The organism is Streptomyces sp. SAJ15, from assembly GCF_007595705.1.
Taxonomy (GTDB): domain Bacteria; phylum Actinomycetota; class Actinomycetes; order Streptomycetales; family Streptomycetaceae; genus Streptomyces.
In genome coordinates, this window is record NZ_NISY01000008.1 from 173,015 (window position 1) to 363,597 (window position 190,583).

Genomic DNA, 190,583 nt, shown 5'->3' on the forward strand with positions numbered 1-190,583 from the left:
GTGGTGCTGGTCTTCCCGGCGGTCGCCCTCCTGTACTGGCTCGACACCCACGGCGAGTTGGACGCCCTCACCGAGGACGACCTGCGACGACGTGGTGCGCGGGACGAGGGCTGACGACGGGGCCCGCGGGCCGCGCGGGGCCCTCGCGGGGTGAGGCGGACGTGGCAAGGCCGGCCCGTCCTGCTATATCCTGAAAAAGCGTCTCCACGCCCGCCGGTCTTTCGGGGGGAATCCTCGGCCGCAGGGGCCAAAATTCGATTCCGTCGCTCGAGGTCGTGCCGCTCCCAGCGCGCATCGCGCCCCCGCTCCTCGCGCCGCGTCGACATGTGATGGGTGCGTCGAGCCGAATGTCCACGAGCGGACTCCGAACGCGAGCGGCGCCACGTGCTGGTCGATCGAGTGCGGTAGGCGGTCGTCGCACGATGATCGTCGTGAGGGAGATCGTTTCCCATGGACCTCAACACCATCACCGAAGTCGTCCGGCGGCCGTCCGCTCAGCCAGGCGCGGAGTGGCGTGAGGGCGACGCCTGGCTCGCGGGCGGAACGTGGCTGTTCTCCGTGGAGCAGCCCGATCTGCGCCGTCTGATCGACCTGACGGCGCTGCGTTGGGATCCCCTCGTTCCCAGCGACACGGGCCTGGAGATCGCGGCGACGTGCACCATCCGCGACCTGTACGCCTTCGCTCCGCGAGACGACTGGGTCGCGGGCACCCTTCTCGCGACGAGTTGCGAGGCGTTCCTGTCCTCGTTCAAGGTCTGGAACTCGGCGACCGTCGGCGGAAACATCTGTATGTCCCTGCCCGCCGGTCCCATGATCACGCTGACGGTCGCGCTGGAGGCACGGTACGAGTTGGTGGCTCCCGACGGGTCCGCGCGCACCGTCGACGCCCTCGACTTCGTGACCGGCGACCGTCAGAACATCCTCTCGCCCGGGGAGATCCTGCGGCGCGTCGACATTCCGGCGTACGCCCTGCGGAAACGCACCGCGCACCGTCGTTTCTCGCTGACCCGACTCGGTCGTTCGACGGTTTTCCTCATCGGCACCCAGACGCCGGGAACGAGCGACCTGCTGCTCACCGTCACCGCCGGCACCAGCCGCCCGGTGCGGATGGCCTTCGACACCATGCCCGACGCCCGGACGCTGCAGCAGAGCATCGACGTCATTCCCGCCGACACCTGGTTCGCCGATCCCAACGGGACCCCCGACCACCGTCGCCATCTGACGAAGCACTTCGCCGAGGAGATTCGTCGCGAACTCATGGCCGGGAGCCCGACATGACGTACCGCGTGAACGGCAGGAGCTTCGACGAGGAACCGGACCCCGGACAGTGCCTGCGCACCTTCCTTCGCTCCCTCGGCCACTACGGCGTCAAGAAGGGGTGCGACGCGGGCGACTGCGGCGCCTGCACCGTGTGGTTGGACGGCAGTCCGGTGCACAGCTGCATCACCCCCGCGTTCCGTGCGGACGGTCGTGAGGTGACGACGATCGAGGGGCTCGGTTCGCCCGGCAACCTGCATCCGATGCAGCGGCAGTTCCGTGACGCCCCGGGGTTCCAGTGCGGTTTCTGCACCGCTGGAATGATCATGACGTCGGCGACGTTCACCGCGGCGCAGAAGAAGGACCTGCCGCGGGCGTTGAAGGGCAACCTCTGCCGCTGCACCGGCTATCGGGGGATCGAGGACGCCGTGAAGGGCGTCACCGGGGTCGAGCCGGCCGCGCCGGGAAAGGCCGTCGGGACGAGCGTCGGCGCTCCGGCGGCCAACGACGTGGTCACCGGTCGCGCCGAGTTCACGATGGACACCCGTATCGAAGGGATGCTGCACCTCAAGGTGGTGCACTCACCCCACGCGCACGCCCGGATCGTCTCGATCGACAAGACCGCCGCGCTCGCGGTCCCCGGCGTGCGTCGCGTCTACACCTGGGAAGACGTGCCCCGCAGGCGTTTCACCACGGCGATCCACACCGATCACCTCGTCGATCCCGACGACACCTTCATCCTCGACGACACGGTCCGCTTCGTCGGCCAACGCGTCGCCGCGGTGCTGGCCGACACGGTGGGGGCGGCGGAGGAGGGCTGCCGAAGACTCGCTGTCGAATACGAGGTCATGCCGGCCGTGTTCGACCCCGAAGAGGCGATGGCCGAGGGGGCGCCACAGATCCACGGCTCGCACGACCCCTTCGTACGCGACCCCGTCCGCAACATCCTGATCGAGATCCACGCGCGCATCGGCGACGTCGACGCGGGGTTCGCCGAAGCCGACGTGGTCCACGAGGGCACATACTTCTCGCCGCGCGTACAACACGCGCATCTCGAGACCCATGGCTCGATCGCCTGGATGGAGAACGGTCGCCTCAACGTCCGCACCAGTTCGCAGTCGCCGTCGATCGCGAAGGTCAAACTCTCCTATCTGTTCGCGCTGCGCCCGGACCAGCTCCGCGTGTTCTGCGCACGCGTCGGCGGCGGCTTCGGCGGCAAACAGGAGGTGATCTCGGAGGATCTGGTCGCGCTCGCCACCCTGGACACCGGGCGCCCCGTCTGCTTCGAGTACACCCGCGAGGAGGAGTTCACGACCGCTTCGCCACGGCATCCGATGGCGTTGACGGTCAAGCTCGGCGCGAAGGCGGACGGGACGCTCACGGCGCTCCAGGTCCGCAATGTGTCGAACACGGGCGCCTACGGCAACCACGGCGGCGAAACGCTGTACGCGGGCGGCGCCGCCGTCATGATCTACCGCTGTCCCAACAAGAGGTACGACGGGTACTCCGTCTACACGAACACCGTTCCGAGCGGGGCGCTGCGCGGCTACGGGATGACCCAACCGGCGTTCGCCGTGGAATCGGCGATGGACGAGCTGGCGCGCGCCGTGCACATCGATCCGCTCGAACTGCGCCGACGCAACATCGTGCGGCCGGGCGATCCGCTGGTCGCCATGGAGGAGGGCCCCGACGACGTGATGTTCACCGAGCCCGGGCTGGCGCGGTGCATCGATCTCGTGGAGGGGGCCATGGCCGGTACGCCCGGTGAGCCGTCCCCCGGCCCCGGGTGGCTCGTCGGGACCGGCTTCGCGAGTTCCCTGCACGAGACCGCGCCCCCGACGGAACACCTCTCCGAGGCATGGGTGACGCTCGGCGACGACCTCGTCTACGAGGTGGCCGTCGGAACGGCCGAGTTCGGTGAGGGGACGTCGACCGCGCATGTGCAGATCGCGGCGAACCAGCTGGGCACGACTCCGTCGCGGATCCGCCTGGTGCAGTCCGACACCGACCGCACGGGATTCGACACCGGCGCCTTCGCGAGCGCGGGGCTCTTCGTGGCGGGCAACGCGGTGCTTCGGGCGGCCAATGCCGTGCGCGACCGCATCCTGGAGTTCGCCGCCGCGCACACGGGTGTGCATCTCGTGATGTGCTCCCTGGACGACGAGGGCGTCGTCTGCGGCGACCAGCGCGTGTCGTTGGCGGAGCTCGTCGCGCTGGCCCGAGCGCGCGGCATACGGTTCACCGCCGCCCGCAAGGCCTACGGATCGCCGCGAAGCGTCACCTTCAACACGCACGGGTTCCGCGTCGCCGTCCATCCGGTGACGGGTGAGATCCGCGTCCTGTACAGCGTCCACGCGACCGACGCCGGTGTCATCGTCAACCCCGCACAGGTCCGGGGCCAGGTGGAGGGCGGTGTGGCCCAGGGTCTCGGCTTCGCGCTGACCGAGAACTACCAGGTCGACGCGGACGGTGCCATGGTCAACCCGAACCTCCGCAACTACCGCATCCCCACCTGTGCCGATGTCCCCCGCACCGATGTGCTCGCGGTGGACTCGGCGGACTCCTACGGGCCCTTGCGGTCCAAGGGAATGGCGGAGTGCTGTATCAACCCGGTGGCCCCCGCGTTGGCGAACGCGCTCCATGACGCGACCGGGGTCCGCTACCGCGCGCTGCCCCTGACTCCGGAACGGATCTACCGCCGGCTCACCGAGCGCCAGTCGGCGGCGCGGCGCTGAGCGCCCTCCCTGGCCACCGGGTGTGGCGCCGGGCCGTGGCAGACCCGTGAGGAGGCCGAGATGCTGGAGATCGCCGGCGAGTTGCACCGGTGGCTCGGGCAGAGGCGGGACTTCGCCGTCGCCACCGTGGTGGCGGTCGGCGGCAGCGCGCCCCGCCAGCCCGGCGCGACGCTCGCCGTCGACGGCGAGGGCTCGGCTGTCGGGTCGGTCTCCGGGGGATGCGTGGAGGGCGCCGTGTACGAGCTGTGCCGGCGGACGCTCAAGCACGGCGCGGGGTGCGTCGAGCGCTTCGGGTGCGCCGACGAGGACGCCTTCGCCCCCGGCCTGACCTGCGGCGGGGTCGTCGACATCCTGCTCACCCCGGTCAGCGCGGGCTCTCCCGTCCGGGAGGTCCTCGCGGCCGCTGTCGCCGCCGTCATGCGGGGGGACGCGGTGGCGGTCGCGCGGATCGCCGAGGGGCCGGCCGAGCTGATGGGCCGCGCGCTGGTCGTCCGCCGGGACGGCTTGTACCAAGGCGGCCTGGGCGGGCCCGCGGAGGTGGATCGCGCCGTGGCGGACGCGGCCCGCGCCCTGTTGGACGCCGGCCGCACCGGCACCGTCGAGATCGGCGCGGACGTGTCCCGTAGCGGGCGGCCGCTGACGGTGTTCGTCGAGTCGAGCCTGCCCGCCCCCCGGATGATCGCCTTCGGTGCCGTCGACTTCGCCTCCGCGCTGGCGCGGGTGGGAAAGTTCCTCGGCTACCACGTGACCGTGTGCGACGCCCGCCCGGTCTTCGCGACACGGCTCCGCCTCCCGGCGGCGGACGAGATCGTCGTCCAGTGGCCGCACACCTACCTCGCGTCGACGGATGTCGACGGCCGCACCGTGCTGTGCGTCCTCACCCATGACGCCAAGTTCGACGTGCCCCTGCTGGAGCTGGCGCTGAGGCTTCCCGTCGCGTACGTCGGCGCCATGGGCTCCCGGCGCACCCACGAGGACCGCGACCGACGGCTGCGCGAGGTCGGCGTCACCGAGCGGGAACTCGCCCGGCTGCACTCGCCGATCGGCCTCGACCTCGGCGCCCGTACCCCCGAGGAGACGGCCCTGTCGATCGCGGCGGAGATCGTCGCCCACCGGCGCGGCGGCGGCGGTGCCTCGCTGACCGGCGCGCGCACCCCGATCCACCACGACGCACCGCTGGTGTGAGGACGGCGTTCACCAGGGGCTCCGGCCGGTTCCGGGCCACGGCGGCGGTCGGTGTGCCGGCGTGCGAGGCGTGGCCGCCCTGGCGGGCGCCGGGGGGCAGAGGCTGAGCGAGGCGGCGGCCGCGGAGGGGACCGCCGTCACGGTGTGGCGGGCGTCCCAGGTCTGCCCGCGGGAGTGGAGCACGTCCATCGCCCAGGACAGCTGCCGGGCCACGATGTCCCAGCCCCGTTCCACGGCCGTGTGCTGGGCCGCGAGCAGGCAGCGGCGTTCGGTGTGGAACCAGGCCAGCGCCTCGGACGCGGTGTCCGGCGGGGTCGGTTCACCGCCGGCGGCCGGCCGGGGCACGGTGGCATGGGAGTGCCGCGGATCCAGCAGCCGGGCGCCGGTGGACGCGGTCTGCGCGTAGAAGTCCACCAGGCGACGCAGGGCGGCCGCGCACTCCCACTCCGGATGGTCGTCGGCGCGCTCGGCGGCGTAGAGGCGGACGAGACCGTGCAGGGTGTAGCGGCCGGGGTGGTACTGCCGGATCAGATGCATGTCCTCCAGCTCGCGCAGGAACAGCCGGGCCCGCGTGGCGGGCAGCCCGAAGAGCCCGGCCGCCGCGGACAGGCTGATGTCCGGGCCGGGCACCAGCCCCAGCAGGGTGAACAGCCAGGCCGTCTCGGGTTTGAGCGAGCGCAACGAGCCGGCCAGCACGGTCCTGATGCTGGCGCACGCCTCCCCCGCGTCCAGGGCGTCGAGCCGGGTCGCGTGGTTGCGCAGCTCCCGGGCCAGTCCGGTCAGGGGCCGGGCGGGATGGGCCGCCGCGCGGGCCGCGACGATGCCCAGGGCGAGCGGTGAGCCCCCGCAGTGGCTGAGGAGTTCGCCCGCCGTGCCGGGCTCGGCGTACAGGCGCTCCTGTCCGAGGTGGCGGGCGAGCAGGGCGTGGGCCTCCGCCTCGCCGAGGGGGTCGAGGACCAGGGGGAGCGCGCCGTGCGTGGTGACCAGACCGCCCAGCTGGTGGCGGCTGGTGATCAGCACCATGCAGCTGGACCCGCCCGGGAGCAACGGCAGGACCTGCTCCGTGTCGCGGGCGCTGTCGAGCACCACGAGCATCCGCTTGCCGGCGGTGAGGCTGCGGTACAGCGCCGCCTGGGCCTCCAGACCGGCGGGGACCGCGTCCGGCTCGACGCCCAGCGCGTCGAGGAAGCCGCGCAGGGCGCTCTCCGGCGAGGTGGGTTCGGCGTCGCTGTCGAAGCCCCGGAGGTCGACGTAGAGCTGGCCGTCCGGGAACCGGTCCGTGTGCCGGTGCGCCCAGTGCAGCGCCAGCCAGGTCTTGCCGATGCCGCCGGATCCGGCGATCACCGAGATCACCACGGCGTCGCCGAGTGCGGCCAGGCCCTGGGTCAGCACGGCCAACTCCCCACACCGCCCGGTGAACAGCCGTGGCGTCAGGGGCAGTTGGCGGGGCACGGCGGGGTGGGCGCGGCGCGGCGCCGGGCGGTGCTCGACCGAGGGGCCGATCCCGGGCTCGGGGCCGCCGCCCGCGGTGGTGGCGGTGAGCAGGCGCTGGTGGAGCTGTTGGAGTTCGGCCCCGGGCTCGGTGCCGAGCCGGTCGATCAGCTCCCGGCGGCCGTCCTGGAACGCCTGGAGGGCTTCGGGGATCCGGCCGCCGCGGTAGAGCGCGAGCATGAGCAGGCCGAGCAGCTCCTCGCGCAGCGGGTGCTGCCGCACCAGGGCCGTCAGGTCGGAGATCACCGCGGTGTGGCGCTGGAGTCGGATGAGGGCCCGGGCGTGCTGTGCGACGGCGACCAGGTGGCGCTCCGTGAGCCGTTCGGACTCGGCGCGCAGCAGCGGTCCGGTCGCCAGCCCCTCCAGCGGTTCGCCGCGCCAGAGGTCGAGCGCTCGTCGGAGCAGCTCCGCCGCGCGTTCCGGCTCACCCTGGCGCAGGGCCTCTTCCCCGTCGGCCGCAAAGCGGTTGAATTGTTGAAAGTCGAGTTCCGCTGGGTCCGTGCGCAACAGATAGCCGTCGGCCCGGGTGACAAGGCGGCCCGCCTCGGCCTCTCCGAAGCTCTTTCGCAACCCCGATACATAAGTACGAAGATTGGTTCTGGGGCTCGCGGGTTCCGTGTCCCATACCGCCTTGGCCAAATAGTGCGGTGTCACTGTCTCATTCGCGCGCAGGACCAAAGCGGCCAGTACAGCGCGCTGCCGCGGCCCGCCCAGGGCGAGCATGCCGCCGCCCCCACTGACGCGTAACGGGCCCAGAACGTGAAACTCCATGCGATCCCCCGGCCTCCCCCCGGCCTGCCGGCATCGAAAGCAACCCGGCTGTTTTTCGCAAAATAATACAGCCGAAATCTCGCCGTGATCATTGTGGGCGGCTTCTGGGCGGCTCTGGGCGGCTTCTGGGCGGGAGGCGTCGCAAGCTGAACTCGACTCCGCGGCAGCACTTCCGCGGGGCCGACCCACCATTCGATCAGTGAGGAGTCAGAGCATGTACAAGAAGCTCCAGGCGGTCGCGGACCGCATGATCAGCTCGCTCGTGCCCAAGGTCGACGCCGCGGCGTGCTCGCCCGGGTGCTACGTCGCGGGCCACTGCCCGGTCTCCCGGTGCAAGAACGGCTGCACCATCTACTCGGACTGCGGGGTCCGCTGTTACTGAGCACCGTCGATCGCGGCGTCGGCTGACGACCTGTTGACGGTCTGTTGACGGCGGGGAGGGGGCTTCCGGCGCCCTCCCCGCCGATCCCGGCACCGCCGCGGCGATCACCACCCGGGAGGTGTCTGGTGAGTTACATGGGAATCGGTATCCGGTGCCTGATCGGGACGGTCTTCCTGGTCTCCTCGTTCAGCAAGGTCGCCGGGCGCGGCGCGTTCGCCGCCTTCACGACGTCGATACGCGACATGGGCCTGCTGCCGCGCGCGCTGGTGCGGCCCGCGGCCTGGGCGGTGGTGATCGCCGAGTTCGCCGTGTGGGCGCTGCTGGCGGTGCCGGCGCCGGCCCCCGCCGCCGTCGGTTTCGTGATCGCCCTGGGCCTGCTGGTGGCCTTCGCGATCGGCATCACGGCGGTGGTACGGCGCGGGGTCCGCGCGCCCTGCCGGTGCTTCGGCGCGTCCGCGACCCCCCTGGGCCCCCGGCACGTCGTACGGAACGTCCTCCTCGCGGTGGCCTCGGCGCTCGGCGCCGTGGCGGTGTTCTCCACCGGCGCGCTCCAGGTGGCCGGAGTGGCGGTCGCGGTGCCGTGCGGTCTCCTGCTCGGCGGTCTGACCGTCGCGCTGGACGATCTGTTCGTCTTGTTCCAACCGGTTCGTACAGCCCCGGCGGCTGCTCGCGGACTCCGTTGAGTACTGAAGGAGTTGTCATGCCATTTCTGATCGCGGCCGTCATCCTCGTGGGCGTGCTCTGCGTGCTGGACCTCATCCTGACGCTCGGCGTGGTCAGGCGGCTGCGGGAGCACACCGAACTGCTGGCCAACGCCAAGAGCGGCCTCCCGGCGGGCATCGCGGTGGGTGAGGAGATCGGCGACTTCACCGCCTCCACCCTGGACGGCGAGACGCTGCGCCGCGCCGACCTGGACGGCGAGACCGTGGTGGCCTTCTTCTCCCCGACCTGCCAGCCGTGCCGGCGGAAGATGCCCAAGTTCGTGGAGTTCGCCAAGGCGATGCCCGGCGGCCGTGACCGGGTGCTGGCAGCCGTGATCGGTGAGCCCGACGAGGCCGCGGAGTTCGCCGCCCAGCTGGGCCCGGTGGCGCGTGTGGTCGTGGAGGGCGACGACAGCGGCCTGGTGGAGGCGTTCCGCACCTCGGCGTTCCCGACGCTGCTGCGGGTGTCCCCGGACGAGGCCGGCCGGCTCGTGGTCAAGGCGACCGATGTGAGGCTGGACCGGCCCGCGCTCGTGGCATGAGGACGGGGGACGACCGGCCGGACGCCGTGGAGGGCCGGGAACCCGCGGGGCCGGGCATGGCCCGACGGCTGGGCGTCGTCTGGGCGCTCGCCGCGCGGGCCGCCCCCGGCACGCTCGCACTGTACGGCGCGCTCACCCTCGCCACCGGCGCCCTGCCGGTGGCGACGGCCTGGCTCACCAAGCTGGTGCTGGACGGTCTGGTGGGCGACGCCTCGGCCGGGGAGCTGATGTGGCTCGCCCTCGGCCTGGCCGCCGCCGGCACCGTCAGCAGGGTGGCGCCCCAGCTCGCCCAGTACCTACGGGCCCAGTTGGAGCGCGCGGTCGCCCTGCGGGCCCAGGACCGGCTGTTCGCGGTGGTGGAGACCTTCGCGGGACTGCGCCGGTTCGAGAACCCCAGCTTCCTCGACCGGCTCCGCTTCGCGCAGGAGGCCGGCCGGAGCGCCATCCCCCAGGCCGTCGACGGCGCGCTCGGCGTCGTCGGCTCCTCGATCACCATCGTCGGCTTCGTCGGCTCCCTGTACCTGCTCAGCCCGGTGATGACGGCCGTCGTCCTGCTCTCGGGCGTGCTGGCGGTGCTCGTGGAGGTCGCGCTGTCGCGGCGGAAGGCCCGGCTGCTGTGGCAGGTCCAGGGCGCCGAGCGGCGGGAGTTCTTCTACAGCGACCTGCTGGCCGATGTGCGCGCGGCCAAGGAGGTCCGACTGTTCGGCATCGGGGCGTTCCTCCGCGGCAGGATGCTGACCGAGCGGCGCAGGACCAACGCCGTGAAGCGGGCCATCGACCGCCGGGAGCTCTGCGCCCACCTGGCCCTCGGCGCGCTGGCGGCGGCCGTCTCCGGCGGCGGGCTGCTGTGGGCGGTCTCGGCGGCCCGCGCGGGCACGCTCTCCGTCGGCGACGTCACCGTGTTCGTCGCCGCCGCGGTGGGGGTGCAGGCCGCGCTCGCCATGCTGGCCGAGGACGTCGCCGGCGCCCACCAGGCGCTGGAGATGTTCGGCCACTTCGCCGCCGTCACCACGGCGGGACCGGATCTGCCGACTCCGTCCGCGCCGCGCCCGCTGCCTCCGCTGCGCCGCGGGCTCGAACTGCGAAACGTCTGGTTCCGGTACTCCGATGACCACCCGTGGGTGCTGCGCGGGGTCGACCTGCGTATCCCGCACGGCTCGTCGGTCGCGCTGGTCGGCCTGAACGGCGCCGGGAAGTCCACCCTGGTGAAACTGGTCTGTCGGTTCTACGACCCCACCGAGGGACAGATCCTCTGGGACGGCGTGGACATCCGCGAGGTCGACCCGGTGGAACTGCGGCGGCGGATCGGCGCGGTGTTCCAGGACTACATGCACTACGACATGACGGCCGCGGAGTGTGTGGGCCTCGGCGACCTGGAGGCCATGGACGACCGGCCCCGCATCGAGGCCGCGGCGCGGAAGGCCGGCATCCACCGGAAGCTGTCCGAACTGCCGCGCGGCTACGACACCATGCTGTCCCGCGTGTTCTTCATGGACTCCGAGAAGGACGATCCGGACACGGGGGTGGTGCTCTCCGGCGGACAGCTGCAACGCCTCGCCCTGGCCCGTGCCTTCCTCCGCGACCGGCGCGACCTGATGATCCTCGACGAGCCGGCCGCCGGGCTGGACGCCGAGGCCGAGCACGAGATCCACACCTCGCTGCGGCGCCATCGGGAGGGCCGGACCAGTCTGCTCATCTCGCACCGGCTGGGGGCCGTGCGGGACGCCGACCTCATCGTGGTGCTCGGCGAGGGCCGCGTGGCGGAGCGGGGAACCCACGCCGCGCTGATGGCCGCGGACCAGGGCTACGCCCGGCTGTTCCGGCTGCAGGCGTCCGGCTACCAGACGCTGTCGGCGGAACGGGACGAGCCGATCTTCACAGGAGGAAGCTGATGACCACCCGGATCGGCTGGTGGGCCGCCGCGCTGGTACCCGCCGTCGGCCTCGCGACCGCCGCGGCGCTGGGCCGCCGTCTGGTCGTGGTCACCGTGTGCGGGGCGAGCATGGAGCCGACGTACCGCAGCGGTGAGAGGGTGCTGGCGCGGCGCGGCCGCACGCCGGCGGTGGGGGACGTCGTCGTGGTCGAGACGGCGGCCTCCGACACCCCGCTGGCGCCCGGCGCGGGGGCCGGCGCGATGACCGCGCGGAACTGGATCATCAAGCGGGTCGCGGCCGTGCCGGGCGACCCGGTCCCCCGCGACCGCTTCCCCGCCCTGGCCGACGTGCCGGAGGACCGGGTCCCCCCGGGCCGGCTGGTCCTCCTCGGCGACAACCCCGAGCGCAGCCAGGACTCCCGCCGGCTGGGGTACTTCCCGGTGGAACGCGTCCTGGGGTCGGTGGTGCGGCGCCTGCCGGGCTGAACGGTCCCCCACTCGCGACGGCCCCCGGGCGAATACGAGCCACCTCGCCTACCGGGAGATCATCACCCGCCCCTACCGGTTCGAACCGGGGGCGTGGCAATGAGCCCGGCACGTGCCCTCACACAGTGGCGGAGAAGCGGGCGGCGCGGCTCATCCCGTCAGCTCCAGGACGGCGACGCCCTGGACGCGGTCGGCCGCGAGATCGGCGAGGGCCTCGTCGGCACGGTCGAAGGAGTACGGGACGACCGAGACCCGCAGCGGATGCGCCTCGACGGCGGCGAGGAAGTCCCGTCCGTCGACACGCGTGTTGGCGGTGACGCTGCGCAGGGTGCGTTCCCGGAACAGGTGCCGGTCGTAGTGGAGCGGGGGGATGTCGGAGAGGTGGATGCCGGCGACGCTCAGGGTGCCGCCGGCGTCGAGGGCCGCCAGGGCCGGGGGGACCAGTTCGCCGGCGGGGGCGAACAGGATCGCGGCGTCGAGGGGCTCCGGAGGCGGGTCGGCCGCGCCGCCGACGGAGGCCGCGCCCAGCTCCAGGGCGAGGGTACGCGCGGCCGCCGAGCGGGTCATGACGTGGACGGTCGCGCCCTGGGCGATGGCCAGTTGCGCGGTGAGGTGGGCGGAGGCGCCGAAGCCGTAGATGCCGAGGCGGCCGCCGGGTGGCAGCTCGGCGCGGCGCAGCGCGCGGTAGCCGATGATGCCGGCGCACAGCAGCGGGGCGAGCTCCGCGTCGGGGGACGCCGCGGGCAGCGGGTAGGCGTAGTCGGCGGGCACGGTGGCGTACTCGGCGTAGCCGCCGTCCGCGTCCCAGCCGGTGTACGTCGAGGACGGGCAGAGGTTCTCCTGGCCGCGGACGCAGGAGCGGCAGCTGCCGCAGGTCCGGCGCAGCCAGGGGATGCCCACCCGGCTGCCGAGCGGCGGGCCGGCGGCGGCCGCGCCCGTCGCGACCACCTCGCCCACGGCCTCGTGGCCGGGGACGACCGGGCTACGGTGCGGGGGCAGATCGCCGTCGCGGACGTGCAGGTCGGTGCGGCAGACGCCGCAGGCGCGGACCCGTACCAGCAGCTCGTCCGGGGCGGGCTCCGGAACGGGCAGTTCCACCGGGTCCAGCCGGCCGGGGGCCCGCACCTGCCAGGCCCTCATCGTCGTGGGGATCACGCGCGCCCCTTCCCTCGGCGGGGTGTGTGGGTCGACGTGGCCAACGTAACGGCGCGGCGGTGCCCGCGTCGGGAGCGGCCATCCCGTGTCGCCGCCGGCGCGGCGACGGGCGGAAGCGGACCCAGCGAGCGGCGCGGGCTCCACGAGCGGCACGCGGCTCACGCGGGCTCCGCGTGCGTGTGCGCCGTGCGCGTCGCACGATGGAGGGGCGAGCCCGCCCGGCGACGGGGCCCGGTGAGGGATCGACGGTCGGACAGCCTCCGCGCGCGGCGGTGTCACGGCCCGTCGACGCGGGCCGTGACACCGGGGCGCGCCACGGGTGTGCGCGGACGGGCCGTCAGACGGTGAAGCCGCCGTCGACGGCGATCGCCGCGCCGGTGATGTACGTCCCGCCGTCGCCCGCCAGGTGGACGACGGTCGCGGCGATCTCGTCCGGGGCGGCGTAGCGGCCGAGGGCGGTGAAGCCGCTGATGGTGGCGGCGTTCGGGCCGTGCGCCGGGTTGGCGTCGGTGTCGGTCGCGCCCGGGTGGACCACGTTGGCGGTGATCCCGCGCGGGCCCAGTTCGCGGGCGAGGCCCTTGGTCATGCCGATGAGGGCGGTCTTGGTGAGCCCGTACAGCGTGAGGCCGGGGAACACCGTCCGCTCGGCGACGTTGCTGCCGATGCTGATGATCCGTCCGCCGTCGGTCATGTGGCGCGCGGCCGCGCGGGAGGCCAGGTACGGCGCGCGGACGTTCACCGCGACCGTGCGGTCGAACTCCTCCGCGCCGAGCTCCTCCACCGGCCCGACGGGGAAGACGCCGGCGTTGTTGACCAGGATGTCGATCCGACCGAGGGTGGCGACGGTCTCGTCCACGGCGGCGGTGACCGCCGCGACATCGCCGCTGTCGGCGTGGATCGCCAGGCCGCGACGGCCGACGGCCTTGACGGCGTCGACCACGTCGGCGGCGGAGTCGGCGCCCTGCTGGTACGTCAGCGCCACATCGGCGCCCGCGGCGGCCAGCCGGCGGGCCACGGCCGCGCCGATGCCCCGGCCGCCGCCGGTGACCAGGGCGACCCTGCCGTGCAGGGCGGGCACTCCGCCCGTCTGGGTGCCGCCCTCGAAGGTGCTCGGCGTGGTGGTGTCAGGGGTGTGTGCGATCTCGTTCATGAGACCAGCCTGTCCCGCCGCGGACGAGGAGTCTGGCGGGAATCGGCCCTTGTGTTCGATCATGGTCGCGGTTGGGATCCGTTCTCGTTTCCGCACGTCAGGAGAGAAGTCACCATGCGCGTCATAGCCTTTGACCACCTCGTGCTCAATGTCGCCGACGTCGAGCGCTCGCTCGCCTTCTACACCGGACCGCTCGGCCTGGAGCCGGTACGGGTGGAGGAGTGGCGGGCGGGCGAGGTCCCCTTCCCGTCGGTGCGGGTGAGCCCGACGACGATCATCGACCTGATCACCCCGGGGCCGGACGCCCCGCGGGGCTCCAACGTCGATCACATCTGTCTCGTCGTGGAGCCCCTGGACTGGCAGGACGTCATCGCCTCGGGGGTGTTCACCGTCGTGGACGGCCCCGGCAAGCGCTTCGGCGCGCGCGGCACCGCCGAGTCCCTGTACGTCACCGACCCGGACGGGAACACCGTCGAGCTGCGCTGGTACCCGGAGGACGCCGCGGCGGCCGGCGGCGCCGGGGAGGCTCAGGACGACTGATCGGCGAGCTCCTCCAGCCGGTGCGCCAGCCGGGGGTCGGGCTGCGGGATCGCCCCGTAGTCCGCGTCGGTGTCGATGTCCAGCCGCTCCACCGCCTCTCTCAGCGACGCCTCGCTGGGCCCGCCCGGCGGCGGCCCCGAGATGTCGTAGCGGATGCCGATGCCCGCCGCCGGGTCGGAGTCCGGGGCCGGGCCCGGGGGGCCGGGGTGTCGTTCCGGCCCCGGCTCCGGCGACCGCACCGGCCGGGGCTCCGCGTCCAACTCGGCGACCTGGCAGGCCCAGTGCTCGGCGTCGCGCAGTTCGCCGCGCCGCATGTGCAGCAGGTACAGGCAGTAGGCGGAGGTCGAGGAGCCCGCGCCGGCGGCGAACTGCCACCAGAACTGGGCCGCGTCCTCGTAGTCGGCCAGGTAGAGCACGCAGGCGAAGACGAGCGCGCCCTCCGGGTCGATCCGCCGGGAGTTGTCCAGTCGGGCCATGTGTCGGGAGGCGTCCGCGTCCCGGATGACGAGGGTGGACAGCACCCGCAGATCGCGGGCGGCCTGGTCGTGCAGCGACGGCGGCCACACCGGCGCCGGCCGGACCGGGCCGGTCGCCGGGCAGTCCCGGACGGTGTCGGCGCAGGCGGTCGCCGCCGGGGGCGGGTCGCCCATGCCGCCGGTGTCCCGCCACGCGGTGCGGCCCAGGTCGTGCTCGATGCGACGGCGGGCGCCCTCGAGGTCGAAGTCGTCGTACTCGTCCTCGAGGGCCCGGGCCGACGCCAGGGCTTCCGCAAGGCTTCTGCTGGAAGGCATCGGGCCCTCACTCCTCATCGTCGTCGGCGCCGAGGTCGGCGGCCAGTTCCGCGGTCAGGCCCAGCTCGCCGGCCAACTTGCGCTTGGCGAAGCGCAGCTGCGAGCGGACGGTGGCCGGGGTGACGCCCATGATGTGCGCCGCGCGGTCCGTCGGATAGTCGAGGACGAACCGCAGCACCATCGCGTCGAACTGGCGCTCCGGCAGTCTGCTGATGGCCGCGTAGAGCCCCAACGCGCTCTCCAGCTCGGCGAACTGGTCGCGCACGGACTCCAGGGCGGCACGCGTCGCGCGGGAGAACGCGGCGCTCTCCACTATCGCCACGTCGCGCCCCTGGCGCAGCAGTTCCTTGGCCACGCGCTCCTTGAGCAGGGCCCAGGCGTACGCCTCGTGGTTGGCGTCCGCCATCATCTGCGGCCAGATGACGGCGAGCCGCATGAAGGTGGCGTGGACCAGCTCGCCCGCCATCCGGCGGTCGCCGAGCTGGAGGTGGGCGTACTCCAGGTACGGGCGGTGGTACAGCTGGTGGAAGGCCCAGAAGGCCGCGGGCAGGGTCACGGGCAGTTCGCGCACCGTTCGCGTCGGCGGGTCCTGCGGGGTTCGGTCCACGCTCATCGGGCCCCCTCGTTCTCCGGCGCACACAGCGTCGACGGGCCGGTGGCGACCGCCTGCGCGCCCGGCGGCGGGTCGACCGACCGCTGGCGGGCCGGCTGTCGGCGGGCCGGCTCCTGGTGGCGCTCGACCAGGGACGCGGCTCCGATCCGCACGCCCGCGCCGAGCACGCGGCCCAGCAGTATCCGGGCGTCCGCGGCGAACACGCGCGCCGCGGTGATCAGCGACACGGCCAACGCGCTGGTGGCGACATCAATCACGGTGGATGGTCCTTCGCATCCGCGGGACGGCGCGCGTGTTGCCAATTCACGCGCGCCGGAGAGCGTCCTCGCTCTCAGGACCAGCAAACCGGTCCGGGGTGGGCAAACGTGCAAGCCTCATCCGTAAAATCTTTACGCAAAGCAACCATTAGGTTACTCATACGTACGATGAATGACGCCGCGCGACCCGGCGCGCGGGAGTCGGCGCCGTGAGGAACTACGCCTCACCGGGGTGCCAGCGCGGCCACTCCCACGGATGGTCGGCCCAGTGCACCTTCCGGTCATCGTGGGGATCCAACCCGGGGAAGTGCTGCCTGAGCCGGGGCTCGAACTCCTCCGGACCCAGCGGCTCGGTGTGCTCCGCCCTCCCCAGGAAGTGCACCACCCGGTAGCGGGAGTCGGCGCTGAGCTCGGCAACCTCCACCAGGTACGGCGACTGTTGCTGCGTGGTCATGGCTCCAGTATGGGACGGGCCGGAAGCGCCCGCGAGCCGCTGATGGCACACCAGTACGCTGGTGGCCCTATGCGCCTCCTCCGTCCCATCCGGCACCGTCGGCACCGCCGGCACCGCCGGCACCGGATCGCCCGCCCCGCGCTCGCCGCCTGCGGTGCCGCCGTGGCCGCGGCCGTCGGGCTGGCGGGCTGCGTCGCGCAGACCGGGACCCGGGACGAGGGGCGGGCCCCCCGCCTCACGCCGCCGACCAGCGCCTCCCCGCTGTGGCCGGAGTACACCCCGCCCGTGGCCCCGACCGCGCCGCCGCTCCGGCCCAACATGCCGGTCAAGGGCGTCTCCGTGCCCGCGGGCGGGCTCCGGAAGGTGTCCGCGACGGAGCTGCTGCTCCACGACCCCAACATGCCGGAACTGGTGCATCAGGCGATCAAGCCCTGCCCCGGGAAGCTGTGCCCACTGCGGAAGCCCGTCTACCGCGACCTGACCGGCGACGGCGGGGAGGAGCTGGTGGTCGCGGCGGACGGTCCTACCGTGCAGCTGGACCTGCTGGTGGTCTACCGGGCCGCGGGCCGGACGATCCGGCCGGTGCTGATCTACTTCAGCTTCGGTCGGGAGGGGCTCAACGGCGAGACGTACGGCCGGGATCTGGTCATCCGAGCGACCGGCGCGGAGGGCATGGTCACCACCCGCTACCGGTGGAACGGCGAGGTCATGGCCCCCGTCACGCCGCAGGACGCGACCTGGGAGCCGGGCCGGACGCCGGCCGCGTCGTCGAGCGGAGCGCCGCCGACCGACACGGGCCCCACGGCGGACCGGGGGTCGGGCGAGGGGTCGGGCCCCGGCACGAGCCCGGTCCCGGGGACGGACACGAGGACGGATACGAGGACCACTCCATGACGACCGCGCACATCCCGCCCGGCACCACGACCGGCTCCGCGACCGAGGCGCGGCTGCTCCTCGTCGAGGACGACGAGGTGATCCGCAACACGGTCCGCATGGCGCTGGAGCGGTACGGCTTCACCGTCTACACCGCGGCCGACGGCCTCACCGGACTGGAGGTCTTCCGCGAGCAGCGGCCCGATCTGCTGCTGCTCGACGTGATGCTCCCCGAACTGGACGGCATCGGGCTGTGCCGCCGGGTGCGCGAGCTGAGTCTCGCCCCGATCCTGATGCTGTCGGCGCGCGGCGACTCGCTCGACGTCATCGCCGGCCTGGAGGCCGGCGCGGACGACTATGTGGTCAAGCCGTGCGAGAGCGCGGTGATCGTGGCCCGGATCCGCTCCCTGCTACGCCGCGCGTCCTTCGCCCCCGTCGGGCCCGACACGGGCGGCGGGCCGGCCGCGGCACCGGGCGCCGAGGCGGCCCAGGACGTCGAGCCGGAGCTGCTGTGTTTCGGCGATCTGACCATCGACCCGCGGGGCATGGAGGTGCGGCGGGCCGGGGAGCCGCTCGCGCTCACCCCGACCGAGCTGCGCATGCTGCTCGAGTTCGCCGCCTCGCCCGGCGTGGTGCTGGAGCGCCGCACCCTGCTCAGCCGGGTGTGGGACCACGCCTGGCAGGGCGACACCCGGGTGGTCGACCTCCATGTGCAGCGGCTGCGGGCCAAGATAGGCGCCGAACGGATCGAGACGGTCCGCGGCTTCGGCTACAAGCTGCGGCGCTGACCATGGCACTGCGCTCCCTGAAGTGGCGCATCACCGCCCTGGTGGCCGCCGCGACCTGCGCCGTCGCGGCCGCCGTCGGGGTGCTGGTGCACTACGCCTCGCGCGACCGCGAGCTGTCGCAGGCGCGGGACGCCGCCCGCACCACGCTCGACCGGGCCGCCGTCATCTACGCCCACACCGGTGAGGTACGCGGCTCCGGCGCCGCCCTCGACGCCCCGGACCTGCCCGCCGAGTTGCTGCGGCTGACCCGCCGGGGGCACCAGGGCACCGCGTTCACCACCGGCCCGGACGGGCCGGCGATGTGGGCCGCGCGGCCCGCCGGACGTCAGGTGCTGTCGGTGCGCGTCGATATGAACACGACCATCCGCGACCTCGGCGCGCTGGACACCAACATCCTGCTGGCCGGGCTGTTCACCACCGCGGTGGTGCTGCCGCTGGGCATGCTCACCGCGGGCCGGATGAGCCGCCGGCTGCGGACCGCCGCCGGCACCGCGCGCCGGATCGCCGCCGGCGACCTGGACGCCCGGATCTCCGCCGCCGACCGCCCGCAGGACGAGATCGCGGAGATCTCCCGCGCGGTGGACTCGATGGCGGCCGCGCTCCAGGAGCGGCTGCGCAGCGAGCAGCGCTTCACCGCCGATGTGGCCCATGAGCTGCGGACGCCGCTGATGGGCCTGGTCACCGCCGCGGAGCTGCTGCCGCCGGACGACGAGGCCGCCGGATATGTGCGGGACCGGGTCCGGGTGCTGCGCTCCCTGGTCGAGGACCTGTTGGAGATCTCCCGGTTGGACGCCGGGGCCGAGCACGCCGACCTGTCCCGGTGCGCGATCGGGCCGCTGGTGGAGGAGGCGGTGTCCCGTACGGCGCTGCCGGTGCGGCTGGACGGCGGGTCGGAGACGGAGGCGACGGTGTGGACCGACCCGCGCCGGCTGGAGCGCATCGTCGCCAACCTGGTCGTCAACGCGCATCGGCACGGCCGGGGTCCGGTGGAGGTGACGGTGGAGCCGGACGGCCGCACCGTGACCGTGCGCGACCACGGCCCCGGCTATCCGGAGGACCTGCTCAGGGACGGTCCGCAGCGGTTCCGCACCGGCGCCCGCGAGCGCGGCAAGGGCCATGGGCTGGGGCTGACCATCGCCCTCGGCCAGGCCGAGGTGATCGGTGCGGCGCTGGCCTTCGGCAACGCCCCGGACGGCGGCGCGGTCGCCACCGTACGACTGCCCGACTGCCCGGGACCGACCGTCGAGGAGGACGCCGACGGACGGCCGGAGGACGCGCCGAAGCCCGGATCGAAGCCGGGCCCGAAGCGGGCGTCGATACACGGCTGATACATCCCCGAGGGGAAGTCGAGTCGTCACCGAGGCCCGGCCGACGCCGAGCGGTGCGGTTCTGAAGATCTTCCCCGCGCAGCATGGCCCGCATGCGGATGAGGCGGATGCGGGTGGCCGCGGTGGTGCGGCGGTGGGACGGTGCCGCGGCGGCGGGCAGGGCCCTGGCGAGGGCCGGAAGGGCGGTCACGGCCGGGAGGTCCACGGCTGCCGAGAAGCCGGCCACGGCCGCCGAGTCGGCCACCACCGCGTCGGACCCGGCGACCGGGGAGCCGGCGACGACGGGGGCGTCCACGACGTCCGGACCGCCGGAGACGGCCGAGAGCTCCGCGAGCACCACGGTGCTCCCGCGGGCCGGGAAGCAGGCGGTGGCCGGAAGGCCGGACGGGCAGCGGCCGTCACGGCGCCGGAGGTCCGCGTCGAGACGGCCCCTGTCGCGACGGCGGAGCTCGAAGCGGCCGAAGAAGACCGGCTTCCGCCGCTTCTTCACCTGGCGGAAGCTGCTCGCCTACTTCTTCGGCTTCTGGGCGCTGCTGCTCGCGGCCTTCGCGGTCCTGTACTTCTCCATCGACATCCCCAAGGCCAACGCCCTGGCCAAGGCGCAGAGCAACGTCTACCTCTACAGCGACGGCACCGTGGCCGCCCGCACCGGCGAGATCAACCGGGAGAGCGTCGACCTCAGCCGGGTGCCCAAGGTGGTGCAGCGCGCGTTCGTCGCCGCCGAGAACAAGTCCTTCTACCAGGACCGGGGCGTCGACCCGGTGGGTGTGGCGCGCGGCCTGCTCAACACCGTGACCGGCAAGGGCACCCAGGGCGGCTCGACCATCACCCAGCAGTATGTGAAGAACTACTACCTGAGTCAGGACCAGACCGTCACCCGCAAGGTGAAGGAGCTGGTCATCGCGCTCAAGGTGGATCAGCGCAACTCCAAGGACGACATCCTCGCCGGCTATCTGAACACCAGTTACTTCGGCCGCAACGCGTACGGCATCCAGGCCGCGGCCCGCGCCTACTACGGCAAGGAGGTGGAGAAGCTCACCGTGTCGGAGGGCGCCTACCTCGCGGCGCTGGTGCAGGCCCCCAGCCAGTACGACTGGGCCATCGCCGGCCCGGTCTCCCGCAAGCTGGTGAAGCAGCGCTGGAACTACGTCCTGAACAACATGGTCGAGGTGGGCTGGCTGGACCCGGGCGAGCGGCGGCGGCAGCGCTTCGCCGTGCCGCGCGCCCCCAAGCCCACCCCCGGCCTCGACGGCCAGGCCGGCTATCTGGTCGACGCGGCACGCCGCGAGCTGATCGCCTCCGGCGTCAGCGAACAGGACCTGGCGGCGGGCGGCTGGACCATCACCCTCAGCATCGACCCGGCGAAGCAGCGGGCCCTGGAGAAGGCGATCACCGACCGGGCGAAGAGCCCCGCCACCCAGGCGGGGGCGGTCTCGGTGGACCCGCGCACCGGCAAGGTGGTGGCGTTCTACGGCGGTCGCGACTACACCAGGCACTACATCAACAACGCCACCCGCACCGACTACCAGGTGGGATCCGCCTTCGAACCCCTGGTGCTGGCCGCCTCGCTGGAACACGGCGACGGCACGGAGGACGTGCCCCCGGGGAGGATCAAGCAGACCGCGGCGGACCTGGGCATGGACTCCAAGGCGCCCGGCTTCGACGCCGAGCGCTCCACCGAGCTCGGTCTGATGGCCAGCAGCCCGCTGGAGCTGGCCGGGGTGTACGCCACCCTCGACAACCACGGCCGGAAGATCACGCCCTCGGTGGTGGCGTCGGCCCAGCGCGGGCACGAGCGGGCCGAGCTGCCGGACCCGGTCGGCGACCACGTCATCTCCCGCGGCACGGCCGACGCGGTGACCGTCGCGCTCGCGGCCGACGCGGTCAAGGGCAACGGCGTCCCCGCCTCCGTGCGGAACGTGCCGCAGGCCGTGGCGGGCGCCGCGGGCCGGTCCGACGACCGCAAGGCGGCGTGGTTCGTCGGCTACACGCCGGAACTGGTCACCGCGGTCGGGCTGTTCGGCGAGGACCCGAAGACCCAGAAGCAGGTCCGCCTCCAGGGCGCCGGCGGGCCCGGCGACAGCAGCCACGCCCAGATCTGGAGCGCCTACACCCAGGAGGCGCTGCGCGGTTCGCGACCGGTGCGCTTCGACCTCGAGGACGGGGTGCCCGTCGAGTGGGCGGTCCCCAGCCCGACGGGCTGACGCTAACCCACGGGGCCCGTCCGATGGTGGGCGAGCAGGGCGTGCGGGTCGGGATCCGTGGCGGGTGAGGCCGCGTGGTCGATGTGGACGGTGGCGGCGCGCAGCCGGGGCACCGCGTGGATGACGGCGTGTTCCGCCTGGACGGCCAGGCGGTGCGCGGCCACCACGGTCAGCTCGGGACCGACGACGATGTCCGCCTCGGCCCGCAGTGCGTGGCCGATCCAGCGCATCCGGACCTGCCCCACGTCCCGCACGCCGGTCACCGAGCGCAGCGCCCGCTCGGCGGCGTCGACCAGGCCCGGGTCGACGGCGTCCATCAGCCGGTGGAAGACCTCACGGGCGGCGTCGCGCAGCACGGCGAGGATGGCGGCGCAGATCAGCAGTCCGACGATCGGGTCGGCCGCCGGCCAGCCGAGCGCCGAGCCGGCGGCGCCGAGCAGCACGGCGAGGGAGGTGAAGCCGTCGGTGCGGGCGTGCAGCCCGTCGGCGACGAGCGCGGCGGAGCCGATGCGACGGCCGGTGCGGATGCGATAGCGGGCCACCCACTCGTTGCCCGCGAAGCCGACCAGCGCCGCCCCGGCCACCGCCCCCACATGGCTGACCTCGCGCGGATCCAGCAGCCGCTGGACGGCCGTCCAGCCGGCGAAGGCGGCCGAGGCCGCGATGGTCAGCAGGATGACGACCCCGGCCAGGTCCTCGGCACGCCCGTAGCCGTAGGTGTAGCGGCGGTTGGCGGCGCGACGGCCGAGGACGAAGGCGATGCCGAGCGGTACGGCGGTGAGCGCGTCGGCGGCGTTGTGCACGGTGTCGCCGAGCAGCGCCACCGAGCCGGACACCGCCACGATCAGCGCCTGGACCACGGTGGTGGCGCCCAGCACCGCCAGCGATATCCAGAGCGTGCGCATGCCCTCGGCCGAGGACTCCAGCGCGGCGTCGACCTTGTCGGCGGCCTCGTGCGAGTGCGGCCGCGCCAGGTGCCGAAGCCGGTGCCACCGGCCGGACGCAGCGCCGTGGTCGTGGTCGTGGTCGTGGTCGTGGTCGTGGTCGTGAGTGTGATGGCGGTCGTGGCCGTGGTCGTGACGACGATCGTGACCGGGGTCGTGGCCATCGCCGTGACGCGGGTGATCAGGGTGGTCGGGGTGATCGGGGTGATCGGGGTGGTCCGGGTGATCGGGATGGTCGTCGCCGTGGCCGATCATCCGGCCCGGTATGTCCTCGTGAGCGTGCCCGCTGCCCTCCATGTCTCGTACGTTGGCACACCAAACCCCTTGCGGCTACTGCCGTCATACGCCCGCTGACCAGGTGCGATGGACATGCAACTACCGGGTGTCGGCAGCGTGCGCGGCGCCCCGCGTAGGGCCGGGGAAAGCTGGGTAGCGCCAAGGCCATGGACTACGTCCCTTATTTCCGCAGCGAGGCGCGGGCGTTCGAGGTGGCGGTCCGCCGGGCGGCCGAGGAGGACGGGGCGCCACTCGTCCCGTCCTGCCCCGACTGGACGGTGACCGATCTGCTCGCGCACCTCTCCGGAGTGCATCGCACCGTCATCCACATCGTCAGGGAACGGCTGTCGCGGCCCCCGGACGCCACGGCCCCGGAGCTCCTGGCCGACCTGCCGCCGGAGCGCACGGAGTGGCCGGCGTCGCTGGAGGACGCGCCCCACTTCGGTCCGGTGCCGGTGAGCCTGATCGACTGGTTCGCGGGCGGGGCGGCCGTGTTGGAGTCGCTCTTCACCACGCGGGACCTCAGCGAGGAGGTGTGGACCTACGGCCGGGACCGGAGCATCGGCTTCTGGCTGCTGACGCAGACCATCGAGACGGCCGTGCACCGCTGGGACGCGGAGGGCGCGATCGGAACGCCCCAGCCGATGCCGACCGGGCTGGCGACGGCCGCCGTCGGGCACACCTTCGAGGTGATGGCGCCGGCCCGGCGCCAGTGGCTGGGCGCCCCGGCCGGCGCGGGCGAACGGTTCGGCTTCCGCCAGAGCGACGGACCCGGGCGGTGGACGGTGTGCTTCGAGGGGGACGAGATCCGGCTCGCCGGTGGGCCGCACGGCCTCGGCGACACGCCCGATACCCCTGACGCCGCCGATGCCCACGACACGTGCGACGTCGAGCTGACCGGGACGGCCTCCGATCTGATGCTCTTCCTGTGGCGGCGGGTGCCCGCCGAGCGGCTCGACGCCGTGGCCGGTGACCGAGCCGTGCTGGACCGCTACTTCACGCTGGTCCCGCCGAGGTGAGACGGGGCGCCACCGCGTCCGCGGCGCCCGGGCGCGTTCACCCCGCCGCGTCCATCAGCGCCCGCGCGGCCTCGCGCGCCTGACGTGCGGGCTCGGGGCCGCCGGAGACGGCGGCCGTGGTGATGGCGCCCTCGGCCAGCAGGAAGAGCTGGTCGGTGAGGTGCTCGGGCAGTCCGGCGGCGGCCACCAGGTCCGACAGCCAGTCCCGGAAGGCGGCCTTGTGGGCGCGGGCGGCTTCGGCCACCGGCTCCGAGGCGGCACCCAGCTCGCCGAAGGAGTTGACGAAGGCGCAGCCGCGGAAGTCCGGCTCCCGGAACCAGCGGTCGAGCCAGTCGTACACCGCCAGGATCCGCTCGCGCGGGGCCTCCGTGACCGCCGCGACCTGCCGCGTCAGCTCCGCGCGCCAGCGTTCGTCGCGCCGGTGCAGATACGCCAGCACCAGGGTGTCCTTGGAGGGGAACAGCTGGTACAGGCGCTTGAGCGAGACCCCGGAGGCGGACCGGATCTGGTCCATGCCCACCGTCTGAAGGCCCCGGCCGTAGAAGAGCGCCTCGGCTGCGTCCAGGACCTTCGTCTCCAGCGTCGCGGTTTCCATGTCACCCCTCGCCCTGCGTGAGTCCGTACCGGCTTGGGCCGGCCGTGGACTCCCCTTGCATGAGAATCATCGTTCTCCTAGGCTACCGCGCAGCGGGGAGAACGATCGTTCTCCATCTGGCACACACACCCAGGCACACCCTCCGCACCCCGATCGCACAAGGGAGCACCGATGACCGTCACCCGTCCGCCACTGCCGCCGTTCACCGCCGAGACCGCCCAGCGGAAGGTCCGCGCGGCCGAGGACGCCTGGAACAGCAGGGACCCCGAGCGGGTCGCGCTCGGCTACACCCCGGACTCCGAATGGCGCAACCGCGACGTCTTCCTCAACGGGCGCGCCGAGATCCTGGAGTTCCTGACCGCGAAGTGGGAGCGCGAGCTGGACTACCGGCTGCGCAAGGAGCTGTGGGCGTACTCCGACCACCGCATCGCGGTGCGCTTCGAGTACGAGTGGCACGACCACGACGGCCAGTGGTACCGCTCGTACGGCAACGAGAACTGGGAGTTCGACGAGCACGGGCTGATGCGGCGGCGTTACGCCTCCATCAACGACCTCGCGATCACCGCGGAGGAGCGCCGCATCGCCCTCTGAGGGTCACGGTCGCCGGCCACGGCCACGCCCCAGGGCCGCGGCCGCGGTTCACAGCCAGCCGTTGCGCCGGAAGCCCCGGTGGATGACGAAGCACGCGACCGCGATCACGCCCAGCGCCAGCGGATAGCCGAACCGCCACCGGAGCTCCGGCATGTGGTCGAAGTTCATGCCGTAGACCCCGCAGACCATGGTGGGCACGGCGATGATGGCCGCCCAGGCCGTGATCTTGCGCATGTCCTCGTTCTGGGCGACGGTCACCTGCGCCAGATGGGCCTGGAGGATGGAGTTCAGCAGCTCGTCGAAGGCGGCGACCTGCTCGGTGACCCGGGCCAGGTGGTCGGCGACATCGCGGAAGTACTTCTGTATGTCCGGGTCGACCAGCCGCATGGGCTGGGTGGCCAGCTGCTGCAGTGGGCGGTCGAGCGGCGCCACCGCTCGCTTCAGCTCCAGCAGTTCGCGCTTGAGCTGGTAGATCCGCCCCGGGTCGCCGGTGCCGCGCTCACCGTCGCGCGGGGCGAAGACCTCGGTCTCCACCTGGTCGATGTCGTCCTGGACCGCCTCGGCGACCGCGAGGTAGTCGTCGACGACATGGTCGGCGATGGCGTGCAGCACGGCCGAGGGCCCCTTGGCCAGCTGGCCGGGGTCGGCCTCCAGCTCCTCGCGCAGCGGCCCGAGCGAGCCGTGCCGCCCGTGCCGTACGGTGATCACGAAGTCCGGGCCGGTGAACACCATGATCTCGCCGGTGTCCACCACCTCGCTGGTCGCGGTGAGCTGGTCGTGCTCGACGTAGCGCACGGTCTTGAAGACGGCGAACAGCGTGTCGTCGTACCGCTCCAGCTTGGGCCGCTGGTGCGCGTGGACGGCGTCCTCCACCGCCAGCGGATGCAGCCCGAACAGCTTGGCGATGTCCGCGAACTCCGCCTCGGTGGGCTCGTGCAGCCCGATCCACACGAAGCCCCCGGCGGCCCGGCGCACCCGCTCGATCGCCTCGCCCGCGGGACAGGCCCCCGACTGCCGGGCCCCGTCGAGGTAGGCCACGCAGTTCACCACCGAGGTACCCAGGGGTGAGCGGGCGGGGTGGCTGAGGTCGACGCGGCGGCGCCGTAGCGGCAGCCGCACCGCCTTGCGGAGGTGACGTGCCATGGACATGTGGTGCTCCTTCGGACGGGACCGGGCCAGTCTCGCAGGAGCGGGCGCGACACGGGGAGCCGGCCGCACCGGTGGGTCCTCCGCCGCTTCGGCCCCGCCGGGTCCGGAGCCGGCAGTGCCCCCGGCCGTCGGCGGCCGGGGGCACTGTGTCACGGGGAGGCCGGGGCCCCGGGCACGGGGCAGGGAGGGATGCCCGGGGCCCCGGCGGGGGGAGGGGCGCGCGAGGGCCGGTCCGACGGTTCCGGTCAGTTCACCGGTCCGCCGTCGCCGGGCGCCTCACCGCCCCCGACCGGGAGTTCGGCGCCCGTGGCGGCCAGCGCCGCGGACACCGGCTGGAAGAAGGTCTCGCCGCCCTGTGTGCAGTCGCCGCTGCCGCCGGAGGTCAGCCCCACCGCGGCGTCGCCGGAGAACATCGCGCCGCCGCTGTCCCCGGGCTCGGCGCAGACGTCGGTCTGGATGAGGCCGGTGACGATCTGGCCGTCGCCGTAGTTCACCGTGGCGTCCAGACCGGTGACGGTCCCCTCGCTCAGCCCGGTGGTGGAGCCGGAGCGTTGCACCGGCATGCCCACGCTGGCCTCGGCGACCCGGGTGATGGGCTGGGTGGAGCCGTCCTGGAGGTCGACGCTGCTGGTGGCCGGGACGGCCGGGTCGTCGTAGGTCACCAGGGCGAAGTCGCTGCCGGGGAACTCGGAGCTCCGCACGGTGCCCACCGGTTGGCCCCCCTGGTCCACGCTCCAGGACCGGGAGGCGTTGCCGCAGTGGCCGGCGGTGAGGAAGCCGGGCGCGCCGTCGACGACGACGTTGAATCCGAGCGAGCAGCGGGAGCCGCCGCCGAAGATGGCGTCCCCGCCGTCCAGCGCCTCGTTGCCCGCGAAGGTGCGGAACTCCCCCGCGGACCGCTCCACGGTCACCAGGCCGTCCATCCGTTCCGCGGCCGAGGTCACCGTGGTCAGCTCGGCCCCGGTCACCGTGCGGTCGGCGAGGACCACGACGCGGTTGCTGCGCGGGTCGATGGACCAGGCGGTGCCGGGCACGGCCGCCTTGTCGCCGAGGACGCGGGTGGCGGCGCGCAGTTCGGCGGTGCTGTTCCGCACGGTCCGGGCCACCGCGCCCTGGTCGCGCACCCGTCGTGCGGAGTCGGCGTCCAGCACGTTCACCACCAGCCGCCGGGCGTCGGCGTCGTAGTACCAGCCGGCCGCGTTCTCGCCGAGGTCGCCGGTGAGCGTGGAGGCGAGCCGCGCGGCGGAGGGGCCGCTGAGCGTGCGCGGCCCGGAGGGGGTGTCGGGGGCGTCCGGGCTGGCGTTGGCCTGGGGGAGCAGGATCGCCCCCGTCACGAGCGCGGCGATGCCGGCGCCGACTATGACACCCGTCCTCTTGTTCACACGTCGGTGGCTCAACTCTCGACCTCCAGTCGGGGATACCTGGCCATCCAGTCGTACGCGGACGCGCTCGCCCCGGTCTCAGGGCCGCTCAAGGTGTGATGAATTCCGTCCGCGGGGGCGCGGCGGTGGGTAGGCTCCCGCGGTTTGACCTCGGGTCAGCTCGGGATGGCCGGGGTCGCCACCGTGGTGAGTCCATGGCTTTACGCACATTTTTGATATGTTATGTCCGCATTGATCCAACCGAACCAACCGATCCACGCGGTTCCCCCGCGCTCAGGCGCGCCCCGGGGAACCCCGCGAGCCGGGAGAGCGATGAGTGAGGCAGAAGTCGGCGGCGCGCCCCGACGCACCTTCAGCAGACGGCTGTTCGCGGGCGGCGCGGCCGCCGCCGCGGTATCCCCCCTCGGCCTCGCCCCCGCGTCGGCGCAGAGCAACCCACGAGCGCCGGAGGCCCCCGAGCCGGGCGGCGCTCCCTTCGCGCCCGAAGGCCCTCAGCCGGGGGACAGGCCGGCCGCCCGCCGGTTGCGCCGGGTCACCCGAGCCGGTGGCGAGGTGCACCGGATGCGGCTCTACGCGGAGCGGCTGCCCAACGGGCAGATGGGGTACGGGCGGGAGCGGGGCAAGGCGACGATCCCGGGCCCGGTGATCGAGATGGTGGAGGGCGACACCGTACACATCGAGTTCGTGAACACCATGGACACCACGTGCAGCCTGCACCCGCACGGCCTCGACTACGACATCGACAGCGACGGCACCTTCCACCAGGGCGGCGCGGTGCGGCCGGGTGAGCGCCGCGTCTACACCTGGCGCACCCACGCCCCCACCCAGCGCCCGGACGGCACCTGGCGCGGCGGCAGCGCCGGCTACTGGCACTACCACGACCACATGGTGGGCACCCCGCACGGCACCGAGGGCCTCCGCCGGGGGCTGTACGGCCCGGTGGTCGTCCGTCGCAAGGGCGACATCCTGCCGGACCGGCAGTTCACGATCGTCTTCAACGACACCAGGATCAACAACCTGCGGGAGGGGCCCAACCTCCGGGCCACCATGGGCGACCGGGTCGAGATCATCATGATCACGCACGGCAAGCTCTTCCACACCTTCCATCTGCACGGCCACCGTTGGGCGGACAACCGCACGGGCATGCTGGCCGGCCTGGGCGACCCCAGCCGGATCATCGACAACAAGGTGACCGGGCCCGCCGACTCCTTCGGCTTCCAGGTGATCGCGGGCGAGGACGTCGGCCCCGGCGCCTGGATGTACCACTGCCATGTGCAACCCCACTCCGACCACGGCATGGCCGGGCTGTTCCTGGTCTCCGACCAGGAGGGCGTCGTCCCCACCCGCGAGCACCTCCGCTGACCCGAAGGGGTGGGGAGATGAGCGGGCGTCTGCGGCGGAGGACCGGCGTGGCTGGGGGGTGATACGCCGGACCTCCGCCGCCGGGTATCCCCTCTGGGGAGGGGGACCGCCCGAGGTCACCGCCGTCCGGAGTGGTCGCGGACGACGGCGTCCGTGATCATGTCCAGCCGCGCCCACCGAGGACCCGCAATGGCCTTTCAGGAAACTGCCAGCCCCGCCGGGGGCCCGCGTCGGCCCCCGGCGCGGGCGGCCCGACACCGGGCCCCGACCCGGCATCGGCGCACCGGCCCGACGCCCCTCCGACGACGCTTCGACCCGACGACCCTTCGCCGACGCTTCGGCCTGACGGCCCTTCGACGAGGCTTCGACCCGACGGCCCTGCGGCGAGGCTCCGGGCGGGCGCACCGGCCCGGGCGGCACCGCGGGCCGGGCGGCAGGCTCGCCTCCGCCGCCTCCATCGTGGTCGCCGCCCTGCTGGTCTGGACGGCGGCGGCCATCGCCCCCACCGCCCGCCCCGACCGGCCCGCCGCGCCACCGCGGGCCGTCCGGGGCGGGCCGGCCTGGGGCGCCTTCCTGGGCTCGGGTCCGGAGGGCGTGGCGCGGCTGTCGGCGCTGCGCGACTGGAGCGGCCACGACGCGGCGCTGCGAGTGGGCCGCAGCTATCTGCCGGGCGGCAACTGGTCGGACATCCGCGGCGAGGTGACGCTGCTGCCCGCCTGGGCCCGCTGGCGCCGGGCCGCCGCCGACCGCCTCTTCGTACTCAACGTGCCCATGCTGCCGCGCAACGAGGAGCGTGTGCCGGACGACACGGTGCGCACCCTGCTGACGGCCGGCGCCGACGGGGCCCACGACGCGCACTTCCGGGCGCTGGCCGAGCGCCTGGTCGCGCTCGGCGTCCCCGACACGGTCCTGGTGCTGGGCTGGGAGATGAACGGCACCACCTACACCGGCCGCTGCGCCCCCGACCCGGAGGCGTGGAAGGCGTACTGGCGACGGATCGTCACGCGGATGCGCGCCGTTCCGGGGCAGCGCTTCCAGTTCGACTTCGCGCCCAGCCGGGGCCGGGACGCGATCCCCTGGCCGGACTGCTACCCCGGCGACGACGTCGTCGACATCGTCGGCATGGACTCCTACGACCAGCCGCCGGGGGACACCTTCGCCGAACAGGTGGAGCAGCCGTACGGGCTGCGCGACCAGGTGGAGTTCGCCGCGCGGCACGGCAAGCCCCACTCGTACCCGGAGTGGGGCCTGTTCCGCCACGGCGACAACCCGGCGTACATGCGCGGCATGCTCGACTGGTTCGCCCGACACCCGCCGCTCTACCAGAGCATCACGGACTACTGCCCGCACGGGGTGTGGCGCTGCCGGCGGAACCCCGAGGCGGCGCGGGTCTTCCGGGACCGGACGACGGGCGCGGAGCCGCCGGGCGGGAAGCCCGCTCGGGAGGGAGCCGCCGGGCCGGCGCGGCCCGGCGCCGGCCCGCCCCGAACGGGGTCCACCGCCACAGCCCCCGAAGGCGCCGCCCCGCCGCCGGCAGCCGGTCGCGAAGCACGCCCGCCGCGCGGGACCGGAGCGCCGACTGGGCCGCGTAGCGGCGCAGCTCCCAGCCCCGGCCTCGGCGGGCCAGCAGCAGCCGCTGATTGACGACGGTGTCCGGCCGCCAGTGGCGCTTGTACGGCTCGGTGCCGCGCAGCATGCTGAGCACGGGCCGGCCGGCGGCGACGGCGTGGTCCGTGTCGTGGCGCAGCAGCATGGCGGTGATGTCCGCCTTCATCGCGCGCAGGTCGGGATGGGCGCCGTACAGGTAACCGCCCGACATCCGCGGGGACATGAGGGTGACGTCGGCGGCGAGCACCCGCCCGTCGATCCGGTACTCGGTGAGCTGGGCGCCCCCGGAGGCCACCAGTCGGCGGGTGGCGCGGGTGAGGTGCTCGGCGAAGCGCGGTGAGAGGTGCTCGGGGGTGATCCCCCGGCCCTGCCACTGCCGGCCGTGCAGTTCCAGCAGGGTGGCGACGGACTCCGGGATCTCCTCGGCGGGCACGCTGCGGTGCTCGATGCCGAGCGCGTCCAGCCGGCGCAGCTGGCGCCGGGTGCGACGGGCGCTGGGCCCGGGCAACCGCTGGAGCAGCTCGGTCAGCGGCCGGCCGGGGAGTTCCAGGCACACCGAGTCGGCGAGGCGCCGCCGCGGACCGTCCCAGTGCGCGTAGAGCCGCTCGGCGGCCCCGCCGGGGCGCACCTCCCGCAGGTCGATCAGGGCCGCGCCGGCGGCCGCGCGGCGCAGCCCACGGGCGAGCGCGGCCGCGGCGGCGTCCGCGCAGTCGTCGTGCAGCAGGACGTCGCAGAAGTCGGAGACGGCCCCGCCGAGCGGCACCAGCACCGGGAGCGGCCGCCAGGCCAGCATCAGCGGGGCGACGCCCACCAGCCGCCCGTCCCGCCGGGCCACGACCAGCCGCAGCCGCCCCCGCCGGCCGTACGACAGCCACCACGAGTGGAGCCAGGCGTGGGTCTGGAAGGGGGTGGCGGTACGGCAGTCGCGGTAGAGCGCGTCCCACTCCGCCGCCAGCGCGCCGAACCGCGCCGGGTCCCGGCACTCGGCCACGGTCCAGGTCGTCACCGGGTGCCTCCCGCCGGCTCTCCGGCGGGGGCGGGCACGCCGAGCGCGGCGAAGGGCTCGGGGCCGGCGGAGGGCTCGTGCCCGGCGGGCGCGGCCGGACCCGCGGTGGGGCGCTCACCGCGACGGCCGGACCGGGACGGGCGGACCAGCAGCGCGAGACAGCCGAGGACGGCACCCGCGCAGCCGCCCACCGCCGTGGTGACACGGGGCGCCGGGGTGCTGGGCGCGTCGGGCTCGAGGGCGGCGGCGAACCCGGTGACGCTGACGCCGGTGCTCGCCGAGGCGGCGTTGGCCTTCCGGGTCAGCGCGCGGGCCACGGCGTTGGCGACGGCGGCCGCGCGGGCGGGCCGGGAGTCCGTGCCGGTGATCTCGATCAGCGGCGAGTCCGGGGAGGTCGACGTGCGCACCTTGTCGCGCAGCTCCGCCGCCGGCCGCCCGGTGAGACGCTGCGCCTGGAGGAGCACGGCGCCGCCGGTGCCGATCCGCCCGTACGCCTGCGCGAAGCCGAGCGCGGTCGCGGGCTCGGAGTCCATGCCCGGCACCACGACGACATAGCCGGTGGCCGAGTACTGAGCCGGCGTCAACCACCCGTACGCCGCTCCCCCGGCCCCGCCCAGCGCCGTGCACAGCAACAGGATCAACCACCCCGGCATCCGGCGCCGGCGCCGCTCCGGCGCCCGGTCCCGTCGCCGCTGCCCACCGGGCGGCTCCGCGGCGGGCGCCCCCGGGTCCGGCTCGTCGCCCGGCAGACCGAGGTCACGCGGCGGAAGGCCGTCGCGGAGCGCCGCGGCGGGCTGGGGCCCGGCGGGTCCGGAGGGGCCGGGGTGTCCGTGCGGCCGGGAGAGGCCGAAGGAACCGAAGGAGCCGGAGGAGCCCGAGGGCGGGGAGTCGGAGGAGCCGGAGGCTTGAAGGGGGGCGGCCGCCGTGGCGCCCGGGAAGGGGGCGGCGGGGACGGTCGGGGCGACGGCGGTCGCGGCGAGGTGGGGACTTCCCGAGGCGTCCGCGGCGACGGACGGCGAGGCGACGAGGTGCGGGCTGGGGCTCCGCGAGACGTCCGTGGCGCCGTCGGGCGGGGCGACGGGGGCGGTACGGGGCTCGCCGGTGGCGTCGGCGAGGGCGTCGGCGGGGGTGGTGTCGGTCATGTCGCTCATGTGGGCGCTCACTTCCTGGGGTCGGAGAGGGCGGGGAAGGGGCGGCGAGGCGCGGTGGGCACCGGTCCGTGGCCACAGCGGTCCGGCCAGTGGGCGGAGGTGCGTTCGTACAGCGCCCGCAGGCGGTCGGCGGTACGGGCGATGGAGTAGCGCTCGACCGCCGGCGGGACCGGGTGCCGCACCGGCCCGGCGGCGGCGAGCTCGCGCAGCGCCTCGGCCAGGGCGGTGGCGTCCGGGGGAACGCGCCGGGCCCCGGGCGCGGCGTCGCGCGGGAGTTCGTCGATGGCCGGGCAGGCGATGTGCAGCACCGGCAGCCCGGCCGCGAGCGCCTCCACCACCGCGAGTCCGAAGGACTCCTGTGAGGACGGCGAGACGAAGACGTCCATCGCGGCGAGCAGTCCGGGGATGTCGGCGGCCCGGTCCCCGGTGGTTCCGACCGCGCCGTCGCGCTCCCCCAGCAGTCGGATCCGGCGGCGCGCCCCGAGCCGGTCGGCCAGCGCGCACAGCGCGGCGCGCTCCGGACCGTCGCCGACCAGCAGCAGCCGCGCCTGGGGCACCGCGGCCACCGCCCGCACCAGCAGGTCGAACCGCTTGTCCGGCACCAACCGGCCCACCCCGCCCACCACGAAGTCGTGTTCCCCGAGGTCCAGCCGGTTGCGGGCGGCGGCGCGCGCGCCGGGTTCGAAGCGGAAGTGGCGGGCGTCGATGCCGTTCGGGATCAGGTGCACCCGGCCGCTGGGCACGCCCCAGTCGCGCAGCCGGTCGGCGACGGTCGCCGAGACGGCCACGGTCGCGGTGCCGAGCCGCTCGGTGGCCAGGTAGAGCGCGCGCGTCCTGGAGGTGAGCGGCCGGCCCTCGATGCGGTTGCCGCCGAGGGAGTGTTCGGTGGCGATGACGGCCCGTACGCCCGCCAGTCGGGCGGCGACCCGGCCGAACACGCAGGCCCGGTAGAGGTGGGTGTGGATGAGGTCGTAGCCGCCGGCCTTGATGAGGTGGACCAGGCGGGGCAGCGCGCTCAGATCACGGTTGCCGCCCATGCCCAGGTGGGTGACGGGGGTGCCGTCGGAGCGGATGCCGTGGGCCACGGCGCCGGGGTTGGTGAGGGTGACGACGTCGCAGCGGACCGGAAGGTGACGCAGCAGCAGCCGCAACTGCTGCTCGGCGCCCCCGGCGCCGAGGCCGGTGATGATGTGCAGCACTCTCATCGTTCCGCTCCCGCTCCCGCCCCGGCGCCGGCGCCCGCTCCGGCCCGCCCCTGGCCCGCCCGCTGCCGGCGCGCCGCGGCGGGCGACAGCCGCGCCAGGCCCGTCACCTCCACGGGAGCCGTCGGGACGGGCGGGGCCTGCGAGGCGGGCGGAGCCGCCCTGAAGGGGGGAGCGGCCCCGGCCGCGAGAGCGCCCTCGCCCACGGCGGGTCCGCCCTGAGCCGGGGCGGGAGCGACCCCGACCGCGGCGGGACCGCCCAGGGCCCGGGCGGGAGCGATCCCGGCAGCGCCGGGCGCGCCCTCCGACCCGGAAGCGACCCCGACCGTCGAAGCGATGCTCGCGGGGGCGACGCCGACCGGGGTGGAAGCGACCCCGGCCGCGGAACCGACCCGGGCTGCCGAAGCGACCCACGCCGCGGGAACGGCGCCCGCCCCGGGAACGGCGACCGCGGGAACGGAGCTCACGGGGGCGACCCCGACCCGAGCGGAACCAACCCCGACCGCGGGAGCGGCCCCGGCCGGACGGGCCGCGCCTACCGGAGCACCCGCCGCGCAAGCGACCCCGGCAGCGCCGGGCGCGCCCCCCGCCCCGGGAGCGACCCCGACCGTCGAAGCGACGCCCGCGCGAGCATCACCCACCGCGGAAGCGGCCCCCGCCGAGGGAACGGCGACCCTGGGAACGGCGGTCGCGGGGGCGACCCCGACCGCGGAAGCCGCCCCGACGACCGCCCGAGCGCCCCCGGCCGCGGCAGCGGCAAGCCCAGCCGTGGGAACGACGACCGCGGCACCACCCACCACGGGGGCGACCCCGACCCGAGCGGAGACAACCCCGACCCCGGAAGCGTCCCCCGCCGCCGGCACGGCCACCGTGGTGCCGGGCGGGCCGGCCGCGGCGGCCCGCGCCGTGGCCGGCGTGGGGCACGCCGTGGCCGGGACGGCGCCCGCCGCGGTGTCCGCCGGCAGAGGGCGGCGGCGTAGCGGGTGCACCAGTTGCTTCAGCCGTAGGCGGAGGCTTGCGTCGCGGTCGTCCACGTGGACGCGGGGCAGCGCGTGGCGACCGGTGAGCCGGCCGGGGTCGATGGCACAGGCATAGCCGTAGCCGGCGGCCCGCACCGCCGCGACGCAGCGGTGGTCCAGGTGGCCGTACGGGTAGCAGAAGCCCTCCACCGGCACGCCGGTGATGCGCTCCAGTTCCTCCCGGCTGCCGGCCGTCTCCCCCCACAGGGTGGCGTCGTCGGCGGTCGGGAGCGAGGTGTGACGCCAGCCGTGGGAGCCGATCTCCATCCCCGCGGCGAGGGCGGCGCGGATGCCGTCCTCGGCGAGCAGCGGCTTGCGCGGGCCGTGCCGGTCCCAGGAGTTGCAGCCGCCGAGCAACCCCGGCAGCACGAACACGGTGGCGGTGCAGCCGTATCCGCGCAGCAGCGGCACGGCCTGCTCGACGAAGTCGGCGTAACCGTCGTCGAAGGTGAGCCCGACCAGGCCGGCGCCGCGGCCGGCGGCGCGTTCGCGGAGCAGCTCGCCCACGGCGACCCCGCGCAGCCCGCGCTGGCGCAACCAGCGCAGTTGGCGGCGCAGCCGGTCGGGCGTGACGGTGACGCGGTAGGGATCACGCGTGTACGCGCTCACGGAGTGGTACATCAGCAGCCAGGGTTCATCGGACATGGCGCAGCTTTCGTTGGGCGGAGGCGAGCAGTTCCGGGACTTCCGGCGCGCGTACGGCCAGGGCCGTGACGGCGAAGACGACGGGTACGAGGAGGCATCCGGCCGCGACGGCGACCGGGGCGGAGGGGGCGAGCGGCGCGCCGGTGGCGTCGGCCGCGGTGGCCCAGCCGACCGCCGCCGCCACGGCGGCCGCCAGCGCCAGCCGGCCGAGTCCGGCCGCCACCCGGCCCACCCGGAGGGCGATCAGCCGGGCACCGAGCCCGCGCAGCAACAGCAGGGCGGTGACGCTGATGCCGCAGGCGTTGGCGGCGGCGATGCCGAGCACGCCCCAGTGCGGCGCGGTGGCGGCCCCCGCGACGACGGTGGCGAGCAGTCCGACCGCCATCGACGCGAGGGGGTACCAGGTGGGGCGGCCGGCGGAGCAGAACGGCCGGATCAGGGCGCCGACCAGGCTGTGGCCGAGCAGGCCGAGCGCGTACACCCGCATCACCGCGGCCGTCGCCGCGGTGTCGCGGGCCTCGAAGGCGCCGCGCTGGAAGAGCACCTCCACGATCTGCGGCGCATACGCGATCACGTACGCGGTTCCGGCCAGCACCACGAGCCCGGCGAGCGTCAGGTCCCGCTCCACCCGCCGCCGCGCCCGCTCCGCCTCGCCGTCCGCCATCGCGCGCGCCACCATCGGGAAGGTCACCGTGCAGACCATCAGCGAGAGGACCATCGGCAGCTGGGCCACCTTCTGGGCGTAGTTGAGGTGGGAGATGGCACCGGCCGGCAGCCCCGAGGCGAGGTGGCGCTCGATGAGCACCTGCGACTGCCGCGCCAACGCGAACAGCGCGATGGGCACGACGGGTGCCAGTACGGCCCGGGCCCGCAGCGACGCCGCGGGGAGCGGCCCCTGGTCGCCTGGGCCGGAAGGTGCCGGGAGGGGCTGGGAGGCGGCGGGGAGGCGGCGCGGCAGCAGGCGGTGGCCGGCCGGGAGTTGCACGAGGACCATGAGGCAGCTGCCCACGGCCACCCCGGCCGCCGCGGCGGCGACCCCGTGCGTGGCGTGCAGCGTGAGGACGGTGGCCACGATGCCGACGTTGTACGCGACGTAGATGGCGGCGGGCGCCGGGTAGCTGTGGTGCGCGCGCAGCGCGGCGCTGAGGTAGCCGGCCATCCCGAAGGTCAGCACGGTCATGGCGGTGAGTCGGGTGCAGCCGACCGCCGGTCCGGGATCGGCGAGGCCGGGCGCCAGCAGGTCCACCAGCAGCGGCGCGGCGAGTCCGACCAGCACCGCGCCGCAGGACAGCGCGAGGAACAGCCGGGGGGCGGTCACCGCCAGCAGCCGGCGTACCGGGTCCGCGCGGTCGGTGCGCCCGGTGCCGCCGGCCGCGCGCAGCGAGAGGGCCAGGCTGAAGGCGGGGATCAGGGCCAGGGCCATCGCGTCCTCGATGAGGAGGGTCGCGGCGAGCTCGGGGACGGTCCACGCGACGAGAAAGGCGTCCGTCGCTCCGCCCGCGCCGAAGAGGTGAGCGATCAACTGGTCCCGTACCAGGCCGAACAGCGACCCCGCCGCGGTCAGTCCGGCGGTCACCACGGCGGCCCGCGCCACGTACCTCTCCCCCGTGGAGCCCTCGGTCCGCTGGGACCGCCCGGCTCGCCCGACTCGCCCGGCCCGACCGGCCTGCCTGAATCGCTCGAAGCGCTCGAAGCGCTCGGATCGGCCGAACCGCCCGGCGCGGACGGTCGTCGGGGCGAGCGGGGCTTCCCTGGTGGGCGGGACGACGACGGCCGCCCCGGCGGGCCCGGCCACCCCGGCGGCCCGAGTCAAGCCGGCCGGTCCGGTCGAGCCGGCGGGCACCCTCGCCGCCAGGGCGGGTCCCACGCCCGATCCCGCGGCTCCCGGGCCCTGGGCTCCCAGCCCCTGGGCTCCCGGGGCCGCCCCCGCAGCCGTTCCCGTCGTCGCGGCGCGGCGGGAGGCCGCCGTGTCGCTCATCGCGCGGCCGCCGCGGGGTCGTCGAGGCGTGGGCTCAGCGCCCACCAGGTGGCGAGGCCCAGCAGCACGGCGGTGAGCGTGGTGGAAGGGCCGCCGATGTCGGCGTAGGCGAAGTCCATCAACTGCCACAGCAGGAGGCCGACGGCGACCAGTCCGCAGGCGTCCGGGCGCCGGCCCGCGGCGCCACCGGTCGCGCCCTCCCCAGCCGGCTCACGGCCGGCGGGACGCAGCCGGCGGAGACCGAGAAGCAGGAGGGCCGCCCAAGTGCCGACGACGGCGGTGGCGCCCACCAGGCCCTGCTCGCTGAGCACCAGCAGGTACATGTTGTGCGGGGACAGCAGCGGTTGGCGCTGGAAGTCCAGGCCCGCGCCGGCGGTGTCGCTGCCCGCGGACAGGGCGATGGAGGCATGTCCGTCGCGATGGGCCGCGAAGCCCTTGAGCCCCACCCCGGTGGCGGGGGCGTCGCGCCAGATGCCGGTGGCCGCCGCCCACATGGTGTAGCGGTCGGAGACGGACTTGTCCGGGGAGTCGGTGACCTGCGTGATGCTCGTCAGCCGCTCGCCGACCAGACCGGATCCGGCTCCCGAGCCGACACCGCCGCCGACGCCGGCCGGGCCGGGACCGCCGGCCCCGCCCACCAGCACCACGGCCACGACGGCCGGCGCCGCGAGCGCGGCCAGCACCCCGAGCGCGCGCAGCCCGCGACGGGCGTCCGCGAGCAGCAGTACGGCGACCCCGGCGACGACGGTGGCGATCCAGGCGCCCCGGCTGAACGACATCACCAGCGGCACCACCAGAAAGCCGGCCCCGACGAGGGCGGCGGGGCGCAGCCAGCGGGCCGCGCCGGGCGGCGGCGCCAGCGCCACGGCGAGCAGGACGAGCAGGCCGTGGGCGACCAGGGCGGCCATGCCCATCACGTCCAGCGGGCCGAAGGTGCCCACCGCGCGGATGTCGACTCCGGCGTACGAGGCCCCGGTGCCGGTGAGGTACTGACGCAACCCGACCACGCCCTGCACCAGGGCGGCCAGCACGAGCGCCCCCGCCACCAGCCAGAAGTCGCGGCGTGAACGCAGTACGAGCAGCAGCGCGGCGGGGACGAGGACGAAGACCTGGAGGTAGCGCACGAAGCCGGTCAGGGCGGTCGCCGGGTCGTAGCCGGTGACGGTCGCCACGGCGAACGCGACGACGGGCGCCGCCAGCAGCAGCGCCGCACGCCGGGTCAGCGGCCGGTCCCGGCGGCGCAGCGCGCTGACCGCGCAGCAGCCGACGAGCGCCGCGCTGGCCAGGTCGGCGGGGGTGACATGGACGGCCCCGGCCCCGGCCCCGCTCGCGTCCTCCCGGCCAGCCGGTACGCACAACAGCAGTACGGTCGCCACGGCGGGCACCACCCGCCAGGGCACCACCCGCCAGGGCACGGCGCACCGGCTCGTGGTCCGCCGCGCCGTGCTCAGGGCGGTGCGGACCGGCACGGCCGGCTCCCGTACGGCTTCCCGTCCCACGCTCGCGCCCACGTCCGGGTCCGTGGCCGTGGCCGTGCCCGTAGCCGCGCGCCCCGGCGCGGCCACCGGGGTCGGCACCCCGGCCGCGGGCACGCCGGCAGCTTGAGGCACGGATCAGCTCCCGCCGAACCGGAACAGCGAGCCGGCGGTACGCAGCAGAATGCGGACGTCCTGCCACAGCGTCCAGGTCTCGATGTAGAGGTTGTCGAACCGTGCCCGGTCCTCGATGGAGGTGTCGCCGCGCAGCCCGTGCACCTGGGCCAGCCCGGTGACCCCGACGGGCATCCGGTGCCGGGCCGCGTAGCCGGGGTGGTCCTGGCTGAACTTCCGTACGAAGTACGGGCGTTCCGGCCGTGGCCCGACCAGGCTCATGTCGCCGCGCAGCACGTTCCACAGCTGGGGCAGTTCGTCGAGGGAGGAGCGTCGCAACAGCCGCCCCACGAGGCTCACCCGCCGGTCGCGGGCGACGCTCCACAGGGTGGCCGACTCGTGGTCGTCGGCGGGCCGCAGGGTGCGGAACTTCAGCATCACGAACGGTCGGCCGCCGTGGCCGACCCGCTCCTGGCGGAAGAGCACACCGGGGCCGTCGGCGAGGCGTACGGCGAGCGCGCACGCCAGCAGCAGCGGCCCGGTGACCAGCAGGGCGCAGCCGGCGACGGCGACGTCCAGCGCGCGCTTGCCCGCGGCGCCGAGGCGGCCGGGGGGCGGCGGGTCGAGGCGCCGGCAGGCGAATCCCCACAGGTGCCCCGAGAGGTGGCCCGGGGCCCGGCCACCGGCCCCGAGCCGCTCGACGACCTGACCGGGGGCGCCGCCGGGCAGCCACACGGCGCAGCCCTGCGCCACCAGCAGCCGGGCGAGCGCGGCGAGTTGCGGGGCCTCGGCGGGGTCGCGGGTGAACACCGCGTCCCGGACGGTGTTCTGGATGACGGCCCGGATGACGTCCTCGTAGGAGTGCAGCAGCGGCAGCGGCGGCGCGACCGGGGCGGAGGCAGGCATCGGCACCGCGGGCGTCTGGGCCGAGGGCACCGGTGTCACGGGCGTCTGGGCCGAGGACATCTGGGCAGCGGACATCGGAGTCGCGGGCGCCGGCGACGGGGCGCACCTGAGGGGCGGGCCGAGCGGGGGTGGTGCGCCCGGGGGCGGGGACGGCGTCGGAAGTGCGGCGGCCGGGGCGCCCGCCGCCCCGCTCGCCCGGTCGCCCGCCGTTCCGTCGCCCCCGCCCGGCCCGGGGCCCACCCCCGGGAGCGGGATCGGGACCGGGGCCGGGACGGAAGCCTGCCCTCCGGGCGGGCCGCCCACGACCGTGGCGTCCACGCCACCCACGACCACCGCGTTGAGCGGGACCGACCCCATGGCCAGACCGCCGACGCCGGCCGGTGGCGCCGGAGACGCCGAGGCCGCCGATACCGTCGCGGGCCTCGGGGGCGTCGCGGGCGTCGGAGGCGCTTCACTCCCCAGGGCCACCGCGCCGAGGGACACGGCTCCCACGGCCAGACCACCGGCCCCGACACCCGCCGCCGGAGCCGCCGGCCCGACGACCCCGCCCATGCCCTCCACCCCACCGCCACCGCCGAGACCGCCGGCCGGCGGCGTCGGCTCGACCAGTCCGACCGGCCGCATCCCGTACTCGGGGTGCTCGCCCAGCACGGTGGCCAGCCGGCGGCCGGCGGGACCCGCGCCGACGACGAGCGTGGAGCGCGGATGCCGGCGCCGGGCACGACGGCGGAGCCGGTGGACGGCCGCGCGGCCGGCGTAGGCCAGCAGCGCGTGGACGGCCAGGGCGGTGAGCAGCACCTGCCAGCCGAGCGAGCGCGGCGGGTCGGTGCCGGAGATCACCGCGGCCGCCAGCAGCCAGGCGAGCAGGCAGTACCGCAGCAGCCTGGGAGCCTCGTCCAGGGCGACGGTCCAGGGGCCCGGCCGATAGAGCCCGCCGCGCGCGCCGAGCGCGACGACGGCCATGGCGACCAGCGCGGCCACCGCGACCACGACGGTCGGTGCGAGCCCGCCCGCCGGGGCGAACCCGCCCACCGGGTCGGCCGATGCCGGCGGGCCCAGCGGGATGGCCGGGGCGAGCACGGGCGGGGTGAGCACGGTCGCGGCCCGGCCGCTGTCGCCCGGCGGGGGGTGCGCCGCGAGCAGCGGGATCGCCGCGACGGCGGCGGCGACGCAGTCCACGGCCACGAGCAGCGCGGTCCCCCGCGAGGGGCGGGTGGGCGTGGGGCGGGACGGGGCCGCGGGGCGGGGCTCGGGGCGGCGCGGCCCGAAGAGGGAGGCGGCCGGGCGGGCCGGGGCCGGGCGGGGCGCCAGCAACCGGCCGGGGGTGGGCACGCCTGCGTTGTCGGTGTTCATCCCCTGCACAGCTCCCCGCGGTCGGTGTACGGGTTCCGGGCCGGTTCGAGAAGTTCGCGATAGAGACGGGTGACCGCCGCCGCCGTGTCCCGTACGTCGTGGGCCGTGTGGACGTGGCGCTGGGCCTCGTGCCCCAGCCGGGCGCGGAGCGCGGGGCGGCGGAGCAGCACGGTGAGCGCGCGGGCCAGCGCGGGCGGGTCGTCGGGTGGTACCAGGCAGGCCGAGGCGTGCCCGACGGGCAGCGACTCGCGGGCGCCGGTCACCTCGGTGAGCAGCACGGGCCGCCCGCTGGCCATGGCCTCCAACGGGGCCAGCGCCATGCCCTCCCAGCGGGACGGCAGCACCACCAGGTCGGCGGCGGCGTACCACGGCGCGGTGTCCGCGGCCGGGCCGGGGAGCAGCACATCGGCGGGGGCGGCGCGGCGCAGCGCGGCGAGTTCGGGGCCGTCGCCGACGAGCGCGAGCCGGGCGCCCGGCACCTCGGCGGCGGTCCGCGGCCAGGCACGCAGCAGGAGGTCCTGGCCCTTCTGACGGCAGAGCCGGCCGACGCAGACGGCCAGGGGCGTGTCGGCGGGCAGGTCGCGGAGGGCGGGCACGGCGGCGCGGGCGCGCCGTCGTGCGTCCTCGTCGGCTGGGCGGAAGCGTCCGGTGTCGACGCCGTTGCGGATCACCGTCCAGCGGCCGGGCACCCCGGCGCCCTCGCCGCGCCGCCGCTCGTCCTCGCTGACGCAGACGATCCGCTGCGCCCAGCGTGCGGCGAACCGCTCCCAGCGCAACGCCAGGGCGGCGGTGGCCCCGTCGGCGGCCTCGAAGGACCAGGCGTGCGGCTGGTAGAGCGTCGGGACCCGGCCGCGGACGGCGAGCCGGGCGGCGAGGCCGGCCTTGGCGCTGTGCGCGTGCACCAGGTCGGGGCCGGTCCGGCGGACGATGCGGGCGATCTGGGCGGCCTCCCGCGGCAGTCGCGCGCCGGGTTCCCGTCGCGCCGCCCAGGGGACCGTCGTCACCCCGGCCGCCGTCACCTGGGCGGCGAGCGTGCCGCCGGGCGGGCAGGCCACCACGGGGCGCAGCCCGGCCGTCGCCTGGGCGCGGACGAGGTCGGCGACCACCCGGGCCACACCGCCGTCGACGGGCTGGCTGATGTGCAGCACGGTCGGCGTGGGCCGGAGGGGAATCCGCATGTCTCGCCTCCGTATTCGCCCGCTGAAACCGCCCCAGACCATGACAGATAGCGGAATGAAAATCACGCGAGACGCGCGCTGATGAGCCGTCAGTGTTGCTGACGAACTGGCCATCCGGGTGACCGCCGGACCATCCCCCATTCGACGCAATGCCGGGCGCGCCGAAAGTCTGATTTACAGAGCAACCTCCTATGTGATGGTTATCTTCGCTTATCGGGCGATGACATGACGCATGTCGTCCGGCTGGCGCCCGCTGCGTGAGATTCCATCCGAGACAGCCTCGCGGGAGTTGCCCTCATGACTTCGACGAATCCCGTTCCGCGGCCGGCTGAGAAATCCTCGACGGCCGCCGTGGCGCCGGCCCGCCCCGCCCCGTCCTGGGTCGACCCCGAAGAGGCGGAGCCCCCCGGGGCGGCGGTGGAGGCGGTGCCGGGCCCGGCCGCCACACCGAAGCGGCCGGTCGAGACGGCGTTCGCACAGAAACGGCCGAGCGACACGGCGTTCGCGACGAAACGGCCGAGCGACACGGCGTTCGGGTCGAAACGGCCGAGCGACACGGCGTTCGGGTCGAAGCGCTCGGGCGACGCGGCGTTCGGGTCGTCGAAGCGGCCGGGCGACACGGCCTCCGAGCCGGCGCGGCAGAGCGGCCCGACCTACGACTACGAGCGCTTCAGCCAGTTGGCGGGCCCGCTGACCGACCCGCCGCGGCACTGCGTGTACCGGGTGCGCTACCGCAGCCTGCTGGCCCGCCAGCCGCGCCGGATCCGCACCGCGCTGCTGCTCTGCGCGGCGCCGCTGTGCTCCGCGGTGCTGCTCGTCTGGCTGCTCCAGCCGTCCCACTGGACACACCGCACCAACGTCACGGGCTGGGAGACCGCGTCGGACGTGGCGATGCTGCTCTCGGTCGGCCTGATCGAGGCGTTCCGGCTGTTCACCGTGGTCTCCAACGCGCACGCGACGCTGATGGCCCGCGACCCGGTCCCGGTGACCCCCCGCCCGGGGACCAAGGTCGCCTTCCTGACCAGCTATGTGCCGGGCAAGGAGCCGCTGGACATGGTCCGGGCCACGCTGGAGGGCGCCACCCGGCTGCGACACCGCGGGAAGCTGCATGTGTGGCTGCTCGACGAGGGCGACGACCCGGCCGCCAAGGAGTTGTGCGCCCGGCTCGGCGTACGTCACTTCTCCCGCAAGGGCGTTGAGAAGTGGAACCAGCCCAAGGGTCGTTTCCGGGCGAAGACCAAGCACGGCAATTACAACGCCTGGCTGGACGAGCACGGCGACGGATACGACATCATGGCCTGCGTCGACACCGACCATGTGCCGCTGCCCAACTTTCTGGAGCGCATGCTCGGTTACTTTCGCGATCCCGATGTGGCATTCGTCGTCGGGCCGCAGGTCTACGGGAATTACGACACCCTCGTCACCAGGGCGGCGGAGAGCCAGCAGTTCCTGTTCCACGCCCTCATCCAGCGGGCGGGGAACGCGTACGGCGGCGCGATGTTCGTCGGCACCAACAACGCGGTCCGGATCAGCGCGTTGCGGAGCGTCGGCGGGCTGTACGACTCGATCACCGAGGACATGGCCACCGGGTTCGAGCTGCACCGGCGCCGCAATCCCGAGACCGGCCGGAAGTGGCGCTCGGTCTACACCCCGGACGTGCTCGCCGTCGGCGAGGGCCCCAGCACCTGGACCGACTTCTTCACCCAGCAGCTGCGCTGGTCGCGCGGCACCTATGAGACGGTGCTCAAGCAGTGGTGGCGGGGGGTGCCCACCCTCTCCCCCGGCAAGCTGCTCAACTACACGCTGATGATGGCGTACTACCCGATGACCGCCCTGAACTGGCTGCTGTCGGCGCTGTCCTGCGTGCTCTTCCTCGCCGCCGGGGCGGCCGGGGTGCACATCTCCCCCGAGATCTGGCTGATGCTGTACGGGGACACCGTCGCCCTCCAGATCGGGCTCTACGTCTGGAACCGGCGGCACAACGTCAGCCCGCACGAGCCGTACGGCTCCTCGGGTGTCGCCGGAATGGCGCTGTCGGCGCTGTCCGCGCCGATCTACGCGCGATCGCTGCTGGACGCGGCGCTCCGCCGCAGAAGCCGGTTCGTGGTCACGCCCAAGGGCGACTCCGCCAGCCCGGACCGGGTCGCCACCTTCCGCATCCACCTGCTGTGGTGCGTGGTCTTCGGCGGATCGTTCGTCGCCTCGCTCTTCCTGCACCACAGCCATCTCGCGATGCGGCTGTGGGCGCTCTTCGCGGTGGTGCTGTGCCTGATCCCGCTGGCCTGTCGCTCCGTGGAGGCGGCGCGGGCCCGGCGCGCCCGCCCGGCGCCCGCGACCGTCCCGACCGCGCGCAGCGACGAGGCCGACCGGGTGGAGCCGACGGCCCCGGCGGCCGTGCCCGTCGCGGCCACCGCGCCTCCCGCCCCCGCCGCGGACTCCGCCGCCGGGGACACCGGCCCGACGCCCTCCGCCGAGCAGGACCCGGTGTGCGCGATCTGACCGAGGGCGCCGGGAGAGCCGACCGGGCGCCGAGCGGTGGTCAGCCCCGCGTGTTGCGCGCGAGGTCCAGCGCGTACCGGGGCCACCACGATCCCGCGCCGGGGCCCCCGTTGCAGGTGCCGTCGGACTCGCCCGGCCGCTTGACCCACAGGAAGGCGTCGACCTTCGGATCGCCGGTCCGGGTGCTGGGCCGCTCGCCCAGCGCCCGGCCGGGGGGATTGCACCAGCGGTCCTCGTGGTGCCCGGGGTAGGCGTACGCCTCCGACCGGCTGCCCACCGCATTCGTCGCGCCATTGCCATTGCGACTGGTGTCGATGACGAAGTGGGTGCCGCCCAGCGAGCCGGACAGATGGTGTCCGTAGCGGATGGTCGCCCCCGTCGGCTGGAAATTCGAGACGTTCAGCGAAAAGCCGTCGGCCTTGTCGATGCCGCTCTGTTTGAGCGGCTCCACCAACGCATAGGGATCGCGGACCCAGCCCGCGTTTCCCGCGTCGATGTACACCCAGGTCCTGGGCAGCGCCTTGAGCGTCTCCACGGCGTTCCGCAACATGGCGAGCCGTTCCTCGCGCAGTTCTCCGGGGAAACAGCCGTCGACCACCTGGGCCACCGCGTCGGGCTCCAGGATGACCACGGCGCTGCGGTCGCCGATGCCGGCGGCCAGCTCCCGGATCCAGCCGCCGTAGTCGGGTGCGCCCTCCGCGCCTCCGGCCGAGTGTCGGCCGCAGTCCCGGTTGGGAATGTTGTATGCGACCAGGACCGGGGTGCGGCCGGTGCGCGCCGCCGCGGTGGTGACGGCCCGCGCCCGGGCCCGGGGCAGCTCGCCGACCCACTCCGCCGCCGGCTGGTCCGCGATCCTCCGCATCAGCGCCGCGTCCTCGTGCCGCCCCTGTGCCGCGTACTGGCGCGCCGTGCGCGCGGGCTGACTGTCGGGATTAACCCACAATTCCGAAGGCAGCCCATCCGATTTCTCTCCCGAGTCGGAACAACCGCTCAGCGACAGGCTCAGCAGCAGGGCCGCGGCCGCGGCGATCCGGCTCCGCGCGACATCATGACGCGTGCCTTTCTCGACCATGAGGCGGCCTCCTCTTCGCGGGTGCGGAACTGACGGCTCCTCGAATGATGCCATCGGGTGATCATGCGTACCCTCAGACGATTCGGATCGTTGAAAAAGTTGCCCCATTCGCAACACGAAAGGAACAGGACGATGAAGCGAATCGTCCAGGTCGCCGGGCTCGCCGCGGCCAGCTGCGCCCTCATCGTCGGTGGCGCCGGCGCCGTCGCCGCGCACGACCACGACAACGACAACGGTCGCGGCAACGGCCACAACGGTCACAACGGCGGTCACAACGGCGGCCACAACGGCGGCGGCCACAACGGCGGTGGTCACAACGGCGGCCACAACGGCGGCGGCCACAACGGCGGTGGTCACAACGGCGGCCACAACGGTCACAACGGCGGCCACGGCGGTTACGGCGGTTATGGCCACCACGGTGGCGGCCACCACGACAACGGCGACTACGAGTACAACGACGAGCACGGCGCCCACGCCAACGGTGGCGCCATCGGCTCGCCCGGTGTCGTGAGCGGCAACAACATCCAGGTGCCGGTGAACATCCCGATCAACATCTGCGGCAACTCGGTCAACCTCACCGGCCTGCTGAACCCGGCCTTCGGTAACACGTGCATCAACGCCTGAGAAGGCGCCCGGCACACCACGCCACCGCGCGTGGGAGCTGACGCGGACCCTCTGCGGGGCCGCCGGAGCAACCCTCCGGCGGCCCCGACGCGCTGTGACCCCCGCGCCACGGCACACCCCCCGGGAGCGGGGCGCGAACCGCTCGTACGGGTGCGCGAACCGTCCCCGTAAGATCGGCGCGGTGACCAGGAACTCCTCCACGCCGTGCCGGGTGACGGTGTGCCGCGGCTGCTGCTGCGGCGACCCGCGGAAGATCCCCGGCGTCGACCACGCCGGCCAGATCCCGCGGTTGCGCGCGGCGCTGGGCGACAGCGCGCGGGTCCGCGCCTCCGACTGTCTGGACGTCTGCGACCAGGCCAACGTGGTGGTCGTACAGCCCTCGGCCGCGGGACGCGCGGCGGGCGGGCGGCCGGTGTGGCTCGGGCTGGTCAACGACGACGACGCGCTCGACGACATCGCCGCCTGGATCCGCGCCGGCGGGCCGGGCCTGGCGGAACCGCCCGGCGTGCTGGACCTCTACGCCTTCACCGTCTCCCGCCGGGTGCGCGCGGCGCTCGACGACTGAGCCGTTCCGCGCGCCACGCGACCGCCCCGCCCCGCTCCTCCACCGGACGGCACGGGCGGAGCGGAGGCGGTCCGGCGGGCCGCCGGTCTAGCCCACCGCCTTGGCCGCTGCGCGGCCCGCCGCACGGCCGGAGAAGAGGCAGCCGCCGAGGAAGGTGCCCTCCAGGGAGCGGTAGCCGTGCACGCCCCCGCCCCCGAAACCGGCCGCCTCGCCCGCCGCGTAGACGCCGGGCAGCGGATCGCCGCCGGCGGTCAGCACGCGCGAGGACAGGTCCGTCTCCAGCCCGCCGAGCGTCTTGCGGGTGAGGATGCGCAGCCGCACCGCGATCAGCGGGCCCGCCTTCGGGTCGAGGACCCGATGCGGGGCGGCGGTGCGGATGAGCCGGTCGCCGAGGTATCGGCGCGCCCCGCGCACGGCGGTCATCTGGAGGTCCTTGGTGTACGCGTTGGCGACCTCGCGGTCCCGGGCGGTGATCTCCCGGTACAGCTCGGCCTCGTCGATCAGCGGCTCCTCGGTGAGCTCGTTCATGCGGCGCACCAGCCCGCTCAGCGACCGCTCGACCACGAAGTCGGCCCCCTGGTCCAGGAACGCCTGGACCGGGCCCGGCGCCCCGCCCCCGGCCCGGCCGAGGACCTCGCGCACACGCTTGCCGGTGAGGTCCGGGTTCTGCTCGGAGCCGGAGAGGGTGAACTCCCTCTCGACGATCCTCCGAGTGAGGACGAACCAGGTGTGGTCGTGGCCGGTGTGCATGATGTGTTCCAGCGTGCCCAGGGTGTCGAAGCCGGGGAACAACGGCACCGGCAGCCGTCTGCCCCGGGCGTCGAGCCACAGCGGCGACGGGCCGGAGAGGATGCGGATGCCGTGCCGCGGCCAGATCGGGTTCCAGTTCTGGATGCCCTCGGTGTAGTGCCACATCCGGTCGCGGTTGATGAGCCGTCCGCCGGCGGCCTCGGCGATGCCGAGCATCGCCCCGTCGACGTGCGCGGGCACCCCGGAGAGCATGGCCTCCGGCGGAGTGCCCAGCCGTGCCGGCCAGTTGGCGCGGACGAGGTCGTGGTTGCCGCCGATGCCGCCGGAGGTGACGATCACCGCCTGGGCGCGCAGTTCGAAGGCCCCGGCGACCTCGCGGCTGCTGGGGGCGCCGCGATCCGCGTCGCTGGGCTCCAGGATCTCGCCGCTGACGGTGTCCACGGCGCCGGCGGTGCGGGACAGCCCGGTGACCCGGTGTCGGAAACGCAGCCCGACCCGGCCGCGCGCGACCCCGGCCCGCACCCGACGTTCGAAGGGCGCCACGACGCCGGGGCCGGTGCCCCAGGTGATGTGGAAGCGGGGCACCGAGTTGCCGTGGCCCCGCGCGTCGTAGCCGCCGCGCTCCGCCCAGCCGACGACGGGGAACAGCCGCAGTCCCTGCGCGCGCAGCCAGGACCGCTTCTCGCCGGCGGCGAAGTCGACGTATGCCTCGGCCCAGCGGCGCGGCCAGTGGTCCTCCTCGCGGTCGAAGCCGGCGGTGCCCAGCCAGTCCTGCCAGGCCAGTTCGCGGCTGTCGCGGATGCGCAGCCGGCGCTGCTCGGGCGAGTCGACGAGGAACAGCCCGCCGAAGGACCAGTGCGCCTGACCGCCCAGGGACTGCTCGGGCTCCTGGTCGAGCAGGATCACCGAGCGGCCGGCCTCGGCGAGTTCGGCGGTGGCGGCGAGCCCCGCCAACCCCGCTCCGATCACGATCACGTCCGCGTCGTACGCCATGCCGTCACCTTCTGGACTCGCCGGGCCCGACGGACCGCTCGGGAGCGCGGCGGGTGCGCGGCCGCCACGTTGGATGCGATCCTGCATACCGACTGGTAGGTCGTCAACCTCCGGCCCCGGCCGTCCGTCCTCCGGGTGACCGGCCGTCGGGGCGGGCGGGACCCGACGGCCGTGCGGGGCACCGCCATGGCCAGGGCGGGCGTCCCTCGGGGCCGCTCGACCCGGGTACGGAACGGGTCAGTCAATCGTTTCACCGGACTGGACAGCCCTCGGCGGGCCGGGAAGGATGCCGCGCCATGGCTGACCGACCCCACGGGTCACCGCGGCGGGGCGGCCCTCCCCCGGCCGGCGAGCGCGTGGTGCACCCCACGCGGGTGACCCCTGCCCCACGCCCCGTCCGACCCGAGCCCCCCGAGGCGCCCCGTCAGGTCATCGCGGGCACGGTGCTGCGGGGTCCCCGTCCGTTCCGCGACTCCGGTGTCCGACGGCAGGTGGCCGCGGCGATCCTGTTGTCCACGCTGAGCACCGCGCTGGCGCTGTTCCTGCTGCTGCCGGAACGGGGCGAGCCGCGCCGGCTCTCCGCGGCGCCCACCCGCGCGGCGGTCTCCGCCGACCCGGCGCCGACCGCCACTCCGCGTCCGGGTCCGGGCCCCGCTCCCACCCCCGCGCCGCCGCCGAACCCGCCGTCGGGCCCCGCTTCGACCGCTCCTACCGCCCCGCCCGGCGAGGGCCCCGCGCGGGGCTCGGCCGCGGTCGGGGACGCCGCGTCGACCGGGCCCGCCCGCGCGGAGTCGGGCCGTCGGCCCCCCGACACCCCCACGCCGGAGGGCGGTCGACCGTTCGACGCCCCCACGCCGGGGGACGGTCGCCCCTCCCACGCCCCCACGCCGGAGGACGGTCGCCCCTCCCACGCCCCCACGCCGGAGGACGGTCACCCCTCCCACGCCCCCACGCCGGAGGGCGGTCCCGCGCCCGCGGCCTCGGCCGACGGACCCACCGGCGGCGGACCGGCGCACCGCGCCGCGGCCCGGCCGTTGCCGCCGCTACCGCTACCGGTGCCTCTGCCGCTGGCGCTGCCGCCCGAACCTGTGACCGCGTCCGCGCCCGCCCCACCTCCCCTGTCCGTGGCCGTCATCTCCCCGTGGAACGCGGTGGTCGAGGCCGACCACCGCCGGGCGCGCCGGGCCTACGGCTCCGGGCACGGGCCCGGCACGCGCCGCGAGCACGGCCGGCGTTGGCGGTGGCGCGAGGGGCGGACGAGCGGCCACGCCGACCGGGTCCGGGGCCACCACCGCCACCATGGGCCGGGCGGCCGGGGCTGACCGTGCCGCGCGCACCCCGGTCTGCTTGTATGGCGGCATGCCCGACAACGGTCACCAGCAGCGCTCAGCCGACGAGGTTCTGGACATCGTGGACGAGCGGGACCGCGTGGTGGGCCAGGCCCGGCGCGCCGACGCCCTGGCCCGCCGGCTGCGTCACCGCTGTGTCTTCATCCTGGTCAGGGACCCCGACGGGCGCGTCTTCGTGCACCGCCGCACCGCGGAGAAGCTGGTCTTCCCCTCCCGGCACGACGTGTTCGTGGGCGGGGTGGTCGGCGCCGGCGAGTCGTATGACGAGGCGGCCCTGCGCGAGGCCGAGGAGGAGCTGGGCGTCTCCGGGCTGCCCGCGCCCCGGCCGCTGTTCCGGTTCCTCTACGACACCCCGGAGCACACCTGGTGGAGCGCCGTCTACGAGGTGAGCTGCGCGCTGCCGGTCGACCCGCAGGCCGAGGAGGTGGCCTGGCACGCCTTCCTGACGGAGGACGAGGTCGCGGAGCGACTCGACACCTGGGAGTGGGTGCCGGACGGTCTGGAGGCGTATCGGCGGCTGCTGGCGTGGCGCGCGGGGGCCGCATGATGATCCGGACCGGTGGTTAGGCTCACCCGTATGGACCCCTCCGTACGGACCGCCGGCATCCGGGGCAGGCTCGCGGCCGCCACCGGGTCGGTCCGGCTCTGGTTCGCGCCCGAGCGGGTCCACGCGGAGGGCGAGACCCCCGACTACCGCTTCTCCCTCGCCAACGAGCGGACCTTCCTGGCCTGGCTGCGCACGGGTCTGGCCCTGATCGGCGGCGGCTTCGCGGCCGACCAGTTCCTCCCGCACACCGCGCGCCCGCTGCGGCTGGCGCTCGCCGTGACGCTGCTGGCGGCGGGCGCGGTCTGCGCCATACGGGCGGTCAACCACTGGGTGCGCTGCGAGCGTGCGATGCGCAAGGGCGAGGATCTGCCGCTCTCCCGTTTCCCGGCCGCGCTGGCGACGTCCGTCGCGCTGGTCGCGCTGGCCATCGTGGTCTTCGTGGCGCTGGGCTGGACCCGCTGATGCCGTCCGGGCGCCCGCGTGTCGAGCGGGACCCGGGGTTGCAACCGGAGCGGACCCGGCTCGCCTGGCGGCGTACCACCCTCGCCTGCGCGGTGGTGTGTGTGCTCGCCGAGCGGCAAGCTGTCAGGGAAGGGCCGCCGGACGCCCCCCGGCTGTTGGCCGTGGCGCTGATCGCGTTCGTCTGGTTGCTCTTCCTGGCCGTGGCGCACCTCCGCATCCAGGCCCTGGACGCGCCGCGGCCGCCCGCACTGTCCCCGCGGGCGGCCGTGGCCGCGTCCGGATGCACGCTCGCGATCGCGGCCTTGGGCGTGGTGCTCCTGTGCTGAGCCCGGCGCGGCTCAGTCGACGGTGACGGCGATCTTGCCTCGGGTGTGGCCCTCGGCGTTGAGCCGCTGCGCCTCGGCCGTGCGCTCCAGCGGGAAGACCGCGGCCACCTCGACGCTCAGGACTCCGCGTTCGGCGAGGTCGGTGAGGGTGGCGAGGTCGGCGGGGTCGGGGCGCACGAAGACGTACCGACCGCCGAGTCCGAGGACGGCGGGGTCGGCGATCGAGGCGAGCCGGCCGGCCGGGGTGAGCAGACCGGGGCTGACGGTCAGCGCGTCGCCGCCCACCAGGTCGAGCGCGGCGTGCACGCCGTCGGGCGCCAGCGCTCGCACCCGGTCGGCGAGTCCGTCGCCGTAGGAGACCGGCTCGGCGCCGAGGCCGCGCAGGTAGTCGTGGTTGCGCTCGCTGGCGGTGCCGATGACACGGGCGCCGAGGTGGCGGGCGATCTGCACGGCCAGGGAGCCGACGCCGCCGGCCGCCCCGTGGATCAGGAGGGTGTCACCCGCGCCCACCTCCAGCGCCCTGCCCAGCGACTGATAGGCGGTCAGCCCGGCCAGCGGCAGCCCGGCGGCCTGCTCGAAGGAGAGGTTGCGGGGCTTGCGGGCCAGGGTGCGCACCGGGGCGGCGACGTACTCGGCGAAGGTGCCGCGGGAGAGGAAGTCCTCCCGTACGTATCCGATGACCTCGTCGCCGGGTGCGAACTCGGTGACGCCCGCTCCGGGCTGGACCACGACGCCGGAGACGTCCCAGCCGGGGATGACGGGGAAGACGGCGTCCAGGACGCCGTCGAGGTAGCCGGCCTGGGCCTTCCAGTCGACGGGGTTGACCGCGGCGGCCCTGACCTTGATCAGGACGCTGTCGGGGCCGAGCTTGGGGTCGGGGACCTCGCCGTACTCGAGGACCTCCGGGCCGCCGTAGCCGCGGTAGCTGATGGCCTTCATGGGGGTGCTCCTTGGGGGTGGGGGGAGGAAGGGCCGGCCGGCCCCCGGGGGTAGGGGTCGGCCGGCGGCTCGAATGCCGGCGGGGACCGGTCGGGCCAGGCGTCGGCGGAGACCGGTCGGGCCAGGCGTCGGCGGAGACCGGTCGGGCCAGGCGTCGGCGGAGACCGGTCGGGCCAGGCGTCGGCGGAGACCGGTCGGGTCAGGCGTCGGCGGAGACCGGTCGCGCGGCGGGCTCGGCGGCAGCGGCCGTCGTGTGGGCCGTCGGCTCGGTCGTGGGCAGCGGGTGGATCCTGCGCAGGCCGACCGCGGCGACGAGCGCGACCAGGACGAACGCCGCGCCGGCGAGGACGAAGCTCAGCGTGAACTGCGACTCGGCGGGCAGCGCCGGGGCGCCCGGCGGAAGGTGCTCGACGCTCTTGGAGGCGAGCACCGTCGTGATCATGGCACTGCCGATCGCGCTGCCGGTGGAGCGGGCGATGGAGTTGATGCCGTTGGCGATGCCGGTCTGCTGGGGCGGCACACTGCCGACGATCACGGCGGGCATGGCGGCGTAGGCGAGGCTGATGCCCGCGCCGACGAACATGCCGGCGCCGATGACGGAGGCGGTGTGGTCGTGGTCGAGGGCGACCCAGGCGAAGCCGACGGTGCCGATCAGGGAGGCGAGCACCAGCACCAGGCGGGGGCCGTGGCGGCGCACCAGCTGGCCCCCGAAGGGGGCGGACAGCAGCGAGACGACGGTGCTCGGCAGCAGGAACTCCACCGAGGCGCGCAGCACGGAGGCGTCGAAGCCGTAGCCGACCAGCGCGGAGGGCATCTGGACGAGGTAGGAGACGCCGATGAAGAGGGCGAACATGCCGAAGCCCACGAGCAGGCCGGCGAGGTTGACGAAGAGGACCGGGCGGTGGGCGAACATCCGCATGTCCACCAGTGGCTCGCTCACCCTGCGCTCGACGAGCACCCAGACGACCGCCATGACCACGGCGCCGGCGAAGGAGCCGAGGGTGCGGGCGTCGGTCCAGCCCCACTCGTGGCCCTGGGAGACGGGGAGCAGCAGCAGGACGAGGGTGGCGGCGAGAGAGAGCGCGCCGAGGACGTCGGTGCGGCCGCCGGTGGTCTGGGTGGTCGCGGGGACGAGGAGGACGACGGCCAGCAGCGCGAGCAGGGCGAGCCCGGTGGCCAGCCAGAAGGCGCTGCGGTAGTCGGGGTCGTCACCTGAGGTGAGCAGGCCGGTGGCGACCAGCGCGAGGCCGCTGCCGAAGGCGAGGGTGCCGCTGACCATGGCCATGGCGCCGGGGAGCCGGGCGGGGCGGATCTCCTCGCGGAGCACGGAGAGCGCGAGCGGGAAGATCGCGGTGGCGGCGCCCTGGAGCACCCGACCGACGATCAGCCAGGCCAGGGAGTGCGTGACGGCGGCGAGCACGGAGCCGGCGACCATGACCACCAGCACCGCGACCAGCGTGCGCTTCTTTCCGTGCTGGTCGCCGAAGCGGCCGAGCAGCGGGGTGAAGACGGCGGCCGAGAGCAGGGTGGCGGTGGTGACCCAGCTCACGTTGGCGGAGCTGGTCTCCAGGTCGTTCTGGATCAGTCCGAGGATCGGCACGACCAGGGTCTGCATCATCGACACGACCATGGCCGCGAGGCTCAGCGCGGCGATGATCACCGTCTCGCGGCGGCCGTCGACCGGCGCGGCGGCGGCTGGGTGGCTCATGGGGAGGTCCTTCATGTGCTTCGCAGTTACTTCATGACATGGATGCTTGAAGTCATCAAGCAACTCGACCGACGGTAGACCTCAATGGTTGACCTAGTCAAGCTAATGGTTGAAGGCTTTAATTACCTTGAGTACAGTCGAACCATGAGCGCCAGCACCCCTCCCCCCGCGCAGACTCCGACCAAGATCGAGCTCCTGGAGCTGCTCGCCGCGCTCGGCATGGCCCAGTGGCGCGACTTCTCCGCCGCCGCCGTGCACCACGGGCTCACCGGGACCCAGGCCAAGGTGCTCTCCCAGCTGGGTCGCGGCCCGCTGCCGATGCGCGCCCTGGCCGAGCGGCTGGTGTGCGACGCCTCCAACATCACCGGCATCGTGGACCGACTGGAGGACCAGGGCCTGGTCCGCCGTGAGCCGTCCCCCACCGACCGGCGGGTCAAGAACGTCGTCGCCACCGACAAGGGGCGCGAGACGCTCCTGCGGGTCCGCACCGAGATGCAGGCCACCCACAGCGCGCTGGACACCCTCGACGCGGCGGAGACCGAGACCCTCTTCGCCCTGCTCAACCGGCTGCGCCCGTCCATGGAGCGCACCGCCTGACCCCAGGCCCCTCCCCCTCCGGCCCCCTCCGGCCCCCTTCCGGAGCCCGAGCGCCGGACGCCCGCGTCGCGGCGCGTGCCGTCGCCGACCGCCGTAGGCCCTAGACGCCATACCGACCGGTCGGCATCATGAGGTGATCCTTCACCGGCGTCCGTACGCCGGTGCGTTCATTCGCCTCACTCCGCACGGAGGAAGAACTCGATGAACCAAGGCACCCCGCCGGGGTTGGACCTCGGGCGTCTGCGCGCGCATCTGGACCGGGAGCGCCCCGGGATGGTGCGCGGAGCGCTGCACGCCGAGCTGATCGAGGGCGGCCGCTCCAACCTCACCTACGCGGTCGACGACGGCACCGACCGCTGGGTGGTGCGCCGGCCGCCGCTCGGCCATGTGCTCGCCACCGCGCACGACATGGCGCGCGAGCACCGGGTGATCAGCGCGCTGCACCCGACGGCGGTGCCGGTCCCGGAGCCGCTGCTGCTGTGCGCGGACGAGTCCGTGCTCGGATCGCCCTTCTACGTCATGGAGTTCGTGGAAGGGACGCCCTACCGCGACGCCGAGCAGCTCACCGCGCTCGGCCCCGAGCGCACCCGCGGCGTGCTGCTCGGCCTGGTGGACGCGCTGGTCGAGCTGCACGCGGTGGACCCGGCCGCGGTGGGACTGGCCGACTTCGGGCGCCCCGAGGGCTTCCTGGAGCGGCAGTCACGCCGCTGGGGCAAGCAGCTCGCCGCGTCCCGCGACCGGGAGCTGCCCGGGATCGACCGGCTGCACGACGCCCTGACGGACTCGCTGCCCGAGTCCCCCGCGGCCACCGTCATCCACGGCGACTACCGCCTCGACAACGTCCTCGTCGGCGCCGACGACCGGATCCGGGCGATTCTCGACTGGGAGATGTCCACGCTCGGCGATCCGCTGACCGACCTCGGGCTGCTGGTGATGTACAGCGAGTACCCGGACCTGCCCGGCTCGCCGATCGCCACCACCCACGGCGCCCCCGGCCACCCCGCCCCGGCCGAACTGGTGCGCCGCTACGCCGAGCGCTCGGGCCGGGACGTCTCCGGCGTCTCCTGGTACACCGCCTTCGCCTACTTCAAGCTCGCGGTGATCCTGGAGGGAATCCACTACCGCTACACGCTCGGCCAGACCGTCGGGGCCGGGTTCGACCGCATCGGCGAGCTCGTGCCGGTGTTCATCGAGCGCGGCCTCGCCACGCTCGCCGACCGAGGCCCCCACCAGGACCAGGAGCGCTGAGACCGTGGACTTCGCATTCGACGCCCGTACCGAGGAACTCCGCGGCCGGCTGCTGGCGTTCATGGAGGAGCACGTGTTCCCCGCCGAGGCGGTGGCGGAGGAGCAGCGGGCGCGGCTGGACTCGCCCTGGCGAACGCCGCCCGTGGTGGAGGAGCTGAAGGCGGAGGCCCGCCGCCGCGGCCTGTGGAACCTCTTCCTGCCCGACCCGGAGCTGGGCGCCGGACTGACCAACCTCCAGTACGCGCCGCTGGCCGAGATCACCGGCCGCAGCCCGCAGCTGGCCCCCGTCGCGCTCAACTGCGCCGCCCCGGACACCGGCAACATGGAGCTGCTGGCGCAGTTCGGCTCGCGGGAGCAGCGGGAGCGCTGGCTGGAGCCGCTGCTGGCGGGTGAGATCCGGTCGGCCTTCGCGATGACCGAGCCGGAGGTGGCCTCCTCCGACGCCACCAACATCGAGACCCGTATCGAGCGGGACGGCGACACCTATGTCGTCACCGGCCGCAAGTGGTACATCTCCGGCGCCATGCACCCGGACTGTCGGATCTTCATCGTCATGGGCAAGACCGACCCGGCCGGCGCGGACGTGCGCCGCCAGCAGTCGATGGTGCTGGTGCCGCGCGACACCGAGGGCGTCGAGGTGCGCCGGGCGATGCGGGTCTACGGCTACGAGGACCACTACCACGGCGGCCACGCCGAGGTCGTCTTCCACGGCGCCCGGGTGCCGGTGGGCAACCTCGTCGGCGAGGAGGGCGGCGGCTTCGCCATCGCCCAGGCCCGCCTCGGCCCCGGCCGGATCCACCACTGCATGCGACTGATCGGCATGGCCGAGCGGGCGATCGAGCTGATGTGCCGCCGCGCGGTGTCCCGCACCGCCTTCGGCACCCCGTTGGCGCGGCAGGGTCAGGTCCAGGAGTGGATCGCCGACTCCCGGGTGGCGGTGGAGCAGCTGCGGCTGCTGGTGCTCAAGACGGCATGGCTGATGGACACCGTCGGCAACCGCGCGGCGCACACCGAGATCCAGGCCATCAAGATCGCGACCCCGCGCACGGTCGTCGACATCCTGGACCGCGCGGTCCAGCTGCACGGCGCGGCCGGCGTCAGCCAGGACACCCCGCTGGCCGAACTGTGGGCCGCCGCGCGCACCCTGCGGCTCGCGGACGGGCCGGACGAGGTGCACCAGCGGTCGCTGGCCCGGCGCGAGCTGAAGAAGTACCTGCCGTAGCCCGGCGGGCCGGGGGGGCGTAGCCCCGCTGGAGGGGCCGGGGGGGCGTAGCCCGGCCGGTGGGGCCGGGGGCCGCGGCGGCGACACCGCGGTCGCTCCCGACCCCGCCCGAGAACGGCCGCGGCAAGCGCGGCCGGCGGGCTCCGGGCCGGCCTCTCAGGGCCGCAGCGCGCGCAGCAGCAGGTCCGCCAGGTGGTCGGCGACCTGCTGCGGCGTCAGCGGCCCGTCCGGGCGGTACCAGGTGCCCAGGTGGTGGACGGACCCGAAGTGGTAGTCCACCACCAGGTCGGCCGGGGTGGCGTCGCTGAACACGCCGCCGCGCTGGCCCTCCTCGATGAGCTGGCGGAACCGCTCGTGGTAGCGGCGCCGCTCGGCCCGCACCTGCCGGTGCTTCTCGGGGCTCAGGTGGTGCATCGAACGGAAGAAGATCATGGCGTCGTCGAGGTTCTCGATGGTGGTGACCACGACGTCGGCGGCCGCCGCGCGCAGCCGCTCCGCCACCGGCGCGTCCGCGTCCGCGAAGGAGTCCAGGCGCTCCTGCTGGAGCCGGAGCACCCGTCCGTACACCTCGTGCAGCAGATCGTCCTTGGAGCCGAAGTAGTGGTACAGCGCGCCCTTGGTGACGCCCGCCGCCTCCACGATCTCCTGGACCGAGGTGCGGTCGTAGCCGCGCTCGGCGAAGAGGCGGGTGGCGGCGGCCAGCAGCCGCTGCGGCACCGGCTGGTTCGCCGGTTTCGCATCGTTCTCCGTCGTTCTGGCCATGGTCGCCACCTGCCTCTCTCTGCTTGCCCGGGCCGCTAGGCCGGTTCCGTGCGGGAGCGCAGCTCCCGCCGGAGGATCTTCCCACTGGTCGTCTTCGGCAGCTCCGGAAGGATGTCCACCGCGCGCGGGTACTTGTACGCGGCCAGCCGCTCCCGACAGTAGGCGGTCAGCTCGCCGGGCTCGGCGCTCGCGCCCGGGCGCAGGCTCACATACGCCTTGACCGTCTCGCCGCGGTAGGCGTCGGGCACCCCGACCACGGCTGCCTCGCGCACCGCCGGATGGGTGTAGAGCACGTCCTCGACCTCGCGCGGCCAGACCTTGAAGCCGGAGGCGTTGATCATGTCCTTCTTGCGGTCGACGACGTAGAGCCAGCCGCCCCGGTCCATGAAGCCGATGTCACCGGTGCGCAGCTCCCCCTCGGGGAAGGCCGCCGCGGTCGCCTCCGGGCGCCGCCAGTAGCCGGGGACCACCATGGGGCCGCGGACGACGATCTCGCCCCGCTCGCCCAACGGCACCTCCGCGCCGCCGTCGTCGACGATCCGTACGAGCGTCTCCGGCGCGGGCACGCCGACGGCGAGGGTGCCGGAGGCCGCGTCGACGGGCGCCTCGGTGCCGGGCGGAACGCTGGCGCAGGGGGCGGAGCACTCGGTCAGCCCGTAGCCGTTGTGGATATAGCGGCCGAACTCGGTACGGAACCGCTCGACCAGGGCGGGCGGCAGCGGCGCCCCGCCGGAGGAGATCACGCGGAAGGAGGCGAAGTGGCCGGGGCCGACCCGCGGGTGGGCCATCAGCGCCATGAAGGCGGTGGCCGGGCCGACGGTGTAGGCGGGGCGGTGCTCGGCGAAGGCGTCCAGCACCACGCCCGCCTCGAAGCGGTGGGCGAGCGCCAGGGTCCCGCCCGCCGCGAAGCAGGCGGACAGCTCGCAGACCATGCCGGTGATGTGGAACAGCGGGGCCAGCGCGAAGTAGGTCGATCCCACGGGCAGGGCGTGGTTGACCCGCTGCCGCTCGGCGTTGAAGACGAGGTTGCCGTGGGTGTTGGTGGCGCCCTTGGGGGCGCCGCTGGTCCCGGAGGTGTAGCTGATCAGCGCGATGTCGTCCGGGTCGGGGCCCGCGGCCGTGGCCGCGGGCGGCCGGGCGCCGGCGGAGGCCACGGCGAAGAGGTCCACCGCGGTGGGCGGTTCCGCCGCGGCCACCCCTACCCGCTCGCCCACCGGGACCGGGGCGGGCGCCGGGACCGGGGCGGAGGCCAGGGCGCGCAGCACCCGCGGGTCGTCGCGGGTCTGGAAGTCGCGGTCGCGCGCGGTGTAGGCCAGCCGCACCGCGGAGTCCGCGGCCACCTCCCGTACGTACTCCCCCCAGGCGTGGTCGGAGCAGACCAGGGCGACCGCCCCGGAGTCGGCCAGGACGTGCGCCAGCTCCCCGGCCTTGTACATCGGGTTGACCGGGATCGCCACGCCGCCCGCCTTCCACGCGCCGAGCAGCGCGAGCACGAAGTGCGGGGTGTTCTGCAGCATGACGGCGATGCGGTCGCCACGCCGGAAGCCGTGGCCGGCCAGATGGCCGGCGATCGCGTCGGAGAGCTCGTCGGCCTCCCGGTAGCTCAGCCGCCCGTCGAAGTAGGCGACCGCGGTGCGCTCGGGGGTCGCGGCCACCGCGTCCCGGAAGGCGTGCAGCACGCTCGGGCGCGGCCGCACCCGGGAGCGCTGGGCGTCGTTGAGCTGCGCCAGCCAGGGCTGGTCCTGGTACGTGGTCATGGGTGCGGCCCCTGTCTGCCGAGGGTGCGGGCGGTGGACGGACGGGGTGGGGCGGGACGGGCCGGGGCGCGGGCGGGTCAGCCGGCGGCCTCGGCGCGTTCGAGCTTCTGCTGAATGCGGTTCATGCGGTCGAGCCAGCGGTCGGTGTCGCCGGCGCGCGCCGCGTAGAAGTCGCCCACCTCGGGGTGGGGAAGGATCAGGAACCGCCCCTTCGCCATGCCGTCGAACACCGCGTCGGCGACCTGCTCGGGCTCGATCGCGGTCGGGGCCAGCACCAGGTCACCGGCGCTGCCGGTGCCGCGCAGCATATCCGTACGCACTCCCTGCGGGCAGACCGCGTGCACCCGCACGCCCCGGTGCCGGTAGGTCGCGGAGAGCCACTCGGCGAATGCGAGGGCCGCGTGCTTGGAGACGCTGTAGGGCGCGGAGCCGACCATGGTGAGCAACCCGGCGGCGGAGACGGTGGCGATGAAGCGGCCGCTGCCCCGGTCCAGCCAGTCGGGGAGCAGTTCGCGGGCCGCGCGGACGTGCGCCATCACATTGACGTCCCAGGCCGCGGCCCAGACCTCCTCCGTGGCCTCCGGGCCGCCGGTCGGGGCTACGCCCGCGTTGGCGCAGTAGACGTCGACGGTCCCGCCGAGCGCGGCGCGGGCCGCGGGGACGATGCCGGAGGCGTCTCCGGGGACGGCGTGGCCGCCGATCTCGGCGGCCACGGCCTCGGCCTTGGCCGCGTCGATGTCGTTGACCACCACCCGGGCGCCCTCGGCGGCGAACCTGCGGGCGAGGGCGGCCCCGATGCCGCCGCCCGCTCCGGTGACGACCACTCCGGCTCCACTCACGGTCTCCACGTCTGACGCTCCCTCGGCTCGGTCCCACGCTGCGTGCCGGCAGACTAACCAGTCGGTATGTAGCGACGGAAGGGGGCGGGGCCCCGGGCGGGGGTGGGGCTGACCCCACCCCGAACCGGGGCACTGGCCGGATGGTTCGGGCCCTCCCCCGCCGGGACCCTTGATCCATGCGACGACATCGAGCCACCGTCCTGACCGCCGCCCTCCTCTGCCTGGGGGCGCTCGGCTCCGCCGGGGCCGCCCCCGCCCTCGCCGAATCTCCGCACACCTCTCGGGCGCCGTGGGCCGCCCCGACCGCCCACGGCTCCGCCACCGCCCCGGCCCCACACACCGACCCGGTCACCGCCCTCGAACGCGCCGCGCACCCGCTGCGCTCCACCGAGCCCTCCGGCCCGTCGAGCGACCTGCGGCCGTTCGGTCGCATGGTGGGGGACGCGAAGGTGGTGGGGCTGGGCGAGGCCACCCACGGCTCACACGAGTTCTTCGCCATGAAGCACCGGGTGTTCCGCTATCTGGTGGAGCAGCAGGGGTTCCGCAGCTTCGCCCTGGAGGCCCCCTGGAGCACCGGGCTGCGGCTCAACGCGTATGTGCTGCGCGGCGAGGGCGACCCACGGCGGATCATGCGCGAGGAGTTCCAGGACGCCTACCGCTTCTGGAACAACGACGAGTATCTGTCGCTGCTCCGCTGGATGCGCGCCTACAACGTGGCGCACCCCAAGGACCCGGTCCAGTTCATGGGCGACGACTTCGGCTACGCGGGCCCGGAGCTGTACGACCGGGTGACCGACTATGTGCGGGAGGCCCACCCGGCGCTCCTGCCCGAGTTCACCGAGCTCTACCGCGGCCTGCGCCCCACCACCGACGTGCGCGCGTACATGACCGCGTATATGGCGAAGCCGCTGGACGAGCGGCGGGAGATGGCCGCGCGGACGCGGCGCGCGCTCGATCTGCTGAGCGCGCGGCGGCCGGGGTCCGGACCGGCGGAGCGGGCGCGGTTCGCCTGGGCGGTGCGCCATGCGACCGCCCTCGACCAGACCGCCCAGCAGTACGCGTTCGACTTCGCCGACCCCACCGGCGTGCGGGACGCCATGCTCTTCCGCGACCGGGCCATGGCCGACAACACGGCCTGGTGGCAGCGGCAGACCGGGGACAGGGTGCTGCTCTCCGCCCACAACGCGCACGTCTCCTACGAGAGCTACGACGCCGGGAGCTACCCGCGGATGCAGGGCGCCTTCCTGCGGGACCGGCTCGGCAGCGACTATGTGAGTGTGGGGTTCACCTTCGACCGGGGCTCGTTCAAGGCCACCGACCCCGAGGGTAAGGCGATCTCCACGCACACGGTCGGCCCCGCCGCTCCGGGGAGCAACGAGCACACCCTGGACCGGGTGCGCCACCGCGACTACGTCGTGGACCTGCGCTCCGCGCCGCCCGCGGCGCGCGCCTGGCTGGCGACGCCGCGACCGACACGCGCCATCGGCACGTCCTACCCGGAGCCGGACCGTTCCCTCGCGCTGGCCCCCTCCCATGACGTCCTGATCCATCTGCGGGAGATGCGCGCGGCGGAGCTGCTCCCGGAGTGACACCTCTCCTCGGAGCGGTCCGGGGCCGCCGCGGGGTGAATCTCCCGGTTACCGGCGGGAAACGCCTGCGTGGCGTATGGCCGCCGCCCCGACAGGTTGGGACGATGCGCGCACATCGGACCACCTGAGGGGGACGGCCATGGCGGGCATGACTGTCGAGCCGCACTGGGAGCTCACCTTCGACGCCGACGGCGACGTCGACGCCGCACAGCGGGAGCGGCTGGTGCGGGGCATCGAACGCGAGAAGATCACCGATCTCGTGGTGTTCTCGCACGGCTGGAACAACGACCGGTCGACCGCCGTGCGGCTCTACGACCGGTTCTTCACGCCCTTCGCCGGGATCCTCGGCCGCGCGCCCGCCGTCCGGCTGGGGTACGTGGGCGTGATCTGGCCGTCGATGCGGTTCACCGACGAGCCCATTCCCGACCTCCCCCGATCGACGGCCGCCCCGGCGACCCCGCCCGACGGCCGCCTCGACCCGGCGACGCGGCGCGCGCTCGCCGACGTCTTCCCCGACCGCGAGCAGACCTTGGACCGGATCGCGGACCTGTTGGCGGAGCGGCCGGAGGAGCCGGCCGCGTTCGAGGAGTTCGCCGGGCTGGTACGGGAGCTGGTCGAGCCGCCCGCGGGGTCGGTCACCGCGCGGGCCGGCTTCCGCACGGACGGGGAGGCCGAGGAGGACGGCCCGCCGGCGATGCTCAGCGAGGACGCGCTCACGGTGTGCCGGACGTTCACCGCGGCCCTGGCCGAGCTGCCCGGCACCGCCGTGAGCCCCGCGCCCGACACCCTGGCCGCCGGGCCCCCCGACCCGGCCGCCGGGCCCGACACCGCGACCGTCGGGCCCGAAGCGGAGCGCTCGGCGTTCCTCGGGCGCGGGCTGAAGCGGCTGTGGCACGGCGCCCACGAACTGCTCCGCCAGGCCAGCTACTACACGATGAAGCGGAGGGCCGGGTCGGTCGGCGAGCGGGGCCTCGGCCCGCTGCTGGGCGCGCTGGGCGACGCCCGTCCCGACACCCGTGTGCATCTGGTCGGGCACAGCTTCGGCGCCCGGCTGGTGGCGTACGCGCTGCGCGGACTGCCACGGGACGCCCGAAACGTGAAGTCGGTGACGCTGCTCCAGGGCGCCTTCTCGCACTACGCCTTCGCCGGGCGGCTGCCGCACGCGTCCGACCGCGGCGGGGCGCTGCACGGCGCGCAGCGCCGGGTGGACGGACCGCTGGTCTCCTGCTTCTCCGCTCACGACAGCGCGCTCGGCGTGCTGTACCCCCTCGCCTCCCGGGTGGCCCGCGACTCCTCCTCCCGACAGACCGAGTCCGCCGGGAGCGCGGAGTCCACCCGTAACGCCGAGTCCGCCCGGAACGCCGAGGACTCAGCCACCGCGCTCCTGTCGCGCGACCCGCGCTGGGGGGCCATCGGCTTCGACGGCATCCAGGCGGTGGACGACTGCCGTCGGCTGACGCTGGCCGAGGCGCTGCGCGGGCCGTTCCCGGCGGACGGCTGCGTCAGCGTCGACGCGGGTTCGGTGGTCGACGACGACGATCCGGTGGTGGGCGCGCACAGCGACATCTGCCATGAGGAGTTGGCGCGGATCGTCTGCGCCGCCGGGCGGATCGGGCACCCTTGATCCCGGCGTGACCACCCGGCACGGGGCGCGCCGCGGTTCCCGCCTCCGCATTCGCAATCGTTTTCGATGGATCCGGATCGCGGCGCGCCACGTCCCATTCGACGACGAGTCGGGTCCGCACTCGCGGAGGTGAGATGGAGTGGCCGGTTTCAGAGCACTCGCACGAGAGGTCCGCGACCCTCACAGACACATCGCACAGCGGCGCACCGCTCTGCGTAAGTGCCTGGAGCGGTTCGCGCCCTACGGGCACCGGGCGACCTGGCACCACCTGTGCCTTCGGGCCGGGATCGCCCCGGAGGACCGGTCTCCGGAGCCCGCACGCCTGATACGGGCGCTGGAGGAGTTGGAGGAGGCCCGCGCGGTGTGGCTCGGCTACGAGGCCCAGTTCGCCGAGCGGCGCAGGCAGGAGAAACACCTGGGGATACGGCAGCCGAGCGCTGTCGACGACTGGCATCTGCGCACCTGGGGCGGGTGTGACATCGTCCCGTGCGAGAGTCCCACGGCGCATCCGCACGGCCGGCTGGCCGCCGTGCTGCGCCGCATGATCGAAGCGATGGAGTCCGCGCCCGGCGACACCTGTCCGATCTGCGCGGAGGAGCGGATCCTCTGGCGTGAGGGGCTGGACCGCTATCCGCCGGCCGGCCCGGTCTGCACGGGTTGCGGCATCGTGGTGCCGGCGCCGGTGCTGACCCTGGAGGCGCTGGCGTCCGCCCGGCGCCACCGGTTCGAGCGGCGGTACGCCGGCGTGTGACCGTCCGTCCACGGCCTCGGGGGGCCGGCCCCGCGGCGCGCCGCAGCACCGGGCGCGGGGCGGGGCCGGCGGCGTTCACACCCGCGACGCCCCGTGTCGTCGGGGCGCGTTGACAGCCGGGGCCGCGAACAGCATCCTGAGCAAGCGCTTAGCAGGCGCCGGCGCACGCCGGCTCCCACGACCGCGCCGCGCGAGCCCCGTGGACGACCGCATGGAAGGCACCCGGATGTCAGAGCCCATGATCTTCACCTCGGTCGAGGAGCTGCGCTCCGCGGTCGGGACCGAGTTCGGCCCCACCGAGTGGCTGGAGATCGACCAGCGGCGGATCGACCGGTTCGCGGAGGCCACCGACGACCACCAGTGGATCCATGTGGACCCGGAGCGGGCCGCCGCCGGACCGTTCGGCTCCACGATCGCCCACGGCTATCTGACGCTCTCCCTGCTGCCCTGGTTCATGCCGCGGCTGCTGCGCGTCGACGGGGTCCGGATGGGCCTCAACTACGGCGTGAACAAGGTCCGCTTCCCCGCCCCGGTCCCGGTCGGCTCCCGGCTGCGCGCGACCGCGCGGATCGCGGAGGTCACCGATGTCGCGGACGGCGTCCAGCTGACGGCGCGGGTCACCGTGGAGCGCGAGGGCGGCGAGAAGCCGGTGTGCGTGGCGGAGTCCGTCACCCGGTTCGCGCTGTGAGGGCTCAGGCCGCGGCCGGCCCGGGCGCCCCGACCATCCGCAGCACCAGGTCGGCGTAGAGCTCGCCGATCTCATCGGGGGTGCGGCGCCCCTCGGCGTTGAACCAGCGCGCCACGTCGATGCAGAGCGACAGCACGGCGAGCGTGGTGCCGGGGACGTCCGGCACGGCGAAGTCGCCCGCCCGCACCCCGTCCTCGATGATCGAACGCACCGTGCCGTCGATCTCCCGCCGCCGGGCGGCGATCTCCGCGTAGTGCTCCGCGCTGAGCGCGCCCAGCTCGTACTGGACCACGCGGGCGGTGGTGTGGTGCTCCGCGTGCCAGCGCACGAAGGAGCGCACCGCCGAGGCGAGCCGCTCGGCCGGGGTGGCACCGGTGCTCGCGGCCCGGCGCACGATGTCCAGGGCGAGCCGGTGGCCGACGCCGCTGATCCGGTAGAGCAGCTCTTCCTTGGTCCTGTAGTGGATGTAGAGGGCGGCCGGGCTCATCCCCGCGCGACCGGCGATGTCGCGGGTGGTGGTGGCGTGGTAGCCGCGCTCGGCGAAGGCGTCGACGGCCGCGATCACCAGCCGCCGGGCCGCGTCGGGCGTGACGTCGGCCCACTGCTCGCTCTGCTGCGCCTCCGTGTCCATGGCGACACCCTACACGGAGGGTGAGCAAGCGCTTAGATCCCCACCGGTCGGTCCGCGGTCCCCGTTCAGAACGCCGACACCCCGGTGAGCGCCCGGCCGATCAGCAGCTTGTGGATCTGGCTGGTGCCCTCGTACAGCGTCATCACCCGGGCGTCCCGCAGCAGCTTGCCCACCGGGTACTCGTCGATGTAGCCGTAGCCGCCGTAGACCTGGAGGGCGTTGTTGGCGCTGCGCACCGCCGCCTCGCTGGCGTAGAGCTTGGCGACGGAGGACTCGGTGGCGAAGGGTTGGCCGCGCTCGATGAGATCGGCCACCCGCCAGGTCAGCAGCCGCGCCGCGTCGACGTCGACCGCGATGTCGGATATCAGCTCCTGGACCAGCTGGTGGTGGGCGATGGTCCGGCCGAACTGCTCGCGCTCGCCCGCGTACGCCACCGCCGCGTCCAGGCACGCCTGCGCGATGCCGACGCAGCCGGCCGCCACCGACATCCGACCCTTGGCCAGGGCGGACATGGCGACCGCGAAGCCCTTGCCCGCGGGGCCGACCAGGGCGCCGCCGGGGACCCGGACCGCGTCCAGGACCAGCTCCGCGGTGGCCTGGCCGCGCAGCCCGAGCTTGCCGTGGATCTCCCGGCGGGTCAGGCCGGGCGCGTCCGCGGGCACCAGGAAGGCGCTGATGCCGCGGTGGCCGGGCTCGGGGCCGGTGCGCGCGAAGAGCAGGACGACGTCCGCCCAGGTGCCGTTGGTGATGAAGGTCTTGGCGCCGGTGATCAGATAGTCCGAGCCGTCACGCTCGGCGCGGGTGGTGAGGTGCGCGGCGTCGGAGCCGGCGCCGGGCTCGGTGAGCCCGAAGCAGCCCACCGCCTCGCCCGCGCACAGCCGGGGCAGCCACTCCCGCCGCTGCTCCTCGCTCCCCCAGGCGACGAGGGACTTGGCGACCAGGCCGAGCGAGACCGACAGGATCCCGCGCACGGCGGAGTCGCCGCGTCCGAGCTCCTCGGTGACCAGGACGTACGACAGGTGATCGCCGCCGGAACCGCCGTACTCCTCGGGGACGGTGAGCCCCAGGAAGCCCAGTGCGCCGAGCCGGCGCACGATGGCGCGGTCCACGGCCTCCGCGCGGTCCCAGGCGGCGGCGTGCGGGGCGACCTCACGGTCGACGAAGTCCCTGGCGAGCGAGCGGACCGCGGTCTGTTCCGCGCTCAGCGCGAGATCCATGGCGACCGGTCCCTTCCCCGAAGCCCCGTGCGGCGGGGCTCGAAACGGCGTAAATTAGCGGTGCTAGTTTCCTGCGGGCGGCCTCTACTATGTGCGCCATGGCACGCCCCCGCAAGCCCCTCCTCAGCCGCGAGCGCATCGTGGCGAACGCCCTCGCGCTCGTGGACGCCGAGGGGTTGCAGGCGGTGTCGACGCGCCGGCTGGCGGCCGAGCTCGGGGTCAGCGGACCCTCGCTGTACAACCACTTCACGACCAAGGACGAGATCCTGGACGCCGTCGCGGACACCGTGGTGGCCCAGGTCGACCTGTCGATGTTCACGGACGACGCCGACGCCGACAGCGACAGCGGCGACTGGCGCGGGGCGCTGCACGCATGGGCGCGCTCCTACCGGGCGGCGCTCAGCGACCATCCGCACATCGTGCCCTTCCTCGCCCAGGGGCCCGGCCGCCGCCCGGCCGGGCTGCGGATGGCGGACGCCGTCTTCGGCACCCTGGTCGCGGCGGGCTGGCCGCCCGCGCAGGCCACCCACGTCGGCGCGCTGCTCCGCTACTTCGTCGCCGGGTCCGCGCTGGGCTCCTTCGCCCGCGGCTTCGTGGACGACGCCGGCGCCTACGACCCCGCCGACTACCCCCACCTGGGCCGCGCCCACCTGTTGCCGGGCCATCAGCGGCAGGTGGACGAGGGCGCCTTCGAACTGGGTCTGGAGGCGCTGTTGGACGGGCTCGAACTGCGCTTCCGGGCGCTGTCCGAGGGCAGCCGGCGGGCGACCGACCGGCCCTAACGGGCTGGCGGCACCCGGCCGCTTCGGAGGACCGCGGGCGTCCGACCCGCCCTAGAAGACCACCAGCGCGCGGCCGCCGCGCCCGGCGAGCATCGCCTCGAAGGCCGCCGGAATGCCGTCCAGGCCGATCCGCTCGGTGACCATGGAACCCAGGTCGAGCCGTCCCGCCCGCACATGTTCGGCGATCACCGGCAGGTCCCGGGCCGGGTCGCAGTTGCCGTACACGCAGCCGCTCAGGGTGCGACCGAAGTAGAAGAGCTCCAGCGCCGAGAACGACACCTGCTGGTCCTTGCCGCCGATGCCGACCACGGTGGTGCGGCCGCCGCGCCGGGTGGCGGACCAGGCGGTACGGATGGTCTCGGCGCGCCCGACGCACTCGACGGCGACGTCCGCCCCGTGGCCTCCGGTCAGCGCGCGGATCCGTTTCGCGGTCTCGTCCCCGGCCAGTACGAACTCGGTGGCCCCGGCGGCCCGCGCCAGCTCCTCCTTGGCCGGGGAGACGTCGACGGCCACGATCGGCCCGGCGCCGGCCAGGCGCGCCGACTGGAGCACCGCGAGCCCCACCCCGCCGACGCCGAAGACCGCGACCGACTCGCCGGGGCGCACCCGCGCCGCGTGGTGTATCGCGCCGTAGCCGGTGAGCACGGCGCAGCCGAGCAGGGCCGCGTCGGTGAGCGGCACCCCGTCGGGCAGCGGCAGCAGGGCGCTCCGCGGCACCACGGTCTCCTCGGCGAAGACCGCGGTGCCCAGGCCCGGATAGAGCTCGCCGCCGTCCGCGGCGCGGGTGGCGTACGGAGCGGTGGCGGCGGCGCCGGCGGCGGCGCACAGCCAGGGTTCGCCGAGCCCGCAGAAGTGGCAGCCGCCGCAGGCGGGCGCCCAGTTGAGCACCACCCGGTCGCCCAGCGCCCAGTCGGTGACGCCCGCGCCGACCGCGCTGACGGTGCCCGCGCCCTCGTGGCCGAGGACGGCGGGCACCGGCTGGCGCAGGGTGCCGTTGGACAGCGACAGGTCCGAGTGGCACACCCCGGCGGCGGCCAGCCGGACCCGGACCTGGCCCGGAGCCGGGTCCGGCAGCTCGATCTCGGCGATCTCCAGCGGTGCGTTGACTGCGGGCAGGACGGCGGCGCGGACCACGGTCTCTCCTCGGTTGCCTGGACGGTGGACGGCCCCGCGCCCGGGCCCGCCTGGTACGGGCCCGGGCGCGGCGGCCCGGGTCTGCTCGGGCGGACGCGGGGGCCCGGCCCCGGTGAGCTGGGGGCGCGGGGCCCGGCCCCGGTCGGCTGGGCGCGGCGGCCGGCTCAGAACTGCAACGACTTGGTGTGCAGGTACTCCATGAGCCCGTGTACCCCCAGCTCCCGCCCCACACCCGACTGCTTGTATCCGCCGAAGGGCGCGAGGATGTTGAAGCGCCCGCCGTTGATGTCGACCCGGCCGGTGTCCAGCCGGCGGGCGAAGGCGGCGGCCGTGGCCTCGTCGGCGGCCCAGACGGCGCCCGACAGGCCGTAGTCGGTGTCGTTGGCGATGCGCGCCGCCTCGTACTCGTCCGCGTACCGCAGGATCGAGAGCACCGGGCCGAAGATCTCCTCGCGGGCGATCGTCATCTCGGGCGTCACCTCGGCGAAGACGGTGGGCCGGACGTAGAACCCCCGGTCGAGGCCCTCGGGCGCCTCGGGGCCGCCGGCGACCAGGCGCGCGCCCTCCTCGACGCCGGTGCGGATGAAGCCCCGGACGCGCTCGCGCTGGGCGGCGTTGACGACCGGGCCGAGCCGGCTGGACTCCTCGCGGGGGTCGCCGACGACGAACCCCGCCACGGCCTCGGCGGCCAGGGCGACGGCCTCGTCGTAGTGGTCGGCGTGGACGAGCAGCCGGGTCAGCGCGTCGCAGGACTGGCCGGAGTTGCGGCAGACGTCGGCGAGGACGCGCTCGACCGCCTTGCGCAGGTCGCCGCCGGGCAGCACCACGCAGGCGGACTTGCCGCCCAGTTCCAGCGCGACCCGCTTGACGCCGCCGCCGGCGATGGCGCCGACCTGCCGGCCGACCGCGGTGGAGCCGGTGAAGGAGACGAAGTCGACGCCCTCGTGCTCGGCCAGCGCCCGGCCCGTCACCGGGCCCAGGCCGGTGACGAGGTTGAACACCCCGGCGGGCAGCTCGGCCGCCGCCACGCACTCGGCGAACAGCTGGGCCACCAGCGGGGTGTCCTCGGCGGGCTTCAGCACCACGGTGCAGCCCGCCGCCAGCGCCGGGGCGACCTTGGCGACGACCTGGTGCAGCGGGTAGTTCCAGGGTGTGATGGCGCCCACCACGCCGACCGGTTCGAGGTAGACGGTGGAGTTGCCGACCTTCTCCTCGAACGAGAAGGTGGCCGCCAGCTCGGCGTACGAGCCGCAGACCGCGGCCGGCACCCCGGCCTGGACCCGCCGGCTGAAGGCCAGCGGTGCCCCGAGCTCGGCGGTGATGGTGTCGGTGATCTCGTCGGCGCGGCCGGCCAGCTGGTCCCGCAGGGCCGCGAGCCGGGCGGCGCGCTCGGCCGGCGGGGTGGCGGCCCAGCCGGGGAGGGCGGCGCGGGCCGCCCGTACGGCGGCGTCGACGTCCTCCCCCGTGCCGGCCGGCACGACCCCGATGATGCGCTCGTCGGCCGGGTTGACCACCTCGATCACATCGCGGCCGGCGGACGGCCGCCACCGACCGTCGATGTACATCCCGTCGTGGGCCTTCATCGTCACCTCGTCACCCTTCGGCGCTGTGGGTTCGTCAGCGAGCCGCTGTCGCAGCCAAACTAACGCCGGTAGTTTTCGGGTGCCAGCGGGCCACGGCACAACGCGGCGTGCCCTCGGTCACGTTGCGGCCGAGGCGGCCCGGTGAGGGGTCGGGTCTCAGCTGCGGTCCGCCGTGGGCCGCACCCCCGTGAGGTGGGAGAAGACGACGATGTTGGCGGCGTAGCCGGTCTTCGGATCGAAGCGGCCGCCGCAGGTGAGGAGCCGCAGTTCGGGGCGGTCGGTGTGGCCGTAGACCCGCGCGTCCGGGAACTCCGCCTTGCGGTAGGTCCGCACGGCGTCGACGGTGAACACGGCGGTCCTGCGGTCCGCGCGGTCGACGTCGATCTCGTCGCCGGGGCGCAACTGGGCCAGGTTGAGGAAGACCGCGGGGCCGGTACGGGTGTCGCGGTGCCCCACCATCAGCGCGGTGCCCGGCTCGCCGGGGGACGCGCCACGCTCGTACCACCCCGCCTGACGCGGGGCGTCCATCGGCGGGGTGGCCAGCCGGCCCTGCCGGTCGAGGCCGAGCCCGACCACCGGTGCTTCCAGGGAGACGGCGGGGATGGAGATCGCGGTGGCGGGCGAGCGGGGCAGGGGCGGATGCGCCGGCCTGACCGGCGCGGCGTCGACGGCCACCACCGGCGCCGACGAGTGGTACAGCGTCCAACCGCCCGCCACCAGGGCCAGGATCGCGCCGACCGTCAGCAGTACCCGGCTGACGCGACCCTGGCCGAGCGGCGTCGGCCGGGCGTCAGGCCGCGCCATGCGAGCGGCGGCGGGAGCGGCGGGCCAGGATCAGCCCGACGGCGCCCAGCGCCCCGACCGCCAGCGTCCCGCCGACAAGGGTCGCCGAGGGAGCGGTGCTCCCCTCGGACTCCGCCGCGCCGCCCCCGCCGGCGCCGACGGGGCCGTGCGGCGGGAGGGCGTCGCCGCTCTCGTCGTACTCGCCCTCCAGCGAGTCGTAGCCGCCCTCGTCGTCGTCCGTGGTGTCCCGGTCGTCGTACGAACCGCCGTCCGTGTCGTCGTAGAAGTCGTCACGCGGGTAGTCGCGGTCCTCGTCCCGGTCCTCCTCGCGCGAGGTCTCGTCCGGGTCGTCGCGCCGGGTGTCCCGCGGTGCCGCTGAGGCGTCCCGCTGGGCGACGGAGCCGGGGGCGGTGCGCGGGGCGGTGCCGGTCGCGGTGTCGGAGGTGGTGGCCGGGGCGTTCTGCGGACGGTCCGGCGCGGCGTTCTGGCTGCCGCTCTGCCCCGCGCCCTGCTGGCCGGTCTGCGGCAGCTGCTGCTGGTCGCGCTGCTGGGAGCAGTCGACGGCGAACGACTGGCGCTTGGACGACGCGGTCTGGCCCTCGAAGTTCCAGTTGAGCCGGTACTGCCCGTCCGGCAGCGTGAGGTTGGTGGTGCGGCCGGTGCCGCCCGCCAGGCTGATCTGCCCGGACAGTCCGCGCGCGCCGGCGCTGCGGGCGATGGGGGTGATCGCCCAGGTGACCTCGGGGACCTTCTCGAATCCGTATCCGGCCAGATAGAAGCCGCAGACCTTGGATTCGTTGCGCTGCTCGGCGATGGGCGTGCTGGCGCTGTGTACCGCGATGACGCCGTTGTCGCCCGGCGCGGCGACGGCGACCGGAGCGGCGAGGACGGCGGCGCCGCCTCCGCAGGCCAGGGCGGCCAGCACCGCCGCGCCACGGGCACCGACGGTGGGCAGGGGTAGTGAGGTAGTCACACGCATGCTCCTTAACAGCCCGTGAGGATTGTCATATGGATCAGTCATCCGACAACCTGGCACGGCATGGCCGTCGAAAAGCGACCAAACGCCATGAGTAGGCTGATAATCCCTCAATCAGCCCATGGCGTGAGGGTGACGCGCCCGACGACGACCCGGCCCCCGTTCCTCGCCGGAGCGGGGGAACGGGGGCCGGGTCGTCGTCGGGTGGGGGGACGGTCAGATGATGCCGAAGAGCACCCCCGCGGCGAGCACGACCAGCGAGGTGAGGGCGGCCCACTTCACCACGAAGCGGGTGTGGTCGCCGAACTCCACCTTCGCCATGCCGACCAGCACATAGACCGCGGGCACCAGCGGGCTCGACATGTGGAGCGCCTGGCCGACCAGCGAGGCGCGGGCGATCTCCATGGAGTCGACGCCGTGCGCGGCGCCGGCCTCGGCGAGGATCGGCACGATGCCGAAGTAGAAGCCGTCGTTGGACATGAAGTACGTGAGCGGGATGCTCAGCACGCCGGTCACGATGCCCATGTGCGGGCCGAGGCCGTCGGGGATGCCGTCGACGAGCCAGCGGGCCATGTGCTCGACCATGCCGGTGCCGGTGAGTACGCCGGTGAAGACCGCGGCGGCGAAGACCATGCCGGAGACGTTGACGACGTTCTCGGCGTGGGCGGCGATGCGGGCCTTCTGGTCGGGCATGTGCGGGAAGTTCACGGTGAGCGCGACGGCGGCGCCGAGCAGGAAGAGCACCGGGATCGGCAGCGTCTCCATGATCATCAGGGTCAGCAGCGTGACGGTCAGCGCGGCGTTGAACCAGTACAGCTTGGGGCGCAGGGTCGGCCGGCGGGGGTCGAGTCCCTGGAAGCCGTCGCCGTCGGAGCTGTCGCCGTCGAGGGAGTCGCCGTCGGGGGAGTCGCCGCCCGCTCCGTACGGACCGTCGCCCTCGCCGTGCCGCTCGCCCGCCTCGCACGGCGCGGCGTCGACGCCGTCGCCCGCGCTCCCGGTCGGACCGGTCGTCCGGATGCGGGCGCCATAGCCGCCGGATCCGGCCCGCACCAGCACCTTTCCGGAGCCGGCCGCCCCGGTCGCCGCGGCGACGTTCCCGGCGCCGACCGTCGCGGCCTCCTCGGCCCCCTCGGCCTCGTCGACCTCCGCGGCCCGGGGCACGGCGTCGAGGGTGAGCAGGCCGAGCCGCCTGCGCTCGCGCAGGCCGAGGACGTACGCGAGGACGAAGACGAAGAGCAGGCCCACGGCGAGCGCGGGGATCATCGGGACGAAGATGTCGCTGGCGTCGAGCTTGAGGGCGGTGGCGGCACGTGCGGTGGGTCCGCCCCACGGCAGGGTGTTCATCACGCCGTTGGCCATCGCGGCCACGCCGGTCATGACCACGAGGCTCATCTTCAGCCGCCGGTAGAGCGGGTACATCGCGGAGACGGTGATCATGAACGTGGTGGAGCCGTCGCCGTCCAGCGAGACCACGGCGGCGAGCACCGCGGTGCCCACCACGATCCGCATGGGGTCGGCCTTGCAGAACCGCAGGATGCCGCGGACGATCGGATCGAAGAGGCCGACGTCGATCATCACCCCGAAGTAGATGATGGCGAACATCAGCATCGCGGCGGTGGGCGCGAGGCCGCCGATGCCGTCGAGGACGTAGTCGCCGAGGTGCGCCCCCTTCCCCACCAGGACGCAGAACAGCGCCGGGATCAGCACCAGCGCCGCCAGCGGCGACATCTTCTTCACCATGATCAGCACCAGGAAGGTGCCGATCATGACGAAGCCGAGCGTAGTCAGCATGGGGTTACCTCACGTTCACCTGTGAACTCCACCGGGGCTTGGCGGTCGAGGTGACGTTAGGTGCGGCGCATCGGGGCCAACAAGGTCTTGACGCGTGAGCAATAAGCGCAAAAGTGCAGGTCATCGGGTTGGGGGGGCCGGCGCGCCGCCGCGGCCCAGGCCGCCGGCGCCGCCGCCTCGGTGAACGACTCCCTCCGCGCGCGGCGGCTCCGGCTCCGGCCACGGGCGCGCGGGGCGCCGCCCGCGCTACTCCAGCACCCGCGCGAGGTACGCGCGCAGCAGCTCCTTGGTCTCCGCGATGATCACCGGGTCCCCGTCCGGGCAGCTCCGGAACGCCAGCCGCAGCAGCGCGTCCGCGGCCTCGACCGCCAACAGCGCGGCGACCCGCAGCCGCTCGCCCCGCTCGCCGCTGTCGTCGAGCCCGAGCCGTTCCGCCAGCAGCGTGCGCAGCCGGTCGGCGACCAGGTGGTTGGGCCCCTCGGGCACGCCGCCCACCGGCACCGGGCTGCCGAACTCCACGAAGCCGAAGCCGGGTGCGCACCGCTTCATCGCCAGGTACTCGTCGACCACCACGTCCATCATCGGACGCCAGTCGCCGTCGGCCCCCGGCGCCCCGGGTGGGGTCAGCCGCTCGGTGATACGGGCGGCGTACTCGTCCAGGTTGCGGTGCGCCAGCGCCTCGGCCATGGCTCGCTTGTTGTCGAAGAAGCGATAGACCGAGCCGATCGGCACGCCGGCCCGCTCGGCGACCGCGCGGGTACTCAGGTCGTCGTAACCGGTCTCGTCCAGGAGCTCGGCGCAGGCGTCGAGGATCCGACCGAGGCGTTCGGCGCTGCGTCGCTGTATCGGCGCGTGACGCAGGGGCGGCTGGGGCTGCGGTGTTGACATCCCCCCATCCTGCCTGGTCGCAGAGGTACTCGTTGACGCGCACCGATTCGATTCCTATGGTCTGACATAGGAATGGTCCGACAGGAAACGCTGGACGACGGCGGGAGTACGCGATGAGCGGTACGGGCACGGAGAACGAGCAGGCGAGGAAGGTGGCCGAGGGGCTGACCCACCTTTCCGGATTCGGCAACGAGCACAGCAGCGAGGCCGTTCCCGGCGCGCTCCCCCTCGGCCGGAACTCACCCCAGCGGGCCCCCCTGGGGCTCTACGCGGAGCAGCTCAGCGGCAGCGCGTTCACCGAGCCGCGCCACCACAACCGCCGCTCCTGGCTCTACCGCATCCGCCCCTCCGCCGCGCACCCGCCCTTCACCCGCGTCGACAACGGCGCCCTCGGGGGCGCCCCCTTCACCGAGCACGCCCCCGACCCCAACCGGCTGCGCTGGAACCCGCTGCCCGACCCCGCGCCGGGCACCGACTTCCTGGCCGGACTGTGGACCCTCGGCGGCAACGGCGACGCCACCCAGCGCGCCGGCATGGCCATCCACCTCTACTCCGCCAACGCCTCCATGACCGACCGGGTCTTCAGCGACGCCGACGGCGAGCTGCTGATCGTCCCCGAGCGGGGCGGGCTGCTGCTGCGCACCGAGTTCGGGCTGCTGAGCGTCGAGCCGGGGCGGATCGCCCTGATTCCGCGCGGGGTGCGGTTCCGGGTGGAGCTGCTGGACGCCTCCGCCCGCGGCTACGTCTGCGAGAACTACGGCCGGCCCTTCGTCCTCCCCGACCTCGGCCCGATCGGCGCCAACGGCCTGGCCAACGCGCGGGACTTCCTCGCGCCGGTGGCCGCGTACGAGGACGTGGAGGGCCCGGTCGAGGTCGTCAACAAGTTCTGCGGCAACCTGTGGTCCGCCACCTACGACCACTCCCCGCTGGACGTCGTCGCCTGGCACGGCAACTACCTCCCGTACGTCTACGACCTGCGCCGGTTCAACGTCATCGGCAGCATCAGCTACGACCACCCGGACCCGTCGATCTTCACGGTGCTCACCTCGCCGTCCGACACCCCCGGCCTCGCCGGCGTCGACTTCGTGGTCTTCGCGCCGCGCTGGCTGGTCGGCGAGGACACCTTCCGGCCGCCCTACTTCCACCGGAACGTGATGAGCGAGTACATGGGCCTGATCGAGGGCGCCTACGACGCGAAGACGGCCGGCGAGGGGGGCTTCGTGCCCGGCGGCGGCTCGCTGCACAACATGATGTCGGCGCACGGACCGGACCGGGACACCTTCGACAAGGCGAGCGCGGCCGAGCTCGCGCCGCAGAAGATCGACGACGGGCTGGCGTTCATGTTCGAGACCCGCTGGCCGGTGACGCTCACCCGACAGGCGGCGGAGGCACCCCACCTCCAGACGGGTTACGACGACGTATGGCAGGGTCTGGAGCGCCACTTCCGTCCCTGAGGTCCGCGCGGACGCGCGTGACCGAACCCGTCCGTGACCGGAGGCCGTTCGATGACCACCTTCGCCCCCGACTCACTCGCCCTCAACCGCAAACTCCCGCTGTGGTACCAGGTCTCGCAGTCGCTGCGCGCCTCGATACTCGGCCGCCGGCCGCACGAGCCGTTGCGACTGCCCACCGAGGACCGGCTGGCCGAGCACTACGGCGTGAGCGTGCTCACCATGCGGCAGGCGTTGAAGGAGCTGGAGGCCGAGGGGCTCATCAGCAGGCACCGACGGCGCGGAACGTTCATCGAGCCGAGCGCCCAGCGCGGCGCGCCCGTGCGGCTGCTCGGCTCGGTGGACGCGATCGTGGCCCAGCAGTCCGGCGAGCGCACCGAGATCCTGGGCCACGGTCCGGAGCCGGTCCCCGCCGAGCTCGCCGAGTACTTCCCGGACCTGGAGGAGGCCGTCGCCTATCGGCGACTGCGCTCCGACGAGCGCGGCGGCGAGCCCACCAACTGGGCGGAGAACCTGGTGCGCCCGGAAATCGCCGAGCGCGTCGACCTCGCGGACCTGGCCCGCTGGCCCATGACCAAGGTGCTGCGCGACGCGGTCGGGGTGCGGATCAGCCGCATCACCGACACCGTCGAGGCGCGGCTCGCGGATCCCGAGACCGCCCGCCTCCTCGACGTCCCGCTCCTCAGCCCGATCCTCCACTACACCGGCGTGACCTACGACGAGAGCGGCCGGGTGGTGGACGTGGCGCGGATCCGTTACCGGGGGGACCGGTTCTCGTTCACGGTGACGGTGGACGCCCACAACTGACGACGGACGACGGACGACGGACGACGGACGCCGGACGCCGGATGTCGGCCGAAGCGGCCGGAAGGAGGGCCGCCGGGCCGGTGGCCCCACCGACGACGGCTGATACGAAGACGGCCGGCCCCGGGGCCGGCCGAGTGACCGACCTCCGTGCTGGACCATCAGGTGGCCGGTCCGGACGGACGGTTCGCGCGTTGCCACGGCCGCGTTCGAAGATTGAAACGTGATGATGATCACGTGATACGCGGCGAGCGCGGATGACCGGTGGGAGCGGGACCGGCTCCACCACGCTCAGCGGATCGACGCGAAAGGCGGGATCAGCGGAGCGACGGGCGTCGGGCGGAAATCAGCCCCGATTGCCGAACAGCGAGCGGCGCAGCCGGCGCAGCGGCGCGAACAGGGACACCCTGGCCCCCCGGCTCTCACCGATGCGTGCGTGGTCGCGAGCGGTCAGCTCTCGCATGAGCACCGTCGCGCCCTCGGCGTCCCGCTGGGAGACGGCAGGGCCGCCCAGCACCGCGAGATGGCGGTCGAGCCGCGCGCTGGTCGCGCTGCTCCCGCAGTTGATGGCAGGCACCCGTGGCCTGCTCCGAACCGTTATCTGCTCCATGACACTCCCCACCCGTACGAGGGCACCCGCCCCGGGCAGAGTAACCCTACCTCCCCCGAACGTCACCCGCGCATCCCCCACCGTGGATTCACCTATCCGTCAAGGGCGTTGACAGACCGCCACCGAACACTCCGCCGATCGGCTCGCCGACCTGGCCCGAACGGCCCGCGCCGGACTCCCCGACATTCGGGCAAAGGGCCGACAGGGGGACGTATTTCCCATTGGGGCGGCGACACGCGGGGCACCCGGGCCGCTCGGACACCCCGGCCCGGCGGCCGCCTCCCGCGCGGCTTCGTCGGGTGGCCCGGCCTCTCCCTCGGACCGCGCGCGAGCGTCGCACCGGGCGCGCGGACCCACCGCGCGCGCCGCCGTCGACCGCTCCGTACGACACACCGGGCCTCCCCCGTCACCGGGGCGACCCGGGCGCCGGCGGCGGGTGGTGGATTGGCGTTCAAGGGGGCGGCAAGAACGCTCTGTTGAGGTACATTCACCCCGAATCGGGTCGGCGCGGGAGGGGGCTCGGCCATGAGTGAAGGTCCCGCCAGGAACGCCGGTCCCGGCGACGGCCGGCTGGTGGCCCACCGCTACCGGCTCATCCGCGAACTGGGCCACGGCGGCATGGGAGTGGTCTGGCAGGCGCGCGACGAGGCGCTCGGCCGTGAGGTCGCGATCAAAGAGGTGCGCGCCCCGGTCGGGCTCAACGACTCCGAGGTGCGGCTGCTCTACGCCCGGCTGGAGCGCGAGGGGCGGGCGGCGGCCCGGATCTCCCACCGCAATGTCGTGACGGTGTACGACGTGGTGGTCGAGGCCGGGTGCCCGTGGATCGTCATGGAGCTGGTGCGCGGGCTGTCGCTGGCGGACCTGCTGGACGCGGAGGGCCCGCTGCCGCCCGCGCGGGCCGCGCACATCGGGGCCGAGGTGTTGGCCGCGCTGCGCGCCGCGCACGAGTCGGGGGTGCTGCACCGGGATGTGAAGCCCGGCAACGTCCTGGTGGGCAACGACGGCCGGGTGGTCCTGACCGACTTCGGCATCGCGCTGGTCACCGGCGCCTCGACGCTGACGCTCCCCGGCGAGCTGGTCGGCTCCCCGGAGTTCCTCGCGCCGGAGCGCGCCCTGGGCCGGCCGCCGGGCCCGGCCTCGGACCTGTGGTCGCTGGGCGTGCTGCTGTACGCGGCGGTCGAGGGCCACTCCCCGTTCCGTCAGGACACCCCGCTGAGCACGCTGCGCGCCGTGGTCGACGAGGAGTTACCACCACCGCGCCGCGCGGGGCCGCTCGGTCCGGTGTTGGACGGGCTGTTGCGCAAGGACCCGGAGCGGCGGACGGACGCGGCGGAGACGGAACGGATGCTGCGGCTGGTGGCCGCCGGGGGCACCCCGCGCGGGGCCGCGACGGACGTCGCCGGGCACACCGCCCCCACGGTCGTCGTCCCGCCGCCCGAACCCCGGCCGCCCGAGGAGCCGCACGGCCGGCCCGCGTACGCGACACCGCCGTCGACCCCCGTGCCGTACCCCGGGTCCGGTCCCGCCCCGGTGGGTGATCCGGACGCCGGGCGGAGGCGGCGGGCCGCCGTCGTCCTGACGGTGGGGGCGCTGTTGGCCGCGCTCGCGGTGGGCGGGCTCGCCTGGGCCGCCCTGCACGACGGCGGCTCGGAGGGGGGCGGGAACAGCGGAGGGTCCGGGGCCACCAGCCCGACGGTGAACGGCGGGGCCGCCACCTCGGACGACGGCCAGGGCTCCGACATCGGCGGGCGCACCGACACCGGGGGCGGTCCAGGCGGCGCCACCCGGAGCGACGGCTCGCCGGGCGGCGGCCAGAGCCCCGACGAGACGGGCGACGAGAGCGGCGACGACGACGGCTCCGCCTCCCCGACACCGACCACCGTCTCCCCCACCCCCGCCCCCACCACGACCTCCGCGACGCCCACCCCCACCCCTTCGACCCCCTCGACCTCCACGACGTCCTCGGCCTCCTGGAGTTCCTCTCTCTCTTCTTCCCCGTCGACGTCCGCCACGCCTTCGCGCACCCCCTCGCCGTCCACCTACTCCGCCACCTACTCCGCCACCGCCTCCGCCCCCGCCTCCACGGGGGCGTCGTACGTCACGGTGAGGTTCGCGGTCGGCCCGGCCCCGACCGCGGTGGTCTCCCGCCGGGTCGCGGGCGGCGCGGCCGCGGCCCGCTCCCTGCCCTGACAGACGCACGGAGGCCCCGCCATCGGGCGGGGCCTCGTCAGGTCGGGCTCCTCGTGTGGGGTGGAGGGCTCAGGCGGCTGAGCGGAAGACGGAGTGGTAACCACCGGACTGGCCGGCGGCTGTGGGGTGGTAGGACTCGCCGATGTTGAGCCAGTTCACGCTGTGCAGCCAGGAGTCGCCGGAGCAGATCTCATGGCCGCCGAAGGCCGGGGTGACGTCGCCGAAGGTGAAGCCGTGGTCGGCGGCGCGCTTGGCGGTGGTGGAGTTGAGCAGGTCCGCGGCGTCGTTGATCGCCGCCCGCACCCGCTCGCTGAGGCCGCTGGTGCAGGACCCGTTGAGCTTGTAGAAGCGGGGGTAGCCGAGGACGACGACCCGGGCGGCCGGCGACCTGGCGCTGATGGCGGAGTACACCTTGTCCAGCTTGCCGGGCAGGGTGTTGGTGACATAGGCGCGCGCCTCGGCGATCCGGTTGAGGCAGGTGCTCTCGGAGTTGAGGACGCAGGTGGTCATGGTGTCGGCGAAGCCGGCGTCGTTGCCGCCGATGGTGATGCTGACCAGGCCGGTGCCGGAGTTGAGCGGCCCGAGCTGCTTGGCCAGCACATCGTCGGTGCGGGCGCCGGAGCAGGCGGTGAAGGAGAAGCTGCTGGGGGCGTTGGCGTTGGCCCACAGCCGCGGATACGCCTTGGTGCTGCGCTTGCAGTCGCCGCTGGAGCTCTCGTAGCCGCCGGCGCCGACGCCGGAGGAGTAGGAGTCGCCGAGCGCCACATAGGCGGTCCCGGCGGCGCCGGTATGCGCGACTCCGCCGCCTGGCGCGGACGGTGTCGCGCCGTCAGCGGCGTGTGCCGCCGACGCCCCGGCGAGGGTGAGGACGGCGGCTAAGGCGAGGGAACGGATGCCGGTCAAGGAGCGGAACAGTCTCATCGAACCTCCCCCGGCAGGGTCTCTGCCGGATGCGTTGCTGGGCGGCCGCCCCCGGGTGAGGGGCGCCCCGCCATGGGCTGTCGGCCACGCCGCCGCGATCATCGGCGAGGGATGACATGTCTATGTCATGCCGCTCAACCCATTGCTCTATGCGCGACGATGCGAAATCTTTTTCACACCGGGCGGTGCGCGCGAAGCGTCCGGCGACGCGGAGCGCACGCCCCCGGCGGCGCGCACGGATTCCGTGCGCGGCCCCCCACTCGCGCGTGCACCACGACGCGCCACCGACCGAGGAGGCCCCTCGCGATGGCAGTGATGCGTAAGACCGAGAACCACCAGCCCACTCGACACCCTCGTACGAGGCTGACCGCGGCGACCGTCGCCACCGCGGCCGCCACCGTGCTCTGCGTCACCGCGCTCCCCGCGGACGCGGCACCGGCCGAAGGAACGGTCATCGGCGCCCACTCCCCCGACGCCGTCAAGGGCAGTTACATCGTCACGTTCACCAAGGGCTCCGGCCTGAAGGCCGGCTCCGCCGCCGGCAATCGGTTCATGGCGGAGCACGGCGGCACCGTCCGGTACACCTACCGGACCGTCCTCAACGGCTACGCGGTCAGGCTCAGCGAGCCCCAGGCCCGCCGGTTGGCCGCCGACCCGGCCGTCGACCAGGTCGTCCAGGACGTCCGGGTCTCGCTGGCCGCGACCCAGACCAACCCCCCGTCCTGGGGCCTGGACCGGATCGACCAGGCCGGCCTGCCGCTGGACAGGAAGTACACCTACCCGGACAGCGCGGGCGCCGGGACGACGGTCTTCGTCATCGACACCGGCGTCCGGGTGAGCCACGGCGACTTCGGCGGACGGGCCGTCAACGGCTACGACGCGGTGGACAACGACAACGTGGCCCAGGACGGCAACGGCCACGGCACGCACGTGGCCTCGACGGCCGCCGGGACCCACTACGGCGTCGCCAAGAAGGCCAAGGTGGTGGCGGTCCGGGTGCTCAACAACAGCGGCTCCGGAACCACGGCGGGCGTGGTCGCGGGCATCGACTGGGTGGCCCGGAACCGCAGCGGTCCCTCGGTCGCCAACATGTCGCTGGGCGGCGGCGCCAGCACCGCGCTGGACAACGCCGTCAAGAACGCCATCGCCGGCGGCGTGGTCTTCGCGGTGGCGGCCGGCAACTCCAACGCGAACGCCGGCAACTACTCGCCGGCCCGGGTGCCCGAGGCGATCACCGTGGGCTCCACCACCAACACCGACGCGCGCTCCAGCTTCTCCAACCACGGCTCCCGGCTCGACCTGTTCGCGCCCGGCTCCGGCATCACCGCGGGCTGGAACACCTCGGACAACGCCACCAACACCATCTCCGGCACCTCCATGGCCACTCCGCACGTGGCCGGCGCGGCCGCCGTCTACCTCGCGGGCCACCCCTCGGACACCCCCGCTCAGGTCGCCACCGCGCTGACCAACGGGGCGACACAGGGGAAGGTCACGAACCCCGGCTCCGGTTCGCCCAACCGGCTGCTGAAGATCGTTCCGTAGCGCTCCGACGCATTACCCGAAACGGTGCGACGAGCCACGACACATCGGCAACTCCCGCCCCATCGTGGCTCGTTCGCACATTCATCGGCAGCTTCGGCGTCTTGACGGGCATCCGCCCGCTGCGCGACATTGAAGCCCGGCATCCGGCGCTTCGGGGGGCAAAGTCGCCAATGCAGACGTTCACCGACAACAGAGGCAGGCGAGCATCGGCCGGGGAGCTTTTCCCCGTGTTCGCGGGCGTGATGTGCGGCGTCGGGGGGATCGGCGCGGTGCTGGCGATCTCCGACCTCGACTCGCCGCTGCGCGCGCCCCTCACCCTCTTGTTCCTGGTCGTCGCGCCCGCGTCCGCGGTGGCGGCCGCGCTCCGCGGCATCGACCCACTCGGCCGCGCGGTGCTCGCGGTGGCCGGCGCGATCGCGATCGACGTGCTGATCGCCCAGGCCATGCTGTCGCTGCACCTGTGGAGCCCACGCGGGGGCGTGGTCGCGGTCGGCGTGCTGAGCCTGCTGATCCTCCTGCTGGGCCGGGCGCGGCGCCGCCGAGTGGCCCGGAAGAGCCAGGTGTGAGCCGTGAGCAACCGCGACATCGGCGTGTACCGCCCCGGTGAGCTCACCGCCTCGGACCGCGCGGCCTGGACCGCCATGCAGGAGCAGGCGCATCTGCTGGGCTCGCCGGAGCTGGCGAACCCCTTCCTCTCCCCCGAGTTCACCCTGGCCCTCGGCCGTTGTCGGCGCGAGGTGCGGATCGCGGTGGTCCGCGAGGAGGGCGAACCGGTGGCCTTCTTCCCCTTCCAGCGGACCCGACTCGGGGTCGGCCGGGCCATCGGACTGGGCGTCTCCGACTCCCAGGGCCTGGTGCACCGGCCCGGCTTCCAGTGGGACGCGCGGGAGCTGCTCCAGGCGTGTCGGCTGGCGGTGTGGGAGTTCGACCACCTGGTGGAGGGACAGAAGCCGTTCGAGGTGGGCGTGGTCCGCACGTTCCCCTCGCCGGTGATCGACGTGGACCAGGGGTACGCGGCCTACCTGGGCCAGCTCCGGTCCCGCTCGCCGAAGTTCGCCCGCACCACCCTGGCCAAGGAGCGGAAGCTCGGTCGGGACGTCGGTGAGGTGCGGTACATCCACGACGAGCGGAACCCGGAGGCGCTGCGCACGCTGATGGCCTGGAAGTCCGCCCAGTACCGAAGAACCGGGCGCAGCGACCGCTTCGCCCACCCGTGGATCGCCCGGCTGGTGCACCAGCTCTTCCACACCCGCACCCCGTCGTTCGCGGGGCTGCTGTCGGTGCTGTACGCGGGCGGGCGGCCGGTCGCCGCGCACTTCGGGCTCCGTTCGGAGCATGTACTGGCCTGCTGGTTCCCCGCCTACGACACGGCGTACGCGAAGTTCTCGCCCGGGCTGGCGCTGCATCTGCGGATGGCGGAGGGGGCCGCCGCGGAGGGCCTGGCCTATCTGGACCTGGGGCGGGGGGAGAAGGAGTACAAGGACTCCCTGAAGACCCGGGATCTCTCCGTGTCGGAGGGGTGGGTGACCCGGCGTCACCCGGTGGCGTTCGGCCATCGCGCCCGGCGCGCCCCGGTGCGGGCGCTGCGCAACACCGTGCTCTCCCGGCCGGAGCTGTTCGACCCGGCCGATCGACTCCTCAAGCACATGGGCAAGGCCAGACAAATCAAGATCGCCCCCCATCGATTCTCGAACAGCGACGAGCAATAACACTTAAAAGGAGGAAGATTCCTGAAGTTCTTGCCGTAGCGTCTCAACTATCAATACCGTCAATGCGGTAATTCAACCACCCGCGTCGGTTCACCATCAGCAATTGCGGCTCCAGGGGAGGGCTCAAGCGCCGCGATGGTCCCGACCGCGGGCGCGGTAGGGGGGTGCCGTGCCCGGTCGCTCACGCGCGCCGGGTCGCGTGCCGCGAGGCCAGTTACACCAGCCAGCTCACCCAACTCCGTACGACGGCGCGCCATGTCGTCATGGGCGGGTGAGAACCCCCCTTTCGAACCGGACACACCAACGGACCCGCCTAGGCGGGCGGTTCCACCGGACGAGAGGGAAACAGACTCATGAGCTCCTTCGTGCATCCGCCGCGCCAATCGAATAGGAACTCGGCGCCGAAAACACCGGAAAACGATCAGCAGGGCGCGGCCTATCGCCCGGTCTCCTCTCATCTCGCCATCGCGCCGCCGGTCAGTATCGTCATTCCGGCGATGAACGAGGCGCAGAATCTTCCCTATGTGTTCAAGACCCTGCCCGACTGGATTCACGAGGTCGTGCTGGTGGACGGGAATTCCACCGACGACACGGTCAAGGTGGCCCGGGAGCTGTGGCCGGACATCACCGTGGTGCGGCAGCGCGGCAGGGGCAAGGGCGACGCCCTCATCACCGGCTTCGCGGCCTGCACCGGGGACATCGTGGTGATGATCGACGCGGACGGCTCGGCCGACGGTGGCGAGATCGTCAGCTATGTCTCGGCGCTGGTCTCCGGCGCCGACTTCGCCAAGGGGTCGCGCTTCGCCAACGGCGGCGGCACCGATGACATGACGGCGATCCGCAAGCTCGGCAACCGGGCGCTGACCGCCTTCGTCAACCGCAAGTTCGGCGCCCGCTACACCGACCTGTGCTACGGCTACAACGCCTTCTGGCGCCGGTGTCTGGACGAGATCGCCCTGGACTGCGCCGGGTTCGAGGTGGAGACCCTGATGAACATCCGGGTCGTCAAGGCGGGCCTGCGGGTGCAGGAGATCCCCAGCCACGAGTACGAGCGCATCCACGGCGTCAGCAATCTGCGCGCGGTGCGCGACGGGCTGCGGGTGCTCAAGGTGATCCTGAACGAGCGCGGGACGCGCCGGCCGCGCCGCCGGCCGCCCATCGCGGCCCTCGCGCCTCGCCGCGGGGAGGTGTCTTGAGCCCCGTCCCCGAGCGGACGCCGCGGATCTCCGTGGTGATCTGCGTCTATACCGAGGACCGCTGGGCGGACATCCTCGCCGCGGTCGCCTCGGTGGGCGACCAGTCGCTGCCCGCCCATGAGACGCTCCTGGTCGTCGACCACAACCCCGCGCTGCTGCGCCGCCTCGCCACGCGGTTCGCCGCCGAGGGCGGGTCCGGTGCGGCCGGGGTGCGGGTGCTGGAGAACGCCGGCCCGCGCGGGCTGTCCGCGGGCCGGAACACCGGCATCGCGGCGGCCTCCGGCGAGGTGATCGCCTTCCTCGACGACGACGCGGTCGCCGAGCGGGACTGGCTGCGGCACTTCGCCGAGGCGTACGCCGATCCACGGGTGATGGCGGTCGGCGGCAGGACGCTCCCGGTGTGGGCGTCCGGCCGCCGACCGGCCTGGTTCCCCGAGGAGTTCGACTGGGTGGTGGGCTGCACCTACCGCGGGCTGCCCCCGGGCCGGGTGCGGGTGCGCAACGTCTTCGGCGGCAACGCCTCGTTCCGCCGCGAGGCGTTCGAGGCGGCCGGCGGCTTCGCGACCGGCATCGGACGCGACGGCGACAAGCGCCCGTTGGGAGGCGAGGAGACGGAGCTGTGCATCCGACTCTCCCGCGCCCGACCGGAGGCCGTGCTGCTGATCGACGACCGCGCGGTCATCCACCACAAGGTGCCCGCCACGCGGGAGCGATTCGGCTACCTCCGCAGCCGCTCCTACGCCGAGGGGCTGTCCAAGGCCCTGGTGACGCACAGCGTCGGAGCCCGGCAGGGGCTGGCCAGCGAACGCCGCTACACCACCCGGGTGCTGCCCGCCGGGGTGGTGCGCGGGCTGCGCGACGCGCTGCTGGGCCGGCCCGGCGGGGCGGGCCGCGCCGGGGCGATCGTGACAGGAGTCGCGGCCGCCACGGGCGGGTATGTGGTGGGCAGCGTACGGGCCCGCAGGGGAGGCGGAGCCCGTTTCACCATCGCCGCCGTCCCGGGCGGCGCCCCGGCCGGCACCACGACCGGGCCGCCGTCCGGCACGGCGGCGTGTGAGGGGGCGGCATGAGACATGCGCACGCGCACACGAGCGAAACCAGACGGAGCGGGGGCCTGGTCGGGCTCACGCTGGTGAACGGTGGCCGGCGGTACGCCGGGCCGCGGGGGTCCGAGGCGCGCGTCCGGCAGCCGCGCGGCCGGCCGCGGCCACCGGACGGTCCGGAGGGGGCGCCACGGCAGGGCCCGCGGCCGACTCCCACGGATCGGCCGGATCTGCCGGAGTGGCGACGCGGCGGCGACGGAGGCGCGGCGTGATCACAGCCGCGGTGCCGATACTGATGTACCACGCCGTGGCCCACTCCCCCGCCCGAGCCACACACGGCCTGTCCGTCGCGCCGGGCGCGTTCGCCGAGCAGATGGCCCTGCTCGCCGAGCGCGGGTACACCCCGGTCACCTGTGAGCGGCTGGGGGTGGCGTGGCGCGGCGGCCCGCCGCTGCCACCCCGCCCGGTCCTGATCACCTTCGATGACGGCTACGAGGGCGTGCACCGGCACGCCCTCCCCGTCCTGGACCGGTACTCCTTCCCGGCCACCCTGTTCGTCGCCACCGGCTGGCTGCGCGGGCCGTACGAGACGGGGGGCGCGCTCGACCTCATGCTCTGCTGGGAGCAGGTGCGCGAGCTCGCCGGCGCCGGGGTGGAGATCGGCGGGCACAGCCACACCCATCCGCAACTGGACCAGCTACCGCCCGAGCGGCTCTGGTTCGAGCTGGTGCGCTGCCGGGAGATCCTCACCAAGGAGCTCGGCGGCCCACCGGGGTCGTTCGCCTATCCGTACGGCTACTCGAGCCGCCGGGTGCGGCAGGCGGTGCGCTCCGCCGGCTTCCAGATATCCCTGGCGGTGGGCAACGCGCTCGCCGCACCGCACCAGGGGCCCTACGCACTGCGCCGGGTCACCGTGCGGCGCAGCACCCGGATCGAGGAGTTCGAGCGGCTCGTCGAGGGCCGCGCGATCGGCCGCACCTTCGCCAAGGACCGGGCGCTGACGAAGAGCTACGCCCTGATCCGCCGATCACGCCAAGTCCTACGGAAGGTGCACTGAGCCTGTGTCCGACACGACCACCCGGACCGAGGAGCGGACGGCCGACAAGCCGACCACGGCACGGGGCGGGCGGGACCCCCTGTTCCGCAACGCCTATGCGCTGATGCTCAACACGGGCATCTCCGCGGTCCTGGGGCTGGGCTACTGGCTGGCCGCGGCCCGGTACTACGAGGAGTCCGCGGTCGGCCAGGGCTCGGCGGCCATCGCCGCGATGAAGTTCCTGGCCGGGCTGACGGCGGTCACCCTGACCGGGGCGCTGGCCCGCTTCATCCCGGTGGCCGGACGCGCGACGGGCCGGCTGGTGTTCCGCACCTACGCCGCCAGTTCGCTGGTCGTCACCTGTGCGGCGGCGGTCTTCCTGCTGACCCTCGACGAGTGGGGGCCGTCCTACCGCTTTCTGCACGGGCCGCTGCACGGCGCGTTCTTCCTGGTGGCCGTGGTCGCCTGGTCGCTGCTCACCCTTCAGGACGGGGTGCTGACCGGGCTGCGCAGCGCCTTCTGGGTGCCGGTGGGGAACACCGTCTTCTCGGTGGTGAAGCTGGTGCTGCTGGTCGGGCTGGCCGCGGTGATCCCGACCGTGGGGGTCTTCGTCTCCTGGGTGGCGGCCATCGGGGTCTCGGTGCTGCCGCTGGGCTGGCTGGTCTTCCGGCGGCTGGTGCCGCGGCACGTCGCGGCGACCGAGGGCAAGACCAGGCCCGCCACCGCGCGCGAGATGGGCCGCTTCCTGGCCGGTGACTACACGGGGTCGCTCTTCTCGCTGGCCGTGGTCTACCTGGTGCCGGTCATCGTCGCCTCGCAGGTCAGCTCCACCGACAACGCGTACTTCTACATCGCCACCACCATCGGCGGCACCACCAATCTGCTCGCCGTCAACATGGGCGCCTCGCTGACCGTGGAGGGCTCGCACGACCCGGCCCGGCTGGCGGAGAACTGCAGGGCGGCGCTCCGCCGGATGGCCCGGATCATGGTCCCGGCCTGCGTGGTCCTGTTCGTCTTCGCCCCGCAGATCCTGGGGGTGTTCGGGGCGGCCTACGCCGAGGAGGCCACCCCGCTGCTGCGCTGGCTGGCGGTGGGCGCCCTGCTGCGGGTGGTCATCGAGGTGTACTTCGCGGTGCTCCGGGCGCACAGCCGCACCTTGGGGCTGGCCTATCTCCAGGGCCTGCTGTGCGTGCTGGTGCTGGGGCTGACGCTGCTGCTGCTGCCGCGGATGGGGCTCACCGGCGCCGGTGTCGCGGAGGTGAGCAGCCTGACGGTGATCGCCGCGATCGCTGCGGTCCGGCTGCGTCGCATGCTCGCCGAGGGCGGCGGCCCGGGCGGTGGCGCCGCAGCCACCGTGCCGTCCCGCACGCCGGTCGGAGCGCCCTCGGGTACCGCGGCCCACAGCTCGGCGCGTCCGTCGTCCCGGGCCCTGGCCGGCCCGGCCGGGCGACCGGGTCGGGCCGCGAGGGTGCGGGGCGCGGCCACCGCGCCGGACGGGGACCTGGCGGACCTGGCGGTGTACGGCGACCGTGGGGCCGCGCTCCGCTCGCCGCTGCGCGGCCGTGCCGAACAGCGCTTCGGCACCCGTTGGGCGCTCCGCGCGGCGCTGGACTCCGACACCCTGCCGCTGGGCGTGCGGGCCGACTTCGACCACCCCGAGCGGCGCCCAGCCCCGTACGGCGGCCCGCCGCCGATCGAGCGGACGGGGCCCGCGCGGGAGCTCTCCGCGCCGGCCGACGGCCGGTCCGCGCCGAGCGGCGAGTCCTCGGTGCCGCCCGGACTGCCCCGCACGGACGGCGTCCCGCCGGCCAACGGTCACTTCCGCAGCGCCCCGGACGGCCCGCCCCTCACCGAGGGGCGGCGCACCGCGGCCGACCGCCGCGAGCACGAGCCGGGGCCGTCCACGGCCGCCGAGGTCGGGCGGCGCCGGCCCGAGCCGGCCGAGGGGGAGGCGCCCGAGCGGCGGCCCGACGAGCCCGACGTCCGGCCGCCCGCCGCCCGCCCCGCCCGCTGGCCCGAGACCGGGATCTGGCTGCTGCTGGCCGCGGCGCTGACGCTGTACTGGCTGCCGCTGCTGCGGCTGCGGGAGAGCGCGCTGGACGCCATGGGCGGACTGGGGCTGGTCTCCGTCCTGCCGACGGCGACGCTGCTCGGGGCCGGGCTGCTGGTGCTGGCCTTCGTGGCCGCGCTGTGGCTGGACCGGCCACGCCCGGTACTGCTGACGGTGACGCTGCTGACCACCGTGCTCTCGCTGCACGCCGTACCCGCCGTGCTGGAGGCCGAGCCGCGGTTCGCGACCGCCTGGCAACACGTCGGCTTCATGGACTACATCGCGCGCACCGGCGACGCGGTGCCGGACCTGGACGCGCGTTGGAGCTGGCCCGGATTCTTCGCGGCGGCGCAGTTCGTGGCCCAGGCGTGCCGGATCGAGGACGTCGGCGAGGTGCTGCGCTGGTGGCCGACGCTGATCCAACTGCTCTACCTGGCGCCGCTGATGCTGCTGATGCGAGCCGTGCGGGCGAGCTGGCGGGCCAAGTGGACGGCGGTGTGGCTGTTCGCGCTGTGCGCCTGGGTGGGCCAGGACTACTTCTCCCCGCAGGGCTTCACCTACCTCTTCTACCTGGTCTTCGTCGCCGTGCTGCTGGTCTGGTTCCGGGAGCCGCGGGAGCTGCCCGGCAAGCGGCGACCGGGCGAGGCGGAGGTCGGCGAGTCCACGCGCGGCCAGCGGGTGGCGCTGCTGGCGCTGCTGCTGGCGCTGTTCACGGCGTCGGTGGCGGCGCACCAGCTGACCCCGTTCGTGATGCTGGGCGTGGCGACCGCCCTGGTCCTGCTGCGCCGCTCCACGCTTCGCGGGCTGCCCTTGCTGTGCGGGGTGCTGGTGGTGGCCTGGGTGGGGCTGTTCGCCGAGCCGTACTGGTCGGGCCACTTCGACGAACTGTTCGGCGGGGTCGGCGGGGTCGGCGGCAATGTGTCCTCCTCCGTCTCCGGCCGGATCGAGGGTGGCAGCGAGACCCACAAGCTGGTGCTGTACACGCGGGTAGCGCTGGCCGGCGGGGTGCTCGCCTTCGCCTGCCTCGGCGTGCTGCGGCGGCGCGCCGCGGGCTTCACGGAGCGGTCGCTCCTCGTGCTGACCTTCGTGCCGTTCCTGGGCTTCGGCATGCAGTCCTACGGCGGCGAGATGGCGCTGCGGGTCTTCATGTTCGCCCTCCCGGGCGCCTGCGCCCTGGGGGCCCTGGCCCTGTTCCCCCGCACGGCCGCGGCGCGCCGGGGCACCGGCCCGCTGTGCGCCCTGCTGGCGGGCCTGGTGCTGTTCGGCGGCTTCCTGGTGGCGCGGTGGGGCAACGAGCCGTTCGAGCGGGTGCGGCCCGGCGAGGTCGCGGCGATGGAGTACGTCTACGCGCACGACGAGCCGACCGCGCGGGTGCTGTGGATGAGCGACGACCCGGCCGTCAACGTCACCCCGGCGATGCCCTGGGGCGCGCGCGACATGGAGAGGGTCGGCTATGTGCCCACCCTCGCCCCGCGCGACCCCGGACGGGTCGACCCGCTGGTGGAGGCGCTGCGCGAGGCGGGCCCGCGTTCGTATCTGATGGTGAACCGCGGCCAGTCGATCTATCTGGAGTTCGACTCGGGCTACGCCGCCGACTGGATGGAGCGGCTGCGACGGACCCTGGACGGGCGGCCCGAGCTGCGCCGAGTGCTCGCCAACGACGATGCCGCGGTGTACGAGCTCCGGAACCCGCCCCGCGGCCCCGTGGAGCGCGCCGACCCGGGCCCCGCCGGCCCGCTGATCACCTGGACCCCCTGGTCGGTGGCGGCCGCGCTCGCCGCACTGGCCCTGTGCGTCCTGCTGACGACCCGTGAGGTGCTGCGCGTGGCCCTCCCCCCCAGCGTGCGCCAGCTCCGCTGGCTGCAGGGCATGTACTGGTTCGCACTGCCCCTGCTGGCACTGCTCCTGGCGTCGCTGGCACAACGGTTCATCACGCTGTCGTGAGTCTCAGGGCTCGGTTCGCCTCCGGGCGCTGTAAGCGACTACCGACGGCCGACCGCGCGGGGGCCGGGGCTGCTGACGGCGGAAGGGGACGGGGAGGGGTGTCTTCGGGGCGCTGACGCGTGATTTGCGGGCGAAGAGGGATCTCCCTCGCGGTACGGGTAAGGCCCGTAAATCATGCTGCCCCGAAGGCGCCCCGGACCGGACCCGACCCACCCACCACCCCGCACCCACCCACGGCCCTCACCTCACCGGCTGAGCCAGCGCACCTCGTACGGGGAGAGCTCCAGCGCCTGCCCGTCGACCGTCGCGCCGACCCGGCGGTCCTCGGTGTTGACGACCAGGACGGCCGCGTCGTCGGCGAGGACCTCGATGCGGGCGGCGTCCCCGGTGGTCGCCGTGACGGGGCGGAACTCGGTGCCGGGCGGGAACGCGCGGGCGAACCGGCGCAGCAGCCCCATCATCGGCAACTGCTCGCCGCCCTCGCGCAGTTCGGTGCTGTTCCACAGGCAGCCGGGGCAGTCGGAGCCGGTCTCCTGCGGGTTCCAGTAGAAGGCGGTGGCCGCGCCGCCGCCGGCCAGCCGCATCATGGCGGTGGCCTGCACCGCGGTGCGGTGCCGCTCGCTCCAGCCGTCCCGACCGCCCACGCGTCCGCTGCCGTCGTCGGCGGGCGGCTCGACGTACCACTCGGCCCACCACACCGGCAGCCCGGTGGTGCGGCTCAGCCAGCGGGTGACGGAGGCGAACTTCTCGGTGGCGGCGAACTCGTCGGGGATCAGCTCGTCGTCCTCGCGGGTGTAGCTGGAGCCGTCGACGACGACGAAGTCCGCGCCCGTCTTGTGTTCGTTCCAGTAGCGGATGGCGTCGGCGGAGCGCTGGTCGAGCGCGCCCCACAGGCCGCGCACCTCGTCGGAGCCGCCCTCCTCGTCGGGTGGGTCGCTGTCGGCGACCACGTAGGGGCCGCCGACGAGGTTGTCCGGGTTCACCTTCTTCAGTTCCGCGTGGACGAGGTTGTACAGCTCGGTGTACCCCTCGTAGTTCCAGCGGCGCTTCTCGTCGTCGTAGAAGCCCTTGAACTCGTTCCACACGATGAAGTGCCGAACGTCCGGGTAGCGTCGGGCGATCTCGCCGGCGAGCTGCGCGAAGTCGGCGTAGTGCTCCGGGTCGGGGGCGGTCTCCAGGGCCCGCTGCGACCAGTCGGTGCGGCCCGCCTGGCCGCCCTTCATCCAGTCGGGGGCGCAGCACAGGGTGAGCACCGGGGTGGCGTCGGTGGCCCGCATCAGGGCGACGCGCCGGTCCAGCTCCCGGAAGTCGTAACGGTCCGGGGAGGGCTCGGGGTTGTCGGCGCCCCAGCCCATGATGTGCTGGTTCTGCGGCATGGGTTGGGCGGAGAGCAGGGTGTCGGCCCGGCGTCTGGCGTCCGTCGCGCCCTGGTCGGCGCTGTACTGGGTATGGGTGAATCCCCAGCCCAGCTCCGGGCTGGCCGGGCCGTCGGGTGATCGCGGCGAGGGCCCGGGGGGCACCGGCGGGTCCGTGGTCGGGCCGGTGGGCGCCGGGGCTTCCGCCGTGGTGCCCTTGGCGTCGCCGCCCGGCCAGCCCGCGCACGTGGTGAGCAGCAGGGCCAGAGCGACCACGACCGCGCCGAGCAGTGTGGTGAGCCGCCACCGTCCTGCTCTGAACAACATCGAATGTCCCCCACCGTGTCGTCCCACAACGCGTAAGAGTATCCGTGATCGCCCGTATTTCCGGGGGCTTCGCACCACGTACCCCCGTAAAAACATGTACGCGAGAGCGGCAGTTGGCAGATCATGGCTGCATGCGCGCCCCTTCCGAGGCCGAGAAGGCCCTGCCGATCCGGCTGAACATCGACGACAACGACTCGCCTTCGGACGTCGTCGACGCCCTGTTCCTCGGGCGGTTCGCCACCGGCGAGCAGCCGTACGCCCACAGCCGCTCCATCGACCGGGTCAGATCGGGCGCCACGCTGCTGCCCCGGGGGGCCACCGTGCTGCGCTCGGTCCGCGACGAGGACCGCAGCGCGACGCTGGCGGAGGGCGAGGGCTGGACGCTGCTGGTGTCGCGCTGGAACCAGGGCGCCGATGTCACGGTGACGGCGGTGGCGGCGGAGCTCGCCGAGCGGGTGCTGGGCGAGGCGGTGGAGGGCGCGGAGGACGAGCCGGAGCCGCAGCCGGACGATGTGACGATGGGCTTCTGGTACTTCTCGCCGCGACGCGGGCTGCCGCACCGCACCACCCGCCGCATCTCGGCCGGCACCTGGCAGGAGGTCCGCGGCAACTACACGGCGCCGGTGGCGGAGGCGCTGGACGGGGTGATGAAGGTGTCCCCCGGCGACATCGCCGGGCGGCTGTTGCTGCTGCACGGCCCGCCGGGGACCGGCAAGACCTCGGCGCTGCGCACGCTGGCCCGCTCCTGGCAGGACTGGTGCCAGGTGGACTGCGTGCTGGACCCGGAGCGGCTCTTCAGCGACCTGGGCTATCTGATGGACATCGCCATCGGCGAGGAGGACGGGCCGGGCGGCGGCGGGCGCTGGCGGCTGTTGCTGCTGGAGGACTGCGACGAGCTGATGCGCGGCGACGCCCGGCATCTGGCGGGCCAGGCGCTGTCCCGGCTGCTGAACCTGACGGACGGGCTGCTCGGGCAGGGCCGGAAGGTGCTGGTGGGGGTGACCACCAACGAGGACCTGGAGCGGCTGCACCCGGCGGTGGTGCGGCCGGGCCGCTGTCTGGCGCGGATCGAGGTGGGCCGGCTGACCCGCGCGGAGGCGGTGGGCTGGCTGGGCACCGAGGAGGGCGTCGGGCGGGACGGGGCGACGCTGGCCGAGCTGTTCGCGCTGCGCCGGGGCACCGGACCGGCCTCGGTGCCGGGCCCCGCGCCCGGGGCGGACGCGGGGCTGTATCTGTGACGTACGCCCGGCCGCCGGTGGGCGCCGGGCGTACGGGCCCGGACCCCGAAGGTAGGGCCTGGGCCCCAGGCGCACGTGCCCGCGGAGCGCTCAGGCGTACAGGCCGCGAAGCCGCACGGACAGGCAGGTCACGCAGCCTTCCATCTTCTCGAACTCGCTGATGTCCACGGGCACCGGCGTGTAGCCGAGGTCCGCGAAGAGCTCGGCGCTGCGCGGGGCGCTGGCGGCCATCAGCAGCCGGCCGCCGCCGAGCAGCACCACATGGGAGCCGGACTCCTCGGGCACGGAGAGGAAGCGGGGGAAGGCCCGCGGGTCGTCGACCAGCGGCGGGTAGCCGATGACGGTGCCGTCCGGCAGCGCGGTGACCGCGGACTTCAGATGCAGCACCCTGCTGACCGGGACGGCGACCACGCGGGCGCCCAGGGGTTCGAAGACGGCGCGGAGCTGGCGCACGCCCTCGCCGTCGGTGCGGCCGCCGCGGCCGACGTAGAGGGTGTCTCCGATCTTGAGGACGTCGCCGCCGTCGAGGGTGCCCGGTTCGCGGACGCGGTTGAGGGAGCAGCCCAGCGCGGCCGCGGTCGCCTCGACGGCCGCGGTCTCCGGGCGACGGGACTCGGCGCCGGGCCGGGCGATGAGCGCCACGTTCCGGTAGACGACCATGGTGTCCTCGATGAAGACGCCGTCCGGGCAGTCGTCGGCCGCGGGCACCTCGACCGTCTCCCAGCCGTGGGCGTTGAGGGTGGCGACGTACTCCTCCCACTGGCGCAGCGCCAGGGCGGCGTCGACCGGCTTGCGGTCGATGTGGGTGACGAGCCCTTCGGCCAGCCGCGGGCTGGGCCGTCGTACGAGCGCTTTCCTGCTGCTGGTCAGGGGGTTCATGGCAGTCATGGGTTCAGGATGGTAGCCCGATGGGCGTGTTCACTCCTCTCCGTAGGCGGCTCGGAGGGCGTCCTCGACGGCGGCGAGCGCGGCGGCTCGGTCCAGGCCGAGCCGCCGGGCCCGCTGGGCGTAGCCGGCGGCCGCGGCGGCGGCCTCGCGCTCGGCGGCGTCGCCCGCGGCCGCCACGAAGGTGCCGTTGCGGCCGCGGGTCTCGATGACGCCGTCCGCCTCCAGGGCGCGGTACGCCTTGGCGACGGTGTTCGCGGCGAGGCCGAGTTCCTCGGCGAAGCCGCGTACGGTCGGCAGCTTGTAGCCCACGGGGAGGACGCCGGCCCGTACCTGCTCGGCGATCTGCGCGCGGAGCTGCTCGAACGGGGCGGTCGCGGACTCGGGGTCGACGGAGATCCGTAGGGCCACGGTGGGACTCCCAGGGTGCGAGACGACTTTGTCGCACCCATTGTCTGCTATAGCTCGAGCGCGGTCCGGTACTGACGCAGCCAGGCGTCGAGGGCGAGGACGAGTTCGGTGCCGGCCCGGAAGCCGCCGCCGGTGGGATCCGCCTGGGCCTCGGCGAGCGCCCCGGTGTCGAGCAGCGGGCGCACCGTCGCGTCCGGGTCGGCGAGCAGTCGTCGCAGCTCGTCGCGGAGGGCGAGCGCGTAGCGCGGGTCCTGGGTGGAGGGGTAGGGGCTCTTGACCCGGTCGGCGACGGCCGCCGGCAGCACATCGCGGGTGGCGGCCCGCAGCAGCGACTTCTCGCGGCCGTCGAAGGTCTTCATCGCCCAGGGCGTGTTGAAGACGTAGCCGACCAGCCGGTGGTCGCAGAACGGCACCCGCACCTCCAGCCCGACGGCCATGCTGGCGCGGTCCTTTCGGTCCAGCAGGATCTGCACGAAGCGGGTGAGATGCAGGTAGCAGACCTCCCGCATGCGCCGTTCCAGGCCGGTCTCGCCCTCGAGACGCGGCACCTCGGCGAGCGCCTCGCGGTAGCGGTCGTCCCGGTAGCCGGCGAGGTCGAGCTTGGCCAGCAGCCCGCGGTCCAGCAGGGCCTGGCGGGTTCCGCCGCCGGCGAAGGCGGCGTCCACGCCGTCGGCGATCCAGGGGAAGGTGTCGGCCCACACGGTCGCGGGGTCGTGGAAGGAGCGGTAGCCGCCGAAGACCTCGTCGGCGGACTCGCCGGACAGGGCGACGGTCGACTGTTCACGGATGGCCTTGAAGAGCAGGTAGAGGGAGGTGTCGCCGTCGCCGAAGCCGACCGGGAGGTCGCGGGAGGAGAGGACGGCGGCGCGGTGGCCGGGGTCCAGCAGGGCGGCGGTGTCCAGCACGATGTCGCGGTGGTCGGAGCGCACGTGCTCGGCGAGGGCGTGGGCGTAGGGCCCGTCGGGGGTGGCGCGGAGGTCGTCCGGGCGGAAGTGCTCGGCGTGGCCGAGGAAGTCCACGGAGAAGGAGCGCACCGGTCCGCGCCCCTCGGCGGCCAGCCGGCCGGCGGCGAGCGCGGTGATGGCCGAGGAGTCCAGGCCGCCGGAGAGCAGGGTGCACAGCGGGACGTCCGCGATGAGTTGGCGGGCGACGATGTCGTCGAGGAGTTCACGCACCCGGCGCACGGTGGTGTCGAGGTCGTCGGTGTGGTCCGCGGCCTCCAGGGCCCAGTAGCGGTGGACGGTCAGGCCCTGGCGGCGGACCCGCACGGTGTGACCGGGCCGCACCTCGTACATGCCCTTGTAGACGGCGTGGCCGGGGGTCCTGGTGAAGGCGAGGAGCTCGGCGAGCCCCTCGGTGTCGACGGCGGGGCGCACGGCCGGGTGGGCGAGGATCGCCTTGGGCTCGGACCCGAAGAGCACACCGTCCGCCGTCGGGTGGTAGTAGAGCGGCTTGATGCCCATGCGGTCGCGGACCAGGAGGAGCTCCTCCTCGCGTGGGTCCCACAGCGCGAAGGCGTACATGCCGTTGAGCCTGCTGGTGAAGTCAGCGCCCCACTCCAGGTAGGCGTGGAGGACCACCTCGGTGTCGCTGCGGGTGCGGAAGGTGTGGCCGCGCGACTCGAGTTCGGCGCGCAGTTCGCGGTGGTTGTAGACCTCGCCGCTGTAGGTGGTGACGAGCGCCGTCTCGCCGCCGCGGGCGACGGTCATCGGCTGGGCGCCGCCCTCGATGTCTATCACCGCCAGTCGACGGTGGCCGAGGGCGGCGTGGGTGTCCAGCCAGGCGCCGCCCGCGTCCGGGCCGCGGCAGGTCATGGTGGCGGTCATCGCGTCGAGGGTGCCGCGTTCGCGGCTCAGGTCTTGTTCGTAGGCGATCCATCCGGTGATTCCGCACATCTCGCGGTCCTCCTCAGCTCCGGTGGACAGGGGTCCCGTGGGCTCGCCGCGCCCGGCGACGAGCCGCGGCGATCACCGTACGCGCATTTACATGCATGCAGCATCTATAGCCTGAGGCAATCGAACTCTTCCGGCCATCCGCGAGCCCTGGAAAATCCCGCGCCGCCGTCCCGAACTGCGCGTAGCCTGCGGCTCCATGACGCTGAACGTGCGTGAATTCCGCCCCTCGGACGCCGAGTCCGTCGCTGCGGCGCGGCGCTCCGCCTTCCCCTATCTGGTGACCACCGCGCGGACGATCGCCTGGGAGGCGGCCCGGGCGCCCGCGGCGCGGCACCACCGGTTGCTGGTGGTCGAGCGGGACGGGCGCGTGGTCGGATCGACCGAGGTCGGGCTCTACTCCGACAGCGAGGAGCCGGGGCTGGCCTACGCCGACACCACCGTGCACGCCGAGGAGCGCGGCCGCGGCGCGGGCTCGGCGCTGGTGACCGCCGCGGAGGAGTACCTGGCAGGGCTCGGCGCCGCGAAGGTCCTCGTCTGGACGCTGGACGAGCGCCACGCGGTCACCTTCGCCGAGCGCCGCGGCTACACGCGCGGCCGCTCCTCCCGCGTCCAGCGCCTCGACCTCGCCCGGGCGCCGCTGCCCCCGCTTCCGGAGACGGCCGGGGCCCCGGGCGTCGAACTGCGCACCGCGGCCGACTTCGCCGCCGACCCACGGCCGCTGTACGAGGCGGACATCGCCTGCACCGCCGACGAGCCGGGCGACGTGTCCGAACGGCCCGTCCCCTACGCGCAGTGGCTCGCCCACACCTGGGAGCATCCCGCGCTCGACCGCGAACTGACCTCCGTCGCCCTGGTCGACGGCGCCGTCGCCGCCTACAGCGTCGCCCACACCGACGGCCACGGCCGCTACTGGTCCGGCATGACCGGCACCCCGCGCGCCTTCCGGGGCCGCGGGCTCGCCAAGCTGGCCAAGCACGACTCCCTCCGCCGCGCCCGCGCCGCCGGCTGCGTGCTCGCCTTCACCGGCAACGACGGCGAGAACGCGCCCATGCTCGCCATCAACCGGTGGTTCGGCTACCAGCTCGCGGCCACCGAGTGGCGGTACGTACGGGAGCTGGCGGGCTGACGAGCGGGCCCCGCCGGCCCCGCTCCCCTCGAACCCGCCGTCTCCCGCCCCGGGCCGTGGTGTGCGCCGCCCCGCGCGCCCGGGGCCTCAGTCCGCGGACCGTTCGTCCAGCAGGGCGCGATCGGAGACGCTAGCCCACCCACCCCCGCAACAGCGCCTCCCGCTCCGCCGCCCGAGGCGTGCCGCCCTCCCACGCACGGCCCCACTCCGACATCGCCGCCAGCGTCGTCGCCATCGTCGCGGCGCCCTCCGTGAGGCGGGCCAGGAGGGCGCGGGACAGGTCGACCTCCGTCGGGGAGTAGCCGTTGGCCGCGGCCACGTAGGCCGCCAACTCGTGGTCGCCGTCGGGTGACCCGACGGACACCGTCATCAACGGCGGGGCCTCACCCCCCATGTCCACGGACAGGGTCAGGCTCATCACCGTGCCCAGAACCGCGCCGGCCTGCCGCTTCAGGGACCTCACGGGGACGCCCTCCACCGTCAGGGCGTTCACGTCCTCCCACAGGTAGAGGCCGTCCTGTCCGTCGCCGAGGGCCACCACGCCCTCGGGGGTCAGGCGCACCCCGGGAGCCCGACCGAACGGCTTCGCGCCCACGTACACGTCGCCCTCGACGATCCAGAACAGGCCCACCATGGCCATGGGTTGCTCACTTCTTCCCGACGACGGCGCCACCGTCGTGTCACACGTCGAACGAACAGGTCGTCCGCCGCAACGCCCGACGGGGCCGGGAAGTTCCCGCTTCGGGGCTCCTCAGTCGTCGAGCTGTCGGGCGCCCGTCTCGGCCACGATCCGGCGAGCCCGCCGCCAGGCGGAATCCGCCTCCGGGGAGTCGCCGAGGGCGCGGAGCGCGCGGCTGAGCACGGCCAGGGTGCGGGCCTCGCCGAGGAGGTGGCCGGTCTCGCGGTGGACGGCGAGCGCCTCCTCGGCGGCGGCGCGGGCGCGTTCGTGCTCACCGAGGGCGGCGTGCAGCTCGGCGCTCTCGGTGAGCGCCTGGCCCTCGACGACCCGGAAGCCGCTGCGGCGGGCCATGGCCAGCGCTTCGCCCACCCGGGTCTCGGCCTCGTCGTAGCGGCGCAGCAGCCGTCCGGTGACGGCGAGCGCGAGCACGCTGTCCGCGACCGCGCGCAGGTTCTGCGCCGCGCGCGCGGCGGCGAGGGCACGGGCGTGGGCCGCCGCGGCGAGGTCGGCGCGCCCCAGGCCGCGATGGGCCTCGCCGATGGTGTTGAGGGCGTCGGCCTGGATCCTGCGGTGCCCGGTGTCCAGGGCCAGCCGCAGCGCCCGCTCGCCCTGGGCCCGCCCCTCGTCGTACCGCCCGAGCTCGACGTGCACCCGTCCCCGGAACAGCAGCGCCACCGCGCGCCCGTTGTGGTAGCCGACCGCGTCGTTGACGGCCAGCGCCTCGTCCAGCACCTTGAGCGCCTCCCGGAGCCGACCCGCCTCCCAGTAGGCGATGCCGAGGGTGTCCAGGTGGTTGGTCTCGTAACGCACCCCGCAGTCCCGGCTGATCTGGAGCGCCGTCTCCAGCTGCTCGATGGCCAGGTCGAGCCGGCCCATGTCGCGGTGGATCAGGCCGACACCGACCAGTGCCAACGCCTCGCCGCCCCACTGGCCGTGCTCGCGCAGCATCCCCACGGCCTGCGAGTGGTGTGCCAGGGCGTCGTCGAGCCGGGCCTGTTCCCAGGCCACGTGCCCCAGGCCGGCCAGCGCCCGCGCCTCGCCGATGGGCCAGCCGATCGCGCGGTGCAGCTCCAACGCGCGGCGCAGGTAGGAGGCGGCGGCGCCGACCTGGCCCACCTCCCGCAGCGCGACCCCGACGTTGCTGCACATGGCGGCCTCCCCTCTGCGGTCCCCGACGGACGCCGCCGCGTCCATCGCGGCCTGGGAGATGGCCTGCCAGGAGTCGCGGGGCAGGCTCAGCCAGAAGTAGGCGAAGAGGGAGTCCGCCAGGTGCCAGGAGACCGCGTGCGGGCCCTCCTTGGCCGCCCGTTCCGCGACGGCGAGCAGATGGGAACGCTCCCCCGCCAACCATTCGATCGCCTCCCGTTCGTCGGCGAAGACGACGGGGTCGCGGACCGGGGGGATGGCGAGCACGGGGGTGTCGGGGGCGAAGTGCGGGCCGGACGGGCCGGTGTCCTCCGCCCCGCCCGGGGGCGATCCGACGGCCGCCCCCCTCGCACCCGCCGGACCGCCCGAGGCCGTGCTGCCCGCACCCGCCGGACCGTCCGAGGCCGTCCCCTCCGAGGGCGCCGGGCCCGCCGCTCCCGCCACCTGCCGCGGCAGCCGGGGGACCTGCGGGTACAGCAGGTCCCCCGCGGCGTCGGCGCCGAGCAGGTACCAGGCGTAGAGCCGGTCCCGGGCCGCGGTCAGGTCCTCCTCGCGCTCGACCGCGGCGCACAGCTCGCAGGCGTATTCGCGCAGCAGGTCGTGGAAGCCGTAGCGGTCCTCGCCGTGGGACTCGATGAGATGGGCGGTGGCCAGGTGGCGGAGCAGTCGGGCGGCCTCGCGCTCGGTGCCGTCCAGCAGGGCGGCCGCGGCGCCCGCGGCGAACTCCAGGCCGGGCACCAGCCCGAGCCGGCGGAACAGCAGCCGGGCCTCGGGGCTGAGCGCGCGGTAGGACAGCTCGAAGGCGGCGCGGACCGCCGAGGGCTCGTCGTCCTCCAGCTCGAGCACCGCGAGCCGGCTGCCCTCGGCGAGCTCGGCGGCCAGATCGGCGATGTCCCGGTCCGGCTCGCACACCAGTTGCGCCGCGGCCACCCGGAGGGCGAGCGGGAGGTAACCGCACAGCCGGGCCAGCTCGGCCGCCGCGTCGGGCTCGGCGGCCACCCGGGCCCGGCCGAGCACCGCCGTCAGCAGGTCGTGCGCCTCGCCGGCGGCGAGGACGTCCAGCCTGAGCGGGTGGGCGCCGTCCCGGGCGACCAGTCCGCGCAGCCGGTTGCGGCTGGTCACCACGACGAAGCAGGACCGGCCGCCCGGCAGCAGCGGCCGCACCTGCTCGGCGCTGACCGCGTCGTCCAGCACGATCAGCATCCGACGGTCGACCAGGAGCGAGCGGTAGCGGCGAATCTGCTCCTCCTCGTCGGCGGGGATCTCCTGCGAGGTCAGGCCGAGGCCGCAGAGCAGCTGCGCCAGCGCGGCGCGGGGGCTGAGCGGCTCCCGGTCGCGGTCGAAGCCGCGCAGGTCGACGTAGAGCTGGCCGTCGGGGAAGCGGTCGCGCACCCGGTGCCCCCAGTGGACGGCCAGCGCCGTCTTGCCGACGCCCGCGGTGCCGGCGATGGCGGAGATCACCACCGCTCCCGGGTCGAGCGTGCCGGGTCCGTCGCCCCGGCCGTAGCACCGCGCCAGGGAGTCCAGCGTGGCCAGGTCGGCGGCGCGTCCGCTGAACCCGGGGACCATGCGCGGCAGTTCGGCGGGGATGAGCCGGGTGGTGCCGCCGGGCTCGCGCGGCCGAACGGCGGGCGGGGCCGGGGCGACCGCTGCGCCGGCCGGGGCCAGGTCGTTGCGGAGGATCCGCTGGTGCAGCGCGCGCAGCTCGGGTCCGGGGTCGACACCGAGGCCCTCGGCGAGCCGCTCGCGGGTGCGCTCGTACGCCTCCAGGGCCTCGGCCTGCCGCTCGCAGCGGTACAGCGCCACCATCAACTGCCGCACCACCCGCTCGTCCAGGGGGTGCGCGGTGACCAGGGCGCGCAGCTCGGCGAGGAGCTCGCCGTGGTGTCCCAGCCGCAGCTCCACGTCGTTGCGGGCCAGCAGCGCGGCGAGGTGCTCGGCCCCCAGCTGTTCACGGGTGGCGTCCAGCCAGTCGCCGGAGAGGCCCACCAGCGCCTCTCCGCGCCACAGTCCGAGCGCCTCGCGGAGCAGCGCGGCGGCGCGCGCGTCGTCTCCGCCGGTTCTCCGCGCCTCGGCGACCAGGGCGCGGAAGCGGTGCACGTCGACGTTCCGCGGGTCGGTCTCCAGGACGTAGCCGCCCGAGCGTCGGGCCAGCCGCACCCCGGCCCGCTCCGCGCCACCGGTGCGCAACACCGCGCGCAGCCGGGCCACATAGCCGTACAGCACGTTGCGCACCGCGCCGGGCGGATCCTCGCTCCACACCCGGTCGATGAGCTGGTCGACGGAGACCACGCGGCCGGCCTCCAGCAGCAGCACGGCCAGGACGCTCCGCTGCTTGGCATGGCCGAGTCCGACCCGTCCACCGTCGGCGAACGCCTCCACCGGGCCGAGGATCCGGAACTCCATCGCGCGCCCTCCCGCTTCGCTCAACGCGATCCTCTCGCACCCTGGGAGGACGCGCCTGCACAGTCACAAGGTTTCTTCAAGGTTTAGCCCTGGACCATGAGGCACAGTCGTTCTTGCCCGTCATGGAGCGTCTCTTCCGAGGCCGGCCGCCGACCTGCGGCACGGGGGAATGCAGGTCGGCGGCCTGACGCGGCGGCCGCCCCAGCGGGTTCGGGGCGGCCGCCGGAGCGGAGCGGCCGGGCGGTGGGGACCGACGCGGGGAGGACCGGCCCGAGGGGGGCGAGTCGGGCGGACCGGCCCGAGGGGGGCTAGCCCAGGAAGTAGAAGCCCGGCGCCGGGTGCATCAGGAAGTCGTGGTGCGAGATGTTCCAGGCGTACGCGCCGGCCAGGGCGAAGGCCACCCGGTCGCCGGCGCGCAGCCGGGGCAGCGGGATGCGGCCGGCCAGCACGTCCTTGGGAGTGCACAGCTGGCCGGCGAGGGTCACCGGCTCGTCGTGCGCCTCGGGGCGCGGCCAGGGCCGGGACCACGCCTCCCGCGGGAGCACGGTGAAGGGGTGGTCGTGCTGCTTGGCGGCGGGGGTCCGCATGTGGTGGGTGCCGCCGCGCAGCACCGCGAACGCCTCGCCGCCGCTGTGCTTGACGTCCAGCACGTCGGTGACATACCAGCCGCAGTAGGCGGTCAGCGCGCGGCCCGGCTCGATCCGCAGGGTCAGCTCCGGGTGCGCGGCGGACAGTTCGGCCAGACCGGCGCCGTAGGCCGCCCAGTCGAAGCGGTCCAGGGGCCGGCCGTAGTCGACGGCCATGCCGCCGCCGACGTTGACCTCCGTCAGCGCCAAGCCGTGCCGCTCGGACAGCTCCCGCGCCCAGCCGGTGATCCGGGCGGCCACGGCGAGTTGGGCGGCGGCGTCCAGTCCGCTCGCCAGATGGGCGTGGACGCCGCGCAGCCGCAGCGCCGGGGCGGCCCCGGTGAGCAGCGGCAGGCAGTCGACGATCCCGTCGGGGTCCAGTCCGAACGGGCTGGGCCTGCCGCCCATGGCGAGGGCGGCGCCGCCCAGCTCGCCCTCCCGCGCGGGCAGGTTGACGCGCAGCAGCACCTCCGCGACGCGTCCGCGTTCGGCCGCCAGCTCCGCCAGCAACCGCAGTTCGGAGGCGCTCTCCACGTGGAAGCGGTGCGCCCCGAGGTCGAGCGCCCGGCGCAGCTCCGCCTCGGTCTTGCCGGGGCCGCCGAAGGCCAGCGGGAGCTCCGGCACGGCGCCGTGGACATGGGACAGCTCGCCGCCGGAGGAGACCTCGTAGCCGGAGACGTACGGGGCGAGGGCGCGCAGGATCTGCGGGGCGGGGTTGGCCTTGGCCGCGTAGTACAGCTCGACGGAGGGCGGCAGCGCCTCCCGTACCGCCCGGGCGTGCTCGGCCAGCCGGGTCAGGTCGTAGACATAGGCCGGCAGGGAGTCGTCGGCGAGGGTGTCGGCCAGGGCGGCGACCGGTTCGGTGATCACTGGGCGCTCCAGGGGTGGGATCGGGCGGTGAGCAGCGCCGGCGCGGGCCGCGGGGCCGCGGAACGGGCGGCTTCGGAGAGCAGGTCGGCCGCCAGGGGGTTGGCGATGCGGACGTATCCGGCGTCGCGGTCGGCCTTGCGGCCCCAGCGGGTGAGGAGATTGGCCTTGGCCGGCAGCGGCGCCCCGGCCAGCAGCGCGGCCAGGGCGGGCGGGCGGCCGTGGGCGGCGGCGCGGGCGGCCAGCACCCGGCGCAGCGCGGACCACAGGGCGGGCTCCAGCCGCGGGTGCCGGTCGGCGAGCGCGGCCAGCAGCTCGGCGAGGTGGTTGACGATCAGGCAGTAGACGACCCGGTCCCAGCCGCGTTCGCGGTCGTAGGTGAGCGGGCGGGCCACGGCGGTGGGGAGCGCGGCGAGCGCGTCCGCGTGCCGGTCGGGCAGCAGCTTGGTGCCCTCCAGGTCGCGGAAGAGCACCTGGCGCGGCAGCCCGGTACCGTCGACGCCGACCACCACGTTCTGCAGGTGCGGTTCGAGGACCACGCCGTGGTCGAGGTAGGCGGCCAGCACGGGCGGCACCAGCAGCGCGAGGTACGCCTCCCACCAGGCGAGCGTCTCCTCGGGGCCGGCGCCGTCGAGCAGCCGGGACACCTGGGCGCGCCCGGTCGGGTACTCGTCGGCGACCGCGGCCGCCAGCAGCCCGGTGAGGCCGGGGCGCAGTCGGGCGGCCAGGCCCTCCCGCACGATGACGCCGAGCCCCTCGGTGAGGGAGCGCTCCCCCAGGTCGAGCGTGCGGTAGCCGGGTTCGCGCAGCAGCTCGCAGCCGTCGAAGCGGGCGGCGAGGTCGTGGGCGACCGGCTCCAGCAGCCGGGTCAGCGCCACCGCGCCGGACAGCTCGTAGTCGGCGTTCTTGCGCAGGCAGTTGGTGATCCGCACGTTGAGGCTGAACTTGAGGAAGTCGCGACCGTCGTAGAGGGTGCGGACGGAGGCGGTCGGCGCGAAGTCGCCGCCGCCGGGGCCGAGGTCGAGCACGTCGCGGCGGGCCAGCGCGGCGCGCAGCGCGGGGTGGTCGCGCAGCATGGCGTACTGCCAGGGGTGCGCGGGCAGCAGTCGGTAGCCGTCGGGGACGGTCCGCTGCCGATCGAGGGCGGCCAGCGCGCCGGCCCGCGCCGTCTCCTCCCGCACCAGCTCCCGCCGCACCGCCAGGTGGTGCAGCGGGAAGCGGGCCCGGGCCTCGGGGGCGAAGCGCCGCCACTGCCCGGCGCTGCCGGTGCGCGCCTTGGGGGTGGGGTGGAAGCGGTGTCCGAAGACCAGCGACTGCTCCGACTCCAGATACGGGTCGTCGGGCGCGTCGTCGGGCGCCGGGCGGTCCGCCAGGTCCAGCGCGGCGCTGACCCCGGCGTGGCTGGCGGCGACCTGTTCCAGGAACTCGTCGTTGGCGGCGCCGGTGCGCAGCCGCAGCTCCCCGTCGATCCGTTCGGCCAGTTCCCGCCAGCCGAGCTCGGCCCAGCCGGCGTCGCGGCGCTCGGTGACCGGCCCGCTGAACCGGTGCGCGCCGATCAGCGAGGTGCGGCGCAGCGCGACCCGCAGCACCGTGTCGCTGTGCGGCAGCCGCAGCAGCAGCCGGCCGTCGAGGACGGTGGTGTGGCGCTCGGGTGTCGAGACCTCGCGGAGCAGGCAGTTGAGGAGGGTGTGGGCGACGACGTGGTCGGGGTGGGCCACGACGGTTCGGGACGGGGGCATGCGGCGGCTCCGACGGGTGCGGTACGGCGGGGGGAGCGGGGTGGCGGGTGGCGGCGGGCCGGGCTGCGCGCCGGCCGGCGGGCGAGGGTCACCGGGGGCGTCCACGCAGCAGGTAGTTCGGCCCGCTGGTGTAGTGCTTGTTGATGTCGGCGGCGCGGGAGCGCTCCTTGGTGTAGAGGGTGCCCGCGGTGACCATCGCCTTGACCGGCAGCCGGCGGGCGTCCAGCACCCGGGCGCGCAGCACGGCCCCGGGCGCGCCGGGCGCGGTGCCGTCCAGCCGGCGGACGGCCTCGGCGAGCCGGGTGCGCAGCAGTCTCAGCAGCGGGTCGAGCGGCAGTCGGCCCAGCGCGGCGAGTTCGAAGGCGAGCGCGGCGGCGCACAGGTGCACGGTGATGGTGGTGAAGACGTCGGCGACCGGCCCGTCGCCGCGGGTGAGGATCCTGCGGTCGTCGAACCCGCACAGGTCGGCGGCGACCGCTCCGCCGAGCACTCCGGCCAGGCGTACGGCGAAGACCCGCGGCCCGTCGTGGTCCTTGATCAGCAGCCGCAGTCGGGGGCGCCCGTCCGGGGCGTCCACCACCAGGGAGGTGTTCTGCTGGTGCGACTCCAGCGCGATGCCGTAGCCGAAGAGCGTGGTGTGGACGTCGAACAGGACGGTCAGGTAGGCGTCGAGGAACGCGGTGAGGTCTCCGCCGTAGAAGCGGTCGGCGAGCGCGTCGGCGACCAGCGCCCCGCTCGGGGTGCGGGCCAGCAGCGCGGCTATGGGCACCACCTGGCAGTGGCCGAGCCCGGTCGGCTGTCGCCGTATGAGCGCGGCCAGGAACTCCTGGTCGGCGTGGAGGTGGGTGGTCTCGTCGGCGAGCAGCACGGTCGCGGCCAGCCGGGGTTCGCGGGCGAGCACCGCCTCCAGCAGCCGCTGCGCCACCGCCCCGTCGGTGAGCGTGCCCGGCTTGATGGAGCGCCGGTTGCGGGCGCCCAGGGTGGCGGTGGCCAGCGGCAGTTTGAGGTGCACCGTGGGATCGGCGGCGACGGCGACCGTCCGCATCGACAGCGTCGGCCGTACGTCCAGCCAGGGGCGCTCGGCCAGGTGGGCGTCGTACGGTCCACAGGCGCGGCGCGCGGCGGCCAGCGCCCGGCCGGCGGTCAGCGGGTGGACCGGGAGGGCGAGGTGGCTGTGGTCCAGGAAGGGCGGCAGCCCCAGCGCCCCTGGCGACGGCCACCACGCGGGCAGCAGGGCGGGGTCCCCGGTGACGGCCTCGCGCGGCAGGGCGAGCCAGCGCAGCGCGAAGGCGGGGTGGAACTCGGCGGCGTGGGTGCGGATCTGTTCCGTCGACAGGCCGGAGCGGGCGCGGCCGGTGGGGTGGACCGGGTGGCCGCGGAAGGCGGCGAGGGTGTCGTAGGCGACGGCGCCGGACGGCCCCGCCCACTGCTCGGCCGGCCGCTCGCCGTACTGGCCGGCCAGCCGGGCCAGCACCCCGGGGCGTGCCCGGCCCAGCACCCGCGCCCACTCCAGCTCCCGGCGGCACTCGGCGACGAAGGTGTCGTAGCGGCCGTGGTCCTCGGGTGCGACGGCCTGCTTGAGTCGGGCCAGCGCCCCGTCGAGCGTGGAGTGGGTGGTGGGCGCCATGCCGCCGGGCGGCGGCTCGTACTCCAACAGCGGGCGACGGACGGCGAGATCGCCCTGGAAGCCGTCGGGCCCGACCGGCAGCAGCACGTGTCCGGCTCCGCGCAGCGGGGTGCGCAGCCAGTCGCCGTCCGGGCGGCGCAGCGCGCGGGCGCGGGCGCGCAGCCCGTAGGCGTCCTCGCGGAGCAGGGTGCTGAGGACGCGCTGGAGGAGGCCGGCTTCGGCGGGGTCGGCGGGGGTGGCCGCGCCGGGGGCCTGGGGTGCGCCGTCGAGCCGCCGGGGCGCGGCGGGCGTGGTCGTGGGCTGAGGAGACGCGGCGGGCGTGGGTGCGGGCTGAGGAGACGCGGCGGGCGTGGGCGCGGGCTGAGGAGACGCGGCGGGCGTGGGCGCAGGCTGAGGGGGCGCGGGCGGCGTCTCGGGGCCGGTGTCGGCCGTCGGGTCGGCCTCGGCCCTCATGACGCGATCTCCCAGCGGTGGGCGGCGAGGAAGCCGGCCACCGCCTCGTCGATGCGCCCCTGGTCGGTGCCGGTGGCGCGCAGCACGCCGAGGAAGTCGCGGTTGGTGTGGTAACGCGGGTGTTCCTCGCCGATCTCCCGCAGCGGGCGGTAGTCCAGCCGTACGCCGTCGACGACCCGCGCGCTCGCGGGGGGCGCGGAGACGAGCCGGCCGGCGCGGTCGGCCATGACGTACTCCATGCGCGCCCTGCCGTCGGTGCGCGCCCCGAGGTCGGCGGGGAGCGGCTCGCCGAGGTGGGTGCGGAGGATGTGGGCGAACAGCGGTATGTCGAGCAGCTCGGCCAGCATCAGGTCGCACTGGTCGCCGATGGCCCGGTAGTTGACCTCTATCAACCGGGCCCGGTCGTTCTGGACGACGTACTCGGTGTGGCAGGCGCCGAAGCCGACGCCGAGCGCCCGCAGTTGGGCGAGCACCTGGTCGGTGTGGGGCCGCGGCGGCTCGGGGAGCAGTTCGAGCCGCTCCTCCAGGAAGTAAGGAGGCGGGGAGAGTTCGGTACGGAAGGCGGCGAGGGCGTGCAGGGTGGTGCCGTCGCCGAGGGTCTCCAGGGTCCGCAGCGGCCCGTCCAGGAACTCCTCGACGACCAGGGCCTGTCCGGGGCGTCGGTCCTGGATCGCGCGGCAGCGCCCAATGAGCTCCGCGCGGTCCGCGACCAGCACCACGTCCTCGCTGGCCACCCCCTCGCGCGGCTTGACGACACAGGGGTACGGCACCTCGGCCGCGGCCAGCTCCTCCGGGTCCGCGCCGGGGAGGAGCTCCGCGGACCAGACGGTGTCCGCGCCCGTCTCCGCGAGGGTCCGGCGCAGCTCCGCCTTGTCCTTGGCGCGCAGCGCCGCCCGCCAGTCCTTGCCCGGCAGCCCGAAGAACTCCGCGGCGAGCGCCGCCTGGACCTGGAGGTGGTCGCTGTTGGTGAAGACGGCGTCCGGCCGTCTGCCCTCCCGCGCGGAGGCCGCGGAGAGGTGGCTGATGACCGCGCGGGCGTCGCGTACGTCGCAGTGGGCGACGGTCAGTGGGGGCAGCTCGCCGCCGGCCGCGGCATGGCGCCGGTAGGCCAGCTCGTGGGCGGCCGGCTGGTCGGTGAGCAACGTCACGGCCAACCCGAGCCGGGCCGCGGCGGGGAGGAAGCCCTGGGTGACGGAGTCGGTGGGGTTGAGCGCCAGCAGGTGAAGCCGCACGGGGAGCGTGCCTTTCAGGGGTTCGGTTCCGGAGTGTCTGGACGTGGGGCGGTCGCCGTGGTGGGCGGTGCGCGGCCCGGCGCCAGATCGCGGTACGGATGGCGGCACGGGGCTACACCCCGGTGGTGCCGCCGGGGGTGGGGGCGGCGTCAGCGGACCGTCTCGCGTCAAGATCGGTTTCTTGCACGGTGAGACATTAGGTTAGGCATGCCTAAGTTTCAATTCGCCTCGCCGGGCGGGACCTTCGTCTTTCCCCGCGGGTCGAGGCGCCGAGAGCGCCGGCGCCGGGGGCGCGTCGGCGGGTCAGCCCGGCAGCCCCAGGCCGCGGTGCCGGGCGCGGCGGGCGGCGAGCCGCTCGGTGCGGTCCTGAGCGCGCAGGGCGGCGAGTTCGGCGCCGAGGACCTCACCCAGACGAGTGAGGAAGGCGCGCGGGCGATCCGCCGCGTCGGTGACCCCGGTCGCCCGGCCAGGCCGCGCCGCCGCGGCGAACGCCGCGTCCCGCGCGGCGGGTTCCGCCACCGCCTCCCCCGCCGCTTCCGTCACTTCCGCCGCTTCCGCCGATTCCACCGATTCCGCCGTTTGCCCCGCCTTCACCGCTTCCGCCGCTTCCGCCGTGACGTCCGGCGACGCGCCCGCCGCGGCCTCGGCCGCCATGTCCTCCGCCGTCTCCTCCACGATGCGGTCCACGATGCCGTGGGCGAGCAGATCGGCGGAGCGGACCCCTTGGCGGTCGGCGACCTCGTAGGCCCGGTCCGTGGTGCGGTAGAGGATCGCGGAGGCCCCCTCCGGGGGCAGCGGGGACAGCCAGGCGTGCCGGGCCGCCACCACGCGGTCCGCGGGCAGCAGGGCGAGCGCGGCGCCGCCGGCGCCCTGGCCGAGCAGCAGGCACAGCGTCGGCGCCGGCAGCGTCACCATGTCGGCCAGGCAACGGGCGATCTCCCCCGCGAGGCCGCCCTCTTCGGCCTCCTTGCTGAGCGCCGCGCCCGCGGTGTCGACCACGGTGAGCAGCGGCAGGCCGAGCTCGGCGGCGATCCGCATGCCGCGCCGGGCGGTGCGCAGCCCCGCCGGGCCGAGGGCCTGCCCTACGCCCTCGTCGGGGTGGTCGCCGCGGTCGTGCCCGAGGACCATGCACGGGGCGCCGCCCACGCGCGCCAGCGCGAGCAGCAGCCCCGGGTCGTGCTCGCCGGCGCCGGTGCCGCTCAGCGGGGTGACGTCCCGGGCCGCGACCCGCAACAGCTCCACCACACCGGGGCGTTCGGGGCGCCGGGAGCGCCGGATGGACTCCGCGGTGGACGGCGCGTCGGGCCCCGTGGCGCCGGGGCCGGAAACGACGCCCGCCTCTCCCCCACCGACCGCGCCCACTCCCCCGTCCACGCCGTCGTCACCGACCGCGCCGTTGTCACCGTCGTCGCCGTCGTCACCGACCACACCGTCGTCGTCGCCGACCGCGTCCGTGCCGTCCGAGCAGAGCACCCGCAGCGCCCGCGCGGTCGCGTCGGCGAGTTGGTCGGCGGGCAGCACCGCGTCGACCAGGCCGTTGGCCAGCAGGTTCTCCGCGAGTTGGACGCCGGGCGGGAACTCCTCGCCGTACAGGGCCTCGTGGACCCGCGGGCCCAGGAAGCCGATCAGGGCGCCCGGCTCGGCCGCGGTGACATGGCCGAGGGAGCCCCAGGAGGCGAGGACTCCGCCGGTGGTGGGGTGGCGCAGATAGACGAGGTAGGGCAGGCCGGCCGCCTTGTGCTCGGTGATCGCCGCGGCGACCTTCACCATCTGGAGGAAGGCGATGGTGCCCTCCTGCATCCGGGTGCCTCCCGAGGCGGGCGCGGCCAGCAGCGGCAGCCGCTCTCGGGTGGCCCGCTCCACGGCCCGCACCAGCCGCTCCCCCGCGGCCACCCCGATGGACCCGGCCAGAAAGGCGAACTCGCAGGCCACGACCGCCACCCGGCGTCCCCGCAGCCGTCCTTCGCCGGTGATCACCGACTCGTCGAGGCCGGTGCGCTCGCGCGCCCGCTCCAGGTCGGCTCGGTAGTCCGGGTCGGCGGGGGTGACCTGGACCGGCACGTCCCAGGATTGCCAGCTGTCGCGGTCGACAACGGTCTCGATCAGCTGGAGGACGGGCGTGCGCGGACGGGTTCCGGTCATGTGCCCACCCTGCCACGCCACGCGAATCCGCCACCACCGGCCGGTGTCACGCGGCAGCCTGAGGGCCGCCTCAAGCAATCCATAACCCCGCCATAAGAATCCGACAGATCTGGTCTGGACCAGTGACTCAACCGCCGGTCAGAGCTAGCGTGTTGAGTGCGACGGCGGGTGGGTCAGGGCCGCGATGCCGCGTTACGGCGGCGGCGTCGGCGCGCCCGTTCCCACGCCGCGCGACACCACGAACCCCCCAGACCACAGCAACGACAACACCCCCCACACCCCCCACACCACAGCCGTAGCCATCTGCCTCACCGGCCTCAGCTTCACTCTCACCCCCACCATCGAGGGAGACTTCTTCATGCACGCTCGCCGCAAAGCCGCGCGCATCGCCGTGCTCGGCATCGTGCCGGCCGCACTCGTCGCGCTGCCCGCCGTTCCGGCCGGGGCGCACGGCTCCATGCACGACCCGGTGAGCCGGGTCTCGGCCTGTTTCGCGGAGAACCCCGAGAGCCCGGACTCCCCGGCCTGCAAGGCGCTGGTCGCCATGAGCGGCACCCAGCCGCTGTACGACTGGAACGAGGTCAACCTCCCGGCCGTCAACGGCCAGCACCGCCAGGCGATACCGGACGGCAAGCTGTGCAGCGCGGGCCGCGACAAGTACAAGGGCCTGGACATGCCGCGCACCGACTGGCCGTCCAGCCGACTGACGGCCGGGAAGCACGACTTCCGCTACCGGGTCACGGCCAAGCACCGCGGCACCATGGAGCTGTACATGACCAAGCCGGGCTATGACCCGACCAAGCCGCTGAAGTGGTCGGACCTGGAGTCGACGCCGTTCGCGACCACCCCCACCACGCTGAACGCGCCCGACGGCTACTACCACTTCTCAGGGAACGTGCCGGCCAGGACCGGGCGGCATCTGATCTACGGCATCTGGCAGCGCACCGACAGCCCCGAGGCGTTCTACCTCTGCTCGGACGTCGTCTTCGGCAACTCCGCCAAGGCCGCCAAGGCCGCGAAGGCGGGTCCGCTCGCGAAGGCGCCGACCGAGCGGCAGATCGCCGCGGGCGCCGAGAAGTCCACGGTGCGCCACGACGGCATGGGCATGGGCGACGCGCACGGCAGCAGCGACGACTCCAGGATGTCCATGGGCGGCGCCGCCGCGGTGGCGGGGGCCGCGGCGACCGCGCTGCTCTTCGCGAACGAGCAGCGGCGCAGGAGGGCCAAGCACCGCCGCGCCTGAGCCGCGGGCAGCCTTGCGGGCGGCCCCGCGGTCAGGCCGTAGTCCGGCCGTAGGCAGGCCGTAGGCAGGTCACCGTCCGGCCGCGGCCCGAGCGGCGCCCGACAGGCGATCGGCCCTCATCGCGCACGGATGAGGGCCGATCGCCATGCCCGCGCGCCCAGGGAGAGGCCGCCAGGCCCGCGTGCCCGGGGCCGCCATGCCCGCGCGCCCAGGGAGAAGCCGCCAGGCCCACGCGCCCACGGGGAGAACGCGCCCATGGCGAGCACCGGGCCGCTCGCGGCAGGCCGGCTCAGCCCTCCGTCTCGTCCAGGTCGTCCAGGGCCGCGTCGAGCGCCATCGTGAGGTGGCGCAGCCGTGACCTCAGCTCGGTCATCTCGGCGGCGTCCAGGCCGGTGGCCCCTATGACCTTGCGCGGCACGGCCTGGGCGGTCCGCTTCAGCGCCGCGCCATCGGCCGTCGGCCGCACGGTGACCGAGCGCTCGTCGTGGACACTGCGCTCCCGCTGCACCAGACCGGCCGTCTCCAGCCGCTTGAGCAGCGGCGACAGGGTGCCGGAGTCGAGTCGCAGGAAGTCACCCAGCCGCTTCACCGGCATCTCGCCGTGCTCCCACAACACCATCATCGCCAGGTACTGCGGGTAGGTGAGCCCGGTGTCCCGCAGGACCTGGCGGTACACCCCGCCGAAGGCGCGGGAGGCCGCGTGCAGCGCGAAGCAGATCTGGAGGTCGAGACGGAGCAGGTCCTCATCGTCGGGGAGATCGACGACCGTGGCCTGCGGGGCGGTGTCGGGGCGGTCAGGCATGCCCCCAGCCTACCCTTTGGTTGTGCACAATTTAATTGTGTGCTTCACTCCTGTCCAAGCACCCCACAGCGAGGAAAGAGGGATGGTCCCCATGGACGCTCTGTACACCGCGGTCGCCACGGCCAACGGGCGCGACGGTCGGGCCGTGAGCTCCGACGGCCGGCTGGACCTGCCGCTGGCGATGCCTTCGGCGCTGGGCGGGAACGGCCAGGGCACCAACCCGGAGCAGCTCTTCGCCGCCGGCTACGCCGCCTGCTTCGCCAGCGCGCTCGGCCTGGTCGGCCGCCAGGCGAAGGTCGACACCTCGGAGGTCTCGGTCACCGCCGAGGTCGGCATCGGCAAGGACGAGGCGGACGGCGGCTTCGGCCTCAAGGTCACGCTGCGCGTCGAGCTCCCCGAGGCGCTCCAGGGCGAGACCGGCCACGCCCTGATCGAGCAGGCCCACCAGGTCTGCCCGTACTCCAAGGCGACCCGCGGCAACATCGAGGTCGAGCTCGTCGTCGAGTAGCGCGCGCCACCGCGGACGCGCCCGCGCCCCTGGAGCCCACGACGCGCCGCCTGAAGCCACGACGCGCCGGGGAACACGCGACGGGCACGGGAACGCGCGACGGGCCGCCACCCCACCGATGGAGGGTGGCGGCCCGTCGTCCTTTCCGAGCGCCCTCGAGCCCCGACCGGGGGCCGTCCGACGCACGGAATCAGCCGAGGGTCGCGTACGCGTCGTATACGACCTCTCGGGCAGGCTCGGGGTCGGCTCTAGGCCAACGAGAGGCAGTTGGTCGGCTTGGCGTTGGCCGGGTCGAGCGCGTTGGCGGTCTCGTGGAAGACGAGCCGGTCGGCCATCGCGGCCAGCACGTGCCCGGACAGGTCGACCGCGCACAGGTCCTGAAGCACGACGTTCCTGACGTTCGGACCGTTCAGGAACCCGGTGGTGTAGGGGGTGGCGACCAGGTCGTACTTGGTCGCGATGACGGTGTAACCCACGCCGGGGACGGTGTCGCCGCCCTCGTTGAGGCGCTTGAGGAAGTCCGACCCGACGGCCTGGTCGGTCAGCCCCGGGGCGTTGGTGTCGATGAGGTCACGTGCGCCGGGGAAGTAGTCCAGCAGCTTGGTCAGCCCGGACAGGGACGTGCCGTGGTTGGTCGGAGCGATCCCGACCAGGTGGTTCACCTTGGCCGCGCCGCCCAGGAACTTCAGGTAGTGACGGGGCATCATCCCGCCCTGGGAGTGGCCGACGAGGTCGACCTTGGAGCTCCCGGTGGCGGCGATCACCTTGTCCACGAACCTGGACAGCTGCTTGGCCGAGTCGGCGACGGGGCCGAGTCCGTAGAACAGCGGCACTCCGGGCAGCTGGCCGTAGTCGAGCGAGAACACGCAATAGCCGCGGGCGACGAGGTAGGGGGCGAGCCCGAGCCAGTTGTCCACGGAGTTGCCGAGGGTGCCGTGGACGAGGACGACCGGGCGAGGGTGTTTCGCCGAGGGCTTGCAGGAGTAGTCGTTCCAGCCGCTGTCGGGGCCGGACTGGGCGTTCGCCTGGGCCACGACCGCCGACCGGGCCTGCGCCGCCTCGGCCTCGCTCAGGCTGGCGCCGTCCCGCGGGTCCTGACCGACGCTCTGTGCGCCGCGGCTCTCCGCCCGCGGGCCGGCCGCGGGCGCGGCGCTCGCGACCGGCGCCACGGCCCCGACGAGCGCCAACGTCAACGCCGGTACTATGGCGCGGAATCGCTTGTTCCGTCTCCAGGGCAGCTTCATGGGAACTCCTCGTTGGGGGGTTGAAAGCTGCGCAGCTGCGATCCGGATCACAAGGCTGTTGCGCGTTGATTAACTTACGAGTCAGTAGCATCCGCATCCAGCCATCGGATGGTGAAGAAAGCCGTGCAGAATCCTCACGGGACATCCAGGAACCATGGGGCGAAAATCGCCATCAGGGTGCCGAACCCGCGTTGCCCTGGCGGAACGGCCTGTACGACACCGCGAGGGGCGTCGCCGGGGTGCGGGCGGCGCGTCTCCGGCGCGGGTATGGAATCTTGATCCTTATCGGAACGGATGCGGTGAATGCGGGGGGTATGCGGATGCGGGCGCGGGGACGGGCGCGGACCCGGGAGCGGACGGGAACCCGGGAACTGACGGCGACCCGGGAGCGGACGGGGATCCGGGCGGGGACGGGGACGCCGCACGGCGAACGCGGATCGGCGGATGAGGCCCCGGCGGGGCGCCGGCACCGTCGAACGGCCGGCGCGGCGGCCGTCGCGATCGGGGTGCTGGCGCTCGCCCTGACGGCCGCCGGCTGCTCCGACGGCGGCCGGTCGGAGGACTCCGACCGCACCCGTCCGCCGAGCTCCAGCACGGCGCCGCCCGCCCCGGACCGCGCGGTCGAGGCGCCCACCGCCGACATGGCGTTCGACTACCAGATCGGCGGCCCCTACCCGCTGCCCGCCGGGGTGCGCGCCGTGGCCCGCGACCGCACGGCCCCGCCCGCGAAGGGCGCCTACAACGTCTGCTACGTCAACACCTTCCAGGCCCAGCCCGACGCGGTCGGCTGGTGGCGGAAGAACCACCCCGAGCTGCTGCTACGCGACGCCGACGGGGAGTTGATCGTCGACGAGGACTGGGACGAGCCGCTCCTCGACATCTCGACCGCGGCCAAGCGGACCGAGCTGGCCGCGATCGTCGGCCGGTGGATCGACGGCTGCGCGCGCAGCGGGTACCAGGCCCTGGAGCCCGACAACCTCGACTCCTACGAGCGCTCCGACGGCCGGCTCGACAAGGACGACAACATCGCCTTCGCCCGGCTGCTGGCCGCCCGGGCGCACCGGGCCGGGCTGGCGATCGGTCAGAAGAACACCACCGAGCTGCTGCCCGAACGCGCCTCGATCGGCTTCGACTTCGCCGTCGTGGAGGAGTGCGGCCGCTACGACGAGTGCGCGGAGTACGCGGAGGCGTACCGCGACCGCGTCTTCGTCATCGAGTACAGCGACGCGGACTTCCGGAAGGCGTGCGCCGCCTGGGGAGGGCGGCTGTCCATCGTGAGCCGGGACCTGGACGTGCGGCCGGCGGGCGAGGAGGGCTACGCCTTCCGCCGCTGCTAACGCGCTCCGGCGGCGGTAGGTGGCGGCGGGCCCGACCGCGCCCGTCCCGTAGCGGGCCTCAGCGCGGTCCATGGCGGCCTCGACACGTCGGCGGCGGGCGTCCAGCGGGTCGAAGGTCAGCTGCTGGACGGCGCGCCGGGCGTCGGTGAGATCCGCGCGGAGCGCGAGCGAGCGGACGCGGGCGCGTTGCAGCCCGAGGGCCTCGTGCAACCGGTAGGCGGCGGCGGTCAGGGCCGGGGTGTGGGCGGTGGGCTCGGGCAGGGTGTGACCGCGGGTGGTCGTGGAGCGGTCGGCGTAGCGGACGGTCAGGGTGAGCGCGGTGGCCGCCTGCCGCTCCCGGCGCATGGCGGCGCCCAGCCGGTGGGTCAGGGCGAGCAGCGCCCGGCGCCGGCGCACCGGGTCCAGTTCGTCCAGCTCGAAGCGGTGTTCCAGGGCCATCGCGCGAGCCGGGGCGTTCGGGGTGACCTGCGCCGGGTCGACGCCGTGCGCGCCCTCGTAGACCCGGCGGCCGGCGGCCGCGCCCAGGATGCGCTGCAGGGTGGGCAGCGGGGTGGCCGCGATCCGCTCCACACTGTCCAGGCCGTACGCGCCGAGCGCGCGGGCGGTGGCCGGGCCGACGCCGTGCAGCGCGGCGGCGGGCTTGGGCGCGAGGAAGGCGGCGACCGCGTCCGGGTCGGCGGGCACGGCGCGGATCGCCCCGCGCGGGCCGTCGGCGGCGGCCATCCGGGCGAGCAGCGGGTTGGCGGCCACCCCGATGGTGCAGTCCACGCCGTACCGGGCCAGCGCCCGCACCCGTACGATCCCGGCCAGCCCGATCGCGTCCCGCCCGAAGTAGCGCAGCGCCCCGCTGACGTCGACGAGCGCCGCGTCGGGCGGCAGCGCCTCCACGATCGGTGTCACCCCGGCCAGCAGCCCCAGCAGCGCCTGGTAGGTGTCGGCCCCCAGCGCCGCCTCGTCCCCGGTCGGGTGGAAGCGCACGAAGAGCACCCCGGGCTCCCCCGTCCGCCCGCTGCCGCCTCGCCCCGAACGCGCCGGCAGCCGGTCCCCCGCCCCACCGGCCGTACGGCGCTCGCCACCGCGCGCCCGCGCACCCGCGCCGGCGGCGCTCCGCTCCCGGCCACGGCCCGCGTCGAGCGGAGTGACCGCGGCCGCCCCGGAACCACGGCCGCCCTCACGGCCACGCTCGACATCGCCGCCGCGCCCACGGGCCCGCTCCCACCCGGAGTCCGCGCCACGGCCGAAGCCGGCGCCACGCTCGGAGTCCGTGCCACGCCGGTCGGCGGACCATCGCTCGTGCGTCATCGGCCCGCGCTCCCCGGGCTGGAGTGCCACAGCTTGCGGCCGGTGGCCGAGGTGTCGCCGGCGGGCCGGAGGTCGGCCCAGGGGTGCAGCTCGTAGCCGGTGGACAGGTGGATGCGGCGGTCCGTGCCGGCGGCCGCGGCCGCCTCGTCCGCCGCGCCCTGCTCGGCGGCCGGGGGCCGCCGCGCCAGCAGCGCGGCCACCTGCTCCAGCCCGCCGGTGCGCCGCACCTCGATGAGCTCGGCGAGGTTCCACGCGGCGGAGCCGACCACGCTGAGGCTGCGCGGGCCGCGGCGCTGGACCACGCCGCGCACGAGCAGCAGCCAGGAGTGGAAGACGGTGTGCGCGCAGGCGGCGTGGCTGTCGTCGAAGAAGGCGAGGTCGACCAGGCCGGTGCCGTCGTCGAGGGTGGTGAAGATGACCCGGCGGCCGGAGCGGACCGGGGGCGTCTGGGTGGCCGCCTTGGCCCCGGCGACCAGCACCGTCTCCCCGTGCCGCGCCCCGCGCAGCCGCCGCGCCGAGGTCACCCCCAGCTCCTCCAGGAACCCCTGGTGGTCGCCCATGAGGTGACGGGAGACGTCCATGCCGAGCACGCCGAGCTCGGCGCCGAGCCGCTCCCGCTCGTCCAGGTCGGGCAGGCCGGCGGGGGCCGGCGGCGTGGTCTCGGCGAGTGGGAGCTGGCCCGCGCCCGTGGCGCCGCGCCGCCCGGACGTCTGCTGTCGGTGCAGCTCGGCGATGCGCAGCAGCAGCTCGCGGCGGTTGGCGCCGAAGGCGTCCAGCGCGCCCACGTTCGCGAGTCGTTCGGCGACCGGCCGTCCGGGGTGGGCGCGCCGCCACAGGTCCTGGAGCGAGGTGTACGGCTGTCCGGCGACGATCCGGCCGGCCTCCGCCTCGCTGATGCCGTGCACCTCGCTCAGCGCCATCCGGATGCCGAGGCGCTCCGGACCACCGGGGCCGCCCCCGGCAGCCGAACCGGACACCAGTTCGATCCGATAGGCGGTGTCGGAGCGGTTCACGTCCAACGGCAGGATCGGCACCCCGCGCCGCCGCGCGTCCGCCAGCAGCAGCCGCTTGGGGTACATCCCCGGGTCGTGGGTGAGCAGCCCGGAGTAGAAGGCCGCCGGGTGGTGGGCCTTGAGCCAGGCGGACTGGTACGTCGGCACGGCGAACGCGACGGCGTGCGCCTTGCAGAAGCCGTAGCTGCCGAACGCCTCGACGATCTCCCAGGTGCGCGTCAGCACCTCCCGGTCGTAGCCGCGCCGCGTCCCACGCTCCCAGAACCAGGCCCGCACCCGACCCTGCCGCTCGGGGCTGGACAGCGCGCGCCGCGCCTCGTCCGCCAGGTCGCGCTCGCAGCCGGTCATGGTGGCGAGGATGTTGATGATCTGCTCGTGGAAGACGACGACGCCGTAGGTCTCGCGCAGCGTGTACGCCAGGTCCGGGTGCGGGTAGCGCGGCGGGCGGCGGCCGTGCCGCGCCTCGATGAAGGGGCGCACCATGTCGGCCGCGACCGGGCCGGGCCGGAACAGCGAGATGTCCACGACCAGGTCGTGGAAGGTGGTGGGTTGCAGCCGCCCGACCAGGTCGCGCTGGCCCGGCGACTCGATCTGGAAGCAGCCGAGCGTCTCGGCGGAGCGGATCAGCTCGTAGGTGGCGTGGTCGCCGGGCGGCACCTGCGCCGGGTCGTCCAGGTCCAGGGGCCGGCCGGTGACCCGCTCGATCTCCCGCGCGGCGTGCGCCATCGCGGACTGCATCCGCACCCCGAGCACGTCCAGCTTGAGCAGGCCGAGGTCCTCCACGTCGTCCTTGTCGAACTGCGCCATGGGGAAGCCCTCGCCGCTGGTGGGCACGACGGGGGTGCGGGCCAGCAGCCCGGCGTCCGAGAGCAGCACGCCGCACGGGTGCATGGCGATCCCGCGCGGCAGCCCGTCCAGCGCCTCCACCAGGCTCCACAGCCGGTCGTAGCCCTTGCGGCGCGACTCCGCCGCCACCTCTCGCAGCTCGGGCAGCTCGACCAGCGCCGCCCGCGCGTCCCGGGCGCGGATGTGCGGGAAGGACTTGGCGAGCCGGTCCACCTCGGCCGGGTCCATGCCCAGGGCGGCGCCCACGTCCCGTACCGCGTGGCGCACCCGGTAGGTCTCGGGCATGGCGACGGTCGCCACCCGCTCCGCCCCGAAGCGGTCGAAGATCGCGCGGTAGACGTCCAGGCGGCGCGCGGACTCGACGTCGATGTCGATGTCGGGGAGGGCGGCCCGGCGCACCGACAGGAAGCGCTCCATCAGCAGCCCGTGCTCGACCGGGTCCGCGTGGGCGATCCCCAGCAGGTGGTTGACGAACGAGCCGGCCCCCGAGCCGCGGGCGGCGACCCGGATGCCCAGCGCGCGGGTGTCGTCGACGACCTGGGCGACGGTGAGGAAGTAGCTGGCGTAGCCGAGCCGCTCGATGGTGCGCAGCTCGTCCTCCAGTCGCCGCAACCGCCGCGCGTCGCGGTCGTAGCCGCGCCGCACCATGGCGGCGGCGCAGCGCGAGCGCAGCACCCGCGCGGCGCCCCGCCGGCCGGCGCCGACCAGGTGTGGTTCGGGGAAGTGGATGCCGCCGATGCCCAGGTCGGCGGTGGGGTCGACGCGGCACTCGGCGGCGGTGCGCGCGGTCTCCTCCAGCAGTCGCCGTGCGGCGGCCCGGCGGTCCCCGGCGGCCTCCGCGATCCGTTCGGCGATCCGCGCCATCTCCCGCGTGTCCTTGAGCCAGCGCTCTCCGCCGTCCAGCGCCTCGGGGCGGCGCGGGTCGATGGGCACCAGTCGGCGGGCGGCGTCCAGCACATTGGCGACCGGGCCCTGCCCGGGGTCGGCGTAGCGGACGGCGTTGCTGAGCACGGCCCGCAGTCCCTGGTCGGCGGCGAAGCCGACGGTGCGGGCGGCGAGCCGCAGCGAGCCGGGGCCGGTGCCGGTGCGGCCGTGCCAGACCGCCTCCAGCCGCAGCGCGTCGGCGCCGAACAGCTCGCGCCACCGTGCCAGCGGGCGGACGGCCAGGTCGGGGCGGCCGGCGGCGAGCGCCCGGCCGACGTCCGAGTCGGGGCCGAGCAGCACGGTCAGCGGGGCGCGCGCCGCGGCGGCCGCGCCCGCCAGGTCCGCCCAGTGCAGCAGCGGGACGGGGGCGGGGCTCCGCGGGCCCTCCGTCGGGCCGGCGTGCGCCGCCGAGACCAGGCCGCACAGCGCGGCCCAGCCGGCCGCGCCGTCCCTCGCGAGGAAGACCGCGCGCGGAGCGGACTCGTCGAGGAACGCCCCGCCGCGCGCCGGTGTGCGGCGCCGCGCCCCCGTCGGGGAGCCGCCCAGAGCGGCCGGGTCCCCGGGCGGGTCCTCGCGCACCGCCAGGTCGACGCCGAACAGCGGCCGCACTCCGGCGGCGGCGGCCGCCTTGGCGAAGCGGACCGCCCCGGCGAGGCTGTCGCGGTCGGTCAGCGCGAGCGCGTCCATGCCCCGCTCGGCGGCGCACCACGCCAGCCGCTCCGGGTGCGCGGCTCCGTACCGCATCGAGAACCCGGAGGCGGTGCGCAGATGCGTGAAGCCCGGCATCCGCACCTCCCACTGCCGCCTCGTACCGTGTCCACCCCCTGACCTGCCCTGCTCGGCCTTCCTGTTCCCACCATAAACCAATCCTCGAACATTCGTACGAGCGCGGAACCACCTCCTCCACCTCGTCCGCCTCCTCCCCCGCCCCTACCCGGGTCGCCTGAACGGACCACGCCGCCTGCGCGGCCGCCACCGCCCGCCCACCATGGAGGGCACGGACCACCCGCACCCCCATACGCCCCCAGATGCGCCCCACACGGCGTGGCGAGGAGCACGCGCATGGCCCCGATAGGCACCTCGATAGGCATCTCGTCGAGCACCGGGACGAGCACCGGGACGAGCTCCAGCCCCCATGTGTCCTTCACCGACGGGAACGGAAACGGGGTGACGGGCCGCGCCGCGCTGCTGGTGCTCGGGGCCCTGCTGCTCCAGCTCGCGTTCATCGCCTCCTACCTGGGCGCCTTCCACCAACCCCGGCCGCACCGGGTCGCGCTGGCCACCGTCGCGCCCCAGCAGCTCCGCGGTCAGATGGTGGAGCGGCTCAACGGACTGCCGGGCCGGCCGTTCGCGGCCCGCGCGACCTCCACCGAGGCCAAGGCGGTGCGTCAGGTCGAGCGGCGGATCGTCGACGCCGCGCTGGTGGTCGATCCGCGCTCGAACACCGACCGGCTGTTCGTCGCCGGCGCCGCCGGCGCCTCGCTCTCCGACGCCGTCTCGCAGGCGGTCGGCAGGGCGGAGGCGACGCAGAAGAGGAGCGTGCGGGTCGTGGACCTGGTCCCCGCGGGCAAGCGGGACGCGCGCGGGCTGACCTCGTTCTACCTGGTCCTCGGCTGGTGCGTGGGCGGCTGTCTGTGCGCGGCGATGCTCGCCGTCAGCCATGGCGTCCGGCCGGCCAACCCGCGCCGCGCGCTCGCCCGGCTCGGCACGATGGCGCTGTACGCGGCCGTGGCGGGCCTGGCCGGCGCGGCGATCGCGGGGCCGTGGCTGCACGCGCTGCCGGGCGCGCTGCTCCCGCTGTGGGGGGTGGGCGCGCTGCTGGTCTTCGCGGTCGGCGCGACGACCCTGGCCTTCCAGGGGCTCGCGGGCGTCATCGGCATCGGCCTCGCGATGCTGGTGGTGGTCGTGATCGGCAACCCCGGCTCGGGCGGCGCGTATCCGTATCCGCTCCTGCCCGACCTCTGGCGGGCCATCGGGCCGGCCCTGCCGCCGGGCGCGGGCACCTGGACCACCCGGTCGATCGCGTACTTCCACGGGCACGCGACGACCAGACCGCTGCTGGTGCTCTACACCTGGGCGGCCGCCGGGGTGGTGCTCACCCTGGTCTCCGCCGCGGTGCGCGGCCGTCGAAACCCCGGCCCCGACCTGGTGCTTCGCTGATCCGACGGGACGTCAGGCGCCCACCCGGAAAAGCACTTGCGCGTCCGCGTGTCAACGGTCAGGGTGGCGCCGATGACGACACATGACACCGCTTCCCCCACGCACCACGACCACCCCGAGACCACGGGGCACGACCGCCCCGAGACCAGGGAGCACGACCACCCCGAGATCCGGGAGATCCCGGCCGGCGGCCCCGAAGCCGGCCCGTACGCCCTGACCACCGGCCCCGACGGCGCCCTCTGGCTGACGCTGGTGCGGGCGGGCCGGATCGCCCGACTGACCCCGGACGGCGGGTTCACCGCCCATGAGCTGGGGTCGACCGAGTCCGGGCCGACGGTCATCACCCCCGGTCCGGACGGGGCGCTGTGGTTCACCCGCTACCGGGACCACCGCATCGGCCGGATCACCACCGACGGCGAGATCACCTCGTTCGACCCGCCCACGCCGCAGTGCGGGCCCTTCGGCATCGTGACGGGCCCGGACGGTGCGCTGTGGTTCACCGAGGCGAACGCCGGCCGGATCGGCCGGATCACCACCGACGGCGAGATCACCGAGTTCCCGCTGCCGGGTGACGGCGGCTTCCCCTCGGCGATCGCCGCGGGCCCCGACGGCGCCCTCTGGTTCGCCCTCAACCAGGCGAACGCCATCGGCCGCATCGACCTGGACGGGACCGTCGCGCTCCATCCGCTGCCCACCGACGGCGCGGCGCCCGTGGGCATCGCGGCCGGGACCGACGGCGCGCTGTGGTTCGTGGAGATCGGCGCCGGGCAGGTCGGCCGGATCACCACCGACGGCGAGATCACCGAGTTCCCGCTCCCGGACCGCACGGCCCGGCCGCACGCCATCGTCGCCGGCCCCGACGGCGGCTGCTGGTTCACGGAGTGGGGCAGCGGCCGCGTCGGGCACGTGACCCCCGAGGGAACGGTCCGGGTATACGACCTGCCCACCCCGTCGGCCGAGCCGCACGGCATCACGGTGGGCCCGGACGGCGCCCTCTGGGTCGCCCTGGAGGTGGGGACGGTCGCGCGCCTCGCGCCGCGACCGAGCGCCTGACGGCAGGAAATATTGTTGAAACAGCGCCGAATCGCCGGCGAAATCACCGCCTGACCCCTCGAAGAGGCACTGCTTTCCGGTCGAGCCTGTTCCGCCGCCCCCGGCCACCCCCTCCGACGCACCGACGCAGGTCGGGGGCGTGCGCCGGGGGCGCGTCCAGCTCTATCGTTGACACGACGAGCCACCGTGCGACCACATTTAGTGACCGGAAACTGATCGATCAAAGTGCGCTTTGCGCCCACTTGGGCAAGACTCCCGTCCGGTATCTGGTCAACCACGAAACAAGGGAGTGTTCGTAATGCGGAAGATCGCTGGAGCGATCGGCCTGGCCGCCGCGGTGACGACGAGTTGCCTGGTGGTGACCAGCGGGGTCGCGAGCGCGTCACCCGCACAACCGCAGAGCCTGTACGCGCCGTCGGCGCTGGTGCTCACCGTCGGACAGGGAGAGGACGCCGCCTCCACCGCCGTGCAGCGCGCGGTGACGCTCAACTGCCGGCCCTCGTTCAGCGGGACCCACCCGGCCCCGCGCGAGGCGTGCGCCGAGCTCGCCGCCATCGACGGCCAGTTCGACCAGCTGACGCTGGCGGAGCCGCAGGGCGCGTTCTGCACCAAGGAGTACCGACCCGTCGTCGTGACCGCCCAGGGCGTCTGGGACGGCAGCCGGGTCAGCTACGAGCACACCTTCCCGAACGCCTGCGTGATGCGGAACTCCCTGCAGAAGTCGCTGGTCTTCGAGTTCTGACCCGACGTCGCACGGCACGGGCCCAGCCTCCTCAGGCATGAGAAGGCCCCCGGACACAAGAGGGGTGTCCGGGGGCCTTCCCGTTTTTCGGAGGCTCCCCGCCGGCCGGGGCCTCCCCGTCTCGGGACCACGCCCCCGGCGCCGCCAGGGGGTCGGCCCGCGCCGGTCAGCCGATGGTGACGCCGTAGGCCGCCAGCGGCTCCTTCACCGGCTGGAAGAAGGTCTCGCCGCCGGAGGAGCAGTCGCCGCTGCCGCCGGAGGTCAGCCCCAGCGCGGCGTCTCCGTCGAAGAGCGAGCCGCCGCTGTCGCCGGGCTCGGCGCAGACCGTGGTCTGGATCAGCCCCTCGACGATGCCCTGCGGATACTGGACCGTCACATCCAGGTCGACGACCTCGCCCTCGTGCAGCCCGGTGGTGCTGCCGCTCCGCCAGACCCGCTCCCCGACGTAGGCGTCGGCCGCGCGGGTGATGGACCGCGCCGAGCCGTCGTGGAGGTTCACCTCGCTCGGGTGCTCGACGCCCGGCCGGTAACGCACGATCCCGTAGTCGTCGCCGGGGAAACTGCTGCCCGCCGTGTCCCCGATCACCCGACCGCCCTTGTCCGACCAGGCGCCGCCGCCGTCCGTGCAGTGCCCGGCGGTCAGGAAGTACGGGGTGCCGTCCCCGTCGACCACGTTGAAGCCCAGCGAGCAGCGCCCGTCCTCGGTGTGAATGGGGTCGCCATCGCGCAGGAAGCGGTCGAACCTCCCCGCCGAGCGGCGCACCTCGACCTTGTCGCCGTAGCCGCGCGCCGCCCGGGTGAGCCGGGCCAGCCCGGCGTCCCCGACCGTGCGGTCGGCGGTGACGACGACCTTGTTGGCCTTCGGGTTCACCGCCCAGGAGGTGCCCGGGGTGTCGACCTTCCGGCGTAACTCCGAGCGTGTGGCGTCGAGTTGCGCCAGCGTGTACGTGACCGTCCTGGCCACCGCCCCGACCTCCCGCACCCGGGCGGCATCCGAGCCGTCGACGACGTTGACCACGAGCCGCCCGGTCGTGGCGTCGTAGTAGGAACCCGCCGCGTCGCCCTCGAGGGCGACCCGGAGGTCGGCGGCGAGCTCTCCGGCGTCGGCACCCGAGACGGACGCGGGCCGCGCCAGCGGCGCCGCGCTGGCGCTGGACAGGGCGAGCCCGGCGGTGACCGCGAGGACGGCCACCCCCACTCCGGCGGTGACGGCGCACCGGTCGGCTATGCGTCGCTTCTTCAACTCGCGAACCTCCAGTGGGGGGTTGGGCCCGGCAGTGGGGTGCCGTCGGCCCGGAGGGCGGATACGGCAGGGACCGACCCCCCGGCTCTTCCCCCGGAGCGCGTCCATGCCAAGTGCCTCGCCGAGTATTTCGAGGCCCGTCCGGCGCACACAAGGTCGTGTTCACGACGCGCTCATCCGGGTCCGGGCGCGCCCGCGGAGGTCAACGCGCCGTTTCGGGCACGTCAGCGACGGAAGGGGCGAGGGTGAGCGGGTGAGGTCGATCGCCGGGTGGCCGGCCGACCCTCAGGACAACTGTCCGGTAATCGTCGTTCCGCTTCCGGAATCCCGCTCGGCCGCGGCGGGGTCGACGGAGCGCCGGTCCACCCCCGCGGCGTCGGCGGCCTCCATGGCCTCGACGGCCGGAGAGCCGACCGCCGCCGGCGCGACCGCCGGCGGCTCGGTCGGCGACTCCACGGCCGGGGTGGGGGCCGTCGCGGAGTCCTCCGCCGGCCCGACCGGGGTCGACTCGCCGGCCCGCTCCGCGGCCCGCTTGGCCTGGTCCGCCGCCTGCCCGGCGCTCTCGGCGTTCTTCTCCAGGAAGCGCAGCAGCTCCACCGGGATGGGCAGCACCAGCGTGGAGTTCTTCTCCGCGGCCACCGCCATCACCGTCTGGAGCAGCCGCAGTTGGAGCGCGGAGGGGGTGTCGGCCATCTGCTTGGCCGCCTCCGCGAGCTTCTTGGACGCCTGCAACTCCGCGTCCGCGTTGATGACTCGGGCCCGCCGCTCGCGATCGGCCTCGGCCTGCCGGGCCATGGAGCGCTTCATCGTCTCCGGCAGCGAGACGTCCTTGATCTCGACGCGGTCGACGCTGACGCCCCAGCCCATCGCCGGACTGTCGATCATCAGCTCCAGGCCCTGGTTGAGCTTCTCCCGGTTGGACAGCAGATCGTCGAGCTCGCTCTTGCCGATGATGGAGCGCAGCGAGGTCTGGGCCATCTGGGAGACCGCGAAGCGGTAGTCCTCGACCCTGATCAGCGCGTCGGCCGCGTCGACGACCTTGAAGTAGACGACCGCGTCGACCCGCACCGTGACGTTGTCGCGAGTGATGCCCTCCTGGGCGGGGACCGGCATCGTCACGATCTGCATATTGATCTTGTGGAGCCGGTCGACCACGGGGACGATCATGGTGAATCCCGGGCCTCGGACGGCCGAGCGCAGCCTCCCGAGTCGGAAGACCACCCCGCGCTCGTACTGCTTGATCACGCGCGCCGCCGCCACGGCGTAGACGACCCCGCAGGACGCCGCCGCGACCCCGGCGGCCACCAGCTCCTCGATCATCACGGCCACCTGCCCGTCCGTATCGCGAGCGATGCCCCTTTAAGGGCCTGATGTCCACGATAGTCCCGAGCTCGCGCGGTGGGCAGGTGGGGGACGGGACCGAGGTAAGGGCTGCGGAAGGCCGCGACGCCGGGGGCTCAGGCGTCGGAGCGCCCGGCGGGCCCCGCGGCGCTGGGACGCGGAGCGGCCCCGCCCGATGAGTCGGGCGGGGCCGCCGTGCCGCCGGCGCGGGTCGTACCTCGGGGCGCGCGCCCGTCACACGCGCGCCGTGATCACCAGACCTTGACGCCGTACGCGTTCAAAGCCTCGACCACCGGCTGGAAGAAGGTCGTCCCGCCGGAGGAGCAGTTGCCGCTGCCGCCGGAGGTCAGGCCCAGCGCGGTGGAGCCGGAGTACAGCGGGCCGCCGCTGTCGCCGGGCTCGGCGCAGACCGTGGTCTGGATCATGCCGTAGACGACATCGCCGTTGCCATAGTTGACCGTCGCGTTGAGCGCGGTGACGCGCCCGCCGTGGGTGCCGGTGGTGCTGCCGCGGCGGGTCACCGACTGCCCGACGGTCGGGTCGGCGGCGCGGGTGATGTCCTGGCCGCCGACCGTGCCCTGGGGCTGGACGGAGCCGCTGTAGCGGACCAGCCCGTAGTCGTTGACCGGGAAGCTGGATCCGGCGGTCGGGCCGATGACCGTGGTGCGGCCGGAGTTGGAGTACCAGGTCCCGGCGCCGTCGGTGCAGTGTCCCGCGGTCACGAGGTAGTTGGCGCCGCGGCTGTCGCGGACGTTGAAGCCCAGCGAGCAACGCCAGCTGCTGGCGTAGATGGCGTCGCCGCCGGATATCAGCCGTTGGATGGTGCCGGGCGTGCGCTTGACGCGTATCGCGTCGGCGCTGTCACCCGCGGCTCTCCTGATCTCGGCTATCTCGGCGGAGGTCACGGTGGAGTCCGCGGTGACCACCAGGGTGTGGGTCGCGGGGTCGGTGTACCAGGCGGTGCCCGCGACGTCGGCCTTCAGCACGCCGGCGCTCGCCGCCTTGGCGTCGGCGGCCGTGAAGGCGCGCGGCGCGGCGTCGCCGCCGGCGTCGGCGTTGGCGGCCGCCGGGACGGCCAGCGCGGACGCGGCCGCCAGCACGGCGGACGCGGTGATCAGTCGGGTTCGGGGGGTACGTGCGCTGCGGGGGGTGTTGCGCTTGATCCTCAACTCTTCCTCCGAGGGAATCGGGGGTCCGCTTGGGTGGGGCGGGCCCGTGAGGCGCAGCCAGGGGGGTGGATCGAGTCCTTTCCGTCGTGACCCTGACAAGCGCTGCCGGAAGTATTCGCGCACTCAACAGTCGTCCGCAAGACCGCGTGAGCCGCCGGGCGTTCGCCGACCGCATGGCGAGCGCGCCCCGCGCTCGGGGCCCTGGGCCGGCGTCGACACGGCCCCGGGGGAGCCGCGCCAGGCTCACCGGGGCCACCTGCCCATCCCCTCGGGTCACCCCGTCGGACGGAGCACCGACCCGGTGGGGCTCGCCACTCTTTCGCGTCACGGTTCCCCGCTCACCGGCGGGAGCACCGAGCGGCTGCGGGCCGGGGTCGGGCGGAGGTGACCCCGGCGCGCGGGCTCGCCGGGGTCAGCAGCCGTCGCAGGGGCAGCAGCAGTCGCAGCCGCCGCAGCCGCAGTCGCAGTTGTGGCACCAGCCCTCGCGCTTCTTGTTCTTGCGCCACGGGTCGTCGTACTTCTCCCGGCAGCACACCTGGCAGGTGCAGAACAGGCCCAGCCAGACCGCGCAGCCGGCGATCGTGCCGCGCTTGCGGGGGTAGGGGTCGTGCGGCCCGTGGGGTGCTCCGTGGGGACCCCCCGGCCCACCGGGCCCGCCCGGACCGCCCGGTCCGTAGGGACCACCGGGGCCCTGCGGACCGCCGCCGTGGGGACCGCCGGCGTATGGGTTGCCGTAGCCGCCGGGCTGCTGACCGTACGGACCGCCGGCGTACGGATTGCCCTGCTGCGCCGCGTACGGATCCCCGTACGCGCCGCCCTGCTGACCGGCGTACGGATCCCCGTAGCCGCCCTGCTGCTGGTACGGGTTGCCGGGGCCGGGGTGCTGGTGCGAGCAGGTGGGGCCGAAGGCCCGGTCGACCGCGTGCCGCAGCTCGTGCGCGAGCAGCATGTGCGCCAGCTTCCCGGCACCCTCCCCGGCGAACTCCACCTCGCGCAGCGCCAACCGCACCCCGTGCACCGCGTCGTCACACAGCCGGCGCACCTCGACGAGATCGGTGCCGGTGGCCGCGATCGGGTTCCACGCCCCGGACTTGGCGTCGTCGGCGAGGTCCTCGACCGCGTCGAGCAGATGGGCGAGGCGCCCGAAGAGGCGGCCCGCCTCCTCCAGGGGCGCGCGGTTGCCGGGCTTCCCGGCCAGCACGGCGGTGTGACCAAAGGCGGCCGCGGTCGCCGTCTCGGTGGGCTCGGTGATGTGCAGCAGCGGCGTGCCGAGCCCCGCCGCGCTCTCGACCTCCGTCTGCCGCCCGACCGCGTCGAGCAGCACGGCGGTGTCGAAGCCGAGTCCGGCACCGGTACGCGCTCCTGCCAGGTCCCACTTACGGGCGACCTTGCGGGCGGCCGCGGCGACCGGTCGGCGGGCCAGCAGCCCGTCCCGGTCGACGACGTGGTCGCGCACCTTGGCCGAGGCCAGCACCAGGGAGACGGTCGCGGCCAGCCGCGCGCCCTCGCCCTGGGCCACCGGCGCGGTGCGCATCCCGCGCAGCGGACAGGGGCCGGCGGTGCGTCGCCAGCCGCCGGTGCGCTCCGACTGCGCCTCCACCAGCACGGATATGACCAGTCCGTCATAGTTCGTGGCCACGCGGGCGAACTGCCCCTGTGCTCCCCGTAGCGCCAGGCACAGTCCGCACAGATGCGCCATCCACTCGGTGCGCAGCCCGGCGGACATGCGGTGCTGACAAGGCCGTACGATTCCGAACACGACTCCCCCGTTTCACTCGGACGACCCTGTTGTCACCCGTCCGGCTCGGCGGAGTCTATACATCCACCTCGTCAGTGCCCGTAGCCAGGAGGAACTCTGACTGGCCGCCAAGCGTTCTGCACCAGTACCGTCACGAAACACAGGGGCGGCGGCCAACCGCTTGGCACACCATCCGCATCATGGACGACCATAGGGGAGCGGACAGTACACACGGTTTGTGAAAGGAGGCGTCCATGGGATCGGTGCGCAAGGCGAGTGCTTGGCTTGGCCTCGTCGACGACAGCGATGACGAGCGCTACTACGACGACGACTACGCCGAGGGGCCCGAGCCCAGCGACTCCTGGGTGACCGACCCGCGGGTCCGGGTGGCCGACGAGGCCGCGCAGGACCAGGGGACCCGGATCGCCACGGTCACCCCGGACGGCTTCCGGGACGCCCGGACGATCGGGGAGCTGTTCCGGGACGGCGTCCCGGTGATCGTGAACCTCACCGCGATGGAGCCCTCCGACGCCAAGCGCGTGGTGGACTTCGCGGCGGGTCTCACCTTCGGTCTGCGCGGCTCGATCGAGCGGGTCGCCACCCGCGTCTTCCTGCTCACCCCCGCGGACTACCGCATCGTGAGCGGCGAGGCGGGCCGGAGGTCCGGCGGCTTCTTCAACCAGAGCTAGCGGCGAGGCCGCTCACCGGACCGCCCGGCACTCCGGCTCACCGGAACGCGTCGAGCCCGGTGAGCGCCTTGCCGAGCACCAGCTGGTGCATCTCCACGGTGCCCTCGTAGGTGAGCACCGACTCCAGATTGGTCGCGTGCCGCATCACCGGGTACTCCAGCGAGATCCCGTTGGCCCCCAGGATCGTGCGGGCCGTGCGGCAGATGTCGATCGCCTCGCGCACGTTGTTCAGCTTGCCGAAGCTGATCTGCTCCGGACGGAGCCGGCCGGCGTCCATCCGCCGCCCGAGGTGGTGCGCGAGCAGAACCCCCTTGTGCAGCTCCACCGCCATGTCGGCGAGCTTGGCCTGGGTGAGCTGGAAGCCGCCGATGGGACGGCCGAACTGCTCACGGGTCCGGGCGTACTCCAGCGCGGCCTCGAAGCTGGCGCGGGCGGCGCCCATCGAGCCCCAGACGATGCCGTAGCGGGCGTGGCTCAGGCAGCTCAGCGGCCCGCGCAGCCCGGTGACCCCGGGCAGCACCGCGTCGGCGGGCAGCCGGACCTCGTCCAGCACCAGCTCACTGGTGACCGAGGCGCGCAGGGACCACTTGTGGCGGATCTCCGGGGCCGAGAAGCCGGGTGCGTCGGTGGGCACGGCGAAGCCGCGGACGCCCTCGTCGGTCTGCGCCCAGACCACCGCCACACCGGCCACCGAGCCGTTGGTGATCCACATCTTGCGGCCGGTCAGCACCCAGTCGGAGCCGTCCCGCCTGGCGTGGGTGCGCATGGCGGCCGGGTCGGAGCCGACGTCGGGCTCGGTCAGCCCGAAGCAGCCGATGACCTCGCCGGCGGCCATCGAGGGCAGCCAACGCCGCTTCTGCTCCTCGGAGCCGTAGCGGTGGATGGCGTACATCGCCAGCGAGCCCTGGACGGAGACCAGCGAACGGATGCCCGAGTCGGCCGCCTCCAGCTCCAGGCAGGCCAGCCCGTACTGAACCGCGCTGGCGCCCGCGCAGCCGTATCCCTGGAGCGACATGCCGAGCGCGCCGATGGAGCCGAGCTCCCGGGCCAGCCCGCGGATGTCGGGCAGCTCGCCGCGCTCGTACCAGTCCGCGATGTGCGGCAGCACCCGGTCGGCGGCCCACCGCCGCACGGTGTCCCGGACGGCGAGCTCCTCGGCGTCCAGCAGGTCGTCGAGGCCGAGCGGGTCGGCCGGGTCGAACGGCGGCAGGGCGGATGCGGACATGTACGGCCTCCGGCTGGGTGCGGCTCCCGTCACCGGGTGCGCGTCCCGCCCCGGTTCCCCGGGTGATCACCCCGGCACCCCGACGCTACGACCGGGTAACCCCCGACGTCCAGACCCGCCTTACGGCAGGGACCGACACCACACCGGTCGGCACGCCGGCCACGGGTCGCGGGGTGGCGTCAGTTGGACTCCGCCGCCACCGCGGCCCGGTCGCACGAGGAGGGGGCCTCGCCGTCGGGGGACCCGCCGGGGGCGGTCGTGCCGCACTCCATGACCCGCGGCAGCCGGAGCGCCGCCACGGCGCCGAGGGCGAGCAGGGCCGCGCTGACGACGAGGGCGACGCGCAGACCGTGCACGAACGCCTCGCGGGCCGCGATGCGCAGGGCGACGCCGGTCTCGCCGCCGAGCCGGTCGGCGACCTCGTAGGCCCGGCCGAGCGACTGCCCGGAGATGGCGCCGTCGGCGCTGGGGACACCCGCGACATCGGCGACACGGGGCGCGTAGGCGGCGTTCATCACACTGCCCAGGAACGCGATGCCGATGCCCGCGCCGAGCTGGTAGGAGGTCTCGCCGATGGCCGCCGCGCCGCCCGCGGCCTTGGCGGGGGCCTCGCTGAGCATGGACTCGTACGACGCGAAGAGCGTCATCTGGAGGCCGAAGCCGAGGACCACGAAGCTGCCGATGAGCATCACGGGCCGGTCGTCCTCGCCCATCCGGGTGAGCGAGAGCACGGCGACGGCGGTGAGCAGGAACCCGCAGACGACCATGGCGCGCGGGCCGAGCCGTTGCAGCATCCGGGAGCCGAGCAGCCCGGCCGCCATCGCGGCGAAGGTCAGCGGCAGCAGCCGCAGCCCGGTCTCCAGCGGGGTGAGGCCGAGCACGAGCTGGAGGTACTGGGCCGCTATGAGCTCCAGGCCCACCAGGGCGAGCAGGGTGACGACGATGCAGCCGACCGAGATCCCGAAGGCGGGCCGGGCGAAGAGGCTGAGGTCCACCAGCGGGTGCGTGCGCCGCCGCTGGCGGCGGACGAACAGGGTCAGCAGCAGTCCGCCGACGAGGAGCGAGCCCAGGGTGCCGGTCTCCAGCAGTTCCTTGCCGCCGCCCAGCCGCTTCACGCCGAGGACGACCCCGAAGAGACCGAAGGCGGCCAGCAGCGCGCCGACGACGTCCCAGGGGCCGTCCCGGTCACCGGTGGACTCCGGGAGCACCAAGCGGCCGACGGGCAGGGCGACCGCCATCAGCGGGAGGTTGATCAGGAAGACCGAACCCCACCAGAAGTGCTCCAGCAGGAAGCCGCCGACCAGCGGCCCGCCGGCGGCGCCGATGCCGGCGACCGCGCTCCAGATGCCGATGGCCAGCGCACGCTCGCGCCGGTCGGGAAAAGCCTGTCGCAGGATCGACAGCGTGGCTGGCATGATCATGGCACCGCCGACGCCGAGCAGCGCGCGGGCCACGATGAGGACCTGTGGGGAGTCGGCGGTGGCGGCCAGCGCGGAGGCGCCGCCGAAGAGCGCGTACCCCAACAGCAGGATGCGCCGGCGACCGACCCGGTCGCCGAGCGTGCCGAAGAGGATCAGCAGGGAGGCGCAGACCAGGGGGTAGACGTCGACGATCCACAACAGCTCGATCGCGCCGGGCCGCAGATCCTCGCTGACGGCCGGGACGGCGACGTGCAGCACGGTGCCGTCGACGGCGACGAGCAGCAGGCTCACACAGAGAACGACCAGCACGAACCATCGGTTGCCGCCCGCGCGGATCCCGCGACCCTGCCGGGAAACGCCCGCCGACCGCCGTTCGCCGGCCGTGGTCGTCCCGGACATCTGCGCACCTCCCTGTGTTGCTCGCGGCCGAGGAGCCAGGGCGGACATCGGGTGCACGGCGTGAGCGCGTGGTTCCGGGACCCCGGTGGCGTAGGCGAGTGAGACGTCAGAGTACGCGAGTCATCGCGTGCGCCGTGTGCCCCAGGTCATCTTGCGCCCACCCCTTCGGCCGCCGGCCATCCCATACGCGCGACTCATCCCTTTTGCTCTGCGATTCCCGCAGGTCACCCGGGACTCCGGAATGACGCCGACCACACCTCTCGCCGCTGTTAGCCGATCTTGCCCCGTTACCCTCCCGCCGCCTCCGCGGTTATCCACAGGCGGCCGGGGCCCGTGCGGTCATGCCCGATAATCAAGATCGTGACCGAACTGGCCCGCCCCCTCGTAGCGACGCACGACTCCGCCGAGCGCGCGTCGGGTGCCGTGCTGCGCCGGGCCGCCCCGGCGCTGCTGGCGTATGCGGGGACGCGACTGCTGGGTCTGGCGGTTCTCGCGATCTGGGCGGCCGTGGCGGACGAGAGCCCGCACCGGCTGCTCTCCGCCCGCTGGGACTCCCTCTGGTACGCGCGCATCGCCGCGGACGGCTATGGCTACTCGGTCTCCGTGCCCGCCGGCGCGGACGTCCGGGTCCACTCCGACCTCGCGTTCTTCCCCCTGCTCCCGTGGCTGGAGCGGCTGCTGGCGGAGATATCCCCGCTCAGCCACGCGGACGCCGGGCTGCTGGTGAGCGCCCTCGCCTCGTTGGTCGCCGCCTGGGGCGTCTTCGCCGTCGGCGACCTGCTGTACGGGCGAAGAGCGGGCACCGCCCTCGTCGTGCTGTGGGCGGCGCTGCCGGTCGGCATCGTCCAGTCGATGGCGTATTCGGAGTCGCTCTTCACCGCCCTCGCCGCGTGGGGGGTGTACGCGGTGCTGTGCGGGCGCTGGGTCACCGCGGGCGTCCTCGCCGCCCTGGCCGGGCTGACCCGACCGGTGGGCGCGGCGGTGGTGGCGGCGGTCTGGCTGACCGCGGCGGCCACGCTGCTGCCGGGCCGGCGCGGAACGCGCGACCGCGCCGAGCGGCGCCGGATGCTGCTGGGTCTCGCCATCGCCCCGCTCGGCTGGTGCGGCTACGTCGCCTGGGTGGGGATCCACACCGAGAGCGTCACCGGCTACCTCGACGTCCAGGGCGGCTGGGGCAACGGTTTCGACGGCGGCCTGGCCTTCGCCGGCTTCATCGGGGAGCAGCTCACCGGCCCGGCGTTCCTCGCCGGGGCCGCCCTGCTGGTCGGCGTGGCCCTGCTGCTGTGGCTGTACGTGACCTGCGTGCGACAGCGCCAGCCGTTGCCGCTGCTGGTCTACGGCGGGGTGGTGCTGCTGCTCGCGCTGAGCGCCAAGGGCTATTTCGGCTCGAAACCGCGGCTGCTGCTGCCCGCCTTCCCGCTGTTGCTGCCGATCGCCCTCGCGCTCGCCCGACTCAGACCCGTGCGGGCCGGCCTGCTGCTCGGCGCGCTGGGCCTCGTCTCGGCGCTGTACGGAGCGTTCTGGCTGCACGGTTCCGGTCCCCCCTGAGGTCCGGCGCCCGGAGGAGCCCGGAGACCGTCGCACCGCCGCGTCGTCCTCGGGCCGGGGCGCGGGCGCGCCCGGGGGCCTCCGGCACCGCCCGACAGCGACGAGATCCGGCCACCCGAGGTGCAACCGACGGCCGCCTGATCGTCGTCCGACGAGTGGGCGACCGGCAGGGAAACTCCGCGGAACACCGTACCTAATCCCCGATAAACCGCATCACACGAAAAGCGTAAAACGGCATCGAGCACACCTTAGGAAGGTCGTTCCGGGGAATGTTGAGAGGTCGCCCGCATTTCGCGGAATGGCTCGTTCCAATCCCTTGGACGAGACACACTCCACATCACATCGTCATCACAAACCGACGTGATCGGCGAAGTCCACCTGTCACGCAATGTAACGTCGATTGAGTGCGTACCGATGACAAGCTTCCTCGCACCGAGGAGCGCCCCAACGATCTCGCGCGACCGCGTATGACCCGTATCCGCTTCTGGCTGCTCGGGTCGACCCTCGCGGTCTACGCGGCGACCGTGATCGGCGTGCTCACCACCTCCTGGCTGGTGAAGCTCGACTGGCAGGTCATGCTGTTCCGGCCGTACAAGCAGTGGCCCGAGTTCCACACCTTCCTGGACTACTTCGTGGTGCTCGGACAGCGCGGCCCCACGGCGGTCGCGGTCGCCGCCTGGCTGGGCTGGTGCTGCTGGCGGCAGCGGACCCTGCGCCCGCTGCTCGCGCTGGGCACCTCGCTACTGCTGCTGAACATCACCGTGGGCGCGGCGAAGCTCGGCATGGGCCGACTCGGCCCGCACTACGCGACGACCGTCGGCTCCAACGAGATGTGGCTGGGCGGCGATATATTTCCTTCGGGTCACACCGCCAACGCCGTGGTCACCTGGGGCGTGCTGGCCTATCTGGCCACCACCCCACAGGCCCGCAGGGTCGCCTCCGTCATCGCGGCGATCTTCGCCCTGGGTGTGGGCATGACGACCGTCTACCTCGGCACCCACTGGGTGAGCGATGTGCTGCTCGGCTGGGCCGCGGGGCTGCTGGTGCTGCTGGCGCTGCCGTGGCTGGAGCCCGCGATGGCCCGCGCCGAACCGCCGCTGCTGGCGGTCTGGCACTGGCTGCGCACCCGGGTCACCAGCGGTCGCATCCTGGTGCCCGCGCCCGTACCCGCCGCGTCGCCGCTGGTCGGCGCCGTGGCCACGCCGCGCAGCGCCCAGGACGACGAGCTGCCGGCCCGCGAGCCGGTGAGCGTGGGAGGCCGCGGGCCCGCGCGGGCCTCGGAGGGCCGGCCGCACCACGCGCCCCGCCCGCACACCGCGCGCTCCGAACGGACCCCGGTCACCCCGACCGGCAGCCGCCGTCCGCCGCACTCCGACCGGGTACCGCGCACCGCGGCCCCGGTGGGTCCCGCCACCGGCCGCGGGGCGGGTGGCTGACCCGCCCCAGGCCGCGGGGGCGGTACGCACGGCCCCACCCCGCACCACGCGCCACGCGAACGGCCCGGACGCCCTTGAGAGGGTGTCCGGGCCGTTCGCGTACGAGCCGTGGCGGGGAGCGGAGTCCGGGCGAGCCGCGCTCAGCCCTTCCAGGAGCGCCGCACGACGCCGTCGGCGACCTCGAGGTTCAGCCGGCCGGACAGGTACTCCATGGTGAGCAGCGCGCCCGGCGGCACCGCGCGCACGGTGGACCAGCCCCGCTCGCGGGCAACCTCCGCGGCGGTTTCGGCGTCCATGCCGACATAGCGGTCCACAGGGTCGTCGGGTTCGGGGACGGGGCGGGGTATCGGTGCCATGTCGCCACCGTAGGCGGGGGCCTCCGACGGAGGGAAGTCCGGTCACACTTGTGTCACAGAAAACACGCCCGGGTTCGCTTGGAGGCGGGTTACTCATAGCGGTCGCGAGTTGACGGGGAGAGGATAGTCCGACCTTCGTCCGGAAATCTCTCGTCGCTGCCTGAATTTCGTATCCGCGACCCCCGTGAGCGGCCCGCCGGGGGTAATTCCATGACCCGGCCGATATCGCGCCCCGCGGCATGGCCCGCACACGATTCCGCCACATCTCGGCCGGGCGCTCGACGGGCCCGCGTTGCGCCACTCGGAGGGCCTTGCCGCCGCCGGATGGGGCGCTCTCCCACGCCGCCCGACGCGGCGCGCATCATGGCGTGAGCCCAAGCCCGTCAGATGGAGCCGAGGACGCGAGGGAGCCCGGATGGCGATGGACACCGCGCGGCCGACCGCCGCACCGGCACGGGCACCGCGCCGTGGCCGGCTGCTGGTGGACTGGCTCACCACCACCGACCACAAGAAGATCGGCCATCTCTATCTGATCACGTCCTTCGGGTTCTTCCTGGTCGCCGGCGTGCTGGCGTTGGTGGTCAGGGCCGAGCTGGCCCGGCCCGGACTCCAGCTGATCTCGCAGCAGGACTTCGACGAGGCCTTCACCATGCACGGCACGGTCATGCTGCTGCTGTTCGCGACGCCCGCGTTCGCGGGGTTCGCCAACGAGATCGTCCCGCTCCAGATCGGCTCCCCGGACGTCGCCTTCCCCCGGCTGAACATGCTGTCGTACTGGCTGTTTCTGTTCGGTGGGCTGATCGTCCTGGGTGCCCTGATGGTGCCCTCCGGGGGCGCGGCCTTCGGCTGGACCGCCTACGCCCCGCTGAACAGCACGATCCACTCCCCGGGCCTGGGCGCCGACATGTGGGTCATGGGGCTGGCGCTGGCCGGCTTCGGCACGATCCTCGGCGCGGTGAACTTCCTGACCACCATCCTCGGGATGCGCGCCCCGGGCATGACGATGTTCCGGATGCCGATCTTCACCTGGAACGTGCTCTTCACCTCGATCCTGATCATCATGGCCTTCCCGGTGCTGGCCGCGGCGCTGCTGTGCCTGGAGGCGGACCGGAGGTTCGGGGCGCTGGTCTTCGAGGCCGAGAGCGGCGGGGCGCTGCTGTGGCAGCACCTGTTCTGGTTCTTCGGCCATCCCGAGGTCTACATCATCGCGCTGCCGTTCTTCGGCATCATCACGGAGATCATCCCGGTCTTCTGCCGCAAGCCGATCTTCGGCTACCTCACCCTGATCGCCGCCACGATGGCCATCACCGGGCTCTCCATCGTGGTCTGGGCGCACCACATGTTCGTCACCGGGGCGGTGCTGCTGCCCTACTTCTCCCTGCTGTCGTTCCTCATCGCGGTGCCGACCGGGGTGAAGTTCTTCAACTGGATCGGCACCATGCTGAGCGGCTCGCTCTCCTTCGAGACGCCGATGCTGTGGGCGGTCGGCTTCCTGGTGAGCTTCCTGTTCGGCGGGCTGACCGGGGTCGTCCTGGCGTCGCCTCCGATGGACTTCCAGGTCACCGACTCCTACTTCGTCGTCGGCCACTTCCACTACGTGGTCTTCGGCACGGTGGTCTTCGCGATGTTCGCGGGCTTCTACTTCTGGTGGCCCAAGTTCACCGGGAAGCTGCTCGACGAGCGACTGGGGAAGATCCACTTCTGGACGCTGTTCGTGGGCTTCCACGTCACGTTCCTGGTGCACCACTGGCTGGGCGTGCAGGGCATGCCGCGCCGCATCGCGGACTACCTGGCCGCCGACGGCTTCACCACGCTCAACATGGTCTCCACCGTCGGCTCCTTCCTGCTCGGCCTGTCCACGCTGCCGTTCCTCTACAACGTCTGGAAGACCGCGCACTACGGGGTCCGGGTCCATGTCGACGACCCCTGGGGGTACGGCCGGTCGCTGGAGTGGGCGACCTCCTGCCCGCCGCCCCGGCACAACTTCGTCACCCTGCCGCGCATCCGCTCCGAGTCCCCCGCCTTCGACCTGCACCACCCGGAGGTGGCGCGCGCCGTGGAAGAGGGTCGACGGCCGCCCAGGGCGCTGACCGACTGAGCCGACGGCGACCGGCGGGTCCGCGTCGAGCGACCGAGCCGGCGCCCGCCCCCGGGCCGCGCGAAGCCGTACTAGCCCAGCGAGCGACTCAGCCGGTCCCTGATCTCGCGGATCCGGTCGCCGAGCGCGGCGGGCTCGACCACCTCGAAGTCGAGGCCGAGCAGCACGATGTGGATCACGAGGACGTCCAGGTGGTGCGCGCCGGTGTGCAGCAGACAGCTGTGCTCGTCCAGCGCCTCCAGCACCCCGTCCATGGCGGAGACGTGCCGCGCCGCCGTCTCGGCCGACACCCGCAGCCGCACGGTGGCCCGCTCCGCGTACGCGGCGACGGAGACGCCTCGGGAGACATAGCCGGCCAGGTCCTCGGCGGGCGGCCGCCGGGGCGCGAAGCGCGGGCCGTGTGGTGGGGTGGGCGTGATGCGATCGGCCCGGAAGGTCCGCCAGTCGGCGCGGTCCACATCCCAGGCGACCAGGTACCAGCGGCGCTGGGCGGAGACCAGCCGGTGCGGCTCCACGGTGCGACGGCTGGTGCCGCCGTCGTGGTCGCGGTACGCGAAGCGCAGCCGCTCGCCGTCCCGGCAGGCGCCGGCCAGCTCGGTGAGGACGGCCGGGTCGACAGTGGGCCCCGCGTATCCGCGCATCGGCACGGTGAAGGTGGTCAGCGCGCCGACCCGGCGGCGCAGTCGGTCCGGCAGCACCTGCTCCAGCTTGGCCAGGGCGCGCACCGAGGTCTCCTCGATGCCCTCGACCCCGCCGTACGCGGCCTGCCGCAGCCCGACCGCGACCGCCACCGCCTCCTCGTCGTCCAGCAGCAGCGGCGGCAGGGCGGCGCCGGCGCCCAGTTGGTAGCCGCCGGCGGTGCCCGGCGAGGAGTGCACCGGGTAACCGAGCTCGCGGAGTCGCTCGACGTCCCGGCGCACGGTGCGCGGGGTGACCCCGAGCCGTTCGGCGAGGTCCGGACCGGACCATTCCCGATGCGCCTGGAGCAGGGACAGCAGACGGAGCAGCCGTGCGGAGGTTTCCAGCATGGGCCCGAGTCTGTCAGTCCTCGCGGACAGCTGTGGTCCTCAAGTCGCTGAGCAGGCGGCGGCCGGTGCGGCCCTCTCCCCGGCCTCGTGACCCCTCCGGAGGCCCGTCACGCCGACCGCGGCGGCCGACCCGCCGGCCGCCGCGGTCGGTCCGTCACGCTCAGCCCGCCGCGCTCACCCGCACCGACAGATCGTTGTCGGCGGTGTAGTACGGACCGGCCTTGACCGCCTCGTGAGGGGCGGCGAGGGTGCGGGTCGGGTAGGTGAAGATCTCCTTCTTGTCCGGGACGTCGTCCAGGATCCGCGCGATGCGCACCGGGTCCCCCGAGCCGTCGGGGCCCGGGCTCAGCCACAGGTCCCACGCGTCCTCGCCGGCCTCCCAGGCGGCGGCCAGCTCGGCGTAGTCCAGGGTGAACCGGAACTCGGGCCCGTCCCCGGCCTCCACCGGCACCGTGCGCACCAGCGCCGCCGCGTCGCGGCAACGGGCCTCGACCAGCGCGCCGGACAGCCAGCCGGCGGCGTCCGCGACCCGGTGCAGCCGCCCGCGCACGGTCATCCCGGCCTGGTCCACCACGATCTCCCCGGCCTCGGCGTGCGGGGCGCGCGACCAGCTGCGCACCGAGAGGTTGCCGTACTTGGTGGGGTACGGGATGCGCACGCCCAGCGGGGAGGTGCCCGGGGCCGGCTGTCGGTCGACGAGCGCGCGCAGATCGTTGAGGCCCGGGGCGAGCCGGGTCGGCGACTCCTCGCCCTGGGCCAGGTACGCGTCCCAGCGGCCCTCCGGCAGTTCGTCGGCGGCGGGCAGCACGGCGCGCGGCCGCCCCGCGCCGTCCGTCGCCAGCGGCAGCCGCACCTCGTCGGCGGGGTCGCTGCCGCGGCGGCGCAGCAGCAGCGCCGCGTCGCGCGGTGTGACCTCGGCCGGCCAGTCGGCGATGTCGAAGGTCAGTCCGCCGGCGGAGTCGGCGGTGCAGTCGACGCTGAGCGGCACGGAGGCGATGGTGGACTCCTCGGTGGTGGTCGGGGCGGTGGTCACGCGGCACGCACCTTCCGCAGCGCCGAGCGGCCGGCGTCCTTGGTGGCGAAGGCGTTGCTCAGCAGGGTGCCGCGGGTGCGGTGCAGGGTGCCGCGCAGCCCTCCGCGCGCGACCAGGTCGCCGAAGAGCGACTCGTAACGCCCCGCGATCCGGGCCGGGTCGAAGCGGGCGGAGCGCTCCAGGGCGTTGGCCCCCATCCGCCGGCGCAGTTCGTCGTCGTTGATCAGGTCCAGCAGGGCCCCGGCGATGGCGCCCACGTCGCCGGACTTCACCAGCCGGCCGTCGACGCCGTCGTCGATGATCTCGGCCGGTCCGTGCGGGCAGTCGGTGGCGACCACGGGCAGACCGCAGCGCATCGCCTCGACGATGGTCATGCCGAAGGACTCGAGGCTGGAGGTGACCGCGGCGATGGAGCCCTTGGCCCACTCGGGGTCGAGCGGGTTGGCCGGGCCCATCAGGAAGACGTGGTTGTAGACGCCGAGTTTGTCGATGAGGGCGCGCAGCTTGGGCTGCTGGGCGCCGCCGCCGTAGATCCGCAGCCGCCAGTCCGGCCGCTCCTTGATGACCTTGGCGAACGCCTTGATCAGCAGGTCGTACCGCTTGACCGGGGCGAGCCGGCCGGCCGCGATGACCCACTTGCCGCTGCCGTCGGCGGGCGGCAGCCCCGGCTCCGGAATGCTGTTGGGCACCGCCTCGACGCGCACCCCGGGCAGCCGCATGAGCTTGCGGTAGGTGCGGGCGTCCGCCTCGGTGACGGTGGTGACCGCGTCCAGCCGCGGGTAGGCGGTGCGCAGCGTGCGCTTGAGGGCGTCGGAGTGGGTGCTGAGGGTCAGGTGTTCCTGGCCCACCCGCGCCGGGCCGCGCCGGGCCTCCTTGGCGATGTGCACGTTGAGGCCGGGACGGGTGCCCACCACCACATCCGCCTCCAGCGACCGCAGATGGGCGCCGATGGCGCGGTCGGTGAGGGCGCTGTACTGCTTGTAGCGCCCCTCGGTGGCCGGGAAGACCTGGGCGGGACGGGTGTAGTCGGGGTGGTCGCCCTGGTAACCGGAGCTGTTCTTGCGGATGTCCACCAGGTGGCGCAGCGTCACCCCACGGCCTGGGTCGAAGACCGGCTCATCCCGGTGGCGGAAGACCGAGACGATCTCCACGTCGTGCTGTTCCGCCAGCGTACGAGCCAGGTTGTACGTGGTCCGGATCGTGCCACCGATCCCGTACGCGTTGTGAATCAGGAATGAGATGTGCATCCGTCCCCGTGTCCCACCGTTTACCGCCGATTCCCCGCGGACACACGATGGAGTCCGCCTACCAGAGGGTGAGACCGTCACGCGGGTCGCGGGGTTGGTCACCATCACCGTCTTGTGCCAGAAGCGATGTGTAATCGGTAGCCGATTCGTGGAACCTTTGTGCCCGGTCTGTCATCCCGTCAAGGATCTCATCTCTCTGAGGGCCCGTACGCCAGCCGTCTGTCGCACCACCCGGGCCGGGTCCGGGCCCTCACGACGCGTCGGCGGAACGGGCTCGGACCGGGCGCGCCGGCCGCGGTCTCACGGCTCGTAGGCCAGCTGCGGGACGGTGAAGCAGGTGCGGTTCATGTCCCCTTGGGAGACCCAGCCGCCCTTCCCGCCGTTCGCGTCGTCCTTCCAGCGTGCCACGGAGAGACAGGTGTGGTCGGTGGTGGGTGGCTGGGCGAGTTGTTCGAAGCGCACGGGCAGCAGCAGACCGCGCGCCGTGTAGGGCTCGGAGCGCTGGAGATAGTCCTCGACGCAGCCGCGGGTGAGCGCGTGGCCGCAGGACCTCGCCGCGTCGGTGAACCACATGGCGGCGGCCCAGCCCTCCAGTTGCCACTGGGACAGCGGCTTGTCGCCCATGGCCGCGCGGAACTCCCGTACGGCGGGGTGCCCGGTGTCGTCGTGGTTGCGGCTGGCGCCCGTGGCCCACAGGGCGTTGCGACAGTCCGGCGCGTCCTCGTAGTCGTCGGGCACGGAGGAGTCCCAGTTCTGGACGTTGGTCACCTTGGCGGTGAGCTCGACCCCGGCGGCGTCCATCGCCTGGCACAGCCGGGCGTTGCCGTGGGTGTCCAGGGCGTCGAAGACCAGGTCCACGTCGCGGGCGCGCAGATCCGCCGCTACCGCGCGGAAGTTGGGCAGCGCGAAGTCGACCTGCTCGGAGACGACGTCGTAGCCCTCCTCGCGCAGACCGCGCTCGACCAGCCGTGCGTAGCCGGCGGAGGCGGACTGGTTGTACGAGACCACGGCGGCGCTGCGGGCGCCGTGTTCGCGCTTGAAGTAGCGGTAGACCTCGGTGCCGCCGTAGAGCCGCCCGTCCCAGCCCGGCTCTCCCTCGCGCGGGGCGAGACTGCCGTAGATCCCGTACAGGTGGGGATAGGTGTCGTACGCCGCGCCGATCGGCTGTCCGCCGATGTCGGGCACGCCGGCCCCGCTCACCCGGGGCGCGCCCGCGTAGTCCAGCGCGGTGGTGGCGACGAGGGCGAACACCTTCTCCTCCGTCACCAGTCGGTGGACGCACTCGTTGTTGCCCACCCCGCTGCCGCCGTCGTCACACGTCACGACCTCGACCGGACGGCCGTTCAGGCCGCCGTTCCGGTTGAGTCGGTCGAAGTACGCCCTGGCCCCGTCGCGCGGGCCGGTGAGGGCGGAGCCGCCGACCGGGCTGGTGGCGCTGGTGATGATGCCGACCTTCAGCGGCTCGCCGGACGCCCCGTCACCGCTCGCGCCGGCCCCGGTCGGGCCCCCGCTCCGTTCGCCGAACTCGCTCTCCGGCACGCGGCTGCCGCACGCCGCCAGCCAGGCCAGGACGAGCGGCAGGACGAGGAGCAGGAGGGTGCGGCGGCGCCCACGGTCAGCAGCCCGGCGCCTTGGGGGCATCGTCGCTCAGCTCCACCAGCCCGCAGAGGGTCTTGTGTGACACCTTCCACTCGCCGTCCTGGAGCACGGAGACGCCGGAGGCGTCGGGCAGCACGGTGGCGCCCTTGACCGTCAACGCGTACGTCACGTCCGCGGAGGTCGCGGACGTGAAGGTCACCTCGGTGACCTCCGCCTTGACCTGCTCGCCGCGCTGGTCGCCGCTGAACGCCTCCAGCAGGGGCTTCAACCGCGAGCCGTCCTGGAGCAGTTCGGCCTTCTCGTCCCTGGACGTGGCCGGGTCGAAGAAGGTCTCCCAGTTCTCCTCGATCTCCTCCTCGGCGGCCTCCGGATCGGAGGGCTCGTCGCCGGTGGGTGACGCCGTCTTCGTCGGCGTCACGGACCTGGTGGGGGACGGCTCGTCCGTCCCGCCGCCGTCATCACCGCAGCCGGCCGCGCCCGCCCCGAAGAGCAGCACCGCAGCCGTCAGCCACGCGGCCGTGCGCGCGCGTGCCGGTTTCGCAAGGGCCATCCGATTCACCACCGGGCGTCGTCGGTCGCAGAGATCAGACCTCCGCTGCCGCGGAGATTCCGCCCCTTCAGGCATAGTGCATCGCTTCGCACGGAATTGCACGGTCAGCGGAGCGGATGCACAGTCGTCGGACAGCCACGAGTGCAGGGGGCCGTATGCGAACCGTGCAATGGGCGGGGTGGGCGGCGCTGGCCGGCGGCGCGGTGCTGTGCGTGGTCGGCTGGTACGGCGTCTCCGGTGAACGCTTCGTCGAGCGACAGCTCCCCTATCTGGCCTCGTGCACCATCCCCGGCGCCGCGCTCCTCGTCGCCGGGGCCGTGCTGGTCGCCCACGGCGGGCAGGGGCTCGCGGCCGCCCGCGTGGCGGAGCTGCACCGGCTGCTGGTGGCGGAGGACGACGACGCGTACGCGCCCGCCGGCGACGCCGCGGCGGTGGAGGCCCGCGCCGCGGATGCCCGGCCCGCGGCCGCCCCCGCCGGGGACGCCCGCGCCGGGGAGACCGCGGCCCCGGCCCCCGCCGCCCCCACGGCCGCCGGCCCGGCGCCGGGCGACGCCCCCGCGGGCGGCGCTCCGGGGGCCGCGGGCGACGCCCGCGCGGGCGGCCCTCCGGGGGCCGCGGGCCCGCGCGGTCCCGCGGCGGGGCCCCTCACCCCCACCACCGCCGACGCGACGACCGGCGCGGCCCTCGCGGGCCTTCTGGTCCTCCCGGGCGGGACCCTCGCGCACCGCCCCGGCTGCCCTCTGATCGATGGCAAGCCCGACGTCCTGCCCGCCGACCCCACGGCCGTCGGCACGGCCGGGCTGACCCCCTGCCCGATCTGCGGACCGAAGACCCCGCCCGTTCGGGACGGGCCCCCGGCCGGCCCGACGAGCGGGTCGGAAGCCGATCCGGGCTGCGGGGCGCCGGGACCCGGGGCGTGAGTCGTGGGCTCGCTCACCTACGAGCTCACCCTCGCCGGCCTCGCCGTGGGCAGCGCGGCGGCGCTGACCGGCATCGGGCTGATCGTCACCTATCGGGCCACGGGGGTGCTCAACCTCGCGCAGGGCGCGATCGCCATGGTGACCGCGTACGTGATGCGCCAGTTGGTGGTCGAGTGGGACTGGCCGCCGTGGTGGGCCGCCGCGGCGAGTCTGCTGCTGTTCGCGCCCGGTCTCGGCCTGCTGCTGGACCGGCTGGTCTTCCGGCCGCTGGCCGCCGCCGGGGAGCGGGGCGAGGGCGGCGGGCCGGCACAGACCCTCGTGGCCTCGCTCGGCGTCTTCGTCCTGCTGGTCGGCGCCGCGGGGCTGATCTGGGGGCCGGGGGCCCGCGCCGACGCGCCCGCGCTGCTGCCCGCCGACCCCTGGGTGCAGCTGGGCACCGCGGTCGCGCTGGCCGCGGCGGTCGGCGCCGTCACCTGGTGGACCGGGCTCGGCCGGGAGCTGCGCGCGGTGGTGGACGACCGCCGGCTCGCCGCGCTGAGCGGGATCGACGCGGACCGGGTGGGGGCGGGCGGCTGGGCCTTCGGCGCGTTCACGGCGGGGCTCACCGGCGTTCTGCTGGCACCGCTGGTGCGGCTGGACCCGTACGGGCTGCCGCTGCTGGTCATGGAGGTGATGGCGGTCGCGGTGGCGGCGGCGCTGCGCAGCCTGCCGGTGGCGATCGCCGTGGCGCTGGCCGTCGGGGTGGCGCAGAGCCAGCTGACCCGGCTCCACCCCCGGGGCTGGGCGGAGCCCCTGGTGCAGGCCGTGGGCGCCAACCTGTTCGTGGTCGCGCTGCTGATCGCGGCGCTGGCGCTGCCCGGGGTGGGCGGGCGCGGCAGCGTGTCCTGGGGGGCGGGGCTGTCCCCCAGCCGGCTGCGGATGGACGGCGACGCGCGGGCGTGGATCGTCTGCGGCGTGCTGTTCCTGCTGCCGTTGGGGTTCGCGGGCTCCGACCTGCACACCTCGGTGCAGGTGCCGGCGATCGCCGTGGTGCTGCTCTCGCTGAGCGTGGTCACCGGCCGGGGCGGCCAGATCTCGCTCGGCCAGGCCGCGTACGCCGGGCTCGGCGCGCTGTTCACGGCGCTGCTGGCCGCCGGACGGTTCCCCGGCCTGCCCGCGCTCGGCGAGCTGGCCGCACTGGTGGTGGCGGTGGCGCTGGTCGCCCCGCTGGGCCTGCTCACCGGATGGCCGGCGATCCGCCGCCGGGGGCTGGCACTGGCGCTGGCCACGCTGGCCATCGGGGTGGCCGTCAGCCGCTTCGTCTTCGCCCAGCCGTACGCCACCTCGGGCCTGGGCCTGGGTCGCCCGCCCGGCTTCGGCCACGACCGCGCGTACTACGTCCTCGAGCTCGTTCTGCTGTCCGTCGCCCTGCTCTGCGCGGCGACGCTGCGCCGCGGCCCGTACGGGCGGGCGCTGGCCGCCATGCGCGACCACGAGGAGGGCGCGGCGGCGGCCGGGGTGCGGGTGCCCGCGCTGAAGCTCACCGCCTTCGTGGCGGGCGCGGCGCTGGCGGCCCTGGGCGGCGCGATGCTGGGCATGGGCGTACGGGCCTTCGACGCGGGCGACTTCGACCCGGTCCGCGGTCTGCTGTGGTTCGCCGCGGTGGTGGTGCTGGGCGCCGACAGCCTCCTCGGCGCCCTGGCCGCCGCCGCGCTGCTGGTCGGCCTGGACGCGGGGGCCCGCGGGGGTGTGGCGGCGGCGGTGATCGGTGTCCTGGCCGTGCTCCTCGGCCGCTACCCCGCCGGCCCGCAACAGGCCCTGGACGCCGCCCGCCGCGCCCTCACCACGCACCGCCGCGTCGCGCTCACCCCCGCCGGTCGACGCGCCCGCGCCCGCGTCCAGACCGCGCTCGCCCTCGCCGGCACCGCCCCGGGCGGCGACTCACGGCGCCTGCCGCGCCTCGGAGGCCGCTTCGGGAGCACGGCGGGCCCCGGCGGAACCCGCCGAACCGGCGGCCCGCCCACCGGCCGTCGACCGGACCCGGCAGGCCCCGCCGGCGCGCCCCCCGCATCGACCCGGCCCGGCCCCTCAGACACCCCGGACGCGCCCACGGCAGGCCGGGACGCGCGCGCGACGAGCCCAGGCAAGGCGCCCACACCCGACACACCCGCCGCAGGCCCAGGCGAGGCACCCGCACCGGACGCGCGCGCGACGGGCCCCGTGGACTCTCGCGGTGGGCGGCAGGCGGGCGGTCGGGGCCGCCGGGAGGGCTACGAGACCCGCGACAGCGGCGCCCCCGCCCCGCCCGAACCGGCGACCCGCCGGGCCGCGAACCGGCGCGCGTGGCGGGCGGGCGAGGCGGGCGCGGGCCGGTGGGCGGGCGAGGCAGGCGCGGGACGGTGGGCGGGCGGGCGGGGGCGGTTGACGGGGCGGGGGCTGCGGGTCACCTACGGCGGGGGTTTCACAGCCCTGAAGGGTGCCGACATCACGGTGGCTCCCGGGCGGGTGACGGCGCTGGTGGGGCCGAACGGGGCGGGAAAGAGCACGCTGTTCCACTGTCTGTGCGGGACGGTGCGGCCGGACGCGGGGCGGGTGCTGCTGGACGGACGGGACATCACCCGCCGCCCGGACCACGCGCGCACCCGGCTCGGCCTGGCCCGGACGTTCCAGCGGCTGGCGGTCTTTCCGTCGCTCACGGTGGCCGAGAACGTCCTGCTCGGTGCCGAGCAGGGCCGGGTGCGGGACCCGGCGGCCGCGGAGCGGGTGTTGCGGCTCCTGGGGCTGGACGGGACGGTGCGGGACGCGCCGGCGGCGGAGCTGCCGACGGGGACGCTGCGCCGGGTGGAGCTGGGGCGGGCGCTCGCCGGCGGGCCGCGCGTCCTGCTGCTGGACGAGCCGGCGGCCGGACTGGACGCCGTCGAGACGGCCGCGCTGGCCCGGCTGTTGCGCTCCCTCGCGGCGGACGGGATGGCCCTGCTGGTCGTCGAACACGACCTGGAGCTCATCGGCGGGCTCGCCGACGTCGTCTACGCGATGGAGGCGGGCAGGATCGTCGCGTCCGGGCCCGCGGCGCGCGTGTTGGCGCGGGTGCGCCCATGAGCGTCGAGATCGCGCTGCGCGCGGCACGCGTGCGCTACGGACCGCTGGAGGCCCTGCACGGCGTGGACCTGGCGGTGCCGACCGCCCATCTGACCGTGCTGTTGGGCCGCAACGGCGCCGGCCGCACCACCGCGCTGCGCGCGTTCGCCGGCACGGTGCCGCTCACGTCGGGCCGCGTGGTCTGGGGCGGCGAGGACGTCACCCGGCTGGCGGCGTACGCCCGGGCCCGCAGGGGCGTGTGCCTCGTCCCGGACCGGGGCGCGGTCTTCGCCACCCTCAGCGTCGCCGAGAACCTCCGCCTGGCGGCCCGCGCCGCGCGGGAGGACCCGGAGGCCGCGCGGCGCGCCTTCCCGGCGCTTGGCGCGCTGCTCTCCCGCCGCGCGGGCACGCTCTCCGGCGGCGAGCAGCGGATGCTCGCCGTCGCCCGAGCGCTGCTGTCCCCCGCCCGGTTGCTGCTGCTGGACGAGCCGACGCAGGGCATGTCGCCCGAGGCGGCGGCCCGTACGTACGGGCTGCTCGCCGCCGCGGTGGCGGACGGCCGCACGGTCGTGGTGGCGGAGCAGCGGCTGCCGGGCGGGCTCGACGCGGTGGGCGCCCCGCCCGGCTCGGCCGCGGGCCGGGCCGGGGCCCGCCTCCCCGCGACCGTGGTCTACGAACTGCGGCGCGGCGCGGTGGTGTTCAGCGGGGAGGCGGCGGAGTGGCGGAGTCGGGTGGGAGTTCCAGCATCGTCCCCGGGGTCAGCAGGTTCGGATCGGGGCCGATGACCGTCAGGTTGGCCTCGTACAGGGCGTGCCAGCCGCCGGGCACGCGGTAGTGCCGGGCGAGGGAGCCGAGCGTGTCGCCGGGGCGGACCGCATGGGCCCGGCCGGACAGCCCGTACCGCCGGGAGCACACCGGCCAGGCGCGCCAGCCCTGGGTGGTCAGCACCCGCTCGGCGATCTCGATCTGCCGCTCGCGGGGGGCGAGGTCGGCGCGCGGGGCGTAGGCGCGCCCGCCGTGCTCCTCCCAGGTGGACTGGGTGAACTGGAGCCCGCCGTAGAAGCCGTTGCCGGTGTTGATGTGCCAGTCCCCGCTGCTCTCGCACTCGGCGACGCAGCTCCACGGCCAGCCGTCTCCCTCGGCGCAGGACAGCCGCGGGGGCGCGGCGGCCGCGTGGGCGAGGCCGGGGGTCACGGCGAGCAGCGCGGCCAGGTGCAGCGCCAGGAGCACGGCGCGGAGGGCCGCGACGGGCAGGGCGGGGGCGGTCGTGGCGGCGGCCGCGACGGGGGGCCGAGCGGGCGCGGCCGGCCGGCTCGGCGTCGGACGTCTGTGCGTCATCCGCACAAGCTAGGGGCGGATGAGCGGCCGTCCCGCTCCCGCGCGCGACGCGCCCGTCGCGCCACCCGTCCGGCGGAGCAGCCGCCCCTCCCCCGGGCCGCCGGACCGTCGGCGCGCCCGACCGGCCCGGCGGCCCGCTTCGGCGGACCCCGGGCCGGCCCTGGGCCCGCTGCCGGTCGGCGTCAGTCGACGCAGCCCGGGACGGCGCCCGGCGGACGGCAGTTGTTGGGCCGGTTGTACCGCACGATGGTGTCGCTCAACGTGACGGTGCCCGCCTGTTCGTAGATGCCGCCACCGTCGTCCGCGCGGTTGTAGAGGACATGGCTCCTGTTGAGGGTCGACGTGCCCTCGTTGAAGAGGCCGCCGCCCAGCGCGGTGCCGCCGGGGGCGGCGCTGGCGGTGTTGTGGACGATGTACGTCTTGTCGGTCGTGAGCGTTCCGCCGAGCGGGACCTGGATCCCGCCGCCTTCGGCGGTGCCGCCCGGCGCATGGGCCTTGTTGTCGCGGACGGTGGTCTCGAACAGCGCCACGTCGCCCACCGGGCCGACCCGCAGGGCGCCGCCCTGTGCGGTGCCGCCCGTCGCGCTGGTGCGGTTCTCGCTGATCAGGCCGCCGACCAGGGAGAGCCTGGCGTTGCTGGCGATGGCGGCGCCCTGGGCGGTGCCGCCCGGCGCGGAGGCGGTGTTGTGCCGGAAGACGGTATCGGTCACGACCATGGTGGACGTCACCGGCACGGCGTTGGCGAGCGCGGCGCGGGCGGTGCCTCCTTGGGCGAACGCCTGGTTCCCGCTGATCTCGCTGTCGGCGACGGTCGTCGGGGCGAAGCTGGACAGCCCCGCCCCGAACGCGAAGCCCCCGGAGTTGTCGGAGACCCGGACCTTGTTGTGGATCAGCCGGCTGCGGCGGACCGTCAGCGGGCCGTCGTTGGAGACGCCGCCGGCGTCCGCCGAGTTCAGGGCCATGCCGGTGTAGCGGGCGGCGTTGTGGCTGACCACCGTGTGGTTCAGGGTTCCCGTGCCGTCGCTGTCGATGCCGCCGCCCTCGGCGAAGAGCGTGGCCGACTCGGCGACGTTACGGGTCACCAGGCTGTGGTTGACGGTCAACGCGCCGAGGCTGGAGATGCCGCCGCCGCACACCGCGAGCCCCGGGAAGGTCGGGCAGTCGATCGCCCGGCCGCCGGTGATGGTGATCTTGTTGAGTGTCAGGTCGCCGGTGAGGGCGACGGCGAGGATGCGGAAGGCGGGCGCGGAGTGGACCCGCTTGATCGTGGCGTCGTTCCCCTCGATGGTGAGCTCGCCGGTGATGACGGGCAGGCCGTTGGCGGGGTTGCCCGGATCGGGGGCCTCCAGCCGGTAGACGCAGCGGTGGGCCAGCCGGATGACGTCCGGCCCCGGGCTCTGGTTGGCCGTGGTGATCGCCGCCACGAGCGCGGCGGCCGAGCACCGCACGCCGACGTCGCCGGCGCGCGCGAACGGAGCCGGCAGGACCGCCGCCGCGACCGTCACCAGCCCGGCGGCGACGGCGGTCCGGCGCGCGGCCGTGCGCGATCGCCCGCCACGGGGCGCGTTCCCCGCCCGGCCGGTCCGCCGGGACGTCAAGGGTGTCAAAGGCATGGGGGACTCCCTCCTTCCGCGCCCGGGCCACCCGTCGGCGCGCTCGACCCCATGCCCCGGCGGCCACCCGATGCGGCCGCCGGCATGAGGCTCTGAAGAGAGCGGACCACGATCTTCCGGTTCGGGCTCCCGGGGGTGGCCCGTACGAGCGAGCCGAGCGGTCCCCGTACGGCGTGGCGGCGTGACATGACGGCCCGTCGGCTCCTCGGACCGCGCCTTCCCGGCACCGCCGCGACGCGGTCCCCCGACGCCCCGTCAACCGCCTCCGGGCCACCCGCGGTGTCCCCCCGCGGTGTGGTCCGCGCGTGACCACCGCCACGGATCGAGCGTTGTGCAGTACGCGCCGGCGCCCGCACGCCCGGACGCATGCCATGAGACCCCCGAGTCCGAGGAGCCCCCGTGTCGCGCATGCTCGAGGTCAGCGACGACGTACGCGCCGAGATCGGCGACGATGAAGCCAACCGGCTGCTCGCCGGGGAGAACGCCCCGGGCAGCTACGACTGCACCTCCTGCCGCACCCCGGGCAACACCGAGCAGGAGCGCACCAGCACCGTGCTCTTCGTCGGTCAGGAGACCGCCGTCCTCGCGTTCGCCCACGCCACCTGCGTGCCCTCGCAGGTCGTCCCGGTCGCCGAGGAGCAGCTCCAGGGGGCCGTCCGCTCCTTCTCCGACGTCACCCCGGCGTCGGAGCCGGCCGCGCTCGCCCCGTCGGGCCCGGGCCTGGAGGCGGCGCCCCGGCAGGCGGTGCTCAACGTCACCTGTGGGCTGGTCCTGGTCCAGGGCGAGCCGCGGCCCGCCCTGGTGGTGGAGCCGACCTCGGCGATCGCCCGTCCCGGCACCGAGGGACCCGGCGACGACTTCCTGCCGCTCCTCATCGAGCAGGGCTTCCGGCCGGTCGGCGACGTCTCCCGGGCGCCCTCCCCGATCGCCGGCTGGTCGGTGCTGATGGCCATGGGCCAGCTGCACGCCGTACTGATGCCGGGCGGCTCCGGCACCGCCCCGGTGGCCTGGTGGCAGGCTCACCGGCCGATGCCGGTCACCGACGACTGGCGCGCCGCGGTCGGCAAGTCCCCGGTGGTGATGGTGTACGCGGCTCCCGTCGGCTCCATCGGCAACCAGCCGCGCGAGGACCAGCTGCGCATCGCCCTGGACCGGGCCGCCGCGAACGGCGCGCTGGTCGCCGCCGCCATGCCGCTGTCCGGCACATGACCGGCGCCGCCGCGCGGGTCATGGGCGCCTCGCACGGCGTACCGGGGATGCCGCCCATGGCCCATTCGGACGTGCGACCGCATCCCCCCGGCGACCTGGTCGTTGGCACCTACGTGCACGCATACGACCCGGCCTCCCGCGCCTCCTACCAGCACCACATCCCCGGCATGCGGCCGTCGCAGGACCCGTCGGCCGACTACGCGCAGGCGCGGTCGGCCACCCCGATCTACGACGCGCTGTACGCGGAGTACCGGCGGCTGTTCCGCGCGCTGCCCGGCGACACCACGGGCGACGAGGACCTGGGCTTCAAGGGCTTCGCGGCCCTCGGCCAGACCGGCGGGTCGGGCTCGACCGGCGGGTCCTCGGCGCACGGCTCCCAGGCCGAGCATGGCTCCCTCGGCGGCCACGGCCCGCTCGGCGGTGGCCACGGATCCTTCGGCACCGGCCACGGATCCTTCACCACCGGCCATGGATCCTTCGCCACCGGCCACGGCTCGCTCGGCGGTGGGCACGGGTCCTTCGGCACCGGCCACGACTCCCCCGCGCCGCACGTCGCGCACGGCACGCCCGGACCCCACGCCGCCCAGGCCCACACCCCCCACACCCCCCATGCCCACTCCGGTCACGGGATGAGCGGCTGGCACCGGACGCAGGACCCCGGGGGCCATCCGCCGGGCGCCGATCCCACCGGCGGGCGGCCCTACCGCGGCTTCTTCCCCGCGGCGCTGCCACCCGCTCCGCGCGACGGCAGGGGCCGCGGGTACTGACCCGCGGCCCCTGCCGTCATGGGAGTGCCCGTCGCCGGGCCTCCGTCACTTCTTCTTGCCGCGCTTCTCGCGCACCCGCACCGAGATGTGGATCGGGGTGCCCTCGAAGCCGAACTCCTCGCGCAGCCGGCGCTCGATGAAGCGCCGGTAGCCCGCCTCCAGGAAGCCCGAGGCGAAGAGGACGAACCGCGGCGGCTTGCTGCCGGCCTGGGTGCCGAAGAGGATGCGGGGCTGCTTGCCACCCCGGATGGGGTGCGGGTGGGCCGAGACGAGCTCGCCGAGGAAGGCGTTCAGCCGCCCGGTGGGGATGCGGGTCTCCCAGCCGGCCAGCGCCGTCTCGATCGCCGGGACCAGCTTCTCCATGTGCCGCCCGGTCTGGGCCGAGACGTTCACCCGCGGCGCCCACGAGACCTGCTGCATCTCGGTCTCGATCTCGCGCTCCAGGTAGTACCGGCGCTCCTCGTCGAGGGTGTCCCACTTGTTGTACGCGATGACCAGCGCGCGGCCGGCCTCGACGGCCATGGTGAGGATCCGCTGGTCCTGCACGCTGATGGACTCGCTGGTGTCGATCAGGACGACCGCGACCTCCGCCTTCTCGACGGCGGCGGCGGTGCGCAGCGACGCGTAGTAGTCCGCGCCCTCCTGGAGGTGGACCCGCTTGCGGATGCCGGCGGTGTCCACGAACTTCCAGGTCTTGCCGCCCAGCTCGATCAGCTCGTCGACCGGGTCGCGGGTGGTGCCGGCCAGCTCGTTGACGACCACGCGCTCCTCGCCCGCCACCTTGTTGAGCAGCGAGGACTTGCCGACGTTGGGCCGGCCGATGAGGGCGACGCGGCGCGGGCCGCCGACGCCGCCGCCGAAGGTCTGCGCGGGGGCCTCGGGCAGCGCCTTCAGCACCTCGTCGAGGAGGTCGCCGGTGCCCCGGCCGTGCAGCGCGGAGACCGGGTGCGGCTCGCCGAGGCCCAGCGACCACAGCATCGACGCGTCCGCCTCGCCGGACGGGCCGTCGACCTTGTTGGCGCAGAGCACCACCGGCTTGCCGGCCCGGCGCAGCAGCTTCACCACGGCCTCGTCGGTGTCGGTGGCGCCGACGGTGGCGTCCACCACGAAGACCACCGCGTCGGCGGCCTCGATCGCGAACTCGGCCTGGGCGGCCACCGAGGCGTCGATGCCCAGCACGTCCTGCTCCCAGCCGCCGGTGTCGACGACCTTGAAGCGGCGGCCGGCCCACTCGGCCTCGTAGGTGACGCGGTCGCGGGTGACGCCCGGGCGGTCCTCGACGACCGCCTCGCGGCGGCCGATGATCCGGTTCACCAGGGTCGACTTGCCGACGTTGGGGCGGCCGACGACGGCGAGCACCGGAAGCGGGCCGTGGCCGGCCTCCTCCAGGGCGCCCTCGATCTCCTCCGCGTCGAAGCCCTCCTGCGTGGCGAGCTCCATGAACTGCGCGTACTCGGCGTCGCCAAGCTCACCGTGCTCGTCGCCGGTGTGGATGTGGTCGTTCATGAAGCCTGTTTCCTCGTCGTTCATCGTCCGTGCTGCTCCGGTGCCGGAGCGACAGGTCAAGTCTTGCCTAGCGTCCGGTGGAACGCCTGGCGTTTTCCAGGTGGGCGGTCAGCCGCCGCTGGATGCGCTCGGTGGCCTCGTCCAGCGCCTTGCGGGTGCGCCGACCGCTGCCGTCGCCCGCCGCGAAGGCCTCGCCGAAGACCACGTCGACCCGGCCGCGCAGCGGCGGCAGCGCCGACACGACCCGGCCCCGCGCCTCGGCGCTGCCGAGCACCGCCACCGGGACCACCGGCGCGCCGGAGCGGACCGCGAAGTAGGCGAGCCCGGAGCGCAGCGAGGCGAAGTCGCCCTCGCCGCGGCTGCCCTCGGGGAAGATCCCCAGCACCCCGCCGCGCTCCAGCACGCCCAGGGCGTTGGTGATCGCGGCGCGGTCGGTGCTCGCGCGGTCCACCTTCAGCTGTCCGATGCCCCGCAGGAACGGGTCCAGCGGGCCGACGAACGCCTCCTTCTTGATCAGGAAGTGCACCGGCCGCGGCGCCGTCCCCATCAGCATCGGGCCGTCGATGTTGTGCGTGTGGTTCACCGCGAGGATCACCGGGCCGGCCGCCGGCACCCGCCAGGCACCCAGCACCCGCGGCCGCCACAGCCCGTACATCAGGCCGATGCCGATACGGCGGCCGAGCGCGGCCCCGCTCGCGGAGGGGACCGCCACCGCGGTCCGGCTCACGCCTTGGCCTGCTGCTTCTCTTCGACGAGGGTGACCACGCACTCGATGACCTGGTCCAGGGTCAGGTCGGTGGTGTCCACCTCGACCGCGTCGTCCGCCTTCGCCAGCGGGGAGGTCTTGCGACCGGAGTCGGCGGCGTCGCGCTTGGCCAGCGCGGCCTGGGTGGCGGCGAGGTCGGCCGCCTCCTTGCCCTTGAGCTCGCCGCTGCGGCGGGCGGCGCGCGCCTCCGCCGAGGCGGTGAGGAAGATCTTGAGGTCGGCGTCCGGGAGGACGGTGGTGCCGATGTCCCGGCCCTCGACCACGATGCCGCGCTCCGCGCCCGCCGCGATGGCGCGCTGCAGCTCGGTGATCCGGGTGCGCACCTCGGCCACCGCGCTGACCGCGCTGACGTGCGAGGTCACATGCCGGGTGCGGATCGGTCCGGAGACGTCCACGCCGTCGACGGTGATCGTCGGGCCCGACGGGTCGGTGCCGGAGACGATCTGCGGCTTGTCGGCGGCGTCGGCCAGCGCGATCGGGTCGTCCACGTCGATGCCGTTCTCCAGCATCCACCAGGTGATCGCCCGGTACTGGGCGCCGGTGTCCAGGTAGCCGAAGCCGAGCTTGGCCGCGACCGCCTTGGAGGTGCTGGACTTGCCCGTGCCTGCGGGGCCGTCGATCGCGACGATCACTGCTGCCGGAGCGGTCCGGGCGGCGGTTTCCACGGTGACAGACACCTTTCTCATGCACGGGGGCGGAGGGCGGGGCCCGCTACCGAACCCCATGACCTCATCTGTGAACCTCGGACAAGGTTACTGGTTCACACGGCAGGCTCGGACAGCCACGGGGTCACTGCCTGATCGACCAGCCCCGTTCCCGCAGCGTCGCGGTCAGGCCCGGGGCGGCCTGGGGCTCCACGGTGAGCTGGATCAGACCCGCCTGCTGGCCGGTGGCGTGCTCGATCCGCACATCCTCGATGTTGACCCCGGCCCGGCCGGCGTCGGCGAAGATGCGGGCCAGCTCACCGGGCTGGTCGCCGATGTGGACGGTCACGGTCTCGTACGCCGCCGGGGCCGCGCCGTGCTTGCCCGGCACCCGCTCCCGGCCGGCGTTGCCGCGCCGCAGCACATCCTCGATGCCGGCCGCGCCACCGTCCCGCTCGTCCTCCTCGGCGGACTGGAGCGCGCGCAGCGCCCGTACCGTCCCCTCCAGGTCGGCGGCGACGGCGGCGAGCACATCGGCCACCGGGCCGGGGTTGGCGGACAGGATGTCGAGCCACATGGCGGGGTTGGAGGCGGCGATCCGGGTGACGTCGCGGATGCCCTGCCCGCACAGCCGCACCGCCGTCTCGTCGGCCTCCTCCAGCCGGGCCGCGACCATGCTGGAGATCAGCTGCGGGGTGTGCGAGACCAGCGCCACCGCGCGGTCGTGGGCCTCCGCGTCCATCACCACCGGCACCGCCCGGCACAGCGCCACCAGCTCCAGGGCGAGGTTGAGCACTTCGGTGTCGGTGTCGCGGGTGGGAGTCAGCACCCACGGCCGGCCCTCGAAGAGCTCGGCGGTGCCGGCCAGCGGGCCGGAGCGCTCCCGGCCGGCCATGGGGTGGGTGCCGATGTAGCGGCTCAGGTCCAGGCCGAGGGCCTCCAGCTCGCGGCGCGGCCCGGCCTTGACGCTGGCGACGTCCAGATAGCCGCGCGCGACGTCGCGGCGCATCGCGTCGGCGAGGGTGTGGGCCGTGTGGGCCGGCGGTACGGCGACGACCGCGAGGTCGACCGGGCCGGCCGGCTGCTCGTCCGTGCCGGCGCCGAGCGCGGCCGCGGTGCGGGCCTGGGCCGGGTCGTGGTCGGCGAGGTGGACCTGGACGCCCCGGCTCTGGAGGGCCAGCGCGGCCGAGGTGCCGATCAGTCCGGTGCCGATGACGAGGGCGGTTCTCACTGGGCGATGTCCTTGCGGAGGGCGGCCGCGGCACCGAGGTAGACGTGCGCGACGGCGGACTTGGCGAGCTCGGTCTCGACGTGGGCGAGGACGCGGACCACGCGCGGCATGGCGCCGGCGACGTCCAGCTCCTGGGCGCAGATCAGCGGCACGTCGGTGATGCCGAGCCGGCGGGCGGCGACGGCGGGGAAGTCGCAGTGCAGGTCGGGGGTGGCGGTGAACCAGACACTGATCAGGTCGTCGGGCTCCAGGCTGTTGCGCTCCAGGACGGCGGTGAGCAGCTCGGCGACCCGCTCATGCATGTGCCCGGCTTCGTCCCGGTCCAGCTGGACCGCCCCACGGACCGCTCGTACCGCCACGTCCTCGCACCCCTCCGCACTCTGTCGCGTTTCCCTGATCAGCCTAACGACCAGGTGGGCCCGGCCGTCGCGCGACCGGCCAGCGAGACGGGCAGGCGCCTTCTCGGGTACAACCATGTGCATGATCTACCACCTGGTGCGCCTCGACGACTGGCTGGTCGCGCCCGACCGCCCCTACGCCCCGGCCTCGCTCGCCGAGGACGGCTTCGTGCACTGTTCGCCCGACGAGAGCACCACCCTGGCCGTCGCCACCGCGTTCTTCCGCGAGGTGCCGGGCCCGCTGATGGCCCTGATGATCGACGAGCACCGGCTGGACGTCCTGGTCCGCTGGGAGGCCGCCGACCCCGAGCCGCCGCCGGGGGTGGGGCCCGAGGTCCTCTTCCCGCACGTCTTCGGCCACATCAACCGCACCGCGGTGGTGGGAATGCTGGAGGTCGAACGCGACGCGCAGGGCCGCGCGACCGGCCTCGCGGTCTGGTCCTAGCTTTTTGAGGCTCGGTTCGCCTCCGGGCGCCTTAAGCGACTGCCGACGGTCGACCGTGCTCGCCTGCTCGTTCCTCACAGGCTCCGCGCGCTCTCCCTTACGGCAGCCGCGCGCCCTTCGGCTCACTCGCCGGTGCGTGCGGGGTGGGAGTGCGTTCGCGGCCGTGAGGGGGCGGCGCTGTTCCTTTCGGCAGCCGCGCGCCGTGCGCGGGTGGGGCCGACCGACCCGCCGCGACGGCGCGCGACCACGATGGTGCTGACCGGCGGAGTCATCCGCCCACCGCGACCACCATGGGCCACGGCAGGGAGCACGACACCCGTACGGTCGCCCGCAGTCCCTAGAGCTCGACCTCGCGCATCAGCATGCCGACCTCCGTGTTGGTCAGCCGCCGCAGCCAGCCGGACTTCTGGTCGCCGAGCGCGATCGGGCCGAAGTGGGTGCGGACCAGCTTGTCGACCGGGAAGCCGGCCTCGGCGAGCATGCGGCGCACGATGTGCTTGCGGCCCTCGTGCAGGCTCACCTCGACCAGGTAGTTCTTGCCGGTGTTCTGGACCACGCGGAAGTGGTCGGCACGGGCGTAGCCGTCCTCCAGCGGGATGCCGTCCTTGAGCCGCTTGCCCAGCTCGCGCGGGAGCGGGCCCTGGATGGCCGCGAGGTAGGTCTTGCGCACGCCGTACCGGGGGTGGGTGAGGCGGTGGGCCAGCTCACCGTGGTTGGTGAGCAGGATGATGCCCTCGGTCTCGGTGTCCAGGCGGCCGACGTGGAACAGCCGGGTCTCCCGGTTGGTCACGTAGTCGCCGAGGCACTGGCGGCCGTCCGGGTCCTCCATGGTGGAGACCACGCCGGCGGGCTTGTTGAGCGCGAAGAACAGGTACGACTGGGTGGCCACGGTCAGCCCGTCGACCTTGATCTCGTCCTTCTCCGGGTCCACGCGGAGCCCCTGCTCCGTGACGATCTCGCCGTTGACCTCGACGCGGCGCTGGTCGATCAGCTCCTCGCAGGCCCGGCGGGAGCCCATGCCGGCGCGGGCGAGGACCTTCTGCAGGCGCTCGCCCTCCTGCTCCGCGCCGGGGAAGGTCTTGGGCGTCGTGATCTGCGGCTTGTTCGCGTACCGGTCCCGGTTGCGCTGCTCGATCGTGGCGTCGAGCTCGCGCGAACGGGCCGGGGCGCCGCCGCGACCGCTCTGGGGGCCGCCGCGCCGGGCGCCCTGGGGCTTCTGCGGGGCCTTCGGGCCGCCCTTGGCGCCACCGCGCGCGGCCGTGCCACGACCGCGGCGCTGGCCGCTCTCCTCGGCGGGGCCGCCGACGTCGTAGCGGCGCTCTTCGGGCCGGGGACGGCGGGGGCGCTGCCCCTGCCTGTCGTCGCGCTGGTTGCCGGCGCCCCGGTAGTTACCGCGTCCGCTGTTCTTGCCGCTGCCGCTGCTTCGCATCAAAGTTCCGTCTTGTCGTCTGCGTCGGTGTCCGGTGCGTCCGGATCGAACGACGGCACACCCTCTTGCGTCTCGGCCTCGATCGCGTCCGCCTCCGGGAGGAAGGGCGCGAGCTCCGGGAGCTCGTCCAGGCCACGGAGGCCCATCCGCTCCAGAAAGTAGTTCGTCGTCGTGTACAGGATCGCACCTGTTTCGGGTTCCGTGCCCGCCTCGGCCACCAGACCCCGCTGGAGAAGGGTGCGCATCACGCCGTCGCAGTTCACCCCGCGCACGGCCGAGACGCGGGAACGGCTGACCGGTTGGCGGTAGGCGACCACCGCCAGGGTCTCCAGCGCGGCCTGGGTGAGCCGGGCCTGCTGGCCGTCCAGGACGAAGCCCTCGACGGCGGCGGCGTAGTCGGGCCGGCTGTAGAAGCGCCAGCCGCCGGCGACGAGCCGCAGCTCGAATCCCCGGCCCTGGACGGTGTACTCGTCCGCGAGGGCACGCAGCGCGTCGGCGACCTCCCGCCGCGACCGCTGGAGGACCTTGGCCAGGTGGTCCTCGGTGGCGGGCTCGTCGACGACCATGAGCACCGCCTCCAGGGCGGGCTTCAGTTCGAGGTCGGCGACCGTCTCCGGGTGCTGCTCGCTCATGCCGTCTCCTCCTGCCGCTCGGGGGTTCGTACGGGGGCTCCGCCCGGCTGCCGGCGCTCGCGGTGGTCGGGCTCCCGCCCGTGCGCCTCGTGCGCCTCGTCGGGTTCGTCGGGTTCATCGGGTTCGTCCCGGGTGGGCTCGCGGTCGAACTCGTCGGTGACCCGCGGCTGTGCCCCCTCGCCGCCGGCCCAGCGGACCGTGAGCGCGCCCAGCGCCTCCTCCTGGTCCAAGGTGACCGCCTTCTCGCGGTAGAGCTCCAGCAGGGCCAGGAAGCGCGCCACGACGGTCAGCGTGTCCGGCGCGTCCTCGACCAGTTCCTGGAAGCTCGCCTCCCCCGCCGTCCGCAGTCGCGCGACCACGACCTCCGCCTGTTCCCGCACGCTCACCAGGGGGGCGTGGATGTGGTCGACGTAGACCTGGGGCTTCGGCCTGGGCTGCATCGCCTTGACGGCGAGCCGGGCGAAGCCCTCCGCGCCGATGCTGATGACCACCTCGGGCAGCAGCTCGGCGTGGTGCGGCTCCAGGCCCACGGTGCGCGGGTGGCGCCGGGCCTCGACGTCCAGCCGCCCGCTGAAGATGTCCGCGATCTGCTTGTACGCGCGGTACTGGAGCAGCCGCGCGAAGAGCAGGTCCCGGGCCTCCAGCAGCGCCAGGTCCGCCTCGTCCTCCACCTCGGCGGCGGGCAGCAGCCGCGCGGCCTTCAGGTCCAGCAGGGTCGCTGCCACCACCAGGAACTCGGTGGTCTGGTCCAGGTCCCAGTCCGAGCCCATCGCGCGGATGTGCGCCATGAACTCGTCGGTCACCTTGGACAGCGCGACCTCCGTGACGTCCAACCGGTGCTTGGAGATCAGCTGAAGCAGCAGGTCGAAGGGCCCCTCGAAGTTGTCCAGCCGCACCGTGAAACGCCCGCCGGTCTCCGGGCCCTCGGGCGCCGCCGCCTCGTCCGGTGCCTCCGGGGGCGTGGGGACGGGCCCGGCGCTGTGCTCCTCCGCCTCGGCCGGCACCGTAGGGGGCGCCTTGGAGGGCGCCGGAACCGGCCCCGTGCACGGCTCCTCCGCCTCGGCCGGGCCTTCGACGGGCCTTTGCGGGTCAGCGGCCTCCGCGTCGCGCGGATGGGCGCCCGGGCCGCGCCCGAGGCTTCGGCGAGGTGGCCGGGGCGGCGGGGCGGGGGCGGCGTTCATGGGCATCGCGGACGGTCCAGGGGGCGGAGGCGCGGGACGGGCCGGCGACCCGTACGAGCGGGCAGGCTACCCGCCGCACCCCTCAGCGACCGCGCAGGCGGCGTACGAGGATGCTCGCGTCGCCGCGGGACTCCAGGTCGGCGAGGACGACGGCGACCGCCTCGCGCACGATCCGGCCCCGGTCCACGGCGAGTCCGTGCTCGCCGCGCAGAACCAGCCGCGCGTGCTCCAGGTCCATCAGCTCCTCGGCGGAGACATAAACCGTGATCTTCTCGTCGTGGCGCTCGCGGCCACTGGGTCTGCGGTTGGCGGCGCGTCCGCGGCGGCGCGGCTGTCCGGGGCCGGCCTGGGGGTGTCCGGCCGCGCCGTCCGGCGCCTGCCGGCTCTTGGGCCGCTCCGCGGCGGCGCGCCGGTCGGCGGGCGCCTCCGGCGCTCCGGCCTCACGCCCGGCGTGCTCGGCCGTGCCGGCGGCGACCGCGGGCTTCGGCGCGTCCCCCTCGGCGGCGTCCGCGGCCGTGGAGTCGCTCTCCGCGGCCGGCGCGGGCACCCGCCCCTCGCCGTTCGTCTGGCGGCGGGGGGACGACGGCTGCAGCGCCATCCCCCCGGTGGTGCGGAACAGCTCGTCGGCGCCCGGCAGACTCACTCGGCGGGACACCGGGCGAGCACCTCCCTGGCGAGCTGGCGATAGGCGGCGGCACCGACGGAGTTGGACGCGTACGTGGTGATCGGCTCGCCCGCGACGGTGGTCTCGGGGAAGCGGACCGTACGGCCGATGACCGTGTGGTAGACGTGGTCGTCGAACGCCTCGACGACGCGCGCGAGGACCTCGCGGCTGTGCACCGTGCGCGAGTCGTACATCGTCGCGAGGATGCCGTCCAGTTGGAGGTCGGGGTTGAGCCGCTCCTGGACCTTCTCGATGGTCTCGGTGAGCAACGCCACACCGCGCAGGGCGAAGAACTCGCACTCCAGCGGCACGATCACCTTGTGCGCGGCGGTCAGCGCGTTGACGGTGAGCAGGCCCAGCGACGGCTGACAGTCGATCACGATGTAGTCGTAGTCGGACAGCAGCGGCCGCAACGCCCGCTGCAGGGTGGACTCGCGCGCCACCTCGCTCACCAACTGCACTTCGGCGGCCGACAAGTCGATATTGCTGGGGAGCAGGTCCATGTTGGGCACGGCCGTCTTCAGCAGCACCTCGTCGGCCGACATGCCCCGCTCCATGAGCAGGTTGTAGACCGTCAGATCCAGCTCCATCGGATTGACTCCGAGGCCGACCGACAGGGCGCCCTGGGGGTCGAAGTCGACCAGCAGCACCCGGCGTCCGTACTCCGCGAGTGCCGCGCCCAGGTTGATGGTCGAGGTCGTCTTGCCGACTCCGCCCTTCTGGTTGCACATCGCGATGATCTTCGCGGGTCCGTGGTTGGTCAGCGGGCCCGGGATCGGGAAGTACGGGAGCGGCCGGCCGGTCGGGCCGATCCGCTCGCGGCGTTGACGTGCGGCGTCCGGCGCGAGGGTGGCCGCGTACTCCGGGTCCGGTTCGTACTCCGCGTCCGGGTCGTAGAAGTGACCGTCGGGCAGGTCGTCGTAGTCGGCGAGCGCGGGATCCGTGCCGCGCTGATCGCCGGCCATGGCGTTCACGTGTTGGCCGTCCATGCTCTGGCTCTGCTGGGCTGTCGTCATGATGCTCTGGTGGGCTGCGAAGGTCTGGACAGCGACGGAGCCGACAGCCGAGAGCCCGGAGGGTGCCTGGCCCCGCGCAGCCGATCCTGGTTGACCACCCCCGGGAGAAAATGTCGACTCATTCACAAGTCGTCCTACCTCCTTGGTGACCAGGAAATTTCTAGATTGGTCAGCGTGACACCATGCCGACGGTTGGCGACTCTATGGCGTGTCGGCGTCTCACAGCAACACAATCCGCCGGACACGGCACGATGTGTCGGCAACCGAACACCCGGATGTCAAGGGCGTAAGCACCCCGAGCCTGTTGGTTCATCGGGCACTCTAAACGGCTAAAGAGTGGCATTCGCGGCTAGTTGATCAAGTGGCCCATCGGTGAATAAAAGGGACTTTTCAGGCATGGCTGCGGCCGGGTCCCGCTCACTCGGCAAGACCCGGCCGCATGCGTCAGGTTGACGGGGCTCGTTGACGCCCCGCGTTGACGCGGATCAGCCCAGGAGGCTGTTCAGCTCGATGGAGGGCAGCCCGTGCGCCTCGGCGACCGGACCGTAAACCACCTGTCCCTCATGGGTGTTGAGACCCTTGGCGAGCGCGGCGTCGCGGCCCAGCGCCTCCTTCCAGCCCCGGTTGGCCAGCTCCACGATGTAGGGCAGCGTGGCGTTGGTCAGCGCGTAGGTGGAGGTGTTGGGCACCGCGCCCGGCATGTTGGCGACGCAGTAGAAGACCGAGTTGTGAATCTTGAAGGTCGGCTCGGCGTGCGTGGTCGGACGCGAGTCCTCGAAGCAGCCGCCCTGGTCGATCGCAATGTCGACAAGGACACTTCCCGGCTTCATCCGGGACACCAGCTCGTTGGTGACCAGCTTCGGCGCCTTGGCGCCGGGGATCAGGACCGCGCCGATGACCAGGTCGGCCTCGAGGACGGCCTTCTCCAGCTCGAAGGCGTTGGAGACGATCGTCTTGACCTTGGTGCCGAAGATCTTGTCGGCCTCGCGCAGCTTGTTGATGTCGCGGTCCAGCAGGGTCACGTGGAAGCCCATGCCGACGGCGATCTGGGCCGCGTTCCAACCGGAGACACCGCCGCCGATCACCACGGCCTTGGCCGGGGCCACGCCGGGGACGCCGCCGGGCAGCACGCCGCGACCGCCGGCCGAGGCCATCAGGTGGTAGGCGCCGACCTGCGGGGCCAGGCGGCCCGCGACCTCGGACATCGGGGCGAGCAGCGGCAGCGCGCGGTTGGCGAGCTCGACCGTCTCGTAGGCGATGGCCGTGGTGCCGGACTCCAGCAGGGCGTCGGTGCACTCACGGGAGGCGGCCAGGTGGAGGTAGGTGAAGAGGGTCTGGCCCTTGCGGAGGCGGTGGTACTCCTCCGCGATCGGCTCCTTGACCTTCAGCAGCAGGTCGGCGGTGGCCCAGACCTCGTCCGCGGTGCCGAGGATGGTCGCACCGGCGGCGACGTACTCCTCGTCCACGATCGAGGAGCCGACGCCGGCGCCCTGCTCAACGAAGACCTGGTGGCCGTTGCGGACCAGCTCGTGCACGCCGGCGGGCGTGATGGCCACGCGGAACTCGTTGTTCTTGACTTCGCGGGGGATGCCGACCTTCACGTCGATCACGGTCCTTGAATCTGGGGGTTAAGGTAAAAACCGGACATATACAAATATGCCGGAAGGGGCAGCGGCGATCGCCGTGCGACCAGTTTAATGAAGGACGTCGTGCTGTCTAGCCTTTGTTTGCATCAATCTTTCGCGGTGCCACTACTGATTTCGTAGGTCGGCTCGTTTTCGCCTTCCGCTCGGGGCTCTCCAGCCGCGGCCCTCGCGGCGCCCGAGCGCGCCACGGCCCCGCCCGCCGGCCGTCCCGACCCGCTCCCGCCACGGCCCGCCGGGGCCTCCGCCCGGCTCGTCGCGGGTTCCGCTTGCCCCGCCGCGGCCTCCGGTTCCGCCACCGCCCCGCCCGGCGTCCCCGCCGCCCCGCTCGCCGGCCCCGCGCCCGCCGCGTCGCCGTCCTCCCCCGCCGCGGCCAGCAGCCGCTCCGCCGCACCCCGGTGCAGCCGGGCCGCCCCCGGGTCGCCCAGCCGCTCCAGGGTGTCGGCGGCCCGCAGCCGCACCGCCGCCTGAAGCCGTACGTCCTCCGCGCGCCGGGCCGCCTCGATCGCCTCCAGGCAGGTGCGCAGCGCCTCGTGCGGCCGGCCGGCGTACTCCTGCACCCGCGCGGTCTCACTCAACGCCCGCGCGTGGCCCGGCAGATCGCCGAGCCGACGGCACACGGCGGCCGCGGCCCGCCAGTCGCGGAGCGCCTCGCCCCACTGCCCGGCGTAGGTGCGCACGGCCCCCAGACGTCCGTACAGCCGCGCCTCGTCGGCCAGTTCGCCCCGCGACAGGCGCAGCGCCAGCGCCCTCCCGTACCAGTCGGCGGCGCGGTGCCAGTCCCCCAGTTCCTGGTAGGTGCTGCCGATGGACTCCAACGAACGTCCGGTCGCGTACGGGTCGCCCACGACCCGCGCGGCCTCCAGCGCCTCCTTGTAGCGGACCAGCGCCTCCCGGGTCCGTCCCGCCCGCGCGTCCAGGTCGCCGAGGTTGAGCAGCGCGGCCGCCTCCTCCAGCTCCAGTTCGCGGCGGCGGGCCACGTCGAGCACCAGCTGGTGCAGCCCGTACAGCTCGGGCGCGGCGGCCTCGGTGCCCCGGTGCGCGGCCAGCGCCTGCGTCAGGCCCGAGAGCAACCGGCGGGCCAGTGTGTCCAGTTCGCCGTCGGCGACCGCCAGCCGGGCGCCCTCGATCAGCTCCGGCAGCCGCTCCGTCAGCCAGCCCTCGGCCGCCTGCGGCGAGGGGAACCGCAGCGCCCGGGGCAGCCCGGCGAGCTTCTCCCGCGCCGCCCGGTCACCGGGGCGGGCCGCCAGCCGGCACGCGTACAGCAGACGCACCGTCCGCTCCAGCATCCGCGCCCGCGCCAGTTCCACCTCCCCCGAACGCTCCCGTTCCAGCTCCGCCCGGAGCAGCGGCTCCAGGCACCCCGGCACGCGGTGGCGGGCGACGGAGTCCGCGGACGGCTCCCGCGCGGGCCCGGCGGTGTGGGGGGCGGCGACGGGATCCCCGCCACCGGCCGCCGCCCCGTTACCGGCCCGCTCCGGGCGGGGCAGCGCCGTCAGCAGGCCCAGGGCGGTGAAGTCCTCCAGCGCGCCCTGGGCGATCGGCACGGAGCAGCCCGCGAGCGCGGAGGCGGTGACGGCGTCGACGGTGCCGTCGGGGGCGAGCGCGAGCAGCCGGAGCATGCGGGCCGCCGGTTCCGGCAGCTCCTCGTAGACGAGCCGGAAGGCGCGGGCCAGCGGTCGCGCGCCCTGGTCCTCGGCGCCGGCCTGCTGGGCGCGCAGCCGTCGGGCGAGGTCGGCCACGGACGCCTTGGGCCGGGCGGCGAGCCAGCCGCCGGCGAGCACCAGCGCGGCGGGCTGCGCGTCGCACAGCCGCACCACGGCCTCGGCCGCCTGCGGGTCGTTGGTGATCCGGGTGGATCCGGCGCGCCGGCTGAGCAGCTCCACGCCGGCCGCCTCGGGCAGCCCGCCCAGGGTGCAGGGCCGTACGTCCGGGATGCCGGTCAGCGGCCCGCGCGAGACGGCGACGACCAGGCAGTGGGGGGCGTCCGGCAACAGCGCGTCCACCTGTTCCGCGCTGCCGGCGTCGTCGAGCAGCAGGATCATCCGCCGCCCGGCGAGGGCCTCGCGCAGCAGCGCGGAGAGCTCGTCCTCGCGCGCCCCGGGCGGGGCGGTGACACCGAGGGTGGCGAGGAAGTCCCGCGCGGGGCGGGCGGGGGGCACCGGGGTGCCGCCGGAGGTGGTCAGCCGGGCCCGCAGCAGCCCGTCCGGGTAGTCGCCCCGCAGCCGGCGGACCAGCGCCTCGGCCAGCGAGGTGCGGCCCGAGCCGGGACGACCGGCGATGAGCAGCACGCGTCCGCGCGCGGCCTTGCGGCCGGCGAGGGTGTCGAGGCCGGTCCGGTCGATGTCGGCCCGCAGCGCGTCGAGCTCGCGCTCCCGTCCCAGGAACCCGCCGTCGCCGGGGCTCGCCTCCGCCTCCGCGGGCGCGTCCGCGGGGCGCGGGGCGGCCGCCCCGCCCCGGCGCACGGGTTCGGGTGGCCGCCGGTTCCGCGTCGCCCTTGCGGCCCCCTCCGTGCCGACCACCTGCTCCGCCACGGGCTCACTCCCGTCCACCTGCGCTTTCCCACCCGCCGCGGGTGCGGTCAGGGTCGGCATGAGCGTAGTTCACTCGGCGTCAGGTCTTCGGCACTCCCGGCCGACACCCGCACGGAAACATCACCTGAACGGATCTACGGATCGTCAGACCGTAGGGAGATCCGGCCGGCGACCCGCTCGGGCCCTCGCACCGGGCCCGTGGGCGGCTACGCCTCGAAGGGCCGGGCCGGCCAGGGGGCCTCCGCCGGGCGCAGGCCGTCGACGCCGAGGCCGGTGGAGAGCGCGGCGTGGAGGGAGAGCACGCCCGCCGTCAGACAGGTGTTGTGCAGCTCGCCGGCGAGCACACCGCGGACGAGCTCGGGCAGCGGCACGCGCGCGAGCTCCATGTCGGCCTCCTCCTCGGAGACCTCGAAGCGCTCGCCCTCGACCTCGGAGAGGTCGCGGGCCAGGAAGATCCGTACGGCCTCGTCGCAGCCGCCGGGGCTGGTGTAGACGTCGGTGAGGACGTGCCACTCCTCGGCCTTGACGTGCGCCTCCTCGTAGAGCTCGCGCTGGGCCGCGCGGAGCGGGTTCTCGCCGGGGACGTCGAGCAGTCCGGCGGGGATCTCCCAGAGCCGCTGCCGCACCGGGTGCCGGTACTGGCGCAGCACGAGGACGCGGTCCTGGTCGTCGACGGCGACGACGGCCACCGAGCCGGGGTGGGTCTGGTAGTCGCGCAGGACGGTGGAGCCGTCGGGCATGACGACGCGGTCCGTGCGGACGCCGGTCTTGTTGCCGGTGAACGGGGTGGCGGTCTCGACGACCTCCCACTCCTCCGGGGTGTCCTGAATGCCCATGTGCGTCCTCAGCGTCCTTTCACCAAACGGCAGTGCCGGGGCGCGGCCCCGTGGAACGGGACCACACCCCGGCACCCACCGTATCGGTCAGGCTCCGAACGTCCGGACGTCAGGCGCCGGCGGCCTGCTGGCGCTCGACGGCGGCCTTGACCAGGCCGGCGAACAGCGGGTGCGGCCGGGTCGGCCGGGAGCGCAGCTCGGGGTGGGCCTGGGTGCCGACCAGGTACGGGTGCACCTCGCGCGGGTACTCCACGTACTCGACCAGCTTGTTGTCCGGGGAGGTGCCGGAGAAGACGATGCCGGCCTTCTTCTCCAGCTCGCCGCGGTAGGCGTTGTTCACCTCGTAGCGGTGGCGGTGGCGCTCCTCCACGTAGGGCTCGTTGCCGTAGACCTCGCGGACGATCGAGCCCTCGGCGAGCTTGGCCGGGTACATGCCCAGCCGCATGGTGCCGCCCATGTCGCCCTCGCCGGCGACGATGTCCATCTGCTCGGCCATGGTGGAGATGACCGGGTCGGCCGCGCCGGCCTCGAACTCGGTGGAGTTCGCGCCCTCGATGCCGGCGAGGCTCCGGGCCGCCTCGATGACGATGCACTGGAGGCCCAGGCACAGACCCAGCAGCGGGATCCGGTTCTCCCGGGCGAAGGTGATCGCCCCGACCTTGCCGTTGACGCCGCGCTCGCCGAAGCCGCCGGGCACGCAGATCGCGTCGACGTCGCCGAGCTGCTTCGCGGCGCCGGCCGGCGTCTTGCAGTCGTCGGAGGTGACCCACTTGATCTTGACCCGGGCGCGGTTGGCGAAGCCGCCCGCGCGCAGCGCCTCGGTCACGGACAGGTAGGCGTCCGGCAGGTCGATGTACTTGCCGACCAGCGCGACGGTGACCTCGTGATCGGGGTTGTGGACGCGGTCCAGCAGGTCGTCCCAGGTGGTCCAGTCGACGTCGCGGAACGGCAGGTCCAGCTTGCGCACCACGTACGCGTCCAGGCCCTCGGTGTGCAGCACCTTCGGGATGTCGTAGATCGACTTGGCGTCGATCGCCGCGACCACGGCGGCCTCGTCCACGTCGCACATCAGCGAGATCTTGCGCTTGATGGAGGTCGGGACGTCACGGTCGGCGCGCAGCACGATGGCGTCCGGCTGGATGCCGATGTTGCGCAGCGCGGCCACCGAGTGCTGGGTCGGCTTGGTCTTCAGCTCGCCGGACGGGCCGATGTACGGCAGCAGCGAGATGTGGACGACGAAGACGTTGTCCCGACCGACCTCGTGGCGGACCTGGCGCACGGTCTCCAGGAACGGCAGCGACTCGATGTCGCCCACGGTGCCGCCCACCTCGGTGATGACGACGTCGACGTCGTCGGTGGCCATACGCCGGATGCGGTGCTTGATCTCGTTGGTGATGTGCGGGATGACCTGCACCGTGTCGCCGAGGTACTCGCCGCGCCGCTCCTTGGCGATGACCTGCGAGTACACCTGGCCGGTGGTGACGTTCGCGGAGCCGTCCAGGTCGACGTCGAGGAAGCGCTCGTAGTGGCCGATGTCCAGGTCGGTCTCGGCGCCGTCGTTGGTGACGAAGACCTCGCCGTGCTGGAACGGGTTCATCGTGCCGGGGTCGACGTTCAGGTACGGGTCCAGCTTCTGCATGGTGACCCGCAGGCCGCGCGCCTTGAGCAGCGCACCCAGGCTGGAGGCGGTGAGCCCCTTGCCGAGTGAGGAAGCGACACCCCCGGTGACGAAGATGTGCTTGGTCGTCGTGGGCTTAGTGGCAAGTGCCAAGAGGGGGCTCCCGTGGTCGCGAGGTGACGTGCGGTGCGGCCTCCGGCCCGGAGTTTCCGGGGGTGCCGACGCTGCGGTTCGGGGGTTTTGCGCCCACCGGTCCACGGGCTACCAGGGTATCAGCGCCCTGGAGCGGTCGCGTCCGGTGACGCGTGTGAAGGGTGTGCGGAGGGTGTGCGGGCCCTGGGGTGCGAGCCTGGACGGGCGCGGGGACACGCGCGGGACACGGGCCGAAAATCCGTGCGGGAACGCGCCCGGAGAGCCGGTTCTGTTCGGCCACTCGAACGGTCGATCCGGGATGAAGCCACGATGTGGGACGGCTCCAGCGGATCTCTGTTCTCCGTCGTATCCTGCTCGGACACATGCTGCGAGCCGCGGCCGGCAAGGCACCTACAAGGCATCCACCTGTACGCCCCGGAAGAAGAGCTCGTCGAGTAACTCCGAGACCGCAAGAGCGCCCCGCGGGGCGAGGCCGTTCGAATGGGGATGCACGTGGCCGGGCGCATCGAGGACTACGCACTCATCGGTGATATGCAGACCGCCGCCCTGGTCTGCCGGGACGGCACGGTGGACTGGCTGTGTCTGCCGCGCTTCGACTCGCATGCCGTCTTCGCCGGCCTGCTGGGCACCGAGGAGCACGGTTTCTGGCGGCTGGGTCCCGCGCACGCCACCGGATCCACCCCGCCGCAGGCCGACCGTCGGCGCTACCGCGGCGACTCCCTGGTGCTGGAGTCGGAGTGGGACACCCCGCGGGGCACGGTGCGCGTCATCGACTTCATGCCGCCACGTGACGGCGCCCCGCAGCTGATCCGCATCGTGGAGGGGGTCAGCGGGCGGGTGCCGATGCGCTCCGCGCTGCGGATGCGCTTCTCCTACGGCTGGGTCGTGCCCTGGGTACACAAGATCGACAACCGGACCGTCGCCGTCGCCGGGCCCGACTCGGTGTGGCTGGACACCGAGGCCGACACCTACGGCAAGAACCTGACCACCTACTCCGACTTCACCGTCGCCCCCGGCGACCGCATCGCCTTCACCATCAGCTGGCAGCCCTCCCACAAGGAGCCGCCGGCCCTGCCCGACCCCGAGGGCTCGCTGGAGGCGACCGAGGAGTTCTGGCGCGAGTGGGTCGAGCACTGCACCTACCACGGCCCCTACCGCGACGCGGTGGTCCGCTCGCTGATCACGCTCAAGGCGCTCACCTACGCGCCCACCGGCGGCATCGTCGCGGCGCCCACCACCTCCCTGCCGGAGGACATCGGCGGCTCCCGCAACTGGGACTACCGCTTCACCTGGTTGCGGGACGCGGCGATCACCCTCTCCTCGCTGCTGCGCACCGGCTACCGCGAGGAGGCCCGCGCCTGGCGCGAGTGGCTGCTCCGCGCGGTCGCCGGCGACCCGGAGAACCTCCAGATCATGTACGGCATCGCGGGCGAGCGGGAGCTCGCGGAGGCCGAGCTGTCCTGGCTCCCCGGCTACGAGGGCTCGCGCCCGGTGCGGATCGGCAACGGCGCGGCCGGCCAGCTCCAGCTCGACGTCTACGGCGAGGTCACCGAGGCGCTGCACCTGGCGCACATGACCGGGCTCGCCCGCAACGACTACGCCTCGCTGCTCCAGCTGAAGCTGATCAACTACCTCGAGGACCACTGGGACGAGCCGGACGAGGGCATCTGGGAGGTGCGCGGGCCGCGCCGGCACTTCGTGCACTCCAAGGTGATGGCCTGGGTCGCCGTCGACCGCACCATCAAGCTGATCGAGTCCGGCGACGTGGACGGACCGCTGGACCGCTGGCGCGAGCTGCGCGACGAGATCCACCGGGACGTCTGCGAGAAGGGCTACGACCCGCAGCGCAACACCTTTACCCAGTCCTACGGCTCCAAGGAGCTCGACGCCTCGCTGCTGCTCATCCCGCAGATGGGCTTCCTGCCGCCGGACGACAAGAGAGTCATCGGCACCATCGAGGCCATCCAGCGCGAGCTGTCCACCTCCGACGGCTTCGTGCTCCGCTACCCGACGGCCGGTGAGGAGGCCGGGGTGGACGGCCTGGAGGGCGACGAGGGGGCCTTCCTGGCCTGCTCGTTCTGGCTCGCCGACGACCTGGCGATGATCGGCCGGGTCGACGAGGCCCGGAAGCTGTTCGAGAAGCTGCTGTCGCTCCGCAACGACCTCGGGCTGCTCGCCGAGGAGTGGGACCCGCGGCTCCAGCGCCAGGTGGGCAACTTTCCCCAGGCGTTCAGCCACGTGCCGCTGATCGACACCGCGCTGCGGCTGACCGCCTCCGGCGCCTACGGCGGCTGACCGTATGCACGCTGGGCGCGAGAGCGCTCGATCCGGCTCCGGAGACGCGGCCCTCACCGGATCGCCGGACGCGCGCGCTTCGGCGGCGGCCTCCCCCGACGAAGGCTCCCGGGACGGGACCGACCCGGCCGGGGCCTCCCGAGCCGGTTCGGGGGCACCGGAGGCACCGGCGGCCATCACCCAGGGCACGATCACCGTGGCGCGGGCGCTGGAGCTGCCCGCGCTGCGCCGCGGCCTCCCCGAGGTGCTGGTCGCCGGCGACCGGCTGTCCCGCCCGGTGCGCTGGGCGCACGCCGGCGAGACCCCCAACATCGCCTCCCTGCTCAAGGGCGGCGAGCTGCTGCTGACCACGGGGCTCGGGCTGGGGCCCCGCCCGGCCGAGCAGCGCGCCTTCGTCCGCACCCTCGCCGAGCGGGACATCGCCGCGTTGGTGGTGGAGCTGGGCTCACGCTTCACCACGCTGCCCGCCGCGGTGGTCGACACGGCCCGCTCCCATGGGCTGCCGCTGGTCCAGCTGCACCGCGAGGTGCCGTTCGTGGCGGTCACCGAGGAGATCCACACCGAGATCGTCAACGAGCACTACGCACTGCTGCGCCGCGCCGAGGAGGTGCACCGCCGGTGCACCCAGGCGTTGCTGCGCGGCGGCGGGGTGCCGGAGATCCTGCGCCTGCTGGCGGCCTTCGCCGGCAACCCGGTCTTCCTGGAGACGCCCGACGGGCTGCTGCTGTACGCGGCCGGTCCCGGTCCCGCGGCCCAGCCGGGCACGGCCGACCCGCTCCAGGTGTGGGACGGGCTGCGGGCGCAGCGCGCCGACCGCCGGCCGGAACCGCCCGCCGGCAGCGTGGTCGCGGACGTCCCCGGCGGCGGTCCGGGCGGTGGCCCCGGCGCCGTACGGGCCAGGTTGACCGTGCTGCCGGTCGCGCGGCCGCTCGCCGCGGTGCACCGGATCGCGGCGGAGCGGACGGCGGACCTGCTCGCGGTGGTCCTCCTCCAGGCGCGCCAGGAGGAGGAGCTGGCCGCGCGCGGCCGCGGCGACTTCCTCACCGACCTGGCGGAGGAGCGCATCGAACCGGCGGACGCGCCCGCGCAGGCCCGGGTGTTGGGCTTCCGCCCGCCAGGGGACGGCCCGCTGCTGCCGATGGTGATGCGCGTGGGCTCCGGCCTGCCCGGGGCGGGCCCGGCGGGCGCCCCCGGGGAGAGCTGGGCGGCCCTGGCCCACGCCGTGCACGAGGAGCTCTCGGCGGTGGGCGCACCGGTGCTCATGGGCGTGCGACTCCCGGAGGGCCGGATGCCGCTGCTGGTCGGGCTGCGCGACGCGGCCGAGCGCGGCGCGGTCGCCGACCGGGTCGCCGCCGCGCTGCGCGCCGGGGTGGCGCGGGCCTGGCCGGAGCGGGCCGGCTCCCGCCCGCCGGTGGTGGTCGTGGGCGTCGCGGGCGACTGGGCGGCGGTCGGCGCCGAGCTGCGGCACGCGGCCGAGGCGGCCAACGCGGCCCAGGGGCTGGCCGACCGGCCCTGGCACGATGTGCGGCGCACGGAAGTCGACGTATTGCTGTGGCGACTGCGCGAGCACGGCGACCTGGCGGCGTTCGTGGACCGGGTGATCGGCCCGCTGCTGGCCCATGACCGCACCGCCCGGCCGCCGCTGATCCCCACGCTGGAGGCGTATCTGGCGCACGCCGGCCGCAAGGCGGAGACCGCGCGCGAGCTGCACCTCAACCGGCAGACCCTCTACGACCGGCTGGCCCGCATCGCCCGGCTGCTCGGCAGCGACCTGGAGGACCCGCAGACCGTCCTCGCCCTCGGCCTGGCCCTCCAGGCCCGCCGACACGTCCAGTGACCGACCGCCACCGCCCCGAGTGAACCCCCGGGCCTCGCGCGTGCGCACGCGCGGGTGTCCCCTCCGAACCGACCGGCTGAGGTCTGTTCGAACCCTCGCGCGTGCGCACGCGCGGGTGCCCCACCACTTCCTGGCTTCGTACTCTTCGCGCGCGGGCCCACACGTGGGTGACCCGGCCGCCCGCGGCCGGGGCCCGGCCTACCTTGCGCGTGCACGCAGGGGGGTGCCGATCCCGGTCTCGCTCGCGCCGGCGCCCGCGGCCGTCTCTCTCTCCTGACCTCCGATCCACCCCGCCAGCGGGCCGACAGGTCGGCGTGTGCCGGCTTCACCGCTCCGGTCCCACCAGCGCGTCCCGCGTCCCGGCATGGGCCGGCGGGCGCGTTGGCGCGTGGGTTGGCTGGATCCGGGTCACTCCTGGGGATGAATCCGGGGCCGGTTTCGCGGCCGTCGGGTGGGGCTTCGGGGCGGCCCTCGGCCTTGTCCGGGCCGGGCCCGGGGTTGTTTTCAGCCGTCCGCCAGACGGATTCGGGCCAGCTTTCGGCACGGGATGCGAAACAAGGTTCGACACGGGTGTTCGAAGCGGGATGCGGGGATGCGGCGGGGCCGGTTCCGGGTCGGGCGGTTCGGCGCCGGGCCCGGTCAGCGTTGGGCGACCTCGTCGTAGACACGCAGCACATGGGCGACGGTGTCGTCCTCGGTGGGCCAGCCGGCGGCCTGGGCGAGGCCGGCGGCGGCGAGTTCGGCACGGCGGGCCGGGTCGGAGAGGAGCCGGAGCACGGCGGCGGCGAGGGCTTCGGGACTCCCGTAGGGGACGAGTTCGGCGGCCTCGCCGACCAGGTCGGGGACGCCGCCCACCGCGGTGGCCACCAGCGGCACCCCGGCGTGCAGCGCCTCCTGGGCGAGCAGCGAGCGCGCCTCCCAGGGGCTGGACAGCACCGCCATGTCGGCCGCCGCCAGCAGCTCCGGCACATCGTCGCGCCGGCCCAGCAGCCGCACCGGCAGGCCCTCGTCGTCGATCCGCCGTTGCAGCGCCGCCCGGTCCCGGCCCTCGCCGGCGACCGCCAGCAGCGGCTGCGGATCGAGGTCGCGCCAGGCGTGGGCGGCGTCGAGCAGCGGGTCGAAGCCGGCGTCGGCCTCCAGCCGGCCCACCGAGAGCAGCAGCGGCCGTTCCACCGCGCCGAGGTCGGCGCGGGTCTTGTGCCACCAGTCGTCCCCGCGGTCCGGGGCCGGAGGCCGCGCGGGCACGGCGACCGGGGCGAGCCGGGCGTCGCGGGCGCCCCGGGCGCGGGCCCGGTCCACCAGGTCGGAGGAGGCCCCGAGCACCACAGCGGCGGCACGCGCCACCCTCCGCTCCACCACTCGGGCCAGGTGCTCGCGACGGCCGGCGGGGCGGCCGCGGGCGTGCCAGGTGACGATCAGCGGGGTGGACCGGCCCTGGAGCGCGAGCGCGGCCAGCAGCCCGGACCGTACACCGTGGGCGTGCACCAACCCGGCCCCGGAGCAGGCCGCGCGCAGGGCCGCCACATCGCCGGCGCCGGTGCGGGCATCGACCGGGGAGAAGCGGGCGCCGGCCGCGGTGAAGCCGTACCCCTGCTCGGCGCTCCAGGGCGCGCACACCGTCACCCGCAGCCCGCGCGCCACCAGGCCGGCCGCGAGCGAGCGCACATGCACCCCGCTGCCCCAGGCTCCGCTGCCCAGCACCTGCACGGCGTGCAGCGGCGACTGCCCGTGCGGCGGAACCGGTGTGCTGCTCACGGTGCTGCTCACGCGGGCTGGACTCCCCTGGCTGGTGTCAGGTGGCGCTGGGCGGGTGGCGTAGGCGGCCTCCGGCGATGCGGGAACGGCACGGAGCGCCTCGCCCAGGATGCCAGTTCCGGTGACCGCCCCGATGCAACGGCCCCGTCCGCTGCGCCCCCGGGCCCGTCCGACGCGACCGGGCGCCCCACCCGCACGAGCGACGCGGCACGCCGCCCGTGCCGCCTCTGACGTGGGAGTCGGCACCGCCGGACGGCACCCGCGTGGACTTCCCGGGCGGGGGCGGGGGCGGACGGGGCGTTCCGGCCGTCGAACCGCCGCGCCGGACGGCGGCTTCCGGTGTGTGGAAGCAGCGCCGGAGCCCCGGGGCCGGCGTGTGCGCCACGGGCGTGAGACGGCGGGCGACTCGGGGGGGGCCGCGCCGTGACGGTCAGCGCGCGTGGGTCGCGCGGGCCGCCGCCAGCAGCTCCTCGGCGTGGGCGCGGGCCAGTTGGGAGTCCTCCTGGCCGGCGAGCATGCGGGAGAGTTCGCGGACGCGGTCCTCGCCCTCCATGGCCTGGACGCCGCTGCGCGTGACGGAGCCGTCGTTGGTCTTCTCGACCACCAGGTGCCGGTCGGCGAAGGCGGCCACCTGCGGGAGGTGGGTGACGACGACGACCTGCGCGGACTGGGCGAGCCGGGCCAGCCGGCGGCCGATCTCGACCGCGGCCTTGCCGCCGACGCCCGCGTCCACCTCGTCGAAGAGGTACGTGGGCACCGGGTCGGAGCCGGCGAACACGACCTCGACGGCCAGCATCACGCGGGAGAGCTCACCGCCGGAGGCGCCCTTGGCGATGGGGCGGGGGACGGCGCCGGGGTGCGGGGCGAGCAGCAGCTCGACCTCGTCGGCCCCCTGCGGCCCGTAGAGCACCGGACGGCCGCCGACCTCGATGCCCGCGGTCTCGTCGGCCGACTCGGTCTGCCGGATCTCGAAGCTGACCCGCGCGTGCGGCATGGCCAGCTCCGCCAGTTCGGCGGTGACGGCCTCGGCGAAGCGGCCGGCCGCCTCCGTACGGGCGTCGGTGAGGGTCTGCGCCAGGGTGCCCAGCTCCGCGCGGAGGGCGTCGCGCTCCGCGGTCAGCTCACCGATGCGGTCGTCGTCGCCGTCCAGTTCGGCCAGTCGGGCGGCCCCCCGCTCGGCCCAGGCGAGCACGTCCGCGACACTCTCGCCGTACTTGCGCGTCAGGTGGGTGAGCGTCGCCCGGCGCTCCTCGACGGCGGCCAGCCGGCGCGGGTCGGCGTCCAGGTCGTCGGCGTACCCGGCCAGTTCGCCCGCCGCGTCGGAGAGCAGGATGCCGATCTCGCCGACCCGGTCGGCCAGCGCCGCCAGCGCCGGGTCGTGGGAGCGCACGGACTCCAGGGCGCGGTGGGCGCCGGCCACCAGCGTGGCCGCGTCCACCCCCTCGAGGTCCTCGGGGTCGCCGGCGAGCGCGGTGTGCGCGGCGGTCGCGGCGGAGGCGAGCGCCTCGGCGTGGCCCAGCCGCTCCGCCTCGGCGGCGAGCTCGGCGTCCTCGCCCGGCAGGGGTTCGGCGGCGGCGATCTCGTCCAGGCCGAAGCGCAGCAGATCGGCCTCCTGGGCGCGTTCCCGGGCCCGGGTGGTCAGCTCGTCCAGCTCGGCGGAGACGGCGCGCAGCCGGCCGTAGGCGGCCGCGTACTTCTCCAGCGGCCCGGCGACCGCGGCGCCCGCGTAGCGGTCCAGCGCCTGGCGCTGCCGGGCGGGGCGCAGCAGGCCCTGCTGGTCGGTCTGCCCGTGGACGGCGACGAGCTCGTCGGCCAGCTCGCTCAGCAGCCCCACGGGGACCGCGCGGCCGCCCACGTGGGCGCGCGAGCGTCCTTCCGCGGAGAGCGTCCGGCTGATCAGCAGCGCGCCGTCGTCCAGCTCGGCCCCGGCCTCCTCGGCCCGTACGGCGACCGAGGACCGCCGGTCGACCGCGATCCGGCCCTCCACGACGGCCGACTTCGCCCCGATCCGCACCAGACCGGCGTCGGCCCGTCCGCCCAGCAACAGGCCCAGGCTGGTCACCACCATGGTCTTGCCCGCGCCCGTCTCACCGGTCACCGCGGTGAATCCGGGCGAGAGCTCCACCACCGCGTCGTCGATGACGCCCAGCGCACGTATCCGCATCTCCTCCAGCACGCCCAAGACCATACGAGGTTTCCGGCCCGGCCGGCGACGGGGTGCCGGCGTGGCGCCGGGCCGGACCGGCTCCACCGCGCGGCCGCCCCGGCCTCCGGGCCGCTCCGGCGCTGATCACGGCGCCGGCGGCGGTCGACGGGAAGGCGCGGGAGAGCGCCGCCTTGGCGGCGCACCGGCGGCCTCGAACCCCCTCAGTGGGTGAACGGTCTCCGGCCGCGCCCGGCGGAGCGGGCGCGACCGGAGAAGGCGGGCGCGACCGGAGAAGGCGGGCGCGACCGGAGAAGGCGGGCGCGGCGACGGCCGCGGGTGCGGTGGGGTGCGCCGCGCCGGGGTGTCAGTGGGGGGCGCCCCGCCAGCCGGCGACCGGGAGGGCGAACTTCGCGACCAGCCGGTCCGTGAACGAGGCGTGGTGCAGCCGGGCGAGCCGGACCGGGACGGCGCCGCGGCGCACCTCGACGCGCGCGCCGGCGGGGAGTTCCACGGTGCGGCGGCCGTCACACCACAGCACGCCGTGCGGGGTCTGGGGCTGCACCTCCACCGCGAGCACCGAGTCGGGCGCGGTCACCAGGGGCTTGGCGAAGAGGGCGTGGGCGCTGATGGGCACCATCAGCAGGGCCTCGACCTCGGGCCAGACGACGGGCCCGCCGGCGGAGAACGCGTACGCCGTGGAGCCCGTGGGTGTGGCGCAGACGACGCCGTCGCCGCCGAAGCGCGACACGGGGCGGCCGTCGACCTCGGTGACCACCTCCAGCAGCCGCTCGCGGGCGGCCTTCTCGACGGACGCCTCGTTCAGCGCCCAGTCGGTGTGCACGATCTGGCCGTCGTTGCGGACCAGCACGTCGAGGGTCATCCGCTCCTCGACCTCGTAGGAGCGGGTGACCACCCGGTCCACGACCTTGTCGAGGTCGTCGCGCTCGGCCTCGGCGAGGAAGCCGACCCGTCCGAGGTTGACGCCGAGCATCGGCACCCCGGAGATCCGGGCGTACTCGGCGCCGCGCAGCAGCGTCCCGTCACCCCCCAGGACCACCAGCAGCTCGCAGCCCTCCAGGACGTTCGGGCCGGAGTCCACCAGCTCCACGGACGACGGCAGGGGCAGGTCGGCGGCCTCCTCGGCGAGCACCCGCACGCCGATGCCGCAGCGCAGCAGGCCCTGCACGACCAGCTCGGCGCTGCGGATGGCCGCGGGGCGGCCGGTGTGGGCGAGCAGGAAGACGGTGCGGCGCCCGGTGTCCGGCGGGCACGCCGCCGTCCTCGCGGGCTCGGCCCGCTTCCCCTGCCCCGCGCCCACGGTCTCCCCCGTCCCCGCGGTGTCCGCCCGCGCGGCGGGCGTGGTCGAGTCGGCCGCTCCGGCCGACTCCGTCGGCTCGGCCGCTCCGGCTGCTGATGAACCTGCTCCTGAAGTGGTCAACGGGGCCCCTCCGCCACTGCACGGTCGACATCCGCCGGGTCCAAAGCCGGCGCCCCGGCGCGCATCCACAGAAAGTACTCGACGTTGCCCGAGGGGCCGGGCAGCGGGCTCGCCGTCACCCCGAGCACACCCAGCCCGAGCCCCGCCGCCTGCCCGGCGACCGTGCGGACCGCTTCGGCGCGCAGCGCCTCGCTGCGGACCACCCCGCCGCTGCCCAGCCGCTCCTTGCCCACCTCGAACTGCGGCTTGACCATGAGCACCAGATCGGCGTCGGGCGCGGCGCAGCGCACCAGCGCGGGCAGGACCAGTCCGAGCGGGATGAAGGACAGGTCGCCGACGACCAGGTCCACGGGCTGGCCGTCGAGGTGCTCCAGCGTCAGCTCGCGCACGTTCGTACGGTCCTTCACGACGACCCGGTCGTCGCTCTGCAGCGACCAGGCGAGCTGTCCGTAGCCGACGTCGACGGCGACGACCTGGGCCGCGCCCGCGCGGAGCAGCACGTCCGTGAAGCCGCCGGTGGAGGCGCCCGCGTCGAGCGCGCGGCGGCCCTCGACCTTCAGCCCGCGCGGGGTGAAGGCGGCGAGCGCGCCGGCCAGCTTGTGGCCGCCGCGGGAGACGTAGTCCGGATCGCTGTCGTCCTGGCCGACGACGATGGCGGCGCTGGTCTCCACCTGAGTGGCGGGCTTGGTCGCGGTGGTCCCGCCGACGGTGACCCGGCCCGCGGCGATCAGCTGGCTCGCGTGCTCGCGCGAGCGGGCGAGCTTGCGGCGGACCAGTTCCGCGTCGAGTCGTCTGCGTTGGCCACGGCTCACTGCCACGTGCGGTTCAGCTCCTGGTGTCGTACGAGGTCGGGATCGACGGGTTCGGGGCCGGCGGCGACGGCGGTCGGCGGTCGAGCTCCGTCAGCGTGTCGCGCAGGCCCCTGTGGACATCCTCGTACACCTCCAGGTGTCCGCTCGCGGCGAGGTGATCGGCGTCGGCCAGCCGGTCGAGCCGCGCGTCCACCCGCGCGTCGCCGGTGGGCGTACGGGCGATACCGAGCGGCGCGATCGGCTCGCCGCCCGGATCCGTCTCCGAGCCGGTCTCGGCGCCCGCCTCCGGCCGTGCGTCGCCCGTGCCGGGCATCGGCTCCTTCATGGTCCCGACGCTACCGTGAAGGGGGCGTTCTCCGACGCAGGAGGCGCTTGGGTAGGGTCGGTCCCCATGGCGACCATCGAGGAGTGCCGCAGCGCGCTCGACCGACTGGCCACGAATCTCGCGGGGGCCGACGGCGACCTGCGCAGCGCGGCCGCACTCGACCGTTCCCTCAGCTGCCACATCACCGACCTGGCGACGACCTTCGTCGGCCGGCTGGCGGGCGGACGGATCACGGACGTGACGACGCTGGCCGGCCCCCCGACCGACCGTGCGGAGATCCGGCTGACCATGACCGGCGACGACCTGGTCGCGCTGGTCGACGGCGAGCTGAACTTCGCCCGCGCCTGGGCCTCCGGCCGGATCAAGCTGGAGGCCGGCTTCCGCGACCTGCTGCGCCTCCGAAAGCTGCTCTAGCAAGACCGCGGCCGAAGGGGCGCGGGAAACTGCGCGACCAGCCACAACCCACCCGCAGACGCCCGACGCCCCCCACGACACCGCTGCAAGACCCCCGGCGGCCCGCAACGGTCCGGCAGCGCCCCGAAAGGGGCGCGGGGAACTGCGCGACCAGCCACAACCGACCCGCAGACGCCCGACAGCCCCCCACCACACCTCCCCCTTCGGCAACGCCCCCGGCAGCCCGCAAGCCGCTCGCCGACCACCACCGCAACGGTCCGGCAGCGCCCCGAAAGGGGCGCGGGGAACTGCGCGACCAGCCAACAACCCACCCGCAGACGCCCCACGGCCCTCACCACACCTCCCCCATCCGGAGCGCTCAGGCGCTCAGGCGCGCCTTGCGGGCCGCCGGGATCACCAGCGGGGTGCCGGTCTCCGGGTCGTCGATGATCTGGCAGCGCAGCCCGAAGACCTCCTCCACCAGCTCGGCGGTCACCACCTCCGCCGGGTCGCCCTCCGCGATCACCCGGCCGCCGCGCATCGCGATGAGGTGGGTGGCGTAGCGGGCGGCGTGGTTGAGGTCGTGCAGCACGGCCACCAGGGTGCGGCCCTGCTCCTCGTGGAGCTGCGCGCACAGGCCGAGGACGTCGATCTGGTGCTGGATGTCGAGGTAGGTGGTCGGCTCGTCCAGGAGCAGCAGCGGGGTCTGCTGGGCGATGGCCATGGCGATCCACACGCGCTGCCGCTGGCCGCCGGAGAGCTCGTCGACGTAGCGGTCGCCGAGTTCCGCGACGCCGGTGGCCGCCATCGACTCGTACACGATCCGCTCGTCGGTCTCGGACCACTGGCGCAGCAGCCCCTGGTGCGGGTAGCGCCCGCGCGCCACCAGGTCGGCCACCGTGATGCCGTCCGGAGCGATCGAGCTCTGCGGGAGCAGCCCGAGGGTGCGGGCGACGTGCTTGGCCGGGAGGGAGCCGATGGCCTGGCCGTCGAGGAGCACGGAGCCCGCGGCCGGCTTCAGCATCCGCGACAGGGCGCGCAGCAGCGTGGACTTGCCGCAGGCGTTCGGGCCGACGATGACCGTGAAGGAGTTGTCGGGGATCGACACCGACAGCCCCTCGGCGACCGTGCGGCCGTCGTAGGCGAGGGTGAGCCCCTCGGCCGTCAGGCGCTGACGCCGCTCGCCCGAGGCGTCGGCGGCGGGCGCGGTGGACGGGGCGGACGGGGTGGCGGAGGTGGCAGACACGGGCTGTCGGATGTCCTTGCGGTCGGGAACGCGGTCGTCGGTCTTGTCCTGCTGGGGCTGCGCGTCCGGGTGCGGCCCGCCGCGCCCGTCCCGCCGCTCGCGCGGGGTCCGGGGCCGGCTCATATGCGCCCCGCCTTGCGTTCGGTGGCCAGCAGCCACACCAGGTAGACGCCGCCGAGCAGGCCGGTCACCACGCCCACCGGCAGCTGGTCCGAGCCGAAGGCGCGCTGCGAGGCCCAGTCGGCGCTGATCAGCAGAGCCGCGCCCATCCAGGCGGCGGGCAGCAGGTTCGGGCCGGGCGAGCGGGTCAGCCGACGGGCCAGCTGGGGCGCGACGAGCGCGACGAAGGAGATGGGGCCGGCCGCCGCGGTCGCGGCGGTCAGCAGCAGCACGGACGCGAGCATCATGACGGTCCGGGTGCGCTCCACCGGGACCCCCAGCGAGTAGGCGCTGTCGTCGCCCATCTCCAGCATCCGCAGGGCGGGCGAGTGCCACAGCACCACCGGGATCAGCACGACGCAGGACCACAGCAGCGGCCAGACCTGCTCCCAGTCCCGGCCGTTGAGGGAGCCGGTCATCCACGCCACGGCGCGTGCGGCGTCGAGGTCGTCGGCCTTGGTGAGCAGGTAGCCGTTGACGGAGCCGAGCAGGGCGCTGGCGCCGATGCCGATGAGCACGAGCCGGTAGCCGTGGACGCCGTGCTTCCAGGCCAGGGCGTAGACGGCGAGGCCGGTGAGCAGGCCGCCCACGACCGCGCCGGCGGCGACCGCCAGCGGGCTGCCCTGGGTCAGCACGATGACCGTGAGGCCGCCCGCCGCCGAGCCCTGGGAGAAGCCGATGACGTCCGGGCTACCCAGCGGATTCTTGGAGATGCTCTGGAAGATGGCGCCGGACAGGCCGAGCGCCGCGCCGACCAGCAGCCCCACCAGCAGCCGGGGCAGCCGGAGTTCGTTGACGATGAAGTCCTGGGTGGGGTCGCCCTCGCCGAGGAGGGTCCGGACGACGTCGGCGGCCGGGATGGGGAAGTCGCCGGTGCCGACCAGCACCACGCCCATGCCCAGGGCGGCGACGGCCAGCAGCAGCCCCACCACCATGCCGCGGGTGTCCACCCGCAGCGAGAGGCCGCCGCGGCGCAGCGTCGTCCCGCGCATGCCGCGCACGCGCGGCCGGTCCGCGCCGACCGCGTCCTTCACGACCGCGTCCTTCGCGACGGCGTCCTCAGGCCCGTGCCCGGTCTCGTCCGTACGGGTCTCGTCCGCGCCGGCCTCGGGCGTCTCCGCGCGCGCCCCGGGCTTCTCCGCATTCGCGGTACTCGCGTTCACAGCTGGGCCATCCTTCGGCGACGTACGAGGAAGATGAAGACGGAACCGCCGATGAGGGAGGTGACGATGCCGACCTGGAGCTCGGAGGGCCGGGTGATGACCCGTCCGATGATGTCCGAGCCGAGCAGCAGCACCGGCGAGAGCACGGCGGCGTACGGCATGATCCAGCGCATGTCCGGTCCGGTCAGCGCGCGGACCATGTGCGGCACCATCAGGCCGACGAAGGCGACCGGCCCGCAGGCGGCGGTCGCGGCGCCGCACAGCAGGGTGACGGCGATCATGGACAGCGCGCGGGTCGAGGCGAGCCGCACGCCGAGCGCCCGCGCGTGGTCGTCCCCGAGCGCGACCGCGTTCAGGGAGCGGGCGAGGCAGAACGCGAGGACCGTGCCGACCACGAGGAACGGGGCCACCTGCTTGACGACCGTCATGTTGGCCGACGCCAGCGAACCCACCGTCCAGAAGCGCATCTTGTCCAGCGCCGCGGTGTCGAGCAGCTGGACCGCGTAGACATAGCCGTAGAGCGCCGAGTAGATGGCCATGCCCGCGAGCGCCATCCGGGCGGGGGTGGCGCCGCGGCTGCCGCCGAGGACGTAGACGAAGACCGAGACGACGGCGGTGCCCAGGAAGGCGAACCACACATAGCCGGTCAGCGAGGTGACGCCGAGAAAGCTGATCGCCGTGACGACGGCGGCGGAGGCGCCCGCGTTCAGCCCCAGCAGACCGGGGTCGGCGAGCGGGTTGCGGGTGAGGGCCTGGATCAGCGCGCCCGAGACGCCGAGGCCGACGCCGACGAGCACGCCCAGCACGGTGCGCGGCACCCGCAGGTCCCGGACCACCACATCGGTCTTGCTGCCGGAGTAGTGGAAGAGCCCGTGCCAGACCTGGTCCAGGGGGATCGGCTTGGCACCGATGGCGATGCTCGCCGCGGCCACCAGCACCAGGACGCCGACGGAGGCGAGAAGTCCGACCGCGCGCCATACGGTGCGCCGCGTACCGGGTGCCGGTGGCACGGACGGCGCGGGTACGGCCGCCGTCTCGGCCCCGGTTTGTGCGGAACTGACCAAGGCCACGCGGAACTCCACCTCACAACAGGGCCGATCAAAACTTAGGTTAGGTTAGCCTAAATGACGATCAGCCCTGCTGGGAGGGGGTGGGCCCCGCCGGAATCGGCGGGACCGCACCGCCGCGCACGACGGTGCGCCAGAGCCGCCGGTGCGGCACCGACGCCCCCCGGACACCGCGGCGGCTCAGCTCAGGCCCAGCCGGGCCAGCGCCTTCTCCGCGTCCGCGGTGCCCGCTCCGGCCCCCGCCTCGGTCCAGGCCGCCGCGCACAGGGCACGCAGCCCGTCCAGCGGGTCCGTGCCGTCGCCCTCGAGGTGCAGGACCCCGTCCCGTACGGAGGCCACCCAGCCGCCGCAGGCGAAGCCCTCCGCGCGGCCCTCGGCCGCGGCCACCGGCACCACCTCCGGCTGCGGCACCAGCAGACCCCGCAGGTCGGCGGCGACATAGGTGGGCCGGTACTTCGGCTCGGCGGCGAGCAACTGGGCGGCCGTGGTCACCCCGGTGAGCACGAGCAGCGAGTCGACACCGCCCACGTGAGCGCCCTCGATATCGGTGTCCAGCCGGTCCCCGACCACCAGCGGTCGGCGTGCCCCGGTGCGCAGTATCGTCTCGCGGTGCATGGGCGGCTGCGGCTTGCCGGCCACCTGCGGGCTGGCGCCGGTGGCCATCCGCACCACCTCCACCGCCGCGCCGTTGCCCGGCGAGATCCCGCGGCTGGTGGGAATCGTCAGATCGGTGTTGGACGCGAACCACGGCACGCCGCGCGCCACCGCGTAGGTCGCCTCCGCCAGCCGCCCCCAGGCCAGCTCCGGACCGCCGTAGCCCTGCACCACCGCCGCCGGATCGTCGTCCACCGAGTCGACCGGCTCCAGGCCGCGCTCGCGCAGCGCCACCTTCAGCCCCTCGCCGCCGATCACCAGCACCCGCGACCCCGCCGGAACCTGCTCGGCGATCAGCCGGGCCACCGCCTGCGCCGCGGTGATCACATCGCCGGGCTCGGCGGGCACGCCCAGCCGGGTCAGGTGGTCGGCCACCGTCTCCGGCGTGCGCAGCGCGTTGTTGGTGACGTACGCCAGGTGCATCCCGCCGGCGCGCGCCACGCCCAGGGACTCGACGGCGTGCTCGATCGCCTCACCGCCCGCGTACACCACGCCGTCCAGGTCCAGCAGCGCGGTGTCGTACGCCTCGCTCGGTTTCTGCGCGCTGCCGTCAGGCCGGGTCCGGACCGTCTCGCTCATGAGGTAGCCGCTCCTCCGCGGATAGGTGAGCATGTCCCCCCGATCATCGCGCATGGCGGCGTGCGACATAACATGCCTCAATGAGCACTCCAGGGTCTGTCGGGCAGGGGCTTCAGCTCGTCCCGTTCCGGGGATTGCGGTACGTCCCGGAACGAGTCGGCAGCCTCGCCGCCGTCACCTCCCCGCCGTACGACGTCGTCGTCCGGCCCGACGGTCTGCGCGAGCTGGAGACCGCGGACCCGCACAACATCGTGCGGTTGATCCTGCCGCAGGCCGACTCCCCGGCCGACCGCTCCCGCCGCGCCGCCGAGACGCTGGAGCGCTGGTTGGCCGAGGGCGTGCTGGCCGCCGACCCGGAGCCGGCGCTGTACGTGTACCAGCAGGACGACGGCGAGGTGCTCCAGCGCGGAGTGATCGGCGCGCTGCGGCTCAGCCCGCGCGAGGAGGGCGTGGTCCTCCCGCACGAAGAGGTCATGCCGCACGTGGTCGAGGACCGCGCCGACCTGATGCGCGCCACCGGCGCCCACCTGGAGCCGCTGCTGCTCGCCTACCGCGGCCACGGGGCTCCCGCCGACGCCGTCGAGAGCGGCGTCGACCCCGACGCCCGCGACAACGGCGCCGCGGGCGTCATCGAGCGCACGGTCGCCGGGTCCCCGCTGCTGGCCACGACCACCGAGGACGGCGTCGACCACCTGCTGTGGCGGGTGACCGACCCCGCCGACCTCGCCGCGATCACCACCGACCTCTCGCACCGCCAGGCCCTCATCGCCGACGGCCACCACCGCTGGGCCACCTATCTGCGACTGCGGGCCGAGCGCCCGGACCCGGGTCCGTGGGACTTCGGGCTGGTGCTGCTGGTCGACACCGCGCGCTATCCGCTGCGGGTGCGGGCCATCCACCGGCTGCTGCACCAGCTGCCCGTCGACCGCGCGCTCAAGACGCTGGGCGACGCCTTCCGGGTCCGCGCCGTCGATGGACCGCTGCCCCAGGCGCTCGCGGCCCTGGACGAGGCCGCGCGGCCGGGTCCCGCTGGAAACGCCTTCCTGGTGGCCGGGGGTGGGCGGTTCCATCTCCTCGACCGGCCGGACCCGGCGCTGCTGGCCCGTACGGTCCCCGCCGACCGGCCGGAGGCGTGGCGCACCCTGGACGCCACCGTCCTGCACTCGCTGCTGCTCGACCACCTCTGGAAGGTCCCGGACGCCCCCGAGCACATCGGCTACATCCACGACGCGGCGGCCGCCGTCGACCAGGCGGAGCGGCGCGGCGGCACGGCGGTGCTGCTCCGCCCGGTCAGCGAGGACGTCGTCCACGACCTGGCCCGTCAGGGCGTCGCCATGCCGCACAAGTCGACCTCCTTCGGCCCCAAGCCGGCCACCGGCCTGGTGCTGCGGAGCCTCGCGCTGGGGTGACGCGCCACCGGGCGCGTCAGGCATACGCGTCAGGCATAACGGATGAGGGTGGGGCCCCATGTGGGGCCCCACCCTCATCCGTTGTACGTGGCCGTTCCCGGCCTACGCTCAGCGGTCGTCGCCGTCCACCTCGACGTCATCGTCGTCGGCCACCGGGTCCGCCGACGCGTCGACCCGGGCCTCGGCCGGCGAGTCGGCGTCACCGGAACCGGCGGACGCGTCAGAGCCGGCGGAGGCGTCGCTCCCGGACTCGACCTCGGCCTCGACCTCGGCCTCCTCCAGCTCGTCCGCGTCGCTGACGTCCATGGCCATGGCGTCGACGAACTCCACGCCGTCCAGCTCGGCGAGCCGGTCCGACGCGTCCGTCGTGTGACCCTGGTCGGCCTCCAGCGCCTTGGCGAACCACTCACGCGCCTCGGTCTCGCGGCCCACGGCCAGCAGCGCGTCGGCGTACGCGTAGCGCAGCCGCGCGGTCCACGGCTGGACCGTGTTCGAGGCCAGCTCCGGGCTCTGCAGAGTCACGACGGCGGCGTCGGCCTGCCCCATGTCCCGTCGCGCACCGGCCGCGACCAGCCGCATCTCGACCTGGCCGGACCGGTCCAGCTTCTGCACCTCGGCCTCACCGGCCATCGCCAGCGCGCGCTCCGGACGGCCCATCCCGCGCTCGCAGTCGGCCATGACCGGCCACAGCTCCACCGAACCGGTCATCCGGCGCGCCGCGCGGAACTCCGCCAGCGCCTCCGCGTACTTCCCGACGCCGTACGAGGCGAAGCCGGCGGCCTCGCGCACCGCGGCGACGCGGGAGGCGAGCCGCAGCGCGACCCGGGAGTACCCGTACGCCCGCTCCGGCTCCTCGTCGAGCAGCCTGGCCACCATGACGAGGTTCTTGGCGACATCCTCGGCGAGCGTCTTCGGCAGGCTCATCAGCTCCTGCCGCACGTCCTTGTCGATCTCGTTGCCGGTCACGTCCTCGGGGATCGGCAGCCGCTTCACCGGCTCCCGGTCGCGGTCCCGGCCCCGGTCGTCACGGCGGTCGTCACGCCGGTCGTCACGCCGACCGAAGCCGCCGGAACGGCCGTCACGCCGCCCGAAGCCACCGCCGCCACGCTCCCGATCGTCCCGCCCCCGGCCCTGGCCGTACGGCCGACGCCCACGGTCCCGGTCGTCACGACGGTCGTCACGACGGTCATCCCGACGCTCGTCACGGCGGAACGACGGCCGCTCGTCACGACGGTCATCCCGACGCTCGTCGCGGCGGAAGGAGGGTCGGTCGTCGCGGCGGTCATCACGGCGGTCGTCGCGGCGGAACGCCGGGCGATCATCCCGCCGGTCATCGCGACGCTCGTCACGGCGGAACGCCGGGCGGTCGTCACGGCGATCGTCACGACGCTCGTCGCGACGGTCATCACGCCGGTACGACGGACGGTCGTCCCGACGGAAGGACGGACGGTCATCGCGACGCTCGTCACGACGGAACGCCGGACGGTCGTCACGCCGGTCGTCACGACGGTCGTCACGACGGAACGAGGGCCGGTCGTCACGACGGTCATCGCGGCGATCGTCACGGCGGTCATCCCGACGGAACGAGGGCCGGTCATCACGGCGCTCGTCACGACGGAAGGCCGGCCGGTCATCACGACGGTCATCGCGGCGGAACGACGGGCGGTCGTCACGGCGGTCATCCCGACGGAACGAGGGCCGGTCGTCACGACGCTCGTCACGACGGTCGTCACGACGGAAGGCCGGCCGGTCATCACGACGGTCATCGCGACGGAACGACGGGCGGTCGTCGCGACGCTCATCGCGGCGGTCATCCCGACGGTCGTCACGCCGGAACGGCGGACGGTCGTCGCGGTCACGCCGGAAGCCGCCACCCCGCTCGTCGTCGCGGCGCGGTCCGCGGGGGCGGTCGTCACGGCGGTCGCGGTCATCGCGGCGGAAGCCGCCACGGTCACGGTCGTCGTCACGGCGGAAGCCACGACCGCGGTCGTCCCGACCGCCCCGGTCGTCACGCCGCGGTCCGCGCTGCTCATCGCGGCGCGGGCCGGAGCTCCGGAAATCGCGTCGGTCACCGCCGTCGCGACGCCGCGGCTCCGACCTGTCGTCGGGGGAGTTGGGGGACATCGACGTGACTCCTGTCTTGAGGTACTGCGTTCATTCTCGCGCACCTCACCGGGGTACGCGCTGTGGCAAGAAAAACAAAAAGGACCCTTGGTCCCAGCGTGAACGCTGGGACCAAGGGTCCTGAAAGATTGTTCGGCGGCGTCCTACTCTCCCACAGGGTCCCCCCTGCAGTACCATCGGCGCTGAAAGGCTTAGCTTCCGGGTTCGGAATGTGACCGGGCGTTTCCCTAACGCTATAACCACCGAAACCCTATTGGGTTCTAGCGAACAAGCACACTCTTCAATTTGTGGTGTACCGGATGCTGTTTGCAACCCAGGAACCACACAGTGGACGCGAGCAACTGAGGACAAGCCCTCGGCCTATTAGTACCGGTCAACTCCACCAGTTACCTGGCTTCCATATCCGGCCTAT

Annotated in this window: 150 protein-coding genes, 1 rRNA gene and 5 pseudogenes (1 of these 156 cut by a window edge); 65 read left to right on the top strand and 91 right to left on the bottom strand. The window is 74.2% G+C overall.

Translation table 11 applies throughout. The annotated features are described in order from the left end of the window. The 4 genes from CD790_RS21540 to CD790_RS21555 all read left to right on the top strand — a co-directional run. Positions 1-114 carry the 3' portion of a cytochrome d ubiquinol oxidase subunit II gene (locus CD790_RS21540; RefSeq protein WP_144384944.1) on the top strand. Its footprint begins 927 nt before the window's first position, so the window shows 114 of its 1,041 coding nt (coding positions 928-1,041); the start codon falls outside the window, past its left edge; its stop codon occupies positions 112-114. A 336-nt stretch (positions 115-450) separates the two neighbouring features. Beyond that, a complete protein-coding gene (locus CD790_RS21545) occupies positions 451-1,278 on the top strand; it encodes an FAD binding domain-containing protein (RefSeq protein WP_144384945.1) in 828 nt (275 codons plus the stop codon). Next, positions 1,275-3,992, top strand: a complete 2,718-nt coding sequence (locus tag CD790_RS21550) for a molybdopterin-dependent oxidoreductase (protein WP_144384946.1) — start codon at positions 1,275-1,277, stop codon at positions 3,990-3,992. The genes CD790_RS21545 and CD790_RS21550 overlap by 4 nt, the downstream gene beginning before the upstream one ends. Positions 3,993-4,052: 60 nt before the next feature. Beyond that, positions 4,053-5,177 (top strand): XdhC family protein, encoded by a 1,125-nt coding sequence (locus CD790_RS21555; protein ID WP_144384947.1) that lies wholly within the window; start codon positions 4,053-4,055, stop codon positions 5,175-5,177. A gap of 9 nt (positions 5,178-5,186) precedes the next feature. On the opposite strand, the gene CD790_RS21560 is transcribed toward CD790_RS21555, so the two are convergent. Next, the gene (locus CD790_RS21560; protein WP_144384948.1) at positions 5,187-7,631 is read right to left on the bottom strand and encodes an AfsR/SARP family transcriptional regulator; all 2,445 of its coding nucleotides are present in this window, start codon (positions 7,629-7,631) and stop codon (positions 5,187-5,189) included. Between the two features lie 22 nt (positions 7,632-7,653). Here CD790_RS21560 and CD790_RS34760 point away from each other — a divergent pair, with 22 nt between their 5' ends. The 5 genes from CD790_RS34760 (at position 7,654) to CD790_RS21580 (ending at position 11,423) form a co-directional block, all read left to right on the top strand. Further along, positions 7,654-7,821 carry a hypothetical protein gene (locus tag CD790_RS34760; RefSeq protein ID WP_186319162.1) on the top strand — a complete coding sequence of 56 codons (168 nt, stop codon included), beginning with the start codon at positions 7,654-7,656 and terminating at the stop codon, positions 7,819-7,821. 134 nt (positions 7,822-7,955) lie between these two features. After that, positions 7,956-8,504, top strand: coding sequence for a MauE/DoxX family redox-associated membrane protein (locus CD790_RS21565; protein ID WP_186319163.1), 549 nt, complete (start codon positions 7,956-7,958; stop codon positions 8,502-8,504). 17 nt (positions 8,505-8,521) lie between these two features. Further along, the gene (locus CD790_RS21570) at positions 8,522-9,064 is read left to right on the top strand and encodes a TlpA disulfide reductase family protein (protein WP_144384950.1); all 543 of its coding nucleotides are present in this window, start codon (positions 8,522-8,524) and stop codon (positions 9,062-9,064) included. Next, the gene (locus CD790_RS21575; protein ID WP_144384951.1) at positions 9,061-10,956 is read left to right on the top strand and encodes an ABC transporter ATP-binding protein; all 1,896 of its coding nucleotides are present in this window, start codon (positions 9,061-9,063) and stop codon (positions 10,954-10,956) included. Before CD790_RS21570 ends, CD790_RS21575 begins: the two co-directional genes overlap by 4 nt. Beyond that, positions 10,956-11,423, top strand: coding sequence for a S26 family signal peptidase (locus tag CD790_RS21580; RefSeq protein WP_144384952.1), 468 nt, complete (start codon positions 10,956-10,958; stop codon positions 11,421-11,423). The genes CD790_RS21575 and CD790_RS21580 overlap by 1 nt, the downstream gene beginning before the upstream one ends. Before the next feature lie 150 nt (positions 11,424-11,573). On the opposite strand, the gene CD790_RS21585 is transcribed toward CD790_RS21580, so the two are convergent. Then, positions 11,574-12,563: a zinc-binding alcohol dehydrogenase family protein gene (locus CD790_RS21585; protein ID WP_144385081.1), complete on the bottom strand. Its 990-nt coding sequence runs from the start codon at positions 12,561-12,563 to the stop codon at positions 11,574-11,576. A gap of 352 nt (positions 12,564-12,915) precedes the next feature. Then, positions 12,916-13,656, bottom strand: coding sequence for an SDR family NAD(P)-dependent oxidoreductase (locus CD790_RS21590; protein WP_260867778.1), 741 nt, complete (start codon positions 13,654-13,656; stop codon positions 12,916-12,918). Between the two features lie 186 nt (positions 13,657-13,842). Here CD790_RS21590 and CD790_RS21595 point away from each other — a divergent pair, with 186 nt between their 5' ends. Further along, positions 13,843-14,268 carry a VOC family protein gene (locus CD790_RS21595; protein ID WP_144384954.1) on the top strand — a complete coding sequence of 142 codons (426 nt, stop codon included), beginning with the start codon at positions 13,843-13,845 and terminating at the stop codon, positions 14,266-14,268. On the opposite strand, the gene CD790_RS21600 is transcribed toward CD790_RS21595, so the two are convergent. The 4 genes from CD790_RS21600 to CD790_RS21615 form a co-directional block, all read right to left on the bottom strand. After that, positions 14,256-15,059: a hypothetical protein gene (locus tag CD790_RS21600; protein WP_144384955.1), complete on the bottom strand. Its 804-nt coding sequence runs from the start codon at positions 15,057-15,059 to the stop codon at positions 14,256-14,258. The two genes, CD790_RS21595 and CD790_RS21600, sit on opposite strands and share 13 nt — an antisense overlap. Positions 15,060-15,066: 7 nt before the next feature. Next, positions 15,067-15,672, bottom strand: coding sequence for an RNA polymerase sigma factor (locus CD790_RS21605; RefSeq protein WP_260867759.1), 606 nt, complete (start codon positions 15,670-15,672; stop codon positions 15,067-15,069). After that, the gene (locus CD790_RS21610) at positions 15,669-15,929 is read right to left on the bottom strand and encodes a hypothetical protein (protein WP_144384956.1); all 261 of its coding nucleotides are present in this window, start codon (positions 15,927-15,929) and stop codon (positions 15,669-15,671) included. The genes CD790_RS21605 and CD790_RS21610 overlap by 4 nt, the downstream gene beginning before the upstream one ends. 217 nt (positions 15,930-16,146) lie before the next feature. Next, on the bottom strand, positions 16,147-16,383 hold the full coding sequence (locus CD790_RS21615) for a hypothetical protein (RefSeq protein ID WP_144384957.1): 237 nt from the start codon (positions 16,381-16,383) through the stop codon (positions 16,147-16,149). 69 nt (positions 16,384-16,452) lie between these two features. Here CD790_RS21615 and CD790_RS21620 point away from each other — a divergent pair, with 69 nt between their 5' ends. From CD790_RS21620 to CD790_RS21635, 4 genes are all read left to right on the top strand, one after another. Further along, positions 16,453-17,277: a hypothetical protein gene (locus CD790_RS21620; protein ID WP_144384958.1), complete on the top strand. Its 825-nt coding sequence runs from the start codon at positions 16,453-16,455 to the stop codon at positions 17,275-17,277. Further along, on the top strand, positions 17,274-18,044 hold the full coding sequence (gene cseB, locus CD790_RS21625; protein ID WP_144384959.1) for a two-component system response regulator CseB: 771 nt from the start codon (positions 17,274-17,276) through the stop codon (positions 18,042-18,044). The genes CD790_RS21620 and cseB overlap by 4 nt, the downstream gene beginning before the upstream one ends. Before the next feature lie 2 nt (positions 18,045-18,046). Beyond that, complete coding sequence (locus CD790_RS21630; protein ID WP_144384960.1) at positions 18,047-19,372, top strand: HAMP domain-containing sensor histidine kinase; 1,326 nt, start codon at positions 18,047-18,049, stop codon at positions 19,370-19,372. A 92-nt stretch (positions 19,373-19,464) separates the two neighbouring features. Further along, a complete protein-coding gene (locus CD790_RS21635; protein ID WP_260867760.1) occupies positions 19,465-21,576 on the top strand; it encodes a transglycosylase domain-containing protein in 2,112 nt (703 codons plus the stop codon). A gap of 2 nt (positions 21,577-21,578) precedes the next feature. Here CD790_RS21635 and CD790_RS21640 read toward each other — a convergent pair whose 3' ends face one another. Further along, positions 21,579-22,817, bottom strand: coding sequence for a cation diffusion facilitator family transporter (locus CD790_RS21640; RefSeq protein WP_260867761.1), 1,239 nt, complete (start codon positions 22,815-22,817; stop codon positions 21,579-21,581). 146 nt (positions 22,818-22,963) lie between these two features. On the opposite strand from CD790_RS21640, the gene CD790_RS21645 reads away from it, so the two are divergent. Beyond that, entirely contained in the window at positions 22,964-23,815 is an 852-nt protein-coding gene (locus tag CD790_RS21645) for a maleylpyruvate isomerase family mycothiol-dependent enzyme (RefSeq protein ID WP_144384961.1), read from the top strand. Positions 23,816-23,852: 37 nt separating this feature from the next. On the opposite strand, the gene CD790_RS21650 is transcribed toward CD790_RS21645, so the two are convergent. Next, the gene (locus tag CD790_RS21650) at positions 23,853-24,410 is read right to left on the bottom strand and encodes a TetR/AcrR family transcriptional regulator (protein WP_144384962.1); all 558 of its coding nucleotides are present in this window, start codon (positions 24,408-24,410) and stop codon (positions 23,853-23,855) included. A 171-nt stretch (positions 24,411-24,581) separates the two neighbouring features. On the opposite strand from CD790_RS21650, the gene CD790_RS21655 reads away from it, so the two are divergent. Then, positions 24,582-25,001, top strand: a complete 420-nt coding sequence (locus tag CD790_RS21655) for a nuclear transport factor 2 family protein (protein WP_144384963.1) — start codon at positions 24,582-24,584, stop codon at positions 24,999-25,001. Positions 25,002-25,049: 48 nt separating this feature from the next. Here CD790_RS21655 and CD790_RS21660 read toward each other — a convergent pair whose 3' ends face one another. Together CD790_RS21660 and CD790_RS21665 are read right to left on the bottom strand one after the other, a co-directional pair. Then, on the bottom strand, positions 25,050-26,150 hold the full coding sequence (locus CD790_RS21660; protein WP_144384964.1) for a magnesium and cobalt transport protein CorA: 1,101 nt from the start codon (positions 26,148-26,150) through the stop codon (positions 25,050-25,052). 245 nt (positions 26,151-26,395) lie between these two features. Continuing rightward, a complete protein-coding gene (locus CD790_RS21665; protein WP_260867762.1) occupies positions 26,396-27,532 on the bottom strand; it encodes a S1 family peptidase in 1,137 nt (378 codons plus the stop codon). Between the two features lie 312 nt (positions 27,533-27,844). Here CD790_RS21665 and CD790_RS21670 point away from each other — a divergent pair, with 312 nt between their 5' ends. Then, positions 27,845-28,894 (top strand): multicopper oxidase domain-containing protein, encoded by a 1,050-nt coding sequence (locus CD790_RS21670; RefSeq protein WP_144384966.1) that lies wholly within the window; start codon positions 27,845-27,847, stop codon positions 28,892-28,894. Between the two features lie 1,008 nt (positions 28,895-29,902). Further along, positions 29,903-29,974, top strand: a pseudogene (locus CD790_RS36940) (hypothetical protein); the annotation flags it as partial. 250 nt (positions 29,975-30,224) lie between these two features. Here CD790_RS36940 and CD790_RS21680 read toward each other — a convergent pair. The 8 genes and pseudogenes from CD790_RS21680 to CD790_RS21720 form a co-directional block, all read right to left on the bottom strand. Beyond that, complete coding sequence (locus tag CD790_RS21680) at positions 30,225-31,508, bottom strand: GNAT family N-acetyltransferase (protein WP_399217995.1); 1,284 nt, start codon at positions 31,506-31,508, stop codon at positions 30,225-30,227. Then, complete coding sequence (locus CD790_RS36050; RefSeq protein ID WP_260867763.1) at positions 31,505-32,659, bottom strand: hypothetical protein; 1,155 nt, start codon at positions 32,657-32,659, stop codon at positions 31,505-31,507. Before CD790_RS36050 ends, CD790_RS21680 begins: the two co-directional genes overlap by 4 nt. 8 nt (positions 32,660-32,667) lie before the next feature. Continuing rightward, complete coding sequence (locus CD790_RS21690; RefSeq protein ID WP_144384968.1) at positions 32,668-33,864, bottom strand: glycosyltransferase; 1,197 nt, start codon at positions 33,862-33,864, stop codon at positions 32,668-32,670. A gap of 959 nt (positions 33,865-34,823) precedes the next feature. Beyond that, a pseudogene (locus tag CD790_RS21695) lies at positions 34,824-35,525 on the bottom strand (polysaccharide deacetylase family protein); the annotation flags it as partial. Continuing rightward, entirely contained in the window at positions 35,515-37,119 is a 1,605-nt protein-coding gene (locus CD790_RS21700; protein WP_260867764.1) for a lipid II flippase MurJ, read from the bottom strand. The gene CD790_RS21700 and the pseudogene CD790_RS21695, both read right to left, overlap by 11 nt. Before the next feature lie 380 nt (positions 37,120-37,499). Continuing rightward, positions 37,500-38,954: an O-antigen ligase family protein gene (locus tag CD790_RS21705; RefSeq protein ID WP_399218034.1), complete on the bottom strand. Its 1,455-nt coding sequence runs from the start codon at positions 38,952-38,954 to the stop codon at positions 37,500-37,502. Positions 38,955-39,116: 162 nt separating this feature from the next. Further along, positions 39,117-39,971, bottom strand: a pseudogene (locus CD790_RS36945) (sugar transferase); the annotation flags it as partial. A gap of 1,376 nt (positions 39,972-41,347) precedes the next feature. Further along, positions 41,348-42,529 carry a glycosyltransferase family 4 protein gene (locus CD790_RS21720; RefSeq protein WP_144384970.1) on the bottom strand — a complete coding sequence of 394 codons (1,182 nt, stop codon included), beginning with the start codon at positions 42,527-42,529 and terminating at the stop codon, positions 41,348-41,350. Positions 42,530-42,826: 297 nt separating this feature from the next. On the opposite strand from CD790_RS21720, the gene CD790_RS21725 reads away from it, so the two are divergent. Next, complete coding sequence (locus CD790_RS21725; RefSeq protein WP_260867765.1) at positions 42,827-45,028, top strand: glycosyltransferase family 2 protein; 2,202 nt, start codon at positions 42,827-42,829, stop codon at positions 45,026-45,028. A 40-nt stretch (positions 45,029-45,068) separates the two neighbouring features. Here the strand turns inward: CD790_RS21725 and CD790_RS21730 are convergent, their stop codons facing one another. Further along, complete coding sequence (locus CD790_RS21730; protein ID WP_144384971.1) at positions 45,069-46,100, bottom strand: glycoside hydrolase family 6 protein; 1,032 nt, start codon at positions 46,098-46,100, stop codon at positions 45,069-45,071. Between the two features lie 132 nt (positions 46,101-46,232). On the opposite strand from CD790_RS21730, the gene CD790_RS36635 reads away from it, so the two are divergent. Both CD790_RS36635 and CD790_RS21740 read left to right on the top strand, forming a co-directional pair. Then, positions 46,233-46,724, top strand: a complete 492-nt coding sequence (locus CD790_RS36635; RefSeq protein ID WP_144384972.1) for a chaplin — start codon at positions 46,233-46,235, stop codon at positions 46,722-46,724. A gap of 181 nt (positions 46,725-46,905) precedes the next feature. Further along, on the top strand, positions 46,906-47,289 hold the full coding sequence (locus CD790_RS21740) for a (2Fe-2S) ferredoxin domain-containing protein (protein ID WP_399218000.1): 384 nt from the start codon (positions 46,906-46,908) through the stop codon (positions 47,287-47,289). 87 nt (positions 47,290-47,376) lie between these two features. On the opposite strand, the gene CD790_RS21745 is transcribed toward CD790_RS21740, so the two are convergent. Further along, on the bottom strand, positions 47,377-49,032 hold the full coding sequence (locus CD790_RS21745) for an FAD-binding dehydrogenase (protein ID WP_144384973.1): 1,656 nt from the start codon (positions 49,030-49,032) through the stop codon (positions 47,377-47,379). Between the two features lie 296 nt (positions 49,033-49,328). Between CD790_RS21745 and CD790_RS21750 the strand changes: the two genes are divergently transcribed. From CD790_RS21750 to CD790_RS21765, 4 genes are read left to right on the top strand one after another with little or no spacing between them, the layout of a single operon-like run. Next, complete coding sequence (locus tag CD790_RS21750) at positions 49,329-50,354, top strand: hypothetical protein (protein WP_144384974.1); 1,026 nt, start codon at positions 49,329-49,331, stop codon at positions 50,352-50,354. Between the two features lie 37 nt (positions 50,355-50,391). Continuing rightward, positions 50,392-50,928 (top strand): NUDIX domain-containing protein, encoded by a 537-nt coding sequence (locus CD790_RS21755; protein ID WP_144384975.1) that lies wholly within the window; start codon positions 50,392-50,394, stop codon positions 50,926-50,928. A 30-nt stretch (positions 50,929-50,958) separates the two neighbouring features. Continuing rightward, positions 50,959-51,390 carry a YidH family protein gene (locus CD790_RS21760; RefSeq protein WP_144384976.1) on the top strand — a complete coding sequence of 144 codons (432 nt, stop codon included), beginning with the start codon at positions 50,959-50,961 and terminating at the stop codon, positions 51,388-51,390. After that, on the top strand, positions 51,390-51,716 hold the full coding sequence (locus tag CD790_RS21765; RefSeq protein ID WP_144384977.1) for a DUF202 domain-containing protein: 327 nt from the start codon (positions 51,390-51,392) through the stop codon (positions 51,714-51,716). The genes CD790_RS21760 and CD790_RS21765 overlap by 1 nt, the downstream gene beginning before the upstream one ends. 12 nt (positions 51,717-51,728) lie before the next feature. Here the strand turns inward: CD790_RS21765 and CD790_RS21770 are convergent, their stop codons facing one another. Then, a complete protein-coding gene (locus CD790_RS21770; protein WP_144384978.1) occupies positions 51,729-52,655 on the bottom strand; it encodes an NADP-dependent oxidoreductase in 927 nt (308 codons plus the stop codon). Positions 52,656-52,854: 199 nt separating this feature from the next. Then, on the bottom strand, positions 52,855-54,363 hold the full coding sequence (locus CD790_RS21775) for an MFS transporter (protein WP_144384979.1): 1,509 nt from the start codon (positions 54,361-54,363) through the stop codon (positions 52,855-52,857). A 144-nt stretch (positions 54,364-54,507) separates the two neighbouring features. On the opposite strand from CD790_RS21775, the gene CD790_RS21780 reads away from it, so the two are divergent. From CD790_RS21780 to CD790_RS21790, 3 genes are all read left to right on the top strand, one after another. Then, the gene (locus CD790_RS21780; RefSeq protein WP_144384980.1) at positions 54,508-54,960 is read left to right on the top strand and encodes a MarR family winged helix-turn-helix transcriptional regulator; all 453 of its coding nucleotides are present in this window, start codon (positions 54,508-54,510) and stop codon (positions 54,958-54,960) included. 201 nt (positions 54,961-55,161) lie between these two features. Beyond that, positions 55,162-56,208 (top strand): phosphotransferase family protein, encoded by a 1,047-nt coding sequence (locus CD790_RS21785; protein WP_144384981.1) that lies wholly within the window; start codon positions 55,162-55,164, stop codon positions 56,206-56,208. A gap of 4 nt (positions 56,209-56,212) precedes the next feature. Further along, on the top strand, positions 56,213-57,430 hold the full coding sequence (locus CD790_RS21790) for an acyl-CoA dehydrogenase family protein (RefSeq protein ID WP_144384982.1): 1,218 nt from the start codon (positions 56,213-56,215) through the stop codon (positions 57,428-57,430). 156 nt (positions 57,431-57,586) lie between these two features. Here CD790_RS21790 and CD790_RS21795 read toward each other — a convergent pair whose 3' ends face one another. The 3 genes from CD790_RS21795 to CD790_RS21805 form a co-directional block, all read right to left on the bottom strand. Beyond that, a complete protein-coding gene (locus CD790_RS21795; RefSeq protein ID WP_144384983.1) occupies positions 57,587-58,192 on the bottom strand; it encodes a TetR/AcrR family transcriptional regulator in 606 nt (201 codons plus the stop codon). A gap of 35 nt (positions 58,193-58,227) precedes the next feature. Then, positions 58,228-59,949, bottom strand: coding sequence for an AMP-binding protein (locus CD790_RS21800; RefSeq protein WP_144384984.1), 1,722 nt, complete (start codon positions 59,947-59,949; stop codon positions 58,228-58,230). A 77-nt stretch (positions 59,950-60,026) separates the two neighbouring features. Further along, positions 60,027-60,797 carry an SDR family oxidoreductase gene (locus CD790_RS21805; RefSeq protein WP_144384985.1) on the bottom strand — a complete coding sequence of 257 codons (771 nt, stop codon included), beginning with the start codon at positions 60,795-60,797 and terminating at the stop codon, positions 60,027-60,029. A 167-nt stretch (positions 60,798-60,964) separates the two neighbouring features. Between CD790_RS21805 and CD790_RS21810 the strand changes: the two genes are divergently transcribed. From CD790_RS21810 to CD790_RS21825, 4 genes are all read left to right on the top strand, one after another. Beyond that, on the top strand, positions 60,965-62,377 hold the full coding sequence (locus tag CD790_RS21810) for an erythromycin esterase family protein (RefSeq protein ID WP_144384986.1): 1,413 nt from the start codon (positions 60,965-60,967) through the stop codon (positions 62,375-62,377). Between the two features lie 139 nt (positions 62,378-62,516). Beyond that, a complete protein-coding gene (locus CD790_RS21815) occupies positions 62,517-64,001 on the top strand; it encodes a serine-threonine protein kinase (RefSeq protein ID WP_144384987.1) in 1,485 nt (494 codons plus the stop codon). A 139-nt stretch (positions 64,002-64,140) separates the two neighbouring features. Then, a complete protein-coding gene (locus CD790_RS21820) occupies positions 64,141-64,752 on the top strand; it encodes a hypothetical protein (RefSeq protein ID WP_144384988.1) in 612 nt (203 codons plus the stop codon). Positions 64,753-64,978: 226 nt separating this feature from the next. Then, positions 64,979-65,440, top strand: coding sequence for a MaoC family dehydratase (locus CD790_RS21825; protein ID WP_144384989.1), 462 nt, complete (start codon positions 64,979-64,981; stop codon positions 65,438-65,440). Between the two features lie 4 nt (positions 65,441-65,444). Here the strand turns inward: CD790_RS21825 and CD790_RS21830 are convergent, their stop codons facing one another. Both CD790_RS21830 and CD790_RS21835 read right to left on the bottom strand, forming a co-directional pair. Further along, on the bottom strand, positions 65,445-66,071 hold the full coding sequence (locus CD790_RS21830) for a TetR/AcrR family transcriptional regulator (protein WP_144384990.1): 627 nt from the start codon (positions 66,069-66,071) through the stop codon (positions 65,445-65,447). Positions 66,072-66,136: 65 nt separating this feature from the next. Beyond that, positions 66,137-67,288 (bottom strand): acyl-CoA dehydrogenase family protein, encoded by a 1,152-nt coding sequence (locus CD790_RS21835; RefSeq protein WP_144384991.1) that lies wholly within the window; start codon positions 67,286-67,288, stop codon positions 66,137-66,139. 98 nt (positions 67,289-67,386) lie between these two features. On the opposite strand from CD790_RS21835, the gene CD790_RS21840 reads away from it, so the two are divergent. Next, positions 67,387-68,070, top strand: a complete 684-nt coding sequence (locus CD790_RS21840) for a TetR/AcrR family transcriptional regulator (protein WP_144384992.1) — start codon at positions 67,387-67,389, stop codon at positions 68,068-68,070. 51 nt (positions 68,071-68,121) lie between these two features. Here CD790_RS21840 and CD790_RS21845 read toward each other — a convergent pair whose 3' ends face one another. From CD790_RS21845 to CD790_RS21870, 6 genes are all read right to left on the bottom strand, one after another. Continuing rightward, positions 68,122-69,204, bottom strand: coding sequence for a zinc-binding dehydrogenase (locus tag CD790_RS21845; RefSeq protein WP_144384993.1), 1,083 nt, complete (start codon positions 69,202-69,204; stop codon positions 68,122-68,124). Positions 69,205-69,368: 164 nt separating this feature from the next. After that, positions 69,369-70,787 carry an aldehyde dehydrogenase family protein gene (locus CD790_RS21850; protein WP_144385090.1) on the bottom strand — a complete coding sequence of 473 codons (1,419 nt, stop codon included), beginning with the start codon at positions 70,785-70,787 and terminating at the stop codon, positions 69,369-69,371. Positions 70,788-70,943: 156 nt separating this feature from the next. Next, positions 70,944-71,591, bottom strand: coding sequence for a class F sortase (locus CD790_RS21855; RefSeq protein ID WP_144384994.1), 648 nt, complete (start codon positions 71,589-71,591; stop codon positions 70,944-70,946). Then, positions 71,578-72,543: a hypothetical protein gene (locus tag CD790_RS21860; protein ID WP_144384995.1), complete on the bottom strand. Its 966-nt coding sequence runs from the start codon at positions 72,541-72,543 to the stop codon at positions 71,578-71,580. The genes CD790_RS21855 and CD790_RS21860 overlap by 14 nt, the downstream gene beginning before the upstream one ends. 219 nt (positions 72,544-72,762) lie before the next feature. Then, positions 72,763-74,337, bottom strand: coding sequence for a CitMHS family transporter (locus CD790_RS21865; RefSeq protein WP_144384996.1), 1,575 nt, complete (start codon positions 74,335-74,337; stop codon positions 72,763-72,765). A gap of 246 nt (positions 74,338-74,583) precedes the next feature. After that, complete coding sequence (locus CD790_RS21870; RefSeq protein ID WP_144384997.1) at positions 74,584-75,225, bottom strand: TetR/AcrR family transcriptional regulator; 642 nt, start codon at positions 75,223-75,225, stop codon at positions 74,584-74,586. 113 nt (positions 75,226-75,338) lie between these two features. Between CD790_RS21870 and hmgA the strand changes: the two genes are divergently transcribed. Further along, positions 75,339-76,679 carry a homogentisate 1,2-dioxygenase gene (gene hmgA / locus CD790_RS21875; protein WP_144384998.1) on the top strand — a complete coding sequence of 447 codons (1,341 nt, stop codon included), beginning with the start codon at positions 75,339-75,341 and terminating at the stop codon, positions 76,677-76,679. A 51-nt stretch (positions 76,680-76,730) separates the two neighbouring features. Beyond that, positions 76,731-77,483 carry a GntR family transcriptional regulator gene (locus CD790_RS21880; RefSeq protein WP_144384999.1) on the top strand — a complete coding sequence of 251 codons (753 nt, stop codon included), beginning with the start codon at positions 76,731-76,733 and terminating at the stop codon, positions 77,481-77,483. A gap of 343 nt (positions 77,484-77,826) precedes the next feature. On the opposite strand, the gene CD790_RS21885 is transcribed toward CD790_RS21880, so the two are convergent. After that, positions 77,827-78,090 carry a hypothetical protein gene (locus tag CD790_RS21885; RefSeq protein ID WP_144385000.1) on the bottom strand — a complete coding sequence of 88 codons (264 nt, stop codon included), beginning with the start codon at positions 78,088-78,090 and terminating at the stop codon, positions 77,827-77,829. A 525-nt stretch (positions 78,091-78,615) separates the two neighbouring features. Here CD790_RS21885 and CD790_RS21890 point away from each other — a divergent pair. Beyond that, entirely contained in the window at positions 78,616-80,280 is a 1,665-nt protein-coding gene (locus tag CD790_RS21890; protein WP_144385001.1) for a serine/threonine-protein kinase, read from the top strand. Positions 80,281-80,349: 69 nt separating this feature from the next. On the opposite strand, the gene CD790_RS21895 is transcribed toward CD790_RS21890, so the two are convergent. Further along, positions 80,350-81,201 carry an SGNH/GDSL hydrolase family protein gene (locus tag CD790_RS21895; RefSeq protein WP_144385002.1) on the bottom strand — a complete coding sequence of 284 codons (852 nt, stop codon included), beginning with the start codon at positions 81,199-81,201 and terminating at the stop codon, positions 80,350-80,352. A 306-nt stretch (positions 81,202-81,507) separates the two neighbouring features. Between CD790_RS21895 and CD790_RS21900 the strand changes: the two genes are divergently transcribed. From CD790_RS21900 to CD790_RS21930, 7 genes are all read left to right on the top strand, one after another. Continuing rightward, a complete protein-coding gene (locus CD790_RS21900; protein ID WP_144385003.1) occupies positions 81,508-82,743 on the top strand; it encodes a S8 family peptidase in 1,236 nt (411 codons plus the stop codon). A gap of 101 nt (positions 82,744-82,844) precedes the next feature. Continuing rightward, positions 82,845-83,309 carry a hypothetical protein gene (locus CD790_RS21905; protein WP_260867766.1) on the top strand — a complete coding sequence of 155 codons (465 nt, stop codon included), beginning with the start codon at positions 82,845-82,847 and terminating at the stop codon, positions 83,307-83,309. Between the two features lie 75 nt (positions 83,310-83,384). Next, positions 83,385-84,452, top strand: coding sequence for a GNAT family N-acetyltransferase (locus CD790_RS21910; RefSeq protein WP_144385091.1), 1,068 nt, complete (start codon positions 83,385-83,387; stop codon positions 84,450-84,452). A gap of 353 nt (positions 84,453-84,805) precedes the next feature. Next, positions 84,806-85,648, top strand: coding sequence for a glycosyltransferase family 2 protein (locus CD790_RS21915; protein WP_399218012.1), 843 nt, complete (start codon positions 84,806-84,808; stop codon positions 85,646-85,648). Continuing rightward, complete coding sequence (locus CD790_RS21920) at positions 85,645-86,718, top strand: glycosyltransferase family 2 protein (RefSeq protein ID WP_144385005.1); 1,074 nt, start codon at positions 85,645-85,647, stop codon at positions 86,716-86,718. The genes CD790_RS21915 and CD790_RS21920 overlap by 4 nt, the downstream gene beginning before the upstream one ends. 268 nt (positions 86,719-86,986) lie before the next feature. After that, positions 86,987-87,748: a polysaccharide deacetylase family protein gene (locus CD790_RS21925; RefSeq protein ID WP_186319173.1), complete on the top strand. Its 762-nt coding sequence runs from the start codon at positions 86,987-86,989 to the stop codon at positions 87,746-87,748. A 4-nt stretch (positions 87,749-87,752) separates the two neighbouring features. Then, positions 87,753-91,721 carry a lipopolysaccharide biosynthesis protein gene (locus CD790_RS21930; RefSeq protein ID WP_399218014.1) on the top strand — a complete coding sequence of 1,323 codons (3,969 nt, stop codon included), beginning with the start codon at positions 87,753-87,755 and terminating at the stop codon, positions 91,719-91,721. Between the two features lie 245 nt (positions 91,722-91,966). Here CD790_RS21930 and CD790_RS21935 read toward each other — a convergent pair whose 3' ends face one another. Continuing rightward, positions 91,967-93,403 carry a xylan 1,4-beta-xylosidase gene (locus tag CD790_RS21935; RefSeq protein WP_144385007.1) on the bottom strand — a complete coding sequence of 479 codons (1,437 nt, stop codon included), beginning with the start codon at positions 93,401-93,403 and terminating at the stop codon, positions 91,967-91,969. A 131-nt stretch (positions 93,404-93,534) separates the two neighbouring features. Between CD790_RS21935 and CD790_RS21940 the strand changes: the two genes are divergently transcribed. After that, positions 93,535-94,641 (top strand): DUF5925 domain-containing protein, encoded by a 1,107-nt coding sequence (locus tag CD790_RS21940; RefSeq protein WP_144385008.1) that lies wholly within the window; start codon positions 93,535-93,537, stop codon positions 94,639-94,641. Positions 94,642-94,731: 90 nt separating this feature from the next. Here the strand turns inward: CD790_RS21940 and ddaH are convergent, their stop codons facing one another. Genes ddaH through asnB form a run of 3 tightly spaced genes read right to left on the bottom strand, consistent with a single transcriptional unit; the run spans position 94,732 to position 97,832 of the window. Further along, entirely contained in the window at positions 94,732-95,520 is a 789-nt protein-coding gene (gene ddaH, locus CD790_RS21945) for a dimethylargininase (protein WP_144385094.1), read from the bottom strand. Between the two features lie 39 nt (positions 95,521-95,559). Beyond that, entirely contained in the window at positions 95,560-95,937 is a 378-nt protein-coding gene (locus CD790_RS21950; protein WP_144385009.1) for a GntR family transcriptional regulator, read from the bottom strand. A 47-nt stretch (positions 95,938-95,984) separates the two neighbouring features. Continuing rightward, on the bottom strand, positions 95,985-97,832 hold the full coding sequence (gene asnB / locus CD790_RS21955; RefSeq protein WP_144385010.1) for an asparagine synthase (glutamine-hydrolyzing): 1,848 nt from the start codon (positions 97,830-97,832) through the stop codon (positions 95,985-95,987). Between the two features lie 196 nt (positions 97,833-98,028). Here asnB and CD790_RS21960 point away from each other — a divergent pair, with 196 nt between their 5' ends. Further along, positions 98,029-98,958 carry a GNAT family N-acetyltransferase gene (locus CD790_RS21960; RefSeq protein ID WP_144385011.1) on the top strand — a complete coding sequence of 310 codons (930 nt, stop codon included), beginning with the start codon at positions 98,029-98,031 and terminating at the stop codon, positions 98,956-98,958. 130 nt (positions 98,959-99,088) lie between these two features. On the opposite strand, the gene CD790_RS21965 is transcribed toward CD790_RS21960, so the two are convergent. From CD790_RS21965 to CD790_RS21995, 7 genes are all read right to left on the bottom strand, one after another. Further along, on the bottom strand, positions 99,089-99,598 hold the full coding sequence (locus CD790_RS21965; protein WP_144385012.1) for a hypothetical protein: 510 nt from the start codon (positions 99,596-99,598) through the stop codon (positions 99,089-99,091). Between the two features lie 111 nt (positions 99,599-99,709). Further along, positions 99,710-103,189 carry a BTAD domain-containing putative transcriptional regulator gene (locus CD790_RS21970; RefSeq protein WP_144385013.1) on the bottom strand — a complete coding sequence of 1,160 codons (3,480 nt, stop codon included), beginning with the start codon at positions 103,187-103,189 and terminating at the stop codon, positions 99,710-99,712. Between the two features lie 308 nt (positions 103,190-103,497). Beyond that, positions 103,498-104,682 carry a type III PLP-dependent enzyme gene (locus tag CD790_RS21975; RefSeq protein ID WP_399218037.1) on the bottom strand — a complete coding sequence of 395 codons (1,185 nt, stop codon included), beginning with the start codon at positions 104,680-104,682 and terminating at the stop codon, positions 103,498-103,500. Continuing rightward, complete coding sequence (locus CD790_RS21980; protein WP_144385014.1) at positions 104,682-106,421, bottom strand: IucA/IucC family siderophore biosynthesis protein; 1,740 nt, start codon at positions 106,419-106,421, stop codon at positions 104,682-104,684. Before CD790_RS21980 ends, CD790_RS21975 begins: the two co-directional genes overlap by 1 nt. Before the next feature lie 88 nt (positions 106,422-106,509). Further along, complete coding sequence (locus CD790_RS21985) at positions 106,510-108,501, bottom strand: IucA/IucC family protein (RefSeq protein WP_144385015.1); 1,992 nt, start codon at positions 108,499-108,501, stop codon at positions 106,510-106,512. Next, positions 108,498-109,733, bottom strand: a complete 1,236-nt coding sequence (locus CD790_RS21990; protein ID WP_144385016.1) for an acetyl-CoA carboxylase biotin carboxylase subunit family protein — start codon at positions 109,731-109,733, stop codon at positions 108,498-108,500. The genes CD790_RS21985 and CD790_RS21990 overlap by 4 nt, the downstream gene beginning before the upstream one ends. Before the next feature lie 303 nt (positions 109,734-110,036). Beyond that, on the bottom strand, positions 110,037-111,875 hold the full coding sequence (locus tag CD790_RS21995) for a carboxyl transferase domain-containing protein (RefSeq protein WP_144385017.1): 1,839 nt from the start codon (positions 111,873-111,875) through the stop codon (positions 110,037-110,039). Between the two features lie 358 nt (positions 111,876-112,233). Here CD790_RS21995 and CD790_RS22000 point away from each other — a divergent pair, with 358 nt between their 5' ends. Further along, positions 112,234-113,118 (top strand): lytic polysaccharide monooxygenase, encoded by an 885-nt coding sequence (locus CD790_RS22000; protein ID WP_144385096.1) that lies wholly within the window; start codon positions 112,234-112,236, stop codon positions 113,116-113,118. Between the two features lie 289 nt (positions 113,119-113,407). Here the strand turns inward: CD790_RS22000 and CD790_RS22005 are convergent, their stop codons facing one another. Further along, positions 113,408-113,920 (bottom strand): MarR family winged helix-turn-helix transcriptional regulator, encoded by a 513-nt coding sequence (locus tag CD790_RS22005; RefSeq protein WP_144385018.1) that lies wholly within the window; start codon positions 113,918-113,920, stop codon positions 113,408-113,410. Positions 113,921-114,011: 91 nt separating this feature from the next. Here CD790_RS22005 and CD790_RS22010 point away from each other — a divergent pair, with 91 nt between their 5' ends. Next, positions 114,012-114,428 (top strand): organic hydroperoxide resistance protein, encoded by a 417-nt coding sequence (locus CD790_RS22010; protein WP_144385019.1) that lies wholly within the window; start codon positions 114,012-114,014, stop codon positions 114,426-114,428. A gap of 248 nt (positions 114,429-114,676) precedes the next feature. On the opposite strand, the gene CD790_RS22015 is transcribed toward CD790_RS22010, so the two are convergent. After that, positions 114,677-115,672: a triacylglycerol lipase gene (locus tag CD790_RS22015; protein ID WP_222108286.1), complete on the bottom strand. Its 996-nt coding sequence runs from the start codon at positions 115,670-115,672 to the stop codon at positions 114,677-114,679. 500 nt (positions 115,673-116,172) lie between these two features. On the opposite strand from CD790_RS22015, the gene CD790_RS34765 reads away from it, so the two are divergent. Further along, on the top strand, positions 116,173-117,009 hold the full coding sequence (locus CD790_RS34765) for an endo alpha-1,4 polygalactosaminidase (RefSeq protein ID WP_260867782.1): 837 nt from the start codon (positions 116,173-116,175) through the stop codon (positions 117,007-117,009). Between the two features lie 21 nt (positions 117,010-117,030). On the opposite strand, the pseudogene CD790_RS22020 reads toward CD790_RS34765, so the two are convergent. After that, positions 117,031-118,311: pseudogene (locus CD790_RS22020) on the bottom strand (hypothetical protein); the annotation flags it as partial. Next, positions 118,308-121,880 (bottom strand): DNA polymerase III subunit alpha, encoded by a 3,573-nt coding sequence (locus tag CD790_RS22025; RefSeq protein WP_144385021.1) that lies wholly within the window; start codon positions 121,878-121,880, stop codon positions 118,308-118,310. The gene CD790_RS22025 and the pseudogene CD790_RS22020, both read right to left, overlap by 4 nt. A gap of 276 nt (positions 121,881-122,156) precedes the next feature. Here CD790_RS22025 and CD790_RS22035 point away from each other — a divergent pair, with 276 nt between their 5' ends. The 3 genes from CD790_RS22035 to CD790_RS22045 all read left to right on the top strand — a co-directional run bounded on the left by CD790_RS22035 (position 122,157) and on the right by CD790_RS22045 (position 125,049). Beyond that, positions 122,157-123,254: a DUF3533 domain-containing protein gene (locus tag CD790_RS22035; RefSeq protein WP_260867768.1), complete on the top strand. Its 1,098-nt coding sequence runs from the start codon at positions 122,157-122,159 to the stop codon at positions 123,252-123,254. 72 nt (positions 123,255-123,326) lie between these two features. Continuing rightward, a complete protein-coding gene (locus CD790_RS22040) occupies positions 123,327-124,307 on the top strand; it encodes a virginiamycin B lyase (protein ID WP_260867769.1) in 981 nt (326 codons plus the stop codon). Between the two features lie 298 nt (positions 124,308-124,605). Next, the gene (locus CD790_RS22045) at positions 124,606-125,049 is read left to right on the top strand and encodes a subtilase-type protease inhibitor (protein WP_144385024.1); all 444 of its coding nucleotides are present in this window, start codon (positions 124,606-124,608) and stop codon (positions 125,047-125,049) included. 166 nt (positions 125,050-125,215) lie between these two features. Here the strand turns inward: CD790_RS22045 and CD790_RS22050 are convergent, their stop codons facing one another. The 4 genes from CD790_RS22050 to CD790_RS22065 form a co-directional block, all read right to left on the bottom strand. Beyond that, the gene (locus CD790_RS22050; RefSeq protein WP_260867770.1) at positions 125,216-126,292 is read right to left on the bottom strand and encodes a S1 family peptidase; all 1,077 of its coding nucleotides are present in this window, start codon (positions 126,290-126,292) and stop codon (positions 125,216-125,218) included. A 285-nt stretch (positions 126,293-126,577) separates the two neighbouring features. Beyond that, positions 126,578-127,612 carry a slipin family protein gene (locus CD790_RS22055; RefSeq protein ID WP_144385099.1) on the bottom strand — a complete coding sequence of 345 codons (1,035 nt, stop codon included), beginning with the start codon at positions 127,610-127,612 and terminating at the stop codon, positions 126,578-126,580. Between the two features lie 272 nt (positions 127,613-127,884). Next, positions 127,885-128,802 carry a S1 family peptidase gene (locus CD790_RS22060; RefSeq protein ID WP_144385026.1) on the bottom strand — a complete coding sequence of 306 codons (918 nt, stop codon included), beginning with the start codon at positions 128,800-128,802 and terminating at the stop codon, positions 127,885-127,887. A 412-nt stretch (positions 128,803-129,214) separates the two neighbouring features. Continuing rightward, positions 129,215-130,561: a DUF5685 family protein gene (locus CD790_RS22065; protein WP_144385027.1), complete on the bottom strand. Its 1,347-nt coding sequence runs from the start codon at positions 130,559-130,561 to the stop codon at positions 129,215-129,217. 233 nt (positions 130,562-130,794) lie between these two features. Here CD790_RS22065 and CD790_RS22070 point away from each other — a divergent pair, with 233 nt between their 5' ends. Continuing rightward, the gene (locus CD790_RS22070) at positions 130,795-131,229 is read left to right on the top strand and encodes a cell division protein SepF (RefSeq protein WP_144385028.1); all 435 of its coding nucleotides are present in this window, start codon (positions 130,795-130,797) and stop codon (positions 131,227-131,229) included. 37 nt (positions 131,230-131,266) lie between these two features. Here CD790_RS22070 and CD790_RS22075 read toward each other — a convergent pair whose 3' ends face one another. Together CD790_RS22075 and CD790_RS22080 are read right to left on the bottom strand one after the other, a co-directional pair. Further along, positions 131,267-132,454, bottom strand: a complete 1,188-nt coding sequence (locus CD790_RS22075; RefSeq protein ID WP_144385029.1) for an acyl-CoA dehydrogenase family protein — start codon at positions 132,452-132,454, stop codon at positions 131,267-131,269. A 179-nt stretch (positions 132,455-132,633) separates the two neighbouring features. After that, the gene (locus CD790_RS22080) at positions 132,634-134,274 is read right to left on the bottom strand and encodes an MFS transporter (RefSeq protein ID WP_144385030.1); all 1,641 of its coding nucleotides are present in this window, start codon (positions 134,272-134,274) and stop codon (positions 132,634-132,636) included. A gap of 360 nt (positions 134,275-134,634) precedes the next feature. Here CD790_RS22080 and CD790_RS22085 point away from each other — a divergent pair, with 360 nt between their 5' ends. After that, positions 134,635-135,822 carry a glycosyltransferase family 39 protein gene (locus CD790_RS22085; RefSeq protein WP_186319165.1) on the top strand — a complete coding sequence of 396 codons (1,188 nt, stop codon included), beginning with the start codon at positions 134,635-134,637 and terminating at the stop codon, positions 135,820-135,822. A 404-nt stretch (positions 135,823-136,226) separates the two neighbouring features. Further along, positions 136,227-137,258, top strand: coding sequence for a phosphatase PAP2 family protein (locus CD790_RS22090; protein WP_186319166.1), 1,032 nt, complete (start codon positions 136,227-136,229; stop codon positions 137,256-137,258). 140 nt (positions 137,259-137,398) lie between these two features. On the opposite strand, the gene CD790_RS22095 is transcribed toward CD790_RS22090, so the two are convergent. After that, positions 137,399-137,614 carry an I78 family peptidase inhibitor gene (locus CD790_RS22095; protein WP_144385031.1) on the bottom strand — a complete coding sequence of 72 codons (216 nt, stop codon included), beginning with the start codon at positions 137,612-137,614 and terminating at the stop codon, positions 137,399-137,401. Positions 137,615-138,029: 415 nt separating this feature from the next. Between CD790_RS22095 and ctaD the strand changes: the two genes are divergently transcribed. Then, positions 138,030-139,712 carry a cytochrome c oxidase subunit I gene (gene ctaD, locus CD790_RS22100; RefSeq protein ID WP_144385032.1) on the top strand — a complete coding sequence of 561 codons (1,683 nt, stop codon included), beginning with the start codon at positions 138,030-138,032 and terminating at the stop codon, positions 139,710-139,712. 71 nt (positions 139,713-139,783) lie between these two features. Here ctaD and CD790_RS22105 read toward each other — a convergent pair whose 3' ends face one another. The 5 genes from CD790_RS22105 to CD790_RS22125 all read right to left on the bottom strand — a co-directional run bounded on the left by CD790_RS22105 (position 139,784) and on the right by CD790_RS22125 (position 145,169). Continuing rightward, positions 139,784-140,740, bottom strand: coding sequence for a YafY family protein (locus CD790_RS22105; RefSeq protein WP_144385033.1), 957 nt, complete (start codon positions 140,738-140,740; stop codon positions 139,784-139,786). Between the two features lie 160 nt (positions 140,741-140,900). Further along, entirely contained in the window at positions 140,901-141,773 is an 873-nt protein-coding gene (locus CD790_RS22110) for a hypothetical protein (protein WP_260867771.1), read from the bottom strand. After that, the gene (locus CD790_RS22115; protein ID WP_144385034.1) at positions 141,770-143,020 is read right to left on the bottom strand and encodes a glycosyltransferase family 4 protein; all 1,251 of its coding nucleotides are present in this window, start codon (positions 143,018-143,020) and stop codon (positions 141,770-141,772) included. Before CD790_RS22115 ends, CD790_RS22110 begins: the two co-directional genes overlap by 4 nt. A gap of 300 nt (positions 143,021-143,320) precedes the next feature. Next, positions 143,321-144,661: an ABC transporter substrate-binding protein gene (locus CD790_RS22120; RefSeq protein WP_144385035.1), complete on the bottom strand. Its 1,341-nt coding sequence runs from the start codon at positions 144,659-144,661 to the stop codon at positions 143,321-143,323. Then, positions 144,636-145,169 (bottom strand): hypothetical protein, encoded by a 534-nt coding sequence (locus CD790_RS22125; protein WP_144385036.1) that lies wholly within the window; start codon positions 145,167-145,169, stop codon positions 144,636-144,638. The genes CD790_RS22120 and CD790_RS22125 overlap by 26 nt, the downstream gene beginning before the upstream one ends. A gap of 155 nt (positions 145,170-145,324) precedes the next feature. On the opposite strand from CD790_RS22125, the pseudogene CD790_RS36950 reads away from it, so the two are divergent. From CD790_RS36950 to CD790_RS22140, 3 genes and pseudogenes are all read left to right on the top strand, one after another. Continuing rightward, positions 145,325-145,756 (top strand): annotated as a pseudogene (locus tag CD790_RS36950) (hypothetical protein); the annotation flags it as partial. Positions 145,757-146,092: 336 nt separating this feature from the next. Beyond that, positions 146,093-149,167: a branched-chain amino acid ABC transporter permease/ATP-binding protein gene (locus tag CD790_RS22135; RefSeq protein WP_144385037.1), complete on the top strand. Its 3,075-nt coding sequence runs from the start codon at positions 146,093-146,095 to the stop codon at positions 149,165-149,167. Further along, complete coding sequence (locus CD790_RS22140; protein WP_144385038.1) at positions 149,164-149,931, top strand: ATP-binding cassette domain-containing protein; 768 nt, start codon at positions 149,164-149,166, stop codon at positions 149,929-149,931. The genes CD790_RS22135 and CD790_RS22140 overlap by 4 nt, the downstream gene beginning before the upstream one ends. Here the strand turns inward: CD790_RS22140 and CD790_RS22145 are convergent. Both CD790_RS22145 and CD790_RS22150 read right to left on the bottom strand, forming a co-directional pair. Then, positions 149,846-150,484, bottom strand: a complete 639-nt coding sequence (locus tag CD790_RS22145; RefSeq protein ID WP_144385039.1) for a transglycosylase family protein — start codon at positions 150,482-150,484, stop codon at positions 149,846-149,848. The genes CD790_RS22140 and CD790_RS22145 overlap by 86 nt on opposite strands. Positions 150,485-150,666: 182 nt before the next feature. Then, a complete protein-coding gene (locus tag CD790_RS22150) occupies positions 150,667-152,097 on the bottom strand; it encodes a hypothetical protein (protein WP_144385040.1) in 1,431 nt (476 codons plus the stop codon). Positions 152,098-152,505: 408 nt separating this feature from the next. Here CD790_RS22150 and CD790_RS22155 point away from each other — a divergent pair, with 408 nt between their 5' ends. Next, a complete protein-coding gene (locus CD790_RS22155; RefSeq protein ID WP_399218039.1) occupies positions 152,506-153,306 on the top strand; it encodes a hypothetical protein in 801 nt (266 codons plus the stop codon). A gap of 56 nt (positions 153,307-153,362) precedes the next feature. Continuing rightward, entirely contained in the window at positions 153,363-154,073 is a 711-nt protein-coding gene (locus tag CD790_RS36060; protein ID WP_144385042.1) for a hypothetical protein, read from the top strand. Between the two features lie 45 nt (positions 154,074-154,118). On the opposite strand, the gene der is transcribed toward CD790_RS36060, so the two are convergent. The 5 genes from der to aroH form a co-directional block, all read right to left on the bottom strand. Then, entirely contained in the window at positions 154,119-155,579 is a 1,461-nt protein-coding gene (gene der / locus CD790_RS22165; protein ID WP_144385043.1) for a ribosome biogenesis GTPase Der, read from the bottom strand. 67 nt (positions 155,580-155,646) lie between these two features. Further along, complete coding sequence (locus CD790_RS22170) at positions 155,647-156,234, bottom strand: 1-acyl-sn-glycerol-3-phosphate acyltransferase (protein ID WP_144385103.1); 588 nt, start codon at positions 156,232-156,234, stop codon at positions 155,647-155,649. A 68-nt stretch (positions 156,235-156,302) separates the two neighbouring features. Continuing rightward, on the bottom strand, positions 156,303-157,022 hold the full coding sequence (gene cmk / locus CD790_RS22175; RefSeq protein ID WP_144385044.1) for a (d)CMP kinase: 720 nt from the start codon (positions 157,020-157,022) through the stop codon (positions 156,303-156,305). Between the two features lie 112 nt (positions 157,023-157,134). Then, on the bottom strand, positions 157,135-158,220 hold the full coding sequence (locus tag CD790_RS22180; protein ID WP_144385045.1) for a prephenate dehydrogenase: 1,086 nt from the start codon (positions 158,218-158,220) through the stop codon (positions 157,135-157,137). Next, positions 158,217-158,579 (bottom strand): chorismate mutase, encoded by a 363-nt coding sequence (gene aroH / locus CD790_RS22185; RefSeq protein WP_144385046.1) that lies wholly within the window; start codon positions 158,577-158,579, stop codon positions 158,217-158,219. The genes CD790_RS22180 and aroH overlap by 4 nt, the downstream gene beginning before the upstream one ends. A gap of 121 nt (positions 158,580-158,700) precedes the next feature. On the opposite strand from aroH, the gene CD790_RS22190 reads away from it, so the two are divergent. Then, positions 158,701-159,063 (top strand): DUF952 domain-containing protein, encoded by a 363-nt coding sequence (locus CD790_RS22190; RefSeq protein WP_144385047.1) that lies wholly within the window; start codon positions 158,701-158,703, stop codon positions 159,061-159,063. A gap of 337 nt (positions 159,064-159,400) precedes the next feature. Here CD790_RS22190 and CD790_RS22195 read toward each other — a convergent pair whose 3' ends face one another. The 9 genes from CD790_RS22195 to CD790_RS22235 all read right to left on the bottom strand — a co-directional run bounded on the left by CD790_RS22195 (position 159,401) and on the right by CD790_RS22235 (position 170,769). Then, positions 159,401-160,492: a pseudouridine synthase gene (locus CD790_RS22195; protein ID WP_144385048.1), complete on the bottom strand. Its 1,092-nt coding sequence runs from the start codon at positions 160,490-160,492 to the stop codon at positions 159,401-159,403. Then, positions 160,492-161,124: an SMC-Scp complex subunit ScpB gene (gene scpB, locus CD790_RS22200; RefSeq protein ID WP_144385049.1), complete on the bottom strand. Its 633-nt coding sequence runs from the start codon at positions 161,122-161,124 to the stop codon at positions 160,492-160,494. Before scpB ends, CD790_RS22195 begins: the two co-directional genes overlap by 1 nt. Then, positions 161,121-162,311 carry a ScpA family protein gene (locus CD790_RS22205; RefSeq protein ID WP_260867772.1) on the bottom strand — a complete coding sequence of 397 codons (1,191 nt, stop codon included), beginning with the start codon at positions 162,309-162,311 and terminating at the stop codon, positions 161,121-161,123. Before CD790_RS22205 ends, scpB begins: the two co-directional genes overlap by 4 nt. 76 nt (positions 162,312-162,387) lie before the next feature. Next, on the bottom strand, positions 162,388-162,960 hold the full coding sequence (locus CD790_RS22210) for a hypothetical protein (protein WP_144385050.1): 573 nt from the start codon (positions 162,958-162,960) through the stop codon (positions 162,388-162,390). Continuing rightward, positions 162,945-163,958, bottom strand: coding sequence for a ParA family protein (locus tag CD790_RS22215; protein ID WP_399218041.1), 1,014 nt, complete (start codon positions 163,956-163,958; stop codon positions 162,945-162,947). Before CD790_RS22215 ends, CD790_RS22210 begins: the two co-directional genes overlap by 16 nt. Positions 163,959-164,470: 512 nt before the next feature. Beyond that, positions 164,471-165,586 carry an alanine dehydrogenase gene (gene ald, locus CD790_RS22220; protein ID WP_144385104.1) on the bottom strand — a complete coding sequence of 372 codons (1,116 nt, stop codon included), beginning with the start codon at positions 165,584-165,586 and terminating at the stop codon, positions 164,471-164,473. 131 nt (positions 165,587-165,717) lie between these two features. Further along, the gene (locus CD790_RS22225; protein ID WP_399218043.1) at positions 165,718-168,162 is read right to left on the bottom strand and encodes a tetratricopeptide repeat protein; all 2,445 of its coding nucleotides are present in this window, start codon (positions 168,160-168,162) and stop codon (positions 165,718-165,720) included. Between the two features lie 206 nt (positions 168,163-168,368). Continuing rightward, positions 168,369-168,998, bottom strand: coding sequence for an NUDIX hydrolase (locus CD790_RS22230; protein ID WP_144385053.1), 630 nt, complete (start codon positions 168,996-168,998; stop codon positions 168,369-168,371). Between the two features lie 109 nt (positions 168,999-169,107). Further along, positions 169,108-170,769 carry a CTP synthase gene (locus tag CD790_RS22235; RefSeq protein WP_144385054.1) on the bottom strand — a complete coding sequence of 554 codons (1,662 nt, stop codon included), beginning with the start codon at positions 170,767-170,769 and terminating at the stop codon, positions 169,108-169,110. A 486-nt stretch (positions 170,770-171,255) separates the two neighbouring features. On the opposite strand from CD790_RS22235, the gene CD790_RS22240 reads away from it, so the two are divergent. Next, on the top strand, positions 171,256-173,064 hold the full coding sequence (locus CD790_RS22240; protein WP_144385105.1) for a glycoside hydrolase family 15 protein: 1,809 nt from the start codon (positions 171,256-171,258) through the stop codon (positions 173,062-173,064). Between the two features lie 4 nt (positions 173,065-173,068). Next, the gene (locus CD790_RS22245) at positions 173,069-174,901 is read left to right on the top strand and encodes a PucR family transcriptional regulator (RefSeq protein WP_144385055.1); all 1,833 of its coding nucleotides are present in this window, start codon (positions 173,069-173,071) and stop codon (positions 174,899-174,901) included. Positions 174,902-175,540: 639 nt separating this feature from the next. On the opposite strand, the gene CD790_RS22250 is transcribed toward CD790_RS22245, so the two are convergent. The 5 genes from CD790_RS22250 to CD790_RS22270 form a co-directional block, all read right to left on the bottom strand. Continuing rightward, positions 175,541-176,668 (bottom strand): glycosyltransferase family 4 protein, encoded by a 1,128-nt coding sequence (locus tag CD790_RS22250; protein WP_260867773.1) that lies wholly within the window; start codon positions 176,666-176,668, stop codon positions 175,541-175,543. Between the two features lie 418 nt (positions 176,669-177,086). Then, on the bottom strand, positions 177,087-178,844 hold the full coding sequence (recN, locus tag CD790_RS22255) for a DNA repair protein RecN (protein WP_186319167.1): 1,758 nt from the start codon (positions 178,842-178,844) through the stop codon (positions 177,087-177,089). A 322-nt stretch (positions 178,845-179,166) separates the two neighbouring features. Further along, positions 179,167-180,120, bottom strand: a complete 954-nt coding sequence (locus CD790_RS22260; RefSeq protein WP_313956527.1) for an NAD kinase — start codon at positions 180,118-180,120, stop codon at positions 179,167-179,169. 116 nt (positions 180,121-180,236) lie between these two features. Further along, positions 180,237-181,052 (bottom strand): TlyA family RNA methyltransferase, encoded by an 816-nt coding sequence (locus tag CD790_RS22265; RefSeq protein WP_144385109.1) that lies wholly within the window; start codon positions 181,050-181,052, stop codon positions 180,237-180,239. A 13-nt stretch (positions 181,053-181,065) separates the two neighbouring features. Then, positions 181,066-181,377, bottom strand: a complete 312-nt coding sequence (locus CD790_RS22270) for a hypothetical protein (protein ID WP_144385056.1) — start codon at positions 181,375-181,377, stop codon at positions 181,066-181,068. 66 nt (positions 181,378-181,443) lie between these two features. On the opposite strand from CD790_RS22270, the gene CD790_RS22275 reads away from it, so the two are divergent. Beyond that, a complete protein-coding gene (locus tag CD790_RS22275; RefSeq protein ID WP_144385057.1) occupies positions 181,444-181,791 on the top strand; it encodes an SCP2 sterol-binding domain-containing protein in 348 nt (115 codons plus the stop codon). Positions 181,792-182,149: 358 nt separating this feature from the next. On the opposite strand, the gene CD790_RS22280 is transcribed toward CD790_RS22275, so the two are convergent. The 4 genes from CD790_RS22280 to CD790_RS22295 all read right to left on the bottom strand — a co-directional run bounded on the left by CD790_RS22280 (position 182,150) and on the right by CD790_RS22295 (position 186,638). Beyond that, positions 182,150-183,139, bottom strand: coding sequence for an ABC transporter ATP-binding protein (locus CD790_RS22280; protein WP_260867774.1), 990 nt, complete (start codon positions 183,137-183,139; stop codon positions 182,150-182,152). Then, positions 183,136-184,167: an iron chelate uptake ABC transporter family permease subunit gene (locus CD790_RS22285; protein ID WP_144385111.1), complete on the bottom strand. Its 1,032-nt coding sequence runs from the start codon at positions 184,165-184,167 to the stop codon at positions 183,136-183,138. Before CD790_RS22285 ends, CD790_RS22280 begins: the two co-directional genes overlap by 4 nt. A 167-nt stretch (positions 184,168-184,334) precedes the next feature. After that, complete coding sequence (locus CD790_RS22290; protein WP_144385058.1) at positions 184,335-185,408, bottom strand: iron ABC transporter permease; 1,074 nt, start codon at positions 185,406-185,408, stop codon at positions 184,335-184,337. 177 nt (positions 185,409-185,585) lie between these two features. After that, complete coding sequence (locus CD790_RS22295) at positions 185,586-186,638, bottom strand: HAD hydrolase-like protein (RefSeq protein WP_144385059.1); 1,053 nt, start codon at positions 186,636-186,638, stop codon at positions 185,586-185,588. Between the two features lie 80 nt (positions 186,639-186,718). Between CD790_RS22295 and CD790_RS22300 the strand changes: the two genes are divergently transcribed. After that, positions 186,719-188,047 carry a DUF1015 domain-containing protein gene (locus tag CD790_RS22300; RefSeq protein ID WP_144385060.1) on the top strand — a complete coding sequence of 443 codons (1,329 nt, stop codon included), beginning with the start codon at positions 186,719-186,721 and terminating at the stop codon, positions 188,045-188,047. Positions 188,048-188,155: 108 nt separating this feature from the next. On the opposite strand, the gene CD790_RS35300 is transcribed toward CD790_RS22300, so the two are convergent. From CD790_RS35300 to rrf, 3 genes are all read right to left on the bottom strand, one after another. Continuing rightward, positions 188,156-188,986 carry a tetratricopeptide repeat protein gene (locus CD790_RS35300; RefSeq protein WP_260867784.1) on the bottom strand — a complete coding sequence of 277 codons (831 nt, stop codon included), beginning with the start codon at positions 188,984-188,986 and terminating at the stop codon, positions 188,156-188,158. Positions 188,987-189,036: 50 nt separating this feature from the next. Continuing rightward, positions 189,037-190,014 carry a hypothetical protein gene (locus CD790_RS35305; RefSeq protein ID WP_222108288.1) on the bottom strand — a complete coding sequence of 326 codons (978 nt, stop codon included), beginning with the start codon at positions 190,012-190,014 and terminating at the stop codon, positions 189,037-189,039. Positions 190,015-190,301: 287 nt separating this feature from the next. Beyond that, positions 190,302-190,418, bottom strand: a 5S ribosomal RNA gene (gene rrf / locus CD790_RS22310). Between the last annotated feature and the right edge of the window lie 165 nt (positions 190,419-190,583).

Coding starts and splice junctions, on each gene's coding strand:
- CD790_RS21545 (WP_144384945.1), top strand. CDS start 451: ATGGACCTCAACACCATCACCGAAGTCGTCCGGCGGCCGTCCGCTCAG.
- CD790_RS21550 (WP_144384946.1), top strand. CDS start 1,275: ATGACGTACCGCGTGAACGGCAGGAGCTTCGACGAGGAACCGGACCCC.
- CD790_RS21555 (WP_144384947.1), top strand. CDS start 4,053: ATGCTGGAGATCGCCGGCGAGTTGCACCGGTGGCTCGGGCAGAGGCGG.
- CD790_RS21560 (WP_144384948.1), bottom strand. CDS start 7,631: ATGGTGGGTCGGCCCCGCGGAAGTGCTGCCGCGGAGTCGAGTTCAGCT.
- CD790_RS34760 (WP_186319162.1), top strand. CDS start 7,654: ATGTACAAGAAGCTCCAGGCGGTCGCGGACCGCATGATCAGCTCGCTC.
- CD790_RS21565 (WP_186319163.1), top strand. CDS start 7,956: ATGGGAATCGGTATCCGGTGCCTGATCGGGACGGTCTTCCTGGTCTCC.
- CD790_RS21570 (WP_144384950.1), top strand. CDS start 8,522: ATGCCATTTCTGATCGCGGCCGTCATCCTCGTGGGCGTGCTCTGCGTG.
- CD790_RS21575 (WP_144384951.1), top strand. CDS start 9,061: ATGAGGACGGGGGACGACCGGCCGGACGCCGTGGAGGGCCGGGAACCC.
- CD790_RS21580 (WP_144384952.1), top strand. CDS start 10,956: ATGACCACCCGGATCGGCTGGTGGGCCGCCGCGCTGGTACCCGCCGTC.
- CD790_RS21585 (WP_144385081.1), bottom strand. CDS start 12,563: ATGAGGGCCTGGCAGGTGCGGGCCCCCGGCCGGCTGGACCCGGTGGAA.
- CD790_RS21595 (WP_144384954.1), top strand. CDS start 13,843: ATGCGCGTCATAGCCTTTGACCACCTCGTGCTCAATGTCGCCGACGTC.
- CD790_RS21600 (WP_144384955.1), bottom strand. CDS start 15,059: ATGCCTTCCAGCAGAAGCCTTGCGGAAGCCCTGGCGTCGGCCCGGGCC.
- CD790_RS21605 (WP_260867759.1), bottom strand. CDS start 15,672: ATGAGCGTGGACCGAACCCCGCAGGACCCGCCGACGCGAACGGTGCGC.
- CD790_RS21615 (WP_144384957.1), bottom strand. CDS start 16,383: ATGACCACGCAGCAACAGTCGCCGTACCTGGTGGAGGTTGCCGAGCTC.
- CD790_RS21620 (WP_144384958.1), top strand. CDS start 16,453: ATGCGCCTCCTCCGTCCCATCCGGCACCGTCGGCACCGCCGGCACCGC.
- cseB (WP_144384959.1), top strand. CDS start 17,274: ATGACGACCGCGCACATCCCGCCCGGCACCACGACCGGCTCCGCGACC.
- CD790_RS21630 (WP_144384960.1), top strand. CDS start 18,047: ATGGCACTGCGCTCCCTGAAGTGGCGCATCACCGCCCTGGTGGCCGCC.
- CD790_RS21635 (WP_260867760.1), top strand. CDS start 19,465: ATGCGGATGAGGCGGATGCGGGTGGCCGCGGTGGTGCGGCGGTGGGAC.
- CD790_RS21640 (WP_260867761.1), bottom strand. CDS start 22,817: ATGGAGGGCAGCGGGCACGCTCACGAGGACATACCGGGCCGGATGATC.
- CD790_RS21645 (WP_144384961.1), top strand. CDS start 22,964: ATGGACTACGTCCCTTATTTCCGCAGCGAGGCGCGGGCGTTCGAGGTG.
- CD790_RS21650 (WP_144384962.1), bottom strand. CDS start 24,410: ATGGAAACCGCGACGCTGGAGACGAAGGTCCTGGACGCAGCCGAGGCG.
- CD790_RS21655 (WP_144384963.1), top strand. CDS start 24,582: ATGACCGTCACCCGTCCGCCACTGCCGCCGTTCACCGCCGAGACCGCC.
- CD790_RS21660 (WP_144384964.1), bottom strand. CDS start 26,150: ATGTCCATGGCACGTCACCTCCGCAAGGCGGTGCGGCTGCCGCTACGG.
- CD790_RS21670 (WP_144384966.1), top strand. CDS start 27,845: ATGAGTGAGGCAGAAGTCGGCGGCGCGCCCCGACGCACCTTCAGCAGA.
- CD790_RS36050 (WP_260867763.1), bottom strand. CDS start 32,659: ATGAGCGACATGACCGACACCACCCCCGCCGACGCCCTCGCCGACGCC.
- CD790_RS21690 (WP_144384968.1), bottom strand. CDS start 33,864: ATGAGAGTGCTGCACATCATCACCGGCCTCGGCGCCGGGGGCGCCGAG.
- CD790_RS21720 (WP_144384970.1), bottom strand. CDS start 42,529: ATGCGGATTCCCCTCCGGCCCACGCCGACCGTGCTGCACATCAGCCAG.
- CD790_RS21725 (WP_260867765.1), top strand. CDS start 42,827: ATGACTTCGACGAATCCCGTTCCGCGGCCGGCTGAGAAATCCTCGACG.
- CD790_RS21730 (WP_144384971.1), bottom strand. CDS start 46,100: ATGGTCGAGAAAGGCACGCGTCATGATGTCGCGCGGAGCCGGATCGCC.
- CD790_RS36635 (WP_144384972.1), top strand. CDS start 46,233: ATGAAGCGAATCGTCCAGGTCGCCGGGCTCGCCGCGGCCAGCTGCGCC.
- CD790_RS21745 (WP_144384973.1), bottom strand. CDS start 49,032: ATGGCGTACGACGCGGACGTGATCGTGATCGGAGCGGGGTTGGCGGGG.
- CD790_RS21750 (WP_144384974.1), top strand. CDS start 49,329: ATGGCTGACCGACCCCACGGGTCACCGCGGCGGGGCGGCCCTCCCCCG.
- CD790_RS21755 (WP_144384975.1), top strand. CDS start 50,392: ATGCCCGACAACGGTCACCAGCAGCGCTCAGCCGACGAGGTTCTGGAC.
- CD790_RS21760 (WP_144384976.1), top strand. CDS start 50,959: ATGGACCCCTCCGTACGGACCGCCGGCATCCGGGGCAGGCTCGCGGCC.
- CD790_RS21765 (WP_144384977.1), top strand. CDS start 51,390: ATGCCGTCCGGGCGCCCGCGTGTCGAGCGGGACCCGGGGTTGCAACCG.
- CD790_RS21770 (WP_144384978.1), bottom strand. CDS start 52,655: ATGAAGGCCATCAGCTACCGCGGCTACGGCGGCCCGGAGGTCCTCGAG.
- CD790_RS21775 (WP_144384979.1), bottom strand. CDS start 54,363: ATGAGCCACCCAGCCGCCGCCGCGCCGGTCGACGGCCGCCGCGAGACG.
- CD790_RS21780 (WP_144384980.1), top strand. CDS start 54,508: ATGAGCGCCAGCACCCCTCCCCCCGCGCAGACTCCGACCAAGATCGAG.
- CD790_RS21785 (WP_144384981.1), top strand. CDS start 55,162: ATGAACCAAGGCACCCCGCCGGGGTTGGACCTCGGGCGTCTGCGCGCG.
- CD790_RS21795 (WP_144384983.1), bottom strand. CDS start 58,192: ATGGCCAGAACGACGGAGAACGATGCGAAACCGGCGAACCAGCCGGTG.
- CD790_RS21800 (WP_144384984.1), bottom strand. CDS start 59,949: ATGACCACGTACCAGGACCAGCCCTGGCTGGCGCAGCTCAACGACGCC.
- CD790_RS21810 (WP_144384986.1), top strand. CDS start 60,965: ATGCGACGACATCGAGCCACCGTCCTGACCGCCGCCCTCCTCTGCCTG.
- CD790_RS21815 (WP_144384987.1), top strand. CDS start 62,517: ATGGCGGGCATGACTGTCGAGCCGCACTGGGAGCTCACCTTCGACGCC.
- CD790_RS21825 (WP_144384989.1), top strand. CDS start 64,979: ATGTCAGAGCCCATGATCTTCACCTCGGTCGAGGAGCTGCGCTCCGCG.
- CD790_RS21830 (WP_144384990.1), bottom strand. CDS start 66,071: ATGGACACGGAGGCGCAGCAGAGCGAGCAGTGGGCCGACGTCACGCCC.
- CD790_RS21835 (WP_144384991.1), bottom strand. CDS start 67,288: ATGGATCTCGCGCTGAGCGCGGAACAGACCGCGGTCCGCTCGCTCGCC.
- CD790_RS21840 (WP_144384992.1), top strand. CDS start 67,387: ATGGCACGCCCCCGCAAGCCCCTCCTCAGCCGCGAGCGCATCGTGGCG.
- CD790_RS21850 (WP_144385090.1), bottom strand. CDS start 70,787: ATGAAGGCCCACGACGGGATGTACATCGACGGTCGGTGGCGGCCGTCC.
- CD790_RS21855 (WP_144384994.1), bottom strand. CDS start 71,591: ATGGCGCGGCCTGACGCCCGGCCGACGCCGCTCGGCCAGGGTCGCGTC.
- CD790_RS21865 (WP_144384996.1), bottom strand. CDS start 74,337: ATGCTGACTACGCTCGGCTTCGTCATGATCGGCACCTTCCTGGTGCTG.
- CD790_RS21870 (WP_144384997.1), bottom strand. CDS start 75,225: ATGTCAACACCGCAGCCCCAGCCGCCCCTGCGTCACGCGCCGATACAG.
- hmgA (WP_144384998.1), top strand. CDS start 75,339: ATGAGCGGTACGGGCACGGAGAACGAGCAGGCGAGGAAGGTGGCCGAG.
- CD790_RS21880 (WP_144384999.1), top strand. CDS start 76,731: ATGACCACCTTCGCCCCCGACTCACTCGCCCTCAACCGCAAACTCCCG.
- CD790_RS21885 (WP_144385000.1), bottom strand. CDS start 78,090: ATGGAGCAGATAACGGTTCGGAGCAGGCCACGGGTGCCTGCCATCAAC.
- CD790_RS21890 (WP_144385001.1), top strand. CDS start 78,616: ATGAGTGAAGGTCCCGCCAGGAACGCCGGTCCCGGCGACGGCCGGCTG.
- CD790_RS21895 (WP_144385002.1), bottom strand. CDS start 81,201: ATGAGACTGTTCCGCTCCTTGACCGGCATCCGTTCCCTCGCCTTAGCC.
- CD790_RS21900 (WP_144385003.1), top strand. CDS start 81,508: ATGGCAGTGATGCGTAAGACCGAGAACCACCAGCCCACTCGACACCCT.
- CD790_RS21910 (WP_144385091.1), top strand. CDS start 83,385: ATGCAGGAGCAGGCGCATCTGCTGGGCTCGCCGGAGCTGGCGAACCCC.
- CD790_RS21915 (WP_399218012.1), top strand. CDS start 84,806: ATGAGCTCCTTCGTGCATCCGCCGCGCCAATCGAATAGGAACTCGGCG.
- CD790_RS21925 (WP_186319173.1), top strand. CDS start 86,987: ATGTACCACGCCGTGGCCCACTCCCCCGCCCGAGCCACACACGGCCTG.
- CD790_RS21935 (WP_144385007.1), bottom strand. CDS start 93,403: ATGTTGTTCAGAGCAGGACGGTGGCGGCTCACCACACTGCTCGGCGCG.
- CD790_RS21940 (WP_144385008.1), top strand. CDS start 93,535: ATGCGCGCCCCTTCCGAGGCCGAGAAGGCCCTGCCGATCCGGCTGAAC.
- ddaH (WP_144385094.1), bottom strand. CDS start 95,520: ATGAACCCCCTGACCAGCAGCAGGAAAGCGCTCGTACGACGGCCCAGC.
- asnB (WP_144385010.1), bottom strand. CDS start 97,832: ATGTGCGGAATCACCGGATGGATCGCCTACGAACAAGACCTGAGCCGC.
- CD790_RS21960 (WP_144385011.1), top strand. CDS start 98,029: ATGACGCTGAACGTGCGTGAATTCCGCCCCTCGGACGCCGAGTCCGTC.
- CD790_RS21965 (WP_144385012.1), bottom strand. CDS start 99,598: ATGGCCATGGTGGGCCTGTTCTGGATCGTCGAGGGCGACGTGTACGTG.
- CD790_RS21970 (WP_144385013.1), bottom strand. CDS start 103,189: ATGGAGTTCCGGATCCTCGGCCCGGTGGAGGCGTTCGCCGACGGTGGA.
- CD790_RS21980 (WP_144385014.1), bottom strand. CDS start 106,421: ATGCCCCCGTCCCGAACCGTCGTGGCCCACCCCGACCACGTCGTCGCC.
- CD790_RS21985 (WP_144385015.1), bottom strand. CDS start 108,501: ATGAGGGCCGAGGCCGACCCGACGGCCGACACCGGCCCCGAGACGCCG.
- CD790_RS21995 (WP_144385017.1), bottom strand. CDS start 111,875: ATGACCGGAACCCGTCCGCGCACGCCCGTCCTCCAGCTGATCGAGACC.
- CD790_RS22000 (WP_144385096.1), top strand. CDS start 112,234: ATGCACGCTCGCCGCAAAGCCGCGCGCATCGCCGTGCTCGGCATCGTG.
- CD790_RS22005 (WP_144385018.1), bottom strand. CDS start 113,920: ATGCCTGACCGCCCCGACACCGCCCCGCAGGCCACGGTCGTCGATCTC.
- CD790_RS22010 (WP_144385019.1), top strand. CDS start 114,012: ATGGACGCTCTGTACACCGCGGTCGCCACGGCCAACGGGCGCGACGGT.
- CD790_RS22015 (WP_222108286.1), bottom strand. CDS start 115,672: ATGAAGCTGCCCTGGAGACGGAACAAGCGATTCCGCGCCATAGTACCG.
- CD790_RS22025 (WP_144385021.1), bottom strand. CDS start 121,880: ATGCCGGGCTTCACGCATCTGCGCACCGCCTCCGGGTTCTCGATGCGG.
- CD790_RS22035 (WP_260867768.1), top strand. CDS start 122,157: ATGGCCCCGATAGGCACCTCGATAGGCATCTCGTCGAGCACCGGGACG.
- CD790_RS22040 (WP_260867769.1), top strand. CDS start 123,327: ATGACGACACATGACACCGCTTCCCCCACGCACCACGACCACCCCGAG.
- CD790_RS22045 (WP_144385024.1), top strand. CDS start 124,606: ATGCGGAAGATCGCTGGAGCGATCGGCCTGGCCGCCGCGGTGACGACG.
- CD790_RS22055 (WP_144385099.1), bottom strand. CDS start 127,612: ATGATCGAGGAGCTGGTGGCCGCCGGGGTCGCGGCGGCGTCCTGCGGG.
- CD790_RS22070 (WP_144385028.1), top strand. CDS start 130,795: ATGGGATCGGTGCGCAAGGCGAGTGCTTGGCTTGGCCTCGTCGACGAC.
- CD790_RS22075 (WP_144385029.1), bottom strand. CDS start 132,454: ATGTCCGCATCCGCCCTGCCGCCGTTCGACCCGGCCGACCCGCTCGGC.
- CD790_RS22080 (WP_144385030.1), bottom strand. CDS start 134,274: ATGTCCGGGACGACCACGGCCGGCGAACGGCGGTCGGCGGGCGTTTCC.
- CD790_RS22095 (WP_144385031.1), bottom strand. CDS start 137,614: ATGGCACCGATACCCCGCCCCGTCCCCGAACCCGACGACCCTGTGGAC.
- ctaD (WP_144385032.1), top strand. CDS start 138,030: ATGGCGATGGACACCGCGCGGCCGACCGCCGCACCGGCACGGGCACCG.
- CD790_RS22105 (WP_144385033.1), bottom strand. CDS start 140,740: ATGCTGGAAACCTCCGCACGGCTGCTCCGTCTGCTGTCCCTGCTCCAG.
- CD790_RS22115 (WP_144385034.1), bottom strand. CDS start 143,020: ATGCACATCTCATTCCTGATTCACAACGCGTACGGGATCGGTGGCACG.
- CD790_RS22120 (WP_144385035.1), bottom strand. CDS start 144,661: ATGCCCCCAAGGCGCCGGGCTGCTGACCGTGGGCGCCGCCGCACCCTC.
- CD790_RS22125 (WP_144385036.1), bottom strand. CDS start 145,169: ATGGCCCTTGCGAAACCGGCACGCGCGCGCACGGCCGCGTGGCTGACG.
- CD790_RS22140 (WP_144385038.1), top strand. CDS start 149,164: ATGAGCGTCGAGATCGCGCTGCGCGCGGCACGCGTGCGCTACGGACCG.
- CD790_RS22145 (WP_144385039.1), bottom strand. CDS start 150,484: ATGACGCACAGACGTCCGACGCCGAGCCGGCCGGCCGCGCCCGCTCGG.
- CD790_RS22150 (WP_144385040.1), bottom strand. CDS start 152,097: ATGCCTTTGACACCCTTGACGTCCCGGCGGACCGGCCGGGCGGGGAAC.
- CD790_RS22155 (WP_399218039.1), top strand. CDS start 152,506: ATGCTCGAGGTCAGCGACGACGTACGCGCCGAGATCGGCGACGATGAA.
- CD790_RS36060 (WP_144385042.1), top strand. CDS start 153,363: ATGGCCCATTCGGACGTGCGACCGCATCCCCCCGGCGACCTGGTCGTT.
- der (WP_144385043.1), bottom strand. CDS start 155,579: ATGAACGACCACATCCACACCGGCGACGAGCACGGTGAGCTTGGCGAC.
- CD790_RS22170 (WP_144385103.1), bottom strand. CDS start 156,234: ATGTACGGGCTGTGGCGGCCGCGGGTGCTGGGTGCCTGGCGGGTGCCG.
- CD790_RS22190 (WP_144385047.1), top strand. CDS start 158,701: ATGATCTACCACCTGGTGCGCCTCGACGACTGGCTGGTCGCGCCCGAC.
- CD790_RS22195 (WP_144385048.1), bottom strand. CDS start 160,492: ATGCGAAGCAGCGGCAGCGGCAAGAACAGCGGACGCGGTAACTACCGG.
- scpB (WP_144385049.1), bottom strand. CDS start 161,124: ATGAGCGAGCAGCACCCGGAGACGGTCGCCGACCTCGAACTGAAGCCC.
- CD790_RS22205 (WP_260867772.1), bottom strand. CDS start 162,311: ATGCCCATGAACGCCGCCCCCGCCCCGCCGCCCCGGCCACCTCGCCGA.
- CD790_RS22215 (WP_399218041.1), bottom strand. CDS start 163,958: ATGGACGGCCAACACGTGAACGCCATGGCCGGCGATCAGCGCGGCACG.
- CD790_RS22230 (WP_144385053.1), bottom strand. CDS start 168,998: ATGGGCATTCAGGACACCCCGGAGGAGTGGGAGGTCGTCGAGACCGCC.
- CD790_RS22240 (WP_144385105.1), top strand. CDS start 171,256: ATGCACGTGGCCGGGCGCATCGAGGACTACGCACTCATCGGTGATATG.
- CD790_RS22245 (WP_144385055.1), top strand. CDS start 173,069: ATGCACGCTGGGCGCGAGAGCGCTCGATCCGGCTCCGGAGACGCGGCC.
- recN (WP_186319167.1), bottom strand. CDS start 178,844: ATGGTCTTGGGCGTGCTGGAGGAGATGCGGATACGTGCGCTGGGCGTC.
- CD790_RS22270 (WP_144385056.1), bottom strand. CDS start 181,377: ATGAAGGAGCCGATGCCCGGCACGGGCGACGCACGGCCGGAGGCGGGC.
- CD790_RS22275 (WP_144385057.1), top strand. CDS start 181,444: ATGGCGACCATCGAGGAGTGCCGCAGCGCGCTCGACCGACTGGCCACG.
- CD790_RS22280 (WP_260867774.1), bottom strand. CDS start 183,139: ATGAGCCGGCCCCGGACCCCGCGCGAGCGGCGGGACGGGCGCGGCGGG.
- CD790_RS22285 (WP_144385111.1), bottom strand. CDS start 184,167: ATGCGCGGGACGACGCTGCGCCGCGGCGGCCTCTCGCTGCGGGTGGAC.
- CD790_RS22295 (WP_144385059.1), bottom strand. CDS start 186,638: ATGAGCGAGACGGTCCGGACCCGGCCTGACGGCAGCGCGCAGAAACCG.
- CD790_RS22300 (WP_144385060.1), top strand. CDS start 186,719: ATGAGCACTCCAGGGTCTGTCGGGCAGGGGCTTCAGCTCGTCCCGTTC.